Source organism: Stenotrophomonas sp. WZN-1 (assembly GCF_002192255.1).
In the GTDB taxonomy this organism is placed as follows: domain Bacteria; phylum Pseudomonadota; class Gammaproteobacteria; order Xanthomonadales; family Xanthomonadaceae; genus Stenotrophomonas.
Genome location: NZ_CP021768.1, coordinates 3,779,840 through 4,008,078 on the forward strand (window position 1 = coordinate 3,779,840; position 228,239 = coordinate 4,008,078).

Genomic DNA, 228,239 nt, shown 5'->3' on the forward strand with positions numbered 1-228,239 from the left:
CCATCACCACCACCAGCCCCTTCAGGGCCTCGCGGGTGCGGAAATACCGGTCGATGAAGGCCTGCCAGTGCGCCTGCAGGTCCAGCGGCACCTTGGCGTAGCCGTAACCGGGCAGGTCGACCAGATGCGCTTCCGGGGTGACCTGGAAGAACACCAGCTGCTGGGTGCGGCCGGGCGTCTTGGAGACACGGGCCAGGGCGTTCTGGCGGGTCAGCGCGTTGAGCGCACTGGACTTGCCGGCGTTGGAGCGGCCGGCGAAGGCCACTTCGGCCCCTTCGTCGGGCGGCAGCTGCCGCACGTTGTGGGCCGAAAGGTGGTAACGGGCGCGTTCGATGAGCAATGACATGTGCCTAGGATCGCATGTTGCGGCGCCGCGCGCCCGTGCCGACGGCCTTTGCGGGCATTTTGCTGCACTGCTGCGTTGACCGTGCGCGGAAACGGCGTTGATAATCCGGGCGATGCCGGCGGCCACCGCCCGGCCCGGTCCATACGGAGCTTCAGCATGCGCCACGCTCGCGTTCTTGCCGTATCCGCCCTTGCCACTGCTGTAGTCGTTGCCGCTGCTGCGTTCGCGCAGACCACGTTGACCCCGCTGCCCGACAACGGGCCGATCAACACCGCCTCGCTGGAGGTGGATTTCAGCAAGACCCACTGGGGCGATGCCAAGGCCGGCCAGACCAAGGCCTCGGCCTGCGCGGCCTGCCATGGCGCCGACGGCAATTCCACGGTGGAGATGTACCCGTCCATCGCCGGCCAGAGCGAACGCTACGTGGCCCAGCAGATGGCCCTGATCGCCAATGGCCAGCGCAGCTCGGGCGCGGCGGTGGCGATGGTGCCGTTCGTGCAGAACCTCACCCCGCAGGACATGCGCGATATCGGCGCGTTCTTCGCCACACAGAAGGCCACCGCCGGCATCGCCGATGACACGGCGGTCACCGACGGCCCGTACAAGGGCATGAAGTTCTACGAGATCGGCCAGCAGTTGTACCGCGGCGGCGATGCCAAGCGTGGCCTGCCGGCCTGCATGGCCTGCCACGGCCCCAGCGGTGCCGGCAATCCCGGCCCGGCCTATCCGCACATCGGTGGGCAGCATGCCAGCTATGTCGCGCGCCGCCTGCAGGAGTACCAGGGCGGCCAGACCAACGAAACCGACAAGGCGCACTTCCAGATCATGGCCACGGTTGCGCAAAAGCTCAGCGAACAGGAGGTGCAGGCGCTGTCGAGCTACCTGCAGGGCCTGCACAACAAGGCCGATGACGTAGCCGCAGCCACCCCGCCGGTGCAACCGGCTGCCGCCCCCTGACCACCACTGGTCGGCCGGGGCCGCCACCTCGGCCCACGGCTGCGGTATGTTTCCTTCACGCCGGCGGCTGCGCCGGCGTTGCTTTTTTCAACGGAGATGCGTGTCGATGAGGTTGATTTCCCGCCTGCTGTTGTCCGTGCTGGTACTGCTGCCGCTGGTAGCCTGCGCCGCCACCCCCGCCAATGCCCCGCTGGTCGAGGGCAAAGACTACGAGCGCATCGCCCAGCCGGGCCCGTTCCAGCCGCTGGCCGGCAAGATCGAGGTGGTCGAAGTCTTCGGCTACACCTGCCCGCACTGCGCCCATTTCGAACCGCAGCTGGAAGCCTGGGCGGCCAAGCTGCCGGCCGACGTGCGCTTCACCCCGGTGCCGGCGGCCTTCGGCGGCGCCTGGGATGCTTGGGCACTGGCCTACTACGCCGCCGACGAAGTCGGCGTGGCCAAGCGCAGCCATGCCGCCGTGTTCAAGGCCCTGCACGAACAGGGCTCGCTGCCGATGCAGAACGTCTCGGCCGATGAGCTCGCCACCTTCTACAAGGCCTACGGCGTGACCCCGGACCGCTACATCCAGGCCCTGCGCGGCGATGCCGTGCAGAAGAAGGTCGATGCCGCCCGCGCGTTCGCCCAGCGCACCAAGATTCCGGGCACCCCGGCCATCATCATCAACGGCCAGTACCTGGTGCGCGGCAACAGCTTCGACGACCAGCTGCGCATCGCCTCGGCGCTGATCGCCCAGGCCCGCGCTGCTCGCGGCCGCTGAACCCAGCCCCACCACCGACACGGCGCTGTCGCCGCCGCGTGTCATCATTTCCCCCTGGCCGGCGCCCGCCGCCGGCCCCACCATTCCAGATGCTGGAGACGTTTCCATGAAGATCCGTTACGCCCTCGCCCTCGCAGCGCTGCTGCCGATCCTGGCCGCCTGCAAGGCCGACGACGGCAGCACCAACACCACTGCGGCTCCGACCGAACCGGCCGCCACCCCGGCCGCCACCACTGAACCGGCCGCTGCACCGGCCGCGGGCAGCGAAGGCGCCGCTCCGGCTGCTGCCGAAGGCGAGAAGGCCCCGGCCGAAGCCGAAGCCGCCCCCGCCGCCGCGCCGGCCCCGACCACCGCCGCACTGACCGGCCCGGCCCCGGTGGAAGGCGCCGATTACCAGGTGATCCCGAACGGCCAGCCGTTCCAGCCGGCTGCCGGCAAGATCGAAGTGACCGAGATCTTCGGCTATGTCTGCCCGGCCTGCGCCGCATTCCAGCCGCTGGTCGGCCCCTGGAAGGCCGGCCTGCCGAGCGATGTGAACTTCGTCTACGTGCCGGCCATGTTCGGCGGCACCTGGGATGACTACGCCCGTGCCTTCTACGCCGCGCAGACCCTGGGCGTGCAGGAAAAGACCCACGAAGCGCTGTACGCCGCCATCCACTCGCAGAAGACCCTGAAGGGCGAGCGCGGCCGTGACTCGGTGGAAGACATCGCCAAGTTCTACGGTGCCTACGGCGTGGATCCGAAGCAGTTCGCCGCCACCATGGGCAGCTTCGCGGTGAATGCCAAGACCAACTCGGCCAAGCAGTTCGCCCAGCGCAGCCAGATCAGCGGCACCCCGTCGATCATCGTCAACGGCAAGTACCTGGTGAAGGGCAAGAGCTTCCCGGACATGCTGCGCATTGCCGACCACCTGATCGCCCGCGAACGCGGTGCGGCCCAGGCTCACTGATCCAAGAGAAGCGTTTCCCGGCCGTGAATTCCCCCCGTACACGGACCCTGCGCTTGCTGACGGCCAACATCCAGGCCGGCTCAAGTACCCGCCGCTACAGCGACTATGTGACCCGAAGCTGGTCACATGCGCTGCCGGCGGGGCGCAAGCGCAGCAGCCTGGACGCGATCGCCACCCTGGCGCGCGAACATGACATCGTCGGCCTGCAGGAGGCCGACCCGGGCAGCCTGCGTTCGGGCTTCACCAACCAGACCCACTACCTGGCCCAGCGCGCCGGCTTCAACTACTGGAGCCACCAGCCGAACCGGCGCATGGGCGGGGTCGCCTCCAGCGCCAATGGCCTGCTGAGCAAGCTGGAACCGGTGGAAGTGCAGGACCACGCCCTGCCTGGCCGCATCGGCGGGCGCGGCGTGCTGCTGGCCAAGTTTGGCGACGGTGCCGATGGCCTGGCAGTGGCGGTGGCCCATCTGTCGCTGGGCGCGGGATCGCGGATGTCGCAGCTGGGTTTCATCGCCGAGCTGCTGTCCGACCATCCCAACGCCGTCCTGATGGGCGACTTCAACTGCTTGGCCGAACGCCCGGAAATGCAGGTGCTGTACCAGAAGACCCGCCTGCAGCCTCCGGGCTGCATCGTGCCGACCTTCCCCAGCTGGCGCCCTGACCGCGCCATCGACCACATCCTGGTCAGCAGCGGTCTGCTGACCCGCACCGTGGAAGCCGTCCCCGCCGCGTTCTCCGATCATCTCGCGCTGGCGATGCAGATCGACGTCCCGGCCGACGCCCTGCGCTGACCGCTCCTGGTGGGTGCGGACCACTGCCCTGGTGGGTGCCAACCTTGGTTGGCACGCTGCCTTGGCGGGTGCAGACCGTTGGTCCGCACGCTCTCCGCCGCTACCCGGCCTGCGCCACCGGTACCCTCAATCGCCGCGCGGTCATCGTGCTGCCCACCGAGGCCAGCACCGTGCAGCCGATCGCCAGCCACTGCAGCCCGTGCAGGTGTTCGTGCAGCAGCAGCACCGCCCACAGTGCGGCCACCGCCGGTTCCATGCTGATCAGGATGCCGAAGGTTTCCTTCGGCAGGCGCTTGAGCGCCATCATCTCCAGTGACATCGGGATCGCGCTGGACACCAGCGCCACCAGCAGGCCAGCGGCCAGGATCTTCGGATCGAGCAACGCGGCACCGGCGTGCACCACGCCCACTGGCACCACCACCAGCGACGCCGCCAGCAGGCCCAGCGACACCGAATGCCCGGCGTGCAGGTGGCCGGCGCGCTTGCCAAACACGATGTACAGGCCCCAGCACGCCGCTGCGCCCATCGCATATAGCACGCCGGCCGGATCCAGCGCCGGGCCGCCGCCGATCGGCAGCAGCAACAGCAACCCCACCGCCGCACAGCCCACCCAGAGGAAATCGATCGGCCGCCGCGACGACAACATCGCCACCGTCAGCGGTCCGGTGAACTCGATGGCCACCGCAATGCCGAAGGGAATCGTGCGCAGGGCCATGTAGAACAGCAGGTTCATCAGGCCCAGGGTGAGCCCGTAGCGCAGGATGGTGATCGCATCCACGCGGCTGGTCTTCCAGCGCCACGGCCGCCAGAACAGCAGCAGCAACAGCGCCGAGAAACCCACGCGCAGCGCGCTGGTGCCCTGGGCGCCGATCAGCGGGAACAAGTGTTTTGCGTAGGAGGTGCCGATGGCCAGCGAGGTGACCGAGCCAAGCACCGCCAGCGCCGGCAACATCGGCGCGAGTCGTGAGGTCTGCATGGGCAAAGTCTATTGCGCCGGCGCCGAGCACTTGGCTCAATTGACAGCCCGCTCGTGCAATTTCTGCTCGCCATGGCCACCGCCCCCGTGCTCGACAGCTTCGACCGCGCCATCCTCGACCTGCTGCAGCGGGACAACACCCTGCCGCAGCGCGAAATCGCCGAGGCCGTGCACCTGTCCGCGCCGGCCGTGCAGCGCCGCATCAAGCGCCTGCAGGACAGCGGCGTGATCGCGGCCAACGTGGCGGTGGTCGCCGCAGCCAAGGTCGGGCGGCCGCTGACCATCATCGTCGAGGTGCGCGTGGTCAGTGAGCAACGTGAACGCGTGGCACCGTTCAAGCGCCGCGTGCAGGACGACCCGGCCGTGCAGCAGTGCTACTCGATCACCGGCGATGGCGATTTCCTGCTGCTGCTCTCGGCGGCGTCGATGGAAGAGTACGAGGCGATCACCGAGCGCTTGTTCGGCGGCGATGACAACATCGAACGCTTCCGAACGTCGGTGGCACTGGGAACGTTGAAGCGCAGTTTCGAAGTGCCGCTGCTGCCGGTTCCGTAGCGTCGAGCCACGCTCGACGCTACCGTCGGAGACCATGAACACGTCGCCCTCCCCCGCCCGTCGCCTGCGCCGCTGGCTGCTGCGTGGCCTATGGCTGGCCATTGCCCTCATTGCCGCGTTGATGCTGTGGAACAGCCCATGGGCCGCCGCACCGAAGCTGCTGTGGACACTCGCGCGGATGCCTCCGGCCACCGAACTTCCGGTGCCGGTGGACGGCGTGCGGCCACGCCAGATCGCCGATACCTTCGGCGCGCCACGTGGCCGTGACCGCTCCCACGCCGGCATCGACATCTTCGCCAAGCGCGGTACCCCGGTGCGCAGTGCCACCGCCGGCGTCGTCGTGGATGTCAGCGACCGCGGCCTCGGTGGCCGCCAGGTGTGGGTGATCGGGCCCGGGCGCGAACGTTACTACTACGCGCATCTGGAGGACTGGGCCGAGGGCCTGGCGCGCGGCCAAGTGGTCCAGGCCGGGGACCTGCTCGGCCACGTCGGCGACAGCGGCAACGCCAAGGGCACGCCGCCGCACCTGCACTGGGGCATCTACGGCGCCGACGGCGCCCGCGATCCACTGCCGCTGCTGCGCTGACCCCGGTTTGTAGCGACATTCCAGCTCGATACCACGGGACAGTGGGTCCATTCGTTCATGATTTGTAAATAGGAATAGTTCGTATTACCATTTCTTTCGTTTCCGGTGGTGCCAGGACGGCCTGCCCGCCCATTTCCCACCCGTAGCGCCTCGCCTCTTGGATGCCGGCCGAGCGCGCGTGCTCGTCCAGGACTCCCATGACCCGTTCCGCCTTCCGTCTCCCGCAGCCGCAGCGGCTGTCCGTTGCCGTGCTTGCCGCTCTCTGCGCCGTGGCCCCGGCCGCCTTCGCCGACACCGCCGCCGACCCGACCACCCTCGACAAGGTGGTGGTCAAGGGCGAACGCGCCGAAGGCTATTCGGTGCGCCGCACTTCGGCCGGTACCCGCTTCGACCTGGCGCCGCGCGAGATCCCGCAGTCGGTCAGCATCATCAGCCACCAGCGCATCGAAGATCAGAACCTGGACGACATCATCGACGTGCTGGCCAACACCACTGGCGTGACCAGCACCCAGTCCGACAGCGAGCGCACCGAGTTCTACGCGCGCGGGTTCTACATCGATGCCTACCAGTTCGATGGCCTGCCCACGCAGATGGTGCAGAACTGGAGCTACGGCGATTCCGGCCTGGACCTGGCCCTGTACGACCGCGTGGAAGTGGTGCGCGGTGCCACCGGCCTGCTCAGCGGCGCCGGCAACCCGTCGGCGTCGGTGAACCTGATCCGCAAGCACGCCGACAGCGCCGAGCTGGCCGGCAGCGTATCGGTGAACGTGGGCAGCTGGGGCCGCACCCGCACCACGGTGGACGTGGGCAGCGCACTGAACGCCAGTGGCACGGTGCGCGGTCGCGTGATCGGCAGCTACCTGGACACCGACGGCCAGATGGACCGCTACAACCAGCGCAAGACGCTGGGCTATGCCGTCATCGACGCCGACCTGACCCCGGACACGCAGTTGAGCGTGGGCTACGACTACCAGCAGAAGCGCGCCAATGGCGCGACCTGGGGCGGCTTCCCGATGTGGTACGCCGATGGAAGCCCGACGAACTACCCGACCTCGTTCAATCCGTCGCCGGACTGGACCTACTGGGACACCACCAGCAAGCGCGCGTTCGCCACCCTGCAGCACGCCTTCAGCAACGGCTGGAAGTTCAGGATCGGCGCCACCCACGACCGCACCAACGCCGATGACAAGCTGTTCTATCCGTCCTACACCGCCTTCGACAAGGCCACCGGCACCGGCGTCACGCCGATGGCCGGCTTCTACAATACCGAGCGCAAGGTCGATGGCATCGATGGCTACGTCGACGGCCCGTTCCTGCTGTTCGGCCGCGAGCACCAGTTCATGGCCGGCCTGAGCTACAACAAGCGCGAATTCGCCAACTACGGTGACTTCCAGATGGGCGGCCCCGGCACCGGCTGGAATCCCTTCAGCTCCTATCTCGACTGGACCGGCAACATTGCCCAGCCGAACTGGAACCCGCTGGCGCTGGCCAGCCAGGGCACCATTACCCAGAAGGCCGGCTATGCCGCCACCCGTCTGTCGCTGGCTGATTCGATGAAGCTGATCCTCGGCGCCCGCTACACCAACTGGAAGAGCGAAGGCGAGAACGACGACCGCGAACACAAGGTGACCACTCCGTACGCCGGCCTGGTGTATGACATCAACGGCACCTACTCCGCGTACGCCAGCTACACCGAGATCTTCCAGCCGCAGACCGCACGTGACCGCAACGACCGTTATCTCGACCCGGTCGACGGCAAGAGCTACGAGGTGGGCGTCAAGGGTGCCTGGTTCGACAACCGGCTGAACGCCTCGCTGGCGGTGTTCCGCATCGAGCAGGACAACGTCGCCCAGGTCACCAGCGAGCCGATCATCAGCCGCCCGGGTGAGTTCGCCTCGATCGCTGCACGCGGCACCGTCAGCCGTGGCTTCGAGTTCGAAGTGAACGGCGAACTGGCACCCGGCTGGAACGCGACCTTCGGTGCTTCGCGCTATGTGGCCAAGGACATCAATGGCGCCGACATCAACACCAACCTGCCGCAGACCGCATTGAAGCTGTTCACCAGCTACACCCCGCAGTCGCTGCAGGAACTGACCGTCGGTGGCGGTGCCAACTGGCAGAACCGCATCTATTACGCCGCGCCGGTCGTCGGTCGCTTCGAGCAGGAAGGTTACGCACTGGTCAGCGCCTTCGTGCGCTACCGCATCTCGCCGGAATTCAGCGTGCAGGCCAACCTCAACAACCTGCTGGACAAGAAGTACTACTCGCAGATCACCGGCTACGGTGCGTACGGCGATGGCCGCAATGGCTCGCTGACGTTCACCTGGGCGTTCTGATGGAAATGGCGCCGGGCCTGCCCGCCCCGCACCTGTAGCCGAGCGTGGGCTCGGCTCTACACCACAAGGCGGCGCCGGGATTAACCCGGCGCCGCACTCCCATCAGAAACGCAGGTCCGCGCGCAGGTACCAGTAGCGGCCACGCGGGATGTCGTAGGTCGAAGCGTCATAGCCGTTCAACGAGCACGACAGGCAGATCGGCGGATCCTTGTCGAACACGTTGTTCAGGCCCGCGGTCAGCTGCAGCCCCTTCATCCAGTCGATCTTGTAGCCCACCTGCATGTCGTGGAAGGTGGTGGCCGAGAGCGTGTTGGTGCCGGCGGCCTGGTTGCTGCACACCGGGAACGCCACGGCATCACCGCAGTTCTCGGTCAGCTCGGAGATGTGCCGCACCGTCCAGTTCGCACTCCAGCGGTCCATCGTCCAGGCAATGCTGGCGTTGCTGGTCCACTCCGGAATGGAACTGTCCGCCACTTCCACGCCCGGCTTCTGCGGCTGCTTCTGCCCGGCCGCGCCGGTGGCTTCGTAACGGCCGACGAAGGTGTTCTTCCAGGCCAGCTTGAACTGGCCGATGGAGCTCTGCGGCAGCGTCCAGAACAGGTCCACGTCCCAGCCGTCGGTCTTGATCGAGCCGAGGTTGGTCAGGCGGTTGTTGAAGCTGCTGACCGCACCGGTGCTGGCGCGGGTGATGCCATCGCAGTACACGGGGTCAAGCGTGTCCGCGCACAGGTCCAGCTGGGTCTGCGCGTTGATGGCCTGGATCGCGCCATCGATGGCATGGCGGTAGAAGGTCACTTCCACGTCGAAGCGCTCTGACCACGATGCGTTGTTGCCGAACCACGGGCTCCACACAAAGCCGGTGCTGAAGCTGCGCGAGCGCTCCGGTTCCAGCTCGCGGTTGCCGCCGGTGGTCACCGAGATCTGCGAATTGGCCTGCTGGAAGCCAGCCGGCACACCCAGTGCGGCACAGTTGGCGGCGCTGCCACGCGGCGGCGTACCGCCCAGGCCCACCGAGCACGGGTCGAACAGCTGCAGGTCGGCGCGCGCGGCCGAGCCGTACAGTTCACCGATCGACGGAGCACGGAAGCCTTCGGCATAGGTCGTGCGCAGCACGAAGTCGTCGGTCACCTGCCAGCGCAGGCCGTACTTGGGCGTGAACTCGCCGCCGAAGGTGGAGTAGTCCGAGTAGCGGCCGGCCAGGCTCAGGTCCAGCTTCTTGCCCAGCGGCGAGTCGGCGAAGATCGGGACGCTCAACTCCAGGTACGCTTCGTTGACGTCATACGAACCGGATGTCGGCTGCGACGGCACACCGTTGTAGTGGCCGATCACCGTCAACGGATCCGGCTGGTACCAGCCCTTGTACTTGCGGTACTCGTAACCACTGGCGAACGACACCGGGCCGGCCGGCAGGGTGAACAGATCGCTGGACAGGTTGGCGGTGAACAGGCTCAGCTCGTTCTGGCTGCGGTCGCGCACCACCGGCTGGATCCACTTCAGCATGTCCGGGGTGATCGAGCCGACGCCGCCGAAGATGTTCAGCGGCACGCAGCCCGGCGTTGCCGCGCACACCGCCGGATCACCCAGCGCCATGTTGACGTTGTAGATGTTGTAGCTGCCGTAGTTGGTCTGTTCGGCCTTGTTCTTGCTGTACATGCCGTTGACGTCCCAGTACCAGCTGCGGTCGGCGGCCTGGAAGTTGCCGACCAGGCCGGTGGCCACGTAGGTCGTGTTGACCTCCTGCTTGAAAACGCGCGCGCCGCCCTCCACCGGTCGGCGGCCGATCAGGCTCATGTTGCCCGAAGACACCAGATCGAAGCCGAACGGGTTGTACGGGTTCAGTCGCGAGACGACGATGTTGTCGGCCAGCGGATTGCCGGTGGCACCGTCCGGGCCGAAGAACAGCGGCTCGGGACCGGCCTGGTTGGTCGACTCGCGGCGGTTGCCCAGCGCCTTGATGTACCACTGCACGTTGTCGGTGATGTCGAAGCGGAACTGGCCGAACAGGCCCTTACGCTCGGACGGAGTCAACACCATGTTGTATTCGGCGAAGTTGAAGCGGTCGGCACTGGTGAAGCAGTGGTAATCGTCGGTGCGGTTGCAGCCGGCGCTGCCGTCGTAGCGCGGGCTGCTCACGCCGGTATTGGGCACGATGTCCTGCTCGGCACCGGTGTTGGGGTCGACGAAGGCGAAGCGGCCCTGCGGAATGCCGCCGCTGCCGAACGCCAGGCCGGTACCCGGGATCGGGAAGCGCGACTGCTCGCGGTCGCGGGCGAACACCGGGTCCTGCTTGGTCCAGCTGGCGCCGAGGAACAGGCTGTAACGATCGCCGCTCTTGCCCCACGCCAGGTCCACGCCCTTCTGCGTGCCGTCGCCCTTGCTGTACTCACCGTAGTTCAGGGTCACCTGGCCGCCATCGAAGTCGCGGCGGGTGATGATGTTGACCACACCGGCGATGGCGTCGGAGCCATACAGCGATGATGCGCCGTCTTCCAGTACCTCGATGCGCTCGACGATGGCCAGCGGAATGGTGTTGAGGTCGGTGGCCGCACCCACGCCCGATGCCGACGACTCGTTGACCCAGCGGATGCCGTCGACCAGCACCAGCACGCGCTTGGCCCCGAGGTGGCGCAGGTCGACCTGCGCCGAACCGGCACCCACGCCGCTGCCATCCGGCGGGAAGCCGAAGTTGCCGGACGAATTGAACTTGGCATTGAGCGCCGAACCGGAGCCGGTGAGCTGCTGCAGCACTTCGCTGATCGAGTTCAGGCCGGTGCGTTCGATGTCGCCGCGGGTCAGCGTCTGGATCGGGACCTGGCCCTCGACTTCAGCGCGCTTGATGCGGGTACCGGTGACTTCCACCGCGTCGAGGTTGGTGGTGGATTGTGCAGCGGCACCCAAGGGTGCCAGGGCCAACACGCACAGCGTGACGGCAACCGCCAACGGGCGGTGGTGCAGGTGATTCATTCGCTCTCTCTCCAAAGGAATGTCGGGACATGGACTGCCGCGCTCCCCCTGCATGGCGGCAGCGTCTCCTTTGTAAACAAGCGGTAAAAATCACGGCGTGATGATCGACACTCTTTCACGCGGAATTGACGCGATTGTCGGCGATTTACGTCAGATGGGAGCGAAACAAGACCGGACGGTACTGTTCACCGCAAGCAAGCTTGATGCCGATTGCGACGTCGATCTCACAGCGTTATGCCGTTGAGCAAGCACTCTTTCCGGTCCGTCCAGGGACCATACGCCTGCGCCATCAGCACCATGATGGTCTCCACCGCGGTCAGCTTGCTGATGCCGAACAGATCGTTATCGAGCCGGGATTTCATACGCTGGCAGCGCTCAACCCACAGCAAGGCACCCTTGCGGTAGCGGAGTTCCATGCATCGATTTGCATTGGTTCACGAAGCAACTCCAGACCACGCTTAGGAATGGTTTGAAAACTACCCATTCGGACGAATTTCTGGAGGCCGCCAAGGCGAGACTGACAGCCCAGTCGTTCTCATGAGGCTCAATTGTGAAAACAATCACCGTCATGATTCATGCCGCGATTATCACGGCATTGTTTCTGCTCTGGACAAACGAATCGAAAGCGGGTGGCCTGATCGAATGCAACAACTGCGCGTCTCCGAAGGATGCAGCCCTGCTGTCGGGCTCCGGATTGGCGGTTGTAATGGACTTCGAGAGAGCCCGACTGAGCGCCTTCAACGTCGAATATGATCGCGAAATCAGAAAGTGGCGCGCAATTTCAACGCCGGTTCCCGCACAGATTCAAATGGCCTTCCTACGGATTCTGGATGCGACGTCAGCCTTTCGCGGGCCACATGAAGACGCCCACGCAATGCGAGGAGGCGGATCAGTGGTCGTGCTGCATCCCGACAATCCTGGAAACTCCAATGGAAAAAGGTTCCCCGAATCCTACACGTCCTCCAATACCTTTGACATCGTCGCATCAGCCACACTGAGAACCCGACTTGGTCAGTATCTGGCCACAGAACTGGCAGGAGCCAATACGGGAAGCCCAACTTGGAACGGCATTGCGCTTTCGATTCAACAAGCAGCCCTGAACTGGGCAGGCCTCAAGGGCGGTGGATCGATAACAATAATGATCACTTGGCGTGACGGGTCAAGGACGCTTTATCGGGTAACACCGGACAACGTCGCCGAAGCCAAGTATCAGAAGGGCGAAAGTCGCGACAGCACAGGCAACAAGGTTCCTGACGAATCCATCGCCGACCCGATCTCCGCGCCTTCGTACGCCGGGCAGTATTATTTCGGCCAGCATGGCGACCTGGACAACTGGGTCAGATCCGCACAGATGTATGGAGTTCCCGTCCAGCGCGGAGGCAGCAGCCGCATCTCGTGCAGTTGGGATGGTCGCACGGTCTACTGCCAGCAATACTGATCCCTCATCCGCCGCTCATGTCGCAATGGCCTGCATGAGCGGCGGTTCGGGTAGCGCTACCGCACGAAGGCGATACGCTCCATGCCGGTGGCCTCGGCCGCAGCCAGGATCCGGGCCATGCCTTCGTACTCGGCCGACGGATCGGTGGCGATGCGCAGCTCGGGCAGGTTGCCAGCATGCGCGCCGGCCTGTGCCTGCAGGCGCGCCTGCAGATCGCCGATGGCCATCGGCTGGCCATCCCAGCTCAGCTGGTTCGACGCATCCAGGCGCAGCTCGATCGGTGGCGGCGGTTCGGGGCGATCGATCGTGCGATCGGTGGCCTGTGGCAACTGCACGGCAATCGGCCGGGCCACGATCGGCGCGGTCACGATGAAGATGATCAACAGCACCAGCATCACATCCACCAGTGGCGTGACATTGATGTCCGCCAGCGGGCCGCTTCTTCCTGCGCTACTGAACGCCATGTGCCGCTCCCTGCAGCCGGGCCGTTCGCCCAAGGCCGACGTTACGACGCCTGGCATTACCTGCGGCAGGGGCCTGCGCGGGATCATTCAGCTGTCGTTGCCAACGCCCGGCGTGCACGCAATGCGAAACTGAATTCAGCCATTGCCCGCTATGCTGCCCGCCATGACCCGACGCTCTTCGACCGCCCTGTCCCTGCTGCCCTTGGCCACCACGCTGCTGATCGGCTGCGCCAATGCCCAGTCCCTCGACGCCCAGAACGCGCAGCTCAAGGCCGCGATCGCTGCCGCCGAACGCGGCCAGTTCGATCCCGGCCAGGCCGCTGCGCTCAGCCGCCATCCGGCTTACGGCTGGCTGGAGTACGCCAACCTGCGCCGCAACATCGACACCGTCGATACCGCGCAGGCCCAGGCCTTCCTCAAACGTTACGACGGCCAGGCTGTGGCCACCACCTTCCGCAGCGTGTGGCTGCCCTCGGTCGCACGCCGCCAGGACTGGCCGACCCTGCTGGCCAACTGGGTGCCCACCGACAACGCCGGCCTGCGCTGTGCGCAGCTGACCGCGCGCCAGGTGACCGGCAAGGTCGATCCACAATGGATCAGTGAAGCGCAGGATCTGTGGCGCAAGAACGGCAAGTCGCTGCCGGATGGCTGTGACGCTGTTTTCGCCGTGCTGCAGGCACAGGGTGGGCTGAGCGATGCCCTGCGTTGGGAACGCATCGATGCCGCCGCCGACGCGCAGCAGCCGGCCGTGATGCGTAGCGCCGCACGCGGCCTGCCCGCCACCGACCTGGCACTGGCCAACAATTACGCTGCCTTTGTCGACAAGCCCAATGCCAGCGCGTTGAACTGGCCACGCAACGAGCGCAGCCGGCGCATTGCCACCGATGGCCTGGCCAAGCTGGCCAAGGCCGATCCCGGCGCCACCGAACAGCAGCTGCCGCAGTATGCGCAGGCACTGGGCCTGAGTGCCGACCAGCAGGGCCAGGTGCTGTACCAGATCGCATTGTGGACGGTAGCGTCCTACCTTCCGGATTCGGCACGCCGCCTCAATGCGGTACCCGAATCGGCGTATGACGAGCGCCTGCACGAATGGCGCGTACGCGAAGCGATGTCGCGCGGCGACTGGCCGGCGGCGCTGGCCGCGATCCGCAAGATGGGCAGCAAGCAGCGCAGCGACCCGCGCTGGCGCTACTTCGAAGGCCGCATGCTGGAGAAGACCGGCCAGGCCCAGCAGGCTCAGCCGCTGTTCCGCGAAGCCGCACGCGCACCGACCTTCCACGGTTTCCTGGCCGCCGACAAGCTGCAGCAGGGCTATACCCTGTGCCCCTGGAAGCCGAATGACAGCGCGCAGGCGCAGGCGTTGATCGCGCGCGATCCGGCCATCCAGCGCGCAATGGCGCTGTACCAGATCGATCGCGCCGGTTGGGCCGTGGCCGAATGGAACAGCGCGCTGTCGCGTTTCGATGACACCCAGCGCCGCCTCGCCGTACGCGTGGCGCAGGACAACGGCTGGTTCGACCGCGCCGTGTTCGCGCTCGGCAAGCAGCCGCAGGAGCAGCGCCTGTACGACCTGCGCTTCCCGCTGCACCACGACGCCACGATCCGCCGGGAATCGGCGCGCAACGCAATCGATCCGGCCTGGGTGGCCGCGGAGATCCGCGCCGAGAGCACCTTCACCCCGCGCGCGCGCTCGCCTGCCAACGCCATGGGCCTGATGCAGGTGCTGCCGGCCACCGGTGCCGGCGTGGCCAAGTCGATCGGCCTGACCGGCTACGGCGGCGCCGACAGCCTGTACGACCCGGACACCAACATCGCCGTCGGTACCGCCTACCTGCGCCAGCTGATGAACAAGTACGACGGCCTGCCGTACGTGACCATCGCCGCGTACAACGCCGGCCCGACCCCGACCGCACGCTGGCAGGGCCAGCGCCCGGGCTTTGACCCGGACCTGTGGATCGAGACCATCAGCTACAAGGAAACCCGCGAGTACGTGGCCCGCGTGCTGGCCTTCAGCGTGATCTACGACTGGCGCCTCAACGGCAATGCGCTGCCGCTGAGCGACCGCCTGATGGGCCGCCTGGTGGACAAGCGCAAAAGCTTCAGCTGCGCCGCCAACGCCGACCAGGGCGGCGATTGATCGCACCTCGGTCGTGCCGGCCGCTGGCCGGCACGACCCGGTATCCATTCCCTGGGGAGGGAACGCAATGAGCCTGCTGGCCTGGATCGGGATATTCGCCGCCTGGAGCCTGTTCGCCACCTGGGTGCTGCGTTGGGGTGGCGCGGCCTGGATGGAAGGCTGGAAGTCGCTGGCCTTCGTCGACAGCTGGGGCAGCCTGTGGGACGAAGCGCAGATCAAGCTGTACTTCCTCTGCCTGTGGATCGTCTACGGCCTGTGGTTCGTGGCCGGCCTGTTCGTGCCGGAGTGGCGTGGTTTGCCGTGATGCCGCTGCGCCGGGCATGCGATCATCCCCCCATGAAGATCTATCTTGTCGGCGGCGCCGTACGCGACCGCCTGCTGCAGCGCCCTGCAGGTGACCGTGACTGGGTGGTGGTCGGTGCCACGCCCGCGCAGATGGAAGCGCAGGGCTACACCGCCGTCGGCCGTGATTTCCCGGTGTTCCTGCACCCGAAGACCGGCGAGGAATACGCGCTGGCGCGCACCGAGCGCAAATCCGGCCGTGGCTATCGCGGCTTCGTGGTCGATGCCGATCCGGCGGTGACGCTGGAAGAGGATCTGCAGCGCCGCGACTTCACCATCAACGCGATCGCTTGCGATGAGGAGACCGGCACGCTGGTCGATCCTTACGGTGGCGTTCGCGATCTTGAACAGCGCGTGTTGCGCCACGTCGGCCCTGCGTTCGTGGAAGATCCACTGCGCGTGCTGCGCGCGGCGCGCTTCATGGCGCGCTTCGCACCACTGGGCTTCACCGTCGCCGAAGAGACCATGGCGCTGATGCGCGAGGTCGCCGCCAGCGGTGAGCTGGACGCGCTGGTGCCCGAGCGCGTCTGGCAGGAACTGCGCAAGGCGCTGGTCAGTGAACGGCCCTCCGCCTTCCTGCGCACGCTGCACGATGCGCAGGCGCTGGGCCCGATCCTGCCCGAGCTCGAAGCGCTGTATGGCGTGCCACAGCGTGCCGAATTCCACCCGGAAGTCGACACCGGTATCCACCAGGAAATGGTCAGCGACATGGCGGCGAAACTGGCACCGGGTGATGACCTGGTCGGCTTCGCTGCCCTCACCCACGACCTCGGCAAGGGCCTGACCCCGCCGGGGGAATGGCCGCGCCACATCATGCACGAGCAGCGCGGCATCACGCCGCTGAAGGCATTGTGCGCGCGGTTGAAGATTCCCACCGAGCACCAGCAGCTGGCCGAAGCGGTCTGCCGCGAGCACTTGAACGTGCACCGCATCGACGAACTGCGCGATGCCACCGTGCTGGAACTGCTGGGTCGCTGCGATGCACTGCGCAGGCCAGAACGCGTGGCGCGCATCGCACTGTGCTGCGAGGCCGACAAGCGCGGCCGGCTCGGCTTCGAAGATGCCGACTACCCACAGGGTGAAACGCTCAAGCGCCTGCATCACGCGGCGCTGTCAGTGCAGGCGCGGGATCTGGATACCACGCATCTGAAGGGCCCGGCCATCGGCGAAGCGCTGGCCAAGGCGCGGGTGAAAGCCATCGCCGCTGCCCGCTGATCCGCAACGGCCTCGCGCACTGCTATGGGTGGTGCCGGCCGCTGGCCGGCAACCAGACAATCCCTGGATTCAGTGCGCCATGCCGCGGGTGATCGCCGCCGCACGCTGCTTCAGCTGGGCCACGGCATCGGGAATCATCTCCATGCCCACGTCCAGGCCCGGGTTCAGCACCAGGCCGACGCCGTCGCCGATACCGGCCAGCAGCGCGTGCACCGCGATCGGCATGGCATGCGCGAACTGCGGCAGCTGCTCGTGCCACAGGCCCGCGCGCTCGGGGGCAGTGAACACCGCGAACATCGGCTCGCCGCTCTCGCTGGTCAGCACCAGCGGCGAGATGCTCTCGTCCCAGGCGCCGTCTTCGCCAATGGCCTTGTCCAGCAGCACGAACGCCGTCGAGGTCAGCAGGCCGTCGAGGAACTGCGCTGCGGTCAGCGTGCCGTCCTGGGCCTGCAGCAGGCGTACCTCGAGGTCGTTGAGGGGTTCGAACGGGGTGTCGTGGTCCATGGTCGGTTCCGGTACGTGATTGCAGGGCAGACTTTAACAGGCCGGGGGTGAAGCACGGCAGCGCATCGGCAGGGACTCGCGGGGCTTCAGTGGCCGATGTACCAAAGCGCCCAGCGCTCACCGGCCTGGGCCTCCGCCATGGGATTCGGGGCCGTGCGGAAGTCTTGATAGCCTTGGGAGGAAAGCATGGCGGTCAGGATGCGGCCGGCCGCAGATGCTACGAACCCTGCTACCCCACCTCAACCGTTCGACGGGGGAATTGTTAAGACCTGCTTCGACAGTCTGACGAAATCGTCAATGTGTCCACTTCGCTTGTGACCGTGTGCCGGCGCCGCTCCACTCAATCCTGGAAGGACGTTGAGACTGGCATGACCAGGAGCTTTGAGCACGGCTGGAGCGGGTCGTATAGTCGGATGACGTAGAGCAATGAAACGCCGATGAACGCTACCTCGCAAGGCTTCGCGCCACAGGCATGCATGGATGGAGGCCAAGGAAGCTGGCAGCACGAGCGGCGCAACCTGTCGCATGTGCCCCGTAACGCGGTACATCGCGCCGTCTTCCTCGGCCATCCCTCCTGTCCAGCCGATCAAGGATCAGGGCAATCCTGCCGGTATCCTCACGCGCAGAGAACCGTGCCCCGTAGTAACCCTGAAGAGGCGTCCACCCGTAGCACCTCAATCAGCGACATGGACCGCTCATGCTGAAACCCTGCCCCCCCCTCACTCACGTTGTGTTGATCGCCTTGATCACACTGGCCGTTTCTGGATGCAAGAAGGAACGCTCATACCCGGTCTATCGCGAGAATCCGGCACCCACGGATGCGCTACCGATTGTGATTCGAGTCCACGATGCACCTGTGGAGCTCGCTCTCCCGAAGGTTTTCGTCTCCTACGAGATAGATCCACTCTGCCTCCCACCGATCAACAACTACGAGGGTGTGCAGTACGCCCCCCAACGGCAGTCAGTAGAGTTCCCAGTGCAACGTGTCAGTGCAACCGAGTTCAGCAGCACCGTGTTCGAGGACGGCATGGCAGTCGCCGACTATTACGGGCGCGGGCCATGCGAATGGAAACCCAGCATCATTCGGGCTTCATTTCCAGTCATTTCCGAGGGACGCGAAGGCTTCATATCAGTTGCCGTCCACCATCTCGAACTGAAGAAACTACACACGTCGATTTCGTATGCAGACAGTCAAATGACCCTGCAAACAACGAGTTCGACGCCGGGGTGGGTGCGAACGCAGTCCCAGTATACCTACGACAGATTGTCTGATATCGAGAAGCAGAAGTACTTTCCCATAGCGATATCGTCTCCTTCGAAAGGATTCGTCCCATGAGACCTCTAACCAATGCAGCCCTAGCCAATGCAGCCTACTCCCCACCGTCACATCCAGCGCCAGGTGATAAGGAATCGCTGCGCGTTGATGGTGAAGACTTCGAAGTTCTAGGGCGACGTGATGCAGCCAGCGGCTATCAAGGCGTTGTGTACCGGAACATCAAGACCAACGAGATCATCATCGCCCATCGAGGCACCGAGTTTGATCGCCAGGCCATACTTGATGGCGGCGTCGACGCAGCGATGGTCAGCGCCAGAGTCAACGCACAGATTGATGATGCCCTCGTACTGACCAAGCAGGCAATCAAGCAAACTGAGGAAAACGGATATGGTCCGGTGTACATCACTGGACATTCCCTAGGCGGCGCACTCGCGCAGATCACTGCCCACCACTACAACCTCCCGGGCGACGCCTTCAATCCCTACGGCGCTGCTGGGTTGGCGTATCGCCTGCCTGAAGGCCAGCCGGCCAATGCGGCGCCCTTTACCAACCACGTGATGGCGGGCGACCTGGTTAGTGCGGCCGGCCCTCATTACGGCAAGGTTGAGATGTACGCACTCCCCAAGGAACTGGGAGTCCTGCGCCATGCCGAGCAGGGCCAGAGCATCGCCTCGCTCGGATCGCTTGGGATGAATACCGGCCATGTCATGTCCGCTGCGGTTGCGGTCCAGTTGGGTGATTCCCATCGAATGGTTCATTTCATTGACCGTATGACCGACAAGGGTCCAGTGCAGTCCGTGCTGGACGACCCCGAGGCGCGAATCACAGATGCGGAGGACCTGCGCCGGATAGCGGAGTATCGCAAAGACATCCACCAGTTGCGCCTGGGAGCGACCGTACTTGTCGGCGGTGGCCCTGGACTCCTGCGCGACGGGGTCAATTACCTTCGCGGCACCGAGGAAGCCGGAGCATACGCCCGTCGCGAAGCCGAAGCCGTGCAGCGCGCAGAAAACGCATTGAAACCAGGGGAGCGTTTGGTCCAAGAGGCAACCGAAATGGGCTCGCCCTCTCTGAGCAACCCAGGCTTCGCTCCCAAGAGCTCATTGCAGGAGAGCATCGAATCGACCCTGGACAAGGCAGGCCTGGATCCCAGAACGGAGGGCCACCCCGACCATGCGCTCTACCGGCAGATTCGCGATGGTGTATCGGCCGTGGATGCCAGGCACGGGCGCAGCTTCGATGAAACCAGTGAGCGTGTGACGGCCGGCCTGCTTGCAACGGCCAAGCGCAGCGGCCTGGAACGCGTCGATCATGTTGTCTTGGGCAACGCTCCCAGCGATGGTTCAGGCCCTCGCATGTTCGTCGTGCAGGGCGCGCTCGACAATCCGGCACACCTGCGGGCATCGATTGCGGTCAGCGAGGCCGTCAATACACCCGTAGAGCAGTCGCTCGCCAAGGTCGAGCAGATTTCGCAGGCACATCAGGTCGCTCAGCAAGAGCGAACCCAAGAGCAGACCCGAACAGCGATGCGCATGGGCTAGGCCAGCGTGAATTGCTTGGCCCCACCGGAGGCTAGCGCCCGCTGGAACGGCCTGCTGAGGCTATGTCGGCCCGCCCTCTCCCTAGGAGGAATACAGGTTCCGCCACATCCATCCGGCCACCGCCAGCCCGGCCACCGCCACCAGCATCAACGGCAGGCCGAAGCGGTGCCGCCACGGGATCGGCACCCCGCCCAGCTGCTGGTCCATGGTCTCGGTATCGAGCACCCAGCCGTGCTCGCACCGGGTACAGGCCAGTTCGTAGCGGCGCTGGTAGGTGTAGCCAAACAGCAGGTCAATGCGCGCCATCCTGTAGCGCAGCTGCGGGACGAACTCGGTTTCCGTCTGGCAGCGCAGGCAGTGATGCGCTTCGGTGGGGCCGACGATTACCACCCGTTCCTGTTGGCCGATCAGGATCATGGCTCAGTGGCCCTGGCAGGCGGGCTGGGCCAGCAGCCACGCTTGGGCGGCAGCCACCGTGGCGGCCTCCCCCTCGACGCGCTGGTCAGGCTCGATCTTCAACCCGTCGCCACGATCATTGCGGTCGCGCATCACGCTGGTGGTCAGCAGCAGGCGACTGCCATCGACAAGCGTGTGCACGACATTGCCGGTGGAGACACCTGCGGTCGGCTGGCCGAAACTCCGCGCCTGCGGGCGGCCACGCCACGCCAGCACCGAGGCCTCGCCCGAACTGCCGGTGCGGGGCCCGAACAGCACCGCCACTGGCGCGCCAGGCTGCCGCAGCACATAACCGGACTGGCCGAAATCCAGCAATGGCTTGCCTGCCAGCTGCACGGCGGTCGCCGTCAACGTCCAGCGCTGCGGCCCATGCGCGCTTTCGAACGAGCCCACGTCCTCGTTGTTCACCACCGAGGTGCGCAGCAGCGGTGCCATGCCCAACAGCATCGGCCACATGGCGCCACCGCCGTTGTCCCGCAGGTCGACGATCCAGCCACAGCGCGCGCCGTCGTCCTTGCTGCGGATGACCTGCTGCCAGCGCGCGGCACGCTGGATGTCCTGGCGGAATTTTTCCTGCGGCGTCGCGCCGGGCGTGGAGGCATAGCCCTCGATGACCACCCAGCCGATGCGCGCATCCACCGCATCAGCGGCCTTGGCCCGATCCACGGCGGCGGCGCCGGCCTGCTGCGCACGCGCAAGGGATTCGCGCTGGCGCTGGGGCGTGGTCCATGCACCATGGTGGCTAGTGCTGAGCGCAATGGCTTCGCGCAGAACGGCCAGCCGTCGCGCGGGGTCGCCCTGCGCCGATTGCAGGCGTAGACGAGTGGCGGGCCAGTCCACCCGGTCGCGATACAGTGCCTGGCGTTCAAGCAGGTTGAGAATCTCGGCCTCCGCCTCCGGCGAGGGCACTTCGATTGCCTTGGGCGTATCGGCCATGGCGTTGGCAGCCACCAGCGCGATCACCAGCGTACCAATACGACGCACTCCCTTGCGAACCTGCATGTGACGATTCCTTGTCGTTGAGTCAGGCGTGCAGCATAGCCCGCAGCTGATGGCTTCCGCCATGCGCGAACTGTCGTATCTGGCCCCGCCGCGGGTTGCAGCAAGACAGCCTGCACGCGATCAGAAAATTGCAACTTTGCCCATGTCATCGCCACGTAGAACACGAGAAGGTTGCCTCCGTCGGCGCCCCTTGTGCCGGCCGGGATTGGCGTCCTGAATCAAACATCAAAGCGATCGAGTTGCCGCCTCAGCGGCAATTGCGACAATGCACCTGCTTGCCCATGGCGGGCGGTGCGTGGGGATCCTCGTGATCCGTCGGCTTTTTTCGCTTTGATTTTGACCGGCACGCCAACCCGCACCGCCCGCCACCTTGCATCCCGCAGGTGGCCTTGCCCAGTGAGGTTGCCGCCATGAACACGCCCTACCCCACCTATCCACGCCTGCAGGCACTGCTCGGTGCTGCACTGCCCGGCCTGCAGCTGTCCACTACCGCAGCCGAAGCGTTGGAAGATGCGCTCGCCGAAGTCCACGAACAGGCGCCGCCCTCTGCATTCTTCGCGCGGTTGTGTGGTATCGCGCACAACCACGGGGCCGATGGGCAGCCGTGGCGCGAGCGGCAACTCAGCGAGGCGCGCGGTCGGGACCTGGCCGAGGCGACGCGTTGCCTTGCCGCATTGTCCGCGTGCGGCGGTGTGTTGCTGGCCGCGCAGTCGGCACGCGAGATGGACGATGTGTCGGCGCAGTGCCCGCCGCAGGTGGAAGAAGGGTTGCTGCATGCGGTGGTGGTGTTGGCCGATCATGCCGGGGCGTTGGTGGAACCGGATGCGTGCGCACAGCTGTTGTAGAGCCGAGCCTATGCTCGGCTGCGCGGAGGTCGCGGTGTCGGTGGGTTCTGTGCCGACCAAGGTCGGCACCTACCAGAGCAACGTCGTGGGGTCGGTGGGGTTCTGTGCCGACCAAGGTCGGCACCTACCAGAGCAACGTCATGGCGTCGGTGGGGTTCTGTGCCGACCAAGGTCGGCACCTACCAGAGCAACGTCGTGGGGTCGGTGGGATTCGTGCCGACCAAGGTCGGCACCTACCAGAGCAACGTCATGGTGTCGGTGGGGTTCTGTGCCGACCAAGGTCGGCACCCACCAGAGCGGGCCGTGACATCCGTACCGCGCGCTACCAGTCCGCGCGCAGGCCGATGTTGCCTTCGATGATGCGGCGCTCCTCGTTGCGGTCGCCACCCAACTCGCGCGTGTAGTCGGCCACGGCATAGGCGCTGATGGTGCGGTTGAAGCGCCCGACCACACCCACACCAGCTTCCAGTGCACGCGAGCGCTGCGAATTGACGATCACGTCATCGTCGAAGCCGATGCGATCCTCGCCGGAACGGCCATGCCAGTAGTTGAGCTTGAAATACGGCTGCCAGCCGTTGTCGGCCAACTGGTAATCGCCGGCCAGGCGCAGGCCGATGCGGCCAGTCCAGGCATTGTCGTTGTCGAAACGCACGCTCGATACTTCGTCGCGGCGGTCGTCCAGCGCGGTGCGTTGCCAGATCACCTGCACCTGCGGTTCCAGCCACCAAGCGGACTGACCGAAATGCAGCAGCGGCTTGCCGGCTTCCACCGACACGCTGGTGCCATCGCCCTTGATGCCAAAGCCGAGCCCACGCGAGGAACGCACGCGGCCGTCGTAGCGGCTCTGCATCGCCACGGCGTCGATGTAGCCACCAGTGCTGTCGGTGAACGTCCAGTACAGGCCCACGTGCTTGTCATCCAGGCGGTTCTGTCCCACCTGCACGTTCTCCCAGCCCAGTGCCAGGCCGGTGGTCTTGCCCTGCGCGCGGGTGCGGCCGACGAACACGCCGATCTGGTTGCGATGGTTTTCAGAGGCCGCAGCCCACACGTCCAGACCGGCCTGCAGGCCCATCACATCGCCATCGAATCCCGGCTGCGCATCACCCTTCCAGTGGATCTCGCTGCTCTGGCCCACCAACCGGCCCCAGGCAGTGCGGAATGCGCCCTGGTTGTACAGCAGGCGCTGCTCGCCCTGCCGCTCATGGAACGTGCCGAGGCTGGCCAGCGAGGTCTCGCGCAACAGCGGCGGCACCACGGCGTAGGCGGCGGTCTCCACGCGGTACAGCGGTACCACCGCACCTTCGGCCGGGCGTGCACCCGGCGTCGGCGGCGCACCGGTACCGGGCAAAGCACCACCGGCCACCGGCACGTCCGGCACCGCCGGATCGCTGGGCGGCGCCACCGGCGCTGGTTCCGGTGGCGGCGGTGGCGGCGCGGTCTCGCCCGCAGTCAGGTCCGGATCGGTGGCGCCTTCCGGCGGGGGGGGCGGCGCCGGGGTGATCGGTGGTGGTGGTGCCACCGGCGGCGTCAGTGGCGGTGGCGTGGCACTGCCGCCGCCATTGGGTGCCGGCGTCGGCCCGGTCACCAGCGTCGAGCGCAGGTACCAGTTTTCGCTGGTACCGGCACTGACACCGCCCTTGAACAGGAAGTACTCGTAGGCACCGGCCGCGACCGGTGCGAACAGCGAAAACGCGCCCGGCGCGGTGCTGCCACCATTCAAGGCCTGCACCACCAGGATGCCGTCGGCCAGCGTGGCAGCGCCGCTGCCGCCGGCGTTGAGCACGCCGATGCCGGTGGTGCCCGTAGCTGTACCGCCATCGATCACCAGCCGGTCGCTGGTGGAATTGTCCGCGCCCAGCACGGTGCGCAGGTACAGGCCACCACCGTCACCGCGGTAGTTGCCGCGCACGGTGAACACATCCCCGGCGCCGGCGCCGGTCAGGTCGATGCGCCCGGCATTGACCATCTCCACCAGCGCGCCACTGTTGAACGGGCGGATGGCATGACCACCGCTGCCCGCGTAAATGGTACTGGTGTCGTCCACCGTGAGCGTGCCGGTGCCGGTCCCGCTGTCGCCCAGCACCAGATCACCATCGAAGGTCAGCTCGGTGCTGTTGGCCAGGCTGATCGTCTCCCAGTTCTGGAAACGGCCCACGCCTGCGGTCTTGACGTTGCTGAGGTTGAGCTGGTCGATGCCACTGCCACCGTCGAACAGCGGCACCGCACCGAGGTTGCCCTGGTTGAGGTTGCTGAGGTTGGCCACGTCACTGTCCGGGCCCATGTCGATCGCACCGTAGACGATACCGCCGCCATTCCAGTTGAAGGTGTCGTTGCCGGTACTGAGCAACACCTGGCCACGCACGGTGCCATCGGTGATGGTCACGCTGTCGGCGCCGCCACTGACGCTGATGTTGCCGCCGATATACGCCGTACCCGAGATGATGATGGTGTCGGTATCGAAGCCGGTCACCACGTTGCCGTCCACGGTGCCGCCGGACTGGTCCCACAGGTTCTTGTCCAGCTTCATGTTGACGCGACCGATGCGGCCACCGGTCATCCACGCCTGGTCGCCATCCTCGAACGCGCCGATGATGCGGCCACCGCTCATGCGGAAGGTATCGATGTTGTCGCCCTGCTGCAGCGCGCCGATCGTGCCGCCACTCATGACGAAATCATCGCGGCCACTGCCCTGCGCCACCACGCCGGTGACGGTGCCGCCAGTGACGGTCATCTGGTCGTCGCCACTACCCTGGTCGACGCTGTCGATGGTGCCATTGCTCAGCAGCAGCACATCGTTGCCATCGCCCTGCAGGACGCCGCCGGAGATGCTGCCTGCCTGCATCTCCACGCGATCATTGCCGGCGCCGAACTGCACGCCGTTGCGCCCACTGATCGTTCCGCTGTTGACCAGCACGCTGTCGCCGGCGCCAACGAACTGCAGGGCCGTGTTGTTGCCGGTGCTGATGCTGCCGGTATTTTCGACGCGGCTGCCGCCGCCAAGCTGGACCGCCACGCCGCCCACCGAACTGATCGTGCCGAGGTTGGAGAGCAGGTGCCCGCCGGCCCCGAGCAGCGAAATCGCGCTGCCACCACCGCTCTGCTGCAGCTGCGCCGTGTTGGCGACATTGACGGTGATACCGGCCGCGCCAGTGGCGGTGACGGGAACAGTCTGCGGATTCGGCGCGCTGGCATCGCAGGTGACCGTCTGGCCCGCGGCCGGGGTGACATTGTCACAGCCGGCCCAGGCGACACCAGCGGTCAACAGCATGACAGACGGGACAGCCAGGGCCTGCAGCAGGGAAACAGTGAGGCGGCGCGGACGCAAAGCGCGCGGGACGGCACGGGACATACAGCACTCCTGGACAGGGGATCAGGAACTGCGGACATGCGGTACTGCGGGCTCAGTCTGCCGTGATGTGAACCGTTCCGATAGGTGAACTTGCGTGTTGGCTATCACAGTTCAGCTGCGAACTTGATCGGGCATCACCTCACCTCTACGTCGCTGAAACTGTTCATCGTGGCGGTGATCGCGAGCCTCGCGGAGAGCATCCACGCATGGCGTGGATCTACCGGGCGAGGGGCGAACGCGATGGAGGCGGATTGTTCAGTAGATCCACGCCCTGCGTGGATGTGGCACGCTGCCGGGGTCAGATCTTCAGATAGATCTTCCGTCGGTCCAGCCACCACGCCACACCCCACCACAGCGCGACGAACGCCAGCGCCTGCAGCATCGACGCCAGTTCCAGCGCCTGCGGCATTGCATTGGCCAGCTGCAGCCAGATCCAGCCCCAGGCGCCGGTCGCCATCAGCACCACCGACATCACCGATGCGCCCAGATACGCGGTGATCGCATTGACCCCGAAGCGCCGGCCCAACGCCGGCCAGCCCTTCTGGTCGATCAGCACGTGTCCCAGCCACAGCGCCAGCGCGGCCAGGCCGCCGGTCCACAGCACATAGCTGGGCGTCCATAGCTGCTTGTTCAGCGGCAGCACCGTAGCCAGCAGCAGGCCCAGCACGGCGGTTGCCACACCCAGGCCGGCCAATGCCGCCGGACGCCCGTTGCGCAGCAGGCCACCGGCAATCAGGCCGAGCACGGTACTGGCCAGCGCACCCAGCGTGCTCAGCAATCCTTCGGGGTCATGTCCGAGCCCGGTATCGGCGTGCCACTGGTAGATCCACGGTGCGAACAGCGTGGTATCCAGGCGGCTGGCCGGGTTTGTCCATGGCGCCAGGTCACCGATGCCCAGCAGCACGGTATACCCCACCAGCAGCGTGACCAGCACGGCCGCCTGCGCGCGCGGACGGGCATACACGGCCAACACCCCCACCAGCGCCGCACATACTGCAATCCGCTGCAGCACGCCCCATATGCGGAAATGATGGGTATGCAGTGCCCACCAGATCAACAGGTGCAGCAACACACCGGCCAACAGGATGCGCAGCGCACGCTCCAGTACGCCGCGCGCCAATGCCGGCCGTGCCGCTGCATCCAGCGCGCGTGGCGCCACGCTGAAGGCCATCGACACGCCTACCAGGAACAGGAAGAACGGGAACACCAGATCGGTGGGCGTGCAGCCATGCCATTCCGAATGGCGCAGCGGCGCGAACACCGCGCTCCAGTCACCCGGATTGTTGACCAGCAGCATTGCCGCCACGGTGATGCCACGCAGGGCATCGATCGAGCCCAGGCGGCGCGGCGGCATACTTCCCTTCAAGGGATCGGCCATCAGGCGGCCTCGTACTGTCCGGCAATCCAGGTGCCACGCACCTGCAGGGCATCATCCAGCAGGACCAGGTCGGCCTGGTAGCCCTCGGCAATATGGCCCAGGCGGTCGTCGACGTTGAGGAACTGCGCCGGATAGGTCGAGGCCATGCGCGCCGCTTCGGCCAGCGGTTGGCCGAGCAGCTGCACGGTATTGCGCACGGCGGTGGCCATGTCCAGCGCCGAACCCGCCAGCGAACCGGCGGCATTGCGCACCACGCCGTCGATGGCGGTGATGGTTTCGCCATACAGCACGTAGCTGGGATCATCGGCACCGACCGGCGGCATCGCGTCGGTCACCAGCAGCAGGCGGCCGCGCGGCTTGGCCGCCAGCGCCACGCGCAGGCTGGCCGGATGCACATGCACGCCATCGACGATGATGCCGATCCAGCTGTCGCGGTCTTCCAGCGCAGCGCCCACCGCGCCGGGCTCACGCCCCTGCAGCGGCGACATCGCGTTGTACAGATGGGTGAAGCCACGCACGCCGGCATCCAGGCCGTCGCGGATCTCTTCGTAGGTGCCTGCGGTGTGCCCAGCAGCAACGATCACGCCACGCTCGACCAGCGCGCGGATGGTCTCCAGCGGCACGCGCTCGGGCGCCAGCGTCAGCAGGGTCACGCCGTTGTCGAGCGATGCGGCCAGCGCAATCTCCGCTTCGTCCGGCACGCGGAACTTGCTGGCATCGTGCGTGCCCTTGCGGGCCGGCGCGATGTACGGGCCCTCCAGATGGATGCCGATCACGCCCGGCACGCCCTGCGCGATCGCTGCTCGCATCGCACCGATCGCCTCGCGCATCACGCCCACGTCATCGCTGATCAGCGTGGGCAGCATCGCGGTGGTGCCAAAGCGGCGGTGCGCCTGCGCCATGGTGCGCAGTGCCGCTACGTCCGGCGTGTTGTTGAACAGCGCACCGCCGCCGCCATTGACCTGCACATCGATGAAGCCGGGCAGCAGCCAGCCACCGCCCAGGTCCACCTGCTCGGCGGCCTGGCCCAGCTGCGGTGCGGCATCAGGTAGCAGCGCGCTGATGCGACCGTCCTCGATCACCACCGCCAGGTCGTCGCGGAATTCATCGCCGGCGAGGATGCGGGCGTTGCGCAGCACCGTTGCCATCACACCGTCTCCGTAACCTTGTTCAGGTGTGGCGGCAGGTCCGGGTTGAAGCCACGGCGCAACGCCAGCGCATTGATCGCGCGGTAGAAGCTCTGCACGGTCAGCAGCGGTGCGCACAGCGGGTGCGGCGCGGGCGCCACCGGCAGGTTGCCACCGGCACCGGCCATCCACACCTGCGCGCCTCGCGAAGTGAACTCCTCGACCACCGCTCGGGTGCCGGCGCCGGTTTCATCGGGCTGCGCGAAGGCCAGCACCGGGAAGCCACGGTCAACCAGTGCCATCGGGCCGTGCTTGACCTCGGCCGAGCTGTAGGCTTCGGCGTGCAGGCTGCAGGTTTCCTTGAACTTCAGCGCCGCTTCCTGTGCGGCACCCAGGCCCAGACCGCGGCCGAGCACGAAGAGGTTGGTGGCATCGACCAGGCCTTCGGTCACCGCGCTCCAGTCGCACTGCCAGGCCTCACGCATCGCGTCCGGCAGCAGGTCCAGCGCGGCGCGCAGGCTGCTGTCCTGCTTCCAGTACGCGGCCAGCTGCAGCAGTGCAGCCAACGAGGCCAGGTAGCTCTTGGTCGCCGCCACGCTCTTTTCGGCACCGGCATGCAGCGGAATGACCGTGTCGGCCAGCTGCGCCAGCGGTGAATCCTCGACGTTGACCAGCGCGACCACGCGCGCGCCGGCGGCCTTGGCAGCTTCCGCATTGCGCAGCAGGTCCGGGCTCTTGCCCGACTGCGAAATGACGATGAACAGCGCACCGCGCAGCTGCAGCGGTGCGGCATAGACCGACCCCACCGACGGCGAGGCCGAAGCAACCACCAGGCCCAGCTGGGTTTCCAGCAGGTACTTGCCGTAGGTGGCGGCATGGTCGGAGCTGCCGCGTGCGCAGGTGACCACGAACGGCGGCGGTGCAGCGCGCAGGCTGGCGGCCAGGGTTTCCATGGTGGCGTGGTTGCGCGAGAACTGGCGCGCGACCACGTCGGCCGCTTCAGCGGCCTCGGCAAACATCAGGGTGGCAGTGGGGTCTGACAGCGACATGGCAGGCTCAGGCAGGATCGGAAGGAAGGGGGCGTGCGCCAGCCGGGCGCATCGGCGCGGTCGAACCGCGCACCACCAGCTGCGGCACGAAGCCCTGGTTGTGCAGCGGGGCCGGCGCATCGTCGTAGGCATCGCTGCGCAGTTGTGCGATCAGCAGTCGCGCGGCATGGCGGGCGATGTCTTCGGTGGCCTGCTTGGCGGTGGTCAGCGGCGGCCACGACTGGCGCGAGAACGGGCTGTCCTCGAAACCGGCGATGGACAGGTCGTACGGTACGTTCATGCCGGCCGACTTCGCTGCGGCCAGCACGCCGGCGGCGATTTCGTCGTTGGAACCGAAGATGGCGGTGGGCGGTTCGCGCAGCGCCAGCAGGCGGCGCGCGCCTCGGAAGCCATCGTCGAAGGTGTAGTCGCCCTGCACCACCAGGTGCTTGTCCACGGTCATGCCGTAGTCCTTCAGCGCGGCTTCGTAACCGGCATAGCGCTCGCCCGAGGACCGGTGCGAGATGCCGCCCCAGAGGAAGCCGATGCGCTGGTGGCCCAGCTGGATCAGGTGCTCGGTGATCTCGTAGGCCGCCTCGCGGTCGTCGACGAACACGCAGGCACCGTCAGCCGGATCTTCGGTGGCCGCAATGATGCGCACCAGCTTGATGCCACGCGCGGTCAACGCCTGGATCAGGTCGCGGCGCTCGGACATCGGTGCGGTCAGCACCAGCCCGGCCAGGCGCGAACGCTGCACCCAGTCGGCCAGCTCATCGGCCAGCAGCGGAGAGCTGGAATCGCAGGGATGGATCTGCAGGCCGAAGCCGGTCTCGCGGCAGGCAGCGAGCACGCCGTTCTGCACGCCGATGATGTGGTACGGGTTCGGGTTGTCGTAGACCAGCCCGATCACGAAGGTAGTGCCGCTGCGCAGGTTGCGTGCGGACGGATCGGGCTCGTAATCGAGTTCGGCGATCGCACGCAGCACCCGCGCACGGGTGGCTTGCATCACCGAAGGCTCGTTGTTGATCACCCGCGAGACCGTCTTCAGCGAGACCTTGGCCTTCTCCGCAACGTCCTTGATGGTCGCTCTGCGCATGGGTTTTCCCTGGGGTTGGCTGCCGTCCATCATCGCCGATCAGGCCTTGTCCTGCGGCAGGCCGGCGCGATGGCCGATCACCGAGTAGAACAGGATGTACAGGTAGCACGGCACCATCAGCAGCACGAACACCAGCTGGAAGTCGATGTGCTGCTTGAGCACGGCGAACAGCTGCGGAATGATCGCGCCGCCGGCGATGCCCATCACCAGCAGGGCCGAGCCGGTCTCGGTGAAGCGGCCCAGGCCGCGGATCGCCAGCGGGAAGATGGCCGGCCACATCATGGCGTTGGCAAAGCCCAGCAGCGCCACGAAGGCCACCGAGACGTAGCCGTGCGTAGCCCAGGCGCCCAGGCAGAACACCACGCCCATCACTGCCGAAATGGTCAGGTAGCGCGACTGCGAGACCAGGCCGGGGATCGCCAGCAGGCCGACCACGTAGCCGGCCAACATCGCCCCCAGCGTCAGCGAGGTGAACATCTTGGTCTGGTCCAGCGGCAAGCCGAAACCGTGGCCGTAGGTGCCGATCGCATCACCGGCCATGACTTCCACGCCTACGTAGACGAACAGGCACAGCACGCCCAGCCACAGATGCGGGAACTGGAAGATGCTGCGGCGCTCGGCCGTTCCCGGTGCACCTGACGGCGTTGCATTGGCTTCGGAGGACTTGATCTCCGGCAAAGGCGAGAACAGGACGGCCACCGCCAGCACCACCAGCAGCGCGGCCATCGCCAGGTACGGCGCATGGATCTTGGCGGCGAATTCGTTCAACAACTGCGCCTTGGTGGCTTCATCCGCAGCGGCCACCGTGGCCGAGAGATCACCGATGCCATGCAGCACCAAGGTGCCGATCAGCACCGGCGCCAGGATGCCGGCGATCTTGTTGCAGATGCCCATCAGCGCGATGCGGCGTGCCGCCGTCTCGATCGGGCCGAGGATGGAGATGTAGGGGTTGATCGCGGTCTGCAGCAGGGCCAGGCCGCTGCCGATCACGAACAGGCCGCCGAGCGCGCCCGGGTACCAGCGCTGGGTGGCGAACTCACCGAACAACGCAGCACCACCGGCCATCACCAGCAGGCTCAGGCTCAGGCCCTTCTTCATGCCGGTGCGGCGCAGGATCCATGAGGCCGGCAGGGCGAGGAAGAAGTAGGACAGGTAGAACACCATCAGCACCAGGAAGGCACCGACCTCGCTGAGTTCGAAGGCGAGCTTGACGAAGGTGATCAGCGGGCCGTTGAGCCAGGTGAAGAAGCCGATCAGGAAGAACAACACGCCAACGATGGCGATGGAGGTGGCCACGTTCGGGCGCGCGCTTGCAGCGGGGACGGCGGACATCAGGAGGGCTCCTGCGGCGACGGCCGCAGAACGCGGCGTCGGAGAGTGGCTGGGAACAACGTTGTCACATTCTTTCGGTGGACAACCGCGGTTTGTCAACTTCCATGCACGCCGCCTTCAAGCTCGTGCTGCACTGCGCAAGCCGACTGCAGTGCTCCGCGCTGAATGCGCGGCAGGCCTAGAGCCCCATGCAGCAACGGTTCCCACGTGAAACCCGCACTCACGTCATGTAAACGTTTACTGCCTGCCGCATTCGTTGCGGCGCAGCAACGAAAGTGTCACGAACTCGTTGACATCGTTGTCAGCAGGGTTACAGACTCCGCCCCAATCGCCGCCCCCGATCCCGGGGCCGGCCCCACCTGAAGCAGGAGCCCGCGTGACCGCCAGCCACCCCGCCCCGGCCCATGTCCTGTCCCGCGTCGCGCCCTCGTTCCTGGCCGCGGACGTCGGTGGCACCCATGTGCGCGTGGCCCGGGTCCAGGCCAGCGGTGATGCCGCCCACCCGGTGCAGGTGCTGGAGTACCGCAAGTACCGCAATGCCGACCACGCCGGCCTCAGCGCGATCCTGTCCGACTTCCTCGGCGAAGGCCCGCGGCCCACGCATTGCGTGGTCGCCAGCGCCGGCTATGCCCGCGAGGACGGCACGGTGATCACCGCCAACCTGCCGTGGCCGCTGTCGGCGCGCCAGGTCGAAGCGGACGTCGGCCTGCAGCGGGTCTACATCGTCAACGACTTCGAAGCGGTGGCCTATGCCGCCGCGCAGGTGGACGCCAGCGGCGTGCTGCACCTGTGCGGGCCGGACACCGCCGCGCGTGGCCCGACCCTGGTGGTCGGCCCCGGCACCGGCCTCGGCGCCGCGCTGTGGATCCCCACCGCGCATGGTCCGGTGGTCCTGCCGACCGAAGCCGGCCAGCCGACCCTGGCCGCCAGCACCGAACTTGAAATGGCCATCGTCCGCCACATGCAGCGCGACCGCGCCCACGTGTCGATCGAACATGCGATCTCCGGCCCGGGCCTGATGAACCTGTACCGCGCGGTGTGCGCACTGCAGGGGCAGGCACCGACCCTGGCCAGTCCCGATGCGGTCACCGCCGCCGCCATGGCCGACGCCGATGCGCATGCACGCCAGGCGCTGGATGTGTTCTGCGGCCTGCTCGGCAGCACCGTCGGCGACATGGCGCTGTTCTACGGCGCCCATGGTGGCGTCTACCTGGCCGGCGGCATCCTGCCGCAGATCCGCGAATACCTGCACGCCAGCACCTTCGTCGAACGCTACCTGCAGAAGGGGCCGATGGGCGAAGCGCTGGCACGCATCCCGGTGAAGGTCGTCGAGCACGGCCAGCTGGGCGTGGTCGGCGCTGCCAGCTGGTACCTGCAGCAGTCGGCCGCCTGACACCGCAACAGGCTTCAACGCAATCGCAGCACGCTGTACGTGGCACGCCAACGCACGGGACTTCGCCGCCGCCCCGCGCATGTCATCGCAACCGCAACCGAACACCGCCGCCGGCATCCAATCGAGTGATGAGGAGAGACATCATGAACACCCGCAAGACCCTGCTTTCGGCCGCCATCGTCAGCTGCATCGCCTTCAGTGCGCACGCGCAGCAGGCCGCCCCGACCGCCACCGACCTGGACACCGTGACTGTCACGGGCATCCGCGGTTCGATGGAAAAGTCGCTGGACACCAAGCGCGAAGCCAATGCGCGCGTGGAAGTGGTCACCGCCGAAGACGTGGGCAAGCTGCCGGCGCACAACGTCGCCGACACCCTGCAGCGCCTGCCGGGCGTGAACATCAGCTCGTCCAGCGCCGATGAAGGCGGCTTCGACGAAGCCGACCGTGTCAGCCTGCGCGGCACCAGCCCGAGCCTGACCCAGACCCTGATCAACGGCCACACCGTCGGCTCGGCCGACTGGTTCGTGCTCAGCCAGGGCAACAACGTCGGCCGCAGCGTCAGCTACTCGCTGCTGCCGTCGGAACTGGTCAGCTCGGTGGAAGTGAACAAGTCCTCGCAGGCCAAGCTGCAGGACGGCGGCACCACCGGTACCGTCAACATCATCACCCGCAAGCCGCTGGAATTCTCCAAGCCGTTCACCGCAGAAGGCTCGATCGGCATGGTGCGTTCGGACCAGGCCAAGTCGAACGACCCGCAGTACTCGGCACTGTTCAACTACAAGAACGACGAAGGCACCTTCGGTGTGATGGTGCAGGGCTTCAGCCAGAAGCGCGAGCTGCGCCGTGAAGCGCAGGAAATCCCGGGCGGCTTCTTCAAGATCGGCGCGGACGATCCGGTTGCCAGGACCAATCCGGACCTCATCGGCGTCAACGTTCCGGGCCTGCTGGGTTCGACCCTGTTCGAACAGACCCGTGAGCGCAAGGGTGGCCTGGTCTCGCTGCAGTTCAAGCCGATGGACAGCCTGACCCTTGGCCTGAACGGTTTCAGCTCCGAGCTGAAGGCGAACAACTACAACCGCAACTTCATGATGTTCGGCAACAGCTTCGCCAAGTCACAGGCGCCGGATCCGGGCTACGTGGTCAAGGATGGCGTGCTGACCAACGCCACCTATGCAGGCGTGCCGGGCACCAACTACGCGGTGTACGACATGATCTACCGCGAGTCGAAGGCCAAGTCGAGCTACGTCACCTTCGATGCCGACTGGCAGATCAACGACAACCTGACCGCCAAGTTCCAGGCCGGCAGCACCAAGGGCACCGGCGAGACGCCGCGCCAGTACATTGCCGAAGTGACCCTGGCCGGCGGCGGTGGCGCCAGCTGGGCCACCCACGGCAACGGCTCGCCGATCGACTGGAATGTCGGCGGCGATATCTCGCCCAACGGCGTGACCAGCTTCGGCACCTGGGGCAACCAGCAGGTCACGGCTGAAGACAAGGAGAAGTGGGCCACGCTCGACTTCAACCAGTACTTCAACGATGGCGGCGTGCTGAGCTCGATCGACTTCGGCCTGCGTTTCGCCGACCACAAGCGCGAAGCGCTGTCGCCGGAAGGTGCAACCCCGGGTGACATCTGGAGCGCGCTGAAGAACGGTGCGACGGCCAACTATCCCAACGGCTTTGCCGGTGACATCGGCGGCACCTTCCCGCGCAACCTCTGGTACTTCACCCCGGGCGCGCTGAAGGACGCGGTGACCAACAACTCCACCTGGCTGGCCGGCAATGATGGCCCGACCGGTCGCCACAACTACGGCGCCGAGTGGAAGGTGAAGGAAAAGAACTTCGCCGGCTACGTGCAGGCCAACTTCCGCGGCGACTGGTGGAGCGGCAACGTCGGCCTGCGCTACGTCAACATCAAGCAGGACATCGATACCTACAACGCCGTCAGCAAGGCCGCCGACGCCGACGTCAGCAGCCTGTTCGGCATGTGGGAGCGCCTGGCCTTCCAGAACAAGCGCAACCGTGTGCTGCCCAGCGCCAACATCAAGTTCGATCTGGACGACTCGCTGGTGCTTCGCGTCGCCGCCTCGCAGACCCAGACCCTGCCGGACTACTCGGCACTGGGTGCCTCCTCGTACGGTTCGGACCTGAACCGCACCGGCGGCGGTGGCAATCCGAACCTCAAGCCGACCCTGTCGACCAACCTGGATGCCAACCTGGAGTGGTACTTCATGCCGCGCGGCCTGCTGTCGGTGGGCGCGTACCACATGAACCTGAAGGACTACATCGCCTTCGACGTGGTCTCGCGCCAGCTGTACAGCGAACTGACCAACCAGCTTGAGACCTACCAGATCTCCACCCCGATCAATGCCGACGGCAAGGTCACCGGCGTGGAAGTGGCCTACGAACAGCCGATCGGCGAGTACTTCGGCGTCAATGCCAACTACACCTACGCCAACGGCACCACCTCGCACACCTGGTCGGACGGCTCCCACAACCTGCTGGGCACCTCGAAGAACACCTACAACGTGGGTGCCTACTTCGAGAACGAGCGCTTTGGCGCCCGCGTCAGCTATACCCGCCGTTCCTCGTTCCTGATCAGCCTGTCGGGCACCAACCCGTACTACCAGGATGACTTCGGCACGCTGTCGGCTTCGCTGAGCTACAAGGCCACCGACTGGCTGAGCATCACCCTGGACGGCCTGAACCTCAACAACCCGACCTACAAGTACTACCAGACCGCGGCCATCCCGACCTCGTTCTACAGCAACGGCCGCCAGTACTACCTCAACTTCCGCTTCAAGTACTGATCCAGCGGCGGCAACATCGCCGAGTCGTGCACGCACGCCGGGCCTGGGTCATTCCGGGCCCGGCGTTTTTCATGTATAGCGTTCATCGCACCGTTCCAAGGAGTCGTTCCGATGGTCAAGCCTTCCCGCGCCCGGATGCGCAGCGCACTGCTGCTGGGCAGCCTGCTCGCGATGTTGCCGGCACTGCCGGTAGTCGCCGCCGATCCCACGCCTGCTGCTGAAGCACCCGGCCCGCAGCTGCGGGCCGGCAGCCTGATGCTGATTCCGGCCCCGGCCACGGTGCAGCGCGGTCAGGGCAGCGGCATCACCGTGCGCACTGATACCGTGCTGCACGCCGAAGGCGAGGCTGCGCAACGGGTCGCCACCCAGTTCGCCGACCTGCTGGCCCGCAGTGGCGGCCCGCGCCTTTCGCTGGCCGAGGGCAAGGCGGCTACCCGCAGTGGCGGCATCCGCTTCCAGATTGTGCCCACCTTCCGCGACAGCGGCGAAAGCTACACGCTGGAAAGCACCGCGCAGGGCGTGCTGGTGCAGGCCGGCAACGAAACCGGCCTGTTCTATGGCGCGACCACGCTCGCCCAGCTCGCTACCGGCGGCAGCAACGGCGTGCTGCCAGCGGTGCAGATCCAGGATGCGCCGCGCTTCAGCTGGCGCGGTTTCATGCTCGACTCTGCACGGCATTTCCAGAGCCTGGACGAGATCAAGCGCGTGCTCGACGCAATGGCTGCGCACAAGCTCAACACCTTCCATTGGCACCTGACCGATGACCAGGGCTGGCGCATGGAGATCAAGCGCTACCCGAAGCTGACCGACGTGGGCAGCTGCCGCCTGCCGGCCGGTGACGGTGGCATCGATCCGGTCACTGGCAAGGAGCATCCGTACTGCGGCTTCTACACGCAGGACCAGATCCGCGAAGTGATCGCCTATGCCGCGAAGCTGCATATCCAGGTGATTCCGGAAATCGATGTGCCCGGCCATGCCACCGCTGCGATTGCCGCGTACCCGGAACTGGGTTCGATCAACACCCCGCTGAAGCCGATCAGCGAATGGGGCGTGTTCCCGAACCTGTTCAACGTGGAAGACAGCACCGTCACCTTCCTGGAGAACGTGCTGGAGGAAGTGATCGAACTGTTCCCGGCCAGGTATGTGCACGTGGGCGGCGACGAGGCAGTCAAGGACCAGTGGGAAGCCTCCAGGCAGGTGCAGCAGCGCATGCGTGCACTGGGCATCAAGGATGAGATGGCCATGCAGAGCCACATCATCAAGCGCCTGGAGACGTTCCTGGAGGAACACGACCGACGCCTGATCGGCTGGGATGAGATCCTCGAAGGCGGTCTGCCGCCGCAGGCCACGGTGATGTCGTGGCAGGGCACCGAAGGCGGCCTGGCTGCGGCCAGTGCCGGGCATGACGTGATCATGTCGCCGGTCGGCTACCTGTACCTGGACTACCTGCAGACGGCGTCGCCGAACGAACCGCCGGGCCGCCCGACCCAGGTCAACCTCGGCAAGCTCTACAACTTCGAGCCGGTGCCGGCCGAACTGGACGCAGACAAGCGCGGGCACATCCTCGGCCTGCAGGCCAACATGTTCACCGAACACACGCGCAGCTACGCACGCCTGCAGCACAACCTGTTCCCGCGCCTGGCCGCCGTGGCCGAGACCGGCTGGAGCACGCCGGAACATCGCGATTTCCGCGATTTCCTCGCACGCCTGCCGGCACAGCTGCAGCGCTACCGTGCCTGGGGCTTGGCCTATGCGCAGACCCCGTTCGAAGTAGGCGTGGACTACACCGACAACCGCGCGGACAACACGGTGACGATGTCGCTGGCCAATCCACTGGGTTATGAAGTGCGCTACAGCACCGATGGCCAGCCGGTGACCGCGCAGTCGCCGCTGTACCGTCAACCGCTGACCGAAACGCTGCCCGCCACCGTGCAGGCCGCCGCGTTCTACCAGGGCCAGATGCTGGCCGCGAAGCCGACGGCCGCAGACTTCACCGCGCAGTCGTTGCTCAGCCGCCGCAGCGATGAGCTGCTCAGCTGCGTAGGCAAGAAGGGGCTGGTGCTGCGCCTGGAAGACGATGGCCCGCGCGAAGGCCCCCGTGCGGTGTTCAACGTGGACATCTTCCAGCCGTGCTGGCGCTGGCCGCAAGCGCAGCTGGACGGCATCGGCAGCGTGGAAGTGCGTGCGGGCCGCATTCCGTACTACTTCCAGCTGGCCCATGACGAACCCAAGCGTCGCTTCGAGAAGGCCAAGCGCGCGCATGGCGAGATGCTGGTGCGTCGCGGCGATTGCAGCGGCAAGGTGCTCGCTGAGGTACCGCTGCCGGCCACGCCGGATGCCGATGGCTTCGTGACCCTGCGTGCAGCGTTGCCGAAGGGTACACAGGGTACCGGTGACCTGTGCATCAACTTCACCGGCGACACGCGCCCGGCGATGTGGGTGCTGGATGAGGTCACGCTGGGGAAATGACGGCAGGTCTGCCCTGCTGGGTGCCGACCCTGGTCGGCACCTCGGGCAGTTCATCCACGCGCGGCGTGGATCTACTGAGATTCCATCCACGCGCGGCGTGGATCTACTGAGATTCCATCCACGCGCGGCGTGGATCTACCGGTAGGTGCCAACCTTGGTTGGCACGCCTTTACCCGCGCCAGCGCAACAGCAGGTCGCGCAGCGGCGTCAGTGCCGTGGCCAGGCCGGCCAGCACGCCAATGGTGTTGGCCAGCGCATCCATCGGGTCGGCAGTGCGGTTGCTGGTCAGCGCGCCCTGCGCGAACTCGATGCCGATGCCCATCAGCACCAGGCCTACACCGACCCACAGCAGCGGCCGCCCGCGCCGGAACAGCTGTACCGCACTGCCCGCCAGAATGAAGTAAGCAAGAAAGTGCTCGCCCTTGTCGCTGTTTTCCGGCAATGGAATCGTCGGCGGCGGGATCAGGCAGACCACGATCACCAGCAGCACTGCGGTGACCCACAGTGCGGTCCACAACCGCGGCCGCCGCAGCGGCTTGATTACCGGCAACGCGTGGCTCACAGGCGCCAGCTCAGGTCACCCAGCTCGAAGGCCGGTTCGAAATCGACGCCACGCTGCAGGCCGATGGCCTGGAAGCGCTCGCCCATCTCGGTCGGCAGGGTCAGCTTCTTCACCTGGTCGCGCAGCTGGATGCGCCCCACTTCATCGGTGCGTTCCTCGGCCAGCAGCAGCACCTGGTCCAGGCCATTACCGAGCAGGAAGCTGGCTTGGCTGCAGTAGCCGGCCAGTTCAAAACCACCGTGCAGCCCAGCCTCGGCCATCGCGGTGAAATCCACCGACGCGGTGATGTCCTGCAGGCCCGGCCAGCGGTGCACGTCGTTGTGCACGTGGTGGCGGTAGAACGCACGCACGGTGCCATCGTCACGGTCGTGCTGGTAGAACTCGCCGCGGTTGTAGCCGTAATCGACGAACAGCATCGCGCCGCGCTGCAGGCCGCCCGCCACCGCCTGCAGCCAGTACGGCAGCTGCGGCAGCACCTCGGAGCGGTAGCCCTCGGCGAAGGGCTTCTCCAGGTAGCGCTCGATATGACGCACCGCCCCGTTGAGCAGGATGTCCGCCGGCTGCGCGCCACGGATGAAGTTGCCTTCGACGTCCAGCTCGACGGTTTCCTCGTAGACCTCGCCGTCCCGGATCAGGAAGCGCGGGGTCGGCAGCGCATCGATCACCTCGTTGGCGAACACCACGCCCTCCCAGTCCTCTTCGAACGGGCGGTCGATCCAGTCCACGCGCGCGACCAGCTCGGCCGGCAGGTTCTGCTGCAGGCGCTGCTGCTGGCGCTCGCGCAGGTCGGCGCTGGGTTCGAGGATGGCGTAGCGCGACGGCAGCGCGTCCAGCTCGGCCAGGCGGATCAGCACGGCCTCAGCGAAGGCGCCGGTACCACCCCCCAGTTCCAGCATCCGCGCCTGCGCGCCCAGCTGGCCGAACACCGGCGCCAGCGCATTGGCCACGCTGCCGGCGAACAGGCTGCCGAGCTCGGGCGCGGTGGTGAAGTCGCCACTGCCGCCGAATTTGCTGGCGCCGGCGCTGTAATAACCCCAGCCCGGGGTATACAGGCACAGCTCCATGAAGCGGGAGAACGGCATTGCCCCGCCCTGCGCAAGGATTTCGGCGCGCAGGGCGGCCGCCAGCTGGTCGCTGTGGGCCAGGGCATCGGCTTCGGGCAGGGGGAAGGTGGGCTGCATGGCGTCTTCGAATGCGGTGACAATGGTGCACAGGATAGCCGAGCCTTGGAGGACCCTCGATGAGCGACACCCACCCCGTGGTCCTGATCACCGGCAGCGCGCGCCGGATCGGTGCGGCCATCGCCCGCCAGTTCCACGCCTGTGGCTGGTCGGTGGTGCTGCATGCCAACACCTCCAGCACCGAGCTGCAGCAGGCCGCGTTCGATTTCGACAACGTGCGCCCGGGCAGCGTGCTGGCCCTGCAGGCCGACCTGCGTGACGCCGACGCCCTGCCCGACCTGGTGGAACAGGCCGTTACCCACTTCGGGCGACTGGACGCGCTGGTCAACAACGCCTCCAACTTCTTCCCCACTCCCCTTGGCCAGGTCACCGCCGAGGCAATGGACGAGTTGTACGCGGTCAACGCGCGCGCGCCGCTGCTGCTGTCACAGGCGGCGGCACCCTACCTGCGCCGCCAGCAGGGCTGCATCGTCAACCTGACCGACCTGCACGGCACCGACCCGATGCGCGACCACATCGCCTACACCATGGCCAAGGCCGCGCTGGAGATGGCCACGCGCTCGCTGGCGCTGGAGCTGGCGCCGAAGGTGCGGGTCAATGCGGTAGCGCCCGGTGCGATCCTGTGGCCGGAACAGGGCAAGGACGATTTCGCCCGCGAGGCGCTGCTGGCGCGCACGCCGCTGGCGCGGATCGGCACCGTCGAGGAGATCGCCGAGGCGGTGTACTGGCTGGTGGCCGAAGCCAGTTTCGTCACCGGCCACACCCTGCGCGTGGATGGCGGGCGTACGGTCAGTTGACGATCCGCCGGGCATGGCCCGGCGCTACCGGGTCACGTAGATCGTTAGCGCCGGGCCATGCCCGGCGAGGGCAGTGGCCATCACTCGAGGTCCACCACCTCGAACGCCTCGCCAAACTGCTTGTGCGCACGCCACAGCGTTGCCAGGTCCAACCCGCTGACCGGGTCGATGAAGCCCGGCGCGATGTCGGCCAGCGGCTTCAGCACGAAGGCATGCTTCAGCTCCGGGCGCGGAATGCGCAGGTGGCCGGGGCCTTCCACCACCAGGTCGCCGTAGAACACCACGTCGATGTCCAGGGTCCGGTCGGAGAAGCGCGGCCCGCTGCGGTCGCGACCGTGCGCGTCTTCCAGCGCATGCAGCCAATCGTCCAGCTCCTGCAGCGGCAGATCGGTCTCGATCGCCACCGCATTGTTGAGGAAGGCCGGGCCATCGAAGCCGACCGCGGCGGTACGGTAGGCCGGCGATACCTGCAGCGCGCCGAAGCGCTCGCGCAGGGCCGCCACCGCGGCGTGGAGGTAGCGGCGGGGCTGGACATTGCTGCCCAGGCTCAGGAGCACGGTCGTCATGCGGTTCAGGTGGCAGCGATGGGGGCGTGGACATGCCGTCGTCACGGCGGCCTGCCTACAATCCGGGACGCACATGATAGGGCACCGACATGACCTATTGCGTTGGAATCGAGGTGGACGAGGGCCTGGTCTTTGCTGCCGACACCCGGACCAATGCCTCGCTGGACGATGTGCGCGTGCACCGCAAGCTGCACGTGTTCGAATATCCTGGCCAGGCAGCCTACGTGCTGATGGCGGCTGGCAACCTGGCCACCACCCAGCTGCTGGTGTCGCGCCTGGGGCGCGATGCCGGCGAACGGCGCGCGCCCAACCTGCGCGACATGAACCACCTGTTCGAAGCCGCCGAGTACGTCGGCCAGCTGCTGGTGGACAGCCAGGTGCACAGCAGCCATAGCGAGCATGGCCATGATGGGGTCAATACCCAGGCCACGCTGATCTTCGGCGGCCAGATCGCCGGCGAGCGCCCCGGGCTGTACATGATCTACCCGCTCGGCAACGCCATCGCCGCCTCGCCGGAGACGCCGTACCTGCAGATCGGTGAATCCAAGTACGGCAAGCCGATCCTCGACCGCATCCTCAGCCCGGCCACGCGCCTGGAAGATGCGGCGCGCACCGCCATCGTCTCGCTGGACTCCACCATCCGTTCCAACCTGTCGGTGGGCCTGCCGATCGACCTGGCGCTGCTGCGCGACGGTGAACTGCGCATCGGCCGGCAGCTGCGGCTGGGCGCGGATTCAGCGTTGTATGCGGACATCCACCAGAACTGGTCACGGCGGCTGGAACAGGCGGTGGACGCCCTGCCGCGCTTCCCCTGGGAAACGCTGGACCGGTAGCGCCGGTCGCTGGCCGGCAACCGCAGTGATCCCACCGCACAGGGATGCCGGCCAGCGGCCGGCACTACCCTTTGTCAGCCCAGCGCCTCGGCCACCGCGCGGAACACCTGCTGCATCTGCAGCGGCTTGCGCAGCACATGCACCTCCACGCCGGCAGGGAACGCATCGGCGGGCACCGCAACAGCTGCGTCCTCCAGCACCAGCGCCGGGCCGCGATAGCCCAGCGTGGCCATCTCGCCCAGCAGCTGGCTGGCCGGCAACAACTTCGAGCCGGCGTCGGCAATCACCAGCGCCGGCATCGCCTCCTGCTGCATCCAGCGCAGTGCCGCCGGACCATCGGAGGCCAGCTGCAACTGATACCCCTGGCTGGACAGCGCATTGCCAAGCAACGACAGGCGCGTGGCCTCGCCATCGACCACCAGGATCGACTGGCCACTGCCCAGGGCCACCAGCTGCTCGACCGGCTCGCTGCCATCAATGGCCTCATGCATCGGGAGTCGCAGTTCGAAGCAGGTGCCCTGCCCCGGCTGGCTGCTGACATGGATGCTGCCGCCGGCACCTTCGACGATGCGCTTGCAGGAAATCAGGCCCAGGCCGGTGCCATCAGCCTTGGTGGTGAAAAACGGATTGAACAGGTGCGACAGCGTGTCCGCATCCATGCCGATGCCTTCATCGGCCACGCAAATCTGCATCCAGTCCACGCCATCGCGCTCGCCGGCATGACTGGCGGTCAGGCTCAGGCGGCCGCCGTTGGGCATCGCCTGGATTGCGTTGAGCGCCAGGTTCAACATCACCTGCTGCAGCTCGGTGTAGTTGGCGTCGACCACCAGGCCTTCGTCCTGCACCTGCAGTTCCAGGCGTACGGCATCGGGCACGTTGCTGCGCAACAGCAGTGCCACCGCATCGAACAGGCCATCGATCTCGATGCGCTCGCTCGGCTTGCGCGAACCGCGCACGAACGACAGCATCGATTCGGCCATCTCGTGGCCTCGGCGGCCGCACTCGGCGATGACATCGGCCAGGTGGTGCAGCTGCGGATCGTCGGTGCGCGCCTTCAGCAGGTCCGGCATGATCAGCAACGGCTGCAGGATGTTGCGCAGGTCGTGGCTGAGGCCGGCGGCAAGCAGCGACAGGCTTTCCAGGCGCTGCGCGCGCATCAGTTCGGTTTCCACCCGTGCACGCTCCACCGCGCTGCGTGCATCGCGGATCGCACGCGCCACCGCCGACGGCAGGCGTGCCGGCAGATGCTTGATGATGTAGTCATTGGCGCCCTTCTGCAGCGCCGCCACCGCGTTCTCCTCACCCATCGTGCCGGAGACGAAGATGAAGGGCACTTCCGGCGAGGTCTCGCGCACGATGCGCAGCGCGTCATCACCGGAGAACCCCGGCATGCTCAGGTCGGACAGCACGATGTCCGGCTGGAACGCAGCCAGTGCCTGGCGCAGTTCCGCCTCGCTCTCGACACGCTCGAAACGGGCTTCCAGGCCCGCGTCGAGCATCTGTTCGGACATCAGCTCGGCATCCTCCGGTGAGTCCTCCACCAGCAGGATGCGCAGCGCCCCCAGGGCGGGACCGGTCAGGGGCATGGGCTCACTCGAGTTCCGGTGCCTGGTTGATCAACGCCCAGAACTTGCCCAGGGTCTGCACCGCGCCGAAGAACTGGTCCACGTCCACCGGCTTGACCACGTAGGCGTTCACGCCCATGTCCCAGCTGCGGGCCAGATCGCTTTCCTCGCGCGAAGACGACAGGATCACCACCGGCAGGCGCTTGAGTTCTTCGTGCTCGCGGATCTGCCGCAGCACCTCCAGGCCATCCATGCGCGGCATCTTGATGTCCAGCAGCAGTACCGCCGGCAGGCCTTCCTCGCGGCTGGCGAAGGCGCCGCGGCGCAGCAGGTAGTCCATCACTTCCACGCCGTCTTCGACGTGCACGATGGGATTGGCCAGACGCGCCTCTTCCAGGGCGTCGATCGCCATTTCGGCGTCAGCCGGGCTGTCTTCGGCGAGAAGAATGGTGCGCAGAGTGGTCATGCAGAAGGCCCTTGTTTGTCCGCGTCGATCGCGGGAGGCAGGTAGAAGTGGAAGGTGGCGCCGACGTCCGGTTCGGCCTCGGCCCAGATACGGCCGCCATGGCGGGTCAGCACGCGGCGCACGCTGGCCAGGCCTATGCCGGTACCCGGGTAGTCACTGGCCTTGTGCAGGCGCTGGAACACACCAAACAGTTTGCCGGCGTAGGCCATGTCAAAGCCTGCACCATTGTCGCTGACCGTGAACTGATGGCCGCCATCTGGCTGCGGCTGGTAATCCACGCGGATCTTCGCCGGCTCGCGGTTGCCCGAGTACTTCACCGCGTTGCCGAGCAGGTTCAGCCAGACCTGGCGGATCATGTTCTCGTCGCCCACCACGATCGGCAATGGCGCGATGCTCCATTCCACCTGGTGCGCATGGCCGCTGTTCTCGGCCTCGGCCTGCAGGTTGGAATCGAGCATGGCGCGGGTATCGGCCACCAACGACTGCATGTCCACCGCCTGCTGGCGCATCGCCACGCGGCCCAGCCGCGAGTACACCAGCAGGTCGTCGATCAGTGCCGCCATGCGCCGGGCCGAACTGGAGATCACTTCCAGGTAGTGCCGGCTCTTGTCATCGGCGGCGTCGCCGAGGTGGCGCGACAGCTTGTCGGAGAATCCGGCCACGTGGCGCAGCGGCGCACGCAGGTCGTGCGAAACCGAGTAGCTGAAAGCCTCCAGCTCGCGGTTGACCTCGGACACCTGCGCAACCTTTCCTTCCAGCTGGCGGTTCAGCTCTTCCACGCGCAGCTGCACTGCGCGCTGCATGGTGACGTCGCTGATGGTCAGCAGCACCACTTCGTCATCGGTGTCGGGCAGCGGCATGCGCCGTGCGTTGAGCAGCATGTAGCGCACCATGCCATCGGCAGTGCGCTGCTCGTGCTCGAAGTCCCAGAGTTCGCGACCGCGCGACAGTACGTCGGCCAGGCGCTGTCGCACCACCGGATCCTGCCAGGCGTTGTCGCCAACCGTCTCCAGCAGCAGGCCATCGGCGCGCTCGTCCTGCAGGCCGTACAGTTCGGCGAATGCCGGGTTGTGCAGCTGCACGCGCAGGTCGCGGTCGAGCAGCACGATCGGTTCGCGCACAGTCTGCAGCACCGAGGCCGCGCGTGCAGCCGAGCGCAGCGATTGCCGCTCCGCATGGAGGCGACGGCCGATCTGCCGCTGCAGCAGCCACAGCACCAGGCCGAGCAGCGCCAGCTGGATCACCAGCGAACTCCACGACACCAGTTCGGTCTGCTTGCGCTGGCGCGCGGCCTGCTCGGCCCGCAGCGCCAGCAGCTTCTGCTCGCTGGCCTGCAGCTCTTCCACCAGGCCACGAATCGGGTAACGCGTGCTCAGGTCCTGCACCAGCTCACGCTGGTCGCTGTTCGGTTCGGACCTGGCCAGCTCGCGGGCCACCGCCAGGCGGCCTTCCAGCATCGATTCGATCCGACCGATGCGGATCAGCTGGTCGGGATTGTCGCGGGTCATCCGGCCCAGTTCGGCCAGGCGCCCGGGAATCTCGTTGGCCCTGGCCATGCGCTCGCGCAGGCCGGGGGCATCCACCCCCTTGGAAAGGGTCAATGCCGCCGATTCGACATCGCGCACGTCGGCCTGCAGTTGCTGCAGCGCCACGCCAACGGCCTGGGTGTGGTTGACCCAGGCCATCGCTTGTTCGCTGTCGTGCTGCAGTTTGCGCAGGGTCAACCACGGCACCACGATGATCGCTGCAGCGGCCAGCGCCAGGGCCGGCAACCGCCAGCGGTCCCAGATGTCGTCACTGAAAACCAGCGCCATAGTTCCTCGTCAGCTCAGCCGCGAAGCGTTGGCCGGGGCGAACCCGGCTGCGGCGGAACCGGCAATATAGCGCAGGCGGTCACAACTCTGGAGTTTCCAGCCGGGTTGCCTGAACAGGTTATGGGAACCCCATGCAGCGGGCGCCCCGCACCGGGGCGCCCGCCCGGTTCAGCGCTTGGCGGCAGCGCTGACCTTCAACGCGGCGGCATCGACGCGGGTCACGCCCTTGATGCCCTTGGCAGTGGTGACCGCCCTGTCCTTCTCGGCCTGGGTGGCCACGGCACCGCTCAGGCTGACCACGCCGTTCACGGTTTCCACCTTGATTTCAGTGCCCGGAACGTTGCTGCTGGCCAGCAGGTCGGCCTTCACCTTGGTGGTGATCCAGCTGTCGGTCACCGGCTCGTTGGAGTCATGGCGATCGGCATGGGTCGTCGGATGGGTGCTGGTCGGCGGGCTCTTCGCGGCCGGGTCCTTGGCGAATGCAGCCGAGGAGGACAGCGCCAGGCCCAGCGTCAGGGCGGAAGCAATCAGCGTGCGGGTGGTATTGCTCATCGTGTCGTACTCCTTCGGGATGTGCTGCCAGTCTGGACAAGCCGCCGTAGAGCAGGCGTGGCGTTGCGGTCATGCCGCCGTGAATCGAAACGTTTCCAACGGCAACGGTTCAGTTTTGGACGGCCAGCACCCGTCGTTTACCCTGCTCTTCCCACTGCCGGAGCCCTGCCATGCGCCCCGACCTGCAACTGGCCCTGATCGGCTACGGCCTCGCCGGCCGCGTCTTCCATGCGCCACTGATCCAGCACACGCCCGGGCTGGTGCTGCACAGCATCGTCAGTTCGCAACGCGACGCCTTGTTGCGCGCGTTCAGCGACGTACACGTGCGCGCCACGCCACAGGAGGTATTCGACGATCCAGCGGTGGATGCGGTGGTGATCGCCACACCGAACGAACAGCACGCGCCGCTGGCGATCGCCGCGCTGGCGGCGGGCAAGCACGTGCTGGTCGACAAGCCGTTCGCGCTGGATGTGGCCGAAGCGGAAACGGTGCTGGCTGCGGCGCGCGACGCCGGACGCATCGCCACCGTGTTCCAGAACCGGCGCTTCGATGCCGGCTTCCTCACGCTGCAGGCGCTGCTGGCCGAAGGCACGCTCGGTGACGTGGCCGAGTGCCACGCGCACTTCGACCGATACCGCCCGCAGGTGCGCGACCGCTGGCGCGAGCAGGACGGACCGGGTAGTGGCCTGTGGTACGACCTCGGCCCGCACCTGCTCGACCAGATGCTGGTGCTGTTCGGCTGGCCCGAGGCGATCGATGCCGATCTGGCCGTACAGCGCGAAGGCGGCAGCGGCATCGATTACTTCCACGCGGTGCTGCACTACCCGCGACACCGCGCGATCGTGCACGCTGGTTCACTGGTGGCGGCGCCCACGCCGCACTTCGCAGTGCATGGCCGCGATGGTAGCTGGATCAAGCAGGGACTGGATGTGCAGGAAGCGCAGCTGCGCAGGGGCGTGGCACCGGGCGCGCCGGGCTGGGGCATTGATCCGCGGCATGGCGAGCTGTTGCGCTGCGATGCCGAAGACAACGTGCAGCGCACGACGGTCGACAACCTGCCGGGCGACTACCGGCGGCTGTATGCGCAGTTTGCCGCCGCGATGCACGGCGACGGCGAAGCGACGGTCAGCCCGGTGCAGGCGCTGCAGCTGATGCGGTTGCTGCAGGCCGGCATGGACAGCGCGCGCGAAGGGCGGCGGGTGCAGTTGAGATGACCGGCAGGGCTGCGCTCTGCACCTGCCGAATCAACGGCAACGTCAACGTCAAAAACAAGCTATCCGTGAGATGGCGGGGTGGGTCCGGTTGCGGGGGACGCCGTAAATACGTCCCTGTAGGCTCGGTCGCGCCATCCATGGCGCTCACGCCCCCGCAACCGGACCCACCCCGCCTTCGACAGATTCCCGCGCCCGACGGTAGGTGTCGACCTTGGTCGACACATCCACGCCATGCGTGGATGACGTGGCAACGATCGGAGAAGGCTTTCTTCATGGGGTCGGAACCCTTTCCTGTGGAAAGGGTTCCGACCCCACCGCAGTGCTTACGACTTCTTGATGGCGTGGCCGCCGAATTCGTTGCGCATCGCCGACAGCAGGCGATCAGTGAACGAATTGGATTCACGCGAACGCAAGCGTTCCAGCAGCGACAGCGTGATCACCGGTGCCGGCACATCGAGCGCGATGGCTTCGGCGACAGTCCAGCGGCCTTCGCCGGAATCCTCCACGTACGGCGCGATGCCATCCAACGAAGGATTGCGCTTGAGTGCTTCGGTGCTCAGGTCCAGCAGCCACGAACGCACCACGCTGCCGTGGCGCCACACCTCGGCCACCTGGGCCAGGTCCAGCTCCATCTCCTGCTTGCGCTCCATCAGCGCGAAGCCTTCGGCATAGGCCTGCATCATTCCGTACTCGATGCCGTTGTGGACCATCTTGGTGAAGTGGCCGGCGCCGGACGGGCCGACACGCCCCCAGCCACGATCCTCGGCCGGAGCCAGCGTGCGCAGCAGCGGTGCGATCTGCTCCACCACCGATGCTTCGCCACCGACCATCAGGCTGTAGCCTTCCTGCAGGCCCCACACGCCACCGCTGGTGCCGCAGTCGACGTAGCCAAGATCGCTCTCGGCCAGCGCCTTGGCGCGGCGGATCGAGTCCTGGTAGTTGGAGTTGCCGCCGTCGATGACGATGTCCCCCTCGGCCAGGTGCGGGGTCAGCTGGCCCAGCGTCTGGTCGACGGTTTCGCCGGCCGGCACCATCAGCCACACCACGCGCGGCACCGGCAGCGCGGTCACGGCGGCGGCCAGCGAATCAACCACCTCCAGGCCGGCCTCGGCGGCGCGCTGGCGGGCGCCTTCGCCCGGGTCGTAGCCGACCACGCGGTGGCCGCCGCGATGCAGGCGCTGGGCCATGTTGGCGCCCATGCGGCCGAGGCCGATCATTGCAATATCCATTGTTTCACCTTCAGTTGGGGTCTAGGGTCAGGCTGCCTGGCCTGCCGGTAGCCGCGCAGTGGCGCAGCTGCGCCTCGCGCCAACGCCGGTAGAGCGTGGTATGCAGATTGTGCACCGCCAGGTCGATCGAAAACGGCGTTCTCGGGTTGCGATCGAGCAGGCGGGCGATGTGGTAGCCGATAGGACGTATACCGCGCGGATGCACATAGATCACGAACTGCTGGTAGAACGGATCGTCCAGCAGTTGGTCCATGCGCATCAGCGCAGCGTGGTAGCGCGGCGCCAGCCGTGCGCGCAGCTGTGGATCGCGCTCGAACAGCAGGCGTTCGAAATAGCGTTGGCCCGTACGTGGAATGCCCTGCGCGAGTTTCCATAGTTCGATATTGCGCTGGTCGTACCAGGCCAGCCCCCCATGCGTCGCCAGGGCCTGCGCAGCGCCCTCGCCCACGTCGACCACCACGAAGTTCTCGGCCTGGTTGCTCAGGTCGTCCAGCGTACCCGTGTCGTACACATGTTCAATGAAACCGGGCACGCCCACGAACGCCTGCCGCCCCATCGCCGACGTGCCCACCGCCTTGCCGTCGGCGAAGAAGTCGCCGGCATGCGCGCCGAGCAGGATGCTGTCGGTCTCGTGCAGCGCGAGGAAGGTGCCGATCGACAGTTCGTCCGCTGCGAACGCCGTATCGAACGCGGCATCGCCATACAGCTCGCGCTGAGTGGCCAGCTGCGCGACCTGGCGGCCGACACCGCATTCGGCACGCACGGCACCGCTGTAGAACGCCTGCAGCGCATGGCTGTTGCCCGCGCGGGGCACGAAGCCACGACCGAAACTACGCGTACGCTGCCAGCCCTGTGCCGGCGCGCCACGCATACCGAAGCCGATCCACCCCAGTTGCGGGCCGGAGAAGCGGAACGAGGGATTGCCCTGCAGTGCCGAGGTCGCGCGCCGCGTGGCCGCCCCCAGCTCGAAGGCATAGGCGCAGACCGTGGCAGGGTCATCCAGCAGCTGCTGCAGCAGCGCCTGCCGTGTGGCAGCCGGCAGCGCTGCCGGCCATCGCACGCGCAGGTCACCGGCCGCCTGCGAGTCAGCCAGCGAGGCACGTGTGCACACAGGACCACCGTGTACCTGCGGCGCATGGAGGGGCGCTTCTTCGAAGCGCCATCCCAGCCGCTGCAGCAGTCCCTGCGCGCAGTCCGGAGAGGGCGCTGCCCCGACCCACGCTGGCGCCAGCAGCAGGGCTGCAATCAGCCACCTGCCGCGCACGCTCAGCCCTGGTCCGTAACCGCCGGTGCGGGTTCCGGCACCGCTGCCGGCGATGGCGATGGCGATGGCGATGGCGCAGATTTACCCGCCGCAGCCGGCAGGTACTGCTGCAGGCGCTGGAAGAAGCGACGATAGAACTCAGCGTCGGTGACCGTACTGCTGGCCACCTTCACCAGCGAGTCGTCGTTGCTGCCGAATGGCAGCGACACCGAACCCAGCGCGCCCACGCCGACGCTGGCGGAGGTCGGGCTCTTCTTCAGTGCGTAGCGATCCTGCACGGCACTGACGAACACCAGCGTCTGGCTGCCACGCGGGGCGCAGGAGATGCGCAGCACCAGCTGCTCATGGTCATCCTCGCGCGGCTGGAAATTCTTGTTGCCCTCCACCTGTGCATCATCGGAACGGGCGATGGCATAGCCCTGGCTGAGCAGGGTGCGGCGCGCCGCCTCGCAGGCGTCGCCCGGGCGCCCATCGACCGTGCGCGAGAAGGTATCGCCGGAATCGAAGGATTCGCGCAGCACGGTGCTGTCGGCGGCACGGCCACCGCAGGCCGAGAGGATCAGGGCGCTGGTGAGCGCCACGGCAGCACTGGAAAGACGGGAGGCCCGCATGGGTACTCCTGCGAGAACGGAAGCACCAAGAGTAGTCCCGCCCCCGTGTGCGGCAGGTCGACATGCCCCCCCACGTTGCTCCCGGTTCATGCACGAAAAAGGGACGGAGGGAATTAAGTCGTTTGTGGCACTTCGCTCGCCGGGCATGGCCCGGCGCTACCGTGAACGAGGTCCCCAAACAGAAAGGGGCCGGCAATGCCGGCCCCTCGGGTATCACATGCCGTCTCCGGCTCAGTCCGCCCAGCGGCCGGCGCCGGTGGACTGCGGCAGCACCTGTGCGGACAGCGGACGGTCGTTGGCCAGCAGGTTCACCGCGTCGGCGAGGATCGAGGCCGACTCGCGCAGCAGCGGGTCCGGGCGCTTTTCCGCCGCCTTCTCGCGCGCGGCATCCTTCACGATGTCACGCTCGTTGCCGGTCAGGCCATCGTCGCTGCTGTCGTCGGCCAGCGGATCCAGCGCCAGACCCAGTTCCTTGCGCTGCACCTGGCGCTCCTTGCGCTGGGCGTCCTGGCGCTCGCGCTCGGCGCGGCGGGTGGCCTCGTTCAACGAGATGTACTTCTTCGCCGCTTCAGTGCGGAACTGCTGCACGTCCTCGTTCCACCACTGGAATTCCTTGTCGGTGGCGATACGCGCGTCGTGACGGGTCTCCAGCTTCGGCAGCAGCGGCGCGAAGTTGCCGTACTGGGTGTGCGGCACGGCGGCGATGCGGGTCCACGGCAGGGCGTTGTCGTAGGTGCTTTCGCCGAATTCGGTGGCATCGACGCTGGCCGGGAAGGCCAGGTCCGGCACCACACCCTTGTGCTGGGTGCTGCTGCCGCTGATGCGGAAGAACTGGGCGATGGTCAGCTTGACCTGGCCGAAGCGCTGGGTTTCGCCGCTCGGCCAACGGTCGAGGTCGACGATGTTCTGCACGGTGCCCTTGCCGAAGCTGGTTTCACCGATCACCAGGCCACGACCGTAGTCCTGGATGGCACCGGCGAAGATCTCCGAGGCCGAGGCCGAACCACGGTTGATCAGCACTGCCAGCGGGCCGTCCCACGCCACGCCCTGGTTGCGATCGCTGTTGACGGTGACGCGGCCACCGGACTCGCGCACCTGCACCACCGGGCCCTGCTCGATGAACAGGCCGGTCAGTTCGATCGCTTCATCCAGCGAGCCACCACCGTTGTTGCGCAGGTCCAGCACCACGCCGTCCAGCTTGTCGTTCTTGAAACCGGCCAGCAGCTTGGCCACGTCGCGGGTGGCCGAGGCATAGTCGGCGGCATTGCGGCGGCGGCCTTCGAAGTCCTGGTAGAAGGTCGGCAGCTTGATCACGCCGATCTTCCGTGCCGGCTCGCCGTTGGCGGCCGGAATGGTCATGGTCTCGCCCTTGGCGGCCTGTTCGGCCAGGCGCACCTTCTGGCGGGTCAGCACCAGGGTGTGGTGCTTGCCGTCGGCACCTTCGGCGGCCGGAATGAATTCCAGCTTGACCTGGGTGTCCTTGGCGCCGCGGATCTTGGCCACGACATCGTCGATGCGCCAGCCGATCACGTCCTCGACCAGGCCGGACTTGCCCTGGCCAACGCCGACGATGCGGTCACCCGGCTTCAGCGTGCCGTCCACCGCGGCCGGACCACCGGCGATGATCTCGCGGATCACCACCACGTCGTCCTGGCGCTGCAGCTGCGCACCGATGCCTTCCAGCGACAGCGACATCGCCTGGTTGAAGTTCTCGGCGGTGCGCGGCGTGAAGTAATCGGTGTGCGGATCAACCGCGCTGGTGTACGAGTTCATGAAGAACTGGAAGACGTCTTCGCCCTTCAGCTCGTTGACCGACTTCTCCAGCGTGGCATAGCGCTTGTCCAGCGTCTTGCGGATGTCGTCCGGCTTCTTGCCGGCCAGCTTCAGGCGCAGCCAGTCGTTCTTCACCGACTTGCGCCACAGCTCATCCAGCTCGGCGCTGCTGGCCGCCCACGGCACCTTCTTGCGGTCGTATTCGAAGCGCTCGTCGGTGGTGAAGTCCGGCTCCTGCTTGAGCAGCTTGCGCGCATAGGCCACGCGCTCGCCGACGCGCTGCTTGTACACCGCGAACACCTGGAACGCCGGCTCCAGCTCGCCGCCACGGATGGCCGAGGAGATGTTGGCTTCGAACGGCGCGAAGCGCGCCACGTCGGCCTGGGTGAAGTACTGCTTGCCGCCGTCCAGGGTTTCCAGGTAGCGCTTGAACACGTCCTTGGAGGTGGCCTCGTCCAGCGCACGCGGGCGGTAGGCGTAGCGGCTGTCGGACAACAGGCCGTACACCAGCTTGGAGGTGGTCACCTGATCGGCGGTGGCAGCCGCGGGCAATGCGGGCGAGTCGGCCTTGGCCGCCAGCGCCAACGGCGCGACCAGCGCCAGGGCCATCAGGAATGCGGGGGCTTTGAATTTCATTGACGTGCTCGAAGGCGCCTTGCCAAGGGGGAGACTGCAGGGTGTTAAGACACCCCGACAGTGCCGAAAGTTGCCGGGTTTGTCACCCGGCCGCGCTCGGTGGAAAACCAGCCTAGCGGGGCCGGTGTAGCAAATTGTGAATGCAGGCAAAGGCGTGCGGACCAACGGTCCGCACCCACCATGCTGGTGGTGGCACCCATCGGCAGCCCCGGGCTGTGGCCCGGCGGCAACCGCTTACCGGACGCCGGCGCCCTTGGCCTGCACGTCGGCGTGGTACGACGAGCGCACCATCGGGCCGGAGGCCACGTGGCTGAAGCCCAGCTCGTAGCCGTAGTCTTCCAGCGCCTTGTAGTCCTCGGGGGTCCAGTACTTCAGCACCGGGTGGTGGTGCGGGGTCGGCTGCAGGTACTGGCCGATGGTGATCATGTCCACGTCATGCGCGCGCAGGTCGCGCATGGTGGCCTTGATCTGCTCGAACTCTTCGCCCAGGCCCAGCATGATGCCGCTCTTGGTCGGCACGTCCGGGTGCTGCGCCTTGAAGTTCTTCAGCAGGTTCAGCGACCACTGGTAGTCCGCACCCGGACGCACGTTGCGGTACAGGTCCGGCACGGTTTCGATGTTGTGGTTGAACACATCCGGCGGGTTCTGCGCCAGGATCTCCAGCGCGCGCTCCATGCGGCCCTTGCCGCGGAAGTCCGGGGTCAGCACTTCGATGCGGGTACCGGGCGACTTCGCGCGGATGGCGCTGATGCAGTCGACGAAGTGCTGGGCACCGCCGTCGCGCAGGTCATCGCGGTCGACGCTGGTCACCACCACGTACTTCAGGCCCATGTCGGCCACGGTCTGGCCGAGGCTGGCCGGCTCGTTGGAATCCGGCGGCTTCGGGCGGCCGTGGGCCACGTCGCAGAACGAGCAGCGGCGGGTGCAGACCTCGCCGAGGATCATGAAGGTGGCGGTACCATGGCCGAAGCACTCGTGGATGTTCGGGCAGCTGGCTTCCTCGCACACCGTCACCAGGCGGTTCTCGCGCAGCTTGGCCTTCAGGTTCTGCACGGCATTGCCCGAGGGAATGCGCACGCGGATCCAGGACGGCTTGCGCAGCACCGGCGCGTCGGCGAACTGCACCGGCGAACGGTTGATCTTGTCACCGCCCAGCTGCTTGACCCCGGCCTGCAACGGCGCGGCGGACGGAGAGTCGCCCTGCACGATCTGCAGGGGAATGGAACGGGCGGTGGTTTCAGTCATGGCAGTTCCGGGGGGCGGTCAGGCGGCCGCAGAAAGATCGGGCAGTTCCGGCGTGTGCTGCAGCAGCAGGCCGAACTGGCGGGCCAGGTGGTCCAGCAGCACCGGCTTGACGGCATCCATCCCGGAGGGGCCGCCCAAGTCTACCACCGAGGTCACCTGCAACCCCTGATAGCCACAGGGGTTGATGCGGTGGAAGGGCTCCAGGTCCATGGCCACGTTGAAGGCCAGGCCATGGAAGGTGCAGCCGCGGCGCACGCGGATGCCGAGCGCGGCGATCTTGGCGCCACCGACGTAGACGCCCGGGGCGCCCTCGCGGCGTTCGGCGCCGATGTTCCACTCGGCCAGGGTATCGATGAGCGCCTGCTCGATGCGGCACACGTAGTCGCGCACGCCGATGCCCAGCCGCGGCAGGCGCAGCAATGGATAGACCACGATCTGGCCGGGGCCGTGATAGGTCACCTGGCCGCCGCGGTCCACGTGCAGCACGGGGATCTCGCCCGGCGCCAGCACATGCTCGTCCTTGCCGGCCTGGCCCAGGGTGAATACCGGGTCGTGCTCGACCACCCACAGCTCATCGGCGTCTGCCTCGCTGCGCTGGTCCGTGAAGCGTTGCATGGCGCGCCACACCGGTTCATAGGCCTGGCGGCCGAGGTCACGGACCACCGCCGGACGCGGCGCGCGGTCTTCCGGGGCGGCTTCGGCCGGGCAGCTGCCGGCTACAGCGTCCACTTCACTTCCGGGTGATCGCGCAGTGCCTGGTGCGCCAGGTCGTACTGTTCGCGGCTTTCGGCCTTGAACACGATGCGGACGGACACGTACTTGCCGTTGGACGAGTGCTTCCAGCTGATGCGTTCGTTCACCACATCGATGCCGGCGGCCAGCAGCAGACGGGGAAGTTCATGCTCCAGGCCGCGGTTGGCCGGGCCCATGGCACTGAGCTCGAACTGGCCGGGGAACTGGAAGCCGTGGTCGGGGTTGTCGGACTTGATTTCCATGGCCCCATTATCGGGCCGCAGGGCAACAAACCCAAGAGTATTCACCAACGTCAAAGACGGCACAGGCGGCCTGCTGCGTTGCAGACGGCCCAGGCGCCGGGGCCGAAGGCCCAACGGCAGCTGACTGGAATTACCTGTCCCGCCGTGGCCCCGGCACCGTGCGGCCGGCCTTCGGCCGCCTTCACGCCAGGCCCGCAGTACGTGCGCGGGTAACAAATTGTGTCCGCCGGACAATGTTGTTTTCGGAACAGACAAGTGATCCCAACGTGCTCGTTCCGGCGCGCGGGCACGGGTACCGTAGCGTTGCAGAAAACGACAGAAAACCGCCCCCTTCCCTATGAGCATTCCATCCATGCGTAGTGTCGCAGCCCTTGGGCTGGCCGGCCTGCTGGCCTCTGCCTTCCCCTTTGCCGCCCAGGCGGCCGAACAATGTGGCCCGGACGCGATGCGCGACCACCCGCCGCAGGTCAATTTCCGCGTCGACAACGACCTGTTCGGCGGCCGCCACCAGGACCAGGGCTATACCAACGGTGCGCTGTTGACCCTGGTCTCGCCCAATCTGGTCGATTACACCGACGACCCGTGCCTGCCGCGCATGGCGCGCTGGGTGAACCAGTACCTGGAAGGCCTGCATCCGGGCAGGTTCGAACAGCAGAACATGATCTTCAGCATTGGCCAGGGCATCTTCACTCCGACCGATTTCAGCCGCAGGGACCTGATCGAGGACGACCGCCCTTACGCCGGCGTACTGATCGCAAACTTCGGTTTCAATGCGCGCAGCGGCGACCGCCTGCAGACCACCCAGTTGACGCTGGGCGTGGTTGGCCCGTGGGCACAGGGAAGGCAGGTGCAGAATGCCGTGCACGCAGTGCTGGGCGACGAGAAATTCAAGGGCTGGGACAACCAGCTGCACAACGAGCCGCTCTTCATGCTGACCCATGAGCGCATGCGCCGCTGGCCGGGTGATGCCAGCATCAATGCCGACGGCTGGGGTTGGGACGCGATCAGCCACTACGGCGGCTCCATCGGCAACCTGGAAACCAAGGCCAACTTCGGCGGTGAAGTGCGCTTCGGCTGGAAGCTGCCGGACGACTTCGGCAGCACGCCGTTGCGCCCGGCCGGTGAGAACACGGCACCGACCCGTGGCGGTCGCCCCAATGGCTGGTCATGGCACCTGTTCGCGACCTCGGACGTCGCCTGGGTGATCCGCGACATCACGCTGGACGGCAACACCTTCCGCAACAGTCACAGCGTGGACAAGCGCCATGTGGTGGCCTACGGCGGCTACGGCGTGGCCGTGATGCGTGGGCGCTGGAAGTTTGCAATGGCGCGTTACCACAGCACGCGCGAATTCAACGGCCAGCGCGAAGCGCCGGTGTTCGGCAGCTTCACCATCAGCCGCTCGCTGTAAGCGAGGGGCTGAGGGTGAAGTGGATAGGTGCCGACCGTTGGCCGGCACACCGGTTATTGCATCGCTCGCTGTAAGCGATGGGTTGAGGGTAGTGCCGGCCGCTGGCCGGCTGCTGGCACATCCGGATGGGTTCATGAGGAGCCGGCCAGCGGCCGGCACTACCCACATCCGGCAGGATTCATGCGCAAGCGGCATCCCGAAACAGAAAAGGCCGGCATTCGCCGGCCTTTTCCCTTCACCACGCCGAGGCGTGGATCATTCCGATTCCCACCACATCCAGAAGCTGTCCCACAGGCGCTTGAAGAAGCCGGCCTGCTCGACGGCGGCCACGGCCACCAGCGGTGCCTCGGCGATGACCTTGCCATCCAGGGTGACCTTCACGGTGCCGATCTGCTGGCCGGCGGTGAACGGTGCTTCCAGAGTCTTGGGCACGTCGATGCTCGGCTTCAGGTCGCTGTAGCGGCCGCGCGGCACGCTCACCAGCATCGGCTGGGCCACGCCCAGCTGCACCTTGTCGGTGGTGCCCTTCCAGACCTTGTGCTCGGCCACGGCCTTGCCCGGTTCGTACAGGCGGTGGGTCTCGAAGAAGCGGAAGCCCCAGTTCAGCAGGGCCAGGCTGTCGTCGGCACGCTGCTTCTCCGACGCACCCCCCAGCACCACGGCGATCAGGCGCTGGTCGCCACGCTGGGCCGAGCTCATCAGGCAGTAGCCGGCTTCGGAAGTGTGGCCGGTCTTGATGCCGTCCACGCTGCCATCGCGCCACAGCAGCAGGTTGCGGTTCGGCTGCTTGATGTTGCCGACCTGGAATTCCTTGATCTTGTTGTACGCGTAGGTTTCCGGGTAATCACGCACCATCGCGCGGCCCAGCAGCGCCAGGTCGTAGGCGGTGCTGTGGTGGCCTTCGGCGGTCAGGCCGTGGGCGTTGACGAAGTGCGAGTCCTTCATGCCGATCTTGGCGGCGTAGCTGTTCATCAGCGACGCAAAGGCTTCTTCGCTGCCGGCCACGTGCTCGGCCAGGGCGATCGCGGCGTCATTGCCGGACTGGATCGCCATGCCCTTTTCCATGTCTTCCAGGCGTGCGGTCTGGTTGACCGGGAAGCCGCTGTAGCTGCCGTCGGTGCCGGCGCCACCTTCGCGCCAGGCGCGCTCGCTCATCATCACCTGGTCATCCGCACGGACCTTGCCGTTCTTGACCTCGGCGGCGATCACGTAGGACGTCATCACCTTTGTGATGCTGGCCGGGGCCAACTGCTCGTGGACGTTCTCGCCAGCCAGTACCTGGCCGGTGGCGTAATCCATCAGGACCCAGGCCTTGGACACGCTCGGGGCCGGGGCCGGCGGAGTGGCGACGGTGGCCGGGGCAGCAGCGGCGGCAGCAGGCGCCGGCGTGGCCGGGGTCGGCAGCGGGGTCTGGGCGGAAGCCAGGCCCACCACCAGGGTGGCGGCCAGGGCGGTGGCGGCGGAACGGAAATTCATTGGACAGCAGGCTCCAGGGGACGGCCGGGAATGGAGGGTGGAACGTAACGGCCATTGTAAGGCCGGGGGAGCATGGGCCGGCAGCACCGGCCCGGGCGGATCAATCCTTGACGATCTGCGGCGAACCCAGGCCCAGACCGGCGATGCGGCCGACAAGTTCCGCGGCACTGGCATGGTCGTTGGCGGGAACGCGCAGGCGGAACAGGGTGCGGCCACCGGCAGCGATGTCGCTGATGGTCGCACCGACGATGCCGGCGGCATTGAGCTGGCCCATCGCGCGGTTGGCGTTGTCGCGGTTGGAGAAACTGGCGACCTGCACCATCACCGCGCCCACCACCTGCTGCGACAGGCTGGGTGCCGCCGGCGTGGCGGCGACGGTGCGCACCGGTGCCGGCGCGACGGCGCGCGGCGTGGCGCTGGCGACTGCTACCGGTGCCGGTGCAGTGCTGCGCACCGGCGGCGCACTCGGCGGCAGGCTGCTGACCGCTACATCCGGCACGGTGCTGGCCACGCCCTGGGTGGTGGCCGGCTGGCCACGTGCCGGCATGCCATCGGCCGGCAGGCCCTTGACCAGGCGATCGATGTCGCTGTCGGCGGTTGCGCGCGCGGTCGGTGCGGGGCGCGCACTGGCCATTACAGTTGAAGCAGCGGCGGCTTCCGCAGCCCGGCGTTCGCGGCGCGACGGCTTCTGCGCCAGCAGGTTGCTCTCGCCCGGCTGCAGCGCGCGCACTTCCACATTGCCGGTACCGCGCTGGGTGATGCCCAGGCGCACGGCGGCGGCATAGCTGAGATCGACCACGCGGCCATCATGGAACGGGCCGCGGTCGTTGACGCGCACGATCACCGATTCGCCGTTGTCGAGGTTGGTCACGCGGGCGAAGCTGGGCAGCGGCAGCGTCTTGTGCGCGGCGGTGAACTGGTACATGTCGTAGACCTCGCGGTTGGAGGTCAGGCGGCCATGGAACTTGGCGCCGTAGTACGAGGCGGTACCGCGCTCGACATAGTTGCGGGTGTCGTCGAGCACCTTGTACGACTTGCCCAGCACCACGTACGGCGACTTGTTGCCGATCGCCGAGCGCTCCTCGGCGGTCACTTCCGGCTCGGGAATGCAGGCGACGTTCGGAACATAGTCCGGCGTGCTGTCACGCACGCCCGGCTTGTACAGGCCACCGGCGGTGTAATTGCCGCGGGTACTCAGGTCTTCCTTTGCCGCCGCGTACGGCGACCCTTCCGGGCAGTGTGCCGGGCGCGAGCCACGACCCTGTACCAGGGTGCCGCCGGACTTGCCACCATGGCCGGCCGTGGCCGGCTTCTTCGGCGCGCTGCTGCAGGCAGCCAACGCGAGGACGATCAAGCCTGAGACCAGCCATCTGATGTTCATGCCGGGGGCAGCTCCTGTCCGGCGATGGCCTGGGACAACTGGAACACGGCCATCGCGTACATCTTCGAGAGGTTGTAGCGGGTGATCGCGTAGTAGTTCTGGAAGCCGAGCCAGTACTGCTTGCCGGTGCTGCCTTCAAGCGTGATCGGGGTGGCGGTAGTGCCCGGCTGCACCGGCGCACCCGGCTGGTAGCCGCGCTGCGCCAGGTCGGCCATCGACCAGGTCGGCATCCATTCGGTCGGGTTGAACTCCTCGCGTCCCGGCGCCAGCGTGGCCGGCACGGCCACCTGCCCGCCACGTACCCAGCCGCCCTTCTTGACGAAGTAGTTGGCGATGGACGAGAACACGTCGTCGTAGCTGGTGAACAGGTCGCGGCGGCCATCACCATTTCCGTCCACGGCGTAATCGAGATAGCTGGATGGCATGAACTGGCCCATGCCCATCGCACCGGCATAGCTGCCCTTGAGCGTGGTGATGTCCAGCTTTTCTTCGCGGCCCAGCTCGAACAGCTTGGCCAGTTCATCGCGGAAGAACAGCTCGCGACGCACTTCGCGTTCCAGCTTGGCCGGGTCGCCGCTGCGCGGGTAATAGAACGCCAGGGTGTACAGCGCATCCAGCACGCGATGGCTGCCGGCATTCTTGCCGTAGCTGGTCTCCACGCCAATGATCGCCACGATCACTTCGGCCGGCACGCCGGTGCGCTGCTGCACGCGATCCAGTTCGGCACGGTGCTGGGCCAGGAACGCGCGGCCACCATCGATGCGCGCCTTGCTGATGAACATCGGCCGGTATTCGTTCCACGGCTTGACCCGCTCGGCCGGGCGCGACATCGCGGCGATGATCGGCTGGCGCACCTGCGCCTGGTCGAGCACGCTGCTGATCTGCTCCGGCTTCAGGCCATAGCGCTTGGCGGTATCGGCAATGAAGCGGGCCCGTGCAACCTCGAACGGTACCGGGGTCAGATCAACCGGCGGCGCAGTGGCGGCGGCGGCTTCGGGTGCAGCCTCGGCCGGGCCATGGGCCTTGGCGGCGGGTTGGCGCGGCGTACTGCTGGCCTGGGGCGAAGACGGTGGGGACTTCGGCTGGGTCGCGCAGGCGACCAGGCCGAGGGTGAGCATGCAGGCCAGAGTGCGTCGAATCATCGTCGCAGGTTAGCAGGTCATGGATGAATTAAAACCCCTAACACCATGAATCACAACGATTTGCCCGCGTTCAGCGGGAAATGTGAAGACGTCGTGATCACCCTTCCCCATTCAGATAGAGGTTGCCGGTTGCGCCCCCATCCCCGCAGACGCAACCGGCGACCGGATCCGGTCGGTACCTGCGCGGCTGCCGCTCCCCAGTGGCAGTACCCCGCGCTCCCTGTACCCGTTGGATCAGTACTGCTTCCCGCCCGACGCCCCCTCGCGCTGCATCGATTGACGGCGCGCCGTGCCGAACGGGCCGCCATTGTGCAGGCCGATTACGACAAGTCCATTGATCAAGATCAACGCGCTGTAAAAGTGTGAACCAGCTAACATTTTTTCTGGAAATTGGTCAGAGCGCGTGTTGCTGTGCGGCGTTGTGAGAACGCTTCCACAACGGGCATTGCGCAGAGTCAGGAAGGCTCCAGCCAACGGCGCAGCCCCTCGTGTGTGGAATTGGTCGCTGAAAGCCGGATTGCTGAGGGCTGGCCGGGTGGGTGGGCACTGCGGGGACGCCGTGAACCCATCCATGGGGGCTTGGCCGCGGCATCCATGCCGCGGACACCCCGCACTGCCCACCCACCCGGCCGCTGGCAGATTCCGTGTTCGTCCACCCACGGAAAAGAAAAAGAAGATCAAAAGCAAAACCAGCTTGGCCGCGCGCTTCCATTGCTTCCTGTAGAGCCGAAGGCAGCGGCAGGAGCCGCTGCCAACGTCGCCCATGGCGACGGCCCGAAGGGTGCCGGTCAGGACGACCGGCATAGCCATGCTCGGCTCATGAGCAAGCGCAGCGCCGCGACCCGCTTTTGATCTTCTCTTTCTTCTCCGTGGGTAGACGCGCACGGAGCCTGTCCGTGGCCGGGTAGATGGGCTGCGCAGGGGCGTGAGCCGCATGGATGCGGCGACCGAGCTTACATGGACGTACTTGCAGCGTCCCCTGCGCAGCCCATCTACCCGGCCCCACCCATGAACTGCTTTGCGCGACCACCCACGAGGGGCTGCGCCGTTGGCTGGAAACCCTATCCCCCGTGTACAGGCCGGTGCCCACGCACCGCCATCACCAACCCGATGCCAGCCAACAGCGACACCGCCGAGGTCCCGCCGTAGCTGATCAGCGGCATCGGAATGCCCACCACCGGCAGCAGGCCTGAAATCATTCCACCGTTCACCAGCACGTAGACGAAGAACGCCAGCCCCAGGCTGCCGGCCAGCAACCGCGCATGGGTGTCGCGCGCGTGTACTGCAATCCACAGGCAACGCCCGACCACGAACAGGTACAGCGCGAACAACGTTGCCACGCCCAGCCAGCCGAACTCCTCGGCCAGCACCGAGAACGCGAAGTCGGTGGTGTACTCGGGCAGGAAATCCAGCGTGGCCTGCGTGCCCTGCCCCCAGCCACGCCCCTGCCAGCCACCGGAACCGATCGCAATGCGCGACTGCAGGATGTTCCAGCCGGTGCCAAGCGGATCTGCCGCCGGGTCGAGGAAGGTCAGCACGCGATCCTTCTGGTACGGCCGCAACAGGCCGAACCACGCCAGGGGTGCAGCCACCGCCAGCCCTGCCGCACCCGTGGCCACCCAGCCCCAGTGCAGTCCGGCCAGCAACAATGCGAACACGCCGCTGGCAGTCACCAATGTGGCGGTGCCGAGGTTGGGCTGCATCAGGATCAGCACCGCCGGCAGGCCGATCAGCACCGCGGCGGTCAGTACCGTGCGTGGCGACGGCGGCAGCGGTTGCCGGTGCAGGTACCACGCCATCATCAGCGGCAGGCTGAGCTTGAGCAGCTCGGACGGCTGCAGGTAGAACACGCCCAGGTTGAGCCAGCGCTGCCCGTACTTGCCGGTGCCGATCACATACACCGCCATCAGCGGCAACATCGACAGCGCATACAACGCCGGTGTCCACGCGCGCAGGCGCAGCAGCGACACGCGCGACAGCAGCCACATGGCCAGCAGCCCACCGGCAAAGCGCGCTGCCTGGCCACCCACCGGCCCGGACACGCTGTGCAGCACCGCCAGGCCCGCGCCCATCAGCATCAACAAGGCGACCAGCAACGGCAGATCGATCGTGCGCACCACCTCACGGCAGCCGCCAAGCAGTCGTTTCCATTCCACGCACAGCACGCTAGCAACGGGCGCTTGCGTGGAGCTTTCACGGTGCCTGGGCGCTACGGAAGCGCGCGGCCCGGGTTACCCGTAGCCGCCATGCACCGGATTGTGGCTGCGCACCGCCATCACCAACCCGAAGCCGGCCAGCAGCGACACCGCCGAGGTACCGCCGTAGCTGATCAGCGGCATCGGCACGCCCACTACCGGCAGCAGTCCGGAAATCATCCCGCCATTCACCAGCACGTAGACGAAGAACGCCAGGCCGGTGGCGCCGGCCAACAGGCGCGAATAGGAATCGCGCGACTGGCTGGCGATCCACAGGCAACGCCCGATCACCACCAGGTACAGCGCCAGCACGGTGGCCACGCCGATCCAGCCGAATTCCTCGCTCAGCACCGAGAACGCGAAGTCGGTGGTCTGTTCGGGAATGAAGTTCAGGTGCGACTGCGAGCCCTCGCCCCAGCCCTTGCCGTCGAAGCCACCGGAACCGATCGCGATCTTCGACTGGATGATGTTCCAGCCAGCCCCCAGCGCATCCATCTCCGGGTCGAGGAACATCATGATGCGGTCCTTCTGGTACGGCCGCAGCAGCCAGAACCAAGCCACCGGCGCGACTGCGGCCACGCCACCCACGCCCAGGCCCACCCACCACCACGGCAGGCCCGCCAGCAGCAGTACGAACACGCCGCTGGCGGCGATCAGCACGCCGGTACCGAAGTCCGGCTGCAGCATCACCAGTCCGGTCGGCACACCGATGATGACCAGCGCGGTCAGCACGGTATTGAAGCGCGGCGGCAGCGGCATCTTGTGCAGGTACCAGGCCACCATCATCGGCAGGCTGACCTTCAGCAGCTCGGCCGGCTGCAGGTAGAAGAACTTCAGGTCCAGCCACTGCCGGCCATACTTGCCGGTGCCCAGCACGAACACCGCCAGCAACGGGATCATCGAAATCGCGTAGATCATCGGCGTGGCCGAACGGATGCGCAGGATCGGCACCCGCGAGATGCCCCACAGCGCGGCCATGCCCACCGCGAAACGCGCGCCCTGCGCCATCACCAGGCCGTCGCCACCGGCACTCTTCAAGGTAGCCAGGCCGATCAGCATCAGCGCGCCCAGGGCCAGGCACAGCACCCAGTCCAGCGTGCTGAAGAAGCGGCGCAGCATGTCGCCGGCCCAGCGCAGGAACACTCTCATCGTGCGGGCTCCGCGGGGGTCGGGCGCGGCGTGGCGGGAAGCGCGGCGGCAGCCGGCGTCCCCGGCTGCGGTGCGGGCGCGGGTTCGGGCGCAGGCACGCCGACCAGCACCGGATGCTCACCCAGCTGCGCTGCGGCGAAGTCACCCGCTTGGCGCGCGCCCGCATCTTCGTTGTCGAATGCAGTCGCACCGATGGCGGTGGTGCCGCGCTCGCTGTCCAGCGGCTGCATGCCTTCGGGCATCTTGCCCAGCAGGTAGGCGTCGAACACCTTGCGCGCGATCGGTGCAGCCGCCGCACCGCCGTAGCCGCCGCCCTCCACCGCGATCGCCAGCGCGATCACCGGCCGGTCGACCGGCGCGAAGCCGACGAACAGCGCGCGGTGGCGCAGGTGCATCGGCAGGCTCTTCGGATTCACCGCGGCGGTGCCCTTGCGGCTGATGACCTGCGCGGTACCGGTCTTGCCGGCCATCGTGTACGGCGCGCCGGCCGCCATGCGTGCGGCACTGCCACCGGGCAACATGGTGGCCATCATGCCTTCGCGCACCGCCTGCAGGTTGTTCGGGTTCGGGCTGATCGGCTTGCTCTCGCCCGGGTCGGTCGCCATCCAGTCATGGTCGAACCCCGCACGCTGCTGGATCACCAGATGGGGCGTGCGCAGCTGCCCGTCGGCCAGCCCACTGACACCCCGCGCCAGCTGCAGCGGGGTGACCTTCCAGTCGCCCTGGCCGATGCTGATGTTGACCGTGTCGCCGGGGTACCAGGCTTCCTTGCGGCTCTTCCGCTTGTAGGCCGGCGAAGGCAGGATGCCACCGATCTCGCCGGTGAGGTCGATGCCGGTCGGCTGGCCGAAGCCGTAGTACTCCATGTAATGGTCGAAGCGCTCGATGCCCAGGTCCAGCGCCAGCTTGTAGTAGTACGTGTTGACCGACTGCGCGATGGATTTGCGCAGGTCGGTCCAGCCATGGCCGCCGCGGTGCGAGTCACCCCAGCCGCGCGAGGTGCCGGGCAGGTAGAACATGCCGGTGGACAGCACCTTGTCTTCCGGGCGGCGCACGCCCGAATCCAGGCCGGCCAGGCCGATCAGCGGCTTCAGCGTGGAACCGGGGGCGACGCCACCGAGCACCAGGCGGTTGAACTGCGGCCGCGACGGGTTTTCGTTCAGCGCCTTGAAGTCGGCATGCGAGATGCCGTTGACGAACAGGTTGGGGTCGTAGGACGGCAGGCTGACCATCGCCAGCACTTCGCCGGTGCGCGGGTCCATCGCCACCGCCGAGCCTTCCTGGTCGCCGAAGGCGGCGACCATCGCACGCTGCAGGTCGGCGTCGATCGACAGCCGCAGGTCGGCGCCGGACTGCGCGGCGACGCGGCCGATGGTGCGGATCGCGCGCCCCTGCACATTGGTCTCGACCTGCTCGTAGCCGACCTTGCCGCGCAGCTGCTGCTCGTAATAGCGCTCCAGCCCGGACTTGCCGATGTGGGTCAGCGCAGCGTTGCCTTCGCCGAGGATCTCCAGGTCCTTGTCATCGACGCGGCCGACGTAGCCGATGATGTGCGCGAACAGATCGCCGTAAGGGTAACGGCGGGTCAGGTAGGGCTCCAGCTCGACGCCGGGGAAGCGCCAGCGGTCGACCGCGAAGCGCGCCATCTCCTCGTCGCTCATGCGCAGCTTCAACGTGACCGGCAGGAACTTGCGGCGCGCCTTGCGCGACTTGTTGAATGCTTCCAGCTCTTCCGGGCTGATGGTGATGATCTTCGCCAGCCCTTCCAGGGTGGCGTCCATGTCCTTGACCTTGTCCGGGGTCACGTCCAGGCGGAACGCCGGCACGTTCTCTGCCAGCAGGCGGCCATTGCGGTCGTAGATCATGCCGCGCCCGGGCACCACCGGCCGCGGCTTGATGCGGTTGGCTTCCGAGCGCGTGGCGTAGACGTCGTGGTCCAGCACCTGCAGCTTGAAGTACCAGCCGCCCAGGCCCAGCAGGCAGACCAGCACGCCCAGGAAGCCCAGCGCCGCACGGCGGCGGAACTGTTCGGCTTCGGCGTGCGGATTCTTGACCTGGCGGCGCGGGATCATGGCTCAGCGCCCGCGCTTGCCGAAGCGCACCGCGTCCAGCAGCACGAACACCAGCGGCCACAGGCCCATGCCCAGCAGCGGTGCCCACCAGTACGACCACGGCAGGGTCGGCTCATCCACCACGATGTGGACCAGCGCACTGACGATGCGGTCGTTGAACAGCAGGCCGCCGATGGCCAGCATCTGCTGCGACATCGGGAAGAAGCGGATGCGGGCACGGAAGCGCTGCAGGATGAAGGCCAGCATCACCAGCCGCAGCGCCTGTTCGCCCAGCACGCCGCCGTACAGCAGGTCGGCGACCACGCCGCTGGCGAAGGCGATGCCCAGGCCGACGCGCTCGGGCGCCTCGATGACCCAGTACGCCAGCACCAGCGCCAGCCAGTACGGGCGCAGCGGCTGCAGCAGCGCAGGCAACGGCAGCAGGCCCAGCAGCAGCGCCACCACCAGGCTGGCCGGCAGCACCCACGGGTTGTCGCGCAGGCGGCTCATCGCTCGGCCTCCGGCGTGGTCGGTTGCCGGCCAGCGGCCGGCACTACCGGAGCAGCAGGATCAGGCGAGGATGCGGGCACGGCGTTCCTCGTCGCAGACGAGGGCTGTTGCCGCCCAGCGGCCGGCACTACCGGGGCACTGACCGGAGCTGGCGTTGTTGCCGCTGGCGCGGTTCCCACAGGCACGGTGGCGCCGCTGGCCGGGCCGCCCGGCGCGGTGGCTTCCAGTTGCAGGCGCAGCTCCGCCGGAATCCGGATCGCAGCGCCCGGGCGCAGCAGCAGCACGTCGCGGCCGCGGTCGAGCTGCGCCGCCGGCTTCAGTTCGCCGACCAGGAAGGCATGGGTGTCGTCCGGGCGCAGGCCGGTGATGGTGCCGACCGGGAAGCCGGCCGGGAAGCGCCCGCCGAGGCCGGAGGTGACGATCTCATCGCCCACTTCCACGCCAGCGCTGAGCGGAATGTCGCGCAGTTCCAGCGTGTCGCCGCGTCCGTAGACGATCAGGCGCACGCCGTTGCGGGCCACGGTGACCGGTACCGCGTGGTCGGGGTCGGTCAGCAGCAGCACGGTGGAGGTGCCGCCAGTGACGCTGATCACCTGCCCCATCAAGCCGCCGGCATCGATCACCGCCTGGCCGACATGCACGCCCTCGCGGGTGCCGGCGTCGAGCACCAGCCGCTGCTTCACCGGATCCAGGTCGATGTCCAGGATCGGCGCCAGCTGCACGTCCAGGCCACTGCGCTCGGCTACGTTCAGCAGTTCGCGCAGCTGGGCGTTGTCCAGCGCGGCGGTCTGCAGGCGGGTCAGGCGCGCGTTGGCCAGCAGCAGCTGGTTGCGCAGTTCGCGGTTCTCGGTCACCAGCTGGGTGTGGCTGGCGGCGGAATCCTTGACCTGGTTGCCAAGCTTGCCGGGCAGGCCAGCCAGCGCCCATACCGGCTGCACCAGGCTGTTGGCCTGCTCGCGCAGGCGCGCCAGCCAGCCGGCCTGGTCGTCGAGCACGATCAGGGTGATGGCCAATGCGAGGTAAGCCAGCAACCTCAGGGGGCTGGCGGCATCACCGGATCGGGAGGCAACGGGAGGACCGGCGTAGGGCGGCACGGCAACGATTCAACTGGCAGAAGGCGGAAGGGAAATACGCGGGCGCCCCGCCGGTGCCGGCCCGCCATCGCGGCGGGCCGCACCCCGGAAGGGCGCGGCGGGCAGGAACGGCCGGGACGGCTTATTCCGGCGCAAAGAACTCGTTGCCGTGCATGTCCACCAGCTCCAGCGCACGGCCGCCACCGCGGGCCACGCAGGTCAGCGGATCGTCGGCCACCTGCACGTGCAGGCCGGTTTCCTCGGAAATCAGGCGGTCCAGGTCGCGCAGCAGGGCGCCACCACCGGTCAGCACGATGCCGCGCTCGGCGACGTCGGCGCACAGTTCCGGCGGGGTCTGCTCCAGCGCCAGCTTGACCGCGCTGACGATGCCCGACAGCGGCTCGTGCAGGGCCTCGAGCACCTCGTTGGAGCTGATCTTGATCATCTTCGGCACGCCCTCGGCGAGGTTGCGGCCGGAGATTTCCATCTCGATCACTTCCGCCTGCGGGTAGGCGCAGCCCAGCTCGACCTTGATGCGCTCGGCGGTGGCTTCACCGATCAGCATGCCGTGGTTGCGGCGCACGTAGTTGGTGATCGACTCGTCGAAGCGGTCGCCGCCGATGCGGACCGAGGCCGAATAGACGATGCCGTTGAGCGAGATCACCGCCACTTCGGTGGTGCCGCCGCCGATGTCGATGACCATCGAGCCACGGGCTTCGGTGACCGGCATGCCGGCGCCGATCGCGGCTGCCATCGGCTCTTCGATCAGGAACACATCACGGGCACCGGCTTCCTCGGCCGATTCCTTGATCGCGCGGCGCTCGACCTGGGTCGAGCCGGCCGGCACGCAGACCAGCACGCGCGGGCTCGGGCGCAGCACGCGCGACTTGTGCACCTTCTTGATGAAGTGCTTGAGCATCGCCTCGGTGTAGGTGAAGTCGGCGATGACGCCGTCCTTCATCGGGCGGATGGTCGTGATGTGGCCCGGGGTACGGCCCAGCATCTGCTTGGCTTCGGCGCCCACGGCTGCCACCGAGCGGGTGCCACCGATGGCACGGTCCTGGCGCACGGCCACGACCGACGGCTCGTTCAGCACGATCCCCTGCCCGCGCACGTAGATGAGGGTGTTGGCCGTGCCCAGGTCGATGGACAGGTCGTTGGAGAACATGCCACGGAGTTTCTTGAACATCTGAGGAAGGAGTCCTGAGGGGTGTCGTGCCCGCCGCGGGATGGCGAAAAAATGGGCAGAATTCGAGGCCGACAAGCCTAGCAACCCGCCTGCCGCCGAGCAAGGAAAAAACTAGCTGAACCCGCGTCTTCACAGGCTTTCGGCCTGATCGGGTCTCACCCGGTTCTGGCCCTGAGCGGCACCAGCGGGTAACCTTTGCGCCGTCGGGCGCCCAAGGGCGCCGTTTGCTTGCCCGCTGAACCGGGCCGGCCCACCCCAAAATTCACCGCATAGGCTTACATCGATGTCCGCTCTGATCTGTGGTTCTCTTGCCTTCGACACCATCATGGTGTTCCCGGACCAGTTCAAGAATCACATCCTGCCGGACAAGGTGCACATCCTGAACGTGTCCTTCCTGGTGCCGCGCATGCGCCGCGAGTTCGGCGGCTGCGCCGGCAACATCGCCTACAACCTGCACCTGCTCGGCGGCCAGCCGATCCCGATGGGCACCGTGGGTTCGGACTTCGGCCCGTACCGCGAATACTTCGACGGCCTGGGCATCGACCTGTCGCGCGTGCGCGTGATCGATGAGCTGTTCACCCCGCAGGCGTTCATCACCACCGACCACGACAACAACCAGATCACCGCCTTCCACCCGGGCGCGATGATGCGCTCCTACGAGAACCACGTGCGTGGCGTGCCGGGCGTGACCCTGGGCCTGGTCGGCCCGGACGGCCGCGAAGGCATGATCCAGAACGCACAGGAATTCCACGAAGACGGCATCCCGTTCATCTTCGACCCGGGCCAGGCCATGCCGCTGTTCAACGGCCCGGAGCTGCGCGCCTTCATCGAGCAGGCCGACTACGTGGTGGTCAACGACTACGAGTCGAACCTGCTGCAGGAACGCACCGGTTGGGACGAAAAGGAGATCGTCAGCCGGGTGAAGGCCTACATCACCACGCGCGGCCCGAAGGGCGCGGTCATCCACACCCCGGAAAAAAGCTACGACATCCCGCCGGCGCACGAGCGCCGCGTGGTCGACCCGACCGGCTGTGGCGACGCCTTCCGCGCCGGCCTGATCTACGGCATCCAGAAGGGCTACGACTGGCTGACCATCGGCCGCATGGGCAACCTGATGGGCGCGCTGAAGGTCGAGCACCCGGGCACGCAGAACCAGCGCTTCACCTTTGATGAGTTCAACGAGCAGTTCAAGCAGCAGTTCGGTTACGCGCTGGGCGCGTAAACCGAACTGCCCGCGCATCTGCTCGGTGGGTGTCGACCTTGGTCGACACGCTGTGCCCTGGTAGGTGTCGACCTTGGTCGACACTGCCGGCCAGCGGCCGGCACTACCCCTTCTGCTGCCAGGCCGCCAACAGGTCGCGGCAATCGGCGAAATGCCAGTCGGCACGGCCCGGGCACGGGTTCTCCGGCAGGTTGACCAGCACGGTGCGGGTGCCCGCAGCGCGGCCGCACTCCAGGTCGTAAGCGTGGTCTCCCACCATCACCGCCTCCGCAGCCCCGATTCCCCAGCGTCGAAGATGCTGCTGCAGGCCATCCGGCGACGGCTTGGGCACCGCTTCATCGCGGCCGATGATGTCGGCATCGTCGAACAGTTCCCCGACCCCTATCGCGTCCAGGGTCAGCTTCGCCAGCGCATGATCGTTGCGGGTCAGGATGCCCAGCCGGCAGCCTGCCGCCGACAGCGCACGCAGCAGCTTCACCGCACCCGGCGCCGGCAGCGCGTCCTCGGCCAGCGCGCGTTCGTGATCCAGCAGCCACTCACGCTTGGCCTGCGCCGGCGCGTCCGGCAGCGCTGCGATATGGTCGAGGATGTCTTCCTCCGCGGCGATCTGCAGTGCGCGGCGGATCGCGGCGAAATCATGCACGGCGACCGTCAGCGTGCCGTCCATGTCGAACACCCAGTGCCGGATCGCGGACAACGCGTGCACTGCGCTGCCCGCCGCGATCATCACTGCCACCACTGCGGCATGCGGCTGGCGTCGACACCACCGGTTTCGAACACGGCAGTACGCGTGCCGCCAGCCTTGACCGGGAACTCGATGCTGATCGACTTGCCCTTGCGCGCCAGCTTCCACAGCGCCTTCTGGTCGGTGATGAACAGGGCGATGGCTTCATCGGTCTTCGGGCGCCAGGCGGCCATCGACACCGGCTTGCCGTCGTCCACGGTCACCTTCACCGTGCACTGCGGGCAGCGGAAATCACCGGCCTGCAGCACCAGGTAAGCGTGGCGCTTCCATTCCGGGTGATCGCGGAACACCAGCTGCACCGGCTTGGCGCCGCTGCCATCCACGTCCACCCGTTCCTTGCTGTAGATCTGCGCCGAAACCTGGTTGCCCTTGTTGCCCACCGGGATCTGGTTGTACTGCCACAGCGCCTGCATGCGGCGCAGGTCGCGCGCGGCATCGCCCTTGGCCTTGACCTCGTCGAAGCCGGCGGCGATGCGCTCGGCGGCGGCGGTGTCCTTGTACTGGTCCAGCAGCGAGGCGCCATGCAGGCGCGCGCGTTCCCAGTCCTGCGCGGCCACGGCCATCTCGTACTGCTTGGCCACGTCCTCGGCCTTGGCTTCCTTCTGCGCCTGCACGGCGGCCGCAGCGGCTTCCTGCGCCTTGCGCTCTTCCTCTGGGTTGCTGCAGGCGGCCAGGGCCAGCGTGCAGGCGGTGAGCAGGATCAGTCGTTTCATGGCGGAGGTCCTATGCGAGTGCATCCCGATTCTATCGGCAGCGAAAAGCGGATACACCAACGGCGGGTTTCCCCGCCGTTGGTGGTGAAGCAGTGACCGGGTGCCAGCGAGCGGCCGGCACTACCGCTTACTTGGCTTCGGCCTTGGCCAGCATGTCCTGTACCGAGGCGGTGGTGATCGGGTGGTAGCCCGGCTTGGCCTTTTCAAAGGCCTGCTTGGCCAGCTCCAGCCCCTTCGGCGTCTTCACCAGTTCGGCGTAGATCGGCAGGATCAGCTTGCGACGGCCGACGCGCTCGATGAACGCGGCGGCGCCTTCATTGGCCTGCTCGTAACCGCTGCGGATCGCCAGCGGGTACCAGCGCATGGCGATCTCGCCATTCGGGGTGCCGGTGAAGTGGAACGCCTTGTCCAGCGTAGCCAGCTTGTCCAGCGGCTGGGTCGCGCCCAGGCCGTCGATGAAGCGCACCCATTCCTGCGTGCTCCAGTCGGCGATGACCTGGCTGCTCGGCACGGTGCCGGCGCTGGCGAAGGCAATGCGCGCGGTATCGACGCTGCTGAAGTTGCGCGACTGGGCCTTGGCCGCGAACGCCGGAATGCCCGGCTCGTCCAGCCACGCCTTCAGTTCGGCCTCGGTCACTGCCGACGGATTCTTCGGCAGCAGGTTCTTCTTCATGTACTCGACGAACTGGTCGGTGTTCGCGCTCTGGAACGCGTGGTCATCGAACCAGCCGCGCAGGAACGGATCGAAGGTCTCGCGGCCGAAGCGCTGTTCCAGGAATTCCAGGAACCACGAACCCTTGACGTAGGCAACCTGGCTGAGGGCTTCGTCGGGGTCCCGCTCGTTCAGCGGCGGCAGCGCCAGCGCCTGGTCGGCCGGGCTCATGTCCTTCACTTCGGCCAGCAGGTCGGTCTGGTCGATCTGCTTCTCCATCTCGGCCATTTCCTTGCCGTACAGGGCTTCGGTGATGCGGCCCTGGACGTAGGTGGTGAAGCCTTCATTGAGCCAGATGTCCTTCCAGCTGGCGTTGGTCACCAGGTTGCCCGACCAGCTGTGCGCCAGTTCGTGTGCGACCAGCGACACCAGCGACTTGTCGCCGACGATCACGGTCGGGGTGGCGAAGGTCAGGCGCGGGTTCTCCATGCCGCCGAACGGGAACGACGGCGGCAGCACCAGCATGTCGTAGCGGCCCCAGCGGTATTCGCCGTACAGCTTTTCGGCGGCACCGATCATCTTCTCGGTGTCTTCGAATTCCTTGGCGGCCTTGTTGACCATGGTCGGCTCGGCCCAGACGCCGGAGCGGCCGGAGATCGGCTCGAACACCAGGTCGCCGGCGGCGATGGCCAGCAGGTACGACGGAATCGGCTGCGGCATCTTGAAGGTGTAGTCACCGTCACGCGCGGCCTTCGGATCGTTGTCGGCGCTCATCAGCACCATCACGTCCGGGCGCGAGACCACGTGCGCGCTGTAGGTGAAGCGCACGCTCGGGGTGTCCTGCAGCGGCACCCAGGAACGGGCGTGGATGGCCTGCGACTGGCTGAACATGAAGGGCAGCTTCTTGCCCTCGGTCATCGACGGTGCCAGCCACTGCAGGCCCGAAGCGGTCGGTGCGGTGTGGTAGGTCACTTCCACCTTGGCCGGCTGTTCCGGGGCCTCGATGGTCAGCTTGCTGCCGAACACCTTGTCGACCGGGGCCAGCTCGAACTGCAGCGCGCTGCGCGCGCCATCGGCGGCAACGGCCTCGACCTTGGACACGGTCAGCTCGCGGGTGTCGAGCACCAGCTGCTTGGCGTCCTTCTGCTTCCATTCCAGGGTGTAGGTGGCGGTGCCGCCGATCTGCTTCTGGTCGAAGTCCAGCTTCAGATCCAGCGCGATGTCCTTGATGACGACCTTGTCCGGCTCGGCGTACGAGCTTTCGTCGTGGCTGCGGTTCTCGGCGTTCACAGGGGCGGCGGGGGCCTTTGCGGCAGTCGGGGCGGCGGCGGGCGCGGCCGCCTCCTGGGAGCAGCCGGCGGCCAGGGCCACGGCCAGCGGAAGGAGCATCAGCGGATTACGCATGAATCGGGACCGTTACGGGGATCAGACCCCCAATGGTACCTCCCTGCGGCCCCGCAGGCGTTGCGCGGTGCGGGGTAATGCAGGCCGGGGCCGTTCCTGCGCCTCCGGCGCATGCCAACCAAGGTTGGCATCTACAGGTAGGCGCCAACCTTGGTTGGCACGGATCCATCAACGCACGCGGCAGGCCCGTGCCGACAAGGTCGGCACCTACCAGAGCGGATGACCGCAGCGGGCGAGTACCAACCAAGGTTGGCACCCACCAGAGCAGGGCTTACAGCTTGTAGCCGGAGTGGATCGAGACGATGCCGCCGGTCAGGTTCTTGTAGTGGCAGCGCTCGAAGCCGGCCTGCCCCATCATCGCCTTCAGTTCGTCCTGCGGCGGGTGCTTGCGGATGCTCTCGGCCAGGTACTGGTAGCTGTCCGAATCGTTGGCGAACAACTTGCCCAGTTTGGGCAGGATCTTGAACGAGTGGAAGTCGTAGATCGGCTTGAACCAGTCCGCGGTGACTTCGGAGAACTCCAGCACGCGGGCCTGGCCGCCCACCTTCAGCACGCGGTACATCTCGCGCAGGCCAGCGTCCTTGTCGGTCACGTTGCGCAGGCCGAAGGCGATGGTGACCAGGTCGAAGCTGTTGTCCGGGAACGGCAGGGCTTCAGCATTACACTGCACGTAGTCCAGGCCGAGCACCAGGCCGCGGTTGGTCAGGCGGTCACGGCCGACCGACAGCATGCCGGCGTTGATGTCGCCCAGCACCACCGATCCCTCGGCGCCGACGCGCTCCTTCAGCAGGGCGGCGATGTCGCCGGTGCCGCCGGCCAGGTCGAGCACGCGGTCGCCCGGCTTCACCTGCGCGGTCGCCACGTAGTAGCGCTTCCATGCCCGGTGCACGCCCAGGCTCATCAGGTCGTTCATCAGGTCGTAGTTGCGCGCGACCGAGGTGAACACCTGGCCGACCAGCTTCTGCTTGTCCTTGGCGGCGACGTCGCGGAACCCGAAATGGGTGGTACCGGCTTTGTAGGGGGATTCGCTCATGACCCCGATTATCGCACCGCCGGGGGCCAGCGGCACCCCCTGCCCGTATCATGGCGGGCCACGACTTACCGGAGCCCCGCATGATCACCACGCCCGACTACCAGACCCTGCTGCAGACCGCCATCGCCGAAGCCCGCCAGGGCCTGGCCGAGGGCGGCGTGCCGATCGGCGCGGCGCTGTACCACAACGATGGCCGCCTGCTCGGCTGTGGCCACAACCGCCGCGTGCAGGAAGGCGACCCGTCGGTGCACGGCGAGACCGACGCCTTCCGCAAGGCCGGCCGCCAGCGCCGCTACCAGGACACCATCATGGTCACCACCCTGGCCCCGTGCTGGTACTGCTCGGGCCTGGTGCGCCAGTTCAACATCGGCACCGTGGTGGTGGGTGAATCGCGCACCTTCCAGGGCGGCATCGACTGGCTGCGCGAGAACGGCGTCAACGTGATCGACCTGGACAACCAGGAATGCGTCGACCTGCTCGGCGACTTCATCAGCCGTCATCCGGATATCTGGAACGAAGACATCGGTGAATGAGCACCACGCAGCGTACTGTTGAACCCGCTTAATGAACGCTTCAGTGCCGGCGCACCCTTGTGCCGGCAGCGTTTGCGGCCATTGCCGTGAACCCGTGCACAGTCAGCTGCGCTGCGTGCACACGCTGCGGTAACACCCCACCCGGCTGCCGCGCCTAGGGTGGGGTTACCGGGACTCCTTTCCCCGGCGGAGCCAGCCATGTGCGCGCACGCCGTACGCCCCACGCCCGACCCGATCCTCGACGCCATCCGCGAGCGCCTGCAGCAGCAGTACGCGCTGCACCAGCGCGGCGCGCTGTTCTGGACCGCCTACCAGGGCCTGCAGCTGGAACTGGTGCGCGGCCATCCGCTCGACCATGAGCGCCTGTGCAATGCGATGGCCGACATGGCCGAAAACCTCGGCGCGGTCGAGCATGCGCAACTGATAGGCAATCGCAACGCCGGCTCCACATCGCGCTGACGCGGCTTCCACTGCCCCATCGGCCACACTCGGATGAACCCCCACTCCCTTTCCACCCAACCGAACTGGATTGTCATGCACGCTGAAGTCCCCACCATTCCCCCGGTCATCAACGTTGACGCCGAGCTTGACCACTGGCGCCGGCAGCATGCCGACGGCGCACTGCCGCACAACTCGTTCGGCTCCTACGTGCCGTGGATCAAGTTCGCCTGCGATTCGCTGATCACCCAGCCGCGCGCCAGCAATGCGCAGCGCGACGAGATGTTCCAGACGCAGTACGCCCTGCAGATCATGCCGCGCCTGAGCGAAGCCCAGGCCCGCGAATTCGTCGACCGCTGCTGGCAGCACGTCTACCAGACCAGCCCGGTGCGCCTGCAGGACGCGCCGCGCCTGCGCGCCTGAGCTGCAGCGCGTCGGCTGCACGGCCCCTGCACGAGCCACCGCCGATCATCCTCGTCACCTGAGTGGGACGACGACGATGAAAGCACGCAACCTGTTCAATACGATCGCCAAGAAGGCCGCGGCCGCCACCGGTTCGCCGTGGACCTTCCTGGCTGCGGTCGCGATCGTGGTGATCTGGGGCATCAGTGGCCCGGTGTTCGGTTTCAACGACACCTGGCAGCTGGTGATCAACACCGGGACCACCATCATCACCTTCCTGATGGTGTTCCTGATCCAGCACACGCAGAACGCGGACACCGCCGCGATGCAGATCAAGCTGGACGAGCTGATCCGCGCGACGGCCGAAGCCAACAACGAACTGTTGGATCTGGAAGAACTGGACGAGGAACGGCTGGAAGAGATCCGCCGCGAGTACGAGCAGATGGCGCGCGAAGCCGGCGACGCGCTGGCGCGGGTGCGCGCCTGCCATGCAGCGCGGCGCGACGATGAAGCGGTGTAGCGCACACGCTCTGGTAGCGCCGGGCCATGCCCGGCGAGCGCGTGAACCAGAAGATCCCCACATGATCCGATGGCGGACGCCTATGGCAACAAACGCCTGCCATTGCGCAGGCTGCGTACATGTCCAGCCGTCATCTCCAGCGTGGTCGCGATTCCCGTATCAATGGCTGCTACGTGCTAACCACCGTTGTCCAACGTCGGCGCCGGGTGTTTGACGATCCACGCTGTGCAGCCTATCTCGTGGGCGCGCTGCGATTCGTCGAATCCATGGGGCTCAGCCACTCCTTTGCCTGGGTTGTCATGCCTGACCACCTGCATTGGCTGGTGCAGCTACGCGACGGCTCGCTCGCACGGCTGATGGGAACGCTCAAGTCACGCAGCAGCAGGCTGCTGGGGCAGCAATTCGGGATCGAGACGCCACTTTGGCAGCCGAGTTACTTCGACCATGCGGTGCGCCATGAGGATGCATTGAGGCGCCACGCGCTTTACATCCTCGGCAATCCCATTCGGGCTGGACTGGCGAGCCAGCTGGATGAGTATCCGTTTGCGTGGTGCCGCTGGCCCCAGCGGTAGCACCGGATGGCCTGCACTGCGGTAGCGCCGGACCATGCCAGGCGAACGCAATGCACGGCCTGATCCAAGCAGCATGAACATCAGATCGAAAAGCCGCCGGGCATGGCCCGGCGCTACCGGATGGCTCGCGCTTACCCGCGCTCGTGCCAGCCGCCACCCAGCACCTTGTACAAGGTGATGCGGTTGGCCTGCTGCGCCAGCTGCGCCTGCAGCTGGGTCTGCTGCGCGTTGTAGGCGGTGCGCCGCGCATCGAGCAGGGTGACAAAGCTGTCCAGGCCAGCGTCGTAGCGTGCCTGCGACAGGCGATTGGCCTGTTCGGCCGCTTCCACCAGGCGCTGCTGTGAACTCACCTGCTCATCCAGGCTGACGTTCAATGCCAGCGCATCGGCGGTTTCGCGGAAGCCCACCTGGATCGATTTCTCGTACTGCGCCAGCGCGATGTCACGGTCTGCATTGGCGATGGCCAGGTTGGCGCGCAGCTTGCCGCCCTGGAAGATCGGCAGGGTGATCTTCGGCAGGAAGCTCCACACGCGGGTGCCGCTGTCGAACAGGTTGGACAGTTCGCTCGAGCCGCTGCCGATGCTGCCGGTCAGCGAGATGCTCGGGAAGAACGCCGCACGTGCCGCGCCGATGTTGGCATTGGCGGCCAGCAGCTGGTGCTCGGCAGCCATGATGTCCGGGCGCTGCAGCAGTACGTCGCTGGGCAGGCCGGCCGGCGGCGGTGCCAGCGCCAGCAGCTGCGGCTCGATGCTGTCCGGCAGCAGCGCCGGATCCAGCTGGCCACCGGCCAGCAGCGCCAGCGCGTTGCGGTCCTGCGCCAGCTGCCCGCGCAGGCGCGCGGCATCGGTGCGCGCGGTCTCGACCAGGGTACGGGTCTGAGTCAGTTCCAGCGCCGAACTGCCACCCCGTTCGTGGCGGGCCTCGGCCAGGCGCAGCGAATCCTCGTAGGTCTTCAGCGTGGCATCGGCGATCTTCAGCCGCTGCGCATCGGCGCCGTAGGTCAGCCACGCCGTCGCGGTCTCGGCCACCAGGCTCAGCTGCGCGTTGCGGCGGTTGGCGGCCACGGCGAAGTACTGCTGCAGTGCCGCTTCACTGAGGTTGCGCACGCGGCCGAACAGGTCCAGCTCGAACTCGGCCACGCCCACGCCCGCAGTGAACTGCTCGGTGACGCCAGCGTCGGTGCCCTGGCGCTGCATCTGGCCGGTGACGGCCACGCCGGGCACGCGGTCGGCGCGCTGCACGCGGTACTGGCCGCGCGCGCGTTCAACGTTGAGCACGGCCACGCGCAGGTCGCGGTTGTTCTGCAGCGACTGGTCGATCACCTGCTGCAGGCGCGCATCGGTGAAGAAGTCGCGCCAGCCAACGGCGGCAACATCGGCCACCTGGCCCTGCGTGGCCTCGGCCGGCCACTGCGCCGGAATGGCCGGAGCGACGGCGGTGTCCTTCGGCACCAGGGTGGAGCAGCCGGCCAGCGCGAGTGTGGCGGCAATGGAAACAGCAATGGAATGAAGCTTCATGGCAACACCTTGGGGATCACGGTGGTAGCGCCGGGCCATGCCCGGCGGCTACGCGGTGAGACATCCGCCGGGCATGGCCCGGCGCTACCGGATTTCATCACTCGGCGGATTTGCGCTTGAACAGGCGCTGCACCACCACGAAGAACAGCGGTACGAAGAACACGCCGAGCACGGTGCCGACGATCATGCCGCCGAGCACGCCGGTGCCGATCGCCTGCTTGGCGCCGGAGCCCGCACCGGTGGAGATCGCCAGCGGTACCACGCCCATGCCGAAGGCCAGCGAGGTCATCACGATCGGGCGCAGGCGGTCGCGCACGGCATGCATGATCGACTCGATCAGGCTGGCGCCCTTCTCCAGGTTTTCCTTGGCGAACTCGACGATCAGGATCGCGTTCTTGCTGGTCAGGCCCACCGTGGTCAGCATCGCCACCTGGAAGTAGATGTCGCGCTCCAGGCCCTTGAAGGTGTTGGCCAGCACCGCGCCGAGGATACCCAGCGGGGCCGCCAGCAGCACCGCGGTCGGCACGCTCCAGCTTTCGTACATCGCGGCCAGGCACAGGAACACGATCATCAGCGACAGCGTGTACAGCAGCGGCGTCTGCGAGCCGGCCTGGCGTTCCTGGTAGGACATCGCCGTCCACTCGATGCCGAAGCCCTGCGGCAGCTGCTTGGCCAGCTGTTCGATCTCGGCCATGGCGTCACCAGAGGCGACACCCGGGGCCGGTTCGCCCTGGATTTCCATCGCCGACACGCCGTTGTAGCGTTCCAGGCGTGGCGAGCCGTAGTCCCAGTGCTTGGTGGCAAATGCACTGAACGGAACCATCTCACCCTTGTCGTTCTTCACGGACCAGAGATCGAAGTCCTCCGGCACCATGCGGAACGCCTGGTCGGCCTGCACGAACACACGCTTGACGCGGCCGCGATCGACGAAGTCATCGATGTACGAGCTGCCCCACGCGGCGGCCAGCGTGCCGTTGATCTGGTCGATCGACAGCCCCAGCGAGGTCGCCTTGGCCGCGTCGATGTCGATGCGGAACTGCGGCGTGTCTTCCTGGCCGTTCGGGCGCACGTTGGCCAGCTTCTTGCTGCCGGCGGCGAGGCCCAGCAGCTGGTTGCGCGCGGCCACCAGTGCCTCGTGGCCCTGGCCGCTGTTGTCCTTCAGGAAGAAGGTGTAGCCCGACGCGGTGCCCAGTTCCGGAATGGCCGGCGGCGGGAAGGCGAAGATGAAGGCATCCTTGATCTGGCCCAGTGCCGCCATGGCGCGGCCGGTGATCGGCATCACGCCATTGTCGGCATCACGCTCGCTCCAGTCCTTCAGCTTGACGAACGCCATGCCCGCGTTCTGGCCCATGCCGGCGAAGCTGAAGCCCTGCACCGAGAACACCGAGTCCACCGCATCCTTCTCGTTCTGCAGGAAGTGGTTTTCCAGTGCCGCGATCGATTCCAGCGTACGTTCCTGGGTGGCACCGACCGGGGCCTGCACCAGCGCCATCAGCACGCCCTGGTCTTCGTTGGGCAGGAACGAGCTGGGCAGGCGCACGAACAGCACGCCCATCAGCACGAACAGCGCCGCCACGATGCCCATGAAGCGCCACGGACGGTGGATGATGCCGCGCACGCCGCGCTGGTAGCTTTCGCTGGTGCGGTCGAAGCCGCGGTTGAAGCCGTTGAAGAAACGACCGGCCAGGCCGCGGTGGGCCACGTGGTGCTCACCCTTCTTCAGCGGCTTGAGCATGGTCGCGCACAGCGCCGGGGTCAGCACGATCGCCACCAGCACCGACAGCGCCATCGCCGAAACGATCGTGGCCGAGAACTGGCGATAGATCACGCCGGTGGAGCCGCTCATGAAGGCCATCGGCACGAACACCGCCGACAGCACCAGGCCGATGCCCACCAGCGCACCGGTGATCTGGCCCATCGACTTGCGGGTCGCTTCGAGCGGCGACAGTCCTTCCTCGGACATGATGCGCTCGACGTTCTCCACCACCACGATGGCATCGTCCACCAGCAGGCCGATCGCCAGCACCATCGCGAACATGGTCAGCATGTTCACCGAGAAGCCCAGCATCGCCAGCACGCCGAAGGTACCCAGCAGCACCACCGGCACGGCGATGGTCGGGATCAGGGTGGCGCGGAAGTTCTGCAGGAACAGGTACATCACCACGAACACCAGCACGATTGCTTCGATCAGGGTCTGCACCACGCCCTTGATCGACACGCGCACGAACGGGGTGGTGTCGTACGGGATCTCGGCCTTCAGGCCGGCCGGGAAGAAGCTCTTCATGTCCTGCAGCGCGGCATCCACGCCGGCCGCTGTATCCAGCGCGTTGGCGCCGGTGGCCAGGGTGACCGCCAGGCCGCTGGCCGGCTGGCCGTTGTAGCGGGTGACGAAGTCGTAGGACTCGGCACCCAGCTCGACGCGGGCGACATCGCCCAGGCGCAGTTCGGCACCATCCTGCGCGCCGCGCACGATGATGTTGCGGAACTGTTCCGGGGTCTGCAGGCGCGACTGCGCGTTGATCGTGGCGTTGAGCTGCTGGCCCTTCACCGACGGCGCACCGCCGAGCTGGCCGATCGCCACCTGGGCGTTCTGCGCCTTGATCGCGGCGGTCACTTCCGGCACCGACAGGCCATAGGTGTGCAGCTTGTTCGGGTCCAGCCAGATGCGCATGGCGTACTTGCCACCGAACACCTGGATGTTGCCCACGCCCGGCACGCGGCTCAGACGGTCGACGACGTTGGAACCGACGTAGTCGGCGATGTCGTTGGCGTCCATGCTGCCGTTCTCGGACACGAACGCGATGACGTTCAGGAAGCCCGAGCTGGACTTGGCCACGTTGATGCCCTGGCGCTGCACTTCCTGCGGCAGCAGCGGCATCGCCAGCTGCAGCTTGTTCTGCACCTGCACCTGGGCGATGTCCGGGTTGGTGCCGCTCTCGAAGGTCAGGGTGATGGTGGCCTGGCCGTTGGACGAGCTGTTGGAGGAGAAGTAGATCAGGCCATCAAGGCCCTTCATGTTCTGCTCGATGATCTGCGTCACCGAGTCCTCGACCACCTTGGCCGATGCACCCGGGTAGGTGGCGCTGATTTCCACCGCCGGCGGTGCGACGTTGGGATACATCGAGACCGGCAGCTTGAACAGGGCCAGGCTGCCGGCGAGCATGATGATGATGGCGATCACCCACGCGAAGATGGGTCGATCGATGAAAAAGCGTGCCATGGGGTTCTCCGCTTACTTCGCGTCGCCGGCCGGGGCGGCAGGCTGGGCGGCCGCCGCCGGCTTGGCCGGCGCAGTACCCTTCTCGGTGGCCTTGACCGGCATGCCGGGGCCGATCTTCTGCAGGCCTTCGACGATGACCTTGTCACCGGCCTTCAGACCGTCCTCGACCAGCCACTTGTCGCCGACCGTGCGGCTGACCTTGACCGGGCGCACTTCGACCTTGTTGTCCTTGTCGACCACCATCGCCGTGGTGTCGCCCTTCGGATCGCGGGCGATGCCCTGCATCGGCACCAGCACCGCGTCGCTGCGCACGCCGCCGCCGATCACTGCACGCACGTACATGCCCGGCATCAGCAGGCCGTCCGGGTTGTCCACCTTCACGCGCAGGCCAAAGCTGCCGGTGGTCGGATCGACGCTGACTTCGGAGAACTCCAGCGTGCCCTTGTGCTCGAAGGTGCTGCCGTCTTCCATCAGGATGCTGACCGGCAGGGTCTGGTTGTCCTGCAGGCGGCCGGCGGCCAGTTCGCGGCGCAGCTGCAGCAGCTCGGCCGAGGACTGGGTCAGGTCGACATAGATCGGGTCCAGCTGCTGCACGGTGGCCAGTGCGTTGGCCTGGCCGGCGCTGACCAGCGCACCCTGGGTGACGCTGGACTTGCCGATGCGGCCGCTGATCGGCGCGGTGATGCGGGCGTAGCCCAGGGTGACGTTGGCCGCATCCAGCGAGGCCTTGGCGGCACCGACGTCAGCCTCGGCCTGCTTCTGCGCGGCCACGGCGTTTTCCAGGTCCTGCTGGCTGACCGCATCGACCTTGGCCAGCTCGGTGATGCGCTTGGCACTCAGGCGCGCGGCATTGGCAGTGGCTTCGGCGCGGGCCAGCTGGGCGCGGGCGTTGTTGGCCTGGGCCCGGTAGCTGGCGTCGTCGAGCTGGTACAGCGGCTCGCCGGCCTTGACCATGCCGCCCTCGGTGAACAGGCGCTTGGCGACGATGCCGTTGACCTGCGGGCGCACTTCGGCGACCAGGAAGGCATTGGTACGGCCCGGCAGTTCGCGGGTCAGGCCCACGGTCTCGGACTTCAGCGTGACCACAGTGACGTCACCCGGGCCCTGCTCGGGGGCCTGGGGTTGGCCGCCGCAGGCAGCCACGGTCGCGGCGATTGCCAGCGACAGTGCAAAGGGTCGGATTCGGCTCAGCAACATGACGGAAAGGCTCTTGGAGGAAGGAATCTCAGAGGGAGCTGATACCACTGGGCTTCCCCCTTGTTCCGGTGAAAGCCCCGCAGATCGCGCCCACCCGGGTGGAGTGGGAGCCGGACCGGCCTGCCACGCACACGACGGGAATGATGGGTGCGAAATATACATACATGCTTGTTTGTTTGTAAACCGGTACAATTCAGCCACGTTTCACCCGCACTCGTACCCACACCCATGGCCCGCAAGACCAAAGAGGACACCCAGGCAACCCGGGAAGGCATCCTTGACGCCGCCGAAGCCTGCTTCCATGAACACGGCGTGGCCCGTACCACGCTGGAGATGATCGGTGCCCGCGCCGGCTACACCCGTGGCGCGGTCTACTGGCACTTCAAGAACAAGAGCGAGGTGCTGGCCGCGATCGTCGAGCGCGTGCACCTGCCCTTCATGCAGGAACTGGAGCGCACCTCCACCGACCAGCGCGACACCCCGGTGCACGACCTGCGCGCGGTGATGATCCACTCGTTCATCGAGCTGTCCGAGGACGAGCGCCTGCGCAAGACCATGGAGATCATGCTGCGCAGCGATGCCTCGGCCGATACCAAGGTGCTGACCGAAATGCAGCAGGCCGGATTCCGCGATGCACTGGACCGGATGGAGCGCGCCCTGCGCCGTGCCGGCGATCTGGGCCAGCTGCGTGAGGGTGCCGACCCGAAGATCGCCGCGCGCATGCTGCACGCCACCGTGCTGGGCGTGCTGCATGGCGCGATGGTCGAACCGGAACTGATGGACCTCAAGCGCGACGGCATGCTCGCGCTGGACATGACCCTGGCCGCCTACGTGAAGGATGGCGTGTTCGTTCCCGGAACGGTGCCCGAGCCGTTGCCGGAAGCGTGAGCGGCATTGCTGCCGCCACCGCGTCACCCATGTGAGGACAGATCGATGATCCTGGACAACGTGGTATGGGGCTTCATCGGCTGCGGCAGCGTCACCGAGAAGAAGAGTGGCCCGGCCCTGGCCAGCACGCCCGGCTCACGGGTGGCAGCGGTCATGCGCCGCAATGCCGCATTGGCCGAGGACTACGCACGGCGCCACGCGATTCCCCGCTGGTACGCGGACGCCGATGCACTCATCGCCGATCCGGAGGTGAACGCGGTGTACGTCGCAACACCGCCCTCCACGCACATGCACTACGCACTGCAGGCGATTGCCGCGGGCAAGCCGGCCTACATCGAAAAGCCGATGGCCATGGACCACGGCGAGTGCCAGCGCATCATTGAAGCCAGCGCCCGCAGCGGCGTGCCGGTGTTCGTGGCCTACTACCGCCGCGCCCTGCCCCGCTTCGCACAGGTGAAGCAGCTGCTGGACAGCAGCGCGATCGGCACGCCGCGCAGCGTGCGCGCGACCCTGCATCGGCCGCATTCGGTGAATGCCGCATCGCCGGACTTCTGGCGGACCAATCCGGCCATCGCCGGCGGCGGGCTGTTCGTCGACCTGGGCTCGCACACCCTGGACCTCCTCGACCATCTGCTGGGGCCGCTGGGCGATGTGCGTGGCCTGGCCAGCTCGTTGACCGGCGCCTACGCCGCTGAGGACAGCGTCTCGATGTGCTTCCGCACCGGGACGGGCGCGCACGGCATCGCGCAATGGAGTTTCTGCGCGTTCCGCCGCCAGGATGAGATCGAGATCACCGGCGACCGTGGGCAGCTGCGCTTTGCCACCTTCGAGGATGTTCCGGTGGAGCTGGAAACCGAAGCCGGCGTGCAGAGGTTCGACATCCCGAACCCGCCATCGATCCAGCAACCGTTGATTGCCTCCCTCGTGGACGAACTGCGCGGCAACGGGCGCTCGCCCTCGAACGGCATCAGCGCCGCCCGCACCAGTGCGGTGATCGACCAGGTACTGCGGGCCTATCGCACGCGGCAATCGCGCTGACCGCACAGGAAAAAGGCCGCCTTGCGGCGGCCTTGTGCGTTACAGGATGTAGCGGCTCAGGTCCGGGTCCTGCACCAGCTCACCCAGGTGTGCATCGACGTAGGCGCTGTCGATGGCCAGGGTTTCGCCATCGCGGTCCGGCGCCTCGTAGCTGAGCGAATCCAGCAGGCGCTCCAGCACCGTATGCAGGCGGCGCGCACCGATATTTTCCTGGCGCTCGTTCACCTGGAAGGCGATCTCGGCCAGCCGTTCGATCGCATCGGCGGTGAAGCTGACCTTGACGCCTTCGGTGGCCAGCAGTGCTTCGTACTGCTTGGTCAGCGCGGCCTTCGGCTCGGTCAGGATGCGCACGAAATCACCCTTGCTCAGCGCACCCAGTTCAACGCGGATCGGGAAGCGGCCCTGCAGCTCCGGAATCAGGTCGCTGGGCTTGGCCAGGTGGAACGCGCCCGAAGCAATGAACAGGATGTGGTCGGTCTTGATCGTGCCGTACTTGGTGGATACGTTTGAGCCTTCCACCAGCGGCAGCAGGTCGCGCTGCACGCCTTCGCGCGACACGTCGCCACCACCCACGTTGTCACCACGCTTGGCAACCTTGTCGATCTCGTCGATGAAGACGATGCCGTGCTGTTCGCAGGCCTCGATCGCCGCGGTACGGATGTCGTCCTCGTTGACCAGCTTGCCGGCTTCCTCCTCGATCAGCAGCGGACGCGCTGCCTTGATGGTCAGCGTGCGCTTGTGCGCCTTGGCACCACCGCCGAGATTGGCGAACATCGACTTCAGCTGCTGGCCCATTTCCTCCATGCCCGGCGGGGTCATGATATCCATGCTGACGTTGGCAGCCAGGTCGAGCTCGATCTCGCGCTCGTCCAGCTCGCCATTGCGCAGCATCTTGCGGAACTTGATGCGGGTCTCGTTGTCCTGCGCCGACGGTTCGTTGCGCGCGACTTCGGGATCAAAACCGATGCCACCGCTGCGGCGCGGCAGCAGCGCATCAAGGATGCGGTCTTCGGCACGCTCTTCGGCCTGGGTACGCACGCGCACCTTGGCCTGTTCGCGGTACAGCTTGACCGCGGTATCGGCCAGGTCGCGGATGATCTGCTCGACGTCCTTGCCGACGTAGCCGACTTCGGTGAAGCGGGTGGCTTCGACCTTCACGAACGGCGCGTTGGCCAAGGTGGCCAGGCGACGCGCGATCTCGGTCTTGCCGACGCCGGTCGGGCCGATCATCAGGATGTTCTTCGGCATCACTTCATTGCGCAGCTCAGGCACCAACTGCATGCGGCGCCAGCGGTTGCGCAGGGCGATGGCCACCGCGCGCTTGGCGTCGTGCTGGCCAACGATGTGCCGGTCCAGTTCCTGCACGATCTCGCGCGGGGTCATGGTGGCGGAGGAAACTTCGATCTTCGACATGGATGTGCTCACGAATGCGTTGTCTACGATGCCGGAACCGAACGGCCCCGGACGGTAGCGCCGGGCCATGCCCGGCGAATCTGGAATGTCTGTGACGGGTTCCCCGTCACAGCTCCTCGACCACCACGTTGCGGTTGGTGTAGATGCAGATGTCGCCGGCAATGCCGATCGCTTCGCTGGCGATGGTGCGCGCGTCCAGTTCGGTGTGCGCCATCAGTGCGCGCGCGGCCGAGAGTGCGTAGGAACCACCGGAACCGATGGCGATGATGCCGTCCTCCGGCTCGATCACATCACCGGTGCCGCTGATGATCAGCGAGGTTTCCTTGTCGGCCACCGCCAGCAGGGCCTCAAGCTTGCCGAGGCGGCGCTCGGTGCGCCAATCCTTGGCCAGCTCGACCGCAGCGCGCTGCAGCTGGCCGTGCTTTTCCAGCTTGGCCTCGAACAGTTCGAACAGGGTGAAGGCATCGGCGGCGGCACCGGCGAAGCCGGCCAGCACCTGGCCGTCACGGCCGAGGCGGCGCACCTTGCGCGCATTGCCCTTCATCACGGTGTGGCCCAGCGTGACCTGGCCGTCGCCGGCAATGGCCACGTGCTCGCCGCGACGGACGCAGACGATGGTGGTGGCGTGGAAAACGTTGGGGTTCTGACTGGGGTCCATGCGGCCTCCGATAGCTGTTCACGGGACATGGGGACAGCGCCGGGTGCGATCAAGCCTGCGCGGATGGCTGCCGTTCAGCGCTTGGCGTGCGAAGGCCGGTCCGGATTCGGCTCGATGCCCCAGGCGATATACCAGTCTTCACCCTGCGTCTCGATCGGATGCTGGGTGCGGCCGGAGCCATTGCCGCAGGCCAGCGCGTCGGCCGCACAGTAACGGTCGCAGCCCCAGCAGATGCGCTCGGGGTGTTTGGGATGCAACGGTATGGGCTTCGCCATGGCGGCGGTGTCCTCGTGGCCTGTGGCCACGGTGCGCCGCTGGCGCTCACCCTGCCCTGATCCAGATCAAGGGCGGTCTATTCCGGTAGCGCCGGGCCGTGCCCGGCGAGCGCGCAGCGCGGGCCGCGTCGCATGCACGGGAAATGGATCACACAGCCGCCGGGCATGGCCCGGCGCTACCCGCCCTTATCGTCCTTGCTGCGGCGCTTTGCGCGTGGATGCGCGGCGTCGTAGACCTTGGCCAGGTGCTGGAAATCGAGGTGGGTGTAGATCTGCGTGGTGGCGATGTCGGCATGGCCCAGCAGCTCCTGCACACCACGCAGGTCGCCGGACGATTCCAGGATGTGGCTGGCGAAACTGTGCCGAAGCATGTGCGGGTGCACGTGCTTGAACAGGCCCTGGCGCTGCGCCAGCTGGCGGATGCGGATCTGCACCGCGCGTTGGCTGATCGGCCCATTGCGGCCGGGGAATACCGGCGAGGCTGGGCCGCCGCCACTTTCCGCGCGCCATGCCTGCAGCGCTTCGCGTGCGGGCCGGCCGAACGGCACCCGGCGCTGGCGGTTGCCCTTGCCCAGCACGTTGACCAGGCCGGTGTCGAAATCCAGGTCACGCCAGGTCAGCGCGCAGACTTCGCTCAGGCGCAGGCCGGAGGAATAGAACAGCTCCAGCAGCGCGCGGTCACGGCGGCCGAGTTCACCTTCCGGCTCCAGCTCGACCAGCTGCACGGCTTCATCGGCGTCGAGCACCTGGGGCAAGCGGCGCGGCGCGCGTGGCGCCTTCAGTGTCGCTGCCGGACTGACCTCGATGCGCCCGTGCTTGAGCAGCCAGGCGTAGAAACTGCGGCAGGCCGACAAGCGACGTTGCAGGCTCTTGGCCGACAGGCCACGCCGGTGCTCATCAGCCACGAACTGGCGCACCGCGTCTGCATCCAGTGCCTCCACTGCCATGCCACGCGGCTCGGCCCAGGCCGACAGCGCGTCCAGGTCGCGGCGGTAGGCGTCGAGCGTATGTGCCGACATCCGCCGCTCCACCTGCAGGTGCTGCAGGAAGGCCTGTACCGCGCTCATCGTCGTCGTGCCCTGCTCAGTCCTGGAATCGCTTCAGGCCGGTAACCAGGGCGTCACCCATCATGCGCAGGAACAGCGTGCCCATGCCCGGGTAGAAGCGGTTCGGGTCGTGGCTGCCGACCGCGATCAGGCCGACGCCGGGCAGCGGCAGCAATGCGGTGGTCTGCACTTCCTCGCTGCGCACGCCATACAGCACGGCATTCTTTTCCGGCTGCAGGCGGCCGCAGATCGGCTCGCCGTCGTTCAGGCAGTCGCGGAACGGCCCAAGCTGCGAATCGTCCGCGGCAATCACCTGCAGCCAGTCGGCCTGTTCCAGCCCGGCCACCGGCGCGTGCACCACCAACCGCACCAGGTCACCGGCGAAGTCTTCCTGCAACGACGCGGCCATCGCACGCAGGGTGTCGGCGGCGTTGTCCTGCTTCATCAGCGCAAGGGTCAGCTGGTGCGTGCGCACCGCCAGGCGTTCATTGACCTGGGCGGTCGCGCCCAGGTCAGCCAACCGTCGTGCCAGCTCGCGGTTCTTCTCGCGCAGCACTTCCAGCTGGTAGCTGGCCAGCGACGCGGTCGGGCCATCGTCGCGCGGCACCACCAAGGTCAGGGCCAGGTCCGGGAACTGCTTGAGGAAGCCGGGATGACGCCGCAACCAGGCAGCGACTTCATGGGCCCCGAGCTTGTCGACGGTTTCGGTCATGCGATCCACTCCCCTTCGAAGACGAATGCAGTCGGGCCGGCCATCACCACCGGCTGGCCATCGCCCGGCCACTGGATGCGCAGGTCGCCACCGGGCAGGCTGATGCGCGCATCGCGCTGCAGGCGGCCACGCTGCATCAAGGTCACCGCGGCGGCACAGGCACCACTGCCGCAGGCCAGGGTTTCGCCGACGCCGCGCTCGAACACGCGCAGGCGGGCGTGCGCCGGGCCCATCACCTGGGCGAAGCCCACGTTCACCGAGCGCGGGAACGACGCATGCTGCTGCAGCAGCGCACCGACGCGCTCGACCGGTGCGGCATCGATCAGGCCTACTTCGATCACCGCATGCGGATTGCCCATCGACACCGCGGCGAAGCGTACGCTCTCGCCCTGCAGCGGCAGCAGATATTCCTCGCGCGGGTGTGCAAACCCCATCAGCGGCACGTTGGCCGGCTCGAAGGCAGGCACGCCCATCGTCACCGCGAACTGGCCCTCGCCCAGCACCTTCACTTCATGGCTGGCCAGCGGGCTGTCGATGACGAATGCATCACCCTGCGCACTGCCCTCGCGCACCAGCCAGGCGGCGATGCAGCGCGCGCCGTTGCCGCACTGTTCGGAGTTGGAACCGTCGGCATTCCAGATGCGGTACGAGGCCACCGAGCCTTCCGCACGCGGCGCCTCGATGGTCAGGATCTGATCGCAGCCGACGCCGGTATGGCGGTCGGCCAGGCGTGCGGCCAGCTCGGGCGTGGGCGGTGCGGTGCCGTCACGCAGGTCGATCACTACGAAATCATTGCCCGCGCCGTGCATCTTGCTGAAGCGCAGGGCCTTGGAACCGGCCTTACTCATTCCCGCTGCCCGCCTTCTTCGCTGGCGCGGTTGCCGGCTGGGTGGTCGTTGCGGCCGGCTCCACGGTCGTGGCAGGGGTGCCGCTGCCCTGGGTCTCCACCGGGGTTGCCTCGGTGGCGGGCTCGGCAGCGGGTTCGACGGTTTCTTCCACCGGGACCGGCTTCTGCGGCAGTACCAGCGGGCCCTTGTTGCCGCAGGCGGCGAGGAGCAGCAGCGAGGCCGCTGCCAGCGGAATCAGGATGGCGTTTCGATGGGGGATCTTCATGCCCCGAGTATAGCCATTGGCGGCTGAGCGGTTCGTGCAGGGGATCGGGTTGCCGGCCAGCGGCCGGCACTACCGCAGGCACTCAATCCGCGGGCGGTGGCAGCGGCCGCGTCCACAGCCAGATCGCCACCACGGTCATGCTGCCGATCGAGAACCACTTCACCCAGGCAATCGGCACGCACCACAGCATGATGGCGGCGCACACCGCCATGGTGATCGTGGCCATCCACTTGCCGTAGCGGCTGACCGCACCGTGCGCCTGCCAGTTGGCGATGGCCGGGCCGAATCGCGGATGCTGCAGCAGCCAGTTGTGCAGGCGTTCGGACCCCCGTGATGCAGCCCAGGCCGAGATCAGGATGAATACGGTGGTCGGCAGGCCCGGAACGAAGATGCCGACGATGCCGGTGCCTAGGCTAACGTATGCCAGCAGCCACCACGCCCAGCGGAAACGCACCACGCGCGGCGGCGTGGCGGTATCGCGGGGTGCAGATGGCTCGGGCAGGCTCATGGCCGCAAGGATACCGGTTCGGGGTGCCCGGCAGCGCCCGGCACCCCTTCGCCGTTACGGCTGGGCGATGCCCAGCTGCTGCAGCACGAACGCGTACGACTCGGACAGTTCGCGGTAGCGCTGGAAGCGCCCCGACTTGCCGCCGTGGCCGGCTTCCATGTTGGTTCGGAACAGGATCGGGTAGTGGCCGGTGTTGTCGTCACGCAGCTTGGCCACCCACTTGGCCGGCTCCCAGTACTGCACCTGCGAATCCCACAGGCCGGTGCCCACGAACAGCGCCGGGTAGGCCTGCGGCTTCACGTTGTCGTAGGGCGAGTAGGACAGCATGTAGTCGTAGTACGACTTCTGCTCCGGGTTGCCCCACTCGTCGTATTCGTTGGTGGTCAGCGGAATGGTCGGATCAAGCATGGTGGTGACCACGTCGACGAACGGCACCTGCGCCACCATCACCCGGTAATCCTGCGGGGCCTGGTTGGCCACCGCGCCCATCAGCAGGCCACCGGCGCTGCCGCCGGACGCGGCGACGCGACCCTTCGCCGCCCAACCCTGCGCAACCAGGCCGCGGGTCACATCGATGAAGTCGTTGAAGGTGTTCTGCTTGTGCAGCAGCTTGCCGTTCTCGTACCAGTCGCGGCCCATTTCCTGGCCACCGCGGATGTGGGCGATGGCATACACCACGCCACGATCGAGCAGGCTTACTGCGGTCTGGTTGAAGTACGGGTCCATCGACATGCCGTAGCTGCCGTAGGCGTACTGGAACAGCGCACCCTTGCCATCCTTCTGGTAGCCCTTGCGGTAGACCAGCGACACCGGCACCTTCACCCCATCACGCGCGGTGATCCAGACGCGATCGGTTTCGTACTTCGAGGCGTCATAGCCGATCACCGGCTGCACCTTCAGTTGGCGGCGCTCGCCGGTGGCGGTGTTCAGCTCGAACACGGTGGTCGGGGTGGTCATCGAGGTGTAGACGTAGCGCAGCCACGGCGTATCGGCCTCGGTGTTGTCGCCCAGGCCCATCGAATACGCCGGCTCATCGGCCTTTACGTAGTCGCTGCGGCCATCCTTGAACAGCAGCCGGATGCGCTCCAGGCCCTCGGAACGTTCGGCAATGGCGGTGTACGCATCGAACAGTTCGAAGCCTTCGATGAACACCGCATCGTCGTGCGCGATCCAGTCTTTCCATTGCGCACGCGAGGTGGCATCGGTCGGTGCGGTGACCAGCTTGAAATTCTTCGCACCGTCGTTGGTGCGGATCACCCAGCGGCCATCGTAGTGGTCGGCGTCGTACTCGACATCACGCTGGCGCGGCGCCAGCACGGTGAAGGTGGTCGGGTCGCTGGCCGGCGCGTAGCGCTCTTCCGAGGACACGGTGCTGTGCACGCCGATGGTGATGAAGCGATCATCGCGGGTGCGGCCGATGCCCATGTAGAAGCTGTCGTCCTTCTCTTCGTAGACGACGGTGTCGGCGCTGGCCGGGGTGCCCAGCACGTGCTTCTTGACGCGCACGGTCAGCAGCGTTTCCGGATCATTCTCGACGTACAGCACGGTGCGGTTGTCGTCGGCCCAGACCAAGTCGCCGGAGCTGCCGGTGATCACATCGGGCAGCACCTTGCCGGTGGCCAGGTCCTTGAAGCGGATCGTGTACTGGCGGCGGCCCACATCATCATCGGCCCAGGCCAGCAGCTGGTTGTCCTGGCTGACCTCCATCGAGCCGACGCTGAAGTAGCCCTTTCCGGCGGCCATCGCGTTGACGTCCAGCAGGATTTCCTCGGCTGCCTCCATGCTGCCCTTGCGGCGCGCGTGGATCGGGTAGTCCTGGCCGGTCTCGAAGCGGCTGTAGTACCAGTAGCCACGCTCGCGCGCCGGCACGCTGGAATCGTCCTGCTTGATGCGGGCGACGATCTCCTTGTACAGGGTGTCTTCCAGTGGCTTCAGCGGTGCCAGCAGCTGGTCGGCGTAGGCATTCTCGGCCTGCAGGTAGGCCAGCATCTCCTTGTTCCCGCGCTTGTCGTCGCGCAGCCAGTAATAGTCATCGTTGCGGGTCGCGCCGAACGGTGCCTTGACCACATGCGGATGCTTGGCGGCATCCGGCGGAACGGGCGGCGTGGCGGCGGTAGCAGTCGTGGTCATCAGGCTGGCGAGTAACAGGCAGAGGGTGGATTTCATGAGATAAGGCTCCTTGAGCGGCAATGCAATGGCGTCCTTGTGTCCGAGTCTGGGTCGCGGAAGGACTGCCGGCAACCCTGCCGTTGGTGCTGGCCGCTGGCCGGCAACCTCATGAACTCCGGAATGGGCCGGAATGCCGGCCAGCGGCCGGCACTACCCGGACGCATGCGCCCCGCGCGCGGCGTACCATGGGCACATGAGTACCCTGCCCCACACGCCGGGCTACAGCCGGCGCAGCCATGAAATCGCTCCGTTCCACGTGATGTCCCTGCTGGCCCGCGCGCAGGCGCTGGAACAGGCAGGCCACGATGTGATCCACCTGGAAATCGGTGAACCGGACTTCACCACTGCCGAACCCGTCGTGCGTGCCGGCCAGGCCGCACTGGCCGCCGGCCACACCCGCTACACCGCAGCGCGTGGCCTGCCGGCGCTGCGCCAGGCGATCAGTGGCTTCTACCGCAGCCACTATGGGCTGGATATCGATCCCGAACGCATCCTGGTCACCCCGGGCGGGTCCGGTGCGCTGCTGCTGGCCAGCAGCCTGCTGGTCGATCCCGGCCGCCACTGGCTGCTGGCCGACCCGGGCTACCCCTGCAACCGCCACTTCCTGCGCCTCGTCGAAGGCGGCGCACAACTGGTGCCGGTCGCCCCGGACACCGCCTACCAGCTGACCCCGTCGCTGGTGGAACAGCACTGGACTGCCGACAGCGTCGGCGCGCTTGTCGCTTCGCCGGCCAACCCCACCGGCACCGTGCTGTCCGCCGACGAGCTGGCCGCCCTGTCGCAGACCCTGCACGCGCGCGGTGGCCACCTGGTGGTGGACGAGATCTATCACGGCCTGACCTACGGCCTGGATGCGCCCAGCGTGCTGCAGGTGGACGACAGCGCCTTCGTGCTGAACAGTTTTTCCAAGTACTTCGGCATGACCGGCTGGCGGCTGGGCTGGCTGGTGGCACCGCCGGCCGCAGTCCCGGACCTGGAAAAGCTGGCGCAGAACCTCTACATCAGCGCCTCGAGCATCGCACAGCACGCCGCACTGGCCTGCTTCAGCGAGGAGTCGATGGCGATCTTCGAGCAGCGCCGCGAAGCATTCCGCCAGCGCCGCGACTTCCTGCTGCCCGCGTTGCGTGAGCTGGGCTTCCGCATTGAAGTCGAGCCGCAGGGCGCGTTCTACCTGTACGCCGATGTCAGCGCGTTCACTGACGACGCGCAGGCGTTCTGCGCGCACTTCCTGGAAACCGAGCACGTAGCGTTCACCCCGGGCCTGGACTTCGGCTTCCACCGCGCCAACCAGCATGTGCGCCTGGCCTACACCCAGGAAGTGCCGCGATTGCAGGAGGCGGTGGCGCGGATCGCGCGCGGGTTGAAGCGATTCCGGTAGCGCCGGGCCATGCCCGGCGGCATATTGCCGCGCTCCGCGCTCGCCGGGCATGGCCCGGCGCTACCCGATAACGAAAAACGCCGCCCTGGGGCGGCGTTTTCCGTTCTGCTTATTTACCGCCCAACCGCTCCCACAGGAAGCTGTAGGCCAGCGCAGACATATGCGCGGCCTGCGCGTTGTTGGCTGCGCCGCCGTGGCCACCTTCGATGTTCTCGTAGTAGGTCACGTCCTTGCCGGCGTCGATCATCTTCGCCGCCATCTTGCGGGCGTGGCCCGGGTGCACGCGGTCATCGCGGGTGGAGGTGGTGAACAGCACCGGCGGGTAGTCCTTCTTCGCGTTGAACAGGTGGTACGGCGAGAAGGTCTTGATGAATTCCCAGTCGCTGGTATCCGGGTTGCCGTACTCAGCCATCCACGAAGCGCCGGCCAACAGGTGGCTGTAGCGCTTCATGTCCAGCAGCGGCACCTGCACCACCACCGCACCGAACAGTTCCGGGTACTGGGTCAGCATGTTGCCGGTCAGCAGGCCACCATTGCTGCCGCCCTGCACGCCCAGGTGCTTGGCGGAGGTGATCTTGCGCTTGACCAGGTCCCGCGCCACGGCGGCCATGTCTTCGTAGGCCTTGTGGCGGTTCTGCTTCAGCGCCGCCTGGTGCCAGCGCGGGCCGTACTCGCCGCCGCCACGGATGTTGGCGACCACGTACACGCCGCCCTTCTCCAGCCAAGCGCGCCCCATGCCACCGGAATAGCTCGGCGTCAGCGAGATCTCGAAACCACCGTAGCCGTACAGCAGGGTCGGATTGGAGCCATCGAGCTTCATCGCCCTGTCGTGCACCACGAAGTACGGCACGCGGGTGCCGTCCTTGCTGGTGGCGAAGTGCTGCTCGATCACCTTGCCCTTGGCATCGAAGAAGGCCGGCATGGTCTTCAGCGTTTCCGGGGCCTGGCCGATCTCGGCCAGGGCCAGCGTGGTCGGGGTCAGGTAGTCGGTGGCGGTCAGCCACACTGCGTCGCTGTCATTGCTGTCCACCGCGCCCACGGCCAGCGTGCCGAAGGCCGGGGCGCCGACGAAGCGACTGGTCTGCCAGCCGTTGTCGCCCGGGGTCAGCACCGACAGGCGGTTCTTGACGTCGTCCAGCACGTTCAGCACCAGGTGGCTTTTGGTCCAGGTGGCGCTGGCCAGCGAGGTGGTCGCGGTCGGGGTGAACAGCACCTCGAAGTCGCGCTTGCCGGCCAGGAAGTCGTCCAGCTTCGTCGCCAGCAGCGAACCGGACGCGTAGGTCTTGCCGCCCACGGTCCACGGATCGCGCAGCTCCAGGGTCAGCCACTGCTTGTGCAGGCCCTTCTCGGCCGAGTTCGGCGCGTCGATCTTGGTCAGCGTGCCGTCGTCACCACGCAGGTAGAGCTCGTTGTTGTAGAACGCCAGCGTGCGGCTGACCAGGTTGCGCTCGAAGCCCGGGGTGTCATCGTGCATCGCCGCGATGTACATGTCTTCCGGCTTGCCTTCGTACACCACGGTGGCCGAGGCCATCGGCGTGCCACGCTTCCACAGCTTGGCCACGCGCGGATAGCCGGACGTGGTCATCGAGCCGGCACCGAAGTCGGTGTAGACGAACACGGTGTCGCGGTCGACCCAGTTGAGGCCACCCTTCGACTCCGGACGGAAGAAGCCGTCCTTGATCCAGGTCTTGTTGGCCAGGTCGAACTCACGGGTGACGTCGGCGTCGGCGCCGCCACGCGACAGCGCGATCAGGCAGCGGCTGTAATCCGGGCGCAGGCAATCGGCGCCGTGCCAGACCCAGTTCTCACCCTCGGCCTTGTTCAGTGCATCCAGGTCGAGCACGGTCTCCCACTGCGGCGAGGCCTTGCGGTACTCGGCCAGGGTGGTACGCCGCCACAGGCCGCGCTCGTGCTGCTGGTCCTTCCAGAAGTTGTAGTAGTAGTCGCCGATCTTCTGCACGCCGGGGATCTTGGCGTCGGAGTCGAGCACCTCGCGGATGCTGGTCTCCATCTGCTTGAAGGCCGGGGTCTGCGCCAGGCGCGCCTCGGACTTGGCATTCTGTTCCTTGACCCAGGACAGCGGCTTGTCGCCGGTTACGTCCTCCAGCCAGGCGTAGCGATCGGTGTCTTCAGCGGCCACGGCGGTCCCCATCGAGGCAGCGGTCATCATGCCGGCCAACAGGCAGGCGGAAGCGAGTCGTGACATTGCAGCTCCAGGCAGTCATAAGCCGTGGAACGCTAGCACGGAATGTCGCGGCCTCCCCCGTGTCGAAGGTCAGGCCGTGGCCGCCGGACTGCGCCGGCCGCGTACGGCGGGAGCCGGCCGACGGCGCGCCTGTCCACCGGTACGCCGCGCCAGCCACCGCCATGACAGGCGCGGCAGCGGGAAGCGCAGCAGTGCCCACCAGGCCGCGAGCGGCATGCCCACCAGCCACATCGGCAGCCAGCCCAACCATGCGCTGCTGCCACGCGCCGCCGGCCAGACCAGTACCAGCGCCAGCCCGGCCAGCGCCAGTTGCCGGACGCCGCGCAGCAGGCGCGGGTCGGCGCGTTCGATGATGCGTTCAGTTGCAGGGTGACGGACGGGACGAGCGTTCATGGGGCTTCTCCGGTAGACAATGCAACACAGCTTGGGCAAGCCCCTTCTCACAGATTGCGACACCATTGACGGATCGCGCACGCTCAGTCGACCATGCTCAGGCAAAACCCTCCTGAGCCCGCCCCCGCATGACTTCGATCCGCCCGCTCTGCGCCGTGTTGCTGGCCCTGTCCCTGGCGGGCCCCGCCATGGCGGTCGGTGAGCCGCCATCACCCCGTGCCAGCGCCCCGCGCGCCGATCCGGATGCTCCGATCGACCTCAAGCGCTTCATGGGCACCTGGTATGTGATCGGCCGCGTGCCGAACTTCATCGAACGCGGGCATGTCGCCAGCGTCAACGAGTACGAGCTGCGCGACGAGCACAAGGTCGGCATCACCTACCGCTACCGTGATGGCTTTGGTGAGCCGCTGCAGGAAATACGCGCGCGTGCCAGCGTCGATCCCGATAGCGGCAACCATGGCTGGCGAACCTGGTTCTATCGCGTGGTGCCGACCCATTCGCGGGTACTGGAAGTGGCCCCGGACTATTCATGGGCACTGATCGGTTATCCGGGCCGCGAGATGGCCTGGATCTTCGCGCGCAAGCCGGACATGGACAAAGCCCTGTACAAGGAGCTGGCCGAGCGCCTGCGCGACGAGTACGGCGTGAACACCGACAAGCTCAAGCGCGTGCCGCAGCATCCGGAACAGGTCGGCAAGCTGGGCTACGAAGTACCGAACGCGCGTTGATCGGATCGCGGGGGCGGAGCCGGGTCCGAGCGCCCGGACTTCACGCCGCGCGTGGCTGCACCCGGCGTTCGATTTCGCTGCGCGTTGGCAATGTCTTGAGATCGTAGGCCGCCTGCATCGCGAGCCAGGACGCGGCATCCCCACCAAAATGCCGCGCCAGCCGCGCTGCAGTGTCCGCCGAAATGCTGCGTTGGCCGTGCACGATGGCGTGCAGTCGCGTTGCGGGCACATCCAGGGCCTTTGCCAGCGCATTCACGCTCAGCGCCAAGGGCAGCAGGAACTCTTCGCGCAGGATCTCGCCAGGATGGATGGCGCGCATGCCGTTATGGGGACGCTTCATGGCGGACACCTCAGTGATAGTCAACAATTTCCACGGCATCGGCGCCGCCGTCGGTCCAGATAAAGCAGAGCCGCCATTGATCGTTGATGCGAAGGCTGTCGGGCGGGCTGCGGAGGAAGGCCAACGTCTGTGCCGAGTCGAGCAGTTGCAGTTTGCGTTCCGCCACTCGCCGGATCTGGCGCCAGGCGCGTGGGCAGGTTCCTTCAAACAGGGCGCGGGTCTGCTTGCAGCGGAATGAACGGATCATTCCGCAAAACGTATTACGTTGAACGGAACATACCAAGGAACGCGATGTGCTGCAGTCCCAGTCTGGCGATATCGATTCCTGATGGGCGTGGCCGCTTCCAGAGCCTGGCGCCATGACAGGCACAATGTCGACACTCTGCAGGCTGCCGGCTTGCCGGCCAGCGGCCGGCACTACCCGAACGAGATGCCGGGCGCCGCCCGGCATTCTGTTATCTGCGGCTGTAATGCGCGACCAGGCGGTCGCCGAGCATCTGCAGCAGTTGCACCAGGACCAGCAGCAGGACCACGGTGACCAGCGCCACGTCGGTGTGCGAACGCTGGTAGCCGTCGCGGAATGCCAGGTCACCGAGGCCACCGGAACCGATCGCACCCCCCATCGCAGTGAAGCCGATCAGGGCCACGGTGGTGACGGTCGCACCGGCGATCAGGCCCGGTCGTGCTTCCGGCAGCAACACGCGGGTGACCAGCTGCCAGGTGGTGGCACCCATCGCCTGAGTTGCCTCGATCACGCCACGATCCACTTCGCGCAGCGCAGTCTCGACAAGGCGCGCGTAGAACGGCGCTGCGCCGATCACCAACGGCACGATCGCGCCGCGCACGCCCAGCGAAGTCCCCATCAGGAACAGCGTGACCGGGATCAGCACGATCATCAGGATGATGAAGGGCACCGAGCGCAACAGGTTCACCACCAATGCCAATACGCCATAGGCGAATGGCCGGCGCTTCATCTGCGGTGCGCCGAACAGGTAGAGCAGCACGCCCAGCGGCAGGCCGATGGCCAGGGTCAGCGGCAGTGAACCAAGCAGCATCAGCAGGGTATCGATGGTGGCCTGGCCGATATCGGCCCACTTGCCCGCATCCAGATGGCGGAAGAATCCGCCGGCAGTAGCGACGATCATCGACGCAGCTCCTCGACATGCACACCGGCAGCCACGAAGGCGGCCTGCGCGGCGGACTGGTCACCGCCCACCAGGGCGACCACCAGCTGGCCATACGGGGTGTCCTTGATCCGGTCGATACGGCCGGACAGGATGTTGTAATCGACCCCGGTCTGGCGCGCGACGCTGCCGAGCAGGGGTTCATAGGTGTCGCCACCGAGGAAGGTCAGGCGCACGATGCGCCCGCCCACCACGTCGAAATCGCGGTGCAACGCCCCTTCGTCCACGTGCTCCGATTCGCTGACGAACCGGCGCGTGGTCGGGTGCTGTGGATGCAGGAACACCCGGGTGACCGGCCCGGTTTCGACCATCTGGCCGGCATCGAGCACGGCAACGCGGTCGCAGACACGGCGGATCACATCCATCTCGTGGGTGATCAACACGATGGTAAGGCCCAGCTCGCGGTTGATCTTCGACAACAGCGACAGCACCGAGGCCGTGGTCTGCGGATCCAGCGCGCTGGTGGCCTCGTCGCACAGCAGGATCTGCGGGCGGGTCGCCAGCGCACGGGCGATGCCGACACGCTGCTTCTGGCCCCCGGACAGCTGCGCCGGATACTTCTGCGCATGCGCTTCCAGGCCCACGGTCTGCAGCAGTTCGGCCACGCGCGCGTCGATCTCCGCCTTCGGCGTGCCGGCCAGCTCCAGCGGGAAGGCGACATTGCCGGCCACCGTGCGCGACGACAGCAGGTTGAAGTGCTGGAAGATCATGCCGATGCGCCGGCGCAACGCGCGCAGGCCATCCGCGTCCAGTGCGGTGACATCCTCGCCACCGATCAGCAGCCGGCCACCGCTGGGTTCTTCCAGGCGGTTGATCATGCGGATCAGGGTCGACTTGCCGGCGCCGGAATGGCCGATGATGCCGAATACCTCACCGGCCTCGATGGTCAGGTCCAGCGGTTGCAGCGCGCTGATTTCGCGGCCGGCAACGGCATAGGATTTGTGCAGGCGCTGGAACTCGATCACGGGCGTGGCTCACCGGCTGGGTGACGGAAGGGGGCGTGCAGCCTACCAGCGCAGGCGGTCGCGCGCCCGCGCCATGGGCCAGAATGTTATTCCTTTTGGTTCTAAGGCGTCCGCACCGGCGCGTTGGCTGGGGCTCCGACCCCATTCCCGAGCCCAACCGACTCAGGGATGATCCAGCGGCTTCGGCGGTTCCTGCCGGTTCACCCGCTCGCGGTGCAGCAGGTACAGGCCGGAAGCGACGATGATCGCCGCACCCACCCAGGTATACCCATCGGGCAGCTGGCCCCAGAAGGCCAGATCCCAGCCGATCACCCAGACCAGGCCGCTGTACTCCAGCGGCGCGATCATCGAGGCCTCCCCCAGCTGGAACGCCTTGGTCAGGGCGATCTGGCCCAGCGCCCCGGCCAGGCCCATCCCGGCGATCAGCGGCGCATGCGCCAGCTGCAGCGGCACCCAGCCGGGAATGGACAGCAGGCCGGCGCCGATGGCCATGATCACCAGGAACCAGACCACCATCGACTGCGAGGTATCGGTGCGGGTCAGCAGGCTGACCGTGATCGCCGCCACGGCATAGGCGGTGGCGGCGGCCAGTACCATCAGGCCGGGCACCGAGATGAAACCGTCCACGCCCGGCCGCAGCACCACCAGTACGCCGACCAGGCCAATGCCGATGGCGACCCAGCGCCGCGGCCCGACCCGTTCGCCCAGCAGCGGCACCGACAGTGCGGCGATCAGCAGCGGGGCGACGAAATAGATGGTGTAGGCGGTGGACAGCGGCAGGTCGCGCAGGGCGAACACGAAGCAGCCGATCATCGCCATGCCCAGCGCGCCACGCAGCAGGTGCAGGCCCCAGCGACGCGGCACCAGCGAGCGCGGCCCGGCGCTGGCCAGCACCCAGACCAGCACGAACGGCAACGAGGCCGCGCCGCGCAGGAAGGTCACTTCCAGGGTCGGATAACTGGCCGACAGCTGCTTCATGCCAGCGTCCATCAGCGAGAAACAGGCGACTGCCGCGACCATCCAGGCCACCGCGCGCGAAGGGGAGCGTTGCACGTTCATGGCCCATTATCGCCCGGTCGTCGCTTTCAGTAGAGCCCAGTAGAGCCCAAAACAGTCATGCGGGCCCTCGCGATAGAATGGCCGCCACTGAATCCTGCGGAGCATCGCCATGCCTTCCTTCGACGTCGTGTCCGAAGTCGACACCCACGAGCTGACCAACGCAATCGACCAGGCCAACCGCGAGTTGAGCACCCGCTTCGACTTCAAGGGCGTGGACGCCAAGTTCGAGCGCGATGGCGATGTGATCAACCAGACCGCGCCGACCGAGTTCCAGCTCAAGCAGATGAACGACATCCTGCGCGCACGCCTGGCCGCACGCGGCATCGACGTGCTCAGCCTGGAGTTCGGCGACATCGAGACCAACCTGGCCCAGGCCCGGCAGAAGATCACCGTCAAGCAGGGCATCGAGCAGAAGATCGCCAAGAAGATCGCGGCGGCGCTGAAGGATGCCAAGCTGAAGGTGGAAAGCCAGATCAATGGCGACAAGCTGCGCGTGCAGGGCAAGAAGCGCGACGACCTGCAGGACGCCATCGCCGTGCTCAAGGCCGGCAAGTTCGAGCTGCCGCTGCAGTTCAACAACTTCCGCGACTGAGGCATCCGCCGGGCACGCCCCGGCGCTGCCAGCGGCAGGTTCGACGGCGCGTTGCCAGCGACGCGCCTACAATGGCGGCCCCGCCAGCCGACGTGCCCGCCATGACCGATGCCCACCTGCCCACCGATGACCCGATCGCCGCCACCCGCCTGTGGCTGGAGCGCATCGTCATCGGCCTGAACCTGTGTCCGTTCGCCAAGGCGGTGTATGTGAAGGACCAGGTCCGCATCGTGCTCAGCGATGCGACCACGCCGGAAGCGCTGGTTGAGCAGTTGGCCGAGGAACTGGTGCTGCTGCGCGATACGCCGGCCGAGCAGATCGATACCACGCTGATCGTGCATCCGCAGGTGCTGACCGACTTCCTCGACTACAACGACTTCCTCGACAACGCCGATGCGGCGATCGAGGCGCTGGACCTGCAGGGCATCCTGCAGGTGGCCAGCTTCCACCCGGACTACCAGTTCGACGGCGTGGCCGCGGACGACGCCAGCAACTACACCAATCGCGCGCCCTTCCCCACCCTGCACCTGCTGCGCGAAGACAGCGTGGCGCGCGCGGTGGATGTCTATCCGGACCCGGACGTGATCGTCGAGCGCAACATCCAGACCCTGGACCGCATCGGCGTGGACGGCTGGCATCGCCGCCTGCGTGGCGAAGACCTGACGTGAGCACGGTGCCGCCGATTGCCGCATGGCCGGCCGCGCCGCTGTCGGGCAAGGTCGTGCTGGTCACCGGCGGCGCCAACGGCATCGGCCGTGGCATCGCCCAGGCCGTGCTTGGTGCCGGCGGACGCGTGCTGATCGGCGACCTGGACGTGGAAGCCGGCGAGGCGTGCCTGGCGGAATGGCAGCGTAGTGATGACGCCGCGTTCCAGCGCCTGGACATCACCGACGAAGCCAGCGTGCGCGACTTCATCACCGTGGCCCTGCAGCGGTTCGGCCGTATCGACGGGCTGGTCAACAACGCGGGCATCGCCGGACCGCATGGCACGCTGCTGCAGGACATGGACTGGGACGAGTGGCAGCGTCGCCTGTCGGCGCTGCACGGTGCCTTCCTGTGCAGCAAGCACGCACTACCGGCGCTGGCGGCCAGTGCTGCAGGCGCGATCATCAACATCGCCTCGACCCGCGCCTGGCAATCCGAAGCGCACAGCGAGGCCTACGCTGCGGCCAAAGGTGGGCTGGTGGCGTTCACCCATGCACTGGCGATCAGTGCCGGCCCGGCGGTGCGGGTCAACAGCATCAGTCCGGGCTGGATCGGCACCACCGCCTGGCAGGCCCCTTCGCGACGACACGCGGCGGAGTACTCGGCCATCGACCATGCGCAACACCCGGTCGGCCGGGTCGGCCGCCCCGAAGACATCGGCGCGCTGGCGGTGTACCTGCTGTCATCACTGTCCGGTTTCAGCACCGGCCAGGATTTCATCGTCGACGGCGGCATGACCCGGAAGATGATCTACGCCGAATAGAAAAAGGGGACGGAGGGGATTAAGTCGTTTGTGCACAAACGACTTAATCCCCTCCGTCCCCTTTTTTTGTGTTTACGCCATGCCCGAGTGGCGCAGCAGCGCGTCGATCTGCGGTGCGCGGCCGCGGAAGGCCTTGAAGTTCTCCGCCGCCGGGCGGCTGCCACCACGCGACAGGATCTCATCGCGGAAGCGTGCACCGGTTTCAGCCAGTGCCTGCGGCGCTTCCTCGAACGCGGCGTAGGCGTCGGCGCTGAGCACCTCGGCCCACTTGTAGCTGTAGTAACCCGCAGCGTAACCACCGGCGAAGATATGGCTGAACTGGTGCGGGAAGCGGTTCCAGACCGGCGGGTGGTTCACCGCCACTTCCGCGCGCACGCGGTCCAGCAGTGCCAGCACGTTGTCCTGCGCCGGTTCGAACTGGCTGTGCAGCAGCATGTCGAACAGGCCGAACTCCAGCTGGCGCACCGTGGCCATGCCGCTATGGAAATTGCGCGCGGCAAGCATGCGCTCGTACAGCGCGCGCGGCAGCGGCTCGCCACTGTCCACATGCGCGGTCATGCCCTGCAGGTGGTCCCATTCCCAGCAGAAGTTCTCCATGAACTGGCTGGGCAGCTCCACCGCGTCCCATTCCACGCCGTTGATGCCGGCCACGCCCAGCTCACCGATGCGGGTCAGCAGCTGGTGCAGGCCGTGGCCCATTTCATGGAACAGCGTGGTCACTTCGTTGTGGCTGAAAGTCGCCGGCTTGCCGTTGGCACCACGGCCGAAGTTGCACACCAGGTAGACCAGCGGGGTCTGCACGCTGCCGTCGCCACGCACGCGACGGTTGCGGCAATCGTCCATCCACGCACCACCGCGCTTGCCCTCGCGTGCGTACAGGTCCAGGTAGAACTGGCCGACCAGCGCACCCTGCGCGTCGACCAGGCGGAAGAAGCGCACGTCTTCATGCCAGACCGGCGCACTGTCCTCCTGCACGCGCAGGCCGTACAGCTGCTCGATCACCGAGAACAGGCCGCCCAGCACCTTCGGTTCGGTGAAGTACTGCTTCACCTCCTGCTCGGAATAGCTGTAGCGCGCCTGCTTGAGGCGGTCGGCGGCGAACGCCAGGTCCCAGGCCTGCAGCGTCTCGATGCCCAACTGTTCGCGCGCGAACTGCTCCAGCTCGGCACGGTCCTTGGCGGCGAACGGCTTGGCGCGTGCGGCCAGGTCGCGCAGGAAACCCAGCACTTCGGCCGTGTCCTGCGCCATCTTGGTTGCCACCGAATAATCGCCGTACGAAGCGAAGCCGAGCAGCGCGGCCAGCTCCGCGCGCAGGGCGAGAATGCGGTCGATGTTGCTGCTGTTGTCCAGCGCGTCATCGCCGAATTCGGATGCACGCTGCGCGCTGGCGCGGTACAGGATCTCGCGCAGGTCGCGGTCTTCGGCCCAGGTCTGCACCGGCAGGTAACACGGCATCTGCAGGGTCAGTTTCCAACCCTGCTTTCCGTCCTTTGCCGCCGCAGCGTGCGCGGCAGCCTTCACGTCCTCCGGCAGACCCTTCAGTCGCGCTTCGTCCTCGATGATCAGCGACCACCCATCGGTGGCGTCGAGCACGTTCTGCGAGAACTTCGCCGACAGCGCCGACAGTTCTTCCTTGATCGCAGCAAAGCGCTGCTGTGCCTCGGGCGCCAGTTCGGCACCGCCCAGGCGGAAATCACGCAGCGTGTTGTCCAGCACCTTGCGCTGGGCCTCGTCGAAACCTGCGGCCTCCGGGCTGGCGGCCAGTGCCCGGTACTGGCGGTACAGCGCCAGGTTCTGGCCCAGCGTGCTGGCGAAGCGGGTCACCCGCGGCAGGTTGCTGTTGTAGGCCTCACGCAGTTCCGGGGTGTTCACCACGCCCTGCAGGTGGCCGACCAGGCCCCAGGCACGCCACAGGCGCTCGGTGGCATCGTCCAGCGGAGCGACGAAGGTCTCCCAGCGCACCGGCTGCACCTGCTCGGCCTTGCTGACGGCGGCTTCGGCCTCGGCCAGCAGCACATCCAGCGCCGGTGCGACGTGCTCGGGACGGATCGCCTCGAAGCGCGGCAGGCCGGAAACATCGAGCAGGGGGTTGGCAACGGTCACGGCAGATCTCCAGGGAACGGGCCCGGCAGGCGGGCAGCCCGGTAGATATGGCGCTGGCAGGCGTGGCTGACAAGGGGGGGCGCGGCATTCACATCGGCCTTACGGTCGCGCACCGAAGCTCTGGCTGCGGGGGAGTCCGCAGCGGTAGGTACCGAACGAGGCCCCACATGGAAGGTTTGGCTGCAGTTGCATCCACCTCACCGGCGCGGTCGCTGGCGCTGTCCGCCAGCCCGGCCGAACTGACCTGGATCGCCGCGCTGTGCGATGCCGGCGATGACGCCCCGCGCCACCTGCAACAGCTGCAGGCGGTGCTGCAGCAGGGCGGCACCTTCAACGACGCCCAGGAGTGGTACCCGTTCGAAGTGGTCGAGCGCGGCGCCAGCCAGCTGCAGCTGGGCCATGAGCGCGAGTTCGTGATCTGCGTGCTGCTGTGGCTGCAGGCATTGGCCCAGGGACGCGCCAGCATCCTCGACCCCAGCCTGCACCTGGATGACCGCGCGATGGACATCGAGGCCTTGCCAGATGCGCTGCGCGATGCAGTGCTGGATGCGTTCACCGCGGCGGGGTATTGATCGGGGTACGACACACCGCTGCGCTCGCCGGGCCATGCCCGGCGGAAATGCCGGCCGGCTACAACGCTTCCAGGCTGCACCACGGCAATTCGGGCAATCCCTGCCCGGCCACCGCCGCCGCCAGCTGCGCATCGGCGCCGTCGACATCGATGCCCTGGCGCACATACCACGACGGGTCGTAGTAGCTCTGCGCGTAGCGCTCGCCGCTGTCGCACAGGATGCTGACGATGCTGCCCTGGTGGCCCGCCTCACGCATCCATTGCGCGGCCTGCAGCACGCCGATGAAGTTGGTGCCGGTGGAACCACCGACACGGCGGCCGAGCTGGCGGCTGACATGGCGCATCGCGGCCAGGCTCAGCGCGTCGGGCACCTTCACCATCGCATCGACACTGGTCGGGATGAAACTCGGCTCCACCCGTGGCCGGCCGATGCCTTCCACGCGCGAGCCACCGCTGCAGGTCAGTCCCCGCCAGTCCTGTTCACCGGCCACGGCGGCCTGGTAGCCGTCGAAGAACACCGACACTTCCGGGTCCGCGCAGAGGATGCGGGTGTCATGCCGGCGGTAGCTGACATAGCGGCCCAGCGTGGCGGCGGTACCGCCGGTGCCGGGGCTGCACACGATCCACTCCGGAACGGGGCTGGGCTCTTCGGCCATCTGCTTGAAGATGGACTCGGCGATGTTGTTGTTGGCGCGCCAGTCGGTGGCGCGCTCGGCATAGGTGAACTGGTCCATGAAGTGGCCGCCGGTTTGGCGGGCCAGCTTTTCCGAATCACAGTTGAGATCGCAGGCGCGCTCGACCAGGTGGCAGCGGCCCCCGTGGAACTCGATCGCCGCAATCTTCTCCGGCGAGGTGGTCGCCGGAATCACCGCGATGAACGGCAGGCCCAGCAGGCGCGCGAAATAGGCTTCGGAGACGGCGGTCGAGCCGCTGGAGGCCTCGATCACTGGCCGGCCCTCGCGCAACCAGCCGTTGGTCAACGCATACAGGAACAGCGAGCGCGCCAGCCGGTGCTTGAGGCTGCCGGTGGGATGGCTCGACTCGTCCTTCAGGTACAGGTCAATGCCTTCGAACCCTGGCAGCGCCAGCGGGATCAGGTGGGTATCGGCGGAACGGTTGAAATCGGCTTCGATCTTGCGGATGGCGGCGGCCACCCATTCACGCTGCGACATGGCGGGCAATCGTTATCAGGACGGAACGGTGCGATCCGGCCATTGTACGTCGCGGTGCCGTCAGGTGCGGGCCGGTAGAATGGAGCCATCCGGCCGGCAACGGCCCCGTCTGAAGGACCTCCCCCATGACCATTCCCGCCCTGCGCGACGTCCCCGGCGTCGCCGCCCAGGCTCCGGCCGAAACCAGCGGCTTCGTGTTCAACCACACCATGCTGCGGGTCAAGGACATCACCGCTTCGCTGGACTTCTACACCCGCGTGCTCGGCTACCAGCTGATCGACAAGCGCGACTTCGCCGAAGCCCAGTTCAGCCTGTACTTCCTGGCCTACGTACCGGCCGGCGCCGTGGTACCCGAGGACGACGACGCCCGCCGCGTGTGGATGGCCGGCCTGCCGGGCGTGCTGGAACTGACCCACAACCACGGTACCGAGAGCCAGGACGGCGCGGTCTACCACGACGGCAACAGCGACCCGCGCGGCTTCGGCCACATCTGCGTGTCGGTGCCGGATATCGAGGCCGCCTGCCAGCGCTTCGAGGACCTCGGCGTGACCTTCCAGAAGCGCCTGACCGACGGCCGCATGAAGAACCTGGCCTTCATCAAGGACCCGGACGGCTACTGGGTCGAGATCATCGCCAACGTCTGAGCCCGGAAAGGGGCACAATTCCGGTAGCGCCGGGCCATGCCCGGCGGCCTTGAGCAGGCCGCGCTGCGCGCTCGCCGGGCACGGCCCGGCGCTACCGACTCCGTCCCTTTTTTTGTGAGGTACGTATGGAAACGATGGAACTGCACCGCGGGCGACTGATCGACCACATCCAGCTGGTGGTACGCGACCTGGCCGCCAGCCGGCGCTTCTACCAGGCGGTGTTCGACACGATCGGCATCCCGATCGCCGGCGAAGGCGATGACTACTTCTGGGCCGACGAGTTGTTCATTTCCAGCGCCAGCAGCGAGGCCGCCGCCGGCCAGCTGACCGGGCGCCACCATCTGGCCTTCCAGGCCCGCGACAGCGCCACCGTCGATGCCTTCCACACGGCGGCCATCGCCGCCGGAGGCACCGACAACGGCGCGCCGGGCGAACGCCCCTACCATCCGGGCTACTACGGCGCGTTCGTGCTCGATCCGGATGGCAACAACATCGAAGTGGTCTACCACGGCCCGGCGAACTACAGCGCCGACTCGGTAAAGGTCACTTTCTGATTTCACAGATGCCGTGAACGAAGAAGCCGGGCAATGCCCGGCTTCTCTGGTTCCAGCGCTGCAGCCCTCAGTGGGCGGCCATGTAGATGTCCTGCAGCACGGCCTTTTCCAGTTCCAGCTCGCCCAGCAGGTTCTTCACGATATCGCCCAGGCTGAGGATGCCGACCAGGCGGGCGCCTTCAGTGACCATCAGATGACGGCGCCGCGAGTACGTCATCAACGACATGGCCTGCTTCAGGGTCGCTTCCGGCGCGATGCCCTCCAGGCCGGTGGACGGCAGGCTGGAAATCACCCGGCGGCCGGCCTGCGGGCCGTCGTCGGCCAGGGTGCGCACGATGTCCTTCTCGGAAATGATGCCGACCGGGGCATCGTCCTTCATCACCACCAGCGCAGCGATCTTGTTCGCGCTCATCTTGTGGGCGGCGGCACCGATGGTGTCTTCGGCGTCGATGGTGATGACAGCTTCTTTCTTGGATTGCAGGAGTTCGCGGACGTTCATTCTTGTTTCCTGGTGCAGGTCACTGAAGTCAAAAAAGTGTGCTCTTCCGATACGCCCCCTCCCCGGGAACAGACCTTTCAGCGCACGTCTTGCGCACCCGGCTGCCGCTTGGAATGGATCGGCAGACGACGTGCTGCAACGCGAGCGAGGTGGGTTCAACCGCTCAACCCGGACCTCGGTCAAATCGATTCTACGACTGCGACCATCGGTCACTACCGGCATCGATAGGACAGTTCGTCGTGGGAACCAACTGACGATCCAGAGAATGGCACCGTGGCTGAAACCGCCGCTGAATACAGCCGATGCCGCGCGTTAAAGATTGATTGCCTGCTGCCGACGGCGGACAGAACACCCGGCGGCTGTCCCACTTGGCATTGCCACCGACGCAAACGAAAGGGGCCATGTGGGCCCCTTTCGCATGCAGCATGCAATGGATCCGACGGGATTACTCCACCGTCACGCTCTTGGCCAGGTTGCGCGGCTTGTCCACGTCGGTCCCACGCGCCAGTGCGGTGTGGTACGCCAGCAGCTGCACCGGGATGGTGTGCACGATCGGGCTGAGCACGCCGGCATGGCGCGGCGTGCGGATCACATGCACGCCTTCGGACTCATTGAAGTTGCTGTCCTGGTCGGCGAACACGAACAGCTCGCCACCACGGGCGCGCACTTCCTGCATGTTCGACTTCACCTTCTCCAGCAGGCTGTCGTTGGGGGCGATCACCACCACCGGCATGTCCTCGTCCACCAGCGCCAGCGGGCCGTGCTTCAGCTCGCCCGCCGGATAGGCCTCGGCGTGGATGTAGGAGATCTCCTTGAGCTTGAGCGCGCCTTCCAGTGCGATCGGGTAATGCAGGCCACGACCCAGGAACAGCGCGCTGCTCTTGCGCGCAAACCGCTCGGCCCAGGCAGCGATCTGCGGCTCCATGTTCAGCGCGTGCTGCACGCTGCCCGGCAGGAAGCGCAGCTGCTCCAGGTAATCCGCTTCCTGCGCCGCGTCGATGCGGCCATGCAGCTTGCCCAGCACCACGGTCAGCTGGAACAGTGCGGCCAGCTGGGTGGTGAAGGCCTTGGTCGAGGCCACGCCGATCTCGGCACCGGCACGGGTGTAGCACACCAGTTCACTGGCGCGCGGGATCGCACTTTCCGGCACGTTGCAGATCGACAGCGTGTGCGTGTGGCCGAGCGACTTGGCGTACTTCAGCGCCTCCATCGTATCCAGCGTTTCGCCGGACTGGGAGATGGTGACGATCAGGTGCTTCGGATTGGCATACGCGGCGCGGTAGCGGTACTCGCTGGCGATTTCCACGCTGCACGGCAGGCCGGCGATGGCTTCGATCCAGTAGCGCGCGGTCAGGCCGGCGTAATAGCTGGTACCACAGGCGATGATCTGCACGCCCTCGATGCCCGACAACACGGCCTCGGCGTGCTTGCCGAACAGCTCGGCCGGGAAGCCACCGGCGTCGATCGCCGCCTCGATGGTGTCGCCCAGCGCGCGCGGCTGCTCGTGGATTTCCTTCTGCATGAAGTGGCGGTACGGGCCCAGCTCCAGCGATGCCAGCGACACGTCGGACAGATGCACGTCGCGCTCGATCGGCTGGTCATGCTCGTCGAAGATGCGCACGCCATCGCGACGGATCTCGGCGGTGTCGCCCTCTTCCAGGAAGATCACCTTGCGGGTGGCCGAGATCACCGCCGAGACGTCGGAGGCGACGAAGTTCTCCCCCTCGCCCAAGCCGATCAGCAGCGGGCAGCCCATGCGCGCGCAGACGAAGCGCTCCGGCTCGGCGCGGCTGACCACGGCCAGCGCGTAGGCGCCGGTCAGCTCCTTCACCGTGTGCTGCAGCGCCACCAGCAGGTCGTCGCCGTCCTTCAGGTGGTGATGGATCAGGTGGGCGATGACTTCGGTGTCGGTCTGCGACTCGAAGGTGTAACCCAGGGCACGCAGCTTCTCGCGCTGCTCCTCGTGATTTTCGATGATGCCGTTGTGCACCAGCGCCACGCCGTGGCTGATGTGCGGATGCGCGTTGGCCTCGGTGACACCCCCATGGGTGGCCCAGCGAGTGTGGCCGATGCCCAGCACTGCATTGAAGCCCTCGGCCTCGGCCGCAGTGGCCATTTCCGACACGCGCCCAGTGCGGCGGACACGGCGTACTTCGGGGCGCTCGGCGTGGTCGATCACCGCGATGCCCGAGGAGTCGTAACCACGGTATTCAAGCCGCTTCAGGCCCTCGATCAGCACCGGCACCACGTCGCGATCGGCGATTGCACCCACGATTCCACACATGTCACGCGTTTCCTTGAAGACGATCGGCGCATTCTAGCCTGCGTGCCCCGCTTCCCCCTCCTGTCCGCTTAATGAAAGTGTCCGGAAAGGTGTCCGCGGACACCCGGACACTTCAGGGCGCCTCCCAACCCATTGACCCAGAAGGAAATAAAGTTGGCACGCTACGTGCTTGGTACCCACTACCACCGTCAGGCACGCATCCGATGATCCGCGACACTTCCGCCCAGGACCAGATCGTTTCCTCCGCACCGGCCAGTGCCACCCGCGCCAACTGGCAGCGTTACCGCTGGCCGGCAGTGGGTGCCATCGTGCTGCTGGCCGGCATCGGCTGGGCCGTGCACGCCTGGTCCAACGCCAGCCGCTCCTTCGACAGCAGTCGCGTGCGCATCGCCGAAGTGAAGCGCGGCGACCTGGTCCGCGACATCGCTGCCGACGGCCGGGTGATCGCCGCCAACAGCCCGATCCTGTACGCCATCTCGGCCGGTACCGTGGACCTGAAGGTGGTCGCCGGCGACGTGGTCAAGAAGGGCCAGGAACTGGCGGTCATCGACAGCCCGGAACTGCGCAGCAAGCTGGCCCAGGAACAGGCCACCCTGGCCGGCCTGGAAGCCGAGGCCAGCCGCGCCGCGCTGGACGCCACCCTGGCCCGCGCCAAGTCGCGCAAGGAAACCGACCAGGCCACCATCGAGCGCCAGGCCGCCGACCGCGACCTGCAGCGCTACCAGCGTGGCTACGACGGCGGCGCGGTGCCGCAGATCGATCTGGCCAAGGCCAAGGACTCGCTGAAGAAGGCCGACATCACCCTGGCCAACGCCACCACCGATGCACGCCTGCAGAGCCAGGGCGCTGACCTGGATGCCCGCAACAAGCGCCTGCTGGCCGACCGCCAGAAGGCCGTGGTAGCCGAAGTGCAGCGCCAGGTCGATGCACTGACCCTGCGCGCCCCGTTCGATGGCCAGGTCGGCCAGGTCCAGGCCGTCCAGTCCACCAACCTGGCCGCCAACGCGCCGGTGCTGGGGGTGGTCGACCTGTCCAAGTTCGAGGTCGAGATCAAGGTGCCGGAAAGCTTCGCTCGCGACCTGGCCATCGGCATGCCGGCACAGTTGACCGGCGGCAACGGCAAGCCGTTCCCCGGCGAGATCAGCGCGGTGTCGCCGGAAGTGGTCAACGGCGAGGTCAATGCCCGCGTGCGCTTCGCCAGTGAACAGCCGGAAGGCCTGCGCCAGAGCCAGCGGATGTCGGTGCGCGTGCTGCTCGATACCCGCAAGGACGTGCTGAAGGTCGAGCGCGGCCCGTTCGTCGAACAGGGCAACGGCATCGCCTACGTGATGGATGGACGCACTGCGGTGCGGCGTCCGGTGGAACTGGGCGTCAGCAGCCTGGGCGAAGTGGAAATCAAGTCGGGTGTGCAGCCGGGCGACCGCATCGTGGTCTCCGGCAGCGACCTGTTCAAGGACGCCGAACGCGTCTCCGTCAACTGATACCTGATACCTGAATCCTGGAGAGAGGACACCCCATGTACATGCTCGAAATGCGTTCGGTCGCCAAGGTCTTCCGCACCGAACAGGTGGAAACCCACGCGTTGCGCTCGCTGGAACTGCAGGTCAAGGAAGGCGAGTTCGTCGCCGTCACCGGCCCGTCCGGTTCCGGCAAGACCACCTTCCTCAACATCGCCGGCCTGCTGGAAACCTTCACCAGCGGCACCTACATGCTTGACGGCCAGGACGTGAGCACGCTGGGCGATGACGCCCGCAGCCGCCTGCGCAACCAGAAGATCGGCTTCATCTTCCAGGGCTTCAACCTGATCCCCGACCTGAACCTGTTCGACAACGTCGACGTACCGCTGCGCTACCGCAAGATGAGCGCCAACGAGCGCCGCGAACGCATCGAGAAGGCACTGACCCAGGTCGGCCTGGGCTCGCGCATGAAGCACTACCCGAATGAACTGTCCGGTGGGCAGCAGCAGCGCGCAGCGATCGCGCGTGCCCTGGCCGGCAGCCCGCGCCTGCTGCTGGCCGACGAACCGACCGGCAACCTGGATACGCAGATGGCCCGCGGCGTGATGGAACTGCTGGAGGAGATCAATGCCGCCGGCACCACCATCGTGATGGTCACCCACGACCCGGAACTGGCCGCGCGCGCGCAGCGCAACGTGCACATCGTCGATGGCCAGGTGACCGACCTGATACGCGAGCCGGTGCTGGCCACCCCGCCGCGCCACATCGTCGCCGTCAACGAGTGAGGGCCCGACCATGTTCGCCTACTACGCCCGACTGGCGGTGCGCAGCTTCCGCCGCAACAAGATACTGACCGCGTTGATGGTGGTTGCCATCGCGCTCGGCATCGGCGCCTCGATGACTACGTTGACCGTGTTCCACGTGCTGTCCGGCGACCCGATTCCCGGCAAGAGTGACCGTCTGTTCTATGTGCAGCTTGATGCCGCGACCGGCGCCTATGTCGCTGGCGAGGAACCGGAAACCCAGCTGACCCGCTTCGACGGTGAAGCCCTGCTGCGCGAAGCCAAGGGCGAGCGCCAGGCGCTGATGAGCGGAGGCGGTGGGACCATTGAGCCCGCCAGCAGCACCCTCAAGCCCTTCAGCATTGATACCCGCTGGACCTCGGCCGACTTCTTCCCGATGTTCGAGGTACCCATGCAGTACGGCCGCCCCTGGACGCGCGAGGACGATGAAGGCCGTGCACGCGTGGTGGTCATCTCCAAGGCGCTCAATGAGAAGCTGTACCAGGGCGCCAACAGCGTGGGCCGCGACCTGCGCATGGAAGGCCAGAGCTACCGCATCGTCGGCGTGATGAAGGAATGGAGCCCCGAACCTCACTTCTATGACCTGACCACCGGCAGCTACGGCAAGAACGAAGACCTGCTGCTGCCGATCTCCACCTCGTTCGACCTTAAGCTTGGCAACAACGGCAACATGAACTGCTTCGGCGAAAATCCCGACGGCAACAGCTACTCGCTCAATGCACCGTGCGCGTGGCTGCAGTACTGGGTGGAACTGGACCCGGCCAAGGCCGCCGACTATCGCCGCTACCTGGAGAACTATTCCTCGCAGCAACGCGAAGCCGGCCGCTTCAAGCACCCGCCGAACGTTCGCCTGCGCACCGTCATGGAATGGCTGGACTTCAACGGCGCAGTACCCAGCGATGTCCGCCTGCAGTTGTGGCTGGCACTGGGCTTCCTCGGCGTCTGCCTGGTCAACACGGTGGGCCTGCTGCTGGCCAAGTTCCTGCGCCGCAGTGGTGAGATCGGCGTGCGCCGCGCCCTCGGTGCCAGCCGCGGGCAGATCTTCCTGCAGTGCCTGGTGGAAGCCGGCGCGGTTGGCGTGGTCGGTGGCGTGCTGGGTATCGGCCTGGCCCTGCTCGGCCTGTTCGCGGTGCGCCAGCAACCGGTGGAGTACGCAAAGCTCGCCCACCTGGACGGCAACATGCTGCTGCTCGCACTGGGCCTGACCCTGTTCGCCAGCCTCGCCGCCGGTTTCCTGCCCGCCTGGCGCGCCATGCAGGTCACTCCAGCGATCCAGCTCAAGTCGCAGTAAGCATCCGAACGAGGACTCCCATGGACATCCGCCCCATCCTCAGCACGCTGCGCCGGCACAAGACCGCCGCTGCCCTGATCGTGCTGGAAGTCGCACTGACCTGCGCCATCGTCTGCAACGCGCTGTTCCTGGTCAGCCAGCGCGTGGAGAAGATCAGCATGCCCAGCGGCATCGCCGAGAGCGAACTGGTCATGCTGCGCGTCAGTGGCATCGGCAAGCAGACCGACGCCCTGGCCCGCACCCGCGAGGACCTGGCATCGCTGCGCGCGATTCCCGGCGTCAGCAACGTCACCATCATCAACCAGGTTCCCTTCCGCAACGGCTCCTCCAGCAGCAGCATCTCGCGCGTGATCGACCAGGAACGGCCGACCACCAACGCCTCGATGTACACCCTGTCCGAGAACGGGCTGGCCACGATGGGCATCAACCTGATCGCAGGCCGCGATTTCCTGCCCGACGAGTACCAGAACTTCGAAGACGTCAGCACGGGCGGCGCCAAGGAGAAGGCCATCCCGGTCATCTTCACCCAGGCCACTGCCGCCAAGATGGAGCCCAACGGCAGCGCACTGGGCAAGACCTACTACATGGGCAAGCAGCCGCTGCATGTGGTCGGCATCGTCGACACGCTCAGCACGCCCAATGGCTGGAACGACAACTGGACCAACTCGATGCTGCTGCCCATCCGGAGCACGTTCGATAAAGGTGGCACCTACGTGCTGCGCACCGACCCCGCGCGTCGCAAGGAAGTGCTCGATGCCGCCGCCACTGCACTGGAGCGCAATGATCCAAACCGTCTGATGCGCGACAAGCTGACCTATGAAGACCAGCGCAAGGACTTCTTCAAGAACGACCGCGCAATGGTCGGCCTGTTGATCACGGTCAGCATCTCGCTGCTGGTGGTCACCGCGCTGGGCATCATCGGCCTGGCCAGCTTCTGGGTGCAGCAGCGCAGCAAGCAGATCGGCATCCGCCGCGCACTGGGTGCCACCCGCGGGCAGATCCTGCGCTACTTCCAGACCGAGAACTTCCTGCTGGCCACGCTGGGCATCGTACTGGGCATGCTGGCCGCCTATGCGATCAATCTGGCACTGATGAACATGTACGAGCTGCCGCGCATGCCGCTGCACTACCTGCCGCTGGGCGCGCTGCTGCTGTGGGTGCTCGGCCAGATCGCGGTGTTCGGGCCGGCCCGGCGCGCAGCAGCGGTACCGCCTGCGGTTGCCACGCGAGGCGCGTGAGATGCGCATCCGCTGGATGCTGCTGATGATGCTCCTGCCACTGCCGGCACTGGCCGGCGGTGGCAGCTCGCAGACACTGGAGTGGCGCCAGGACGACGCACGCCTGGCATTGCGTTCGACCGAAGGCCAGGTGCGCGTGGAAGCCGCCAGCCCGGAAGCCTGTTTCGGCGTGCGCAGTGGTGATCGCATCCTGCGGGTGGATGACACGGCCGTGCGCAGGATCGAGCATCTTGCCGAGGCCCTGCGGCGTTCAGGCGCCACCAAGGCCTATCTCCTGCTGCGGCGCGACAGGCGGGAACTGACGGTCCCGGTGGACGCCGCGGCCTGGCGCATGGCCCTGGTCGCTCCACCGCCGCCACCGCCGCCGCCGCCGTCCCGACGCTGAGCCCGCCGCCCCGGCGGCTACGGGTTTGGCTATGCTTGATGGGTGGCGCCGGGCTCTCCCGGCGTATGGACACGAACACGGCTCCATCGGCGCCGCCCATCCCTTTCTGCAGAACCGCTTGATGCCTTCGATCCTGATCATCGACGACAACGCCAGTGTGGGCACCGCGCTGGACGTGCTGTTCTCCCTGCACGACATCGACACCCTGCAGGCGCAGAGCCCGGCCGAGGGGCTGGCATTGCTCGAGTCACAGGCGGTCGACCTGGTGATCCAGGACATGAACTTCAGCGAGGACACCACCTCCGGCGAGGAAGGCGAAGACCTGTTCGCAAAGATCCGCGCGCGCCACCCGGACCTGCCGGTGATCCTGCTGACCGCCTGGACCCACCTGAGCAGCGCGGTGGACCTGGTCAAGGCCGGCGCCGCCGACTACCTGGCCAAGCCGTGGGACGACCGCAAGCTGCTGACCACGGTCAACAACCTGCTGGAGTTGTCCGAGGCGCGGCGCGAACTGGACCGCCGCCGCAGCCGTGAGCTGCGCCAGCGCAATGCGCTGGAAGAAAAGTACGACCTGTGCGGTGCGGTGTTCGCCGATCCGGCCAGCGAGCGCGTCATCGCCCTGGCCTGCCAGGTCGCGCGCTCCGAGCTGCCGGTGCTGATCACCGGCCCCAATGGCGCCGGCAAGGAAAAGATCGCGCAGATCATCCAGGCCAACTCGCTGGTGGCCAAGGGCCCATTCGTCACGGTCAACTGTGGCGCGCTGCCGTCGGAGCTGATCGAGGCCGAACTGTTCGGTGCCGAGGCCGGCGCCTACACCGGCGCCAACAAGGCGCGCGAGGGCAAGTTCGAAGCCGCCGACGGAGGCACGCTGTTCCTGGATGAGATCGGCAACCTGTCGCTGGGCGGCCAGATGAAACTGCTGCGCGTACTGGAAACCGGCCGCTTCGAACGCCTGGGTTCCAACCGCGAACGCCAGGTCAAGGTGCGTGTGGTCAGCGCCACCAACGCCGACCTGCCTGCGATGATCCGCGACGGCACGTTCCGCGAAGATCTGTACTACCGCCTCAATACAGTGGAACTGGTGCTGCCGCCGTTGGCCGAGCGCGCGGGCGACATCGTGCCACTGGCCGAGCGCTTCCTGACGGCCGGCAAGCCATTGTCCAGTGCCGCCAGCGCCGCCCTGCAACGGCACCCGTGGCCGGGCAACGTGCGCGAACTGCGCAACGTGATCCAGCGTGCCGAGCTGCTGGCGACCGGCAACCGCATCGAGGTGGCCGACCTGAACCTGCCGCGTTCCGCACCAACGCCGCGACCCGCACCGAGCGCTGGCAACGATCCCGACCGCGAGCGCATCGAGGACGTGCTGGCACGCAACCACGGCGTCATCGCCCAGGCGGCCGCCGAACTCGGCCTGAGCCGCCAGGCCCTGTACCGGCGCATGGACCGCCACGGCATCCCACGCGAATGAAACGGCGCTCGTTCACCTTCCGCCTGTTCCTGCGCCTGCTGCCGGTGCTGGCGCTGGCCGCTGCGCTGCCATGGCTGCTGGCGTACTGGATGAACCATGGCTGGGTGGTGACCACGGCGTCGGCCGTGATCCTGCTGGCGCTGATGTGGTGGACACTGCGCCGTGCCACCGCACCGGTGCGCTCGCTGATGCGTGCGCTGTCGGGGACCACCAGCAGCTATCGCGACGGCGAGTACAACTTCGGCGTGTACTGGCCGGGCAACGACGAACTGGGCGACCTGGTACAGGCGCACCGCGAGCTGGGTGACGTGCTGCGCGCGCAGCGGCAGGGCCTGGTGCAGCGCGAGCTGCTGCTGGACACCATGGTGCAGAACACGCCGGTGGCCATGCTGCTGATTGCCTCCGGCGGCGATGGCATCGCCCGCGTGGTGTTCTCCAACCTGGCCGCGCGCAAGCTGCTGCATGGCGGCTGGAAGCTGGAAGGCCAGCGCCTGGAAGAGGTGCTGGAACAGGTGCCTGTGGAACTGCGCGATGCCATTGCCCGCGGTGGCGACAGCCTGTTCGCGGTACATGCGGAAGGCGAAGACGGCGATGAGGATGACGAACAGGTCTACCACCTCTCGCGCCGCGCCTTCCAGCTCAACGGCCGTCCCCACGACCTGCTGCTGGTACGCCTGCTCACCGCCGAACTGCGCCGCCAGGAAGTGCAGACGTGGAAGAAGGTGATCCGGGTGATCAGCCATGAGCTCAACAACTCACTGGCGCCGATCGCCTCGCTGGCCCACTCTGGTGGCGTGCTGGTGCAGCGCGAGCGCTTCGATCGGCTGCCGGAGATCTTCACCACCATCGAAGACCGCGCACGCCACCTGGAAGGCTTCATCCGTGGCTATGCGCGCTTTGCCAAGCTGCCGCAGCCGCAACTGCAGACCGTGCACTGGGCACCCTTCCTGTCCAGCCTGCGCCAGCAGATCCCGTTCAGCATGGATCGCGAACCGGACGAGGACCTGAGCAGCCGCATCGACATCGCACAGTTCGGGCAGGCACTGTTGAATCTTCTGAAGAACGCGCATGAAGCCTGTGCCGAGGCCGATCCGCCCAACGACGACGTACAGGTGCAGCTGACGCGGTTGCCGCAGTGGCTGCGCCTGGATGTACTGGATCGCGGCAAGGGCATGAACGAGCAGGTACTGCAGAATGCACTGATGCCGTTCTATTCGACCAAGCGCAACGGCACCGGCCTGGGGCTGGCACTGACCCGCGAGATCGTGGAGGCACATGGCGGGCGCGTGTCGCTGCAGAACCGCAGTGATGGCGGGTTGTGCGTGTCGATCCTGTTGCCGGTGGGTTGAGCGGATTGATCGGGTAGATCCACGCCTTGCGTGGATGTGCCGACCAAGGTCGGCACCTACCAGACCCGCCGCATCGCCACCCGCAGGTGCATCGGAAACCCGAGCGCAGCCTCTTCGGCCATGACTGCGCGCAGGCCGTCGTTCCACTCCACCTCAGGCACTACGTCGAACCCTTCGCTGGCATAGAAGGCTGCATTCCACGGCACATCGCTCAAGGTGGTCAGCACCGCTGCAGCAAAGCCGGCGGCCCTGGCCCGTGCCAAGGCATGGCGCAGCAATGCACGGCCATGGCCACGACGCGCATGCGCCGGGTCCACATCCATCTGCAGGACATGGAACTCGCCACACAGCTCGCCGCCCAGCAGGTAACCGGCAATACCGCCCTCAGCGGCATCGACCACCCACAGCTGGCCACGCTGAAGGCCGTCCCGCAGCGTCAGCAGATCCAGACCGTGGCCGGCAAACACCGGATAGGCCTGGTGCCCCTTCAGCAGTTCGCCGGCACGTTGTTCAATTGCCGGCAGCATGCCGAGTTCGTCGGCATGCGGGATGCGTGGCTCAGGACTTCTTGAGCGGGCGCTTCCAGCCATCGATGGTTTCCTGTCGTGCACGAGCCAGTGTCAGCTTGCCGTCCGGGGCGGTGCGGGTGATGACCGAGCCGGCGGCGATGGTTGCGCCTTCGCCGATCATCAGCGGCGCCACCAGCGAACTGTTGGAACCAATGAAGGCGTTGTCGCCGATGGTGGTGATCGACTTGTTCACGCCGTCGTAGTTGCAGGTGATGGTGCCGGCACCGATGTTCACCTTGCTGCCGATCACCGCATCGCCCAGATAGGTGAGGTGATTGGCCTTGCTGCCGACGCCGAGGGTGACCTTCTTGGTCTCGACGAAGTTGCCGACGTGCACGCCATCGGCCAGCACAGTGCCTGGGCGCAGGCGCGCGAACGGACCGACCAGTGCCGCGCCTTCGGTGACCACGCCTTCCAGGTCACAATGCGCGCGCACTTCGGTACCCGGACCGAGCGTGACGTCCTTCAGGCGATTGAACGGGCCAACGGTGACGCCGTCGCCGAGCACGATATTGCCTTCAAGAACGACATCGACATCGATCAGCACATCACTGCCCACGGTGACGGTGCCACGGATGTCGAGTCGTGCCGGGTCGCGCACGCGTGCGCCCTGTGCGCACAGCGCCCGCACCGCGCGGCGCTGCCAGGCGCGTTCCAGCTGCGACAGCTGCCAGGGATCGTTCGCCCCCTCGGCTTCCTGCGCGTCGGCCACCAGCGCCATTTCGGCCGGGGTGTACTCATGCGCGGCAAACGCGAACACATCGGTAAGGTAGTACTCGCCCTGCGCATTGCGATTGGACAGCTGCGACAGCCAGCGGCGCAGCGCGGTCGACTCGGCAGCGATGATGCCGGTGTTGATCGTGCGCACGCGCAGCTGGTCGTCGGTAGCGTCCTTCTGCTCCACGATCGCTCCCACCTTGCCTTCGGCATCGCGCAGCACGCGGCCATAACCCGTCGGGTCGTCGACCTCGGCGACCAGCACTGCCAATCGCCCCGGCTGCGCCAGCAGATCGCGCAGGGTCTGCGCGCGGATCAGCGGTACATCGCCGTACAGCACCAGCACCTGCGCGGCATCCGGCACCTGCGGCATCGCCTGTGCCACCGCGTGGCCAGTACCCAGCTGCTGCGCCTGTTCAGCCCACTGCAGGTCGGGCTGGCCGGCGAACTGCTGCCGCACTGCCTCACCGCCATGGCCATGGACCACGTGGATGGCAGCCGGCTGCAGCTCGCGGGCTGCATCGATCACGTGCGCCAGCATCGGCTGGCCGGCGATCGGCTGCAGCACCTTCGGCAGCACCGACTTCATGCGCTTGCCAGCGCCGGCGGCGAGGATGATGACGTGCAGGGCTTGGGTCATGGGAGCGGCAGTCCGTGGTTCGTTGCCGGTGATTCTAGAGCGTGGGCCGTTAACATGGGCATCCCTCCTCCTTCACCATGCCGATGAGCCTCGTCCGCCAGGGAAGCGCCTACCTCGTGATCGGGCTCGTGCAGCTGCTGGTCGACTGGCTGGTGTTCGTGGTCGCCACCGCGCTGGGCATGCCGGTCGCACCGGCCAACGTCACCGGACGCCTGGCCGGCATGCTGCTGGGCTTCTGGCTCAACGGCCGCTACACCTTTGCCGAGGCCGGCACCCACAAGCTGGGCTGGAGACGTTTCGCACGCTTCTTCGGGCTGTGGCTGCTGCTGACCGCGGCAAGCACGGTGCTGGTGAGCCTGGTCGACCACGCGCTGGGCCTGCAGTACACCTGGCTGGCCAAGCCGCTGGTGGAAGGCGGGCTGGCCTGCGTGTCGTTCCTGTTGATGCGCTACGTGGTGTACCGCTGATCGGGGTCAGTGATCACCGTCGCCACGCAGGCGCGCGCCCAGCCCCTCACGCCACAGCTGCAGCGCGCTGTAGCGCAACCGCACGTGATGCTGCCCGGCCGGCACGCACAACGCATGGAAGAGGCCGTTACCGCGCAGCAGCGGCAGTACCTGGCCATCCTCGAGCTGCACCTGCCAGCCACGGCTGGTGGTTTCGTTGATCACCACCCACGCCGCACGGTCGGCCACCACCATCAGCTCGATGCGTCCGGGCAGATACTGCAGCACCTGCACCGTGGCCTCACCGGCATCCTGTTCGGCGCAGCGGCTGCTGGCGGTTGCCGGCAGCCACAGCTCCCGGTTGAAATCGGTCTGGTTGAACAGCGGTGCAGGCGGTAGACGCTCGTCATGGCGGCGCACCTGCCGCGGATTCAGTACGCGTGGCAGCACGCTGTCACGCCGCGCAAGTTCCACCTGGTCGCCCTGCGCACTGGAGCCCGGGAATGGCTCCTGGGCCAGCAGCCAACGCACGCCCAGCAGGTCGTACAGGGGAGCAGCGGTGTCCGGCATCCAGGCAGTGGGGGCTTTCTGCTGGAAGGTATCGACCGGTTCGCCCGGCATCCCGGTCATCTGCAGATAGTCGCTTGCCAGCAGCGGGTTGTAGCCGTTTGCCAGCGCAATGGCATGCACCGCCGCGCCGTTGGTAAGTCCACCGATGCCGAAGACCACCGCGCGCTCGGGTATGCCGATATGCCGCTCTGCCGCCAGCAACGCATAGGCGCGCTGCGCAGGGCCCGTACGATTGGCGGTGAGCACCGATTTGGTGCCGCTGCCCGCGTTGAAGCTGGTGCCGACGTTGAACAGCAGCAGATCCAGCAGCACCAGCGCCAGCACCCAGCGCGCAGGTGCCGGGTGGCGGCGCAGCACCTGCACCGCGGCCACGCCCAGCGCGGCGCTGACGGCGAGCCAGGCGAAGGCGAGCGGATGGCCATGATCGATCGCCAGCCATGCGGCACACGCAGCCAGCATCGCGACGGCCGCCACAGACACCCAGTGCAATCGCAACGGTGGCCGCTGCAGGGCAACCTGCAGGGCATTGGCACCCAACCACGCCGCCGCAGGCACGGTAAGGAACAGCGCGTCGGATGGGCGCCGGAACAGGTCCAGCCCCGGAAGCCAGCCAAACAGCCAGGGGAACAGCGGCGTCGCACCACCCACCGCAACCAGGATCGCCAGCGTCAGCGCACACAGCGCGATGCGGGCCGCCGCCGGCTTGCGCCGCAGCACCTCACCGCCCCAGAGCAGCCAGAGCGCCAGCGGCACTGCCCCGAGATAGAGGTAGTCTGCGCTGATGTCACCGAAGGCCCAGCTATCGCCGCGCCCCTGCGAGAACACGTTGCCCGACAGCAGTGTCACCAGTGTCTGCCAGTGGATGGCACCGGGCAGCGCGGCTTCCAGCGACAAGCCATTGCGATTGGTCTGGTCCAGCCAGGCCAACGTGGACAGCCACTGCGGCGCACTCACAGCGCCGGCGAGAATGGCCACCACACCCAGCTGCCACATCAGGCGCATGCGCTGCCCCTGTACCAGCAGGACTGCACCGACGGCGTAGATCGCGCACGCCAGGATGATGAAATAGGTCACCTGGGTCAGTTGCAGCGCACACAGGCCGCCGGCCACACCGGCCAGCAGGATGTCACGCATCCGTCCCCGCTGGCGGACCTGCTCCAGGCCCAGCCACAGCCAGGGCAGCAGGCAGTAGCTGATGATCATCGGCGTGTGCTGCAGGCGCGAAGCGGCAACGCCACCAAACATCAACGTGAGTGCGAACAGCAGCTGCGCCGGGGGCGGCATGCCCTGCACGCGGCCCAGCCGCAGCGCACCCAGGCCGCCTGCCAGAACATGCAGCAGCACCACCACGGTAAACAGATGCAGGGAGCTGGGTGCCAGCAGCATCGGCAGCAGCATCGTCGGCTGCAGCGTCATCATCTGCGGGTCGGCGACCTGCGGATAGCCACCGTAGAGATAGGGATTCCACCAGGGGGCCTGCAGATGACGCAGCTGCTCAGCACTGAAGCTGACAGCCGGGAAGAACTGCTGCACGGCGTCGAAGGGAATGGTCTTGATGCCACTGAGCCATGGCAGGCACAGAACGATCCAGGCAACCAGGAATGCGCCTGCCGGTGTGCGCCACTGCCGCTGCCAGCTGCCACCTTCCATCGTTGTCGAGTACTGCTGCATTCCCTGCTCCTGTGGAGAACAAACAAAAACGCCGGCATGCAAGCCGGCGTTTCTGCTTGATGACGCGCGAGCCTCAGTGCTTGAGGGTCTTGCGCAGGCGCTCCAGCGCCTGCAGCTGGACGACGGCTTCGGCCAGCTTCTGCTGGGCTTCAGCCACTTCCATCGCTTCGCCGCGGTTGGCCAGGATGCGCTCGGCTTCTTCCTTGGCCTTGCGGACCGAGGCTTCGTCGATGTCCTGTGCGCGGATCGCGGTGTCGGCCAGCACGGTCACCACCTGCGGCTGCACTTCCAGGATGCCGCCGGAAATGGCGAAATCCAGCTGCTCGCCGTTCGGCGTGGTCACCACCACCTTGCCCGGCTTCAGGCGGGTGATCAGCGGCGCGTGCTTGGGCGCGATGCCCAGTTCGCCCAGCTCACCGGTGGCCACGACCAGGGTCGCTTCGCCACGGAAGATTTCCTGCTCGGCGCTGACGATGTCGCAACGGATCGTGCTCATGCAAATCTCTTCGCTGTTCGCGGCGGCGCAATGCCACCGTGGGAGTCCACCGGCGCGGGCGATTGCCCGGCGCCGGCGTCAGGTCGGGCAGGATCGCTCCCGCCCGTCCCGGATCAGGCCTTCTCGGCCATCTTCTTGGCCTTCTCGACCGCTTCTTCGATGCCGCCGACCATGTAGAACGCCTGCTCCGGCAGGTGGTCGTACTCGCCATCGACGATGGCCTTGAAGCCACGGATGGTGTCCTTCAGCGGCACGTACTTGCCCGGCGAACCGGTGAACACTTCGGCCACGTGGAACGGCTGGCTGAAGAAGCGCTCGATCTTACGGGCGCGCGACACGGCCTGCTTGTCCTCTTCGGACAGCTCGTCCATGCCCAGGATCGCGATGATGTCCTTCAGTTCCTTGTACTTCTGCAGGGTCTGCTGGACGCGCTGGGCGGTGTCGTAGTGCTCGTGGCCGATGACCAGCGGATCCATCTGGCGGCTGGTGGAGTCCAGCGGATCGACGGCCGGGTAGATACCCAGCGAGGCGATCGAACGCGACAGGGTGACGGTCGAGTCCAGGTGGGCGAAGGTGGTCGCCGGCGACGGGTCGGTCAGGTCGTCCGCGGGAACGTAGACGGCCTGGATCGAGGTGATCGAACCGTTCTTGGTCGAGGTGATGCGTTCCTGCAGGACGCCCATTTCCTCGGCCAGGGTCGGCTGGTAACCCACGGCGGACGGCATGCGGCCCAGCAGTGCCGACACTTCGGTACCGGCCAGGGTGTAGCGGTAGATGTTGTCGACGAACAGCAGGACGTCCTTGCCCTTGCCGTTTTCGTCCTTCTCGTCGCGGAAGTACTCGGCCATGGTCAGGCCGGTCAGGGCGACGCGCAGACGGTTGCCCGGCGGCTCGTTCATCTGGCCGTACACCATCGCCACCTTGTCGAGGACGTTGGAGTCCTTCATTTCGTGGTAGAAGTCGTTGCCCTCGCGGGTACGCTCACCCACGCCGGCGAACACGGACAGACCGCTGTGCGCCTTGGCGATGTTGTTGATCAGTTCCATCATGTTGACGGTCTTGCCGACGCCGGCGCCGCCGAACAGGCCGACCTTGCCGCCCTTGGCGAACGGGCACATCAGGTCGATGACCTTGATGCCGGTTTCCAGCAGCTCGGTGGCCGGGGACTGGTCTTCGTACGACGGGGCCGCACGGTGGATTTCCCAGCTGTCGCTGGCGGCCACCGGGCCGGCTTCGTCGATCGGGCGGCCCAGCACGTCCATGATGCGGCCCAGGGTGCCAGCACCGACCGGCACGGAGATGCCGCGGCTGGTGTTGGTGGCAACCAGGTTGCGCTTCAGGCCGTCGGTGGAACCGAGGGCGATGGTACGCACCACGCCGTCGCCCAGCTGCTGCTGGACTTCAAGGGTGATTTCGGTGTTGTCGACCTTCAGTGCGTCGTACACCTTCGGCACCGACTCACGCGGGAATTCGACGTCGACGACCGCGCCGATGATCTGAACGATCTTGCCCTGACTCATTGCTGCATCCTCTAAATGTGTGCTTTGAACGAACGCGGTCAGACTGCTGCCGCGCCGCCGACGATTTCGGAGATTTCCTGGGTGATCGCTGCCTGGCGCGCCTTGTTGTAGACGAGCTGCAGGGTGCCGATCAGCTTGTTGGCGTTGTCGCTCGCCGCCTTCATCGCAACCATGCGTGCCGCATGCTCGGAGGCGACGTTTTCCAGCAGTGCCTGGTACACCAGCGACTCGATGTAACGCGTCATCACGTGCTCGAGCACGGTCGCGGCATCGGGTTCGTACAGGTAGTCCCAGTCGTGGTGAGCGACCTGCTTCTCAGCCGGCGGCAGCGGCAGCAGCTGATCGAAGCTGGCCTTCTGCACCATGGTGTTCACGAAGCGGTTGTAGACCAGGTACACGCGGTCGATCTTGCCCTCGGTGAAGGCGTCGAGCATCACCTTGATCACACCGATCAGCGATTCCAGCTTCGGCACGTCGCCGATGTGGGTCACGCTGCCGACCATGTTGACCTTCACGCGGCGGAAGAAGGTCGACGCCTTCTGGCCGATGGTCACCAGGTCCACTTCGGCACCCTTGTCCTGCCATGCCTTGGCTTCGCCCAGCATCTTGCGGAACAGGTTGTTGTTCAGGCCGCCGGCCAGACCGCGATCGGAGGAGATCACGATGAAACCGACCCGCTTGACCTGCTCGCGCTCGACCAGGAACGGATGCTGGTAGTCGGTGCTGGCCTGGGCCAGATGACCGATCACCTGCTTCATCGCCTGCGCGTACGGACGCGAGGTCTTCATCCGATCCTGCGCCTTGCGGATCTTGGAGGCCGAGACCATTTCCAGCGCGCGCGTCACCTTGCGGGTGTTCTGCACGCTCTTGATCTTGGTTTTGATTTCGCGTCCGCTTGCCATCTCTTGTTTCCCGTGGCGCGGGGCTGACGCCCCGCGTTGTTCAACCGTTTGTCATCTGGTCCAGCGGAGCCAGTGGCTCCGCTCTACAGGACCGCGATTACCAGCTGCCGGTGGTCTTGAACTCGGCGATGCCCTTCTTGAAGGCACCTTCGATGTCGTTGTCCCAACCGCCGGTGGCGTTGACCTTGCTGATCAGCTCGCCCTGGGTGTTGGCGAAGTGGGCGTGCAGGCCTTCTTCGAACGCCAGCAGCTTGTTGACCGGCACGTCGTCGAGGTAACCCTCGTTGACGGCGTAGATCGACAGCGCCTGGTTGGCGATCGACATCGGCGCGTACTGCTTCTGCTTCATCAGCTCGGTGACGCGCTGGCCACGCTCCAGCTGCTTGCGGGTCGCTTCGTCCAGGTCCGAGGCGAACTGCGCGAACGCAGCCAGCTCACGGTACTGGGCCAGCGAGATACGGATGCCGCCCGACAGCTTCTTGATGATCTTGGTCTGGGCCGAGCCACCGACGCGCGACACCGAGATACCGGCGTTCACGGCCGGGCGGATGCCGGCGTTGAACAGGTCGGTTTCCAGGAAGATCTGGCCGTCGGTGATCGAGATCACGTTGGTCGGAACGAAGGCGGACACGTCGCCGGCCTGGGTTTCGATGATCGGCAGCGCGGTCAGCGAACCGGTCTTGCCGGTGACCTTGCCTTCGGTGAACTTCTCGACGTATTCCTCGGACACGCGGGCAGCGCGCTCGAGCAGACGGGAGTGCAGGTAGAACACGTCACCCGGGTAGGCTTCGCGGCCCGGCGGGCGCTTCAGCAGCAGCGAGATCTGGCGGTAGGCGACGGCCTGCTTGGACAGATCGTCGTACACGATCAGTGCGTCTTCGCCGCGGTCCATGAAGTACTCACCCATGGTGCAGCCCGAGTAGGCGCTGATGTACTGCATGGCAGCCGATTCGGAAGCAGTCGCGGCCACCACGATGGTGTGGGCCAGCGCGCCGTTTTCTTCCAGCTTGCGCACGATGTTGGCGATGGTCGAAGCCTTCTGGCCGATCGCAACGTACACGCACTTGATGCCGGTGCCCTTCTGGTTGATCACCGCATCGATCGCCATGGCGGTCTTGCCGGTCTGGCGGTCACCGATGATCAGCTCGCGCTGGCCACGGCCGATCGGGATCATCGAGTCGACCGACTTGTAACCGGTCTGCACCGGCTGGTCGACCGACTTGCGCCAGATCACGCCCGGAGCGACGCGCTCCACCGGAGCGGTCAGGTCGGTGCCCAGCGGGCCCTTGCCGTCGATCGGCTCGCCCAGCGCGTTCACGACGCGGCCCAGCAGTTCCGGACCGACCGGCACTTCCAGGATGCGGCCGGTGGTCTTGGCGACGTCGCCTTCGCGCAGGTGCTCGTAGTCACCCAGGACCACGGCGCCGACCGAGTCGCGTTCCAGGTTCAGGGCCAGTGCGAAGGTGTTGTTCGGCAGTTCGATCATTTCGCCCTGCATCACGTCGGCCAGACCGAAGATGCGCACGATGCCGTCGGACACGCTGGTCACGGTGCCTTCGTTGCGCGATTCCGCGGCCAGCTTGACCTTCTCGATGCGGTTCTTGATCAGTTCGCTGATTTCGGAGGGGTTGAGCGTGGTTGCCATCGTCAAGTCCTAGTGCCGGCAGCGGGGCCGGACGTTAAATGAATTCAGTTAGCGAGCGCGGTCTGCAGACGGGCCAGCTTGCCCTTCAGCGAACCATCGATGACCACGTCGCCGGCGTCGATCACGGCGCCGCCGATCAGCGAGGCATCCACCGCGGTGGTCACGTCGACCTCGCGGTTGAAGCGCTTGCGCAGCGCAGCCTTGATCGCGTCCAGCTCGCCGGCCGACAGTTCGGCCGCCGAGGTCACCGTGGCCTTGACCACGTGCTCGGCTTCGGCGCGCAGGGCGTCGAACATGCCGGAGATTTCCGGCAGCAGCGGCAGACGATGCGATTCGGCCAGGATGGCCAGGAAGCGCGAGTAGGTCTCGCCGTGGGACACCGGCGCCAGCAGGGCGACGGCGTCGTCACGACCCAGCTCCGGGTTGGCGAGCAGGGCCGCCACGCGCGGGTCGGCGGCGACGTGGGCGGAGAACGCCAGGGCGTCCGACCACGGCGCGAACGCGCCTTCGTCGCGCGCGGTCGCGAACGCGGCGCGGGCGTACGGGCGGGCAAGCGTGAGGGCCTGGCTCATCCTTAGATCTCCGAGGCCAGCTCGTCGAGCAGCGCCTTGTGGGCGTTGGCGTCGATTTCGCGCTTGAGCAGCTTTTCGGCACCGGTCACGGCCAGCGCGGACACCTGCTTGCGCAGATCTTCACGGGCACGGTTGGCGGCGGCGTCGATTTCAGCCTGGGCCAGTTCCTTCTGACGGGTGGCTTCGGTGATCGCTTCGTTACGGGCAGCATCAACGATCTGGTTGGCACGCGCGTGGGCCTGATCGATGATCTCGTTGGCCTTGGTGCGGGCTTCCTTCAGCGCTTCGTTGACCTTCTCCTGCGCCTGGGCCAGATCTTTCTGGCTGCGGTCGGCAGCAGCGAGGCCTTCAGCAATCTTCTGCTGGCGCTCTTCGATCGCGTTCATCAGCGGCGGCCAGATCTTGGTCGCGATGATCCAGATCAGACCAGCGAAGGCCAGCGCCTGCGCAAGAAGGGTGAAATTGATATTCATGGTTAGCTCGATCGCTGGTTTCGGGGTGGACGTGCCGCCGAAGCGGCACATCCGGCCTTCATCCGAAACCGGGTGCCATCAGCACCCGGTCGTCTCAAACCGCTGTATCAGCCGGCCAGAGCCTTGGTGACGGCGCCAGCAAAGGCAGCCGACAGCGGGTTGGCGAAGGCCAGCAGCAGGCCAACGGCGACCGAGATGATGAACGCGGCGTCGATCAGGCCGGCGGTGATGAACATGCGGACCTGCAGGACCGGGATCAGTTCCGGCTGGCGGGCGGCCGACTCCAGGAACTTACCAGCCATGATGGCCAGACCCAGACCGGCGCCCAGCGCGGCCAGGCCGATCATGATGCCGACGGCAAGGGCGGTGGAGCTCTGAATCTGCGCGAAGTTGGTCAGGACGGCGAAGTACATGGTTATCTCCAGGAACTTAAGTTGCTAAGGGTGATGAAACGGATGAAGGTTGAAACGCGTTGAAGCTTGAAACTCAGTGAGCGTCTTCCGACAGGCTCAGGTACACGATCGACAGCATCATGAAGATGAAGGCCTGCAGCGGGATCACCAGCAGATGGAACAGCATCCAGCCAAGGCCGAACGCACCACCGGCAATGGCACCGAAGAAACCGGCACCACCCAGCACCCAGATCAGCAGGAACACGATTTCGCCGCCGAACATGTTGCCGAACAGTCGCATCGCCAGCGAGATCGGCTTGCTCAGCCACTCGACGATGTTGAGGATCAGGTTGAACGGCATCATCCACTTGCCGAACGGCGCCGTCAGGAATTCCTTGATGAAGCCAAGCAGGCCCTTGGACTTCAGCGCGAAGAACAGCATCAGGAAGAACACGCTGATGGCCATGCCGAGGGTGGCATTGACGTCAGCGGTCGGCACCGGCTTCCAGTAGTGCACGCCCACCCATTCCAGCGGCTTGGCGATGAAATCGGCCGGGATCATCTTCAGCAGATTCATCAACAGGATCCAGAAGAAGATCGTGATGGCGATCGGCGTGACCAGCTTGCTCTTGCCGTGGTAGGTGTCCTTGGCCTGGCGGTCGACGAACTCCAGGCAGATCTCGACGAAGGCCTGCCACTTGCCCGGCACGCCGGCGGTGGCCTTGCGGGTACCCAGCCAGAACGCGACAACGATCACCAGGCCCATCAGGACGGCGGTAAGGAAGGTATCGACGTGGATATGCCAGAACATACCCTCACCCTTGCCGACCGGTGCGGTCAGGTTGTGCAGGTGATGCTGGATGTAGCTGGTAGGGGTTAGAGCCTCGCCCGCCATGTGTCCGGAACCTTCAGTTAATTGAATTCTGTCAACGCCTGGCCATGGCCAGGACCTGGAACATCAAGCCGACAGCGATACCGGCCAACAGCGCCAATGCAGGCAGCTTGAAGACCAGGAACCCCACCAGCAGGACGCCGAAAACCACCACCCACTTGGCCACGATCGCAATGATCAGGCGAGCCATCGCCGACCCTGCAGCCACCGCGCCCCCCCCCAGTGCCATCCGTGCCGCCACCCAGCCACCGGCCGAAATGGCCACACCAGACGCCAGCGCGCCGAGGGCATATTTCGGACCCACCAGCAGGAAGGCCAGGGCCAGGACAGCGACCGCGGCCAGCGGGTAGACCGCGGCGCGCAGCATCAGTCGCCGACCCGCATCAACGGAGTTCAGCACAGGACGTCCCGCGTGGTTGCAAGTGGAGGGCTGAGGCGGCTACAGCAGGGGGGCCTCATCGAGCCGCCAAATTATAGCAATGGGACAATTTGCGAGACAACCGCTCCCTGTTCATCCCGGGAAGCCGCAAGTTGCGGTAACGGTTACAGTTTTGCGTGCCACCCAGGGGACAATGACGTCCGCGCGATGCTGCACCGCAGTATTGAACTTTGGTCGCAGGCGCGGAACTTTCGCCGGATGCACCGGTCCGATCCTGTGACCTGCCTGCAGCAACCTCGTCGACGCTCCGCCCCGCAGGTCCCAGGATGGCCCCGAAGCCCGGCTCCGGGGCCATCTTTTTGCATCGTCGCGACAGCGCTGAACCGTGCACACCTTGTGGACCATACGTTCACGGATGGTGGACGGGCCTGTCCGGCACAGTGGCCTTCATTCTGATGAACCACTGCAAGGACTCTTCGATGCGCTCCGTACCCACCCTCCTCGCCCTCTCCCTGCTCGCCGCCGGCGCTTCATTCGCCACTGCCGCCCACGCCGCCGAAGGCGATGACCGCTTCGCCCTGCGCCTGGGTGCGATGAACATCGACTCGGACAATACCCTCCGCGGCAAGACCAACGTGGCCGGCCAGGACATCGGCTTCTCTGAGGACTTCAAGCTGGGTGGCAAGGAATGGGAGCCGCGCATCGACGGCATGTTCCGCATCAGCAACCGCCAGCGCCTGCTGTTCAACTACTTCAAGTACGACAAGGACCGCCGCGAGACCCTTGGCCAGGACATCTCCTTCGGTGACGTCAACGTGCCGTCCGGCAGCTTCGTCAAGGGCGAACTGAAGTACCAGGTCGCCAGCCTGGTCTATGACTACTCGGTGGTGGACACCGACACCTTCGACCTCGGCCTGCAGCTGGGCGCCGAGTACGCCAAGGTCAGCACCAAGGCCTACGCCGATCTGGGCACCGTCTACGAGGGCCAGTTCCTCAACGAGAAGACCGACGGCGTGGCGCCGGTGGTCGGTGCGCGACTGAGCTTCACCCCGTCGGAGAAGTGGATGATCACGCTGCAGGGCCAGTACCTGAACACGCGCTGGGGCAGCTTCGATGATTACAAGGGTGACCTGAGCCGCGCCAACGCCATCGTCGATTACCGCTTCACCAAGAACTTCGGCGTGTTCGCCGGCTACGACTGGTTCAAGCTGGACGCCGACAAGAAGGGCAGCGACGGCACCATCGGTCTGAAGCAGGAATTCAAGGGCCCGGTGGCCGGCGTCAGCTTCGTGTTCTGATCCCACGCCCCTTCCACGGCACTCCCTCTCCTGGCGCGGCCTCCGGAACATCGGGGCCGCGCTTTTTTGTGCTGTTTCTCCCTGCGTGCAGGAGCAAGAGCAGCTGGGTCGAGCGCTGGAGGGAGCGGGGGCTGCGTGCGAATGTCCCCCGGCACCGGCCTGCGGCCGGCACCTCCTCCTTTACTTCGCAGCCAGCCCCCGCTCCCTCCGCGTTTCAAGCATCCAGGCGGTCCAGGCGGTAGCTCCCGGCTATCCGCAAGCCGAGCCGCTGCGCGAGTGGCAGGCGTTTGGACAAAGTAAAGGAGGAGGCGACCGCCGCAGGCGGACGACGGGGGACATTTGTCCAAACGCCTGCCACCCGCGCAGCGGCCCAGACCCTCGCGATGTGCTGCCGAAGGCGTCCCCACAGCCAACAAAAAACCCCGGCAGAGGCCGGGGCTTTTCGTTCGGAACGGCGCGGGCGCCTTACTTCTTCTTCGGCATGTACAGATCGGTGATCGTGCCGTCGTAGATCTCCGAGGCCATCGCCACCGATTCGCTCAGCGTCGGATGCGCGTGGATGGTGTGGCCGATGTCTTCAGCTTCGGCACCCATCTCGATCGCCAGGCCGATCTCGGCCAGCAGGTCACCGGCATGCACGCCGACGATGGCACCACCGATGATGCGGTGGGTCTCTTCATCGAAGATCAGCTTGGTGAAGCCCTCGGTGCGGCCGATGCCGATCGCGCGGCCACTGGCGGCCCACGGGAACTTGGCCACGCCGACCTTCAGGCCCTTGGCCTTGGCTTCGGTCTCGGTCACGCCAACCCAGGCGATCTCCGGGTTGGTGTAGGCCACCGACGGAATCACGCGGGCCACCCATTCCTTCTTGTGGCCGGCTGCCACTTCAGCGGCCAGCTTGCCTTCGTGCGTGGCCTTGTGGGCCAGCATCGGGTTGCCGACGATGTCGCCGATGGCAAAGATGTGCGGCACATTGGTGCGCATCTGGCGATCGACCGGGATGAAGCCACGGTCGGTGACCTGCACGCCGGCCTTTTCGGCATCGATCTTCCTGCCGTTCGGCGAGCGGCCCACGGCCACCAGCACGCGGTCGAAGGTGCCCTGCGCCAGCGCAGGCGCCTGGCCTTCCTCGGCGGCGTCGAAGGTCACGGTGATGCCCTTGGCATCGGCAGTGACGCCCGAGGCCTTGGTCTTCAGGTGCACTTCGATGCCCTGCTTCTTCAGGCGGTCGGCCAACGGCTTGACCAGGTCCTTGTCGGCGCCCGGCATCAGCTGGTCCATGAACTCGACCACCGTCACCTTGCTGCCCAGCGCGCTGTACACGGTGGCCATTTCCAGGCCGATGATGCCGCCGCCGACGACCAGCAGCGAGCCCGGCACTTCGGCCAGCTCCAGCGCGTCGGTGGAATCCATCACGCGCTTGTCGTCCCACGGGAAGTTCGGCAGCTTCACCGCCTGCGAACCGGCGGCGATGATGCACTTCTGGAAGCGCAGCAGCTGGGTGCTGCCGTCAGCGGCGGTGATCTCCAGCTCGTTGGCCGAAACGAATTTGCCGACGCCCTGCACGCTGCGGACCTTGCGCTGCTTGGCCATGCCGGCCAGGCCCTTGGTCAGCTGGTTGACGACCTTTTCCTTGTACTCGCGCAGCTTGTCCAGGGTGATGGTCGGCTTGCCGAACTCGACGCCGAAATCACCGGCGTGGGCCACTTCGTCGATCACCGCAGCAGCATGCAGCAGTGCCTTGGACGGAATGCAGCCCACGTTGAGGCAGACGCCGCCGAGGGTGGCGTAGCGTTCGACCAGCACGGTGTCCAGGCCGACGTCGGCGGCGCGGAAGGCGGCGGTGTAGCCGCCCGGGCCGGAACCCAGCACGACCATCTCGCATTCGATGTCGGCCGGCTTGCCGCTGGACAGCGCCGGCTTCGGTGCCGCCGGTTCAGCCGGGGCGCGGTGCGACGGGGTCACCGGCGGCTTGCTGGCCGGAGCGGCCGCAGCCGGAGCCGGTGCAGCGGCCTTGGCCGGAGCTTCGGCGGCACCTTCAGCGTCCAGCACCACGACCACGGCGCCTTCGGACAGGGTGTCGCCCAGCTTGACCTTGATTTCCTTGACCACGCCGGCGGCCGAGGACGGCACTTCCAGAGTCGCCTTGTCCGATTCCAGGGTCACCAGACCCTGATCCTTCTTCACCGTGTCGCCGACGGCGACCAACACTTCGATCACCGGCACATCGCTGTAATCGCCGATGTCGGGAACCTTGACTTCAATCGTGGCCATGGTGGGTTTTCCTCGTGCCCGACCAGCATGGCCGGCAGGCTGTCACTGCATCTGTTCACACGGCCGCGCCAGGGGCTGCGGCCGCACGGTGGGGGCGAAGCGGTGCCTTACAGCAGCACGCGGCGCATGTCGGCCAGTACCTGCGACAGGTACGTGGTGAAGCGTGCGGCCAGTGCGCCGTCGATGACGCGGTGGTCGTAGCTCAGCGACAGCGGCAGCATCAGCTTCGGTGCGAATTCCTTGCCGTTCCAGACCGGCTGGATGGACGACTTGGAGACGCCGAGGATGGCCACTTCCGGTGCATTGACGATCGGGGTGAACGCGGTGCCGCCGATGCCGCCCAGCGAGCTGATCGAGAAGCAGCCGCCGCTCATGTCGGCCGGGCCCAGCTTGCCGTCGCGCGCCTTCTTGGCCAGTTCGCCGGTTTCCTGCGCGATCTGCACCACGCCCTTCTTGTCCACGTCGCGGATGACCGGCACGACCAGGCCGTTCGGCGTGTCGGCGGCGAAGCCGATGTGGAAGTACTTCTTCAGGGTCAGGTTTTCACCGCTGGCATCGAGCGAGGCGTTGAATTCCGGGAACTTCTTCAGCGCTGCGGCGCTGGCCTTGATCAGGAAGGCGAGCATGGTCAGCTTGATGCCGGCCTTCTCGTTCTCCTTGTTCAGCGCCACGCGCAGGCCTTCCAGGTCGGTGATGTCGGCCTGCTCGAACTGGGTGACGTGCGGGATCATGGCCCAGTTGCGGGCCAGGTTCGCACCCGAGATCTTCTTGATGCGCGACAGCGGCTGGACTTCGGTCTCGCCGAACTTGCTGAAGTCGACCTTCGGCCACGGCAGCAGGTTCAGGCCACCACCGGCAGCGACAGCAGCACCGCCGGCAGCCGGCACGCCACCGCTGAGCGCGGCCTTGACGAACTTCTGCACGTCACCCTTGGTGATGCGGCCACCCTTCTCGGTGCCGTTGATCTGCAGCAGGTCCACGCCCAGCTCGCGGGCGAACACGCGCACCGCCGGGGTGGCGTACGGCACCTTGGCCGGCAGCACGCCATCGGCGTTGAACTGCACCGGCGGGCTGGACGGGGTACCGGCCGAGGCGATCTCGCGGGCCGCCAGCTTGTCCGGCTGGGCCGGCACGGCGACCGGCTCGACCTTGGTGGCGGTCTCGGCGGCAGCCGGAGCGGCGGCGGCGGCAGCCTTGGTCGGGGCCGGTGCGGCAGCGCCCTCGGCCTCGATGATGGCGACCACATTGCCCTGCGACAGATTGTCGCCGACCTTGACCTTGATCTCCTTTACCACACCGGCCACGGAGGACGGCACTTCCATGGTGGCCTTGTCGCTTTCCAGCGTGACCAGGCCCTGGTCCTTCTTGACCGTGTCGCCCACGGCGACCAGCACTTCGATGACCGGAATGCCGGCATAGTCGCCGATATCCGGCACCAGCGCTTCAACCGCACCACCGCTGGCAACCGGAGCAGCTGCGGCCGGGGCCGGCGCGCTCTGGGTGGCGGCAGCCGGTGCAGCGGCCTTGGCCGGTGCCGGCGCAGCAGCCGCCGGCTTGGCAGCTTCGGCTTCGCCCTCGGCCACTTCGATCAACGCCACGACCTTGCCTTCGGACAGGCTGTCGCCCACCTTGACCTTGAGTTCCTTGACCACGCCGGCCACCGAGGACGGCACTTCCATGGTCGCCTTGTCGCTTTCCAGCGTCACCAGGCCCTGGTCCTTCTTGACCGTGTCGCCGACGGCGACAAGCACCTCGATTACCGGGATATCGCTGTAGTCACCGATATCGGGGACAAGTGCTTCCTTGATTTCGGCCATGGGGATAACTCCGGCAATCTGGTGTAGGGAAACGTCTATTGTGCGGCCAGCGGGGTCCAGCGCCAACCGTTACAGGTGTTTTCAGTACGCACGCAGCCGGGACAGGCTGTTGCCCACGGGTCGCGGCCGCGACCAGTCGGTAGCGTATTGTCCGGACGATGTCCGCTTCATGGCGCCCGCGCGTCAGCTACCGGCTGCCAGGCCTGGCGCAGGCGCGGCAACGACCACGCCGCATTGGCAGGGCTGGTCGACGGCAGTGCGACCACCTTCGGTGGCGCCTCCAGCCGTGGCAGCACCCAGCGCTGGAATGCCTGCAATGCTGCACCGCCATTGCAGCCGATCAGCGTCAGCTCAGGCAGCGTGGCGATCAGTTCCGGCAGTGCATTGGCCACTTCCGTGCCACGCACGATGTCCGCATCCAGGCTGCCGCGCCGCTCGCAGCGGCCGATCACATCCCACAGGCCGATGCCCGCGGCGTTCAACGCCTGCAGCCGTTGCGCATAGGGCAGACCCGCGTCGAAACCGCAGATGTCGGCCATCAGCGGCCAGAAGCGGTTGCGCGGATGGGCGTAATAGCGCTGCTCCTGCAGGGACGCCACGCCTGGCATCGAGCCGAGCAGCAGCACCCGGCATTCCACGTTCACCTGCGCTTGCAGACCAATGCACAACGTTGCTGTGCTCACATCCTCTCCAACTGCATGAATGTCAGCGAGGGCCAAAAACCCCATGAATACAGGCATTCCGCACCCGTCGCTGAACAAGGAAAACTATTTTTTAACGTGCGTCGGATTCGATTCATGTTGGGGCGACTACGGTGTGCTCGCCCCGCAACCGGGGGCCCAAAACAAGAAACATTAGGAGATACCCCCATGCGCTCCATCCGTATCCTGAGTCTCGCCCTGCTGACCTCCGCCGCCTTCGCGCCGGCCGCTTTCGCCCAGGACAGCAGCAGCACCGACACCGCTTCGGGCAAGCATTTTGCCGTTGTTGGCGGCATCTCGCTGCTGGAACCGAAGAACGACCCGATCACCGGCGTGAAGAAGACCGACGGTGGCCCGGCGCCGACCGTCAGCTTCAGCTACTACATCAACGACAACTGGGCCGTTGAGCTGTGGGGCGCCGCCGACAAGTTCGACAACAAGTTCAAGGGCCCGAACAACGCCCGCCTGGGCTCGGTCGAGCAGCAGCCGGTCGCGCTGAGCGGCCAGTACCACTTCGGCCAGGCTGACAACGTGTTCCGTCCGTTCGTGGGCGTCGGCTACTACCAGTCGAGCTTCAGCAACGAGAAGCTGGGCAACGGCGCTGACACCGACATCCGCTTCAAGGATGCCAAGGGCGTGATCGGCACCGTCGGCGTCGACATGAACATCAACTCCACCTGGTTCGCCCGTGCTGACGCCCGCTACATGCGCGCCCGCCCGGACATCAAGGTTGGCGGCGAGAAGATCGGCGAAGCCAAGATGGATCCGTGGACCGTCGGCTTCGGCATCGGCGCCCGCTTCTGATCCAGGCAGCACCTGCTTCACTGATGTAACGCGACGGGCCCTTCGGGGCCCGTCGTCGTTTCCGTCACCCGCGTTCTGTAGAGTCGAGCTTGCTCGACTGTACACACACAGGACGCGGAGACACGATGGACCACGTCGACCTGCTGGTGATCGGTGGCGGCATCAATGGCGCCGGCATCGCCCGTGACGCCAGCGGCCGCGGTCTGCGCGTGCTGCTGTGCGAGCAGCACGACCTGGCCGCGCACACGTCCAGTGCCAGCAGCAAGCTGATCCACGGCGGCCTGCGCTACCTGGAACAGGGCGAGTTCGGCCTGGTGCGCAAGGCGCTGGGCGAACGTGAAGTGGTCCGCCGGCAGGCGCCCCATCTGGTCCATCCGCTGCGCTTCGTCCTGCCCTGGGAACCGCATCTGCGTCCACGCTGGATGCTGCGCGCGGGGCTGTGGCTGTACGACCATCTGGGCCGGCGTGGCCCCGCCTTCCCCGCGTCACGCGCACTTGAGCTGCAACACGATCCGCTCGGCCAGTGGCTCTCGCCGACGCTGCGGCAGGCCTTCAGCTACGCCGATGCGCAGGTCGACGACGCGCGACTGGTGCTGCTCAACGCCCTGGATGCTGCCCGGCGTGGCGCGCAGGTACATGTGCGCAGCCGCTGCATCGAACTGCGCCCTGTGCAGGGCCGCTGGCAGGCCGTGCTGGAAGCCGCCGATGGCCGGCCGCACCCCGTGAATGCCCGTGCTGTGGTCAATGCGGCGGGCCCGTGGGCCGGGGGCCTGCTGGAACGGATGCAGGCGCGCAGCAGCGGCCCCGCGCTGCGCCTGGTGCAGGGCAGCCACATCGTGCTGCGCCGTCCCTGGCCCGACGACAGCGCCTGCCTGCTGCAGCAGCCCGACGGACGCGTGGTGTTCCTGCTGCCCTTCGCCCACGACCACCTGCTGGTAGGCACCACCGATACCGACTATCGCGGTGACCCGGCGCGCTGCAGCGTGCTGCCTTCCGAGGTGACCTACCTGTGCGAAGCGGCCAATCGCTACCTGCTTGAGCCGATCACTCCGGAAGACGTGGTCTGGCAGTTCGCCGGTGTGCGGCCACTGCTGGCCGACCCGGATCCGCGCGCAGCAAAGCTGAGCCGCGACTACCGCCTGCAGGTGCAGGTGGACCCGGCACCGGCGCTGCATGTACTGGGCGGCAAGCTGACCACCTACCGGGTGCTGGCCGAGGAGGCACTGGACCTGCTGCGCCCTGCCCTGCCACAGATGGGCCCGGCCTGGACGGCGCGCGGAGACCCGCTGCCGGGCAGCGACTGGGGCGACGCCGCACAGGCAGGCTCGCACCTGCTGGCGCTGGCACCGTGGCTGCCCGCAGGTATCGCGCGACGCTGGGCCGGGGCCTATGGCAGTCGCAGCGCGGAAATGCTGCAGGGTGTACAGGGCCTGCACGATCTGGGCGAGGACTTTGGCGGCGGCCTGCATGCGCGCGAAGTGGACTTCCTGCGCGAACGCGAGTGGGCGTGCGACACCGACGATATCCTGTGGCGTCGGAGCAAGCTGGGGTTGTTGCTGGATGCTGCGCAGGTGGCACGGCTGCGGGCGTGGCTGGGGGATCAGGTCCCTTTCCCACGGAAAGGGCTCTGACCCCCGTGTTGCCACGTGTGCCAACCAAGGTTGGCAGCTACCAGGGCGGCCGCGCGCGACGCGATCGATGCATTAGGATTTTCCCCATCGCCATCGGAGACGCTGCATGACGCCCCGCTACGTGTTGGCCATCGACCAGGGCACCACCAGTTCGCGCGCGATCCTGTTCGACCGTGCCGGCGATATCGTCGGCAGCGCGCAACGCGAGTTCGCGCAGATCTTCCCGCACCCCGGCTGGGTCGAGCATGACCCGCGCGAGATCCTTACCAGCGTCTATGCCACATTGACCGAACTGCTCAGCCGCGGGCAGATCGACCCGCGCCATATCGCCGCACTGGGCATCACCAACCAGCGCGAAACCACCGTGGTCTGGGACGGTGCCACCGGCCAGCCGATCCACAACGCCATCGTCTGGCAATCCCGGCAGAGCCACGCCATCTGCGAACGATTGAAATCGGAGGGGCATGAAGCGCTGATCCGCGAGCGGACCGGCCTGCTGATCGATGCCTATTTCTCCGCCACCAAGGTGCGCTGGATCCTCGACCATGTGGAGGGCGCGCAGCAGCGCGCCGAACGTGGCGAGCTGCTGTTCGGCACCATCGACAGCTGGCTGGTATGGAACCTGAGCGGTGGCCAGGCGCATGTGACCGACTACAGCAATGCGGCGCGCACGCTGCTGTTCAACATCCACACGCTGGACTGGGATGACGATCTGCTGGCCCTGCTCGACATCCCGCGCGCGATGCTGCCGCAGGTGCGCGACTCCAGTGCGGTATACGCGCATACCCGGCCGCAGTTCTTCTTCGACCACCCGATCCCGATCGCCGGCATCGCCGGTGACCAGCAGGCGGCGCTGTTCGGACAGGCCTGCTTCCAGCCGGGCATGGTCAAGAACACCTATGGCACCGGTTGTTTCATGTTGATGCACACCGGCGCGCAGGCGGTGCGGTCGCGCAACGGCCTGCTGACCACCATTGCCTGGGGCCTGGACGGGCGCGTGGAGTACGCGCTGGAAGGCTCGATCTTCATCGCCGGCTCGGTGGTGCAGTGGCTGCGCGATGGGCTGCGCATGATCGAACGCGCAAGTGACAGCCAGGCACTGGCTGCGCAGGTGCCCGACAGTGGCGGCGCTTACCTGGTGCCGGCGTTTGTCGGCCTCGGCGCGCCCTATTGGCGCAGTGATGTGCGCGGTGCGATGTTCGGGTTGACCCGCGGCACCCGCAAGGCGCACTTCGTGCGCGCCGCGCTGGAAGCGATGGCCTACCAGACCCGCGATGTGCTCGATGCGATGCAGTCCGATGCGGGTATCGCGCTGACCGAGCTGCGCGCTGATGGCGGTGCGATCGGCAACGACTTCCTGGCCGGTTTCCAGGCGGACATCCTCGGTGTGCCGCTGCTGCGGCCGCGACTGACCGAGACCACCGCGCTGGGCGCGGCCTACCTGGCCGGCCTGGCGGTGGGGTTCTGGACCAGCCGCGAACAGATCGCCGCGCAGTGGGGCCTGGACCGGCGCTTCGAGCCACAGATGGAGGTGGCGCGGCGCGAAAAGCTGTATGCGGGATGGCAGCAGGCGGTGGCCGCCACCCTCGCCTTCCACGTGGATTAAGGCGGTGTCGACCAAGGTCGACACCCACCACAGGCATCGTCAGCGGATCGGCGCGGTCAGAACGCCGGCAGCACCGCGCCCTTGTACTTGGTCTCGATGAAGGCCTTCACCTGCGGGCTGGTCAGGGCCTTGGCCAGCTTCTGCACGCGGGCGTCGTCCTTGTTGTCCGGGCGCGCGACCAGGAAGTTCACGTACGGCGAGTCCTTGCTCTCGATCGCCAGCGCATCCTGGGTCGGGTTGAGGCCGGCATCCAGCGCGTAGTTGGTATTGATCAGGGCTAGGTCGACCTGGTCCAGCACGCGCGGCAGCATCGCCGAGTCCAGCTCGCGGAACTTCAGGTTCTTCGGGTTGGCGGTGATGTCGCGCTGGGTCGACAGTGCGTTGGTCGGGTCCTTCAGCTCGATCACGCCGGCCTTGTGCAGCAGGATCAGCGCGCGGCTGTTGTTGCTCGGGTCGTTCGGGATCACCACGTCAGCGCCTTCGCGCAGCTCGGCCAGCGACTTGACCTTGCGCGAGTACGCACCGAACGGCTCGATGTGCACGCCGATCACCTTTACCAGGTCGGTCTTGCGATCACGGTTGTAGGCATCCAGGTACGGCTCGGTCTGGAAGTAGTTGGCATCCACCTGCTTCTGCACCAGCTGGTCGTTGGGCTGCACGTAGTCATTGAACACGCGCACGTCCAGGTCCACGCCTTCCTGCTTGAGGATCGGCTTGACCACCTCGAGGATCTCGGCATGCGGCACGGCCGTGGCGGCCACCACCAGCTTCTGCGAGGGCTCGCCGGACTTGCCGCAGGCGGTCAGGGCCAGCGCAGCGGCGAGCAGGGGCAGCAACAGGGTCTTCTTCATGGGGGATTGGATTCTCGGGGGGAGTGTCAGGATTTTTCGTAATTGCTCAGGGCCAGCTCAAGCAATGCCTTGGCCTGCTCGCGCAGCATCATCGGCTCGACGATCTCGGCATCCGAGCCATAATGCAGCACATCCATCAGCAGCTCGCGCGAGACGCTGTACGGCACCTTCAGCTCATAGCGGCCGTCGGCCAGGAAGCGGCCCTGCTGCTTGGAATGCCAGTGCTCGTCGGCCACCCAGCGCGCGGCCTTGGCGCTGAACAGGATGGTCGCCCAGCCCTTCGGCGCACCAGAGAAGATGCCGTAGCTGGCGCCGAGCTGCTCGTCCAGCTCGCTGTCGGCGACATCGCGCGCGGTGCTGTCGACCACCCGCGCCTTGTGGATGCGGTCCACCGCGAAACTGCGCAGGGCGTCGCGGTCATGGTCCCAGGCATCCAGGTACCAGTTGTCGCGATAGTGGGTCAGGCGCTGCGGCGAGACGGTGCGCTTGGTCGGCTCATCGGTGGAACGGGCGCGGTACTCGAACGCCAGCTGGCGACGCTCCAGCACGGCCGACGCGACGCTGCGGAAGCTGCCTTCGTCGAACTTGCGGCCACGGTGCGGAATCACCCGCACGCGGTCGACCGGCCAGCTGGACACGCCGGCCTGGGCCGCCAGCAGGCTTTCGATGCGTTGCTGCAGCGGTGCCAGCACCGACGACAGCACACCACCGCCGGTCCGCGCCAGCAGGTGCTGCGAGGCCAACAGGGCATGCAGCTCCTCCGAGCTGAGCCACAGGCCCGGCAGTTCGAAACGGTCGCTCTCGTCAGCCTGGTAGCGGAAGCCCGCCTCGCCGTCGCCCTCGATCGGTGCCATCAGCGCATCGCGCAGGAAGGCCAGGTCGCGGTAGACGGTGGCGCGGGAACAACCGAGCTTGTCCTGCAGGGTCGCCACCGTCACCGGATAGCGCGCGGACTTGAGCAGACGATGCAGGGCGGTGATGCGTTCGTATCGGTCCATACCCCCGATTATGTCCGAGTCGCGGGTCTTGTGTGGGACGTTTGGGCTATCGTGGTCGCCCCCACCCCCATGGAATGCCCGATGCGCCGGTTGCCTGCCCTGTCCCTGCTGGCCTGCCTGCTGCTGGCCGCCTGTGATCGCGCGCCGGCGCCGGCCAGCACCGAGGCCCCGGTACCCGTCGCCGATCCGGCGCAGGCGGTACTGGGCGCCAGCCAGCGTTTCTCGGCCCTGCGCAGCTTCCACGCCGAACTGGAGGTGCTGGGCGCTCCGCAACCGGTGCGCAGCGCCATGGACTTCGTCGCGCCCGATCGTTTCCGGGTGGAGACGCCGGCGGGGCCGCAGACCATCATCGGCGACACCATGTTCCTGCAGGCCGACGGCGCGATCCGCCAGGTGCCGACCCCGCCCGGCCTGCTCGAGCAGTGGCGCAACCCGCTGCCGGCCGATGCCCTGCCCGCCGATCTGAAGGCCGAAGACCTCGGCAGCCAGTCGCTGGACGGGGTCCAGACCCGGCACTACCGGCTGCGTGGTGCGCAGCCCGGCGAACGCCTGGAGTACTGGGTGGATGCCCAGGGCCTGCCACGCCAGATCGTGCGCAGCGGCAGCAGCAATGGCCGCAGCTTCCAGCTGCGCCTGCGCTATTCGCGCTTCAACGACCCCGCACTGCGCGTCGATCTGCCCTGAATAGGCGATCGCGGCAACGTTCGCTGAAGCGCGCATTGGATCGATTCGGACCGCCATCACGCTTCCAGTATCATCACCGGCTGTCAACCGTTCCGGAGAAGCCTCGATGTCCCTGCGCGTGTCCCTGCTGATCCCGCTGCTGCTGTGTGCGCCGCTCGCATACGCACAGGATGCCTCCGAGCTGGCGGCGATGTCCTCGCCGTGGAGCGGCAGCGGTGGCGAGCTCGGCTTTGCCTCGGCACGCGGCAACAGCAGCACCGAGAGCTTCAACGGCCGCCTGCGCCTGCGCTACACCGACGGTGACTGGGTGCACAGCATGGACCTGTTCGGCCTGCGCTCCAGCTCCAAGGTGACCGAAACCAACGACGACGGCACCACCACCCGCCGCAACAACACCACCGCCAACCGCTACACCGGCAGCGCCGGCAGCGCGCTGCAGCTGGGCGAGCACCGCCAGCTGACCGCCACGGTGCGTACCGAGCGCGACGACTTCGCCACCTACGACCGCCAGAGCTCGTTCGGTCTGGGTTACGGCACCCGCCTGTGGAACACCGAGCGCTTCTCGTTCGATGCGCAGATCGGCCCCGGTGTGCGCCGTACCCACAGCACCGAGGATGACCGCACCCGTACCGGCATGATCGGCCGTGGCCTGTTCGACCTGAAGTACTCGCTGACCGACAACACCGACCTGGTGAACACGCTGCTGGTCGAATCCGGTTCGTACAACACCTTCGGCCAGAACGACTTTGGTGTCTCGGTGAGCATGAACGAGCACCTGGCGCTGAAGGCCGGGTGGCAGGCGCGCTACAACAGCGACGTTGCTGTGGACAAGCGCAAGACCGATACGCTGACCACGATGAACGTGGTCTACAAGTTCAAATAAGCAGAACGGGCGCCTAGGCGCCCGCTCTTCTTCTGGGTAGTGCCGGCCGCTGGCCGGCACTACCTGCAATGCTCAGACGTTCAGCAGTTCGCCGGCACCGGTATCCAGCAGCATCCTCGCCACGCGCTGGCCCAGCGCTTCCGGATCACTGGCCGGGCCCACCGCCTCCGCGCGCACCGCACGACCATCGCTGGCACTGCCGACCAGCCCCTGCAGGTGCAGGGCGTCGCCCTGCCACTGCGCGATCGCCGCCACCGGCACGTGGCAGCTGCCATGCAGCGCACGGTTCATCGCCCGCTCGGCTTCCACGCAGGCACGCGTGGCCGCGTCATCAAGCGTGGCGAACAACGCCATCAGGGCCGTATTGCCACCATCGCACTCCACCGCCACCGCACCCTGCGCCGGGGCCGGCAGCCACTGCGGCGGTTGCAGGCGCGCGACGATGCGCTCGCCCAGGCCCAACCGCTCCAGGCCAGCCACGGCCAGCACGATGGCGTCGTAGCCACCATTGTCGAGCTTGGCCAGGCGGGTGTTGACGTTGCCGCGCAGGTCCAGCAATTCCAGATCCGGGCGCAGCGCGCGCAGCTGGGCCTGGCGGCGCAGCGACGAGGTGCCGACCCGCGCGCCGATCGGCAGCGCGTCCAGCGAGGCGTACAGGTTGGAGACGAAACCATCAGCCGGATCGTGGCGGGTCAGCATCGCCGGCAGGGCGAAGGGTTCATCCAGTTCCATCGGCACATCCTTCAGCGAGTGCACGGCGCAGTCGGCCTCACCCCGCAGCATGGCCAGCTCCAGCTCCTTCAGGAACAGGCCCTTGCCACCGATGGCGGCCAACGAGCGGTCCAGCACCTCGTCACCGCGGGTACTCATCGGTACCAGTTCCACATGCAGGCCGGGATGGGCCTGGCGCAGGCGGTCGGCGACGTGTTCGCTCTGCCAGAGGGCGAGCGGGCTCTTGCGGGTGGCGATGCGGACGGTTTCCATCCAGTCATTATCGCGCCTTCGGCGCGGATACGGCCAACGGCGGAGCCCCTCGTGGCTGGTGCATCGGCTGGATCTATCGCGCTTGGCCGGGGCGGTGGGGTCATGCGGGGACGCCGTGAACCCATCCCTGGGGGCTTGGCCGCGGCATCCATGCCGCGGACACCCCGCCTGCCCCCACCGCCCCGGCCTCTGACAGTTTCCGTGCGCGCCAGCCACGGAAGATCAAAAGAAAGAAAAAGCAGAGGCAAAGGCAAAAACAACTGCCGACGGCTTCCGGGGTCAGATCCCTTTTCCGCAGGAAAAGGGATCTGACCCCTCTTCCCCCCTCGATAACAACAATGCCCTTGCCGTCCGTCACCGGGAAATTCGCGAGGGTGAGGCGGGATGGGCGGGCGGGACCGTTGGCGCCATGGATGGCGCCATCGAGCCCCCAGGGATGGGTTTACGGCGTGTCCCGCCTGCCCATCCCGCCTCACCCAACACGCAACAACACAGAGCCGACAATCTGCTGTTGCTGTTGCTGTTGCTGTTGCAGTTGATGTTGATCCATAAGCAGTCGCGGCCGCAGGCCGCGCGGAACACTCACAGATGCCGCAGTTCCTGCTTCAGCGTCGCCACGCAGCGGCGGCTGACTTCCAGCGGCTGCCTGCCATGCCGCAGCACCGCCTGCACCTGCCCGCCGGAACCGCGGCGCAGTTCCACCAGCTCATGGCGCGCCACCAGGCAGTTGCGATGGATGCGGATGAAACGGCTGGCGAACTCTTCTTCCAGCGACTTCAGCGATTCCTCGATCAGGTCTTCGCCGCGCGCGTGGTGCACCACTACGTACTTCTCTTCGGCCTGCAGGTAGTGGATGTCGTCCAGCGGAATCAGCCGCAGGCTGCCGCGCAGGCGTGCGCATAGCACGCTGCGGGCCTGCTGCCCGCTGTGCGCCTGCGGCTGGCCATCGCGGCCAGCCAGGAACGTGCGGGCACGTGCAATCGCCGCGGCCAGGCGTTCGGCGCGCACCGGTTTCATCAGGTAATCGATCGCTGCGGCCTCGAATGCCGACAGTGCATGCGCGTCGTAGGCAGTGCAGAACACCACCGCCGGCCGCGGTTCGAAGCTGGCCAGGTGGCGGGCTGCTTCCAGGCCGTCCAGCCCGGGCATTGCGATGTCCAGCAGGACCAGGTCGGGCTGCAGCTCCGCGCATGCGTGCAGGGCCTGCTCGCCGTTGCCGGCCTCGGCCACCACGTCCACGCCGTCCTGTGCCGCCAACAGGCTGCGCAGGCGCTCGCGCGCCAGTGGTTCGTCATCGGCGATGACTACCCTCACGATCGTTCCCTCACTGGATCGGCACTGTCACCTGGCAGGCATAGTAGCCTTCGCTCCAGCCAGCCGTCATCCGCGCGGCGCTGCCGAAGCGCCAGGCCAGCCGATGGCCGATGCTGTGCTGGGCATGGCCAGCCCCCCGCGCCAGGGCCAGCCCGGGCGCCTGCGGATCAGGCGCGGGATTGCGCACGCGGATCTGCAGCTCGTTGCCCTGGCGCAGCAGGTGCAGCTCGATAATGCCGCCGTCGGGCAGGCGCGAGATGCCGTGCAGCACGGCATTTTCCACCAGCGGCTGCAGTACCAGCCTTGGCAATGGCAGGTCCCACGGCAGCGGCTCGTCGCGCTGCCAGCGCACCTGCAGGCGTTCGCCCAGGCGCAGCGATTCGATCGACAGGTAGCGCTCGGCCAGTTCGCATTCGTCGCGCAGGGTGGAATCGCCCTCGCCTGCACCGAGCGCAGCACGGAACAGATCGGACAGATCCAGCACCGCACGTTCGGCCACCGCAGGATCGCGATGCAGCAGGCTGGCGATCAGGTTCATGCTGTTGAACAGGAAATGCGGGCGGATCCGCGCCTGCAGCGCGTCGGCCTGGGCGCGTGCATTGGCCTGCACCTGCGCGGCCCAGCGGTCGCTGACATAGAAGTAGCGCAGCGCCAGCGCGGTGATCAGCGCCGTGGTAGCTGCACTCCCAAGGGTGAAGCGCCAGAAGCTGATGCCGCTGGCGAAGCTGTCACCCAGCACCGCGTACAAGGCGTGCACGATGCCGGCACAGACCACCGCGATCAGGGCCGCCAGTGCGATGGCAGCGACCGCCCCCAGCACCGGCGGCAGCCTGGACAGCGCCTGCCGCAGCAGGCACAGGGAGGCGGTCACCGCCAACGCCAGCCACAAGGCGAAGCCACTGGCTGACAGCAGTTCGCCAAAGGTCCAGTGGCGGCTGCCATCCGGGGCCAGGGCCAGCACCACCACCACCAGCTCGGCCAGGCCGAGCATCGCCGCCAGCCGCGGCAGGCGGCACAGTTCCGGCATCCATGGCGGTGTGCTGGCCGGGGACATGGCTCAGCCCACGCCCAGGCGTTCCTGCAGCCAGTCACCCAGTGCCTGGATCTCTTCGGCACAGACCTGATGGGCCATCGGGTAGCTGTGCCATTCCACCTCCAGGCCCAGCGCCTGCAGCGCCTGCGCGCTGTGTACCGCCACCGCCTGCGGAATCACCGGGTCGCTGCTGCCATGGGCCATGAACACCGGCACCTGCACGGCGCCGTCAACACGCGTGGCGCTTTCAGCTTCGGGCAGGTAGGTGGACAGGGCGATCAGGCCGGCCAGCGGCGCGGTGCGCGACAGCGCGGCGGTCAGGATGATCGCGCCCCCCTGCGAGAAACCGGCCAGGAAGATCTTCTCCGCCGGAATGCCGCGCTCGATCTCACGCGCGATCAGCGCGTCCAGCTGCACCACCGATTCCTGCACGCCGGCCATGTCCGCGCGCGAACGGAAGTCCATGCCGACGATGTCGTACCAGCCGCGCATCGGCACGCCGTTGTTGATCGTGATCGGCCGCACCGGTGCGTGCGGGAACACGAAGCGCAGCGCCGGCCAATGCGGCCGCACCAGCTCCGGCACGATCGGCGCGAAATCATGGCCATCGGCGCCGAGGCCGTGCAGCCAGATCACCGACCACTGCGGCGAGGCGCCGGTTTCCTGTTCCACCGTTTGCAGCATGATGCGGCTCCTTCAAGTTCGAGCCGCATTATGCCGCTGGCGCGGGGCAATCAGTACAGCGGCGGTTGCGCGGCCGCTTCCCGGCGCAGCTGCGCGGCGCGTACCAGCACCGGCGGCGGGATGTTCTCCTCGGGGATATCGAGCAGGCCAAGACGGTGCAGGAAGGCACCGGGGCCACGCGAGGACGTCAACGCCACCACCGGAACCGCGAGCACCATGCCGATCACCACCGGCGCCATCCACGCGGCCAGCGACGGCGACACTGCCCAGGCCAGCACGCCCATGAAGGCGCCAAACACCCCCAGGCCACCGTAGCCGCGGATCAGCGCCAGCCACGAGATGCCGCCGTCGTCACGCTGCTGCGCATCCCAGCCGGAATCGCGGCCGGACAACACTTCCGCCACGCCCCGCGACTGCACGTACATCACCACCGGTGCCATCAGTGCGGCCAGCACGGTTTCCACCAGCATCGACACGAAGGCACGGATCGCACCGCCGCAGCCACGGCGGTCGACCGGGTCCAGCAGCATCGCCAGATAGCCAAGCACCTTGGGCAGCAGCAGCACCGCCATGGTGGCGGCGAACAGACGCACCACCTGCTCTTCGTCCTGTGCGCGCCAGTAGACGCTGGGCGACAGGTGCAGCAGCGCGTTGAAATCGATGCCCTCCTGGAACAGCGGGATGGCGATGCCGATCAGCATGAGCATTGCCCACATCGGGGCGGTGAAATAGTGGCCGATACCGATCAGCATGTGCGTACGGCTGATCCAGTGCAGCCCGCGGCTGCCGACCACCTTGCCGTGCTGCAGGTTGCCCTGGCACCAGCGACGGTCGCGCACCAGCAGGTCGGTCAGCGTCGGCGGGCCCTCTTCATAGCTGCCACCGAGGTAGGGCACCATGTGCGCGGCCCAGCCGCCACGCCGCATCAACGCCGCTTCGACGAAGTCATGGCTGAGCACGTGGCCGCCGAATGGCTTGCGCCCCGGCAGCGCCGGCAGGCCGGCGTGGTCGGCGAAGGCGCGGGTGCGGATGATGGCGTTGTGGCCCCAGTAGTTGCTCTCGGCGCCGTGCCACCAGGCCACGCCACGGGCAATCACCGGCCCATACACGCGGCCGCCAAACTGCTGCATGCGCGCGAACAGGGTGCGGCCGCCGATCACCGACGGCAGGGTCTGGATCAGGCCGACGTCGGCGTTGTGCTCCATGCCGGCCACCAGGCGCACGATGCTGTCGCCGGTCATCAGGCTGTCGGCGTCGAGGATCAGCATCTGCGGGTAGGCACCGCCGAAGCGGCGGACCCAGTCGGCGATGTTGCCGGCCTTGCGACCGCTGTTGTCACCACGGCGACGGTAGAACAGGCGCACCCGGCCGTCCGGCACACGCTCGCGCAGCTCGGCGAACACCTGTTCCTCCGCGCGCGCGATGTCCTCGCGGCGCGTGTCGCTGAGCACGAAGAAGTCGAAGCGCTCCAGCTGGCCGGTGGCGGCCACTGATTCGTAGATGGCCTGCAAGCCGGCCAACAGGCGGCGCGGGTCTTCGTTGTAGGTCGGCATCAGCAGCGCGGTGCGGCTGTGCACGGTCGGCAGCGGCTTGTCCGGGTCGATGCCGAGGCGGTAGCCACGGTCAAACACCGCGGTCAGGAAGCCGGCCAGGGCGCTGGCGAAAGACAGCGCGATCCAGGCAAACAGGCCGACGAACAGTACCAGCAGGCAGGCTTCGAGCACGCTGATGCCATTGGCCGACAGCACCCGCCACATCATCCGCGTGGCCACGGCGGTCATGCCGAGCGTGCCACCGAAGATGTACAGCCGGCGCAGGCCGATCAGGCGCGGCGACGTGCGATGCCGCCGGACCTTCAGCGCGCCTTCGCGCAGGGTCTGTTCGGGCATCTGCAAGGGAGATTCAGCGGGCAGCAGCGCCCGGCCGGCATCGAGCCGGGGCGTTTCTGCTTCCGCATGGATGGTCTGCACCCCCATCGTCGCCTACTCCGCGCCGTCGGCACGGCCGGCCATCCCGGCCGGGCTGCATGCACCATGGTTCCCGGCGCGCTTTCCCGGCGCCCGCACTTGTCCTGGCTGTGTCGGCCTCAGGCCGCACAGTCGATGTCTGTCACTACCGGAACCCACACGATCTCCAACGGGGCGGAATCGAAAATGCGGCCCAGTCTAGGGCGCTGAATGTAAGCCGCGCGCGAAGGTCTACGCCGGGAATTCTCCCCATTCAGCAAAAAGCAGGCGATCGCGCCGGGGAATGGCGAGATGTCACTACATCGCCCCCGGCACTGGATCGTAACAAACGCGAACGGTTATCATTTCATTAACCAGGCAGGTCACCGTCTTCCGAACGGCCGCGACCCACCCAGCTGCGCCGGCCCACGCCGCGCGCCCGACGACCCATGGAAGGGGTGGCTGCCTGCTGCCTGCCTGCGCCTGCTGCTTCCACAGGGTCACCCCACCTCCCATGGAAGCCGTCATGTCCCTGTCGTCCCCTTACCGTTCCGCGCGCCTGCCGCGCACCCTCCTGGCCCACGCCGTGGCCGCCGCCTGCCTGCTGGCCCTGCCCGGCCTGGCCGCTGCAGAGGCCAGCGCCGATGCCTCCACCAAGGACCTGGATACCGTGGTGGTCACGGCCTCGGGCAGCCAGCAATGGATCAAGGATGCCCCGGCCAGCATCAGCGTGATCAGCCGTGAGGACATCGAGCGCCAGCCGGTGCCCAATCTGGCCACCCTGCTCAGCCGCGTGCCGGGTGTGACCGGCGGCCTCAGCGCGGTCGGCGAACAGTCCAAGATCAAGCTGCGCGGCATGCCGTCCAACTACACGCTGGTGCTGGTGGACGGCAAGCGCATGGGCAGCTCGGCCGCGACCAACTATCGCCCCGACCTCGGCCGCCAGGACCTGAACTGGATCTCGCCCGACCAGATCGAACGCATCGAGGTGGTGCGCGGCCCGATGTCGTCGCTCTACGGCTCTGACGCGATGGGCGGCGTGATCAACATCATCACCCGGCGCATCGGCGACGAATGGAACGGCAGCGCCACCCACAGCTACACCCGTCCCGGTGATGGCAAGCGCGGCGATACCCAGCAGATCGGTGCGACCTTCTCCGGCCCGCTGGGCGAACGCTTCGGCCTGCGCATCGGTGCCAACAGCATGCGCCGCGATTCGGACAAGTCCAACAACGGTGTCTACGGCAATGCCTATGCCGGCGAGAAGGACCGCAATGTCGATGCGCTGCTGCAGTGGAAGCTGAGCGACGCACAGGAACTGTCGCTGGAAGCCGGGCACGGCGTGCAGCAGGCCTTCATCGATGCATCGCTGGAAAAGCAGGACGAAGGCGCCTGGGGGGCCAGTGAGCTCAAGCGCAGTTCACTGGCGCTCAACCACGATGGCAAGTGGGGCTTCGGCACCTCCAAGCTCAGCGCGTACTGGACCGAATACAAGAACGACATCGGTGCCACCGGCCGCTCAGAGGCCACCGACACGATCATCGAAGGCAGCCTGACCACGCCGTTCACCCTGGGCGTTGAACACCAGTTCGCCGTGGGTGGGCAGTGGAAGCGCCAGGAGCTGACCAACACCGACACCATCGGCCGCGCGCCGATCGACTACGCCGGCAACGCCGTCAGCGGCTCCAATCTGGAAGTGGATACCTGGGCGCTGTTCGTCGAAGACGAACTGAAGCTGCACCGCACCCTGGCCCTGACCGTGGGCGCACGCCTGGACCATCACGAGCAGTTCGGCGGCCACGTCAGCCCGCGTGCGTACCTGGTCTGGCATCCGGCCGAACAGTGGACGATCCGCGGTGGCGTCTCCAAGGGCTTCCGGGCGCCCAGCCTGACCGAGAATTCGGCCACCGCTGCCACCCAGTCCGGCGGCCGTGGCTGCACCTCGCTGATCCCGCTGGGCTATACCCGCGGCGGCTGCTACATGGCCGGCAACCCGGACCTGGATCCGGAAACCAGCACCAACCGCGAGATCGGCATCAGCTTCGACAATGACCTGATCGATGCCGGCGTGACCTATTTCCATACCGACTTCCGGAACAAGATCGAATACGCGCCGCTGGGCCGGTTCAATGGCATCTGGTGGACGCGCATGAGCAACGTACAGCGCGCACGCACCAGCGGCATGGAAGGCAACTTCAATGTCCGCTTCGGCGAGCAGTGGCGCTGGCGCACCTCGGCGACCTGGATGAAGGAAGCCAAGAACCTGACCACTGGCCGCAACCTGATCGACACCCCGGAATTCTCCGGCTATTCGTCGCTGGACTGGACGCCGAACACGGTGTTCTCCAGCAGCCTGTCGGCGCAGTACACCGGCAAGCAGACCGGCACCGCCACGACCTTCCTCAAGGCCTACACGCTGTATGACCTGACTGCGGCATGGAACGTCAACGAGGTACTGACCCTGCGCGGCGGCGTCAGCAACCTGGCCGACAAGAAGCTGTATGCCGAAGGCTCCACCGACTACTTCGTGGCCGGGCGCAGCTACTTCCTCAGCATGACCGCGCGGTTCTGACCAACGGCGCGCGCCGTGATCGCGCTGGCGGCAGGCCAGCGCGATCAACGGTGTTGCGGGTTACTCGCTTTCCAGCGCGGCCGGTGCCGCGTCCCGCGTGGCAGCCGTGCGTGCACGGTCCATCGCCACCGCCAGTTGCTGGCGTGCGAGCAGTTGTTGTGCCTGCACCACTTCAGGTGTCGGCAGGAGCACCGGTCCCGGTGCGTTTTCCGGTGTAGCAGGTGTGGTCATGCAACCTCCATGGACATCCCGCCGCCGCACGGGTCCAACCGGAGCGGCAGCGGAACTGCGCACCCTATCCTAAAAACAAGGCGGGCGGGTGACGGTGCGGCACCCGGCCGCAGCGCCACTCTGGCCTGCGGGTCACATTTTTGACGCCAGAGGCTGGTTTCCTGAACCGTTCGCCCCGTATCATGTAAACGTTTTCCTACAAGGACGTGATCGTCAATGAACGCAGTCGACCTCTCCCGCTTCAGCCCGAAGTGGCAGTTCCGCTTCAACTTCTTCCAGCAGCACGGCGCGCCCAAGGAGCCGGGTTTCAAGCAGGCCTGGAAGGCGTTGTCCTTCGGCGACCGCCTGAAGGTCAACATCAATTTCTTCGCCTTCTTCTTCGGCTTCATCTACCTGCTCATCCTGGGCATGTGGCGCAAGGCGCTGGTCGTGCTCGGCATCAACATCGCGCTGGGCATCGTCACCCTGTTCCTGCCGGACGTTGTGGCCCGTGCCATCTTCATCGCCATGAACTTCCTGGTTGCCTCCAGCACCAACTACAGCTACTACCTGGAACAGGTGAAGGGCAAGGCCAGCTGGAACCCGTTCGAAGGAATGTTCTAAGCCGCTGCGGTTACCGGACCCGGTCCGGCGCACCGATGAGCAGAGACGACGACGCCCGGCCTTGGCCGGGCGTCTTCATGTGCGCGTGCCTGGTTTCAGGCCGCGCGGCGTGCCACGGCTACCGGCTCGGCCTGCAGGCGGAAGCGCGACACCGCCACCGCCAGCTGCTCGGCCTGTTCCTCCATCGCCCGCGCGGCGGCACTGGCTTCCTCCACCAGCGCGGCGTTCTGCTGGGTGGTTTCGTCCATCTGCACCACGGTCTGGTTGACCTGCTCGATGCCGGCCGACTGCTCGCGCGACGCCGCCGAGATCTCGGCCATGATCTCGTTGACCCGGCCGACCTGGCCGACGATCTCCTGCATGGTGCGGCCCGCGCCGTGCACCAGCTGTGCACCGGCACCGACCTGTGCCACCGAGGCGTCGATCAGCTCCTTGATTTCCTTCGCAGCGCCCGCCGAGCGCTGTGCCAACGCACGCACTTCGCTGGCGACCACGGCAAAGCCGCGGCCCTGCTCACCGGCGCGCGCCGCTTCCACTGCCGCGTTCAGCGCCAGGATGTTGGTCTGGAACGCGATGCCATCGATCACCGAGATGATCTCGGCGATGCGCTGCGACGAGGCCTCGATCTGTTCCATGGTGTGCACTACCTGGCTGACCACCTGGCCGCCTTCGCTGGCCACGCTCGCCGCGGAACCAGCCAGCGTGTTGGCCTGCAGCGCATGGTCAGCATTCTGGCGCACGGTGGACGTCAGCTCTTCCATCGACGCGGCGGTTTCTTCCAGGTTGGCAGCCTGCTGTTCGGTGCGCCGCGACAGATCGCTGTTGCCGGCAGCGATCTCGCCAGCGGCCAGGCGGATGCTGGCCGCCGACTGCTGGATCTGGCCGACGATCCGGGTCAGCTGCTGCACGGTGCTGTTGGCATCGTCGCGCATCACCGCAAAGACCCCGTGGAAGTCGCCCTGCATGCGGGCAGTAAGGTCACCTGCGGCGATCGCGCGCAGCAGCGTCGACAGCGCCGCCAGGTTGTGGTCGCTGACCTGCATCATCGTGTTCAGGGTCTCCACCATGCGGCGGAAGTCGTGATCGAAGCGCAGTGCATCGCCGCGCATGGCGAAATCACCGGCGGCGGCAGCGGCAGCCAGCTGCTGGATCTGCTCGTTGATCGCAGCCAGGTTGCGCTTGGTGGTCGCCATCGCGGTGGTGAACACCGCCTTCTCGCCCGGCAGTGCTTCCATGTCCACGCTGAGATCGCCCACGGCATAACGCTGCATCACTTCCACCAGGCGCTGGGTGACCGCGTTGCTGGAGGCCACCAGCTGGTTGCTGTCGGCCACCATGCGGCCGTACTCGCCCGGGAACGCCGCGGCATCCATGCGGTAGCTGAGTTCACCGGCATCGTGGCGGCGCGCCATTTCGGCCTGCGCGGCCATCACCGCCTGCAGCTGGCCGCGCATGCCCTGCATTGCATCCAGCAGGCGCCCTACTTCGTCGTTGCTGCGCGCCGGCAGCATGCTGTCCAGCTTGCCGGCGGCGACGTCGCCGGCCACTCGGACCGCTTCGGCGAGCGGGCGAATCGCCAGGCGGCGCAGCAGTACATAGACGCCGGCGCTGAGGGTCAGCGCGGCGATCACGCCGACCAGCAGGGTCAGCCACAACAGCTGGCGCGCTTCGGCCACGATCACCGCATGCGGCATCACCACGCCCAGCGCGAAGCGCTGCGGGGCATCGCCCACGCGCAGCGGCACATACACGCGCACGTTGCCGGCTGCATCCGGGCTGAAGGCCTCGAACGGGCGGTCGGCGGCGATCTCGGCCAGCATGCTGCGGGTCAGCGCATCGCTGCGCGGTTTGCCGATCTCGGTGGCATTGGCCGAGGCCAGCACCACGCCCTTCGGCGACAGCAGTTCGACGCGGCCGGCCCCCATCGGCTTCAGTGTGGCCAGGTGCTTCTGCAGTGCCGCCAGCGAGAAGTCGACGGTGAATACACCGAGGAACTTGTCGTTCTCGATGATCGGCGTGCTCAACGTACTCATCAGCACCTGCTGCCCGGCGATGTCGTAGGCATAGGGCTCGCTGACCTTGGGCAGCCTGTCGCGGCTGGGCGCCATGTACCAGTCACCGGAACCGCTGGCAGTCTCGGTGTAGTCGGTCATCACCGACTGCTGTGGCTTGCCGTCATGCCAGGCCCAGTAGCTCATGTAGCGGCCAGTGGCATCGTGCGCTTCGGTGTTGACGAACTCGGCATCCCTGCCGTCGAAGGCATCGGCCTCCCACATGGTGCTCTTTCCCAGCCATTCCGGATGGGCGCGGAGCTGCTCACCCAGCACGGCGGCCAGGCTGGCGCGATCGGGGACATCACCACGCGCGCGCTGGGCCAATACGCTTTCGACCATGGCATCGTTGCTGGCGAAGGCCTTGACGAGATCGGCCGCAACCTGGCGCGCTTCGGCGGTGGCCTCGCTGGTCATGGTCTGGCGCGAGGCGCTGATCAGGCTGGCGCTGGCCTGTCGGTAGATCAGGAACGCGGTCAGGCCGAAGCACAGCAGCGCGATCGCGGCGGTGCCCAGCATCAGCTTGTGGGCGATGCTGCCCGGGCGGCGGGCAGCGGCGGAACGGGAAGAAGGCATGGGAGGGTCCGCAAGGCAGTTCAGGACGACCGGCACCACGAAGGCACCGTGCAGGCGCGCGATCCGTCGCGCAGGCCACCGGCCGCCGGGGTGGTCCCGGCGCTGGGAGCGCACCGGGTTAGCGGCCGCCCGCCAACGAGGTTGAGGCGACCGGCCTGCACATTCCTGAATCTGCTCAGGGTCGACTCAGCTACCCGCCCGTCGCGACGCCCTCACTCGGCCACGCGGTCCTTGATCCACTGCGCGCGCGGCAGTACCTCGATGCTGCCGACAGCGTACTGCTGCAGCACGTCGTCCGGCCCGAAGCAGGGTTGCCAGCCCAGCTCGCTGCGCAGGCGGGCACTGTCGTAGACACGGTCGATGCTCAATGGCAGCGGCCAACCACGGCGTTCGAACTCGGCCAGCAGCTGCGGCGCGCGACGGGCCAGCACGCTGCGCGGGTGAGTGGCCAGTTCCAGGCAGTCCTCGCGCCGGAACGGCGTCGGTGCGCAGGCGAGGTAGCGGGCGAATCGGGCGCCTTCGTCGAGCAGCAGTGCAGCATGTGCGCTGGCCACATCGCGGGCATCGATGCCGCGGTGCAGGCGGAACATCGCCATCCGTTCGGGCGGTTCCGGAAAACACCGGCCCATGCGCAGCACGCGAACGCTGAAGCCCGGCGTGGCGGCAGCTTCAGCCAGGGTCTCGGCCTGCAGCTTGGTGCGGTGGTAGATCGTGCGCGGCAGTGGCTCGGTGTCTTCGTCTATCCAACGGCAGCCACCGGCCACCACGGCATGGCCGTACAGCGCCGTGGTGCTGGTCAGCACGAAGCGCCGTGCGCCGGCATCGCGTGCCGCCTGCAGCAGGTGCGCCGTGGCATCCACGTTGATCTGCTGGAACACCGCATCCGGCACCAGCCCGACATGCGGGGCGTGCAGGGCCGCGGTATGGATGACCGCGTCGACGCCCTGCACCGCACGCGTGACCGCCTGGCGGTCGGTGACATCGGCAATGATGCGCGTGGTGGCGAACGGACTGCGATCCAGCCCCACCACTTCGTGGGCGGCCGCCAGCGCACCGAAGATCGCGCGCCCGATGCGCCCGGAACTACCGGTCAACAGAATCTTCATTGAGTCCATTCACTCGAAGCGCCCGGGAACTACCGGGATGCTTCGATTCTAGGCATGCAATCGCGCATCTGCGATAGGACAGCCATGCAATCGTGCGTTCATCTTGACGACTTCGCAGGCGCCAGCAGTTGCCGCGCGATGAACAGCGGATCGTCGCCGCCGGCCACGTCAGGCCGCACGCCGGTACGTTCCCAGTTGCCGCCGGTGCGCAGGTTGATCGGTTGCCGGTCGGGAATGCTGATCTGATAGCCATCGGGCAGCAGCACAGGATCACCAAACATGTGCGCTGCGCCGCCACTGCGTGTGCCGACAATGCGCGCGCGCCCCAGGGCCTGCAGCGAGTAGGCGACGAACTCGGCGGCCGAACCGGTGCGGCGGTCGATCAGCACCACCAGCGGTTTCAGGTAGGCGGGCAGGCTCGCCGGCGGCAGCGGTACCGGCGTGCGCCGGCCACGCTGGTCCAGCTGCTGCACCGCGCCGATCTTCGCGTCCAGCAGTGTCCGTACCAGCAGATCGGCACTTGCGTCGTCGCCGCCGCCGTTCTGGCGCAGGTCCAGCACCAGGCCATCGGTGTCGGCCAACAACGTGAAGGCCGCAGCAAGCTTCGGCCTCGCCAGATCCAGCGGATAGAAGGTACTCAGCCGCAGGTAGCCAACGTTGCCCTCCAGCACCCTTACCTCGCGCACGCCGGCGCCATTGCTGCGGGCATCGGCGCGCCAGGCCATCAACCAGTCGTCCTGGCCGGCCGCCGCGTCCACGCGTTCAACGTGGAAGTGGCCATCGAACACGTCCAGGTCCTGGTTCAGGCGTGCGCTGAACGCAGCAGCATCCGAGCAGCTGTCCGCATAGCGCTGCTGCGCCGACCAGCTGCGCAGGGTGGCGGCGATGCGGGCGCCCTCCGCCTCGTCCAGGTACTGCGCCTGCACGGCGCTGGCCGCCGCCTGCAGGACCCCGTCCTGCACGGGGCAGGCCGCCGCCAGCAACGCGCCGAGCATCCAGGAGACCGCCATCATCCACCCCGCATTGAAGTTATGTAAGTGCTTATATATCATCCCGGTCATGGATCTCCAACACGCCACGCTGGGTACCCTGCTGCGCGCCCTGCTCGACCAGCTGGACCCGGCCGTCGAGCAGGCCTACCGCGACCTGCAACTGGACTACCGGCCGCGCTACACGCCGGTGCTGCGCACGCTGATGGCGCAGGGGCCGTGCCGGATCAAGGACCTGGCACTGGCCTGCGGGCTCAGCCATTCGGCGCTCAGCCAGACCGTGGCGGCGATGGTGCGAGATGGCTGGCTGCATGCTGCCAACGGTGACGACGGGCGCGAACGCATCCTGCAGTTGAGCCCACGCGCGCAGCGCGCGATGCCTGTGCTGCAGGCGCAATGGCAGGCCACCGCAGTGGCGGCACGCAGCCTCGATGCCGATCTGGGTCAGTCGCTGGAGCAGGTGCTGCGCGAAGCATTAGCGGCGCTCGAACAACGGCCCTTCGCACAGCGCCTGCAGGACGCCCGCCGGCGCTGAAGCGCTGCTGCTCTGCAGCCATCTCGTTCTCGCTCAGGAAGGTCCAGCTGTCATTGGCCACGCGCAGCTCACGCGTGCGGCACTGTGCGGCCCAGCAGTCCGCGTCATCAGAATTGCTTGACGATGTTTTTCCTTATCTGGGTGCCATCCGGGATGCCGGCCCATCCCTGTCAAGTCTGCGCAGCAGCGTGGCTGCGCCGTGAAAGGCAGTGCGGTGTGGCGTGAAGACCACGCCGTCGGCGCGGACACTCCCTTAGCCGCGCACACGCAAGGATGAGCTTCCTCTCCATGCACCGGGAGCCTTCACATGGCTGACCAGCATCACGGCACCTCTCATCGCGGCTTCGCTTCGATGGACCAGGACAAGCAGCGCGCAATCGCCGCAAAGGGGGGACGCGCCGCGCACGCGTCCGGCAATGCACATGAGTTCAGCCCGGCCGAAGCACGCGTGGCGGGACGCAAGGGCGGCGAGGCGATCAGCCGCAATCGCCAGCACATGGCGGCGATCGGCCGCGAAGGCGGGCACGCGCGCCACGCCAATGCACGGCAGCAGCAACAACAGCACGCGGCCGAAGCCACGCCAACGACGGAAGAGAGACCGCAACGCCAGCAGGGCTGACCGCAGCCCACTCAAGCGCGCTTGCGCTGCCGGTACACCCAGCGCCGCCAGGAGGGCCAGCACGCCGGCGACGGCCATCGCCCAGCCGAAACCGCTGGCCATGGCGCCGCGGTACCCAGCCAGTGTCTGCGCGCCTGGCAGCAGGGTCGACGGCTGCAGGTTGAACGTGTGCGCCTGCGCGGCCACTGCCCAGGCTCACGCCAACGCCGAATCAGCTAGGCACTGGCGTGGTCACGTGTTGCCGCTGCGGCGGCACCGGACGCCGAGACCTTCATCGTGGCGGTGGTGGCCGATTGCCTGCGCCTGGTCGGCGTGTCGCCGGCCCCGAAGCGTGGCGGCACGCGCCGCTGAATCCCTCGCCGTCGCTCAGGCGTGGGCGAGGATGTTCAACAACCGACCGAACGGGTCGCGGACGAAGAAGCGCCGCACGCCCCAGGGCTCGTCGGCCGGGCCATATTCCAGCGCAATGCCGGCCGCGCGCATGCGCTCCAGCACTTCCTGCAGGTTGTCCACTTCGATCGAAAGGTCCGGCACCGGTGTGCCGGAACCCCCTTCGCTGGCGAAGCTGACCTGCGCCAGCGCGGTGCCCTGCCCGCCATGGGTGACGATCCAGCCATGGTCCATCACCACCGGCATGCCGAGCAGTTCGCCGTAGAAGGTAGCGGCACGTGCGGGGTCGGGGGTGGCGATGTTGGCGACGACACGCTTGACGGCCATGTTCCACTCCACCAGGAAGAATGTGTCGAGACTGCCCGACCCTGCGCACAAACAGAAGAGCCCCGTCACGGACGGGGCCCGTCATCAGCCGATCATGGCAGGGCTTACACCGCGCCGCAGCGCTCCATGATGCATCGATCGTATTCGTACTGGCATTCCATGGCATCACCACCACCGGATACACAGGCCTGGTAGGCCTTCCAGCAGGGCAGATCGCAGGGCTGAACCGGTCCGGCCACGGCCACCGAGCCGCTGCAGGCCAACGCGAACACGGCACCGGCGATCACTTTCCTGAAAGTACGCATCGACATCGCTCCTTGATAAGCCTGGTGAGTCCAGGCCCGGCCACGGTAAAGGGGCCAAGGGGAGATCAGGTGAACGTGTGCGTCACACATAATTAACGCGTTCATAAAATTCTCTTCACATTACTGGGGGATATCAGCACGCCTTGGCGTTAACGGCCTTGTTGTCCGTCAACCAAGGAAGTTGTCTGATGAATCACCCGCTGTACGGCCGTTCGTCCCGCTCCCTGTCGCACCGCCCGCTGGCGCTTGCCGTCGCCAGTTCGCTGCTGCTGGCCACCGCGCTGCCCGCCATGGCCGGCGAATCACTTGATGCCTGGCAGCAGCAGCGCCAGTTGCAGGCTGCATGGGCGCAGCCCGCTGCCAGCACGCCACCCGCAGCCACGGCTACTGCACCTGCCGCCGGCAGCACCGCCGTCCTCGGCAACCCGGGCGATCCGGCCAGCTGGCGCAGCGATGAATTCAACGCCGATTGGGGCCTGGGTGCGATGGGCGCCGACTACGCCTATGCACGCGGCCTGACCGGCAAGGGCGTACGCCTGGCGCTGTTCGACTCGGGCTCCGCGCTGGCGCATCCGGAGTTTGCAGGACGCAATGCCTCCAGCATCACCATCGGTGCCGACTGCGCAACACCGGGTGTCGTCGCAGGTACCGGCGCCTGCGGGCAGACCCGCGGCGAACAGCCCGGCTACAACTACTACGGGCTCGGCGCCGGCGTTCCGGCCTCACTGGCGGCACGCCTGATCGCCGCAGGCCAGCCCTATGGCTTCAGCTACGCCGACCACGGAACACATGTGCTTGGCACCATCGGCGCAAACCGCAATGGCACCGGCATGCATGGCGTAGCCTTTGGATCGGACCTCACCGCCGCCCGCGTGTTCGGTGACACCTACTACGAGTGGCGCCTGGATCCCGACAATTTCTATCGCCCGCGCGCGGTGTACCGCACCGATCCGGATGATGCCGCTACGCTGGACATGTATGCGCAGATCCAGGCGCAGGGTGTACGCGCCATCAACCACAGCTGGGGCATTTCCACCCGCAACATGACCGCCGCCGCGCTGGACCAGCAGTACGCCAGCATCGGTGCCGACTACGGCGTGTACGGCAGCATCTACGCCAGCAACGGCGATACCCCGGGCTCCGCCCTCATCCAGGTGTGGTCGGCCGGCAACGGCAGCGGTGCGGTTGCCGGCATCACCGCCTCGATGCCGCGCTGGAAGCCCGAACTGGAACCGTACTGGCTGGCGGTCGCCAATGTCCGCCGACCCAATGCCGCCGCAGGTGAAACCGACTACGTGATCGATGGCAGTTCCAGCATCTGTGGCGTTGCCGCCAACTGGTGCATCTCGGCCCCCGGCACCGACATCGTCAGCACCATCGTCTCGGGCGATATCCAGGGCCGCATCGAGAACACCTCCGCCTACGTGCGGCTGATCATCGACAGCGAGAACACCAACTACGTCTACGGCACCAAGACCGGCACGTCGATGGCCGCGCCGCACATCACGGGCGCTCTTGGCCTGCTGATGGAGCGCTTCCCGTATCTGGACAACGCCCAGGTCCGCGACGTGCTGCTGACCACCGCACGCGATCTCGGCGCGCCGGGTATCGACGCGATCTACGGCTGGGGCATGGTCGACCTCCGCAAGGCCATCGAAGGCTATGGCTCGCTGCGCGTGGATACCAACGTGGTGATGAACCAGAAGGCCGGCGGCCTGAAGGTCTGGGAAGGCGACGCCTGGGACAACTGGACCAACGACATCGGCGGCCCCGGCAAGCTGACCAAATCCGGCATCGGCTGGCTGCGTCTGAGCGGCAACAACAGCTTCAACGGCGCCGTGGTGCAGGACGGCATGCTGGAGTTGAACGGCGCGAATTCGCTCACTTCGGCGGTCGAGGTCCAGGGCGGCCAGTTCCTGCTCAACGGCAGCCTGGTCTCCACCGCCTTGACCACCTCCGGTGGCGTCAGCACGGTCAGCGCCAGCGGCGTACTGAACAACAGCAACCTGGTGGTCAACGGCGGCGTGGTGTCCTTCAACGGCACGCAGACCGGTGGCACCACCACTGTCGGCGCCAATGGCCTGCTGAAGGGCGTCGGCACGCTCGGCAACACCAGCGTGGACGGCATCATCGCGCCGGGCAACTCGATCGGCACGCTGACCATCAACGGCAACTACGTGCAGGGCGCTACCGGCGTCTATGCGGCGGAGCTGGCACCGGGTGGCCGTAGTGACCAGCTGCATGTGACCGGCACCGCCACCCTCGGCGGCACCCTGGTCGCGCTGCCGGAACCGGGCGTGTACTACCTCGGCGAACAGTTCAACTTCCTGCGTGCCGACGGTGGCATCAGCGGCCAGTTCGCCAAAACCGACTTCAGCGCGTTCTCGCCCTTCCTGCAGTTCAGCCTGGCCTACGGGGCCAATGGCACGCGTATCGATGTCGCCCGCGGTGCCTCGCTGACCACAGCTGCCAACACCCCCAACCAGCGTGCAGTGGCGGCGGCGGCCGACCTGCTGCCGATCGCCCAGGGCCTGCCCAAGCCGCTGACCCAGCTGTTCCCGCAGCAGGTGGGTGGCGTGCTCGACGGTCTCAGCGGCGAGCTGCATCCGGCCACGGCCATCGCCCTGGTCGAGGGCAGCCGCTACGTGCGCGATGCCGCGTTGTCACGCCGTGCCGGCGCTGCGGCCCCCGGCACCGACGCGGGTGATGCGACGGGTGCTTGGGTGCAGGCCATCGGTGGCAACAGCAAGCTGGACGGTGATTTCAACACTGCCCGTACCGAAGCCAACAGCAACGGCCTGCTGGTCGGCATCGACCGCGAGTTCTCCGGCTGGCAGCTTGGCGTGCTGGCCGGCACCGGTCGCACCGACGTCAAGCAGCAGGACCGCCGCGCCAAGTCGAAGATCGACAACACGCACTTCGGTGCCTATGCCAGCCACAACTGGGGCGGCTTCGGCCTGCGCGGTGGTGTGGCGTGGAGCAAGCACGAGGTGAAGAGTACGCGTGACGTTGCCTTCGCTGGTTTCAGTGACAGCCTGAGCGCGCGCTACGACGCGCGTACCCGCCAGGCCTTCATCGAAGCCGGTTACCGCTTCGGTGGCCCGGAAGCGGGGCTGGAGCCGTACCTGCAGGTGGCGCGCGTGGAAGTGGACCTCAAGCGCATCAACGAACGCGGTGGAGCAGCGGCGCTACACGGCAAGGCGGACGACACCGGAACCACGATCGCCACCGCCGGCGTGCGCTTCGACAAGGGGCTGAAGGCTTCGTTCCAGCAGGACAGCTGGCTGCACCTGCGCGGTGGCGTCGGCTATCGCCGTGCCTCGGGGGATCGCAGCCAGGTCGCCAACCTTGCCTTCGCCAACGGCAGCACCACATTCGCGGTCAACGGCGCACCGATTGCCGACAACGCGGTGGTGGCCGAACTGGGCCTGTCGGCCTGGCTGACCCCGCGACAGCAGCTGGAGCTGGGCTACAGCGGCCAGTTCGGCAGCGAGAGTCGTGACCATGGCGCGAATGCACGCTGGTCAGTACGTTTCTGATTCCAAAGCAGCATGCGCTTGACGGATTGGGGCGGCCTCGCGGCCGCCCCTTTTTTACGTGTGTGTCCACAACGTGCGCAGAAGACGGCCAGGGCAGCCTATTGCCCCGGCCGTGGCGGCCCGGAAAGAAGGTCGCCTTGAACCGTCAGGCCGCCTTCATCGCATGCTTGCGCGCACGCATCACGTTGTGGCACTCCTGCACTTCCGGCAGCAGCTGGGTCACTTCCTGCCGCACGGCGGGCGGCAGCTCGTTGTCCTTCAGCACATCCTTGAATGCGCCCAGCAGGCGGTCTTCGGATTCTTCAAGTTCAGCCACGTAGCCATAGTTGGTGTCACCGAAGGCTGCACGGACCTTGCCGTAAAACTGCTGCATGGAACCAACCACAGTGCCGTGCTCGGCCGGCTTGCCGCCGCTGGCGGCCACCGAGCCGCTCAGCGCCGCCACGATGCGGCCCTTGACGCCGGCAATGCGGGTGAACAGCGCCGACAGCTCGGCGTCCTTTACCTTGGTTGCTGCCTCTTCATAGAACGACTTGCCATCACGGGCGATCTCGATCAGGTCGTTGAGGCGATGTTCGATGGTGGACTGGGTGCTCATGGCGTCGCTCCTGTTTGCTCGGAATTCTGCGGGGAATGGCACCGCGAGTGCGTTGCCTTCGACACCACTGTGGAGGTTTGAATGTGCCTGTCGGGTGAGTACGAATTGATTCGCGCATCACCCTGCAGAACACGTGCTGACTTCTTCATGGCCAGCACCACCGGCCTTCACGGAATCTGAGCGTGCAGTGCGAACGTCACCAGGGCGCAATGACGATGATCAGGCTGACCAGCAGCGCAATCGCCAGGACCACCAGCAGCACGTGCCATTGCTTCCAGCTGGGTTTCGGCTTGCCAGGCGTGTTCATCGGCGGCCTCCTGTGTGTGCCGGGAAAGGAGCTGCCAGACTGAAGCGTAAGCGCATCGCACAACGTGGACGGCACGTGCACTCCCCGTGTAGGGCGGCCGCCGCAGGCACGCGAAGACGCCGCATTCACAGACAGCGCCGTCGCGGGAGGTGGAGCATCACACCGGTTCGGCCTCACTCACAACCGTCGCACGCTTGGCGCTGTACTCGGCGAATACCACACCGGACACTGCGAGCACGCCGCCGGCCAATACCCAGCCACTGAGCGATTCGCCCAGCAGCAGCACGGCTAGTGCAGCGGTCACGATCGGCACCAGGTTGAAGAAGCCGGATACACGTGCGGCTCCCAGCCGCGCAAGCCCCGTCATCCAGGTCAGCGGCGCCAGGATCGATGCGCACACCGCAGCGAAACCGATACAGCCCACCGCGGTCAGGTTGTTCACCCCGGTGCCGGCCATCAGCTGTACTGGCAGCAGGATCAGCGACGCCGCCGTGGCCTGCAGGAACAGCGACTCCAGCATCGACAGCGGAATCTTCCAGCGCTGCATCAGCACGTTGTAGGCGGCAAAGGCCAACGCACCGATCAGCATGATCGCATCGCCGCGGTTCAGGCCAAGCGCCGCCAGCCGTGCCAGGTCGCCCTGCGATACCACCGCCACCACGCCGGCCGTGGAGATCAACGCACCGATGATAGCGGCGCCACGCACCGGGTGGCCCATGAACACGCGTGACAGCGCCAGCGCGATCAGCGGAATCAGCGCCTGTATCACGCCCATGTTGGTGGCCGAAGTGAAATGAGCCGCGTAGTACGCCAGGCACTGGTACATCACTCCGCCCAGGCAGCCCAGCACCAGGAAGCGCCCGAGGTTGGCACGCACGGTCTGCAGGTTGTGGCGCAGTTTCGGCAGTGCGAACGGCAACAGGACAGCGGCAGCAACCAGCCAGCGGAAGAAGCCGATGTCGATGGGGCCGACCGAGCCCGAGGCGAGCTTGGTGACGATAGTATTGGCGCCCCATAGCAGGCAGGCGAAGATCGGGAAGAGATAGTTCACAACGGCGGGTGTACGCAGGGGAAGGGCCAGCGTACGCTTGGCGCATATCAAGGACATCCCGAAAATGCGCCACTCCGACCCGGGCTTGCGGCAACCGATGGAGCCCATTCCCACCTTCCGCCAGCTGCCCGGCCCGATCTACTTTCGGCAGGGTGCGATGGAACCCACCGACTGGGGTACGCACAGCCACCCCTGGGGGCAGTTCAACTTCGTTGCGCAGGGCGTGATGGAAATGAAGATCGAGGGCGAGTGGATGGTGTCCCCGCCGCACTATGCGCTCTGGATTCCACCCGGCGTGGCCCATTACTCGCGCAACCGCTCGGTGCTGGCCTATCGATCGGCTTACCTGTCGCCAGCGTTGTCGCGCCGCTTGCCCGCGCGGTGCCGGGCGCTGGAGGTCACGCCCCTTCTGCGCGAACTGCTGCACGAACTGGCGCGCCAGGGCGTGACTGATCCGCAATCACCGGCACAACGCCGCATGGCGGCCGTAGTGATCGACCAGATCGTCAACGCCGCCGTACTGCCCAGCTTCCTGCCGATCGCCAGCAGCGACGCATTGAAGCAGGTGATGACATACATGGAAAAGCATCTGCACGCCGCCGAAACGGTCGCCGACATCGCGCAACGGCACCACATGAGCGTGCGCAAACTGGAGCGCCTGGCGCGCAGCGAGCTGGGCATGTCGTTGGGTGACTGGCGCGGGCGGATGCGCTTCGTCAGGGCCACCGAAGCGTTGTGCACGCGACGGCCGATCAGCCGCATCGCCGAGGAGCTGGGCTACTCAGGGGTCAGCGCCTTCGCCGAGATGTTCAAGCGGCATGCGCAGTGCACGCCCGACCAGTATCGGAAGCTGCATCGAGCGGGGTGAGGAAGGCCTAGAGAGCGACCAGCAGGTCCACGAGCAGCTTCGGCAGCAACAACGCTGCCGCAACGCCGGCCAACAGGATCAGTAGCACCTTCGCCGTCAATGGGCGACGGCGCGGATTGCCGAAGTACAGACGCAGGTCGCGCAGTTCACTTTCCAGCCCCTGCCGCACGCCAGCGCTCTGTGCACCGGGCTCGAGCAGCTGCCGTTCAAGCGCTTGCAGGCGTTTCATCAGTTCGCGTGGCGGTGTAGCCCGCATGATCTGCTGATGGAGTTCCTGCAGGCGGCGCGCCTGCGGCATCAGCGCCGCCACGAGGTCATCCGGCGGAAGCTGCGACACCAGCCGCAGAGCGTCCGCATCCATTTCAGCCTGGAGCACATCGCGTTGCTGCTGCAGTTCGGCCAGGGAGGCGCGGCGCTGCCACATGGGAAGGTACAGGGTTGACAGGTAATGGACAGTGTATCGCCCGGTGGCCCGGGAAGGCTGTCGATTTCCCGCCCCTTCGTTCGTCGAAAGGGAAAAGGCGGGCCCTTCGGCCCGCAGGAGTATCCCGATGCGCCCGATCCTCACTGCATTCGCCACTTCCCCGGACCGCGGCCAGGGCCTGGCCCGTGACATGCGCGTGCGCTGGGCGCTGGAGGAACTGGCCGTAGCCTATGACGTGCAACTGCTCAGCTTCGCCGAGCTGAAGCAGCCCGCGCACCTGGCACGGAATCCGTTCGGGCAGATTCCCACCTGGCAGGAGGGCGACCGAACACTGTTCGAATCCGGCGCGATCGTGCTGCATCTGGCTGAACAGCATCGCGGCCTGCTGCCCAGCGACCCGGACGCCCGCATGCGCGCGATCATGTGGCTGTTCGGCGCGCTGAACACGGTGGAGCCACCCATCGTCGAGCGCTCGATGGCCTGGGTGCTGGAGCGCGAGCAACCCTGGTATGGGCAGCGGCAGGTGATGCTCGATGAGCGGGTCCGGACGCGGCTGGCGCAGCTGTCGACGTGGCTGGCCAAGGCGGAATGGCTGGACGGCGAGTTCAGCGTGGGCGACCTGATGATGGTCTCGGTACTGCTGCGCCTGAAGAGCAGTGGCCTGCTCGACGAGTATCCACGCGTGGTCGCCTATATGAACCAGGCGACGCAACGTCCTGCCTACCAGCGCGCCTTCGCTGCGCAGCTGGCGGTGTTCCAGAATGCCTGATGCTACGCCCTGTGGGCAGCCTCAGCGCAGACCACGCCGGCAAGCGGCCTGCACCAGCATCAGCTGCGCCACCAGGATCAGCATCGCGCAGCCTGACAGCAACCATGGATCGATGTACCACTGTGCATTGAAGCTGAAGTCGCCGGCGGAAATGCGCTTCCAGCCGTTGAAGTGCTGCATCGCCGCGACCACGAACGCGAACCCACCTGCGGTGTAGGACAACCAGGGCACGATGAGACCGCCCGGGCGCGCGAACAGCGTCAGCAGGCCCAGCACGCCGATGCCCGTGCGCTGCACGCGGCAGTACGGGCAGACATAAGCCATCCCGCTCCATTCCACCGCCCAGGCCAGCACGCTGACCAGCACCGCAGCGCCTGCCGCGATGTAGAGGACTCTGGGCGAGACCGTCATGCTGCCGTCGTGTGCCATCCCGCGCTCCTTCGTTCAAAGACTCCGGCAGGGTAGCAGCGTGACAGGCTCAATCCTTCTTGAACACCGTGCGCTTGCCGATCGGGCTGCTCTTGCGCGCCGTCGGCCGGGCCAGGCCGGGAATCAGGAAGTCGGTGACCTTGTGGCCCTTCTGGACCTTGGAGGCCAGCCAGCGCGGCATGCGCCCACGGCCGGACCAGGTCAGTCGCTTGTACTCCGGGTCACGGTATTTGGCGGCTACTTTCCCCGTTCTGCGCCGTGCCGGTTTCCGGCTGGGTGCGGCCGCTTCGATGGCTTCATCGCCAAAGAGTTCTTCGAGGGTATACCCCGCTTCGGCCGCGGCGGCTTTCAGCATACGCCGCACCGCGCTAGCAGGACGGCGGTTGGAAATCAGCTGCTTCCGCTGTTCAGCGGCAACCACCAGGGCGCCCAGCTCCCGCAGGCTGAGCGATTCAATATCGATCGTCATGCTGGAAAGGTCTACTGCCGCGCGTCGCCTGTCAAGGCGGCCTGCCCCCGCGTAGACACGGGCTTCACTGCCGGTGGGCTCCGATCGCCTTCGTCGGCCATCCGAGGACATTCCTGTGAGCACCTCATCGCATTCGCTCGCCTACCTGCTTGCACGCGTCCTGCTGATGGCGCTGTTCCTGGTGTCCGGGCTGGGCAAGCTCGGCGACCTCAGCGGCACCCAGGCCTATATGGAAGCCATGGGCGTGCCCGGCATCCTGCTGTGGCCAACCATCGCCTTCGAGATCGGCAGTGGCCTGTGCATCCTGCTCGGCTTCCAGACCCGGCTGGTGTCGGTCGTGCTGGTGGGTTTCAGCCTGGTCACAGCTTTCATCTTCCACCACGACCTCGCCGACCAGACCCAGCAGATCATGTTCCTGAAGAACCTGGGGCTGGCCGGCGGGTTCCTGCTGCTGGCCTGCACCGGAGCCGGGCGCTACAGCATTGATGGGCGTGGGCGGCGCGGGTAAGCCTGGATCCGTACTGTGCACGCGCTAGCGGCGAAGTTCGGCCTCTGGCGCCAGCGTGTGGATCACCTTGCCCTGCGCATCCAGAAACTCGATCGCACCATATCCTTCCGCAGTGACGGTCAGCCGCAACCGCGTACGGTCGGCCTTGTCATTCAACGCGATGGCCGGCGTACCGTCAGAGCCGACCATCAGGCCGATTCGGGTCGGTGCCTGTACGCCGGGAATCAGCTTGTTACCCAGTGCAGGCTCGCGGATCAGCTTCGGCGCCTGGTTGATCGAAAAGCTCACCGCGCCGTCCGGCGATACCCGCCAGCCGATCGCATCCATCGCCGGATGATCCAGTGCCAGCACCGCCATCCCACCGTCAACATCGGCAGTACCGAAACCACCCCGCTCGCTGCCCTTATCGTCATACAGCACCATGCCGGCCACGTTGAAGGCGCGCTTGTACTGCAGGCCATCGATGATCGGCGCCGGCGTCTTGCCGGACAGCGTCATGCGGATCACGCCCGTGTCATCGACGATGTCGATGCGCCGTGCAGTGATGCGCTCGTGGTCGGGTGTTTCCACGCGCGTCTGCGGTGCCCTGTCGACAATCAGGCGTTGCAGGGTTTCAACAGATGGACGCTTGGGTGATTCGGAAGGCTCTGCCGCGGCGGTCGGCAATGCCGAAAGCGCGGTCAGGACGACGATCGTGCAGGCCATGCGCTTCATGCGGGCTCCTTGTCGTACGGGTCGGCGGATGTCGCATCTTGCCACCTTCTGCACAACCACCGTCTGCACAGGAGCCCATCGGCGTATCCGCCGCGCGTCTCCTGGAGCGGATCGTACTCGGCCTCATGCTCCACTGATCGCTCCGCCCATTCTGGATGTCCACTCCAGTAGAACCTGGAATGCACCCGCTTTCGGCGTATCGCCATCGCGCTCGCTGGACGCGCCCGATCCTTGCATGCACTCAATCGCGCTTGCAAACATCCAAGCGGACGGGGCCATTGTTGCCTCTGATTGCGTCAATCGCATCAATGGCCCCGATGCGCTAGTGCCGGCACATCCCGCCACCCACCACGGCCTGTATCGGCGGATTCGGCGGATTCGAGTGCACGAACACGTGGCGCCAATCCTGCGGTTGAACCCAGTCTTTCATGTACGCATACAGGAAATGGCCCGTGATCAGCTTGGCATCTGCGCGCAGGTCACAATACATGGGCAGGCTGCTGCTGTTGACGATCACACATCGCGCTTGAACGGGTGTGTAGGTGCAGCTCATGTTGACCTGGAACCACACTGGCCCGGGCTGGGCTCGGGTAGGAGTGACGAGCAACAGCACCACGGCTACAGCAATCACTAAACGAAGCATAGATCCCCCTGGACTCTATTCGTTTGGAAAGGCTGGAACGCAATGTAGGGTTGCGGAAGTCCCGCGGGCAGATAATCGCGCACTTCAGCCGGGTACGGAATCCCTGAGCCACCTGCGCCGGTGCCCACGAGCAGTTCCATCGAGAATGTCCGCTTGAGTCTTGAGGCGGCCGGCCCTTCCCTTTAGCGCTCACCCTGCACCTGCCATGCCGGCTCAGGAGGCCCATCGACATCCATCGCGGGATAGAGAAGGGCATCTTCCCGCCCAAGCACAAGGTTGAAGGCGTTGGATTCGCGCACCCAGGAGCGCTTCGCCGTGAACGCTCTAGGACGCAGGGGCAGCCCGCGACCAACTGCAACGGTAGCGGGGCGTAAACGGTCACCGAGCGGCGCTGGCTTGACGAAGAAGGCACTGCGGATGATCTTAAGTGCCTGATTCGATGGTGGGCCCACCAGGATTCGAACCTGGAACCAAGGGATTATGAGTCCCCTGCTCTAACCGTTGAGCTATAGGCCCGGCGCAGCGTCACAGTGTAGTGGAGGCCGCGCTCGATCGGCTACCCAGCGGCGGCAAGAGCCTCCGAAATACGCCCCAGCCGCCTCTCCGCCGCTTCCGCGAGCCATACCTGCCGCCTCAGGTATGCGTGGAACAACGCGACCATCCTTCTGAATTCCTCCAGACCCCGCTGGTTGTCGCCACTGAAGCCCGCAAGCAATCCAGCCCCCCGACTGCGTCAGCAACCCCAGGGTTGCTCTGCGAGCGAATCCCAGCGGGTCATTGCGCTCATCTCGCATCACATCGTCCCAGTCCAACAACGGCGGGAAGTCGCAGTCGCGCGCATCCAATCCATCCCTGCCGCACGCATCAACAACCATCTTCAATTCCATGCTCGCTCTCCTACGATTTGTCGAACCTGTTGCGCCTCCTGTTGAGAGAGGCGACCGGGTGCTTCAACACGGTCGTAGGGCCGCCCGCAGCTTTTCCCCTTGCGGGGTCTTGTATGGCTGCGCGCCACCCGGCCAGAAACCCTTGGGCTCACCGGGATGGCGAGTGATGCGGTTTGACCTTGGATTGCCTGCTGTTGCGGCAGACAGTCCGCCTACGAAGGTGTGTTGAGCACCTGAGGGGGACTGTGTGGAAGCGAAGGTAGTGGCTTCAATTGGCGATTGCGACAGCGTCTGCGCGCAGCACTCGAAGCTGGGTACTTGGATCGTTGAGCCACTTGGACTTCGGCCGGGTGACGGTCTCCTGCGACGATGAATCGCGGCGAAGGGTTCAACAATTCTCAGGCCAGTTGCGTCACAAGGTGCGGCAAGCAACCGACACTCGTTGAGAAGATCTTCCGGATACGTCATCGCGAACAGCAGCCGAACATGGCCCGGCTCTACAGAAGCGCGGGCAAAGCACAGGCACCCACCAAAGAAAAACCCCGCACCAGGCGGGGCTTCTCTCAACGCTTCAACAGCCGCCAGATATCAATCGATATCCAGGAAGCTGCGCAGCTGCTCCGAGCGGCTCGGGTGACGCAGCTTGCGCAGCGCCTTCGCTTCGATCTGGCGGATGCGCTCGCGGGTCACATCGAATTGCTTGCCGACCTCTTCCAGCGTGTGGTCGGTGTTCATGTCGATGCCGAAGCGCATGCGCAGCACCTTGGCCTCCCTCGGGGTGAGGCCGGCCAGCACGTCGCGCACGGTTTCAGACAAGTTGATGTTGGTGGTGTTCTCGATCGGGGACTCCACGTTGGTGTCCTCGATGAAGTCGCCCAGATGGGAATCCTCGTCGTCGCCGATCGGGGTTTCCATCGAGATCGGCTCCTTGGCGATCTTCATCACCTTGCGGATCTTGTCTTCCGGCATGTCCATTTCCTTGGCCAGCTCCTCCGGCGTAGCCTCGCGGCCGTACTGCTGGAGCATCTGGCGGGAAATGCGGTTCAACTTGTTGATCGTCTCGATCATGTGCACCGGAATACGGATGGTGCGCGCCTGGTCGGCGATCGAGCGGGTGATCGCCTGGCGGATCCACCAGGTCGCGTAGGTCGAGAACTTGTAACCGCGGCGGTACTCGAACTTGTCCACGGCCTTCATCAGGCCGATGTTGCCTTCCTGGATCAGGTCGAGGAACTGCAGGCCACGGTTGGTGTACTTCTTGGCGATCGAGATCACCAGGCGCAGGTTGGCCTCGACCATTTCTTTCTTGGCCTTGCGCGCCTTGGCTTCGCCGTAGGCCATGGCACGGCTGATTTCCTTCAGCTCTTCCAGGTCCAGCTGGGTCAGCTTCTCGATGTCGATCGTCGCCTGCTGTTCGGCGATGATCTGGTCCTTCACTTCGCGCAGGGCCGAAGACCACTTCTGCTTGCGCTTCAGTGCGTCTTCCACCCACTCCAGATTGGTCTGGTTGCCTTCCCAGGAGCGGATGAAGTCCTTGCGCGGCATGCGTGCGGTGACGGTGGCCAGGTTCAGCACGCGGCGCTCATGGGCCTTGATCGACGCCATGGTGTCGCGCAGCTGCTTGGTCAGCACGTCGGTCAGCGGCAGCGGCAGCTTCAGGGTGACGAACACCGCCGACATCTCTTCGCGCAGGCGCGGCAGGTTCTTCTTGTCGCCCTTGGTCGCGGCCTTCCTGAAGGCGTTGAAGGCATCGCTCAGCGCCTGCATGCGCGCAGCGACTTCCTCCGGGTCCGGACCGGTCGGTGCGGCTTCTTCCTCGCCACCCTCGACATCATCGTCCTCGTCCTCGTCGCCTTCGGCGTCGGCATCGCTGCTGTCATCGGCAGCGGCCGCCGGCGGCGCCGGCTCTTCGTCGGCAAGGTCGTTGAAACCGACGATCACTTCGGCCAGGCGCTTCTTGCCTTCCTTGTGGGCTTCGTAGTCGGTCAGCAGCGACTCGACCGAAACCGGGAACTGGCCGAGGGCGGCCTGGACCTGCGAAAGGCCTTCCTCGATGCGCTTGGCGATGGCGATTTCGCCTTCGCGGGTCAGCAGCTCGACGGTGCCCATTTCGCGCATGTACATGCGCACCGGGTCGGTGGTACGGCCACCTTCGGTGTCGAGCGCGCTCAGCGCGGCGGCGGCTTCTTCGGCCGCGGTGTCATCGACTTCGCGGTTACCGGTGTTGCCGTCGTTGAGAAGCAGGGTTTCCACATCCGGCGCAACTTCATGGACATCGATGCCCATGCCGTTGATCATGCCGATGATGTCTTCGATCTGTTCCGGGTCGACCATGTCGTCCGGCAGATGGTCATTGACTTCGGCGTAGGTCAGGTAGCCCTGTTCCAGGCCCTTGCTGATCAGTTGCTTGATTTCGGATTGGGCAGGACGTTCGTTGGCCATGTAGTGCTCGCGCCACCGGCTAGGGAGAAATAGGGAACGTAGCATTATACCAGCCCGGGGCCCTGCCTGCCGGGCGGTGGTCCCGCAGGCTCAGGGCCTGAGAAGGAAGGTCACGGGACCGTCATTGACCAGGCTGACGACCATATGGGCACCAAACCGGCCCGTTTCCACCCCGGGCGCGTGATTTTCACGGCAGATGTCGACAAATCGATTGAACCCGCGTTCAGCCTCGTCCGGCGGCGCGGCGCTGGTGAAGCTGGGCCGCATGCCCGAACGGGTATCGGCAGCCAAGGTGAACTGGCTGACCAGCAACAGGCCGCCGCCGGTGTCGCGCAGCGACCGGTTCATCTTTCCGGCCTCGTCGGCGAACACCCGATAGCCCAGCAGGCGCTCGGCCATCCGCTGCAGCTGGGCCTCGGTGTCGCCCGGCTCCATGCCGACCAGGGCCAGCAGGCCGGGGCCGATCTGGCCCACCGCTTCATCATCGACATGAACGGCGGCCTGGCTGACACGCTGGATCAGGAGGAGCATCGTGGGCTTCCAATGAACGGGGCCGGCCACGATAGCAGCGCCCTTGGCTAAACTGGCGCCGATGAATCCGCAACGCAAAGCCCGGCTGGTCTACCGCGCCACCACCCTGTTCGCCCGCCTGCCCTGGCCGCTGCTGCGAGGGTTCGCGCACGCCCTGGCGTGGACGTGGGTCCGTCTCAACGCCCGTGAGAGCCGCGTCACCCGGCGCAACCTGGAACTGGCCTACCCGGAGCTGGACGGTCCTGCACGCGACCGCCTGCACCGCGAACTGCTGCGCTCCACCGCGCTGCAGGCCATCGAGACCCTGCGCCTGTGGAGCCAGCAACCGGCCGACAACCTGCGCCTGCACCTGAAGCAGCGCCACGGCGAGGCCCTGTACGACGCAGCCCTGGCCAGCGGCAAAGGCGTGATCGTGGCCGCGCCGCACTTCGGCAACTGGGAGCTGCTGAACCAGTGGCTGGCCTCGCGCGGGCAGATCGCCATCGTCTACAAGCCACCAGAGGACGAGGCCAGCGATGCCTTCCTGCAGCTGGTGCGGGGCGGCCAGAACGTGCAGCAGGTGCGCGCCGAGGGCCCGGCTGTGCGCCAGCTGTTCAAGGTACTCAAGGACGGCGGCGCCACCGGCATCCTGCCCGACCAGCAGCCCAAGGCCGGCGATGGCGTGTTCGTGCCGTTCTTCGGCGTGCAGGCGCTGACCATGACCCTGGTCAACCGGCTGGCCGAGCGCACCGGCGCCACCGTGCTGTATGGCTGGTGCGAGCGCATCGGGCCGGACATGGAATTCGCCCTGCACATCGAGCCGACCGACCCGGCCGTGGCCGACCCGGACCCGCAGGTGGCGGCGACCGCCCTCAATGCCGGCATCGAGCGCATCGCCCGCCGCGACCCGGCGCAGTACCAGTGGACCTACAAGCGCTACACGCTGCGGCCACCGGGCAGCGGCGAGGAAGACCCCTACGCGACCGAAGAACATCCGCACTGACGGCTGCTCCACCCAGGTCCCCGACCCCTGCGACCAGCAGCCGCACCACGTTGAATACGACGCCGGCGCCCCCATAGAGACTGCGATGTCCGCCTCCCCCGGTCCTGCCATGCCTGCTGCCTCTTCCCTGTTCGGCGACCCCGCCGCGATCCGCTGCGAACGCGCGGTGGCCGAACTGCGTGCCGGCCGCCCGGTGCTGCTCCACGATGGCCAGGGCCAGCGCCTGGCGGTGATCGCCCTGGACAGCGCCACCGCCAGCAGCTTCGCTGCCTTCGCCGCTGCCGCACGCGAACGCCACTACCTGTTCCTGACCGCCACCCGCGTCCGCGTGCTCGGCGTGGAGGCCCCGGAAGGCGCGCGCCTGCCGCTGGCCGGTGTCGCCTTCGATGCCCTGCCCTCGCTGGGCTACCTGCGCGAGCCCGGCCCGATGCCGGACGGCTGGAGCGCCGGTGACGCCTTTGATGCCGGCGCGGTGGAGCTGGCTCGCCTGGGCCTGCTGCTGCCGGCGATGGTGGCCGTGCGCCTGGATGCAGATGACAGCACCTTCAATGGCGCTGCTGAAGTGGCGCTCTGCGATCTGGCCGAGGGCGCGGCCCACGCCACCCACGACTACGAACTGGTCGCGCGCTCGCCGGTGCCGCTGCGCGACGTCGGCATGACCACCTTCGCGGTGTTCCGCGGCGGCGTGGCCCAGCGCGACCAGGTCGCGATCATCGTCGGCGAACCGGACCTGTCGGCGGTGGTGCCTGTGCGCGTGCACTCCTCGTGCCTGACCGGCGACCTGTTCGGCTCACTCAAGTGCGACTGCGGCGACCAGCTGCGGCGCGGCCTGCGCAAACTGAAGGAACTGGGCGGCGGTGTGCTGCTGTACCTGGACCAGGAAGGCCGCGGCACCGGCATCGCCGCCAAGATGCGCGCCTACGGCTACCAGCACGACGGTCTGGACACCATCGATGCCGATGCACAGCTGGGCTTCGGTGCCGACGAGCGCCGCTACGGCAGCGCGGTGGCGATGCTGCATGGCCTGGGCATTTCGCGCGTGGCCCTGCTCAGCAACAACCCGACCAAGGCACAGCGCCTGCGCAACGCCGGCATCGAGGTGCTGGACTGCATTCCGGTCACCGGCGAGATCACCGCCGAGAACGAGCATTACCTGCGCACCAAGGCTGATCGCGCAGGTCACATGCTGGATGTGGATGCGCTGATCCAGGCTGCCCAGTAACGCAGCCGACCTGCTACCGTCTGCGCGGTGCGGTCTCGGCCGCCATCGCCCGCCCTGCCGCCTGACGGAGCCCGCGTGACCGACGTCCCCCTGCCCTCCCCGCCCACCGATGCCTGGCAGTCGCTGCCGCAACGCGCTGCCCGCCTCGCTGCACTGGAAGGCGCCTTCGGCGGCCTGTTCGTGCCGGGACTGCCGCTGGCCGCGGCCGCGTGGTTCTTCGATCTGCCCGGCGGCCTGTGGACGGCCGCCCTTGGGCTGCTGATCGGCATCGTCTTCGGCGCCTGGCTCGGCCGCCGGCGCTTGACCCGCACCCGCTGGCGGCTGGATGCCCAGGGCCTGGGCCTGCGCCGCGACCTGATGTGGCAGCTGGAAACGCGCATCCCCATTTCGCGCGTGCAGCATCTGGACCTGCGTCGCGGCCCGCTGGAACGCCGTGCCGGCCTGGCCACACTGATCGTGCACACCGCCGGGACCCGCATGAGCGCAGTGACCGTGAGCGGCCTGGACGAGGCCGACGCCGAGCGCCTGCGTGACACCCTGTCCCATCAGCTCGACCAGGACGCCGACGCCCTGTGAGCCTGCCGCCGCCCCTGCCCGCATCGCTGCCTGCCGGTGGCGAGGACCATCGCCTGCACCCGTGGTCGTGGTTGTTCGTGCTGCTGATGCAGCTGCGCCACTACTTCCTGCCGCTGGTCGCGCTGCTGGTGTTCGGCCAGCGCGGCGACCGCGACCCGATGTGGGCGCAGCTGATTCCGCTGTCTGCCATTGCCGCGCTGGTGCTGGTCTCGGTGCTGCAGTACCTCAGCTACCGCTACCGCATCGGCAGCGATGCGATCACCGTGCGCAGCGGGCTGCTGGCGCGCAACCGCCGCGAGATCCCGTTCGCCCGCATCCACAACGTGGAAGTGCGGCAGAACCCGCTGCACCGCCTGTTCGGCGTGGCCGAGCTGCGCCTGGAATCGGCCGGTGGCGTGCGCCCGGAAGCGGAGATGCGGGTACTGAAGCTGGACCAGGCGCTGGCGCTGGAACGATTGGTGCGCCAGCGAGGGCAGGCACCGCAGGCCGCTGACGTTGTCGCCGCCCCCTCGCTCACCGAGGTCGACGCCGAGCACGTGCTGCTGCGCCTGTCGAGCTGGGACGTGGTGCGCATGGGCCTGCTCTCCAACCGCGGTTGGGCACTGGCGATCGCCGCGTTCGGCGTTCTGTTCCAGACCGTGCCGCGGCCGGTGATGGACGCGGCCATCCAGCGTGGCGGCCAGGAAGCCTTCGGCTATGCCAACCACCTGCATCCTGGCGTGGCCGGCGCCTTCCTGCTGCTGGCTGCGGCCCTGCTGCTGGGCTGGCTGGCGCTGCGTGCGCTGTCGGTGGTGCTGACCCTGCTGCGCTATCACGGCTTCACCCTCAGCGAGCAGGATCGTCGCCTGACCGTGTCGGCGGGCCTGCTCAGCCGCACCCGCAGCAGCGTGGCGCGTCGCCGCATCCAGGCCTGGACGCTGCGCGAAAGCACCCTGCATCGCTGGTTCGGCCTGCGCCAGCTGCGCATCGACAGTGCTGCCGGCGGCCCTTCGCGCGATGAGGATCGCGCCCTGCGCGAGCTGGCGCCACTGGCACCCCAGGAGCGCTGTACGCAGCTGGTGCAGCACCTGCTGCCACAACTGCAGTGGCCACCGGCGCAGTGGCAGTGCATTCCGCAGCGTGGCTGGTGGCGGCTGTGCCTGGGCGCGCTGCTGCTGGTGCCGTTGCTGGCGGCGGCCGCGTACTGGCGCTGGGGATCGTGGGGGCTGGTCGTGCTGGCGTGGCTGCCGGTGGCGCTGCTGGTGGCACATCGGCAGATGGCGCGCATGGGCTGGTATCTGGATGACCATTACGTGGCCGTGCGCGGCGGCTGGTGGAAACGCTGGTGGCGCTGGGCCGAGCTGGACAAGGTGCAGGGACTGCGCCTGCAGCGTTCACCGCTGGACAAGCTGCTCGGCACCAGCAGCCTGCAGCTGGATACCGCCGGTGCACATGGTGATGTGGCGTTGACCCTGCACTACCTGCCGCATGCGCAGGCGCAACACGTGATGGAGCAGCTGGCCGCAGCGCTGGCACGGCGCAAGCTGCGCTGGTGAGGGTGCACCGCGCGTCCACGCATGGCGTGGATCTACTGTAGAACCGAGCCCATCAGCGCTGCGACGGACCCCAGTACCCCAGGTCCTTGCGGATCTGCAGGTCGCGCACCCAGCTGCCGAATGGCTTGCGCCGCAGCGTGCCCATTTCGCCGGCCAGGAAATCCTCGGTGGCCGCGATCACCCGCTCGCTGGACAGGCCATCGCGGTACGGATGGATGGCGTCGCCGTATCGCACGATCTCCGCCTGCAGCGCAGCGTCCGGATGCAGCGCACGCTGCAGCATCGCCGGCAGCTGCGCCGGGTCGTCGAAGTCGATCATGTGCGGCTTGGGCACGCGGTTGCGGAAGGTCACCACCGGCTTGTGCTGGACGATGAATTCCGAAACGATCGACGAAGTGTCCGACACCAGCACATCGGCGGCGCGTTGCGCGGCCATCACCTGCTCCGGCTCGATGAAGCGGGCATTGGCACCGGCCAGCGCGCGGTAGCGCTCGAACAATTCCGGTGGGCACTTCGGGTGCAGGGTCAGCAGCCAGTAGCGCTCACCGCCCGCGATGTCGGCGGCGATCTGCGCATGCAGGTGTGGCGCTGCGCTCAGGCGCTCGGTGAAGGTCGAACCGAACAGGATCACCGGGCGCCCGCCCGCCGCTGCGCGCAGCGCAGCGCTCTCGCCGCCGTCGTCGCGGAACAGCGGGTCCAGCTTCGGCCAGCCGGTCTCGGCCACCGCGAAGTGGCCCTGCAGGGCGGCGATCTCACGGAACGGCCCCGTGGTGGCCGGCCCCTGCGTGCAGTACAGGTCGAACATGCCGCGCACCCGGAAGTGGCCGCGCGCACTGTCCCGCTTCTCCACGTTGAAGCCATGGAACAGCTGCACCTTGGCGCCCGACAGGAAGGTCGGCACCCAGTTGGCGGCACTGAACACGGCACGCGGCCGCATCGCCAGGGCCTGTTTCAGGCCGATGTTCGGCACGCCCGGCAGGCTGCTGCCGGCCGCGCCGTCCTCGAACCAGGCCGCCACCTCCTGCCCGGAGGCGTGCAAGGCCTGCGCCAACGGGGCGAGAATAGGCAGCGCATAGCGCTCCGTCGCAAACAACAGGTACCCGGCCATCATGTCCTCCACGACCGCTCCCATCGAACGGCCTCGCATCTCGGCCTGCATTATCGCGTTCAACGAGGCCGGCCGCATCGGCGACTGCCTGGCATCGCTGGCCTTCTGCGACGAGATCATCGTCGTGGACTCGTACTCCGCCGATGCCACCGTGGCCATCGCCGAGGCCGCAGGCGCCCGCGTGCTGCAGCGCGCGTTCGATGGTTTCCGCAGCCAGAAGGCCTACTGCGTCGAGCAGGCCCGCCACGACTGGGTGCTGTGCCTGGACGCCGATGAGCGGATCAGCCCGGAACTGCGCGCGGCTATCGAACAGGCCCGCAACGGCGGCTTCGCCGGCCATGCCGGCTATCGCTTCGCGCGCCTGTCGGAGTACTTCGGTAAGTTCCTGCGCCATGGCAACGCCTACCCGGACCGGGTGATGCGCCTGTTCGACCGCCGCCGCGGTGGCTGGCGCGGCAAGCGCGAGATCCATGAGGCGGCCAGCGTCGACGGCAGTGTCGGCACCCTGCGCGGCGATCTGGTCCATTACCCGTACCGCTCCCTGCAGCAGCAGCTGGCCAAGACCGAGAAGTACGCGCGGATGATGGCCGAGCACGAGTTCGCACGCGGCAAGCGGGCCTCGCTGGGCAAGCTGGTGCTGGCCCCGGCCTGGCGGTTCTGGCGCGGTTTCGTGTTCCGCGGCGGCTTCCGCGACGGCTGGCACGGCCTGGTCTACGCCTATGTGCGCGCCAACTACGTGCGCCAGAAGACCATCATGCTGTGGATGCTGGGCAACGGCCAGGCCGTAGCCGACCCGCCGAACCCCTGATCGCCGGGCGCTGCCCGGCGCGACGCTGCATCACGACCCGGTGATCGCCCGGTGGCGCGCGCCTTCGACGATCGACAGGCCGGTCAACAGGCCGACCAGCGTCACGTAGAAGCTGGCCGTCATCTGGTGCGCGAACATCGACTGGGTCAGCCCGCACAACGCGTAGGTGATCACCAGCATGACGCCGGCTGCGGCCGGCCCCCGGAAGGTCGCCCGTCCGCTGCGGCGGTGCAGGCGCACGAACAACCACAGCGGGATGCCATACACCGCCAGCAACAGCAGCAGGCCCGGTACGCCCTGGGTCGCCGCCCATTCGGCCACGTCGTTGTGCGCATGCCCCAGGTGGCAGCGCAATTCTTCCGGGTTCTCCCGGCAGACCGGCACGCGCTGCATCGCACTGTCGAAATGACCGATGCCAACACCCACCAGCGGATGATCAAGGAAGGTCTGCCAGGCAACCTGCAGGCGCTCCACGCGGGCACCGGCGGAAGAATCACTGTCGCCCAGCTCCATCCGCTGCACGTCGCTGTGCAGCTCGCTCAGGCGAACCTGGTGGCGAAGCTCCGGTACCGACAGCAGCAGCGTCGCACCGATCGCCAGCATGCCGGCCAGCACCGACAGGCGCGCCGCACCGGTGCGCCAGCGCAGGCTCAGCGCCAGCACCACCAGCAGCGCCAGCAAGGCGGCGAACACGCCTCGGCTGCCGGTCAGCACGATGGTGCCGCAGCCGGCGGCCATGCCGAGGATCACCAGCGACCAGCGTCGCGACGGGCGACAGAACACCAGCAGCACCATCAACACCATCACGATGTCGGCCAGCACGATGGCATTGGTGAACAGCTCCGCGCGCGGGGCGCCGCCCAGCACCTGCCACAGCGACATCGCAAAGGTGGCGAGCAGGCCGGTCAATGACCCGTACCAGAGCCACCGCAGGTTGGGACGCAGCGCGCAGACCCAGAGCGCAATCCACGGGATCACCACGAACCGCGAACGGTTGTCGACGTCACGCAGGCCCTGCTCGAACAGCGCCACCGACAGTACGCCGAGCGCCAGCACCGCCAGCATCAGCCAGGCCAGTACTTTCACCGGCTGGCCGGCCATGCCGCGCGCACGCCACAGCAGCTCCGGCGCCAGCAGGGTGCTGAGCAGCAGCAGGAGACCATACGGCAACAGGTTGATCGGCACGGTCAGCACCAGTGCCGGCAGGCAGAACAGGCCCAGCTGGGCCAGCCCATGTGCAACCCCCTGACGCCCGCCAACGGGGACGCCCAGCGGGTCGCCGGCCATGAGATTCAGTTTGTCCGGTGAAGCTGGCACGTCGGGAAGTATCGCTGCAATCTGCTGGAAGAACAGGACGGATCAACGGGCCGTCCCAGCCTGCTGTTTTACTGCCTTTGGGCCCGCTTGGGCAGACTGGACAAGCGGAAATCGTGCTGGCTAGTCATGTTCCTGCAAACGCCGTTCACGTTCCCGCTCCTCCGCAGTGACCACGCAGGGCACCGTCACCGCCGCCGCCGGCACCAGCCACCAGCGCCGACGGTTGGCCACCCCGGCCAGTTCAGCGCGGTTGCGATCGACGCACGACAGCATCGCGTACTCGTGCACGAGCAGCCAACGGCGTCCAGGCGCCAACCGCTGCCAGCGCGTGGCCGCCACCAGCTGCTCGTCCCAGTCAGTCTCGAAACCGAAGGTCGCTGCGGGACGGTCGGCCAGCAGCAGATGCTGTTCCTTCCAGGCCACCAGCCCCAGCTCGGCATCGGGGCCCAGACGGGCACCGACCGTGCGCATCAGGCCACGGGCGGAACTGGAATCGTTCAGCAGCGGATAGCCGACCAGGCTGTACAGCACCCAGACCACCGCCAGGGTCGACACCAGCGCAAGCTGCCGGCGACGGCCACAGGCCAGCAGGCTCAATCCGCCCCACAGGCCCATCGCCAGGATCGTCCACGCCAGCGCGTCGACCGCCCCGGGGGCGAGCCCGCGGCTGTGGGTCAGGCGCAGCTCGAAGGCCGGGTCGCCCAGCACCGCCATCGCGCCGGCCAGTGCCAGGCCCAGTGACAACAGGCCGGTGAACAGCCCCACCACGGCCTGCACATCGCGTCGCTTCAGCAAACCCGGCAACAGCGGTGCCAGCGCCAGGCAGAACATCGGCAGCGCCGGCAGGATGTAGACGTCGCGCTTGCCGGCGGGAATCGAGAAGAACAGCACCACCATCAGCCACCACGCCAGCGGCAGCAGATAGCGCGGGTCGCGGCGTTGCAGACGGCGGCGCCAGGCCGGAATCGCCCAGGGCAGGGCCAGGAACGCCGGGATCCACATCAGCGGCATCGTCGCCAGGAAGTACCAGGCGGGCTGGTGGTGGTCCCAGGAATGGGTGTAGCGCCGCGCCGTCTGCTGGAACAGGATGTCGTCCATGTAGGTGCGGTACTCGTCCGAGCCGGTGGCAAAGCCGGCCAGCAGCATCGGCGCCAGCCACAACGACACCGCCAGCAGGAAGGCCAACGGCGCCAGCCAGAAGCGCGCGTCGCGCGCGTGCAGGCCCACCCGTGGCCACTGCAGCGCCGTGGCGATTGCCGCGGGCACGATCATCAGCAGCGCCAGCATGCCCACGCCCTTGGTGATCACGCCGATGCCGGCGAAGAACCAGCCCAGCCACCACCAGCGCCAGGCGGGACCCAGCAGCAGGTGGCGCAGCAGGCCGTAGTTGGCCAGGGTGATGAACAGCAGCAGCAGTGGATCGATCTGCGCCTTCTTCGCCTGGAAGGTGAACTGCAGCGCGAACAGCAGCGCCCAGCCGGCATACAACCCCACGCGCCGCGTCCACAGGCGCCGGCCCAGGTCGACCACGCACCACAACGTGCCCAGTGCCGCCAGCAGCGACGGCAGCAGGAAGGCCACGCGCCACTGCCCGACCAGGCTGTACAGCGTGGCCTGCCACCACATCAGCATCGGCGGCTTGTCCGAATACAGCTCGGTCCCGCGGTGCGGGAACAGCCAGTGGCCGCTGTCGATCATCTGCTTGGCCACCAGCGCGAAGCGCGGTTCGTCGGACGGCCACGGATCACGAAGGCCCAGCCCGGCCCCCAGCACCAGCAGGGCCATCACCACGAACAACCACGTCTCGCGCGACGCGCGGGATTTCAGCATGGGACTCGGAACGTCAGCGGGGCTCAGGCTGTTTTTAGCAGACGCGCGTAAAAGAAACCGTCAGCATCGCTGTCACCCGGCAGTCGCTGGCGCGCGATCCCCTCGCAGTCCAGGCCGAATGTGTCATCCAGAGGCTGTGCCACCGCGTCCGGATGCCACTTCAGGAAGGCCCGCACCTGATCGACGTTCTCGGCACGCAGGATCGAACAGGTGGCGTACAACAGCACGCCACCCGGGCGCAGCATCGACCAGCAGGCCTCCAGCAGGCGGGCCTGCACGCCGACCAGCGCATCGATGTCCTCGGCGCGGCGGTGGAACATCACGTCCGGCTGGCGGCGGATCACGCCGGTGGCCGAGCACGGCGCATCCAGCAGGATGGCGTCGAACGGGGTGCCATCCCACCAGGCACCGGGGTCGCTGGCATCGGCCACCCGGGTCTGCGCGCCCTCACCCACGCCGGTGCGGGTGTAGGTATCGCGGGCACGCGCCAGGCGCCGCGCATCGATATCCAGCGCCAGCAGGCGCAGGCTCGGGTCACGTTCCAGCAGGTGCGCCGACTTGCCACCGGGCGCCGCGCAGGCGTCCAGCACGCGGGCGCCGGACGCCGGTGCCAGCGCGTCCGCCGCACATTGCGCCGACAGGTCCTGCACCGACAGCGCACCGTCGGCGAACCCCGGCAGCTGGTTCACCGCGATGGGCGCTGCCAGGCGCAGTGCGTCGGCGCTCAGCGGGCTGGCTTCGGCGGCAATGCCGGCCTCGGCCAGCGTGGCCAGCGCCTTGTCACGGCCCCCCTGTTGGCGGTTGGCACGCAGCCACAACGGCGCCGGCTGCAGGCTGGCGGCGAAGATCGCTTCGGCCTGGGCCGGCCAGTCGCGCTCGACGGCATCGGCCAGCCACTCCGGGAAGGCATCGCGCGCAGGCTGTTCCGGGAAACCCTCACGCTGCGCGCGGCGCAGGATCGCGTTGACCAGGCCGGCCTGGCGCTCACGGCCCAGCGCGCGAGCGGCGTCGACCGTGGCCGACAGTGCCGCATGCGCCGGCAGTTCCAGCACGTCCAGCTGGGCGAAGCCCACCATCAACAGGGTGCGCAGATCGGCGTCGCGGGCCGACAGCGGCTTCTGCATCCACGACTGCAAGGCCGCGTCGTAGGTACTACGGCGGCGCAGGACTGCAAAGCACAGCGCTTCCAGCAGGGCGCGATCGCGACTGTCGGCCAGCTTGGGCAGCGCCCAGGCCAGTTCCGCCTTCAGCGAGCGGCCACGGGTGAACACCTGCGCCAGCACGCGTGCGGCCAGCATGCGGGTGGCCGCGCCAGGCGCCGCCTTGGCGACGGAGAAATCATTCTGCTTCGACACCGCTTATGCCCCCACGTGCAGGTCGCGGCGGGCATTGAGGTAGTCGGCGGCGGTGATCGCCTTGCCGCCCTCGCGCTGCAGCGTGCGCAGGCGCAGCGCGCCCTGGCCGCAGGCGATGTCGATGCCATCGCGGCTGGCCGCCAGCACCGTCCCCGGCGCCTGGCCATGGGCGAGGTCAAGGGCGACCGCGCCGTGGATGCGCACGCGCTCGCCGGCCAGCGTGGCTTCGGCGATCGGCCACGGATTGAAGGCACGCACGGTGCGCGCCAGTGCATCGGCGTCCTGCGCCCAGTCCAGGCGGGCCTCGGCCTTGTCCAGCTTGTGCGCGTAGGTCACGCCCTGCTCCGGCTGCGGCCGCGCGATCGGCTTGATGCCGGCACGCAGCAGGCCCAGGCCGTCGGACAGCACCTGTGCGCCCAGTTCGGCCAGCTTGTCATGCAGCTGGCCGCCGGTATCGGTGGCCGCGATCGGCAGCTCCTGGTGCAGCAGCACCGGGCCGGTATCCAGGCCGGCTTCCATCTGCATCAGGCACACGCCGGTCTTTGCGTCACCGGCCTGGATCGCGCGCTGGATCGGCGCGGCACCGCGCCAGCGCGGCAGCAGCGAGGCATGCACGTTCCAGCAACCGTGGGTCGGGATCGCCAGTACCGCCTTGGGCAGGATCAGGCCGTAGGCGACCACCACCATCAGGTCCGGCTGCAGGTCGCGCAGCTGCTGCTGGGCAGCTTCATCCTTCAGCGATTCGGGCTGGTAGACCGGAATGCCACGCGCCACCGCTTCGAGCTTGACCGGCGACGGCGCCAAGCCACGGCCGCGCCCGGCCGGGCGATCAGGCTGGGTATAGACGGCCACGACCTCGTGGTGGCGCGCCGCGGCGCGCAGCGACGACACCGCGAATTCCGGCGTACCGGCAAAGACAATCCTCATGGCTACCCCACTTGCAGGATGGATTCGTGCAGGAAAGAAAACGGCGCCGTCGGCCGGCGCCGTACAGCCCGCGCGCGTCGCGCGGGCACGGGCCACCCGAAGGGCGGCCCGGATTGGCGATCACGCCACGTGCTTGCGCTGCTTGGCCAGCTTCTTGCGGACCATCTCGCGCTTGAGCGGCGACAGATAGTCGATGAACAGCTTGCCGTCCAGGTGGTCCATCTCGTGCTGGATGCAGGTGGCCAGCACTTCGCCAGCCTCCAGCTGCTGCTCCTGGCCGTTGCGGTCCAGGTACTTCACGGTGATGGTGTCAGCGCGGGTCACGTCGGCGAAGATACCCGGGACCGACAGGCAGCCCTCCTGGTACACCCGGCCCCCGTCCTTGGCGACGATTTCCGGGTTGATGAACACATGCGGTTCATTCTTCTCTTCGCTGACATCGATGACCATGAAGCGCTTGTGCACGTCCACCTGGGTGGCGGCCAGGCCGATGCCCGGGGCGTCGTACATCGTCAGGAACATGTTGTCGATCAGTTCCTGGAAGGCCGGCGTGGTGACTTCGGCGGCTTCGATCAACGCAGCCTTGGTACGCAGGCGCGGATCGGGGAACTCGAGAATGGGGAGAAGGGCCATGGCTGTTTCCGGGTAGGGGGCCGGCACGCCGGCATACGTCGCAGATTCTAGCTCCAACGCTTGCCTTGCGCCCCGGTTTCTGGACTATAGTGCGTGGACCTGTTGGGGAATCAGGGCTTCACACCTATGTTGCTTCGTTTTCGTACGGTCGTCGCCGCGGCGATGCTGACCGTGGCTGCCTATGCTACCGCCGTGGAAGTGAATGGCGGGCACCCGGACACCTATGTGGTCCGAAAAGGGGATACGTTGTGGGATATCGCCGCACGTTTCCTGCAGAAGCCTTGGCTGTGGCCGGAGATCTGGCAAGCCAATCCGCAGATCGCCAACCCGCACCTGATCTATCCAGGTGACGTGCTGAGCCTGGCCTACCTGGACCGGGTAACCGTGTCCCAGGCCGGTCCGCGCCAGGAGGCCCCGATCGACGCCATTCCGCTGGCCCAGGTCGAGCCGTTCCTGAAGCAGCTGAGCGTTGTCGACAGCGTCAAGCAGCTGCCCTACGTGGTCGGCCTGGAGGACAACCGCCTGCGCGCGTCCGGCGGCGACACCGTCTACGTGCGCCTGGCTGATGCCGAGGTGGGCCAGCGCTGGGCCGTGGTACGCCCGACCGTGCGGTACGCGCAGCCCAAGCCGACCGAGGACCTGACCGCCAATGGCGACGTCACCCCGGGCAGCGGCAACCTGTGGAAGGCCTACAACGCACCCAACGCACGTCGTGGCGTGCTGGGCTACGAGCTGGCCCAGGTCGCCACCGGCACCATCACCCAGATCGCCGGCGGCAAGGTCGAGGCCTCGACGCTGGTGCTGGACAAGAACGTCGGCGGCCGCGAAGTGCGCGCCGGCGACCGCCTGGTGCCCGTCGAAGCCAGGCCGTACGACCTGCAGTTCGTGCCCCACGTGCCCGCCGCGGGTGTTGAAGGCGTGGACGTGCGCGTGCTGGCGGTCACCGACATGTTCACCGCCGGTGGCCCGCGCGACGTGATCGCGATCTCGGCTGGCCGTGCCCAAGGCGTGGACAACGGCACCGTGTTCTCGCTGTGGCGCCCGGGCCGCCATGTGGCGCACCGCATGAAGTACCCGACCTCCTCGCGCATGGACGATTCGCTCAGCACCGGCGCGGGCCGGGTCTCGCTGCCGGACGAATACGCCGCGCATGCGATGGTGTTCCGCACCTTCGACAACGTCAGCTACGCGCTGGTGATGCAGGGCGTGAAGCCGGTGCAGGTGGGGTACAACGCGCTGCACCCGGACGCGAAGTAACGGTTGCCGGGCTGCCCCGGCCACCGCTAGGGAGTGCTGGCCGCTGACCGGCAGGCACCTCCGGCAAAACCTGACAACCACATGCGAAGGCGCCCTAGGGCGCCTTCGTCGCATGCGGTCGATAGTGGGGGATGACCACGCATGCATATGAGGCGCTGCTGCGCCTGTTGATGGCGGGAGGCGCACTGTCGCCCCGACGGGCCCTGCTGCAGGCCGCGGGCGATGCGGAAGCCGCCATCGCGCAAGGCACTGCGACCTGGCGCGCGCACGGTTGCACGCCGGAGCAGTGCGCCGCGCTGGAACGCCCCGATACCCGGGCCTGGACAGCCGCCCGGCGCTGGCTGGAACAGGACAACCATCACCTGCTGCCCTGCACTCATCCGGACTTTCCGCCATCACTGCTGGAGGTACCCAATCCGCCGCTGGCCCTGTTCGTGGCCGGCGACCCGAGCCTGGCCTGGCGCCCCTCGGTGGCGCTGGTCGGCAGCCGCTCACCCACCCCGGGCGGGCGCGCACTGGCCGCACGTTTTGCCGGCTGCTTCGTCGAGGCAGGCCTGGCGGTGACCAGTGGCCTGGCCGCAGGTATCGATGCGGCCGCGCACCAGGCCACGCTGGAGGCCGGCGGCTGCACCGTGGCAGTGATCGGCACCGGCCCTGACCGTGCCTATCCGGACAGCCACGCACGGCTGCAGGCGCGGATCGCCACCGAAGGCGTGGTGCTCAGCGAGTACCTGCCGGGCACGGCTGCCCGCCCCGGCCACTTCCCCGCGCGCAACCGGCTGGTGGCCGGGCTGGCACTGGCCACCGTGGTGGTCGAGGCCGCCCAGCGCTCGGGCGCGCTGATCACCGCGCGCCTGGCCGCGGAGGCGGGCCGCGAAGTCTGTGCCCTGCCCGGGTCGGTGCTCAACCCACGCGCGGCCGGCTGCCACCGCCTGATCCGTGAGGGCGCGGCGCTGGTCGAGCGCCCCGAGGAGGTTCTGGAACTGCTCGCCCCCGCCCTTCGCCAGCAGCTGCCGGGCTTGCAATCGCGGTTGGCAACCCCCACTGAACAGGCACCGCCGGCGCTCCTGCCGGCGCGCTGGGCCGACGACCCTGACTACCAGTGCTTGTGGCGGGCCCTGGACCACAACCCAAGCGGTATGGATTCACTGATCACGCGCTGTGGATTGACGGCGTCACAGGTGTCCTCCATGCTGCTGGCCATGGAACTGGCGGGAATCGTGGTGTGCGTACACGGCCGCTACTGTCGAACTCCCTAGTTTCTTCACCTCCACAGCGTCGCGCGACGCAGGCCGAGGGGCAATGAAAGAGAGCATCCTGGACGTACTGCTGTACCTGTTTGAACACTATTTCAGCGAAGATGCGGACCTGATCCGTGACCGCGATTCGCTCCAGAACGGCCTGATCCAGGCCGGTTTCAGTCCCACCGAGATCAACAAGGCGTTCGACTGGCTCGATGCCCTGGCCGCGCAGCGGCCGAGCGTGGCCCAGGCGCGGGTCGATGGCCCCGTGCGCATCTACCATGGCCCCGAGCTGGACAAGCTGGATGTGGAATGCCGCGGCTTCCTGCTGTACCTGGAACAGCACGGCATCCTCGACGCCGACCAGCGCGAGCTGGTGCTGGACCGGGCGATGGCCCTGGACCAGGACGAACTGGACCTGGACGACCTGAAGTGGGTCGTGCTGATGGTGCTGTTCAACCAGCCCGGCTCCGAAGCGGCCTATGCCTGGATGGAGACGCAGATGTTCATGGACGAGCCAGAACCCCTGCACTGACCGTACACTTGGGGGCATAGCGCATTCAGGAGCGTCCCCGTGAGCGAGTGGTTCCATGCAGAAGGCAACCGGCAGCAAGGCCCGCTGCCGGCGGAACAGTTGGTCGAGTTGTTCCGCAGCAACCAGATCTCCCTGGACACCCTCGTCTGGCGCGACGGCCTGCCGCAATGGCAGCCGTTGCGCAGCGTCGTCGACGAGCTGGGCCTGATCGTGCCGGCGCTGGACGTCGCCGTGCCGGCCGTGGAACCCGAGCCGGAACCCGAACCGGAACCGGTGGCGCCGCCTCCGCCGCAGCCACCGGTGCTGCCGCCGTCCACGCCCTATTCCACCCAGACCCCGGCCGGGGTCCTGCCGCCGCCGAAAAAGAAGCTCTCCGGCTGCGCCCTGACCGCGATCATCGGCGGTGGCCTGCTGCTGGTGCTGGTACCGATCGTGGCCATCCTCGCGGCGATCGCCCTGCCCGCCTACAACGACTACACCGTCCGCGCCAAGATCGCCACCGCGGTCAATGCCCTGCAGCCCCTGAAACAACAGGTGCAGCATTTCGCCGACGACGAAGGCCGCTGTCCGGGCGCCAACGATGCCGGCTTCCCGGCCCCGGGCGACTTCACCCAGGCCGGCCTGTCGGCGGTGAACATCGGCCGCTTCAACAACGGCCACTGTGGCATCGAAGCGACGCTGGCCGTGCCCGGCAAGAGCCTCGATGGCGACCTGCTGTGGCTGGAATATGATCGCGACAGCGGCCGCTGGGAATGCAGCGGTGAAAGCGACGACAAATACCTGCCGCCGTCGTGCCGCGGCTGAGCCACGCGCACGGCAGCACCTCCAAGGACGATCCAACAGGGAACATGCAATGACTGAGTGGTACTACGCCGAAGGACAGCAACGCCAGGGCCCGCTGTCGGTCCAGGACATCCGCCAGCGCTTCCAGCGCGGCGAACTGAACCTGGACACCCTGGTCTGGCGCGAAGGCATGGCCCAGTGGGCTGCACTGCGCCAGGTGGTCGACGAACTCGGCCTGCAGACGCTGGCCGACGCCAGCACGGCCACCGCCAGTGGCGGCTTCGACCTGCGCAGCGACTACGCCGCCATCGACAACGGCACTGCACCGCTGCCTGGCACGGGTGCGCTCAGCAGCTCGCCCTACAGCGCCCCGGCCGCCGCCGGTGCCGGCGGCCCGCAGCCGGTGATCGGCGGCGAGGTGGTCTACGCGGGCTTCTGGAAGCGCGTAGCGGCCTACATGATCGACTACTTCGTGCTGGCCATTCCGGGCGGCATCATCGGCGCCATCATCGGCGTGGTGCTTGGCGCCAGCATGGGCGCGGTAGGCAGTGGCGAGACCTCCATCGAAATCGTCGCGCAGGTGGCCAGCGCGCTGATCAACATGGCCATCGGCGTGGCCTACTACACCTGGTTCCATTCCTCGCAGGGTGGAGCCACGCTGGGAAAGATGGCGGTCGGCATCAAGGTCGTGCGCAGCAACGGTGACCGCTTGACCAAGGGCCGCGCCTTCGGTCGCTACTGGGCCATGCTGCTGAGCAGCTTCACCCTCGGCATTGGCTTCCTGATGGCCGCCTTCACCGAGCGCAAGCAGGGCCTGCACGACATGATCTGCGACACCCTGGTGGTCGACCGCTGGGCCTACACCGACCAGCCGCACCTGCAGCGCCATGAGCTGGGCACGGTCACCATCGTGATCCTGGTGCTGACCGGCCTGCTGTCGCTGGCGGGCCTAGTGCTGCTGGTGGCCGCGGTCGGCTTCATCGCCAAGATGGCCTCATGAACGGCCATCCTCACGTCTGGCTGCTTGACAGGGGCTGGCCGGGCGTGATTCCTCTAATAAGGTGAAACCTGAACGCCCGGCACACTACCGGGCGTTCAGCGTATTGATTTGTCCGTGGCCGCTTCACTAATGCGGCCGTTTGCTCCACCCTAGCGGCCCCTCCCCTGCGGCTCGCCCCACAGACACTGCTGCCATGCCCAAGCACCTGCTCATCGTCGAATCGCCGGCCAAGGCCAAGACGATCAACAAATACCTCGGCAAGGACTACACCGTCCTGGCCTCGTATGGGCATGTGCGTGACCTGATTCCGAAGGAAGGCGCGGTCGACCCGGACAACGGGTTCGCCATGCACTACGACGTGATCGACAAGAACGAAAAGCATGTCGACGCGATCGCCAAGGCCGCCAAGGGCGCCGACGACATCCTGCTGGCGACCGACCCGGATCGCGAGGGTGAAGCGATCAGCTGGCATATCGCCGAGATCCTGAAGGAACGCGGGCTGGTCAAGGACAAGCCGATGCAGCGCGTTGTGTTCACCGAGATCACCCCGCGCGCCATCAAGGAAGCGATCAGCCAGCCGCGCGCGATCGCCAGCGACCTGGTCGATGCCCAGCAGGCGCGACGCGCGCTGGACTACCTGGTCGGCTTCAACCTGTCGCCGGTGCTGTGGCGCAAGGTCCAGCGCGGCCTGTCCGCCGGCCGCGTGCAGAGCCCGGCGCTGCGCATGATCGTCGAGCGCGAGGAAGAGATCGAAGCCTTCATCGCCCGCGAGTACTGGTCGATCGCCGCCGAGTGCGCACACCCGTCGCAGCACTTCAACGCCAAGCTGATCAAGCTGGATGGGCAGAAGTTCGAGCAGTTCACCATCACCGACGGCGACACCGCCGAAGCCGCCCGCCTGCGTATCCAGCAGGCCGCGCAGGGCTCGCTGCATGTCACCGACGTGGCCAGCAAGGAGCGCAAGCGCCGCCCGGCACCGCCGTTCACCACCTCCACCCTGCAGCAGGAAGCCTCGCGCAAGCTCGGTTTCACCACCCGCAAGACCATGCAGGTGGCGCAGAAGCTGTATGAGGGCGTGGCGATCGGTGACGAAGGCACCGTCGGCCTGATCTCGTACATGCGTACCGACTCGGTGAACCTGTCGCAGGACGCGCTGGCCGAAATCCGCGACGTGATCGCCCGTGATTACGGCATCGCCTCGCTGCCGGACCAGCCGAACACCTACCAGACCAAGTCGAAGAACGCCCAGGAAGCGCACGAAGCGGTGCGCCCGACCTCGGCCCTGCGCACTCCGTCCCAGGTGGCGCGCTTCCTGACCGACGACGAGCGCCGGTTGTACGAGCTGATCTGGAAGCGCGCCGTCGCCTGCCAGATGATCCCGGCCACGCTCAACACCGTCAGCGTCGATCTGTCGGCTGGCAGCGAGCACGTGTTCCGTGCCAGCGGCACCACCGTGGTGGTGCCCGGCTTCCTGGCCGTGTACGAGGAGGGCAAGGACAGCAAGAGCGCCGAGGACGAGGACGAAGGCCGCAAGCTGCCGGCGATGAAGCCTGGCGACCGCGTGCCGCTGGAACGCATCCAGGCCGAGCAGCATTTCACCCAGCCGCCGCCGCGCTACACCGAAGCGGCGCTGGTGAAGGCGCTGGAAGAGTACGGCATCGGCCGTCCCTCGACCTACGCCTCGATCATCCAGACCCTGCTGTTCCGCAAGTACGTGGAAATGGAAGGCCGCAGCTTCCGCCCGTCCGACGTTGGCCGCGCGGTGTCCAAGTTCCTGTCCAGCCACTTCACCCGATACGTGGACTACGACTTCACCGCCAAGCTCGAAGACGAGCTCGACGCCGTCTCGCGTGGCGAAGAAGAGTGGATCCCGCTGATGGCCCGCTTCTGGGAGCCGTTCAAGGAACTGGTGGAAGACAAGAAGGAATCGGTTGACCGTGCCGAGGCCAGTGGCGCGCGCGAGCTCGGTACCGACCCGAAGACCGGCAAGCCGGTCAGCGTGCGGCTGGGCCGCTTCGGGCCTTACGCCGCCATCGGCAGCACCGCCGAGGACGCCGAGGAGAAGCCGAAGTTCGCGTCGCTGCGCCCTGGGCAGTCGATGCACACCATCTCGCTGGAAGACGCGCTGGAACTGTTCCTGATGCCGCGTGCGCTGGGCGAGGACAACGGCGAGCCGGTCAGCGTCGGCATCGGCCGCTTCGGCCCGTTCGCCAAGCGCGGCAGCACCTATGCCTCGCTGAAGAAGGAAGACGACCCGTACACCATCGACCTGGCCCGCGCCGTGTTCCTGATCGAAGAGAAGGAAGAGATCGCGCGCAACCGGATCATCAAGGAGTTCGAGGGCAGCGACATCCAGGTGCTGAACGGCCGCTTCGGCCCGTACATCAGCGACGGCAAGATGAACGGCAAGATCCCCAAGGATCGCGAACCGGCATCGCTGACCCTGGCCGAAGTGCAGCAGCTGATGGAAGAAACCGGCAAGCCGGTGCGCAAGGGCTTCGGCGCCAAGAAAGCCGCCGCGAAGAAGGCACCGGCCAAGAAGGCTGCGGTGAAGAAGGAAGCCGCGCCGAAGAAGGCCGCAGCCAAGAAGGCACCGGCCAAGAAGGCGGTGAAGAAGGCTGCCGCGAAGAAGGCCCCGGCCAAGAAAGCCATCAAGAAAGCGGCGAAGTAGATCCACACCATGCGTGGATGAGGGTGAGGGCGTGCGGACCAACGGTCCGCACCTACCGCCCGCACCCACCACCCCTTCTGCACGCAGCAGGGGGATAATGAAGGCCCATGCCGGGCCGGTCATCGCCATGAAAGAACTCACCCTGGACTCTGCTGTCGCCACGCTCCGCGCCGGCGGCGTGATCGCCTATCCGACCGAAGCGGTCTGGGGCCTGGGCTGCGATCCGTCGCACGAGGCAGCGGTGCACATGGTGCTGCGGCTGAAGCAGCGCCCGATCGAGAAGGGCATGATCCTGGTCGCCGCCGAACTGTCGCAGCTGGAGGGCTGGGTGCGCCTGCAGGCGCTGCCCGACGCCCGCCAGCGTGCGGTGCTGGCCAGCTGGCCGGGGGCCAACACCTGGATCCTGCCGGCCGGTCCGCGCGCCCAACCGTGGGTCACCGGTGAGCACAGCGGCATCGCCGTGCGCATCAGCGCCCACCCACTGGTCGCCGCCCTGTGCCGCGCCTGGGGCGGTCCGCTGGTCTCCACCAGCGCCAACCTGGCCGGTGAACCACCGGCGCGCAGCCGCGCCGAGCTCGATCCGCGCCTGCTGCGCCTGCTCGATGGCCTCCTCGATGGCGAGACCGGCGGCCTGGCCCAACCGACCCCGATCCGCGACGCGCTCAGCGGCAACGTGCTGCGCTCCTGAGCGGACGATTGCACTGCCACGCACAATCACGCACCCTGCCGCCATGAACCTGCCGCGCACCGCCCTGGGCCTGTGCCTGTTGCTGCCATGGACCGCACCGGCCGCCGAGGACGTGCGCGTCTACCGCTGTGTCGCCAGCAACGGCGCCGTGGCCCTGCAGGACAGGCCCTGCAGCAGTGGCCGGCAGGAAGTGCGCGACCTGCAGCGCCCGCGCGATCCGGCGCCACGGGTAGTACGCAGCGATGTGACACCCGCGCCTCCCGACGAGGTTCCGGTGATGCGTGATCGCGAGGCCCGCCACGTCTACATCCAGCCGCCACAACCGTTGTACGAATGCGTGAGCGACGACGGCCGCCGCTATACCAGCGACAACAACGAGGGCAATCCGCGCTGGGTGCCGTTGTGGACCAGCGTCTGGCTCCCGCATGGGCACCACGGCCCGGTCCATCCTGGCCCACGCCCGGCGTTCGGCACGCCGGTCGGTACCCCCATCGGTGAAGGAACCGGCTACCGCCCGCCTGCGGTGGGTGTCGGTGTGCAGGTCCCGGCCGGCAGCGTGCTGGTCCGCGACAGCTGCCATGCGCTGCCGCCGCAGGAGGTCTGTGCGCGCCTGCGTGACCGCCGCTGGGAACTGGACCGTCGCTACAACAGTGCGCTGCAGAGCGAGCGCACTGCCATCAGCAACGAACAGCGTGGCATCGACGCGCGCCTGTCGCGGGACTGCGAACGCTGAACACAGCGCCGGCCGTGGCATGTACGCTGTGCGCATGAAGAACCTGATCTGGCTGGCCCTGGGCCTGTTCGCCGGCAATGCATTGGCCGACGACGGGGTGATCTACCGCTGTACCTCCAGCAGCAGCGATGTGCCCACCCTGCAACGTACGCCCTGCCCTGTCGGCAGCAAGCAGCAGGAAGTGCGGATTCCGGCAGCCGCCAGTGCGCCACCTGCATCTGCCACCGCGGCACCTGTGCCGCCGCCCGAACCGGCGACGGCGACTACACCGCCCGCTTCCGCGCGCAGCCCCCGTCGCCCCGGCGAAGGACGCACGATCATGGAAGCCGGCATGGTCGAGCGCGAAGGTGGCGATCTGATACTCGACAGCGCGACGCTGCCGCGCCAGGCCGATGCCACACCGGACAGCAATGCACCACCGAAGCCACCGCTGCCACCGATCTTCCAGTGCACCGACAGCCAGGGCGGGAGCTACCTGCACGAGTACGAAGCCGCCGCCGGGCGCTGCGAACTGATGACCGTGCAGGGCCTGGGCGGCGCCACCCCGGTCAACGCCGCCGGCTGTGAAGTCGTGCGCGACCGCTGCGAGGAGCTGCCGGAGGCACAGCGATGCGGTGGCTGGCAGCAGCGCTTCCGCGACGCGCGCGGCCGTGAGCGGTTCGCCTCGCCGGAAAACCGCGACAACGCCCGTGGGGAACGCGAGCGGCTGCAGGGTGTGCTGGAGGCCAGCAACTGCCCGGTACCGGGGTGACAGCGGCGGCATGGCCGCACCTGCCCATGGGGTGGATCTGTTGTAGAGCCGAGCCATGCTCGGCTGCCGTTGGCGGAATGCAGCCGAGCATGGGCTCGGCTCTACAGCAGAGCGATCAGAAGCCGTAACGCAGGAAGCCGCCATCCACCGCGATGCATTCGCCGGTGACATAGCTGGCCGCCGGCAGGCACAGGAAGCCCACGGCTGCGGCCACTTCCTCCGGCTCGCCGATGCGGCGCATGGGCGTGCGGTTGATCACTTCTTCGTAGTAGTCCGGGTCCGACAATGGACCGGACGTGCGCCGCGTGCGGATGTACCACGGCGCCACCGCGTTGACCCGGATGCCATCCTCGGCCCACTCGACGGCCAGGTTGCGGGTCATCTGGTGCATCGCCGCCTTGGTCATGCCGTAGACCACGCCACTGCGCACATGGGTCAGCCCGGACACGCTGCCGACATTGACGATCGACGACGACGCGTGCCGGGCCAGCAGCGGATGCGCGTAGCGCGACAGCTCGAAGGCCGAGAACAGGTTGGTCTCGAAGATCTTGCGCCACTCGTCCTCGGAATACTCCGTGGCTGCCTTGGTGACGTTGCCACCGGCGTTGTTGACCAGGATGTGCAGGCCATCACTGTGGTCTTCCACCCAGTCCAGGATCTGGCGGCGGTCCTCGTCATCGGAGACGTCGGCGGCCAGCGCATGCACCTGGTGCTGCGGATACACATCCTGCAGTTCATCGCGCGCGGTCTCCAGCATGTCGATATCGCGGCCGACGATCATCAGGTCGGCGCCGAGCCCCGCCAGTTCATGCGCGATGGCCAGGCCGATGCCGGCGCTGGCGCCGGTGATCAGGGCCGTCTGGCCGTCCAGGCGCCACCGTTGCTGGGTCATGTGTCCTCCGGGGCCGCGCCCACTGCATTTCGATGCCGCAAGGATACGCGCTCACGGCGGCGCTCGGCGGGGGATGCGACACTTGCCCATACGCCCACCGCGGAGAGCCGCCATGCGCATCCTGATCCTGTCCACGTCGCTGCTGGCCAGCCTGCTGCTGGCGGCCTGCCAGCGGCCGCCCACGCCGAACCCGGAGAAGCCACCGGTGCCACGAGCGATGTCGCGTGCGATCAACGAACCGCTGGACCGCGCCAAGGACGTGCAGAAAACCGTCGATGATGCCGCCGCGCGTGAGCGCAAGGCCGAGGCCGACGCAACGCAATGACCGGTGGGGTCAGAGCCCTTTGCGCTGCGAAGGGATGCTACCCCATGAACGAAAACGCCCGGACCAGGCCGGGCGTTTTCATTCGATACCGTTGCCGATCAGAACCCGCAGAAGCAGTACGCCAGCGCCTTCACCGGCGCACCGTTGCCCTTCTCGCGGGCCGCGTTCTCGACGAAGCGCAACTGAGTGTCCACTTCCGGCATCGTGCGCGCCAGCATCATCCGCGCCATGCCCGAATCGGACAGCATCCAGGCACCGGCACGGCTGCCAGCGAAGCCGCCGACGAACTGCGCGAACGGCGTCGCCGCCTTCTCGATGTAACGCACGCGATAGGCATCGGCCTTGCCCAGCTTGGCCCGGCTGGCCGCATCGGCCACCGCATCCTTCAGGCCACCGAAGGCGTCGACCAGACCGCGTTCCTTGGCCTGCGCACCGCTCCACACGCGGCCACGGGCAACCTCGTCGACGGCCTCGACCGGCTTCTTGCGGGCGTCGGCAACGCGACCGGTGAAGTCGGCGTAGCCCTTGTTGATCACCGTCTGGATGACCTGGCCCACGGCCGGATCCATCGGACGGGTGACGTCGAAGGCACCGGCGAAGCGGGTGGTGCCGACACCGTCGGTGTGCACGCCGATCTTGTCCAGCGCGCGGCTGAAGTTCGGCACCATGCCGAAGATGCCGATCGAACCGGTGATGGTCGACGGATCGGCATAGATGCGATCGGCATTCATGCTGATCCAGTAGCCACCGGAGGCGGCCAGGTCGCCCATCGACACCACCACCGGCTTGCCGGCGGCCTGCAGCGCCACCACTTCGCGGCGGATCTGCTCGGAGGCGAACACTTCACCGCCCGGCGAATCCACGCGCAGCACCACTGCCTTCACGTTGTCGTCGTCGCGCGCGGCACGCAGCAGCGCCGAGGTCGACTCGCCACCGATGCGGCCGGCCGGCAGGTCACCCGCGCTGATTTCGCCGGCAGCCACCACCACGGCCACCTGCGGGCGCGAGTCCACCGGGTTGCGGCGCGCGTCGAGCAGGGCCAGGTAACGACCGAAGTCGACGTTGCGGAAACCGCCATCGGCATCCTCGTCGGCCACGCCGCGCTCGATCATCAGATCCTCGAATTCCTCGCGGGTCTTCAGCGCGGTCACCAGCTTCTGCTGCAGGGCGAACTTGGCCAGGTCGCCACCGGCGGCAGCGATGCCTTCCGGCAGCGTGTCGATGCCGGCAGCCAGCTGCGCCGGATCCAGGCGGCGGGCCTTGGCGATGTCGCCCAGGTAGCGCTGCCACACATCGTTCATCCAGAACAGGTCGGCCTCCTTGGAGGCCGGCGACGCAGCATCGAGCACGTACGGCTCGGCCGCGGACTTGTACTCGCCTACCTTGAACAGGTGCACGTCCACGCCCAGCTTGTCCTGCAGGCCGGTGCGGAAGTACTGGCGGTAGCGGCCGAGGCCTTCCAGCACGACCGAGCCCATCGGGTCCAGGTAGACCTCGTCGGCCTGCGCGGCCAGCAGGTACTGCGACTGGCCCATGCTCTCGCTGTAGGCCACCAGCTGCTTGCCCGAGGCGCGCAGATCCTGCAGCGCGGCGGCCACTTCACGCAGCGAGGCGAAGCCCGACGGCTGCAGCTTGTCCAGCTCCAGCACCACGCGCTCGATCTTCTTGTCTTCCTTGGCCGACTCGATCACCCGCAGCAGGTCGCGCAGCTGGATCTCTTCGGCACCGTTGTCACCCACCGCCTTGGCCAGCGCGCGGCTGACCGGATCGGCACTGAACTGCTCGACCAGGCGGCCTTCCGGCGCGATCACGAGCGTCGTACGGTCCTGCAGCGACTTGCTGGCGCCGGCGCCCATGCCGGCGGCGATGACGAACATCACCAGCAGCAGGAACAGCAGGCCGAAGAACACCAGGTTGAGGATCAACCGGCGGGTGAAGTTCATGACGTCCCACAGCCCGATGAAGAAGCTGGCGACGGGATTGCGACGCGCCGGGGGCAGCGGGGGCACGGGTTGATTCATGGAACGCTCCGGATGGCTTCTTGCCGTGTTACCAGCATAGCCGGTGCCGTGTGATGCGGCATCGGACACAAGTCAGGGGATCGCCCGTCACGGGCGAACGTGGCGGGCGGGAAGATCAGGACAGCATCGACTGGCCGATGCGCAGGCTGCTGCGGCGCAGGCGCCAGCCCATCAGGATGGCAGCGGCGGTCAGGCCGACGATCAGGCCGATCCACATGCCCTGCGGGCCCATGCCCAGCCCCAGGCCGAGCCCGGCGCCGAGCGGCATGCCCAGGCCCCAGTACGCGAACATGGCGATGAACATTGGCACGCGGGTGTCCTTCAGGCCGCGCAGTGCGCCGGCCGACAGTACCTGGATGCCATCCGGGAACTGGAAGGTGGCCGCGTACAGCAGCAGGGTCGAGGCCAGCCCGGCCACTGCCAGGTCGTTGGTGTACACACCCACGATGGCATCGTGGCCGAGCAGCAGCACTGCCGCCGACAACGTCTGCGTGCCCATGATGATCGCGTAGCCGGCCCAGGCCGCGCGCCGCACGCCGAAGCCGTCACCACGGCCGACCGCATGGCCGACGCGCACGGTGGTGGCCTCGGCCACGCCCATCGGAATCATGAAGCACAGCTGGGCGACGTTGATTGCGATCTGGTGCGCGGCCGCTTCGTTGGCACCGAGGCGGCCGATCAGCAGCGCGGTGACGATGAACAGACCGCCCTCCATCAGCACGGTGATACCGATCGGCAGGCCGGTGCGCAGCAGATCCCAGATCGCCTTCCAGCGCGGTCCTTCGAAGTGCGAGAACAGCTGCAGGTGGGCGAAGCGCTTGGTGAACCACAGGTAGGTGGCGAAGGCGATCGCCTGCAGCCACATCATCACCGCCGAGGCGATGCCCAGGCCTTCAGCGCCCATTTCCGGGAAGCCGAGCTTGCCGTTGGCCAGCACATAGCCCATCGGTGCCAGCACCAGCAGGCCACCGAAGCCGAGCAGCATGGTCGGCAGCGTCCAGTGCATGCCCTCACTCAGATAGCGCATGCAGAAATACAGGGTCAGCGCAGGTCCGCCCCAGCGCACCGCATGCAGGAACGCGGTGGCCCCCGGCACGATGTCCGGCGCGATGCCGAATGCCGGCAGCAGCGGCGGCACCACCGTAAGGAAGGTGAACATGATCAGCCCCAGCCCCAGCGCCAGCCACAGTGCCTGGCGGAACAGCGGGCCGATCTCGCGCTCGCGGCCGGCGCCATGCAGCTGCGACACCGAGGCGGTGAGCGAGATCAGGGTGCCGATCGGAATCAGCATCGGCAGCCACAACAGCGCCGTACCGATGGTGACGGCGGCCAGCGTGGCCGTAGCGTGGTGGCCGGCAATCACGTTGTCGACGAAGGAGATCAGACCGGTGGACACATGGCCCAGCACGAGCGGCAGGGCGAGCAGACCGGTGGCGCCGACTTCCTTGCTGAAGCGCGGCGTGGAGGTTGCAGTAGACATAAGGTGCTTGACGCGAACTGCGGTTGCGCGCGAAGGGCACAGGCACCGGGTTGCGGGCGCCCATCTTACGCGGGCGGCGAGTGCATTCCCATGACATGGCGTGAATGCTGGGTTTCAGTCGCCCCACACAAAAGGGGGACGGAGGGGATTAAGTCGCATCGGGCACTAGCAGGCCTGAAACGACTTAATCCCCTCCCTCCCCATTTTACTGGCCGGCCTGGCGCGTGAGCCAGCTGTCGCGCTCGGCGGCGGGCACGGCGAGGAAGGCGCTGCGCACGGTGTCGCGTTCCTGCGGTGGCGTGCGCTGCGCGACCAGGGTCAGCTGGGCCAGCTGCGCCGGGCTGAGCTGGCGCAGCACGGCCAGCGCAGTCTCGCGCTGTTCCGGCGGCACGAAGCCGAACAGGCCATGCAGCTTGGGGAATGCCTGGCCCAGTTGCGGGCCCAGCCGCCACCCGTCGCGGAACGCCTGGTCCTGCTCGCGGAACTGTTGGCGCAGGCGCTGCTGCTGGTCCGCGGGCAGTGCATTGAAACGCGCAGCCGCCTGGCGGATGCGCTCGCGCTCCGCTTCCGGCAACGCGCGCCAAGCGGCGTAGTCCGCGCGGCGCTGGCGCTGCTGCTGCGCATCGAGCTGGGCGAAGGCAGAGGGTGCTGCCGTCGACGATACCGGCGAAGCCACCGGCGTGGCCGGCGACGATGGTGGCGGCAACGGCACGTTCAACGATTGCGGTGCCGCGGACAGCGACAACGGCAGGGCCAGCAACAGGCTGGCGAACCAGGACTTATTCATCGGCAGCAGCGGTTTCCAGCGTGGCGCTGGCCGGCTCCGGCCGGCTCGGCTTGGATTGCGATTCGTCTACCGGCAGCGGACCGCCCGCGGCAGTCCATGCGTACAGGTCGGCATCGGCCACCAGCGGGTAGTCGCGGTCGGCCAGCATCGTGGCGTCGTCCGTGGCCTGGGCCGTGGTCGCATCCGGCGTGGCGTTGACCTTGCTTGGTGGCAGGGCTTCCACCGTCACCGGACCGGCTTCGCCCACCACACCCTCCGGCAGCGGTGCATCATTGCCGAAGGAACGCCCCTGCCAGTAGCGCCACCCCACCGCTGCGGCCAACAGCACCGCCACGGTCACCAGCAGGATCAGCGGACCGCGCCAGCGCGGCTTGGCGTTCGTGCGACGGCGCTTGCCATTGGCAGCCGCACGCTCATCGCGCTGCGGTGCGCGCCAGCTCGAGGTCGGGGCTTCGTTATGGGCGGCCGCTGCGGCGGGTTGCTGCAGCTGCTGCAGGCGCGCGGCCGGCAGCTCGCGGATGCGCGCCTGCACCTGTTCGGCCAACTGGCGCCAGGCCGAGGCATCCGGCTGGCCGTGGGCATCACGCGGGCAGGCGTCGGCCAGCAGGTGCTGGTAGCCAGCTTCGTCCTGGTCAAGCACGCGCATGGCGATGCCCTCATCCAGGCTGCCACCCACCCGCAGCAGCAGGGCCAGGCGCGGCAGCGGCGGCATCGCGCCCAGCGCGGCCAGCGGCGGCCCCCACTGCCCGCCCACCGGCTCGCGCAGCGCCTGGCGCTGGCCCAGCAGGGTCCAGAAACGGGTCGGCCACTGCGCCATCGGCAGGTCGCTGGCGACGGCGGCAAAGGCGCGCATCACCGCCACCAGGGTCTGCTCGGCGCGCGCGGCATCGCCGCACTGCAGTTCAGCCACCACCAGGGCACGGCGCTCGACGCCACGCAGGAACGCCGACAGCGCGCCGGCCGCGGTCGAGGAAACAGGGGCGGGCACAGCCGTCATCGGTCACTCCAAAGGTCTGCCGGCATGATAGCGGCAGGCCATCGACGCCCCTAGGACTTGCGCCCACAGGCACTTCGTGCTGCAGGTTGTGCACAGCACCACGCCCCCGCTGCGGAAAACTGGGGCATCCAGCTGAATTCACTCTGTTTCAGCATTGTTTCACACTTAAGTAGTTGATTTTGAATGTTTTTACTATGTGGCGATTTTTTGACCAACCCAAGCGTGAGGCCGTCGCCATCGGCCTTCTGCGTTTCCGCTGACCGTTAACGCACAACGTTATCCACAGAACATGTGGATAAGACTGAATCTCCAATGGACACCGATATTTAGGTGACATTTATGATTCAACGGGCGCCGCACGGCCGCTCCCTCTGCTGCCATTCGCGCGCGCATGGCCCGTTACACTGGCCCGATGCTTTCACCGATTCCGACCCTGCAGGTCGCCCTGCCCGTCCCCCTGCCCCGCCTGTTCGACTACCTGTCGCCGGAGGGCGATGGCCCGGCGGTCGCGGTCGGCTGCCGCCTGAAGGTGCCGTTCGGCAACCGTGAGCTGGTCGGTGTGGTGGCGGGGCACGGCCAGACCGACGACGGCCAGGGACTGCGCCAGGCCCTGGCCTGGTGCGACCCGCAGCCGCTGCTGCAGGGTGAGCTGTGGCAGAGCCTGCAGTGGCTGGCACGCTACACCCACGCCCCCCTGGGCGAGGTGCTGAGCACCGCCCTGCCTGGCCCGCTGCGCCATGGCGAGGCCCTGCCGGACACCCACCACTGGGGCTGGCAGCTGACCCCGGAAGGCCACGACCAGCGCGACAGGCTGCGCGCCGGCAGCCGGCCGCGGCAACTGGCCGAACTGCTGGCCGAGGCCATCGTGGATGAGGACGTGCTGGGCGAACGCATGGAGGACTGGCGCACTGCCGCGCGCAGCCTGGCCAAGCGCGGGCTGGCCGAGCGCGTTGCGCTGAGCGTGGCCCCCCAACACGCGCAGCCACTGCCCGGCCCCACGCTCAACCCCGAACAGGCCGAAGCGGTGGCCGCGATCAATACCGCCGACGGCTTCCAGCCGTTCCTGCTGGATGGCGTGACCGGCAGCGGCAAGACCGAGGTCTACCTGCAGGCGATCATCCATTGCCTGGCACAGGGCAAGCAGGCGCTGGTGCTGGTGCCGGAAATCGGCCTGACCCCGCAGACCCTGGCACGCTTCCGCGGCCGCCTCGGCATCGCCGTGCATGCGCTGCATTCGGGGCTGAACGACAACGAGCGCGCGCGCGTCTGGGCAGCGGCCTCACGCGGCGAAGCACGTGTCATCGTCGGCACCCGCTCGGCAGTGTTCACGCCGTTGCCGCAGGCCGGCCTGCTGATCGTCGACGAGGAACACGACGGCAGCTACAAGCAGCAGGACGGCATCCGCTACCACGCGCGCGATTTCGCCCTGGTCCGGGCCAAGTCGCTGGGCATTCCGGTTCTGCTGGGCAGTGCAACGCCCTCGCTGGAAACCCTGCACAACGCCTACGCCGGGCGCTACACGCACCTGCGCCTGAAACAGCGCGCCGGTGATGCACGGCCACCGCGCGTGCGCATCCTGGATGTACGCAAGCGACCGCTGCATGACGGTTTGTCGGCCGACGTACTGGCCGGCATCGGCGAGCATCTGCAGCGCGGCCAGCAGGTACTGGTGTTCAAGAACCGCCGCGGCTATGCGCCGGTGCTGCTGTGCCACGACTGCGGCTGGACCGCGCCATGCCAGCGCTGCGATGCGCCGATGACCGTGCATGGTGGCGGCCGTCGCCTGCAGTGCCACCACTGCGGTGCGCGGCAACCGGCGCCGTTGGCGTGCCCGGCCTGCGGCAGCCTGGCGCTGCAGCCGCAGGGTATCGGCACCGAACGCCTGGAAGAACACCTCACCGCCGCCTTCGCCGACTTTCCGGTGGTGCGCATCGATCGCGGCACCACTTCGCGCCGCGATGCGCTGGAACAGCAGCTGGCGAAACTGGGTGACCAGCCCGGCATCCTGGTCGGCACGCAGATCCTGGCCAAGGGCCACGACCTGCCCAAGCTGACGCTGGTGGTGGTGGTGGGCATCGACGAAGGTCTGTTCTCCGCCGACTTCCGCGCCAGCGAGAAACTGGCGCAGCAGCTGATCCAGGTGGCCGGTCGCGCGGGACGTGCACGTGACCCCGGCGAGGTCTGGCTGCAGACCCATCACCCCGGGCACCCGCTGCTGGAAACCCTGGTGAGCGGGGGCTACCACCCGTTCGCGCAGGCCGAGCTGAACCAGCGCCAGGCGGCCGGATTCCCGCCATTCGCGCATCTGGCGCTGATGCGGGCCGAAGCGCAGCAGGTGGAGCATGCCAACGCGTTCCTGCTGGCCGCGCGGCAGTTGCTGGGCGAGCAGAACGTGGTCGAAGCCTACGGGCCGATGCCGGCGCCGATGCCGCGGCGTGCCGGCTACCAGCGCACGCAGCTGCTGCTGTCGGCCGCGCAGCGGCCGCCGCTGCATGGTGTACTTTCGCAACTGGTTCCGCAGCTGTATGCGCTGCCGGAAGCACGCAAGGTGCGCTGGTCGCTGGATGTGGATCCGACGGATCTGTATTGAGGGGTCAGAGCCCACCCGTCGGGTGGGATCGGATCCCGAACGCTTTCGCTTACGTCAGCGGCGACATCACGCCGCGCTGGTAGGCCGGCCGCTCACGCAGGCGCGCATACCAATCCGCCAGGTGCGGAAGCTCCGGTCGCTGGATCGGCAGTTCGAACCAGGCGTAGATCAGCGAGCCCAGTGGAATGTCACCCATCGCGAATTTCTCGCCCGACAGCCATGGCTGTTTCGCCAGGGTGGCATCGGCCATCGCCAGGTAATCACCGGCACGGACGATGGCGGCACTGATGCGTGCTTCGTCGCGGTCGGCCGGCGCGGTGCGCATGATGCCCCAGACCAGGTCGCTGTACAGCGGCGCCATCCGCGATGTACTCCAGTCCATCCACTTCTCGGCCTGGGCGCGCTCCATCGGGTCTTCTGCATACAGGGTGCCCAGCGCGTAGCGCGCGCTCAGGTAGCGCACGATGGCGTTCGATTCCCACAGCGGCAGGCCGTTGTCTTCGATCACCGGCACCAGGCTGTTCGGGTTCATCGCCTGGTATTCCGGCGTCTGCGTGCCACCGTGGCTGCCACCGACCTCGATGGATTCATACGGCAGGCCGATCTCCTCGGCGCACCACAGTACCTTACGGACGTTGCTGGAATTGCGGCGGCCCCAGATCTTCAACATGCGGGTTTTCCCTGCTGGCAATGCGAGCGGCAACGATACGCCTGATTGGGTGGAGATGTGCGTGCCGGATGCGCGATCGGGCATCTGGGTGTTGCCGGCCAGCGGCCGGCACTACCGGTTCTTCTTCGGCCAGTGGCCGGAACTACCTGTTCTTTTTTGGCAGCGCGCGCACGTAGGACGACTTGCCGTCCTTCTTCAGCTCGAACAGCCCGATTGCTGCCAAAAGATCACTGAGCTTGCCGTAGCCGTAGTTGCGCGGATCGAATGAGGCCTGGTTGCCGATCTGGCTGCCGACCGGCCCCAGATGCGACCAGCCATCCTCGCCCTCGGCCGAGGACACCGCACGCCGCAGCATCTTCACCAGCCGCGTATCGCTGCGCATCTCCGCCCCGCTCTTGCGCGGGCGTGCATCATCATTGACGACCGGCTCGTTCGATGCCTGTTCGCTCGATGCCTGCTCGGCATCCGGCACGCTGGCATGGGTCTGGCCCAGCGCTTCCAGATAGGTGAACTTCGAGCACGCGTTGACGAACGGTTCGGGCGTCTTCTTTTCGCCGAAGCCATACACCTTCACACCATCGGTCAGCAGGCGCATCACCATCGGGGTGAAATCGGCATCGCTGGAGACGATGGCGAACCCATCAAGGTTGCGCGCGTACAGCAGGTCCATGGCATCGATCACCATCGCCATGTCCGAAGCATTCTTGCCCTTGCTGTAGGCGAACTGCTGGATCGGGCGGATCGCATATTCGTGCAGCACCGCTTCCCAGCCCTTCAGCCGCGGGCTCTTCCAGTTGCCATAGGCGCGGCGCACGTTGGCCACGCCGTAGCGGGCGACTTCGGCCAGGACCTCGTCGATCTTCGAGGCCGGCGCGTTGTCGGCGTCGATCAACAGGGCGATGCGCTTTTCCGGTTCGCTCATGGGCTCCTCAGGGGCCGTTGCCTGAACCCGAGTATCGCCGATCCACGCGGGCGCTGACGTGACAGGCAGCCGCCGTGCGAAGATGCCAGGCGCTTCCCCCAATGCCCCCACTGGAGTGAGTCGATGAGTCGCGAGCGCGTTCCCCACCTGGTCGTTGTCGGCGGCGGTTTTGCCGGCCTCTGGGCCACCCGTGCCCTGGCCCGCGAACGCATGCGCATCACCCTGGTCGACCGCCGCAACCACCACCTGTTCCAGCCACTGCTGTACCAGGTGGCCACCGCCGGCCTGTCCGCGCCGGATATCGCCGCACCGCTGCGCCACATCCTCGGCCACCAGCGCAACGTGGAAGTCCGCCTCGGCGAAGTGGTCGCCATCGACAAGCAGGCCCGGCAGATCCGCATGGCCGATGGCAGCACGCTGGACTACGACAGCCTGCTGCTGGCCACCGGCGCTACCCACGCCTACTTCGGCAACGACCAGTGGGCCGATGATGCCCCCGGCCTGAAAACCCTGGACGATGCCATCGCATTGCGCCGCAAGCTGCTGCTGGCCTTCGAGCGCGCCGAGGCCGAACCGGACCCGGCGAAGAAGGCCGCATGGCTGAGTTTCGCGGTGGTCGGTGGCGGTCCCACCGGTGTTGAACTGGCCGGCACTCTGGCCGAGATCGCGCGGCATACGCTGCGCAACGAATTCCGTCACATCGATCCGGCCAGCGCCAAGGTGCGGCTGATCGAGGCTGGGCCGCGCGTGCTGTCCTCGTTCCCGGAAGTGCTTTCGCTGAAGGCGCGCCGGCAGCTGGAAAAGCTGGGCGTGGAAGTGCTGACCGGTACCCCGGTGAGCGACATCGACAGCCAGGGCTTCAAGCTCGGTGAGCAGTTCGTGCCGGCCCGCACCGTGGTCTGGGCCGCCGGCGTGGCCGCCTCACCACTGGCGCGCACGCTGGACGTGCCGCTGGACCGCGCCGGCCGCGTGCAGGTACAGCCGGACCTGACCCTGCCCGATCACCCGGAGCTGTTCGTGGCCGGCGATCTGGCCGCACTGAACCAGGCCAACGGCAAGCCGGTGCCCGGCGTGGCCCCTGCCGCCAAGCAGATGGGCAAGTACGTGGCCGATGTGATCCGCGCGCGCCTGCATGGCAAGGCGGCACCGGGGCCGTTCAAGTACGCCGACTACGGCAACCTCGCCACCATCGGCCGCATGGCCGCGATCGTGCACCTGGGCCGGCTGCAGCTGTCGGGCATCCTGGCCTGGTGGTTCTGGCTGGCCGCGCACGTGTTCTTCCTGATCGGCTTCCGCAACCGCATCGTGGTGCTGCTGAACTGGGCCGTGGCGTACTGGAGCTACCAGCGCAGCGCGCGCATCATCTTCGGTGATGATCAGGATGACCGGCGGCCGAGGCGCTAGGGAAGGCCTGCAAAGGGGTCGGATCCCTTTCCGCAGGAAAGGGCTCTGACCCCGTCAACACCCTCCACGCATGGCGTGGATCTACCGGTTCATCGGACCACCTGGCACCCGCCGTTTCGACCAGGTGCGGCAGAAATCCTCCTTCCTCGCGGTATCAGCAATCTGCGCGGCACTCCAATGCCGGGTGATCCAGATCGTCAACGCGGTGCTGCTCAGATGCCAGCGCAGCATGCCGTGCCGAGGCTGTCGCCACAGGTGGCGTCGGGCAATCCAGAAGGCCTCCCGCTCCACTTCAGGCACCTTCTTCTGCATCGCGTCCTTGTCGAAGAACTGCGCGGCGAAGCGCCAGGGGTTCATCGGCTGGTATCCCGCCCGTGGTTCACGGCTGCACGCAGCCACACCACTGGGCGCGCGGTCCGCCGGCTTCGGCCGGCCTTCCACCAGCGCCAGCCCGAGCAGGTACAGCAGGCCAGGCAGCAGCGCGATACCGGCTACCAGTACGACGACCGAGATCCATGCTTTGCCGGCGGCACGCATCGCTCTACATCGCCTTCGGCTTCGGGTACCACAGTGCGTTGACGATGACCCAGCGCTGGTCGAAGCGGCCCATGTGGAAGTAGTCGACGAACCATGGGGTTTCCAGCCGCACCGAGGCGGCGTTGCCGGTCACGTCCAGCACCGTGCAGCGGCGGTCCCATTGATCCTTAGGCGTCTTCAGCGCGCCCTGCTTTGTCAACGAGACCAGCTCTTCCTTCGACATGCGGCGCAGGCCCAGGCGTTCGTCGGGTGTATCGCCGAGCACCGCGCGCTTGGCCAGGTCCGGGTGCAGGGAACGGGCAACACGCTTCGGGTCGGCCTCCAACTGGCCATCGACGTAGTCGTGGCAGGTGGCTTCGATGGCCGCGAGGGTGACCGGGTCGGCGGCAGGGCTCGTTGCTGCGGAAAGAGCGACCAGCAGGGCGATCGTGGACATCCGGGTCTCCAGCTCTGGGCGCGGGGCGATCATCGCATGGGCCGGGCAGCCCATCCACGCGTGGCGTGGATCTACCGAAGCGTCCCGGCAGGTGCCTGCAGCCAGGCCAGCTTGCGTTCGCGCGGCTGCTGCTTGAGCTGCCATTCGGCCCGCGAGGCGGCGGCCCGGTCCGGGTACTCGCGCACGGCCAGCACGCGCAGCGGTGGCCGTGCCCGGGTGTAGCGCGCGCCCTTGCCGGCCTGGTGGGCGGCGAAACGCGCGTCCACGTCGGTGCTGATGCCGGCGTAATAGCTGCCATCGCGGCATTCGAGCAGGTACAGGAACCACGGGCGGAGGGACGGGGCCATGCCCGGATTATGCCGTGCTGCACTGCAGCGGATATACTGGCGCCCGAATGCAGGAGAGAGGCGCCGCGCTGGCGCCCGCCGAAGGCGCAGGCTCCCATGATCGCTCAGGCCGGTGGGCTGGAATCCCACCAACCATGCATTCGACTCGCCGAGCTGGAGAGAGGTCACCGGGCACGCCCGGGACGATCCGCCGAAGGGGCACGCGGCCTACGCCGCTGAACTCTCAGGCAAAAGGACAGCGGGAGCGGCACCGGTCATCGTCATCCCGTCATTGCGCAGGCAGTGGCGGTGGTCGCGCATGGCCGGCCCCACCGCGCCCGGAGCCTGCCCCATGCTGTTGTCCATCATCTACCTGATCGCCATTTCCGCCGAGGCCATGACCGGCGCACTGTCCGCCGGTCGCCGCCGCATGGACCTGTTCGGTGTGGTCATGATCGCCTGCGTCACCGCCCTCGGCGGCGGCTCGCTGCGCGACATCCTGCTCGGCCATTACCCGCTGGGCTGGGTGAAGCATCCCGAGTACCTGGGCTTCACCGTATGCGCGGCGCTGATCGCCACCTGGGTCGCACGCTGGATGCACCACTTCCGCCGCACCTTTCTGGTGCTCGATGGCCTGGGCCTGATCGCCTTCACCCTGATCGGCTGCTCGATCGCGCGCGAGGCGGGCCATGCGATGCCGATCGTGCTGATCGCCGGCATGCTGACCGGCGCGTTCGGCGGCGTGCTGCGCGACATCCTCTGCAACGAGGTGCCGCTGATCTTCCAGAAGGAGCTGTACGCGATCATCGCGCTGCTGACCGGCGCAGCGTATCTGTTGCTGCTGCATTGGGGCGTGGCCGATGCCACTGCGATCCTGTGCTGCCTCGGCGGCGGCTTCGCGTTGCGCCTGCTGGCGATCCACTACCGCTGGGAAATGCCGAAGTTCGTGTACCACGACGAAGTGCATTGAGGTTCGCGTTCGCCGAGCATGGGGTTCCACGCTTTGCGCGGATCTACTGCACCACCCCGGCGATGTACCTGGCGCTGTCGCTCATGCGCAGCGCCAGGCGCATCGCCGGTGCAGATGGGCCGGCCTCCAACTCCGGCCGGCCCTGATCGCGGCCGCACCCCCGCAGGCGCTGGCCGCCATCCACACACGTGCCGCACTCAGGCGGCTTCGGACACCTTCACGTCGCGACGGGCGCGCACGGCCGCAGCCAGTCGCTCCAGCACCGTCACGGTGGTGTCCCAGTCGATGCAGCCATCGGTGATGCTCTGCCCGTAGACCAGCGGCTGGCCTTCCACCAGTTCCTGGCGGCCACCAACCAGATGGCTCTCGATCATCACACCAACGATGCGCTGTTCGCCGTCTTCCAACTGAACGGCGATGTCCTCGATCACCTTCGGCTGGTTTTCCGGGTTCTTCAAACTATTGGCATGGCTGGCGTCGATCATCAGGCGCGTCGGCAGCTTGGCCTTGGCCAGCACCTGGCAGGCATCGGCGACGCTGCCTGCGTCGTAGTTCGGCTGCTTGCCGCCGCGCAGGATCACATGGCAATCCGGATTGCCGGTGGTCGATACGATGGCGGTACCGCCCTGCTTGGTGACCGACAGGAAGTGATGCGGATTGGACGCTGCACCCACCGCGTCGGCGGCGATCTTCACGTTGCCATCGGTGCCGTTCTTGAACCCGACCGGGCACGACAGCCCCGAGGCCAACTCACGATGCACCTGGCTTTCGGTGGTGCGTGCACCGATCGCGCCCCACGCCACCAGGTCGGCGATGTACTGCGGCGAGATCACATCGAGGAATTCGACACCGGCCGGCAGGCCGAGCTTGTTGATGTCGCGCAGCAGGCCGCGGGCGATGCGCAGGCCCTTGTCGATCCTGAAGCTGCCGTCCAGGTCCGGATCATTGATCAGGCCCTTCCAGCCCACCGTGGTGCGCGGCTTCTCGAAGTACACGCGCATGACGATTTCCAGTTCGCCGGCCAGCGCATCGCGCAGCGGCTTCAGGCGCTGGGCGTACTCGATGGCGGCCTTCGGGTCGTGGATCGAGCATGGGCCCACCACCACCGCCAGGCGGTCGTCACGGCCATGCAGTATCTGGTGCAGGGCCGCGCGCGAGGCGCTGACGGTGTCGGAGGCTTCATCGTCACAGGGCAGCATCGCCAGCAGCTGGGCAGGCGGTGTCAGCGGTTCGATGGTGCGGATACGCAGGTCGTCGGTGTGCGGGGGCATTGCAGGAGATCTCCGGAACGTTGGGGGTCCCCAGCGCGGCGGCATGAAAAAAGCCGCCAGGTTCGCTGGCGGCTTTCGGGAATGCGTCTGAAGCTTTCTTCAGGGTGAGCGCAGTCCTTCCTCCGCCAGTGGCTTCGGAAAGTAATACCAGTAAAAGCGGGTAGCGGCTGCGTTCATGGGATGTATTGATAGCACAGCTTTTGCGCAGTGCAAAATGTTTCATCCGCAACTGGGGACACGGTTCAGTGAGGTGCACTCCAGCGCTGCCTACGCGGCAGCCGCCACGCAAAGCCGCTCATTTGCCATGCACTTCCACGTCCAGCAGCAGGCCTTCGTGGATGTCGGCCCAGCGCTCCAGCACGCGGTCCAGCTCCAGCCTGGCCTCGTCCAGCTGCTCGGGATTAAGCAGGGAACGGGCGGTGTAGAGGTCGGAGACCAACTGCCGCAGGACCGATTCCGGGATGGCCACCGACGGCCCTTCCCGCCCCGGCAACTGCAATGCCGGGCTGTCGCCAAGCGGGCCGAACAGCGTCACCTGGAGCGTGCTCTGCATGATCAACTTCCCTGCGGATGGATATGGGCAATGTCCTGTTTACCGCGTCCGGGTGACAGGCGCATGTGCCGCCCTGCTGCTGGCCGGGTGTCTGGGCACCTCCGCAGCAGCGCTACAACGCGGCCAGGTCGGCCAGGTGCTGGTCCATGCTGTCCACCGCACCGATGGCATGGGTGGTGGTGAAGTACGCATGCCAGCCGGTAGCAGCAATGCCAGCCGCCAGCGCATCAGCCTCATCGCGGCTGGCGCAGTGCCAGACCGCATAGAACTGCTCGCCGCTGCCGTGCGGCACGTCCGTGGCGATGCGGCCCATGGCCAGTGGGGCAATGCGGGCCGGATCGAACTGCTGCATGCCGGCACCGATCCGGGCGAAGAAGGCCGCGCGCTGTTCGGGCGGGAGTGTGGTCCAGGCAGGCGTGGCGGTATAGAGCTCGATGAAGGTGTGGGACATGGTGGTTCTTCCTTGAGGTTGACGAGGCTGCGGAGTTGCCGGCCAGCGGCCGGCACTACCGGAGCGAGCGCATCGCGCGTTTGCGGATGTAGGCGTTGGCGACGCTGTCGTGCTCGCGCTGCCAGCGCACGCAGAGTCCGCGCAGCCACTGCGGCTGTGTCTTGCCGGCATCATTGAGCCAATTGCTGACCGAATCCTGCACGTAGCGTTCCGGGTCATCGGCCAGTGCTTCCAGCAGCGCCAATGCATGTTCCGGATGTTGCTTGAACAGGGCGATGTGCGTGGCCCAGACACCACGTGGACGCAGTGCTTCGCAGGCGAAGCGGCGCAGGTATGGCGAAGTTTCCTGTGTCCACGGTTGCAGGTACCCGAGCGCCTGCATCGGCGCGGAAACAATGTCCGTGCGTAGCGCCAGCCACGCCCATTCGCGCACGCCGAAGTGCGGGTCATCGGCCAGCGTGCGCATCTGCTGCAGCTTCTCTGCCAGCGTTGCGCGAGCATCGCTGCCGATCAGATAACAGGCCCAGCCGCGCACGGTATCGGAGCTGTGATGCTGCCAGAGCGCAGGCGCGCCCTGCCCCGCCTCACGCAGCAACTGCGCGGCCAGGGTCATGCGCTGGGTGATGCCCTTGCCTGAGGCTTCGTGCATGCACTGCAGCGCTTCCGGTTCAAGCGCAGGCGCTACCCCTTGCAGCAGCTCGGCGAAATCCACTGCCAGGCATTCGGCCAGATGGGTGGCGGCGGCGTTGCCACTGTTGAGTGCACGCCTCCGCTCCGCTGGAATGGGCGTACTCATGCTGCGGATTCCCGCCCGCCGTCCGTGTGCTGCCAGACCTTGTGCAGCAGCCGTGACAGCTGCTGCTGTTCATCCGCATCCAGGCCGTTGAACAGGCCGCCGATCCACTGCGTGTGCTGCTCGAACAGCGCATCGGCCAAGCGCGCACCCTTTGCTGTCAGCACGATCCGCAGGCGACGGCCATCTTCGGCATCGCTGCAACGCTGCAGCAGGCCTTCGCGCTGCAGGCCATCGAGCAGGCCGCTGATGGTGGCGCGGGTCACGCCGGCACGCTCTGCCAGTTCATGGGGCGGCAACGAGCCATCGGCTCCATGCAGCAGGAACAGCACGATGAAGCGACCCTCGCTGAGCCCGTGCGGTGCAAGCCGTGTAGCGCAATCGCGATCGATGGACGTCGAGAGCGACAGCAACTGGAAGCACAGGCGCAGCTGCGCGACGTTGCTGTGACCGCGTCGCTGTGCTTCGCCAAGCAGGGCGTCGTGCTTTGCTTCGAACATATCCAAGCAGTTCTGGTTAGGCGCCTAATCATAATCGGAAGGGGTGGTGGCCAGTCAATCCACCCGTGCTGGCAGGGAGCGGTTGGCAGCGGCAACAACTGCGGTTCGACCGCGTGCCTGCGCGCCCCGCTGGAGGCCGAGCATGGCCCGCTGACACCGGGCCATGACGTGGGCAACGGGCTGGCGTAGCATCGCCGTGCGCCCCACCAGGAGTTCCACGCATGTGCCGTGCCACCCTGATGTTGCTGACGCTGCTCCCGCTGGCGGTATTGGCCGCGCCGCCACCCGTGCCCACGCCCGCTCGCATCGATGCCGAAGCACAGCGGCTGATGCAGGCGGCCCATGCGCGCGGGATGGCGCTGGCGGTGATCGATGACGGCAAGGTGGTGCATGTGGCCGCCTACGGTGATCGCAACGCCGCAGGCGAGCCGCTGCGCACCGACACCGTGATGTACGCTGCGTCACTGACCAAGATGGCCTTCGGCCACCTGGTCGCACAGCTGGCGCAGGACGCGCGTATCGATCTGGATGCCAGCATCGCCACCGCCCTGGACAAACCGCTGCCGGACTATCCACCGGAACCGAAGAAGTACGCCGACTACAGCGTGCTGGCCAGCGATGCCCGCTGGCGCCAGCTCACGCCACGCCTGCTGCTCAACCACGCCAGCGGCTTTGCCAATTTCGGCTTTCTCGAACCGGATGGCCGGTTGAAGTTCCACTTCGAGCCCGGCAGCCGCTACGCCTATTCCGGCGAGGGCCTGATCCTGCTGCAGTTCGTGATCGAACGCGGGCGACTGGGCGAGGATGTGGGTGCGTTGATGCAGCAGCGCGTGTTCGATCGCTTCGGCATGGCGCGGACCAGCATGACGTGGCGTAGCGATTTTGCCGGCAACCTGGCCGATGGCTGGACTGCGGAAGGCACGGCCGAGCCGCACGACGAGCGCAGCCGGGTACGTGCAGCGGGATCGATGGATACGACCATTGCCGACATGGCCCGCTTCGCGGCGGGCTATGTGCGCGGCGAAGGACTGTCGGCTTCAATGCGCAACGAGCTGGTACGGCCGCAGCTGCCGATCACCACCGCCAGCCAGTTCCCAACGCTGCAACCGGAGCTGCCCACCGCGCAGCAGCACAGGGATCTGGCCGCGGGCCTGGGCGTAGTGAGCTTCCGTGGTCCCCAGGGCGCAGGCTTCTACAAGGGCGGTCACGACGATGCGGTCGGCAACACCCTGGTGTGCATCGAGCGGTACAAACGCTGCGTGGTGATCCTGGGCAACGATGTACGGGCGGAGGCCACCTTCCCCGCTCTGGTGGCGTTCGTGCTGGGCGATACCGGCGTTCCATGGCAATGGGAATACGGCGCGGCGAAGGCATTCGTCGAATGACGGTGCGATGACGCCTGCGTGTCGAACGCAGCGTGGATGGCTGCCTGGCTCAGCGCGCCTGCTCAAAGAACATCAGGTACACCAACCGGCCATTCTCCAGGCAGTCGCCGAACGCGGGCCCGGCGGTGTGCCAGAACCAGGGCCGCAGCAGCACCAGCCGGTTGAAGCGCATCGGGATGCGCATGGTCATTTCCCACTGGCTGTCGTCGTTGCTGTCGCGCTCGATGATGTCGCGATGCATGTCGCCGCCGTTGGCATAGCCCAATGCGGCCAGCTCCGCTGCATCCAGGGCCATGCGCTCGGTGCCGGTGCGGCGGTGGCGGAAGAACTCGGTGCCGCCCTCGCAGTGCTCCGGTGCACTCAGGTAGAGGATGCCCGACCAGTGCGAATGGTCGGCGTGCACCTTGGCGCGGCCGGTATCACCGGCCAGGGTGATCCGGAACTTGCCGTGCGACTGCAGCGGGTTGACCGGCCGCAGCGGTTCGTTGACCAGCCGCGAGACCGCGCCGGACAGTCCATCCAGATCCAGCCGCTGCTGCGAATTGCGGCCGGGAAACGCGCCCTCCTGCACGGGATAGGTCAGGCCCAGCGCCGCCTGGCGCAACCCCTGCGCATCGGCAGGGGAAAGGAAGTCGTCGACGATGATGAACGAGGTAGGCATGGCCACCGAGCGTAGCGATGCGCTGCGGCGGCGGCAACCGGGCAATGAAAAACCCCGCCTTGCGGCGGGGTTCTTCCTTGCATCGGGAAGGCGTGCCGACCAGGGTCGGCAACGACCGCCGGGGACGTGGACTTAGAAGTCCATGCCGCCCATGCCACCCATGCCGCCCATGCCACCGGCGCCGCCCATGGCCGGCTCGTCCTTCTTCGGAGCTTCGGCAACCATGGCTTCGGTGGTGATCATCAGGCCAGCGATCGAGGCAGCGTTCTGCAGCGCCGAACGGGTCACCTTGGTCGGGTCCAGGATGCCGAACTGCAGCATGTCGCCGAACTCGCCGGTGGCGGCGTTGTAGCCGAAGCTGCCGGTGCCTTCCTTGACCTTGTTGATGATGACCGACGGCTCTTCACCGGCGTTGGCCACGATTTCGCGCAGCGGGGCTTCCATCGCGCGCAGGGCGATCTGGATGCCGTGGTTCTGGTCTTCGTTGGCACCCTTCAGGCCGGCCAGTGCGGTGACCGCACGGACCAGGGCAACGCCGCCGCCCGGGACCACGCCTTCTTCAACGGCGGCACGGGTGGCGTGCAGGGCGTCGTCGACGCGATCCTTCTTTTCCTTCATTTCGATTTCGGTCGACGCGCCGACCTTGATCACGGCAACGCCGCCAGCCAGCTTGGCCACGCGTTCCTGCAGCTTCTCGCGATCGTAATCCGAGGAGGTGTCCTGGATCTGGGTCTTGATCTGGCCGACGCGTGCATCGACGGCAGCCTTGTCACCCACGCCATCGATGATGGTGGTGTTTTCCTTGGAGACCTGCACCTTCTTGGCGCGGCCCAGGTCCTTGATGGTGGCCTTTTCCAGCGACAGGCCGACTTCTTCGGAGATCACGGTGCCGCCGGTCAGCACGGCCATGTCTTCCAGCATCGCCTTGCGACGGTCGCCGAAGCCCGGCGCCTTGACGGCCACGACCTTGACGATGCCACGGATGGTGTTGACCACCAGGGTGGCCAGCGCTTCGCCTTCGACTTCCTCGGCCACGATCAGCAGCGGCTTGCCGGCCTTGGCGACGCCTTCCAGCACCGGCAGCAGGTCACGGACGTTGGAGATCTTCTTGTCGTGCAGCAGGATGAACGGGTCATCCAGGTCAGCGGTCTGCGACTGCTGGTTGTTGATGAAGTACGGGGACAGGTAGCCGCGGTCGAACTGCATGCCCTTGACCACGTCCAGCTCGTTGTCCAGGCCCGAGCCTTCTTCAACGGTGATCACGCCTTCCTTGCCGACTTCCTTCATCGCGTCGGCGATGATCTGGCCGATCGACTCGTCCGAGTTGGCCGAGATGGTACCGACCTGGGCAATCGCCTTGTCGTCGGCGGTCGGCTTGGAGATGGTCTTCAGTTCGGCAACGGCGGCCACGACGGCTTTGTCGATACCGCGCTTCAGATCCATCGGGTTCATGCCGGCGGCCACAGCCTTGGCGCCTTCGCGGATCAGGGCCTGGGCCAGCACGGTGGCGGTGGTGGTGCCGTCGCCAGCGTCGTCGTTGGTGCGGGAAGCAACTTCCTTCACCATCTGCGCGCCCATGTTCTCGAACTTGTCAGCCAGTTCGATTTCCTTGGCGACGGAGACGCCGTCCTTGGTGATGGTCGGCGCGCCGAAGCTCTTTTCCAGCACGACGTTGCGGCCCTTCGGGCCCAGGGTGGCCTTGACGGCATTGGCGAGAACGTTGACGCCGCGCACCATGCGCGAACGGGCGTCTTCACCGAAACGAATATCCTTGGCAGCCATTGCATTTACCTCATTGGTAGCGCCGGACGAGGCCCGGCGGCTGGGATTTGGGGATCAGGTTGAAACAGGTCGCGCCGGGGCTCAGCCGATGACGGCGAGCACGTCGTCTTCGCGCAGGACCTTGTACTCGACGCCTTCGCTCTTGTACGAGCTGCCGGCGTACTGGCCATAGATGACCTTGTCGCCGACCTTCAGCGACGGAGCGCGCACGCTGCCGTTGTCCAGCGGCTTGCCCGGGCCGACGGCCACGACTTCACCCTTGGTGGACTTTTCCTTGGCCGAATCCGGAATGACGATGCCACCGGCGGAGATTTCGTCGGCTTCGATCGGCTTGACCACAACGCGGTCGTGCAGCGGCTTGATGCTCATGAGAGACCTCTTAAGTTATTGATTGGTCTAAAAAAGTCCGGCGATGTTAGCACTCACCCCAGGTGACTGCCAGCATTGCTCGCGAAAAAGCCCGATGAATCGGGAGCAGGACAGAGATGGAGCTGCGCCCGGACCTTTCAAGGCCGGGCGAGGAAAATTTTTCGCCGCCCCGGGATGCGCGGATTCCCGCCCTGCGTGAAGGCATTCAGGCCGGTGCAATGCGACAACCCCGCGTCCAAAACCCTCGACATTTGGTGACCCGCGTCGCACTGTCAGATATCTGACGTTCATTTACGACAAAGTGTCACTGGATCGGCCTTAGGCTCGGCCGCGCATTCCCAATCACAAGGAGTAGTCGATGCGATTGCTGTCCCCGCTTGCCGCCGCCTGCCTGCTGGCCCTGGCCGCTGCGCCGGCCCAGGCCGAGGTCTTCATCAATGAACTGCACTACGACGACAGCACCGCCGCCGGCGACGTCGGCGAAGCGATCGAGGTCGTGGCCACCGCCGGTGAGGACCTGTCCGGCTACCGCCTGTACCTCTACAACGGCAGCAATCCGTCGGCGGCCGTGGTCTACGCCAACAACCCGGTGCCTGCCGGTAGCGCCGCGGGCTGCGGCAGCGCGACCATCGCCGTGGTCAACTACCCGACCAACGGCCTGCAGAACGGCCCGAATGACGGCATCGCCCTGGTCGATGCCAGCGGCAAGGTGGTCCAGTTCCTCAGCTACGAGGGCGCCATCACCGCCTCCGGTGGCCCTGCCGCCGGCATGACCAGCCAGAACATTCCGGTGGCCGAGACCAACAGCACGGCTCCGGGCACCTCGCTGCAACTGACCGGCAGTGGCAGCCAGTACGCCCACTTCACCTGGGCCGAGTCGGCCAGGCAGACATTCGGCAGCTGCAACAACGGCCAGACCTTCAGCGGTGGCGGCACTCCGGGCCCGAACACGCCGCCGTCGGTGTCCACCACCACCCCGGCGCAGGGCAGCAGCACCTTCCCGGCCGCCGCCGACCTGGAAGTGGTGTTCAGCGAGACGGTGAACCTGGCCAGTGGCGCCTTCGCCCTGAGCTGCGGCACCTCCGGCAGCGTGCCGCTGACCTTCCCGGCCAGCGGCCGCAGCGTGAAGCTGTCCACCAACACTGCGCTGGTGGCCGGTGAAGCCTGCCGCTTCGACATCCGCGCCGCGCGCATCACCGACCTGCAGGGCGCGCACCCGGCCGCCGACAGCCGCATCGCCTTCACCGTGGCCAGCACCGGCGGCAATCCGGACCCGGGCAACCCGGGCGTGCCGGCCGGCTACTACTCCAAGGTCAACACCAGCAGCCCCAGCCAGCTGCGCTGCTCGCTGCACGCCACCATCAAGGGCCACACCGCCTACCCGTACAGCGGCTCGGGCACCAGCACCTGGACCATCCTGGAAATCGCCGACGAGGATCCGAACAATGCCGGCAGGATCCTCGATGCGTATCGCAACCACAGCTACGCCAAGGTGACCGATCGCGCCGGCAGCGGCAGTGGCCTGAAGTACAACCGCGAGCACACCTGGCCGAACTCGCTGGGCTTTGCCACCACCACCGGTGACAAGGGCCTGCCGTACGCGCCGTATACCGACACCCACATGCTGTACCTGACCGACGCGCAGTGGAACGCCGACCGTGGCAACAAGCCGTTCGGCAAGTGCGACGCCAACTGCGGCGAGCGCGCCACCGAGGCCAACAACGGCCAGGGCGGCGGCAGCGGCGGCTATCCGGGCAACTCCAACTGGGTGCGCACGCCGGACGGCAACACGGGCACCTTCGAGGTGTGGGGCAAGCGCAAGGGCGACATGGCGCGTGCGGTGCTGTACATGGCGATCCGCTACGAGGGCGGCAAGGATGCGGCGACCGGCCAGTCCGAGCCGGACCTGGAGCTCACCGACGACCGCAGCAAGATCGTCAAGACCAGCAGTTCGCCGGCCTACATGGGCCTGCTGTCGACGCTGATCGACTGGCACCTGTCCGATCCGCCGGATGATGCCGAGCGTGCGCGCAATGACGTGGTCTACAGCTTCCAGGGCAACCGCAACCCGTTCATCGACCACCCCGAGTGGGCAACCCCGGCCCTGTTCACCTCGGCCAAGCCGGCCACCTGCCAGCTGGCCAACTGACCGCGCAACGCAGCGGTCCACTGCCGCCGCCGGGCCCTGAGCCGGCGGCGGCCCTATACTCGACGGTCATGCCGACCGTCGACCCCGTCCTGCTGCTGTTCACCACCTGCCCGGACCGGGCCAGTGCCGAGCGCATCGCGCACGCGCTGGTCGGCGAGCGCCTGGCGGCGTGCGTGACCCGCCTCGATGGCGCGCACTCGACCTACCGCTGGCAGGGCGAGGTGACCACCGACACCGAACTGCAGCTGCTGGTGAAAACCACCGCGAGCCGCGTCGATGACGCGATTGCCCGGATCGTCGAACTGCATCCGTATGAACTCCCGGAGTGCATCGCGGTCGAAACCCGGGCCGGCCTGCCGGCGTATCTGGACTGGATCCGGGCACAGACCCGGGAGGACACTGATTGAAGACTCTGTTTGCGCGCGGCGCCGCCTTGTGCGCCCTGTTGTGGCTCTCGCTGCCGGCCTTCGCGCTGGATGAGAAGGACCTGCTGCCGGTGGACCAGGCGTTCGCGCTGACCGCCAGTGCCCCCGAACGGGGCCAGGTGCAACTGCAGTTCAAGATCGCGCCGGGCTATTACCTGTATCGCCACCGCACCAGCGTCAAGGCCGATCCCGCCTTCAATGCCGGCGCGCTGCAGATGCCCAGGGGCGACAAGCACCACGACGATTTCTTCGGCGAGGTCGAGACCTATCGCGAGCGCCTGCAGGCGACCCTGCCCGGCACGCCGACCGAGGCCGCCGGCACCATCAGCCTGGAAGTGCGCTACCAGGGCTGCGCCGATGCCGGTGTCTGCTACCCGCCGCAGAAGCGCGTGATACAGGTCACCCTGCCTGGCGCCGGTGCGGCGGCCGCGGCGCCTGCCGCGCGTACGGGTGCGGCAAGCCCGTTCAACAACCCGCTGGCCGGTGCCGGCAACAGCGGTGGCCTGCGCCTGCCGGGCGCGGCCAACAACAGCCAGGCCCTGCCGCTGCCGTCGGAGCAGGCGTTCGGCTTCGATGCCATCGCCAGCGACGGCAACACCCTGCTGCTGCGCTTCAGCCCGGCGCCCGGCTATTACCTGTATCGCGACCGCACCTCGCTGAAGCTGGAAGGCAGCGCCGGCGTGCTGGCCGACAGGCCACGCTGGCCGGCCGCGCAATCCCATCGCGACGAGCACTTCGGCGATGTCTCGGTCTACTTCAACCAGGTGGAAGTGCCGCTGCCGCTGCGCCGCACTGTCACTGATGCGGTCGACAGCACCCTGGTGGTGACCTTCCAGGGCTGCCAGACCGATGGCATCTGCTACCCGCCGATGACCCGCCGGGTGAAGCTGTCGATTCCGGCGGGCAAGCTCTCCGCCAGCACTGACCAGGCGCCAGCGCGCAACGAGGTGATCAGCCCCCTGCGCGCCGCCGGCGCGCCACGTGAATCCGCCAGCGGCGCACCGCTGCGCCTGCTTCCGACCGTCCCCAACGATGGCAACACCGCCCCCGCTGCCACCGGCAGTGAGGGTGCAGGCAATGAGCTCGCCGCCGATGCGCGCGATGGTAACGCCCTGCGCACGCGGCCACCGGCGACCACGCCGAACCCGGACCGTTCGTTCGTCTGGGTACTGCTGCTGGCGCTGGCCGGTGGCCTGGTGCTGAACCTGATGCCCTGCGTGCTGCCGATCCTGTCGCTGAAAGTGCTGAGCCTGGCGCAGAGTGGCGAAAGCCCCGAGCGTGCGCGCAGCCATGCACTCTGGTACACGCTGGGCGTGCTGGTCGCATTCGCGGTGATCGGCGCGCTGATGGTGGGCCTGCGCGCGATCGGCAACGCGGTCGGCATCGGCTTCCAGCTGCAGCACCCGGGCGTGGTGGCCGCGCTGGCGTACATCATGTTCGCGGTGGGCCTGAGCCTGTCGGGCGTGTTCACCCTCGGCGGTGGCATCGGCAACCTCGGCCAGTCGCTGGCCAGCCGCAGCGGCCCGGCCGGTGATTTCTTCACCGGTGCGCTGGCCTGCGTGGTTGGCAGTGCCTGCGTCGGCCCGTTCATGGGCGGGGCGATTGCCTATGCCTTCATTGCCCCGCCGCTGAAGGCGATGACCGTGTTCCTGTTCCTCGGCATGGGCCTGGCGCTGCCGTTCCTGCTGATCGGCTTCGTGCCGGCGCTGGCACGCCGCCTGCCCAAGCCCGGCCCGTGGATGGAAACGCTCAAGCACGTGCTGGCCTTCCCGATGTATGCCACCGCGCTGTGGCTGCTGTGGGTGCTGGGCAAGCAGCGCGGCGTGGACGGCATGGCGCTGGTGCTGGGCGGCCTGCTGCTGTTCGCCTTCGGCCTGTGGCTGTTTGAACGCAACCGCTGGACCGGCTCGCGCGCGGTGACCCTGCTCGGTGTACTGCTGGCGATCGGTGCGCTGGTTCCTGCCTGGGGCGTGACCCAGCTGGCACCGCCGGCGCGGGCCGCACAGGCCGCCAGCGAGAACGTGGTCGAGTATTCGCCGCAGCTGCTGGACCGCCTGCGCGCCGACAACCGCGTGGTGTTCGTCAACATGACCGCCGACTGGTGCGTGAGCTGCAAGGCCAATGAACGCGCCGTGCTGTCGCGGCCGGAGTTCAAGGAACTGCTCAAGCGCACCAACGCGGTGTACATGCGCGGTGACTACACCAATGTCGACCCGCAGATCACCACGTTCCTGGAAGAACACAAGGCCGTGGGCGTGCCGCTGTACGTGGTGTACGGACCCGGCGCGCCACCGACGGTGCTGCCGACCCTGCTGACCCAGGCAGTGGTCGAGGAAGCGCTGCTGCGCACCGCACGATGAAGTGGCAACGGCCAGCGCTGCTGTGGACAGCGGTGCTGGCCGCCGGCCTCGGCCTGTGGGCCGGGCATCGTTTGTCACCCGGCCCGTCTGCACCGGCCGCACCAGCGACGGCTTCCACGGTGACGGCCGTGAAGCCCACGCTGCAGGTGGGCGGTCAGTTACCCGCGCTGACGTTGCCGGACCTGGCGGGACAGCCGCTGGACCTGCGCGCTCGCTTCGCCGGCCGCCCGCTGCTGATCAACGTCTGGGCCAGCTGGTGTGCGCCCTGCGTGGAAGAGATGCCCGAACTGGCCCGCTTCGCCGATGCCCAGGGCGACAACGGTGTGCAGGTGCTGGGCATTGCGCTGGATACCCCGGACGACGTGCGCGCTTTCCTGCTGCGGGTGCCGGTGGACTACCCGATCGTGGTCGAGACCCCGGGGCCACGCGATGCCAGCGTGCAGCTGGGCAATACGCAGGGCCTGCTGCCCTACAGCGTGCTGTTCGATGCACAGGGGCGGCTGGTGAAAACAAAGCTGGGGCCGTTCGAGCACGGTGAGATCGACCGCTGGGTGAGATGAGGGTCCGGCAGGGTTGCACCCTGCACCCGCAGAGGCCTTCAAGCCACGGCAACGGCAACAGCAGCAGCGACAGCCAAAGCCAATGCGGCTCCGGATTGCTGATGGCCTGGCGGGGCGCTGTGGCTGCTGGTGGGTGTCGACCTTGGTCGACACATCTGTCAGATATCGAAATAAATCCGGGGTCAGATCCGTTGTCCTGCGGAAAACGGATCTGACCCCACTACCGTTCCACCAGATCGCGGAAATCTGCCCAGGGTGGGGTGGCAACCTGCTGTTGCGGGTGCCGGGCGCCGCCCGGCCGATACCTCCTGCTTGACCGCGGGCAGGGCGCCACGGAGAATTCCGCGACTAATTCTCATTTGCTGTTGCGCAGGATGCGGGCGGCAGCCTTCAGGCCCTCCTCCTTCGATGTTCAAGAACGTCCTGTTCCAACTGCATTGGCTGCTGGGCATTACCGCCGGTGCCGTCCTGGCCGTGATGGGCCTCAGCGGCGCCACGTTGTCCTTCGAGGACGAACTGCTGCGCGCGGCCAATCCCGGCTTCGCCGAAATCGCCGAGCACCATGCGGACGGCCAGCATCCCCTTGCACTCAGTGAACTGGTGCCATTGCTGCAGGCCGGCAGCGAGCGCCCCCTGCAACGCCTGCGCGTGGATGCCACCGGGCAGCGGCCGTCGGTCGCGCGCTTTGCCGGCGGCAAGGAACACTGGGTGTACTTCGATCCGTACAGCGGCGAGCGCTTCAGCGCCCTGCGCGGGCAGGCATTCTTCGACTTCGTCGAAGACCTGCATCGCCACCTTGCCGCGGGCGAACGCGGCAAATGGATCACCGGCAGCTGTGCGATCGCCCTGCTGTTCTTCACCCTCTCCGGGCTCTACCTGCGCTGGCCGCGACGCTGGTGGCACTGGCGCAGCTGGCTGGCGGTGGAGTGGACGCGCAGTGGCCGTGGCTTCCTGTGGAGCCTGCACTCGGTGATCGGCACCTGGGTGCTGCTGATCTACCTGATGAGTGCACTGACCGGCCTGTGGTGGTCGTTTGACTGGTACCGCAACGCGGCCAACACGCTGCTGGGCGTGGCGCCGGCGGCCAAGCACAAGGTGGCCACCGACGCGGCACTGGACCTGGATCGCATCGAGGCCACGCTGTACGCGCTGCCCGGCGTGCGCTCCGGCTTCATCGACCTGCGCCTGCCGGAGAAGCCGGGGCAGGCGCTGAACGTGCGGGTGATGGCCGGTGATCCGTCGCAGCGCGGCGGCCACCACGATCGTGCGCATGACCTGCTGCAGCTCGATCCGGCCAGCGGCGCGGTTCTCGATGCCCGTCCGTACGCACGCCAGGGCGCGGGCGGACAGCTGGCCACCAGCGTGTTCGCGCTGCATTCGGGCAGCTACTTCGGCGTGCCCGGGCGGGTGGTGGTGATGCTCAGCAGCCTGGGCATGAGCCTGTTCTTCATCACCGGCTGGATGCTGTACCTGGACCGCCGCCGCAGCCAGCGTGCCGCGCGCGGGCTGCGCCGGTCGCTGCCGGCAACGACCACCGATGGCGGTGGTTCGCCGTGGCTGGTGGTGCATGCCAGCCAGAGCGGACTGGGCGAACAACTGGCGTGGCGTGCGGCCGCGCAGCTGCAGGCGTCCGGTCATGCGGTGCAGGTGCTGCCGCTGGCCCGCATGGATGCTGCGAAGCTGCAGGCCACCTCCCAGGCACTGCTCGTACTGAGCACCTTTGGCGACGGCGAGCCACCGGATGCGGCGCGCCGCGCGGCGCGGCTGCTGCTCGCGCAACGCCTGGACCTGTCCCGCCTGCAGTTCGGCCTGCTCGCGCTGGGTGACCGCCAGTACCCGCATTACTGCGGCTTCGGCCGCCAGTTCGATGGCTGGCTGATCGACAACGGCGCGCGTCCGCTGTTCGAGCGCATCGATGTCGATGCCGCTTCGGTGCCGGCGCTGCGCCAGTGGCAGCAGCAGCTGGGTGCGCTCACCGGCGTCGTCACCGATGACAGCGTGCTGCCTGCGGCGACGCAGATGCATGAGTGGCGGCTGCTCGGCCGCGACCGCCTCAACCCTGGCAGCATCGGCGGAGCCATCTGGCGTATCCGTCTTGCCGCACCAGCCGACGTGCAGTGGCAGGCGGGTGACATCCTGCACATCGCGCCCCGCCACAACGCGCGGCATGCCGGCGCCGTGTTGAAGGCACATGGGCTGGACCCGCTGCAGCCACTGCTGGTCGATGGCCATCCGCGCACGCTGCTCGCGCTGGCCAGCGAACGCGAGCTGCCCGAGGCCGATGCTGCGCTGGCGGTGCAGGATGCCTGCCTGTGGCTGGCCGGGCTGCCGCTGCTGCCCAGCCGCGAGTATTCGATCGCCTCCTGCACGGATGATGGCGTGGTGGAGCTGGTGGTGCGGCTGGTGCATGACGCCTCCGGTCGAGCCGGGCGGGGCTCGGGCTGGCTGTCGCTGCATGCGCCGATCGGTGCAAGCATCGTTGCCCGTGTGCACCGCAATCCTGGATTCCATCGTGTCAGTGGCGCCCCGATGGTGCTGATCGGCAACGGCACCGGCATCGCCGGGCTGCGCAGCCTGTTGCGCGAAGCTGCCCACGCAGGCGAGCACGGGCACTGGCTGCTGTTCGGTGAACGCCAGCGCGCATACGACTTCCTGTTCGCCGACGAGATCGAGGCCTTGCAGGCCGCCGGCCATCTTGCACGGGTGGACCTGGCGTTCTCGCGTGATGGCGAGGGTGGTTACGTGCAGGATCGCCTGCGTGCGGCCGTCGATGCGCTGCGCGAGTGGCTGCAGCGCGGTGCGGTGATCCACGTGTGCGGCTCGCTGCAGGGCATGGCCGAGGGCGTGGACCAGGTGCTGCGCACCGCGCTTGGTGATGAAGTGGTGGAAACGCTGCTGGAGAACGGGCGCTACCGCCGCGACGTGTATTGAGCCACAAGGGTGGTGCCGGCGAGCGGCCGGCACTACCGGGGCAGCTTCAGGCCGCCGCGCGCGCCTGCGGCATCGACTGCAGACGGAACGCGCCCACCGCTTCGGCCAGGGCATGTACCTGCGCCTGCATCTGCGCAGTCGAGGCCCCCGCCTCTTCCACCAGGCTGGCGTTGCGCTGGGTGCTGGCCTCCATCTGCACGATGGTCTGGTTCACCTGGGCGATGCCGGCGTGCTGGTCCTGCGACGCACTGCGGATGCCGGCCAGAAGATCCGCCAGCTGCTGCACGCTGCCGACGATCTCGCCCATCGTGGTGCCGGCCTGTTCGGCCTGCCGGTTGCCCTGCCCGACGCGCGCCACCGAATCCTCGATCAAACCCTTGATCTGCTTGGCCGCCTCGGCACTGCGCTGCGCCAGCAGGCGCACTTCAGCGGCCACCACGGCGAAGCTGC

At 67.0% G+C, this 228,239-nt stretch carries 209 protein-coding genes, 1 tRNA gene and 2 riboswitches (2 of these 212 running past the window's edge); of the genes, 83 read left to right on the plus strand and 127 right to left on the minus strand.

All coding sequences use genetic code 11. The features are described 5' to 3' along the window. Positions 1–346, minus strand: the 5' portion of a protein-coding gene (gene yihA / locus CCR98_RS17650; protein ID WP_087923610.1) for a ribosome biogenesis GTP-binding protein YihA/YsxC. It extends 257 nt beyond the left edge of the window; 346 of the gene's 603 nt are visible here — the first part of the coding sequence; it begins with the start codon at positions 344–346; its stop codon lies beyond the left edge, outside the window. A gap of 156 nt (positions 347–502) precedes the next feature. Between yihA and CCR98_RS17655 the strand changes: the two genes are divergently transcribed. The 4 genes from CCR98_RS17655 to CCR98_RS17670 all read left to right on the plus strand — a co-directional run bounded on the left by CCR98_RS17655 (position 503) and on the right by CCR98_RS17670 (position 3,800). Continuing rightward, positions 503–1,303: a c-type cytochrome gene (locus CCR98_RS17655; protein ID WP_087923611.1), complete on the plus strand. Its 801-nt coding sequence runs from the start codon at positions 503–505 to the stop codon at positions 1,301–1,303. Between the two features lie 106 nt (positions 1,304–1,409). Then, positions 1,410–2,060 carry a thiol:disulfide interchange protein DsbA/DsbL gene (locus CCR98_RS17660; protein ID WP_087923612.1) on the plus strand — a complete coding sequence of 217 codons (651 nt, stop codon included), beginning with the start codon at positions 1,410–1,412 and terminating at the stop codon, positions 2,058–2,060. A gap of 106 nt (positions 2,061–2,166) precedes the next feature. Continuing rightward, positions 2,167–3,009 carry a thiol:disulfide interchange protein DsbA/DsbL gene (locus tag CCR98_RS17665; RefSeq protein WP_087923613.1) on the plus strand — a complete coding sequence of 281 codons (843 nt, stop codon included), beginning with the start codon at positions 2,167–2,169 and terminating at the stop codon, positions 3,007–3,009. 53 nt (positions 3,010–3,062) lie between these two features. After that, the gene (locus tag CCR98_RS17670) at positions 3,063–3,800 is read left to right on the plus strand and encodes an endonuclease/exonuclease/phosphatase family protein (protein ID WP_198361027.1); all 738 of its coding nucleotides are present in this window, start codon (positions 3,063–3,065) and stop codon (positions 3,798–3,800) included. A 100-nt stretch (positions 3,801–3,900) separates the two neighbouring features. Here CCR98_RS17670 and CCR98_RS17675 read toward each other — a convergent pair whose 3' ends face one another. Continuing rightward, the gene (locus CCR98_RS17675; protein ID WP_087923615.1) at positions 3,901–4,776 is read right to left on the minus strand and encodes an EamA family transporter; all 876 of its coding nucleotides are present in this window, start codon (positions 4,774–4,776) and stop codon (positions 3,901–3,903) included. A gap of 72 nt (positions 4,777–4,848) precedes the next feature. Between CCR98_RS17675 and CCR98_RS17680 the strand changes: the two genes are divergently transcribed. From CCR98_RS17680 to fhuE, 3 genes are all read left to right on the plus strand, one after another. Next, positions 4,849–5,331, plus strand: coding sequence for an Lrp/AsnC family transcriptional regulator (locus CCR98_RS17680; protein ID WP_087923616.1), 483 nt, complete (start codon positions 4,849–4,851; stop codon positions 5,329–5,331). A gap of 34 nt (positions 5,332–5,365) precedes the next feature. Next, on the plus strand, positions 5,366–5,917 hold the full coding sequence (locus tag CCR98_RS17685; protein ID WP_087923617.1) for a M23 family metallopeptidase: 552 nt from the start codon (positions 5,366–5,368) through the stop codon (positions 5,915–5,917). A gap of 197 nt (positions 5,918–6,114) precedes the next feature. Beyond that, positions 6,115–8,253 (plus strand): ferric-rhodotorulic acid/ferric-coprogen receptor FhuE, encoded by a 2,139-nt coding sequence (gene fhuE / locus CCR98_RS17690; RefSeq protein WP_087923618.1) that lies wholly within the window; start codon positions 6,115–6,117, stop codon positions 8,251–8,253. Positions 8,254–8,355: 102 nt separating this feature from the next. Here fhuE and CCR98_RS17695 read toward each other — a convergent pair whose 3' ends face one another. Together CCR98_RS17695 and CCR98_RS17700 are read right to left on the minus strand one after the other, a co-directional pair. Continuing rightward, complete coding sequence (locus tag CCR98_RS17695; RefSeq protein ID WP_087923619.1) at positions 8,356–11,217, minus strand: TonB-dependent receptor; 2,862 nt, start codon at positions 11,215–11,217, stop codon at positions 8,356–8,358. A gap of 224 nt (positions 11,218–11,441) precedes the next feature. Further along, the gene (locus tag CCR98_RS17700; protein WP_087923620.1) at positions 11,442–11,633 is read right to left on the minus strand and encodes a hypothetical protein; all 192 of its coding nucleotides are present in this window, start codon (positions 11,631–11,633) and stop codon (positions 11,442–11,444) included. Between the two features lie 134 nt (positions 11,634–11,767). Here CCR98_RS17700 and CCR98_RS21140 point away from each other — a divergent pair, with 134 nt between their 5' ends. Next, positions 11,768–12,655, plus strand: coding sequence for a hypothetical protein (locus CCR98_RS21140; protein ID WP_157721545.1), 888 nt, complete (start codon positions 11,768–11,770; stop codon positions 12,653–12,655). Between the two features lie 56 nt (positions 12,656–12,711). Here CCR98_RS21140 and CCR98_RS17705 read toward each other — a convergent pair whose 3' ends face one another. After that, entirely contained in the window at positions 12,712–13,119 is a 408-nt protein-coding gene (locus tag CCR98_RS17705; RefSeq protein ID WP_087923621.1) for a biopolymer transporter ExbD, read from the minus strand. A gap of 151 nt (positions 13,120–13,270) precedes the next feature. On the opposite strand from CCR98_RS17705, the gene CCR98_RS17710 reads away from it, so the two are divergent. The 3 genes from CCR98_RS17710 to CCR98_RS17720 all read left to right on the plus strand — a co-directional run bounded on the left by CCR98_RS17710 (position 13,271) and on the right by CCR98_RS17720 (position 16,813). Next, complete coding sequence (locus tag CCR98_RS17710; RefSeq protein ID WP_087923622.1) at positions 13,271–15,256, plus strand: transglycosylase SLT domain-containing protein; 1,986 nt, start codon at positions 13,271–13,273, stop codon at positions 15,254–15,256. 67 nt (positions 15,257–15,323) lie between these two features. Beyond that, on the plus strand, positions 15,324–15,560 hold the full coding sequence (locus CCR98_RS17715; RefSeq protein WP_087923623.1) for a hypothetical protein: 237 nt from the start codon (positions 15,324–15,326) through the stop codon (positions 15,558–15,560). A gap of 32 nt (positions 15,561–15,592) precedes the next feature. Beyond that, the gene (locus CCR98_RS17720) at positions 15,593–16,813 is read left to right on the plus strand and encodes a multifunctional CCA addition/repair protein (RefSeq protein WP_087923624.1); all 1,221 of its coding nucleotides are present in this window, start codon (positions 15,593–15,595) and stop codon (positions 16,811–16,813) included. Between the two features lie 69 nt (positions 16,814–16,882). Here the strand turns inward: CCR98_RS17720 and CCR98_RS17725 are convergent, their stop codons facing one another. Continuing rightward, the gene (locus CCR98_RS17725; protein ID WP_005419309.1) at positions 16,883–17,317 is read right to left on the minus strand and encodes an SseB family protein; all 435 of its coding nucleotides are present in this window, start codon (positions 17,315–17,317) and stop codon (positions 16,883–16,885) included. Positions 17,318–18,014: 697 nt separating this feature from the next. Here CCR98_RS17725 and CCR98_RS17730 point away from each other — a divergent pair. Next, positions 18,015–18,653, plus strand: a complete 639-nt coding sequence (locus tag CCR98_RS17730) for a hypothetical protein (RefSeq protein ID WP_087923625.1) — start codon at positions 18,015–18,017, stop codon at positions 18,651–18,653. Beyond that, a complete protein-coding gene (locus tag CCR98_RS17735) occupies positions 18,650–20,134 on the plus strand; it encodes an XVIPCD domain-containing protein (protein ID WP_087923626.1) in 1,485 nt (494 codons plus the stop codon). Before CCR98_RS17730 ends, CCR98_RS17735 begins: the two co-directional genes overlap by 4 nt. A gap of 81 nt (positions 20,135–20,215) precedes the next feature. On the opposite strand, the gene CCR98_RS17740 is transcribed toward CCR98_RS17735, so the two are convergent. Together CCR98_RS17740 and CCR98_RS17745 are read right to left on the minus strand one after the other, a co-directional pair. Further along, positions 20,216–20,551 (minus strand): hypothetical protein, encoded by a 336-nt coding sequence (locus CCR98_RS17740; RefSeq protein WP_087923627.1) that lies wholly within the window; start codon positions 20,549–20,551, stop codon positions 20,216–20,218. A 3-nt stretch (positions 20,552–20,554) separates the two neighbouring features. Further along, positions 20,555–21,592 (minus strand): S41 family peptidase, encoded by a 1,038-nt coding sequence (locus tag CCR98_RS17745; protein ID WP_087923628.1) that lies wholly within the window; start codon positions 21,590–21,592, stop codon positions 20,555–20,557. 410 nt (positions 21,593–22,002) lie between these two features. Here CCR98_RS17745 and CCR98_RS17750 point away from each other — a divergent pair, with 410 nt between their 5' ends. Then, positions 22,003–22,437 (plus strand): hypothetical protein, encoded by a 435-nt coding sequence (locus tag CCR98_RS17750; protein ID WP_087923629.1) that lies wholly within the window; start codon positions 22,003–22,005, stop codon positions 22,435–22,437. A gap of 322 nt (positions 22,438–22,759) precedes the next feature. Here CCR98_RS17750 and CCR98_RS17755 read toward each other — a convergent pair whose 3' ends face one another. From CCR98_RS17755 to CCR98_RS17780, 6 genes are all read right to left on the minus strand, one after another. Further along, the gene (locus tag CCR98_RS17755; RefSeq protein WP_087923630.1) at positions 22,760–25,786 is read right to left on the minus strand and encodes an autotransporter outer membrane beta-barrel domain-containing protein; all 3,027 of its coding nucleotides are present in this window, start codon (positions 25,784–25,786) and stop codon (positions 22,760–22,762) included. A gap of 298 nt (positions 25,787–26,084) precedes the next feature. Continuing rightward, on the minus strand, positions 26,085–27,164 hold the full coding sequence (locus CCR98_RS17760; protein WP_232463046.1) for a heparan-alpha-glucosaminide N-acetyltransferase domain-containing protein: 1,080 nt from the start codon (positions 27,162–27,164) through the stop codon (positions 26,085–26,087). Next, positions 27,164–28,312: an N-acetylglucosamine-6-phosphate deacetylase gene (nagA, locus tag CCR98_RS17765; protein WP_087923632.1), complete on the minus strand. Its 1,149-nt coding sequence runs from the start codon at positions 28,310–28,312 to the stop codon at positions 27,164–27,166. The genes CCR98_RS17760 and nagA overlap by 1 nt, the downstream gene beginning before the upstream one ends. After that, positions 28,312–29,340, minus strand: coding sequence for an SIS domain-containing protein (locus CCR98_RS17770; protein WP_087923633.1), 1,029 nt, complete (start codon positions 29,338–29,340; stop codon positions 28,312–28,314). Before CCR98_RS17770 ends, nagA begins: the two co-directional genes overlap by 1 nt. A gap of 7 nt (positions 29,341–29,347) precedes the next feature. Next, complete coding sequence (locus CCR98_RS17775) at positions 29,348–30,415, minus strand: LacI family DNA-binding transcriptional regulator (RefSeq protein ID WP_006391719.1); 1,068 nt, start codon at positions 30,413–30,415, stop codon at positions 29,348–29,350. Between the two features lie 39 nt (positions 30,416–30,454). Then, positions 30,455–31,747, minus strand: a complete 1,293-nt coding sequence (locus CCR98_RS17780) for a sugar MFS transporter (RefSeq protein ID WP_087923634.1) — start codon at positions 31,745–31,747, stop codon at positions 30,455–30,457. A gap of 376 nt (positions 31,748–32,123) precedes the next feature. Between CCR98_RS17780 and CCR98_RS17785 the strand changes: the two genes are divergently transcribed. From CCR98_RS17785 to CCR98_RS17795, 3 genes are all read left to right on the plus strand, one after another. Next, positions 32,124–33,140 carry a glucokinase family protein gene (locus tag CCR98_RS17785; RefSeq protein ID WP_087923635.1) on the plus strand — a complete coding sequence of 339 codons (1,017 nt, stop codon included), beginning with the start codon at positions 32,124–32,126 and terminating at the stop codon, positions 33,138–33,140. A gap of 143 nt (positions 33,141–33,283) precedes the next feature. Beyond that, the gene (locus tag CCR98_RS17790) at positions 33,284–35,947 is read left to right on the plus strand and encodes a TonB-dependent receptor (protein WP_087923636.1); all 2,664 of its coding nucleotides are present in this window, start codon (positions 33,284–33,286) and stop codon (positions 35,945–35,947) included. A 111-nt stretch (positions 35,948–36,058) separates the two neighbouring features. Further along, positions 36,059–38,416: a family 20 glycosylhydrolase gene (locus tag CCR98_RS17795; RefSeq protein ID WP_087923637.1), complete on the plus strand. Its 2,358-nt coding sequence runs from the start codon at positions 36,059–36,061 to the stop codon at positions 38,414–38,416. 169 nt (positions 38,417–38,585) lie between these two features. On the opposite strand, the gene CCR98_RS17800 is transcribed toward CCR98_RS17795, so the two are convergent. Both CCR98_RS17800 and CCR98_RS17805 read right to left on the minus strand, forming a co-directional pair. Next, positions 38,586–38,987: a VanZ family protein gene (locus CCR98_RS17800; RefSeq protein WP_198361098.1), complete on the minus strand. Its 402-nt coding sequence runs from the start codon at positions 38,985–38,987 to the stop codon at positions 38,586–38,588. After that, positions 38,975–40,159 (minus strand): SAM-dependent methyltransferase, encoded by a 1,185-nt coding sequence (locus CCR98_RS17805; RefSeq protein WP_087923639.1) that lies wholly within the window; start codon positions 40,157–40,159, stop codon positions 38,975–38,977. Before CCR98_RS17805 ends, CCR98_RS17800 begins: the two co-directional genes overlap by 13 nt. A 59-nt stretch (positions 40,160–40,218) precedes the next feature. On the opposite strand from CCR98_RS17805, the gene CCR98_RS17810 reads away from it, so the two are divergent. After that, on the plus strand, positions 40,219–40,956 hold the full coding sequence (locus CCR98_RS17810) for a pteridine reductase (protein WP_087923640.1): 738 nt from the start codon (positions 40,219–40,221) through the stop codon (positions 40,954–40,956). Between the two features lie 80 nt (positions 40,957–41,036). Here the strand turns inward: CCR98_RS17810 and folK are convergent, their stop codons facing one another. Continuing rightward, positions 41,037–41,522 carry a 2-amino-4-hydroxy-6-hydroxymethyldihydropteridine diphosphokinase gene (gene folK / locus CCR98_RS17815; RefSeq protein ID WP_087923641.1) on the minus strand — a complete coding sequence of 162 codons (486 nt, stop codon included), beginning with the start codon at positions 41,520–41,522 and terminating at the stop codon, positions 41,037–41,039. Between the two features lie 89 nt (positions 41,523–41,611). Here folK and CCR98_RS17820 point away from each other — a divergent pair, with 89 nt between their 5' ends. Further along, entirely contained in the window at positions 41,612–42,355 is a 744-nt protein-coding gene (locus CCR98_RS17820) for a 20S proteasome subunit A/B (protein WP_087923642.1), read from the plus strand. A gap of 74 nt (positions 42,356–42,429) precedes the next feature. On the opposite strand, the gene CCR98_RS17825 is transcribed toward CCR98_RS17820, so the two are convergent. From CCR98_RS17825 to CCR98_RS17840, 4 genes are all read right to left on the minus strand, one after another. Beyond that, positions 42,430–43,941: a hybrid sensor histidine kinase/response regulator gene (locus CCR98_RS17825; protein ID WP_087923643.1), complete on the minus strand. Its 1,512-nt coding sequence runs from the start codon at positions 43,939–43,941 to the stop codon at positions 42,430–42,432. Between the two features lie 4 nt (positions 43,942–43,945). Then, positions 43,946–44,386, minus strand: coding sequence for a response regulator (locus CCR98_RS17830; RefSeq protein ID WP_087923644.1), 441 nt, complete (start codon positions 44,384–44,386; stop codon positions 43,946–43,948). Then, positions 44,383–46,200 carry an ATP-binding protein gene (locus CCR98_RS17835; RefSeq protein WP_087923645.1) on the minus strand — a complete coding sequence of 606 codons (1,818 nt, stop codon included), beginning with the start codon at positions 46,198–46,200 and terminating at the stop codon, positions 44,383–44,385. The genes CCR98_RS17830 and CCR98_RS17835 overlap by 4 nt, the downstream gene beginning before the upstream one ends. A 168-nt stretch (positions 46,201–46,368) precedes the next feature. After that, a complete protein-coding gene (locus CCR98_RS17840; protein WP_087923646.1) occupies positions 46,369–46,752 on the minus strand; it encodes a BON domain-containing protein in 384 nt (127 codons plus the stop codon). A 170-nt stretch (positions 46,753–46,922) separates the two neighbouring features. Between CCR98_RS17840 and CCR98_RS17845 the strand changes: the two genes are divergently transcribed. After that, positions 46,923–47,966, plus strand: coding sequence for an oxidoreductase (locus CCR98_RS17845; RefSeq protein ID WP_087923647.1), 1,044 nt, complete (start codon positions 46,923–46,925; stop codon positions 47,964–47,966). Positions 47,967–48,289: 323 nt separating this feature from the next. Here CCR98_RS17845 and gnd read toward each other — a convergent pair whose 3' ends face one another. From gnd to CCR98_RS17885, 7 genes are all read right to left on the minus strand, one after another. Then, positions 48,290–49,195, minus strand: a complete 906-nt coding sequence (gene gnd / locus CCR98_RS17855; RefSeq protein WP_087923649.1) for a phosphogluconate dehydrogenase (NAD(+)-dependent, decarboxylating) — start codon at positions 49,193–49,195, stop codon at positions 48,290–48,292. 10 nt (positions 49,196–49,205) lie between these two features. Further along, positions 49,206–50,459, minus strand: coding sequence for a hypothetical protein (locus CCR98_RS17860; protein WP_198361028.1), 1,254 nt, complete (start codon positions 50,457–50,459; stop codon positions 49,206–49,208). Positions 50,460–50,461: 2 nt separating this feature from the next. Continuing rightward, a complete protein-coding gene (locus CCR98_RS17865) occupies positions 50,462–51,070 on the minus strand; it encodes a DUF2242 domain-containing protein (protein ID WP_087923650.1) in 609 nt (202 codons plus the stop codon). Positions 51,071–51,301: 231 nt separating this feature from the next. Then, positions 51,302–53,479: a carboxy terminal-processing peptidase gene (locus CCR98_RS17870; RefSeq protein WP_049442837.1), complete on the minus strand. Its 2,178-nt coding sequence runs from the start codon at positions 53,477–53,479 to the stop codon at positions 51,302–51,304. Between the two features lie 234 nt (positions 53,480–53,713). Next, positions 53,714–54,724, minus strand: coding sequence for a lipoyl synthase (gene lipA / locus CCR98_RS17875; RefSeq protein ID WP_087923651.1), 1,011 nt, complete (start codon positions 54,722–54,724; stop codon positions 53,714–53,716). Positions 54,725–54,742: 18 nt separating this feature from the next. Then, a complete protein-coding gene (gene lipB / locus CCR98_RS17880) occupies positions 54,743–55,453 on the minus strand; it encodes a lipoyl(octanoyl) transferase LipB (RefSeq protein ID WP_087923652.1) in 711 nt (236 codons plus the stop codon). Further along, the gene (locus CCR98_RS17885; protein WP_005411067.1) at positions 55,441–55,719 is read right to left on the minus strand and encodes a YbeD family protein; all 279 of its coding nucleotides are present in this window, start codon (positions 55,717–55,719) and stop codon (positions 55,441–55,443) included. Before CCR98_RS17885 ends, lipB begins: the two co-directional genes overlap by 13 nt. 352 nt (positions 55,720–56,071) lie before the next feature. On the opposite strand from CCR98_RS17885, the gene CCR98_RS17890 reads away from it, so the two are divergent. Then, the gene (locus CCR98_RS17890) at positions 56,072–57,130 is read left to right on the plus strand and encodes a lipid A deacylase LpxR family protein (protein ID WP_198361029.1); all 1,059 of its coding nucleotides are present in this window, start codon (positions 56,072–56,074) and stop codon (positions 57,128–57,130) included. 255 nt (positions 57,131–57,385) lie between these two features. On the opposite strand, the gene CCR98_RS17895 is transcribed toward CCR98_RS17890, so the two are convergent. The 9 genes from CCR98_RS17895 to CCR98_RS17935 all read right to left on the minus strand — a co-directional run bounded on the left by CCR98_RS17895 (position 57,386) and on the right by CCR98_RS17935 (position 69,296). Further along, entirely contained in the window at positions 57,386–58,606 is a 1,221-nt protein-coding gene (locus CCR98_RS17895) for a D-alanyl-D-alanine carboxypeptidase family protein (protein ID WP_087923654.1), read from the minus strand. A gap of 100 nt (positions 58,607–58,706) precedes the next feature. Beyond that, positions 58,707–59,987, minus strand: a complete 1,281-nt coding sequence (locus CCR98_RS17900) for a septal ring lytic transglycosylase RlpA family protein (protein WP_087923655.1) — start codon at positions 59,985–59,987, stop codon at positions 58,707–58,709. Then, the gene (gene mltB, locus CCR98_RS17905; RefSeq protein ID WP_087923656.1) at positions 59,984–61,129 is read right to left on the minus strand and encodes a lytic murein transglycosylase B; all 1,146 of its coding nucleotides are present in this window, start codon (positions 61,127–61,129) and stop codon (positions 59,984–59,986) included. The genes CCR98_RS17900 and mltB overlap by 4 nt, the downstream gene beginning before the upstream one ends. Positions 61,130–62,190: 1,061 nt before the next feature. Continuing rightward, on the minus strand, positions 62,191–63,285 hold the full coding sequence (gene rodA, locus CCR98_RS17910) for a rod shape-determining protein RodA (RefSeq protein WP_198361030.1): 1,095 nt from the start codon (positions 63,283–63,285) through the stop codon (positions 62,191–62,193). A 75-nt stretch (positions 63,286–63,360) separates the two neighbouring features. Then, a complete protein-coding gene (gene rodA, locus CCR98_RS17915; RefSeq protein WP_087923658.1) occupies positions 63,361–64,473 on the minus strand; it encodes a rod shape-determining protein RodA in 1,113 nt (370 codons plus the stop codon). Continuing rightward, positions 64,470–66,545, minus strand: a complete 2,076-nt coding sequence (mrdA, locus tag CCR98_RS17920; protein WP_087923659.1) for a penicillin-binding protein 2 — start codon at positions 66,543–66,545, stop codon at positions 64,470–64,472. The genes rodA (CCR98_RS17915) and mrdA overlap by 4 nt, the downstream gene beginning before the upstream one ends. 3 nt (positions 66,546–66,548) lie before the next feature. After that, positions 66,549–67,034, minus strand: a complete 486-nt coding sequence (gene mreD, locus CCR98_RS17925; RefSeq protein WP_005419400.1) for a rod shape-determining protein MreD — start codon at positions 67,032–67,034, stop codon at positions 66,549–66,551. Beyond that, positions 67,031–68,128 (minus strand): rod shape-determining protein MreC, encoded by a 1,098-nt coding sequence (gene mreC, locus CCR98_RS17930; RefSeq protein WP_087923660.1) that lies wholly within the window; start codon positions 68,126–68,128, stop codon positions 67,031–67,033. Before mreC ends, mreD begins: the two co-directional genes overlap by 4 nt. A gap of 121 nt (positions 68,129–68,249) precedes the next feature. After that, a complete protein-coding gene (locus CCR98_RS17935; RefSeq protein WP_005419402.1) occupies positions 68,250–69,296 on the minus strand; it encodes a rod shape-determining protein in 1,047 nt (348 codons plus the stop codon). Between the two features lie 283 nt (positions 69,297–69,579). Between CCR98_RS17935 and CCR98_RS17940 the strand changes: the two genes are divergently transcribed. After that, positions 69,580–70,518 carry a carbohydrate kinase family protein gene (locus tag CCR98_RS17940; RefSeq protein ID WP_014038522.1) on the plus strand — a complete coding sequence of 313 codons (939 nt, stop codon included), beginning with the start codon at positions 69,580–69,582 and terminating at the stop codon, positions 70,516–70,518. Between the two features lie 103 nt (positions 70,519–70,621). Here CCR98_RS17940 and CCR98_RS17945 read toward each other — a convergent pair whose 3' ends face one another. From CCR98_RS17945 to ubiE, 4 genes are all read right to left on the minus strand, one after another. Then, entirely contained in the window at positions 70,622–71,245 is a 624-nt protein-coding gene (locus CCR98_RS17945; RefSeq protein WP_087923661.1) for an HAD family hydrolase, read from the minus strand. After that, the gene (locus tag CCR98_RS17950) at positions 71,245–71,976 is read right to left on the minus strand and encodes a hypothetical protein (RefSeq protein WP_087923662.1); all 732 of its coding nucleotides are present in this window, start codon (positions 71,974–71,976) and stop codon (positions 71,245–71,247) included. Before CCR98_RS17950 ends, CCR98_RS17945 begins: the two co-directional genes overlap by 1 nt. A 127-nt stretch (positions 71,977–72,103) precedes the next feature. Beyond that, complete coding sequence (locus CCR98_RS17955) at positions 72,104–74,032, minus strand: M1 family metallopeptidase (RefSeq protein ID WP_087923663.1); 1,929 nt, start codon at positions 74,030–74,032, stop codon at positions 72,104–72,106. Positions 74,033–74,303: 271 nt separating this feature from the next. Further along, positions 74,304–75,065 (minus strand): bifunctional demethylmenaquinone methyltransferase/2-methoxy-6-polyprenyl-1,4-benzoquinol methylase UbiE, encoded by a 762-nt coding sequence (ubiE, locus tag CCR98_RS17960; protein WP_005411082.1) that lies wholly within the window; start codon positions 75,063–75,065, stop codon positions 74,304–74,306. 80 nt (positions 75,066–75,145) lie between these two features. Between ubiE and CCR98_RS17965 the strand changes: the two genes are divergently transcribed. The 5 genes from CCR98_RS17965 (at position 75,146) to CCR98_RS17985 (ending at position 77,530) form a co-directional block, all read left to right on the plus strand. Beyond that, positions 75,146–75,598: a nucleoside deaminase gene (locus CCR98_RS17965; RefSeq protein ID WP_087923664.1), complete on the plus strand. Its 453-nt coding sequence runs from the start codon at positions 75,146–75,148 to the stop codon at positions 75,596–75,598. A 198-nt stretch (positions 75,599–75,796) separates the two neighbouring features. Further along, positions 75,797–76,057 carry a hypothetical protein gene (locus CCR98_RS17970; RefSeq protein WP_087923665.1) on the plus strand — a complete coding sequence of 87 codons (261 nt, stop codon included), beginning with the start codon at positions 75,797–75,799 and terminating at the stop codon, positions 76,055–76,057. 75 nt (positions 76,058–76,132) lie between these two features. Continuing rightward, the gene (locus CCR98_RS17975; protein ID WP_014038526.1) at positions 76,133–76,459 is read left to right on the plus strand and encodes a hypothetical protein; all 327 of its coding nucleotides are present in this window, start codon (positions 76,133–76,135) and stop codon (positions 76,457–76,459) included. 76 nt (positions 76,460–76,535) lie between these two features. Further along, complete coding sequence (locus CCR98_RS17980; protein ID WP_032129005.1) at positions 76,536–76,958, plus strand: low affinity iron permease family protein; 423 nt, start codon at positions 76,536–76,538, stop codon at positions 76,956–76,958. Between the two features lie 119 nt (positions 76,959–77,077). Beyond that, positions 77,078–77,530: a transposase gene (locus CCR98_RS17985; protein WP_087923666.1), complete on the plus strand. Its 453-nt coding sequence runs from the start codon at positions 77,078–77,080 to the stop codon at positions 77,528–77,530. 131 nt (positions 77,531–77,661) lie between these two features. Here CCR98_RS17985 and smeF read toward each other — a convergent pair whose 3' ends face one another. From smeF to smeD, 3 genes are all read right to left on the minus strand, one after another. Continuing rightward, the gene (gene smeF / locus CCR98_RS17990; RefSeq protein ID WP_087923667.1) at positions 77,662–79,047 is read right to left on the minus strand and encodes a multidrug efflux RND transporter outer membrane subunit SmeF; all 1,386 of its coding nucleotides are present in this window, start codon (positions 79,045–79,047) and stop codon (positions 77,662–77,664) included. 97 nt (positions 79,048–79,144) lie between these two features. Beyond that, complete coding sequence (smeE, locus tag CCR98_RS17995; protein WP_087923668.1) at positions 79,145–82,267, minus strand: multidrug efflux RND transporter permease subunit SmeE; 3,123 nt, start codon at positions 82,265–82,267, stop codon at positions 79,145–79,147. Between the two features lie 12 nt (positions 82,268–82,279). Then, entirely contained in the window at positions 82,280–83,464 is a 1,185-nt protein-coding gene (gene smeD, locus CCR98_RS18000) for a multidrug efflux RND transporter periplasmic adaptor subunit SmeD (RefSeq protein ID WP_087923669.1), read from the minus strand. A gap of 228 nt (positions 83,465–83,692) precedes the next feature. Here smeD and smeT point away from each other — a divergent pair, with 228 nt between their 5' ends. Beyond that, the gene (smeT, locus tag CCR98_RS18005) at positions 83,693–84,352 is read left to right on the plus strand and encodes an efflux transporter SmeDEF transcriptional repressor SmeT (RefSeq protein ID WP_087923670.1); all 660 of its coding nucleotides are present in this window, start codon (positions 83,693–83,695) and stop codon (positions 84,350–84,352) included. 45 nt (positions 84,353–84,397) lie between these two features. Beyond that, on the plus strand, positions 84,398–85,390 hold the full coding sequence (locus tag CCR98_RS18010; RefSeq protein WP_087923671.1) for a Gfo/Idh/MocA family oxidoreductase: 993 nt from the start codon (positions 84,398–84,400) through the stop codon (positions 85,388–85,390). A gap of 39 nt (positions 85,391–85,429) precedes the next feature. Here the strand turns inward: CCR98_RS18010 and hslU are convergent, their stop codons facing one another. The 9 genes from hslU to CCR98_RS18055 form a co-directional block, all read right to left on the minus strand. Continuing rightward, positions 85,430–86,803: an ATP-dependent protease ATPase subunit HslU gene (hslU, locus tag CCR98_RS18015; RefSeq protein WP_087924230.1), complete on the minus strand. Its 1,374-nt coding sequence runs from the start codon at positions 86,801–86,803 to the stop codon at positions 85,430–85,432. Positions 86,804–86,909: 106 nt separating this feature from the next. Beyond that, positions 86,910–87,461: an ATP-dependent protease subunit HslV gene (gene hslV / locus CCR98_RS18020; protein ID WP_005411093.1), complete on the minus strand. Its 552-nt coding sequence runs from the start codon at positions 87,459–87,461 to the stop codon at positions 86,910–86,912. Positions 87,462–87,535: 74 nt separating this feature from the next. Further along, complete coding sequence (locus tag CCR98_RS18025) at positions 87,536–87,736, minus strand: DUF3079 domain-containing protein (protein ID WP_024957056.1); 201 nt, start codon at positions 87,734–87,736, stop codon at positions 87,536–87,538. Positions 87,737–87,912: 176 nt separating this feature from the next. Continuing rightward, complete coding sequence (gene xerC, locus CCR98_RS18030; RefSeq protein WP_087923672.1) at positions 87,913–88,803, minus strand: tyrosine recombinase XerC; 891 nt, start codon at positions 88,801–88,803, stop codon at positions 87,913–87,915. A gap of 16 nt (positions 88,804–88,819) precedes the next feature. After that, positions 88,820–89,494 (minus strand): DUF484 family protein, encoded by a 675-nt coding sequence (locus tag CCR98_RS18035; RefSeq protein ID WP_087923673.1) that lies wholly within the window; start codon positions 89,492–89,494, stop codon positions 88,820–88,822. After that, positions 89,491–90,342 carry a diaminopimelate epimerase gene (dapF, locus tag CCR98_RS18040; RefSeq protein ID WP_087923674.1) on the minus strand — a complete coding sequence of 284 codons (852 nt, stop codon included), beginning with the start codon at positions 90,340–90,342 and terminating at the stop codon, positions 89,491–89,493. The genes CCR98_RS18035 and dapF overlap by 4 nt, the downstream gene beginning before the upstream one ends. Continuing rightward, positions 90,335–90,607: a lipoprotein gene (locus CCR98_RS18045; RefSeq protein WP_087923675.1), complete on the minus strand. Its 273-nt coding sequence runs from the start codon at positions 90,605–90,607 to the stop codon at positions 90,335–90,337. Before CCR98_RS18045 ends, dapF begins: the two co-directional genes overlap by 8 nt. Positions 90,608–90,689: 82 nt before the next feature. Beyond that, the gene (locus tag CCR98_RS18050) at positions 90,690–91,115 is read right to left on the minus strand and encodes a YbaN family protein (RefSeq protein ID WP_087923676.1); all 426 of its coding nucleotides are present in this window, start codon (positions 91,113–91,115) and stop codon (positions 90,690–90,692) included. Between the two features lie 54 nt (positions 91,116–91,169). Then, positions 91,170–93,281 (minus strand): S9 family peptidase, encoded by a 2,112-nt coding sequence (locus CCR98_RS18055; protein ID WP_087923677.1) that lies wholly within the window; start codon positions 93,279–93,281, stop codon positions 91,170–91,172. Between the two features lie 196 nt (positions 93,282–93,477). Between CCR98_RS18055 and CCR98_RS18060 the strand changes: the two genes are divergently transcribed. Then, a complete protein-coding gene (locus CCR98_RS18060; protein WP_087924231.1) occupies positions 93,478–94,662 on the plus strand; it encodes a pyridoxal phosphate-dependent aminotransferase in 1,185 nt (394 codons plus the stop codon). A gap of 109 nt (positions 94,663–94,771) precedes the next feature. Here the strand turns inward: CCR98_RS18060 and CCR98_RS18065 are convergent, their stop codons facing one another. After that, entirely contained in the window at positions 94,772–96,868 is a 2,097-nt protein-coding gene (locus tag CCR98_RS18065; RefSeq protein WP_087923678.1) for a prolyl oligopeptidase family serine peptidase, read from the minus strand. A gap of 69 nt (positions 96,869–96,937) precedes the next feature. Then, the gene (locus CCR98_RS18070; protein ID WP_087923679.1) at positions 96,938–97,261 is read right to left on the minus strand and encodes a hypothetical protein; all 324 of its coding nucleotides are present in this window, start codon (positions 97,259–97,261) and stop codon (positions 96,938–96,940) included. 128 nt (positions 97,262–97,389) lie between these two features. Between CCR98_RS18070 and CCR98_RS18075 the strand changes: the two genes are divergently transcribed. Beyond that, positions 97,390–97,989 (plus strand): lipocalin family protein, encoded by a 600-nt coding sequence (locus tag CCR98_RS18075; protein ID WP_087923680.1) that lies wholly within the window; start codon positions 97,390–97,392, stop codon positions 97,987–97,989. 40 nt (positions 97,990–98,029) lie between these two features. Here CCR98_RS18075 and CCR98_RS18080 read toward each other — a convergent pair whose 3' ends face one another. From CCR98_RS18080 to CCR98_RS18100, 5 genes are all read right to left on the minus strand, one after another. Then, positions 98,030–98,329 carry a HigA family addiction module antitoxin gene (locus CCR98_RS18080; protein WP_006471116.1) on the minus strand — a complete coding sequence of 100 codons (300 nt, stop codon included), beginning with the start codon at positions 98,327–98,329 and terminating at the stop codon, positions 98,030–98,032. A 10-nt stretch (positions 98,330–98,339) separates the two neighbouring features. Continuing rightward, positions 98,340–98,576 carry a plasmid maintenance system killer protein gene (locus CCR98_RS18085; protein WP_087923681.1) on the minus strand — a complete coding sequence of 79 codons (237 nt, stop codon included), beginning with the start codon at positions 98,574–98,576 and terminating at the stop codon, positions 98,340–98,342. Between the two features lie 208 nt (positions 98,577–98,784). Continuing rightward, positions 98,785–99,474: a methionine ABC transporter permease gene (locus CCR98_RS18090; RefSeq protein WP_087923682.1), complete on the minus strand. Its 690-nt coding sequence runs from the start codon at positions 99,472–99,474 to the stop codon at positions 98,785–98,787. Further along, complete coding sequence (locus tag CCR98_RS18095; RefSeq protein ID WP_087923683.1) at positions 99,471–100,478, minus strand: methionine ABC transporter ATP-binding protein; 1,008 nt, start codon at positions 100,476–100,478, stop codon at positions 99,471–99,473. Before CCR98_RS18095 ends, CCR98_RS18090 begins: the two co-directional genes overlap by 4 nt. A 162-nt stretch (positions 100,479–100,640) precedes the next feature. After that, positions 100,641–101,537 carry a DMT family transporter gene (locus tag CCR98_RS18100; protein ID WP_014038546.1) on the minus strand — a complete coding sequence of 299 codons (897 nt, stop codon included), beginning with the start codon at positions 101,535–101,537 and terminating at the stop codon, positions 100,641–100,643. A gap of 109 nt (positions 101,538–101,646) precedes the next feature. Between CCR98_RS18100 and CCR98_RS18105 the strand changes: the two genes are divergently transcribed. From CCR98_RS18105 to CCR98_RS18115, 3 genes are all read left to right on the plus strand, one after another. Beyond that, complete coding sequence (locus CCR98_RS18105; protein ID WP_014038547.1) at positions 101,647–102,129, plus strand: YajQ family cyclic di-GMP-binding protein; 483 nt, start codon at positions 101,647–101,649, stop codon at positions 102,127–102,129. 101 nt (positions 102,130–102,230) lie between these two features. After that, positions 102,231–102,797 carry a DUF1415 domain-containing protein gene (locus CCR98_RS18110; protein ID WP_087923684.1) on the plus strand — a complete coding sequence of 189 codons (567 nt, stop codon included), beginning with the start codon at positions 102,231–102,233 and terminating at the stop codon, positions 102,795–102,797. Next, positions 102,794–103,597: an SDR family oxidoreductase gene (locus CCR98_RS18115; protein ID WP_087923685.1), complete on the plus strand. Its 804-nt coding sequence runs from the start codon at positions 102,794–102,796 to the stop codon at positions 103,595–103,597. Before CCR98_RS18110 ends, CCR98_RS18115 begins: the two co-directional genes overlap by 4 nt. 72 nt (positions 103,598–103,669) lie before the next feature. On the opposite strand, the gene CCR98_RS18120 is transcribed toward CCR98_RS18115, so the two are convergent. After that, positions 103,670–105,700, minus strand: coding sequence for a M3 family metallopeptidase (locus CCR98_RS18120; RefSeq protein WP_087923686.1), 2,031 nt, complete (start codon positions 105,698–105,700; stop codon positions 103,670–103,672). Positions 105,701–105,867: 167 nt separating this feature from the next. On the opposite strand from CCR98_RS18120, the gene CCR98_RS18125 reads away from it, so the two are divergent. Next, positions 105,868–106,272 (plus strand): hypothetical protein, encoded by a 405-nt coding sequence (locus CCR98_RS18125; protein WP_014038551.1) that lies wholly within the window; start codon positions 105,868–105,870, stop codon positions 106,270–106,272. Positions 106,273–106,330: 58 nt separating this feature from the next. Here CCR98_RS18125 and CCR98_RS18130 read toward each other — a convergent pair whose 3' ends face one another. Then, on the minus strand, positions 106,331–107,443 hold the full coding sequence (locus CCR98_RS18130; protein WP_087923687.1) for a PLP-dependent cysteine synthase family protein: 1,113 nt from the start codon (positions 107,441–107,443) through the stop codon (positions 106,331–106,333). A 125-nt stretch (positions 107,444–107,568) separates the two neighbouring features. Here CCR98_RS18130 and gloA point away from each other — a divergent pair, with 125 nt between their 5' ends. Together gloA and CCR98_RS18140 are read left to right on the plus strand one after the other, a co-directional pair. Beyond that, positions 107,569–108,087: a lactoylglutathione lyase gene (gloA, locus tag CCR98_RS18135; protein WP_087923688.1), complete on the plus strand. Its 519-nt coding sequence runs from the start codon at positions 107,569–107,571 to the stop codon at positions 108,085–108,087. Positions 108,088–108,212: 125 nt separating this feature from the next. Continuing rightward, a complete protein-coding gene (locus tag CCR98_RS18140) occupies positions 108,213–108,641 on the plus strand; it encodes a VOC family protein (protein WP_049404183.1) in 429 nt (142 codons plus the stop codon). Positions 108,642–108,708: 67 nt separating this feature from the next. Here the strand turns inward: CCR98_RS18140 and CCR98_RS18145 are convergent, their stop codons facing one another. Both CCR98_RS18145 and glmS read right to left on the minus strand, forming a co-directional pair. Continuing rightward, complete coding sequence (locus tag CCR98_RS18145) at positions 108,709–109,140, minus strand: CBS domain-containing protein (protein WP_049421412.1); 432 nt, start codon at positions 109,138–109,140, stop codon at positions 108,709–108,711. 445 nt (positions 109,141–109,585) lie between these two features. Next, positions 109,586–111,424 carry a glutamine--fructose-6-phosphate transaminase (isomerizing) gene (gene glmS / locus CCR98_RS18150; RefSeq protein ID WP_087923689.1) on the minus strand — a complete coding sequence of 613 codons (1,839 nt, stop codon included), beginning with the start codon at positions 111,422–111,424 and terminating at the stop codon, positions 109,586–109,588. A gap of 203 nt (positions 111,425–111,627) precedes the next feature. On the opposite strand from glmS, the gene CCR98_RS18155 reads away from it, so the two are divergent. The 7 genes from CCR98_RS18155 to CCR98_RS18185 all read left to right on the plus strand — a co-directional run bounded on the left by CCR98_RS18155 (position 111,628) and on the right by CCR98_RS18185 (position 119,415). Continuing rightward, complete coding sequence (locus CCR98_RS18155; protein WP_087923690.1) at positions 111,628–112,905, plus strand: efflux RND transporter periplasmic adaptor subunit; 1,278 nt, start codon at positions 111,628–111,630, stop codon at positions 112,903–112,905. A 35-nt stretch (positions 112,906–112,940) separates the two neighbouring features. Next, positions 112,941–113,666 carry an ABC transporter ATP-binding protein gene (locus tag CCR98_RS18160; RefSeq protein ID WP_087923691.1) on the plus strand — a complete coding sequence of 242 codons (726 nt, stop codon included), beginning with the start codon at positions 112,941–112,943 and terminating at the stop codon, positions 113,664–113,666. Between the two features lie 10 nt (positions 113,667–113,676). After that, positions 113,677–114,975, plus strand: coding sequence for an ABC transporter permease (locus tag CCR98_RS18165; protein WP_087923692.1), 1,299 nt, complete (start codon positions 113,677–113,679; stop codon positions 114,973–114,975). A 20-nt stretch (positions 114,976–114,995) separates the two neighbouring features. Further along, positions 114,996–116,213 carry an FtsX-like permease family protein gene (locus CCR98_RS18170; RefSeq protein WP_087923693.1) on the plus strand — a complete coding sequence of 406 codons (1,218 nt, stop codon included), beginning with the start codon at positions 114,996–114,998 and terminating at the stop codon, positions 116,211–116,213. 16 nt (positions 116,214–116,229) lie between these two features. Continuing rightward, entirely contained in the window at positions 116,230–116,598 is a 369-nt protein-coding gene (locus tag CCR98_RS18175) for a PDZ domain-containing protein (protein ID WP_087924232.1), read from the plus strand. A 121-nt stretch (positions 116,599–116,719) separates the two neighbouring features. Then, the gene (locus CCR98_RS18180; RefSeq protein WP_087923694.1) at positions 116,720–118,066 is read left to right on the plus strand and encodes a sigma-54 dependent transcriptional regulator; all 1,347 of its coding nucleotides are present in this window, start codon (positions 116,720–116,722) and stop codon (positions 118,064–118,066) included. Next, positions 118,063–119,415, plus strand: a complete 1,353-nt coding sequence (locus CCR98_RS18185) for a HAMP domain-containing sensor histidine kinase (protein ID WP_087923695.1) — start codon at positions 118,063–118,065, stop codon at positions 119,413–119,415. The genes CCR98_RS18180 and CCR98_RS18185 overlap by 4 nt, the downstream gene beginning before the upstream one ends. Positions 119,416–119,471: 56 nt before the next feature. Here CCR98_RS18185 and CCR98_RS18190 read toward each other — a convergent pair whose 3' ends face one another. Further along, complete coding sequence (locus tag CCR98_RS18190; protein ID WP_087923696.1) at positions 119,472–120,005, minus strand: GNAT family N-acetyltransferase; 534 nt, start codon at positions 120,003–120,005, stop codon at positions 119,472–119,474. Continuing rightward, the gene (glmU, locus tag CCR98_RS18195; protein WP_087923697.1) at positions 119,974–121,341 is read right to left on the minus strand and encodes a bifunctional UDP-N-acetylglucosamine diphosphorylase/glucosamine-1-phosphate N-acetyltransferase GlmU; all 1,368 of its coding nucleotides are present in this window, start codon (positions 121,339–121,341) and stop codon (positions 119,974–119,976) included. Before glmU ends, CCR98_RS18190 begins: the two co-directional genes overlap by 32 nt. A gap of 83 nt (positions 121,342–121,424) precedes the next feature. Between glmU and CCR98_RS18200 the strand changes: the two genes are divergently transcribed. Then, positions 121,425–121,808, plus strand: a complete 384-nt coding sequence (locus CCR98_RS18200; protein WP_087923698.1) for a GtrA family protein — start codon at positions 121,425–121,427, stop codon at positions 121,806–121,808. Positions 121,809–121,814: 6 nt separating this feature from the next. Here CCR98_RS18200 and CCR98_RS18205 read toward each other — a convergent pair whose 3' ends face one another. The 10 genes from CCR98_RS18205 to CCR98_RS18250 all read right to left on the minus strand — a co-directional run bounded on the left by CCR98_RS18205 (position 121,815) and on the right by CCR98_RS18250 (position 131,320). Continuing rightward, a complete protein-coding gene (locus tag CCR98_RS18205; protein ID WP_087923699.1) occupies positions 121,815–124,028 on the minus strand; it encodes a hypothetical protein in 2,214 nt (737 codons plus the stop codon). 73 nt (positions 124,029–124,101) lie between these two features. Continuing rightward, positions 124,102–124,524, minus strand: a complete 423-nt coding sequence (locus CCR98_RS18210; RefSeq protein ID WP_005411127.1) for a F0F1 ATP synthase subunit epsilon — start codon at positions 124,522–124,524, stop codon at positions 124,102–124,104. Positions 124,525–124,637: 113 nt separating this feature from the next. Then, positions 124,638–126,044, minus strand: a complete 1,407-nt coding sequence (gene atpD / locus CCR98_RS18215) for a F0F1 ATP synthase subunit beta (RefSeq protein ID WP_087923700.1) — start codon at positions 126,042–126,044, stop codon at positions 124,638–124,640. A 38-nt stretch (positions 126,045–126,082) separates the two neighbouring features. Then, complete coding sequence (gene atpG, locus CCR98_RS18220) at positions 126,083–126,946, minus strand: F0F1 ATP synthase subunit gamma (RefSeq protein WP_005411129.1); 864 nt, start codon at positions 126,944–126,946, stop codon at positions 126,083–126,085. 97 nt (positions 126,947–127,043) lie between these two features. After that, positions 127,044–128,591 (minus strand): F0F1 ATP synthase subunit alpha, encoded by a 1,548-nt coding sequence (gene atpA / locus CCR98_RS18225; protein WP_005419511.1) that lies wholly within the window; start codon positions 128,589–128,591, stop codon positions 127,044–127,046. A gap of 44 nt (positions 128,592–128,635) precedes the next feature. Next, the gene (locus CCR98_RS18230) at positions 128,636–129,163 is read right to left on the minus strand and encodes a F0F1 ATP synthase subunit delta (protein ID WP_049466594.1); all 528 of its coding nucleotides are present in this window, start codon (positions 129,161–129,163) and stop codon (positions 128,636–128,638) included. Positions 129,164–129,165: 2 nt separating this feature from the next. Further along, positions 129,166–129,636 (minus strand): F0F1 ATP synthase subunit B, encoded by a 471-nt coding sequence (locus tag CCR98_RS18235; protein WP_005419512.1) that lies wholly within the window; start codon positions 129,634–129,636, stop codon positions 129,166–129,168. A 107-nt stretch (positions 129,637–129,743) separates the two neighbouring features. Continuing rightward, positions 129,744–130,049: a F0F1 ATP synthase subunit C gene (gene atpE / locus CCR98_RS18240; protein ID WP_005411133.1), complete on the minus strand. Its 306-nt coding sequence runs from the start codon at positions 130,047–130,049 to the stop codon at positions 129,744–129,746. A 73-nt stretch (positions 130,050–130,122) separates the two neighbouring features. Next, positions 130,123–130,923, minus strand: a complete 801-nt coding sequence (gene atpB, locus CCR98_RS18245; protein ID WP_087923701.1) for a F0F1 ATP synthase subunit A — start codon at positions 130,921–130,923, stop codon at positions 130,123–130,125. A 31-nt stretch (positions 130,924–130,954) separates the two neighbouring features. Further along, complete coding sequence (locus CCR98_RS18250; RefSeq protein ID WP_014648497.1) at positions 130,955–131,320, minus strand: hypothetical protein; 366 nt, start codon at positions 131,318–131,320, stop codon at positions 130,955–130,957. Between the two features lie 458 nt (positions 131,321–131,778). On the opposite strand from CCR98_RS18250, the gene CCR98_RS18255 reads away from it, so the two are divergent. After that, positions 131,779–132,597, plus strand: coding sequence for a hypothetical protein (locus CCR98_RS18255; protein WP_049429263.1), 819 nt, complete (start codon positions 131,779–131,781; stop codon positions 132,595–132,597). Positions 132,598–133,062: 465 nt separating this feature from the next. Here the strand turns inward: CCR98_RS18255 and lpdA are convergent, their stop codons facing one another. The 3 genes from lpdA to CCR98_RS18270 form a co-directional block, all read right to left on the minus strand. Beyond that, positions 133,063–134,871 carry a dihydrolipoyl dehydrogenase gene (gene lpdA / locus CCR98_RS18260; protein ID WP_087923702.1) on the minus strand — a complete coding sequence of 603 codons (1,809 nt, stop codon included), beginning with the start codon at positions 134,869–134,871 and terminating at the stop codon, positions 133,063–133,065. A gap of 107 nt (positions 134,872–134,978) precedes the next feature. Continuing rightward, the gene (gene aceF, locus CCR98_RS18265) at positions 134,979–136,688 is read right to left on the minus strand and encodes a dihydrolipoyllysine-residue acetyltransferase (protein ID WP_087923703.1); all 1,710 of its coding nucleotides are present in this window, start codon (positions 136,686–136,688) and stop codon (positions 134,979–134,981) included. A 167-nt stretch (positions 136,689–136,855) separates the two neighbouring features. Continuing rightward, positions 136,856–137,371, minus strand: coding sequence for a DNA-deoxyinosine glycosylase (locus CCR98_RS18270; protein ID WP_087923704.1), 516 nt, complete (start codon positions 137,369–137,371; stop codon positions 136,856–136,858). Positions 137,372–137,557: 186 nt separating this feature from the next. Here CCR98_RS18270 and CCR98_RS18275 point away from each other — a divergent pair, with 186 nt between their 5' ends. The 3 genes from CCR98_RS18275 (at position 137,558) to glpK (ending at position 141,430) form a co-directional block, all read left to right on the plus strand. After that, positions 137,558–138,193: an OmpW family outer membrane protein gene (locus CCR98_RS18275; RefSeq protein WP_087923705.1), complete on the plus strand. Its 636-nt coding sequence runs from the start codon at positions 137,558–137,560 to the stop codon at positions 138,191–138,193. Between the two features lie 125 nt (positions 138,194–138,318). Continuing rightward, complete coding sequence (gene glpD / locus CCR98_RS18280) at positions 138,319–139,824, plus strand: glycerol-3-phosphate dehydrogenase (RefSeq protein WP_087923706.1); 1,506 nt, start codon at positions 138,319–138,321, stop codon at positions 139,822–139,824. A 106-nt stretch (positions 139,825–139,930) separates the two neighbouring features. Beyond that, positions 139,931–141,430, plus strand: coding sequence for a glycerol kinase GlpK (gene glpK, locus CCR98_RS18285; protein ID WP_087923707.1), 1,500 nt, complete (start codon positions 139,931–139,933; stop codon positions 141,428–141,430). 56 nt (positions 141,431–141,486) lie between these two features. Here the strand turns inward: glpK and CCR98_RS18290 are convergent, their stop codons facing one another. Next, a complete protein-coding gene (locus CCR98_RS18290) occupies positions 141,487–142,281 on the minus strand; it encodes a MetQ/NlpA family ABC transporter substrate-binding protein (protein ID WP_087923708.1) in 795 nt (264 codons plus the stop codon). A 26-nt stretch (positions 142,282–142,307) separates the two neighbouring features. After that, positions 142,308–143,279, minus strand: a complete 972-nt coding sequence (locus tag CCR98_RS18295) for a YafY family protein (RefSeq protein ID WP_014038578.1) — start codon at positions 143,277–143,279, stop codon at positions 142,308–142,310. Between the two features lie 81 nt (positions 143,280–143,360). Here CCR98_RS18295 and CCR98_RS18300 point away from each other — a divergent pair, with 81 nt between their 5' ends. Then, positions 143,361–143,963, plus strand: a complete 603-nt coding sequence (locus CCR98_RS18300; protein ID WP_087923709.1) for a hypothetical protein — start codon at positions 143,361–143,363, stop codon at positions 143,961–143,963. A gap of 106 nt (positions 143,964–144,069) precedes the next feature. Next, positions 144,070–144,846, plus strand: a complete 777-nt coding sequence (locus CCR98_RS18305) for a DUF481 domain-containing protein (RefSeq protein ID WP_087923710.1) — start codon at positions 144,070–144,072, stop codon at positions 144,844–144,846. 72 nt (positions 144,847–144,918) lie between these two features. Here the strand turns inward: CCR98_RS18305 and hemC are convergent, their stop codons facing one another. From hemC to mdoH, 5 genes are all read right to left on the minus strand, one after another. Continuing rightward, positions 144,919–145,830, minus strand: coding sequence for a hydroxymethylbilane synthase (gene hemC / locus CCR98_RS18310; RefSeq protein WP_087923711.1), 912 nt, complete (start codon positions 145,828–145,830; stop codon positions 144,919–144,921). 582 nt (positions 145,831–146,412) lie between these two features. Further along, the gene (locus tag CCR98_RS18315; RefSeq protein ID WP_014648511.1) at positions 146,413–147,144 is read right to left on the minus strand and encodes a LytTR family DNA-binding domain-containing protein; all 732 of its coding nucleotides are present in this window, start codon (positions 147,142–147,144) and stop codon (positions 146,413–146,415) included. Positions 147,145–147,154: 10 nt separating this feature from the next. Continuing rightward, positions 147,155–148,198, minus strand: a complete 1,044-nt coding sequence (locus tag CCR98_RS18320; RefSeq protein WP_198361031.1) for a sensor histidine kinase — start codon at positions 148,196–148,198, stop codon at positions 147,155–147,157. Positions 148,199–148,201: 3 nt separating this feature from the next. Then, positions 148,202–148,861 (minus strand): alpha/beta hydrolase, encoded by a 660-nt coding sequence (locus CCR98_RS18325; protein WP_087923712.1) that lies wholly within the window; start codon positions 148,859–148,861, stop codon positions 148,202–148,204. 50 nt (positions 148,862–148,911) lie between these two features. After that, complete coding sequence (gene mdoH / locus CCR98_RS18330) at positions 148,912–150,837, minus strand: glucans biosynthesis glucosyltransferase MdoH (RefSeq protein WP_087923713.1); 1,926 nt, start codon at positions 150,835–150,837, stop codon at positions 148,912–148,914. Between the two features lie 496 nt (positions 150,838–151,333). On the opposite strand from mdoH, the gene CCR98_RS18340 reads away from it, so the two are divergent. Further along, positions 151,334–153,379, plus strand: a complete 2,046-nt coding sequence (locus tag CCR98_RS18340) for a TonB-dependent receptor (protein WP_087923715.1) — start codon at positions 151,334–151,336, stop codon at positions 153,377–153,379. A 60-nt stretch (positions 153,380–153,439) separates the two neighbouring features. On the opposite strand, the gene CCR98_RS21215 is transcribed toward CCR98_RS18340, so the two are convergent. Continuing rightward, on the minus strand, positions 153,440–153,610 hold the full coding sequence (locus tag CCR98_RS21215; protein WP_005419553.1) for a hypothetical protein: 171 nt from the start codon (positions 153,608–153,610) through the stop codon (positions 153,440–153,442). 216 nt (positions 153,611–153,826) lie between these two features. Between CCR98_RS21215 and CCR98_RS18345 the strand changes: the two genes are divergently transcribed. Continuing rightward, positions 153,827–154,213 carry a DUF2628 domain-containing protein gene (locus CCR98_RS18345; RefSeq protein WP_087923716.1) on the plus strand — a complete coding sequence of 129 codons (387 nt, stop codon included), beginning with the start codon at positions 153,827–153,829 and terminating at the stop codon, positions 154,211–154,213. Between the two features lie 95 nt (positions 154,214–154,308). Here the strand turns inward: CCR98_RS18345 and CCR98_RS21410 are convergent, their stop codons facing one another. The 3 genes from CCR98_RS21410 to CCR98_RS18360 all read right to left on the minus strand — a co-directional run bounded on the left by CCR98_RS21410 (position 154,309) and on the right by CCR98_RS18360 (position 158,956). Beyond that, complete coding sequence (locus tag CCR98_RS21410; protein WP_087923717.1) at positions 154,309–156,840, minus strand: methyl-accepting chemotaxis protein; 2,532 nt, start codon at positions 156,838–156,840, stop codon at positions 154,309–154,311. 212 nt (positions 156,841–157,052) lie between these two features. Then, a complete protein-coding gene (locus CCR98_RS18355) occupies positions 157,053–157,946 on the minus strand; it encodes an NAD(P)-dependent oxidoreductase (protein WP_087923718.1) in 894 nt (297 codons plus the stop codon). A 98-nt stretch (positions 157,947–158,044) separates the two neighbouring features. Next, on the minus strand, positions 158,045–158,956 hold the full coding sequence (locus CCR98_RS18360) for a S41 family peptidase (RefSeq protein ID WP_087924234.1): 912 nt from the start codon (positions 158,954–158,956) through the stop codon (positions 158,045–158,047). A gap of 49 nt (positions 158,957–159,005) precedes the next feature. Here CCR98_RS18360 and CCR98_RS18365 point away from each other — a divergent pair, with 49 nt between their 5' ends. Together CCR98_RS18365 and CCR98_RS18370 are read left to right on the plus strand one after the other, a co-directional pair. Beyond that, the gene (locus tag CCR98_RS18365) at positions 159,006–159,470 is read left to right on the plus strand and encodes a MarR family transcriptional regulator (RefSeq protein WP_087923719.1); all 465 of its coding nucleotides are present in this window, start codon (positions 159,006–159,008) and stop codon (positions 159,468–159,470) included. Between the two features lie 307 nt (positions 159,471–159,777). Next, complete coding sequence (locus CCR98_RS18370) at positions 159,778–160,089, plus strand: KGG domain-containing protein (RefSeq protein ID WP_087923720.1); 312 nt, start codon at positions 159,778–159,780, stop codon at positions 160,087–160,089. A 366-nt stretch (positions 160,090–160,455) separates the two neighbouring features. Here CCR98_RS18370 and CCR98_RS18380 read toward each other — a convergent pair whose 3' ends face one another. Then, positions 160,456–160,806 carry a VOC family protein gene (locus CCR98_RS18380; RefSeq protein WP_087923721.1) on the minus strand — a complete coding sequence of 117 codons (351 nt, stop codon included), beginning with the start codon at positions 160,804–160,806 and terminating at the stop codon, positions 160,456–160,458. A 104-nt stretch (positions 160,807–160,910) separates the two neighbouring features. Further along, positions 160,911–161,111 carry a hypothetical protein gene (locus CCR98_RS18385; RefSeq protein WP_087923722.1) on the minus strand — a complete coding sequence of 67 codons (201 nt, stop codon included), beginning with the start codon at positions 161,109–161,111 and terminating at the stop codon, positions 160,911–160,913. A 188-nt stretch (positions 161,112–161,299) separates the two neighbouring features. On the opposite strand from CCR98_RS18385, the gene CCR98_RS18390 reads away from it, so the two are divergent. Continuing rightward, on the plus strand, positions 161,300–164,650 hold the full coding sequence (locus CCR98_RS18390; protein ID WP_087923723.1) for an autotransporter serine protease: 3,351 nt from the start codon (positions 161,300–161,302) through the stop codon (positions 164,648–164,650). Between the two features lie 145 nt (positions 164,651–164,795). Here the strand turns inward: CCR98_RS18390 and CCR98_RS18395 are convergent, their stop codons facing one another. Continuing rightward, on the minus strand, positions 164,796–165,248 hold the full coding sequence (locus tag CCR98_RS18395; protein WP_005419568.1) for a PA2169 family four-helix-bundle protein: 453 nt from the start codon (positions 165,246–165,248) through the stop codon (positions 164,796–164,798). A 464-nt stretch (positions 165,249–165,712) separates the two neighbouring features. After that, positions 165,713–166,663, minus strand: coding sequence for a DMT family transporter (locus CCR98_RS18400; RefSeq protein WP_198361032.1), 951 nt, complete (start codon positions 166,661–166,663; stop codon positions 165,713–165,715). Between the two features lie 7 nt (positions 166,664–166,670). Between CCR98_RS18400 and CCR98_RS18405 the strand changes: the two genes are divergently transcribed. Then, a complete protein-coding gene (locus CCR98_RS18405; protein WP_087923725.1) occupies positions 166,671–167,474 on the plus strand; it encodes a helix-turn-helix transcriptional regulator in 804 nt (267 codons plus the stop codon). 7 nt (positions 167,475–167,481) lie between these two features. On the opposite strand, the gene CCR98_RS18410 is transcribed toward CCR98_RS18405, so the two are convergent. Further along, complete coding sequence (locus tag CCR98_RS18410; protein ID WP_087923726.1) at positions 167,482–167,898, minus strand: hypothetical protein; 417 nt, start codon at positions 167,896–167,898, stop codon at positions 167,482–167,484. Positions 167,899–168,025: 127 nt separating this feature from the next. On the opposite strand from CCR98_RS18410, the gene CCR98_RS18415 reads away from it, so the two are divergent. After that, the gene (locus CCR98_RS18415) at positions 168,026–168,667 is read left to right on the plus strand and encodes a glutathione S-transferase family protein (RefSeq protein WP_087923727.1); all 642 of its coding nucleotides are present in this window, start codon (positions 168,026–168,028) and stop codon (positions 168,665–168,667) included. Positions 168,668–168,688: 21 nt separating this feature from the next. Here CCR98_RS18415 and CCR98_RS18420 read toward each other — a convergent pair whose 3' ends face one another. Both CCR98_RS18420 and CCR98_RS18425 read right to left on the minus strand, forming a co-directional pair. Further along, entirely contained in the window at positions 168,689–169,096 is a 408-nt protein-coding gene (locus CCR98_RS18420; RefSeq protein WP_087923728.1) for a hypothetical protein, read from the minus strand. A gap of 49 nt (positions 169,097–169,145) precedes the next feature. Then, positions 169,146–169,565, minus strand: coding sequence for an H-NS histone family protein (locus CCR98_RS18425; RefSeq protein ID WP_087923729.1), 420 nt, complete (start codon positions 169,563–169,565; stop codon positions 169,146–169,148). Positions 169,566–169,680: 115 nt separating this feature from the next. Here CCR98_RS18425 and CCR98_RS18430 point away from each other — a divergent pair, with 115 nt between their 5' ends. After that, positions 169,681–170,073 (plus strand): DoxX family protein, encoded by a 393-nt coding sequence (locus CCR98_RS18430; RefSeq protein WP_087923730.1) that lies wholly within the window; start codon positions 169,681–169,683, stop codon positions 170,071–170,073. A 24-nt stretch (positions 170,074–170,097) separates the two neighbouring features. Here CCR98_RS18430 and CCR98_RS18435 read toward each other — a convergent pair whose 3' ends face one another. The 5 genes from CCR98_RS18435 to dtd form a co-directional block, all read right to left on the minus strand. Further along, entirely contained in the window at positions 170,098–170,787 is a 690-nt protein-coding gene (locus CCR98_RS18435; protein ID WP_087923731.1) for a hypothetical protein, read from the minus strand. Between the two features lie 322 nt (positions 170,788–171,109). Further along, the gene (locus CCR98_RS18440) at positions 171,110–171,403 is read right to left on the minus strand and encodes a hypothetical protein (protein WP_157721546.1); all 294 of its coding nucleotides are present in this window, start codon (positions 171,401–171,403) and stop codon (positions 171,110–171,112) included. Between the two features lie 467 nt (positions 171,404–171,870). Next, a tRNA-Ile gene (locus tag CCR98_RS18445) sits at positions 171,871–171,946 on the minus strand. 959 nt (positions 171,947–172,905) lie between these two features. Further along, positions 172,906–174,759, minus strand: a complete 1,854-nt coding sequence (gene rpoD / locus CCR98_RS18455; RefSeq protein ID WP_087923733.1) for an RNA polymerase sigma factor RpoD — start codon at positions 174,757–174,759, stop codon at positions 172,906–172,908. A gap of 90 nt (positions 174,760–174,849) precedes the next feature. Continuing rightward, a complete protein-coding gene (gene dtd / locus CCR98_RS18460) occupies positions 174,850–175,290 on the minus strand; it encodes a D-aminoacyl-tRNA deacylase (protein WP_087923734.1) in 441 nt (146 codons plus the stop codon). Positions 175,291–175,351: 61 nt separating this feature from the next. Between dtd and CCR98_RS18465 the strand changes: the two genes are divergently transcribed. The 4 genes from CCR98_RS18465 to CCR98_RS18480 all read left to right on the plus strand — a co-directional run bounded on the left by CCR98_RS18465 (position 175,352) and on the right by CCR98_RS18480 (position 179,605). Continuing rightward, on the plus strand, positions 175,352–176,272 hold the full coding sequence (locus tag CCR98_RS18465) for a lauroyl acyltransferase (protein ID WP_087923735.1): 921 nt from the start codon (positions 175,352–175,354) through the stop codon (positions 176,270–176,272). Between the two features lie 85 nt (positions 176,273–176,357). Further along, complete coding sequence (gene ribA / locus CCR98_RS18470; protein ID WP_087923736.1) at positions 176,358–177,494, plus strand: GTP cyclohydrolase II RibA; 1,137 nt, start codon at positions 176,358–176,360, stop codon at positions 177,492–177,494. Between the two features lie 75 nt (positions 177,495–177,569). Continuing rightward, positions 177,570–178,070 carry a PH domain-containing protein gene (locus CCR98_RS18475; protein WP_075676088.1) on the plus strand — a complete coding sequence of 167 codons (501 nt, stop codon included), beginning with the start codon at positions 177,570–177,572 and terminating at the stop codon, positions 178,068–178,070. Then, positions 178,067–179,605, plus strand: a complete 1,539-nt coding sequence (locus CCR98_RS18480; protein WP_087923737.1) for a PH domain-containing protein — start codon at positions 178,067–178,069, stop codon at positions 179,603–179,605. The genes CCR98_RS18475 and CCR98_RS18480 overlap by 4 nt, the downstream gene beginning before the upstream one ends. A 52-nt stretch (positions 179,606–179,657) precedes the next feature. On the opposite strand, the gene CCR98_RS18485 is transcribed toward CCR98_RS18480, so the two are convergent. Beyond that, the gene (locus CCR98_RS18485) at positions 179,658–180,716 is read right to left on the minus strand and encodes a CDP-glycerol glycerophosphotransferase family protein (protein WP_087923738.1); all 1,059 of its coding nucleotides are present in this window, start codon (positions 180,714–180,716) and stop codon (positions 179,658–179,660) included. On the opposite strand from CCR98_RS18485, the gene CCR98_RS18490 reads away from it, so the two are divergent. Continuing rightward, complete coding sequence (locus tag CCR98_RS18490) at positions 180,715–181,521, plus strand: glycosyltransferase family 2 protein (RefSeq protein WP_087923739.1); 807 nt, start codon at positions 180,715–180,717, stop codon at positions 181,519–181,521. The genes CCR98_RS18485 and CCR98_RS18490 overlap by 2 nt on opposite strands. Before the next feature lie 30 nt (positions 181,522–181,551). Here CCR98_RS18490 and CCR98_RS18495 read toward each other — a convergent pair whose 3' ends face one another. The 5 genes from CCR98_RS18495 to def all read right to left on the minus strand — a co-directional run bounded on the left by CCR98_RS18495 (position 181,552) and on the right by def (position 187,583). Beyond that, the gene (locus CCR98_RS18495) at positions 181,552–182,808 is read right to left on the minus strand and encodes an O-antigen ligase (protein WP_087923740.1); all 1,257 of its coding nucleotides are present in this window, start codon (positions 182,806–182,808) and stop codon (positions 181,552–181,554) included. A gap of 150 nt (positions 182,809–182,958) precedes the next feature. After that, positions 182,959–184,668 (minus strand): glycosyltransferase family 39 protein, encoded by a 1,710-nt coding sequence (locus tag CCR98_RS18500; protein ID WP_087923741.1) that lies wholly within the window; start codon positions 184,666–184,668, stop codon positions 182,959–182,961. Positions 184,669–184,691: 23 nt separating this feature from the next. Further along, positions 184,692–186,023, minus strand: coding sequence for a 16S rRNA (cytosine(967)-C(5))-methyltransferase RsmB (gene rsmB, locus CCR98_RS18505; protein ID WP_087923742.1), 1,332 nt, complete (start codon positions 186,021–186,023; stop codon positions 184,692–184,694). Positions 186,024–186,026: 3 nt separating this feature from the next. Continuing rightward, a complete protein-coding gene (gene fmt / locus CCR98_RS18510; protein WP_075676082.1) occupies positions 186,027–186,950 on the minus strand; it encodes a methionyl-tRNA formyltransferase in 924 nt (307 codons plus the stop codon). Between the two features lie 120 nt (positions 186,951–187,070). Beyond that, a complete protein-coding gene (gene def / locus CCR98_RS18515) occupies positions 187,071–187,583 on the minus strand; it encodes a peptide deformylase (protein WP_008267110.1) in 513 nt (170 codons plus the stop codon). Between the two features lie 126 nt (positions 187,584–187,709). Between def and CCR98_RS18520 the strand changes: the two genes are divergently transcribed. The 9 genes from CCR98_RS18520 to CCR98_RS18560 all read left to right on the plus strand — a co-directional run bounded on the left by CCR98_RS18520 (position 187,710) and on the right by CCR98_RS18560 (position 197,242). Further along, positions 187,710–188,840 carry a LysM peptidoglycan-binding domain-containing protein gene (locus CCR98_RS18520; RefSeq protein ID WP_087923743.1) on the plus strand — a complete coding sequence of 377 codons (1,131 nt, stop codon included), beginning with the start codon at positions 187,710–187,712 and terminating at the stop codon, positions 188,838–188,840. A gap of 131 nt (positions 188,841–188,971) precedes the next feature. After that, positions 188,972–190,099, plus strand: a complete 1,128-nt coding sequence (dprA, locus tag CCR98_RS18525) for a DNA-processing protein DprA (protein WP_087923744.1) — start codon at positions 188,972–188,974, stop codon at positions 190,097–190,099. Positions 190,100–190,142: 43 nt separating this feature from the next. After that, positions 190,143–190,616, plus strand: a complete 474-nt coding sequence (locus CCR98_RS18530) for a DUF494 family protein (RefSeq protein ID WP_005419622.1) — start codon at positions 190,143–190,145, stop codon at positions 190,614–190,616. 39 nt (positions 190,617–190,655) lie between these two features. Next, complete coding sequence (locus CCR98_RS18535; protein WP_087923745.1) at positions 190,656–191,420, plus strand: pilin; 765 nt, start codon at positions 190,656–190,658, stop codon at positions 191,418–191,420. A 49-nt stretch (positions 191,421–191,469) separates the two neighbouring features. Continuing rightward, entirely contained in the window at positions 191,470–192,399 is a 930-nt protein-coding gene (locus tag CCR98_RS18540) for an RDD family protein (RefSeq protein ID WP_087923746.1), read from the plus strand. Between the two features lie 193 nt (positions 192,400–192,592). Beyond that, positions 192,593–195,070, plus strand: coding sequence for a DNA topoisomerase I (locus tag CCR98_RS18545; protein WP_087923747.1), 2,478 nt, complete (start codon positions 192,593–192,595; stop codon positions 195,068–195,070). Between the two features lie 97 nt (positions 195,071–195,167). Next, entirely contained in the window at positions 195,168–195,758 is a 591-nt protein-coding gene (locus CCR98_RS18550; RefSeq protein ID WP_087923748.1) for a Sua5/YciO/YrdC/YwlC family protein, read from the plus strand. A 43-nt stretch (positions 195,759–195,801) separates the two neighbouring features. Continuing rightward, the gene (locus CCR98_RS18555; RefSeq protein WP_087923749.1) at positions 195,802–196,491 is read left to right on the plus strand and encodes a hypothetical protein; all 690 of its coding nucleotides are present in this window, start codon (positions 195,802–195,804) and stop codon (positions 196,489–196,491) included. 34 nt (positions 196,492–196,525) lie between these two features. Beyond that, complete coding sequence (locus tag CCR98_RS18560) at positions 196,526–197,242, plus strand: hypothetical protein (protein WP_087924235.1); 717 nt, start codon at positions 196,526–196,528, stop codon at positions 197,240–197,242. Between the two features lie 115 nt (positions 197,243–197,357). Here the strand turns inward: CCR98_RS18560 and CCR98_RS18565 are convergent, their stop codons facing one another. After that, positions 197,358–198,134, minus strand: a complete 777-nt coding sequence (locus tag CCR98_RS18565; RefSeq protein WP_087923750.1) for an SDR family oxidoreductase — start codon at positions 198,132–198,134, stop codon at positions 197,358–197,360. Between the two features lie 112 nt (positions 198,135–198,246). Here CCR98_RS18565 and CCR98_RS18570 point away from each other — a divergent pair, with 112 nt between their 5' ends. Further along, positions 198,247–198,459 carry a hypothetical protein gene (locus tag CCR98_RS18570; RefSeq protein ID WP_014038644.1) on the plus strand — a complete coding sequence of 71 codons (213 nt, stop codon included), beginning with the start codon at positions 198,247–198,249 and terminating at the stop codon, positions 198,457–198,459. Between the two features lie 98 nt (positions 198,460–198,557). Here CCR98_RS18570 and sppA read toward each other — a convergent pair whose 3' ends face one another. The 4 genes from sppA to CCR98_RS18590 all read right to left on the minus strand — a co-directional run bounded on the left by sppA (position 198,558) and on the right by CCR98_RS18590 (position 203,744). Further along, positions 198,558–200,480 (minus strand): signal peptide peptidase SppA, encoded by a 1,923-nt coding sequence (sppA, locus tag CCR98_RS18575; RefSeq protein ID WP_087923751.1) that lies wholly within the window; start codon positions 200,478–200,480, stop codon positions 198,558–198,560. 115 nt (positions 200,481–200,595) lie between these two features. Further along, positions 200,596–201,960 carry an MATE family efflux transporter gene (locus tag CCR98_RS18580; protein ID WP_087923752.1) on the minus strand — a complete coding sequence of 455 codons (1,365 nt, stop codon included), beginning with the start codon at positions 201,958–201,960 and terminating at the stop codon, positions 200,596–200,598. A gap of 205 nt (positions 201,961–202,165) precedes the next feature. Next, entirely contained in the window at positions 202,166–202,747 is a 582-nt protein-coding gene (locus CCR98_RS18585) for a DUF3106 domain-containing protein (RefSeq protein WP_087923753.1), read from the minus strand. Then, positions 202,740–203,744: a hypothetical protein gene (locus CCR98_RS18590; protein ID WP_087923754.1), complete on the minus strand. Its 1,005-nt coding sequence runs from the start codon at positions 203,742–203,744 to the stop codon at positions 202,740–202,742. The genes CCR98_RS18585 and CCR98_RS18590 overlap by 8 nt, the downstream gene beginning before the upstream one ends. 412 nt (positions 203,745–204,156) lie before the next feature. On the opposite strand from CCR98_RS18590, the gene CCR98_RS18595 reads away from it, so the two are divergent. Next, positions 204,157–206,334: a primosomal protein N' gene (locus CCR98_RS18595; RefSeq protein ID WP_087924236.1), complete on the plus strand. Its 2,178-nt coding sequence runs from the start codon at positions 204,157–204,159 to the stop codon at positions 206,332–206,334. Between the two features lie 49 nt (positions 206,335–206,383). Here the strand turns inward: CCR98_RS18595 and CCR98_RS18600 are convergent, their stop codons facing one another. Both CCR98_RS18600 and CCR98_RS18605 read right to left on the minus strand, forming a co-directional pair. Then, positions 206,384–207,004: a glutathione S-transferase gene (locus CCR98_RS18600; RefSeq protein WP_087923755.1), complete on the minus strand. Its 621-nt coding sequence runs from the start codon at positions 207,002–207,004 to the stop codon at positions 206,384–206,386. Positions 207,005–207,146: 142 nt separating this feature from the next. Then, a complete protein-coding gene (locus CCR98_RS18605) occupies positions 207,147–207,926 on the minus strand; it encodes an NYN domain-containing protein (protein ID WP_087923756.1) in 780 nt (259 codons plus the stop codon). Between the two features lie 123 nt (positions 207,927–208,049). Here CCR98_RS18605 and CCR98_RS18610 point away from each other — a divergent pair, with 123 nt between their 5' ends. Continuing rightward, a complete protein-coding gene (locus CCR98_RS18610; RefSeq protein WP_087923757.1) occupies positions 208,050–209,330 on the plus strand; it encodes an NAD(P)/FAD-dependent oxidoreductase in 1,281 nt (426 codons plus the stop codon). 81 nt (positions 209,331–209,411) lie between these two features. Here the strand turns inward: CCR98_RS18610 and CCR98_RS18615 are convergent, their stop codons facing one another. The 3 genes from CCR98_RS18615 to CCR98_RS18625 form a co-directional block, all read right to left on the minus strand. Further along, positions 209,412–209,867 (minus strand): hypothetical protein, encoded by a 456-nt coding sequence (locus tag CCR98_RS18615; RefSeq protein WP_087923758.1) that lies wholly within the window; start codon positions 209,865–209,867, stop codon positions 209,412–209,414. 4 nt (positions 209,868–209,871) lie between these two features. Continuing rightward, positions 209,872–210,303, minus strand: a complete 432-nt coding sequence (locus CCR98_RS18620) for a nuclear transport factor 2 family protein (RefSeq protein ID WP_087923759.1) — start codon at positions 210,301–210,303, stop codon at positions 209,872–209,874. 71 nt (positions 210,304–210,374) lie between these two features. Then, the gene (locus tag CCR98_RS18625) at positions 210,375–210,650 is read right to left on the minus strand and encodes a GIY-YIG nuclease family protein (RefSeq protein ID WP_087923760.1); all 276 of its coding nucleotides are present in this window, start codon (positions 210,648–210,650) and stop codon (positions 210,375–210,377) included. A 40-nt stretch (positions 210,651–210,690) separates the two neighbouring features. After that, a riboswitch (glycine riboswitch) is annotated at positions 210,691–210,780 on the plus strand. A 13-nt stretch (positions 210,781–210,793) separates the two neighbouring features. Further along, positions 210,794–210,897, plus strand: a riboswitch (glycine riboswitch). Between the two features lie 84 nt (positions 210,898–210,981). On the opposite strand from CCR98_RS18625, the gene CCR98_RS18630 reads away from it, so the two are divergent. Further along, entirely contained in the window at positions 210,982–211,599 is a 618-nt protein-coding gene (locus tag CCR98_RS18630; RefSeq protein WP_005411215.1) for a trimeric intracellular cation channel family protein, read from the plus strand. Between the two features lie 197 nt (positions 211,600–211,796). Here CCR98_RS18630 and CCR98_RS18635 read toward each other — a convergent pair whose 3' ends face one another. The 5 genes from CCR98_RS18635 to CCR98_RS18655 all read right to left on the minus strand — a co-directional run bounded on the left by CCR98_RS18635 (position 211,797) and on the right by CCR98_RS18655 (position 215,167). Beyond that, positions 211,797–212,870, minus strand: a complete 1,074-nt coding sequence (locus CCR98_RS18635) for a 3-deoxy-7-phosphoheptulonate synthase (protein WP_014038657.1) — start codon at positions 212,868–212,870, stop codon at positions 211,797–211,799. Positions 212,871–213,165: 295 nt separating this feature from the next. Next, the gene (locus CCR98_RS18640; protein ID WP_087923761.1) at positions 213,166–213,423 is read right to left on the minus strand and encodes a hypothetical protein; all 258 of its coding nucleotides are present in this window, start codon (positions 213,421–213,423) and stop codon (positions 213,166–213,168) included. A gap of 112 nt (positions 213,424–213,535) precedes the next feature. Continuing rightward, the gene (locus CCR98_RS18645) at positions 213,536–213,874 is read right to left on the minus strand and encodes a DUF6616 family protein (RefSeq protein WP_087923762.1); all 339 of its coding nucleotides are present in this window, start codon (positions 213,872–213,874) and stop codon (positions 213,536–213,538) included. Positions 213,875–213,929: 55 nt separating this feature from the next. After that, positions 213,930–214,670, minus strand: a complete 741-nt coding sequence (locus CCR98_RS18650; protein WP_087923763.1) for a DNA alkylation repair protein — start codon at positions 214,668–214,670, stop codon at positions 213,930–213,932. Continuing rightward, complete coding sequence (locus tag CCR98_RS18655; protein WP_087923764.1) at positions 214,667–215,167, minus strand: MarR family transcriptional regulator; 501 nt, start codon at positions 215,165–215,167, stop codon at positions 214,667–214,669. Before CCR98_RS18655 ends, CCR98_RS18650 begins: the two co-directional genes overlap by 4 nt. Positions 215,168–215,388: 221 nt before the next feature. On the opposite strand from CCR98_RS18655, the gene CCR98_RS18660 reads away from it, so the two are divergent. Then, a complete protein-coding gene (locus tag CCR98_RS18660; protein ID WP_087923765.1) occupies positions 215,389–216,552 on the plus strand; it encodes a serine hydrolase domain-containing protein in 1,164 nt (387 codons plus the stop codon). 49 nt (positions 216,553–216,601) lie between these two features. Here CCR98_RS18660 and CCR98_RS18665 read toward each other — a convergent pair whose 3' ends face one another. The 3 genes from CCR98_RS18665 to CCR98_RS18675 form a co-directional block, all read right to left on the minus strand. Next, the gene (locus CCR98_RS18665) at positions 216,602–217,213 is read right to left on the minus strand and encodes a DUF6445 family protein (protein WP_014038665.1); all 612 of its coding nucleotides are present in this window, start codon (positions 217,211–217,213) and stop codon (positions 216,602–216,604) included. 132 nt (positions 217,214–217,345) lie between these two features. Continuing rightward, complete coding sequence (gene groL, locus CCR98_RS18670) at positions 217,346–218,995, minus strand: chaperonin GroEL (RefSeq protein WP_014038666.1); 1,650 nt, start codon at positions 218,993–218,995, stop codon at positions 217,346–217,348. 81 nt (positions 218,996–219,076) lie between these two features. Next, positions 219,077–219,364 (minus strand): co-chaperone GroES, encoded by a 288-nt coding sequence (locus tag CCR98_RS18675; protein ID WP_006396661.1) that lies wholly within the window; start codon positions 219,362–219,364, stop codon positions 219,077–219,079. Between the two features lie 358 nt (positions 219,365–219,722). On the opposite strand from CCR98_RS18675, the gene CCR98_RS18680 reads away from it, so the two are divergent. The 5 genes from CCR98_RS18680 (at position 219,723) to CCR98_RS18700 (ending at position 227,789) form a co-directional block, all read left to right on the plus strand. Beyond that, complete coding sequence (locus tag CCR98_RS18680) at positions 219,723–221,513, plus strand: endonuclease (RefSeq protein ID WP_087923766.1); 1,791 nt, start codon at positions 219,723–219,725, stop codon at positions 221,511–221,513. Positions 221,514–221,581: 68 nt separating this feature from the next. Beyond that, a complete protein-coding gene (gene cutA / locus CCR98_RS18685; RefSeq protein ID WP_087923767.1) occupies positions 221,582–221,920 on the plus strand; it encodes a divalent-cation tolerance protein CutA in 339 nt (112 codons plus the stop codon). Continuing rightward, positions 221,917–224,298, plus strand: coding sequence for a protein-disulfide reductase DsbD (locus CCR98_RS18690; protein ID WP_087923768.1), 2,382 nt, complete (start codon positions 221,917–221,919; stop codon positions 224,296–224,298). Before cutA ends, CCR98_RS18690 begins: the two co-directional genes overlap by 4 nt. Next, complete coding sequence (locus tag CCR98_RS18695; RefSeq protein ID WP_087923769.1) at positions 224,295–224,858, plus strand: TlpA disulfide reductase family protein; 564 nt, start codon at positions 224,295–224,297, stop codon at positions 224,856–224,858. Before CCR98_RS18690 ends, CCR98_RS18695 begins: the two co-directional genes overlap by 4 nt. 408 nt (positions 224,859–225,266) lie before the next feature. After that, positions 225,267–227,789, plus strand: coding sequence for a sulfite reductase flavoprotein subunit alpha (locus tag CCR98_RS18700; RefSeq protein WP_087923770.1), 2,523 nt, complete (start codon positions 225,267–225,269; stop codon positions 227,787–227,789). A gap of 46 nt (positions 227,790–227,835) precedes the next feature. Here CCR98_RS18700 and CCR98_RS18705 read toward each other — a convergent pair whose 3' ends face one another. Continuing rightward, positions 227,836–228,239, minus strand: the end of a protein-coding gene (locus tag CCR98_RS18705; protein WP_087923771.1) for a methyl-accepting chemotaxis protein. It continues 2,134 nt past the right edge of the window; only the last 404 of its 2,538 coding nucleotides appear in the window; the start codon falls outside the window, past its right edge; its stop codon occupies positions 227,836–227,838.

Coding starts and splice junctions, on each gene's coding strand:
- CCR98_RS17655 (WP_087923611.1), top strand. CDS start 503: ATGCGCCACGCTCGCGTTCTTGCCGTATCCGCCCTTGCCACTGCTGTA.
- CCR98_RS17660 (WP_087923612.1), top strand. CDS start 1,410: ATGAGGTTGATTTCCCGCCTGCTGTTGTCCGTGCTGGTACTGCTGCCG.
- CCR98_RS17665 (WP_087923613.1), top strand. CDS start 2,167: ATGAAGATCCGTTACGCCCTCGCCCTCGCAGCGCTGCTGCCGATCCTG.
- CCR98_RS17675 (WP_087923615.1), bottom strand. CDS start 4,776: ATGCAGACCTCACGACTCGCGCCGATGTTGCCGGCGCTGGCGGTGCTT.
- CCR98_RS17680 (WP_087923616.1), top strand. CDS start 4,849: ATGGCCACCGCCCCCGTGCTCGACAGCTTCGACCGCGCCATCCTCGAC.
- CCR98_RS17685 (WP_087923617.1), top strand. CDS start 5,366: ATGAACACGTCGCCCTCCCCCGCCCGTCGCCTGCGCCGCTGGCTGCTG.
- fhuE (WP_087923618.1), top strand. CDS start 6,115: ATGACCCGTTCCGCCTTCCGTCTCCCGCAGCCGCAGCGGCTGTCCGTT.
- CCR98_RS17695 (WP_087923619.1), bottom strand. CDS start 11,217: ATGAATCACCTGCACCACCGCCCGTTGGCGGTTGCCGTCACGCTGTGC.
- CCR98_RS17700 (WP_087923620.1), bottom strand. CDS start 11,633: ATGGAACTCCGCTACCGCAAGGGTGCCTTGCTGTGGGTTGAGCGCTGC.
- CCR98_RS17705 (WP_087923621.1), bottom strand. CDS start 13,119: ATGGCGTTCAGTAGCGCAGGAAGAAGCGGCCCGCTGGCGGACATCAAT.
- CCR98_RS17710 (WP_087923622.1), top strand. CDS start 13,271: ATGCTGCCCGCCATGACCCGACGCTCTTCGACCGCCCTGTCCCTGCTG.
- CCR98_RS17715 (WP_087923623.1), top strand. CDS start 15,324: ATGAGCCTGCTGGCCTGGATCGGGATATTCGCCGCCTGGAGCCTGTTC.
- CCR98_RS17720 (WP_087923624.1), top strand. CDS start 15,593: ATGAAGATCTATCTTGTCGGCGGCGCCGTACGCGACCGCCTGCTGCAG.
- CCR98_RS17725 (WP_005419309.1), bottom strand. CDS start 17,317: ATGGACCACGACACCCCGTTCGAACCCCTCAACGACCTCGAGGTACGC.
- CCR98_RS17730 (WP_087923625.1), top strand. CDS start 18,015: ATGCTGAAACCCTGCCCCCCCCTCACTCACGTTGTGTTGATCGCCTTG.
- CCR98_RS17735 (WP_087923626.1), top strand. CDS start 18,650: ATGAGACCTCTAACCAATGCAGCCCTAGCCAATGCAGCCTACTCCCCA.
- CCR98_RS17740 (WP_087923627.1), bottom strand. CDS start 20,551: ATGATCCTGATCGGCCAACAGGAACGGGTGGTAATCGTCGGCCCCACC.
- CCR98_RS17745 (WP_087923628.1), bottom strand. CDS start 21,592: ATGCAGGTTCGCAAGGGAGTGCGTCGTATTGGTACGCTGGTGATCGCG.
- CCR98_RS17750 (WP_087923629.1), top strand. CDS start 22,003: ATGAACACGCCCTACCCCACCTATCCACGCCTGCAGGCACTGCTCGGT.
- CCR98_RS17755 (WP_087923630.1), bottom strand. CDS start 25,786: ATGTCCCGTGCCGTCCCGCGCGCTTTGCGTCCGCGCCGCCTCACTGTT.
- CCR98_RS17760 (WP_232463046.1), bottom strand. CDS start 27,164: ATGGCCGATCCCTTGAAGGGAAGTATGCCGCCGCGCCGCCTGGGCTCG.
- nagA (WP_087923632.1), bottom strand. CDS start 28,312: ATGGCAACGGTGCTGCGCAACGCCCGCATCCTCGCCGGCGATGAATTC.
- CCR98_RS17770 (WP_087923633.1), bottom strand. CDS start 29,340: ATGTCGCTGTCAGACCCCACTGCCACCCTGATGTTTGCCGAGGCCGCT.
- CCR98_RS17775 (WP_006391719.1), bottom strand. CDS start 30,415: ATGCGCAGAGCGACCATCAAGGACGTTGCGGAGAAGGCCAAGGTCTCG.
- CCR98_RS17780 (WP_087923634.1), bottom strand. CDS start 31,747: ATGTCCGCCGTCCCCGCTGCAAGCGCGCGCCCGAACGTGGCCACCTCC.
- CCR98_RS17790 (WP_087923636.1), top strand. CDS start 33,284: ATGAACACCCGCAAGACCCTGCTTTCGGCCGCCATCGTCAGCTGCATC.
- CCR98_RS17795 (WP_087923637.1), top strand. CDS start 36,059: ATGGTCAAGCCTTCCCGCGCCCGGATGCGCAGCGCACTGCTGCTGGGC.
- CCR98_RS17805 (WP_087923639.1), bottom strand. CDS start 40,159: ATGCAGCCCACCTTCCCCCTGCCCGAAGCCGATGCCCTGGCCCACAGC.
- CCR98_RS17810 (WP_087923640.1), top strand. CDS start 40,219: ATGAGCGACACCCACCCCGTGGTCCTGATCACCGGCAGCGCGCGCCGG.
- folK (WP_087923641.1), bottom strand. CDS start 41,522: ATGACGACCGTGCTCCTGAGCCTGGGCAGCAATGTCCAGCCCCGCCGC.
- CCR98_RS17820 (WP_087923642.1), top strand. CDS start 41,612: ATGACCTATTGCGTTGGAATCGAGGTGGACGAGGGCCTGGTCTTTGCT.
- CCR98_RS17825 (WP_087923643.1), bottom strand. CDS start 43,941: ATGCCCCTGACCGGTCCCGCCCTGGGGGCGCTGCGCATCCTGCTGGTG.
- CCR98_RS17830 (WP_087923644.1), bottom strand. CDS start 44,386: ATGACCACTCTGCGCACCATTCTTCTCGCCGAAGACAGCCCGGCTGAC.
- CCR98_RS17835 (WP_087923645.1), bottom strand. CDS start 46,200: ATGGCGCTGGTTTTCAGTGACGACATCTGGGACCGCTGGCGGTTGCCG.
- CCR98_RS17840 (WP_087923646.1), bottom strand. CDS start 46,752: ATGAGCAATACCACCCGCACGCTGATTGCTTCCGCCCTGACGCTGGGC.
- CCR98_RS17845 (WP_087923647.1), top strand. CDS start 46,923: ATGCGCCCCGACCTGCAACTGGCCCTGATCGGCTACGGCCTCGCCGGC.
- gnd (WP_087923649.1), bottom strand. CDS start 49,195: ATGGATATTGCAATGATCGGCCTCGGCCGCATGGGCGCCAACATGGCC.
- CCR98_RS17865 (WP_087923650.1), bottom strand. CDS start 51,070: ATGCGGGCCTCCCGTCTTTCCAGTGCTGCCGTGGCGCTCACCAGCGCC.
- CCR98_RS17870 (WP_049442837.1), bottom strand. CDS start 53,479: ATGAAATTCAAAGCCCCCGCATTCCTGATGGCCCTGGCGCTGGTCGCG.
- lipA (WP_087923651.1), bottom strand. CDS start 54,724: ATGACTGAAACCACCGCCCGTTCCATTCCCCTGCAGATCGTGCAGGGC.
- CCR98_RS17885 (WP_005411067.1), bottom strand. CDS start 55,719: ATGGAAATCAAGTCCGACAACCCCGACCACGGCTTCCAGTTCCCCGGC.
- CCR98_RS17890 (WP_198361029.1), top strand. CDS start 56,072: ATGCGTAGTGTCGCAGCCCTTGGGCTGGCCGGCCTGCTGGCCTCTGCC.
- CCR98_RS17895 (WP_087923654.1), bottom strand. CDS start 58,606: ATGAATTTCCGTTCCGCCGCCACCGCCCTGGCCGCCACCCTGGTGGTG.
- CCR98_RS17900 (WP_087923655.1), bottom strand. CDS start 59,987: ATGAACATCAGATGGCTGGTCTCAGGCTTGATCGTCCTCGCGTTGGCT.
- mltB (WP_087923656.1), bottom strand. CDS start 61,129: ATGATTCGACGCACTCTGGCCTGCATGCTCACCCTCGGCCTGGTCGCC.
- rodA (WP_087923658.1), bottom strand. CDS start 64,473: ATGAGAGTGTTCCTGCGCTGGGCCGGCGACATGCTGCGCCGCTTCTTC.
- mrdA (WP_087923659.1), bottom strand. CDS start 66,545: ATGATCCCGCGCCGCCAGGTCAAGAATCCGCACGCCGAAGCCGAACAG.
- mreD (WP_005419400.1), bottom strand. CDS start 67,034: ATGAGCCGCCTGCGCGACAACCCGTGGGTGCTGCCGGCCAGCCTGGTG.
- CCR98_RS17935 (WP_005419402.1), bottom strand. CDS start 69,296: ATGTTCAAGAAACTCCGTGGCATGTTCTCCAACGACCTGTCCATCGAC.
- CCR98_RS17940 (WP_014038522.1), top strand. CDS start 69,580: ATGTCCGCTCTGATCTGTGGTTCTCTTGCCTTCGACACCATCATGGTG.
- CCR98_RS17945 (WP_087923661.1), bottom strand. CDS start 71,245: ATGATCGCGGCGGGCAGCGCAGTGCACGCGTTGTCCGCGATCCGGCAC.
- CCR98_RS17950 (WP_087923662.1), bottom strand. CDS start 71,976: ATGAAACGACTGATCCTGCTCACCGCCTGCACGCTGGCCCTGGCCGCC.
- CCR98_RS17955 (WP_087923663.1), bottom strand. CDS start 74,032: ATGCGTAATCCGCTGATGCTCCTTCCGCTGGCCGTGGCCCTGGCCGCC.
- ubiE (WP_005411082.1), bottom strand. CDS start 75,065: ATGAGCGAATCCCCCTACAAAGCCGGTACCACCCATTTCGGGTTCCGC.
- CCR98_RS17965 (WP_087923664.1), top strand. CDS start 75,146: ATGATCACCACGCCCGACTACCAGACCCTGCTGCAGACCGCCATCGCC.
- CCR98_RS17970 (WP_087923665.1), top strand. CDS start 75,797: ATGTGCGCGCACGCCGTACGCCCCACGCCCGACCCGATCCTCGACGCC.
- CCR98_RS17975 (WP_014038526.1), top strand. CDS start 76,133: ATGCACGCTGAAGTCCCCACCATTCCCCCGGTCATCAACGTTGACGCC.
- CCR98_RS17980 (WP_032129005.1), top strand. CDS start 76,536: ATGAAAGCACGCAACCTGTTCAATACGATCGCCAAGAAGGCCGCGGCC.
- CCR98_RS17985 (WP_087923666.1), top strand. CDS start 77,078: ATGTCCAGCCGTCATCTCCAGCGTGGTCGCGATTCCCGTATCAATGGC.
- smeF (WP_087923667.1), bottom strand. CDS start 79,047: ATGAAGCTTCATTCCATTGCTGTTTCCATTGCCGCCACACTCGCGCTG.
- smeE (WP_087923668.1), bottom strand. CDS start 82,267: ATGGCACGCTTTTTCATCGATCGACCCATCTTCGCGTGGGTGATCGCC.
- smeD (WP_087923669.1), bottom strand. CDS start 83,464: ATGTTGCTGAGCCGAATCCGACCCTTTGCACTGTCGCTGGCAATCGCC.
- smeT (WP_087923670.1), top strand. CDS start 83,693: ATGGCCCGCAAGACCAAAGAGGACACCCAGGCAACCCGGGAAGGCATC.
- CCR98_RS18010 (WP_087923671.1), top strand. CDS start 84,398: ATGATCCTGGACAACGTGGTATGGGGCTTCATCGGCTGCGGCAGCGTC.
- hslU (WP_087924230.1), bottom strand. CDS start 86,803: ATGTCGAAGATCGAAGTTTCCTCCGCCACCATGACCCCGCGCGAGATC.
- hslV (WP_005411093.1), bottom strand. CDS start 87,461: ATGGACCCCAGTCAGAACCCCAACGTTTTCCACGCCACCACCATCGTC.
- CCR98_RS18025 (WP_024957056.1), bottom strand. CDS start 87,736: ATGGCGAAGCCCATACCGTTGCATCCCAAACACCCCGAGCGCATCTGC.
- xerC (WP_087923672.1), bottom strand. CDS start 88,803: ATGAGCGCGGTACAGGCCTTCCTGCAGCACCTGCAGGTGGAGCGGCGG.
- CCR98_RS18035 (WP_087923673.1), bottom strand. CDS start 89,494: ATGACCGAAACCGTCGACAAGCTCGGGGCCCATGAAGTCGCTGCCTGG.
- dapF (WP_087923674.1), bottom strand. CDS start 90,342: ATGAGTAAGGCCGGTTCCAAGGCCCTGCGCTTCAGCAAGATGCACGGC.
- CCR98_RS18045 (WP_087923675.1), bottom strand. CDS start 90,607: ATGAAGATCCCCCATCGAAACGCCATCCTGATTCCGCTGGCAGCGGCC.
- CCR98_RS18050 (WP_087923676.1), bottom strand. CDS start 91,115: ATGAGCCTGCCCGAGCCATCTGCACCCCGCGATACCGCCACGCCGCCG.
- CCR98_RS18055 (WP_087923677.1), bottom strand. CDS start 93,281: ATGAAATCCACCCTCTGCCTGTTACTCGCCAGCCTGATGACCACGACT.
- CCR98_RS18060 (WP_087924231.1), top strand. CDS start 93,478: ATGAGTACCCTGCCCCACACGCCGGGCTACAGCCGGCGCAGCCATGAA.
- CCR98_RS18065 (WP_087923678.1), bottom strand. CDS start 96,868: ATGTCACGACTCGCTTCCGCCTGCCTGTTGGCCGGCATGATGACCGCT.
- CCR98_RS18070 (WP_087923679.1), bottom strand. CDS start 97,261: ATGAACGCTCGTCCCGTCCGTCACCCTGCAACTGAACGCATCATCGAA.
- CCR98_RS18075 (WP_087923680.1), top strand. CDS start 97,390: ATGACTTCGATCCGCCCGCTCTGCGCCGTGTTGCTGGCCCTGTCCCTG.
- CCR98_RS18080 (WP_006471116.1), bottom strand. CDS start 98,329: ATGAAGCGTCCCCATAACGGCATGCGCGCCATCCATCCTGGCGAGATC.
- CCR98_RS18085 (WP_087923681.1), bottom strand. CDS start 98,576: ATGATCCGTTCATTCCGCTGCAAGCAGACCCGCGCCCTGTTTGAAGGA.
- CCR98_RS18090 (WP_087923682.1), bottom strand. CDS start 99,474: ATGATCGTCGCTACTGCCGGCGGATTCTTCCGCCATCTGGATGCGGGC.
- CCR98_RS18100 (WP_014038546.1), bottom strand. CDS start 101,537: ATGAACGTGCAACGCTCCCCTTCGCGCGCGGTGGCCTGGATGGTCGCG.
- CCR98_RS18105 (WP_014038547.1), top strand. CDS start 101,647: ATGCCTTCCTTCGACGTCGTGTCCGAAGTCGACACCCACGAGCTGACC.
- CCR98_RS18110 (WP_087923684.1), top strand. CDS start 102,231: ATGACCGATGCCCACCTGCCCACCGATGACCCGATCGCCGCCACCCGC.
- CCR98_RS18125 (WP_014038551.1), top strand. CDS start 105,868: ATGGAAGGTTTGGCTGCAGTTGCATCCACCTCACCGGCGCGGTCGCTG.
- CCR98_RS18130 (WP_087923687.1), bottom strand. CDS start 107,443: ATGTCGCAGCGTGAATGGGTGGCCGCCGCCATCCGCAAGATCGAAGCC.
- gloA (WP_087923688.1), top strand. CDS start 107,569: ATGACCATTCCCGCCCTGCGCGACGTCCCCGGCGTCGCCGCCCAGGCT.
- CCR98_RS18140 (WP_049404183.1), top strand. CDS start 108,213: ATGGAAACGATGGAACTGCACCGCGGGCGACTGATCGACCACATCCAG.
- CCR98_RS18145 (WP_049421412.1), bottom strand. CDS start 109,140: ATGAACGTCCGCGAACTCCTGCAATCCAAGAAAGAAGCTGTCATCACC.
- glmS (WP_087923689.1), bottom strand. CDS start 111,424: ATGTGTGGAATCGTGGGTGCAATCGCCGATCGCGACGTGGTGCCGGTG.
- CCR98_RS18155 (WP_087923690.1), top strand. CDS start 111,628: ATGATCCGCGACACTTCCGCCCAGGACCAGATCGTTTCCTCCGCACCG.
- CCR98_RS18160 (WP_087923691.1), top strand. CDS start 112,941: ATGTACATGCTCGAAATGCGTTCGGTCGCCAAGGTCTTCCGCACCGAA.
- CCR98_RS18165 (WP_087923692.1), top strand. CDS start 113,677: ATGTTCGCCTACTACGCCCGACTGGCGGTGCGCAGCTTCCGCCGCAAC.
- CCR98_RS18170 (WP_087923693.1), top strand. CDS start 114,996: ATGGACATCCGCCCCATCCTCAGCACGCTGCGCCGGCACAAGACCGCC.
- CCR98_RS18175 (WP_087924232.1), top strand. CDS start 116,230: ATGCTGCTGATGATGCTCCTGCCACTGCCGGCACTGGCCGGCGGTGGC.
- CCR98_RS18180 (WP_087923694.1), top strand. CDS start 116,720: ATGCCTTCGATCCTGATCATCGACGACAACGCCAGTGTGGGCACCGCG.
- CCR98_RS18185 (WP_087923695.1), top strand. CDS start 118,063: ATGAAACGGCGCTCGTTCACCTTCCGCCTGTTCCTGCGCCTGCTGCCG.
- CCR98_RS18190 (WP_087923696.1), bottom strand. CDS start 120,005: ATGGCTGGAAGCGCCCGCTCAAGAAGTCCTGAGCCACGCATCCCGCAT.
- glmU (WP_087923697.1), bottom strand. CDS start 121,341: ATGACCCAAGCCCTGCACGTCATCATCCTCGCCGCCGGCGCTGGCAAG.
- CCR98_RS18200 (WP_087923698.1), top strand. CDS start 121,425: ATGAGCCTCGTCCGCCAGGGAAGCGCCTACCTCGTGATCGGGCTCGTG.
- CCR98_RS18205 (WP_087923699.1), bottom strand. CDS start 124,028: ATGCAGCAGTACTCGACAACGATGGAAGGTGGCAGCTGGCAGCGGCAG.
- CCR98_RS18210 (WP_005411127.1), bottom strand. CDS start 124,524: ATGAGCACGATCCGTTGCGACATCGTCAGCGCCGAGCAGGAAATCTTC.
- atpD (WP_087923700.1), bottom strand. CDS start 126,044: ATGAGTCAGGGCAAGATCGTTCAGATCATCGGCGCGGTCGTCGACGTC.
- atpG (WP_005411129.1), bottom strand. CDS start 126,946: ATGGCAAGCGGACGCGAAATCAAAACCAAGATCAAGAGCGTGCAGAAC.
- atpA (WP_005419511.1), bottom strand. CDS start 128,591: ATGGCAACCACGCTCAACCCCTCCGAAATCAGCGAACTGATCAAGAAC.
- CCR98_RS18230 (WP_049466594.1), bottom strand. CDS start 129,163: ATGAGCCAGGCCCTCACGCTTGCCCGCCCGTACGCCCGCGCCGCGTTC.
- CCR98_RS18235 (WP_005419512.1), bottom strand. CDS start 129,636: ATGAATATCAATTTCACCCTTCTTGCGCAGGCGCTGGCCTTCGCTGGT.
- atpE (WP_005411133.1), bottom strand. CDS start 130,049: ATGTACTTCGCCGTCCTGACCAACTTCGCGCAGATTCAGAGCTCCACC.
- atpB (WP_087923701.1), bottom strand. CDS start 130,923: ATGGCGGGCGAGGCTCTAACCCCTACCAGCTACATCCAGCATCACCTG.
- CCR98_RS18255 (WP_049429263.1), top strand. CDS start 131,779: ATGCGCTCCGTACCCACCCTCCTCGCCCTCTCCCTGCTCGCCGCCGGC.
- lpdA (WP_087923702.1), bottom strand. CDS start 134,871: ATGGCCACGATTGAAGTCAAGGTTCCCGACATCGGCGATTACAGCGAT.
- aceF (WP_087923703.1), bottom strand. CDS start 136,688: ATGGCCGAAATCAAGGAAGCACTTGTCCCCGATATCGGTGACTACAGC.
- CCR98_RS18275 (WP_087923705.1), top strand. CDS start 137,558: ATGCGCTCCATCCGTATCCTGAGTCTCGCCCTGCTGACCTCCGCCGCC.
- glpD (WP_087923706.1), top strand. CDS start 138,319: ATGGACCACGTCGACCTGCTGGTGATCGGTGGCGGCATCAATGGCGCC.
- glpK (WP_087923707.1), top strand. CDS start 139,931: ATGACGCCCCGCTACGTGTTGGCCATCGACCAGGGCACCACCAGTTCG.
- CCR98_RS18290 (WP_087923708.1), bottom strand. CDS start 142,281: ATGAAGAAGACCCTGTTGCTGCCCCTGCTCGCCGCTGCGCTGGCCCTG.
- CCR98_RS18295 (WP_014038578.1), bottom strand. CDS start 143,279: ATGGACCGATACGAACGCATCACCGCCCTGCATCGTCTGCTCAAGTCC.
- CCR98_RS18300 (WP_087923709.1), top strand. CDS start 143,361: ATGCGCCGGTTGCCTGCCCTGTCCCTGCTGGCCTGCCTGCTGCTGGCC.
- CCR98_RS18305 (WP_087923710.1), top strand. CDS start 144,070: ATGTCCCTGCGCGTGTCCCTGCTGATCCCGCTGCTGCTGTGTGCGCCG.
- hemC (WP_087923711.1), bottom strand. CDS start 145,830: ATGGAAACCGTCCGCATCGCCACCCGCAAGAGCCCGCTCGCCCTCTGG.
- CCR98_RS18320 (WP_198361031.1), bottom strand. CDS start 148,198: ATGTCCCCGGCCAGCACACCGCCATGGATGCCGGAACTGTGCCGCCTG.
- CCR98_RS18325 (WP_087923712.1), bottom strand. CDS start 148,861: ATGCTGCAAACGGTGGAACAGGAAACCGGCGCCTCGCCGCAGTGGTCG.
- mdoH (WP_087923713.1), bottom strand. CDS start 150,837: ATGGGGGTGCAGACCATCCATGCGGAAGCAGAAACGCCCCGGCTCGAT.
- CCR98_RS18340 (WP_087923715.1), top strand. CDS start 151,334: ATGTCCCTGTCGTCCCCTTACCGTTCCGCGCGCCTGCCGCGCACCCTC.
- CCR98_RS21215 (WP_005419553.1), bottom strand. CDS start 153,610: ATGACCACACCTGCTACACCGGAAAACGCACCGGGACCGGTGCTCCTG.
- CCR98_RS18345 (WP_087923716.1), top strand. CDS start 153,827: ATGAACGCAGTCGACCTCTCCCGCTTCAGCCCGAAGTGGCAGTTCCGC.
- CCR98_RS21410 (WP_087923717.1), bottom strand. CDS start 156,840: ATGCCTTCTTCCCGTTCCGCCGCTGCCCGCCGCCCGGGCAGCATCGCC.
- CCR98_RS18355 (WP_087923718.1), bottom strand. CDS start 157,946: ATGAAGATTCTGTTGACCGGTAGTTCCGGGCGCATCGGGCGCGCGATC.
- CCR98_RS18360 (WP_087924234.1), bottom strand. CDS start 158,956: ATGGCGGTCTCCTGGATGCTCGGCGCGTTGCTGGCGGCGGCCTGCCCC.
- CCR98_RS18365 (WP_087923719.1), top strand. CDS start 159,006: ATGGATCTCCAACACGCCACGCTGGGTACCCTGCTGCGCGCCCTGCTC.
- CCR98_RS18370 (WP_087923720.1), top strand. CDS start 159,778: ATGGCTGACCAGCATCACGGCACCTCTCATCGCGGCTTCGCTTCGATG.
- CCR98_RS18380 (WP_087923721.1), bottom strand. CDS start 160,806: ATGGCCGTCAAGCGTGTCGTCGCCAACATCGCCACCCCCGACCCCGCA.
- CCR98_RS18385 (WP_087923722.1), bottom strand. CDS start 161,111: ATGCGTACTTTCAGGAAAGTGATCGCCGGTGCCGTGTTCGCGTTGGCC.
- CCR98_RS18390 (WP_087923723.1), top strand. CDS start 161,300: ATGAATCACCCGCTGTACGGCCGTTCGTCCCGCTCCCTGTCGCACCGC.
- CCR98_RS18395 (WP_005419568.1), bottom strand. CDS start 165,248: ATGAGCACCCAGTCCACCATCGAACATCGCCTCAACGACCTGATCGAG.
- CCR98_RS18400 (WP_198361032.1), bottom strand. CDS start 166,663: ATGTCCTTGATATGCGCCAAGCGTACGCTGGCCCTTCCCCTGCGTACA.
- CCR98_RS18405 (WP_087923725.1), top strand. CDS start 166,671: ATGCGCCACTCCGACCCGGGCTTGCGGCAACCGATGGAGCCCATTCCC.
- CCR98_RS18410 (WP_087923726.1), bottom strand. CDS start 167,898: ATGTGGCAGCGCCGCGCCTCCCTGGCCGAACTGCAGCAGCAACGCGAT.
- CCR98_RS18415 (WP_087923727.1), top strand. CDS start 168,026: ATGCGCCCGATCCTCACTGCATTCGCCACTTCCCCGGACCGCGGCCAG.
- CCR98_RS18420 (WP_087923728.1), bottom strand. CDS start 169,096: ATGGCACACGACGGCAGCATGACGGTCTCGCCCAGAGTCCTCTACATC.
- CCR98_RS18425 (WP_087923729.1), bottom strand. CDS start 169,565: ATGACGATCGATATTGAATCGCTCAGCCTGCGGGAGCTGGGCGCCCTG.
- CCR98_RS18435 (WP_087923731.1), bottom strand. CDS start 170,787: ATGAAGCGCATGGCCTGCACGATCGTCGTCCTGACCGCGCTTTCGGCA.
- rpoD (WP_087923733.1), bottom strand. CDS start 174,759: ATGGCCAACGAACGTCCTGCCCAATCCGAAATCAAGCAACTGATCAGC.
- dtd (WP_087923734.1), bottom strand. CDS start 175,290: ATGCTCCTCCTGATCCAGCGTGTCAGCCAGGCCGCCGTTCATGTCGAT.
- CCR98_RS18465 (WP_087923735.1), top strand. CDS start 175,352: ATGAATCCGCAACGCAAAGCCCGGCTGGTCTACCGCGCCACCACCCTG.
- ribA (WP_087923736.1), top strand. CDS start 176,358: ATGTCCGCCTCCCCCGGTCCTGCCATGCCTGCTGCCTCTTCCCTGTTC.
- CCR98_RS18490 (WP_087923739.1), top strand. CDS start 180,715: ATGTCCTCCACGACCGCTCCCATCGAACGGCCTCGCATCTCGGCCTGC.
- CCR98_RS18485 (WP_087923738.1), bottom strand. CDS start 180,716: ATGATGGCCGGGTACCTGTTGTTTGCGACGGAGCGCTATGCGCTGCCT.
- CCR98_RS18495 (WP_087923740.1), bottom strand. CDS start 182,808: ATGGCCGGCGACCCGCTGGGCGTCCCCGTTGGCGGGCGTCAGGGGGTT.
- CCR98_RS18500 (WP_087923741.1), bottom strand. CDS start 184,668: ATGCTGAAATCCCGCGCGTCGCGCGAGACGTGGTTGTTCGTGGTGATG.
- fmt (WP_075676082.1), bottom strand. CDS start 186,950: ATGAGGATTGTCTTTGCCGGTACGCCGGAATTCGCGGTGTCGTCGCTG.
- def (WP_008267110.1), bottom strand. CDS start 187,583: ATGGCCCTTCTCCCCATTCTCGAGTTCCCCGATCCGCGCCTGCGTACC.
- CCR98_RS18520 (WP_087923743.1), top strand. CDS start 187,710: ATGTTGCTTCGTTTTCGTACGGTCGTCGCCGCGGCGATGCTGACCGTG.
- dprA (WP_087923744.1), top strand. CDS start 188,972: ATGACCACGCATGCATATGAGGCGCTGCTGCGCCTGTTGATGGCGGGA.
- CCR98_RS18530 (WP_005419622.1), top strand. CDS start 190,143: ATGAAAGAGAGCATCCTGGACGTACTGCTGTACCTGTTTGAACACTAT.
- CCR98_RS18540 (WP_087923746.1), top strand. CDS start 191,470: ATGACTGAGTGGTACTACGCCGAAGGACAGCAACGCCAGGGCCCGCTG.
- CCR98_RS18545 (WP_087923747.1), top strand. CDS start 192,593: ATGCCCAAGCACCTGCTCATCGTCGAATCGCCGGCCAAGGCCAAGACG.
- CCR98_RS18550 (WP_087923748.1), top strand. CDS start 195,168: ATGAAGGCCCATGCCGGGCCGGTCATCGCCATGAAAGAACTCACCCTG.
- CCR98_RS18555 (WP_087923749.1), top strand. CDS start 195,802: ATGAACCTGCCGCGCACCGCCCTGGGCCTGTGCCTGTTGCTGCCATGG.
- CCR98_RS18560 (WP_087924235.1), top strand. CDS start 196,526: ATGAAGAACCTGATCTGGCTGGCCCTGGGCCTGTTCGCCGGCAATGCA.
- CCR98_RS18565 (WP_087923750.1), bottom strand. CDS start 198,134: ATGACCCAGCAACGGTGGCGCCTGGACGGCCAGACGGCCCTGATCACC.
- CCR98_RS18570 (WP_014038644.1), top strand. CDS start 198,247: ATGCGCATCCTGATCCTGTCCACGTCGCTGCTGGCCAGCCTGCTGCTG.
- sppA (WP_087923751.1), bottom strand. CDS start 200,480: ATGAATCAACCCGTGCCCCCGCTGCCCCCGGCGCGTCGCAATCCCGTC.
- CCR98_RS18580 (WP_087923752.1), bottom strand. CDS start 201,960: ATGTCTACTGCAACCTCCACGCCGCGCTTCAGCAAGGAAGTCGGCGCC.
- CCR98_RS18585 (WP_087923753.1), bottom strand. CDS start 202,747: ATGAATAAGTCCTGGTTCGCCAGCCTGTTGCTGGCCCTGCCGTTGTCG.
- CCR98_RS18590 (WP_087923754.1), bottom strand. CDS start 203,744: ATGACGGCTGTGCCCGCCCCTGTTTCCTCGACCGCGGCCGGCGCGCTG.
- CCR98_RS18595 (WP_087924236.1), top strand. CDS start 204,157: ATGCTTTCACCGATTCCGACCCTGCAGGTCGCCCTGCCCGTCCCCCTG.
- CCR98_RS18600 (WP_087923755.1), bottom strand. CDS start 207,004: ATGTTGAAGATCTGGGGCCGCCGCAATTCCAGCAACGTCCGTAAGGTA.
- CCR98_RS18605 (WP_087923756.1), bottom strand. CDS start 207,926: ATGAGCGAACCGGAAAAGCGCATCGCCCTGTTGATCGACGCCGACAAC.
- CCR98_RS18610 (WP_087923757.1), top strand. CDS start 208,050: ATGAGTCGCGAGCGCGTTCCCCACCTGGTCGTTGTCGGCGGCGGTTTT.
- CCR98_RS18615 (WP_087923758.1), bottom strand. CDS start 209,867: ATGCGTGCCGCCGGCAAAGCATGGATCTCGGTCGTCGTACTGGTAGCC.
- CCR98_RS18620 (WP_087923759.1), bottom strand. CDS start 210,303: ATGTCCACGATCGCCCTGCTGGTCGCTCTTTCCGCAGCAACGAGCCCT.
- CCR98_RS18625 (WP_087923760.1), bottom strand. CDS start 210,650: ATGGCCCCGTCCCTCCGCCCGTGGTTCCTGTACCTGCTCGAATGCCGC.
- CCR98_RS18630 (WP_005411215.1), top strand. CDS start 210,982: ATGCTGTTGTCCATCATCTACCTGATCGCCATTTCCGCCGAGGCCATG.
- CCR98_RS18635 (WP_014038657.1), bottom strand. CDS start 212,870: ATGCCCCCGCACACCGACGACCTGCGTATCCGCACCATCGAACCGCTG.
- CCR98_RS18640 (WP_087923761.1), bottom strand. CDS start 213,423: ATGCAGAGCACGCTCCAGGTGACGCTGTTCGGCCCGCTTGGCGACAGC.
- CCR98_RS18645 (WP_087923762.1), bottom strand. CDS start 213,874: ATGTCCCACACCTTCATCGAGCTCTATACCGCCACGCCTGCCTGGACC.
- CCR98_RS18650 (WP_087923763.1), bottom strand. CDS start 214,670: ATGAGTACGCCCATTCCAGCGGAGCGGAGGCGTGCACTCAACAGTGGC.
- CCR98_RS18655 (WP_087923764.1), bottom strand. CDS start 215,167: ATGTTCGAAGCAAAGCACGACGCCCTGCTTGGCGAAGCACAGCGACGC.
- CCR98_RS18660 (WP_087923765.1), top strand. CDS start 215,389: ATGTGCCGTGCCACCCTGATGTTGCTGACGCTGCTCCCGCTGGCGGTA.
- CCR98_RS18665 (WP_014038665.1), bottom strand. CDS start 217,213: ATGCCTACCTCGTTCATCATCGTCGACGACTTCCTTTCCCCTGCCGAT.
- groL (WP_014038666.1), bottom strand. CDS start 218,995: ATGGCTGCCAAGGATATTCGTTTCGGTGAAGACGCCCGTTCGCGCATG.
- CCR98_RS18675 (WP_006396661.1), bottom strand. CDS start 219,364: ATGAGCATCAAGCCGCTGCACGACCGCGTTGTGGTCAAGCCGATCGAA.
- CCR98_RS18680 (WP_087923766.1), top strand. CDS start 219,723: ATGCGATTGCTGTCCCCGCTTGCCGCCGCCTGCCTGCTGGCCCTGGCC.
- cutA (WP_087923767.1), top strand. CDS start 221,582: ATGCCGACCGTCGACCCCGTCCTGCTGCTGTTCACCACCTGCCCGGAC.
- CCR98_RS18695 (WP_087923769.1), top strand. CDS start 224,295: ATGAAGTGGCAACGGCCAGCGCTGCTGTGGACAGCGGTGCTGGCCGCC.
- CCR98_RS18700 (WP_087923770.1), top strand. CDS start 225,267: ATGTTCAAGAACGTCCTGTTCCAACTGCATTGGCTGCTGGGCATTACC.